The 230686-nt window shown below is 47.1% G+C and carries 228 protein-coding genes, 9 tRNA genes and 3 pseudogenes (1 of these 240 only partly in view); 28 read left to right on the top strand and 212 right to left on the bottom strand.

The window, feature by feature from the left end:
* The 50 genes from C805_RS11200 to C805_RS10965 form a co-directional block, all read right to left on the bottom strand.
* Positions 1 to 1238, bottom strand: the 5' portion of a protein-coding gene (locus C805_RS11200) for a phage tail tape measure protein (protein WP_016213949.1). The gene continues 1699 nt to the left of window position 1, outside the view; only the first 1238 of its 2937 coding nucleotides appear in the window; its start codon is at positions 1236 to 1238; its stop codon lies beyond the left edge, outside the window.
* A 71-nt stretch (positions 1239 to 1309) separates the two neighbouring features.
* Positions 1310 to 1474, bottom strand: coding sequence for a hypothetical protein (locus C805_RS26660; RefSeq protein WP_016213948.1), 165 nt, complete (start codon positions 1472 to 1474; stop codon positions 1310 to 1312).
* Positions 1471 to 1848, bottom strand: coding sequence for a hypothetical protein (locus C805_RS11195; protein ID WP_016213947.1), 378 nt, complete (start codon positions 1846 to 1848; stop codon positions 1471 to 1473). The genes C805_RS26660 and C805_RS11195 overlap by 4 nt, the downstream gene beginning before the upstream one ends.
* Positions 1845 to 2462: a major tail protein gene (locus C805_RS11190; RefSeq protein ID WP_016213946.1), complete on the bottom strand. Its 618-nt coding sequence runs from the start codon at positions 2460 to 2462 to the stop codon at positions 1845 to 1847. The genes C805_RS11195 and C805_RS11190 overlap by 4 nt, the downstream gene beginning before the upstream one ends.
* A gap of 3 nt (positions 2463 to 2465) precedes the next feature.
* The gene (locus tag C805_RS11185; protein ID WP_016213945.1) at positions 2466 to 2783 is read right to left on the bottom strand and encodes a hypothetical protein; all 318 of its coding nucleotides are present in this window, start codon (positions 2781 to 2783) and stop codon (positions 2466 to 2468) included.
* Positions 2784 to 2790: 7 nt separating this feature from the next.
* Positions 2791 to 3171: an HK97 gp10 family phage protein gene (locus tag C805_RS11180; protein ID WP_031200949.1), complete on the bottom strand. Its 381-nt coding sequence runs from the start codon at positions 3169 to 3171 to the stop codon at positions 2791 to 2793.
* Positions 3172 to 3173: 2 nt separating this feature from the next.
* Positions 3174 to 3515, bottom strand: coding sequence for a phage head closure protein (locus C805_RS11175; protein WP_016213943.1), 342 nt, complete (start codon positions 3513 to 3515; stop codon positions 3174 to 3176).
* Positions 3515 to 3790 (bottom strand): head-tail connector protein, encoded by a 276-nt coding sequence (locus tag C805_RS11170; protein WP_016213942.1) that lies wholly within the window; start codon positions 3788 to 3790, stop codon positions 3515 to 3517. The genes C805_RS11175 and C805_RS11170 overlap by 1 nt, the downstream gene beginning before the upstream one ends.
* A 34-nt stretch (positions 3791 to 3824) precedes the next feature.
* Entirely contained in the window at positions 3825 to 5048 is a 1224-nt protein-coding gene (locus tag C805_RS11165) for a phage major capsid protein (protein WP_371197642.1), read from the bottom strand.
* A gap of 13 nt (positions 5049 to 5061) precedes the next feature.
* A complete protein-coding gene (locus tag C805_RS11160) occupies positions 5062 to 5895 on the bottom strand; it encodes a head maturation protease, ClpP-related (protein WP_034775501.1) in 834 nt (277 codons plus the stop codon).
* Positions 5801 to 7147 (bottom strand): phage portal protein, encoded by a 1347-nt coding sequence (locus C805_RS11155; RefSeq protein WP_016213939.1) that lies wholly within the window; start codon positions 7145 to 7147, stop codon positions 5801 to 5803. Before C805_RS11155 ends, C805_RS11160 begins: the two co-directional genes overlap by 95 nt.
* A gap of 74 nt (positions 7148 to 7221) precedes the next feature.
* Positions 7222 to 7407, bottom strand: coding sequence for a hypothetical protein (locus C805_RS11150; protein ID WP_016213938.1), 186 nt, complete (start codon positions 7405 to 7407; stop codon positions 7222 to 7224).
* 149 nt (positions 7408 to 7556) lie between these two features.
* Positions 7557 to 7721 carry a hypothetical protein gene (locus tag C805_RS26655; RefSeq protein ID WP_016213937.1) on the bottom strand — a complete coding sequence of 55 codons (165 nt, stop codon included), beginning with the start codon at positions 7719 to 7721 and terminating at the stop codon, positions 7557 to 7559.
* A 138-nt stretch (positions 7722 to 7859) separates the two neighbouring features.
* Entirely contained in the window at positions 7860 to 9461 is a 1602-nt protein-coding gene (locus C805_RS11140) for a terminase large subunit (protein ID WP_031200946.1), read from the bottom strand.
* 121 nt (positions 9462 to 9582) lie between these two features.
* Positions 9583 to 9858 carry an Nmad4 family putative nucleotide modification protein gene (locus C805_RS11135; RefSeq protein ID WP_016213935.1) on the bottom strand — a complete coding sequence of 92 codons (276 nt, stop codon included), beginning with the start codon at positions 9856 to 9858 and terminating at the stop codon, positions 9583 to 9585.
* 165 nt (positions 9859 to 10023) lie between these two features.
* Positions 10024 to 10461 (bottom strand): DUF7698 family protein, encoded by a 438-nt coding sequence (locus C805_RS11130; protein WP_016213934.1) that lies wholly within the window; start codon positions 10459 to 10461, stop codon positions 10024 to 10026.
* Between the two features lie 139 nt (positions 10462 to 10600).
* Positions 10601 to 10792, bottom strand: coding sequence for a hypothetical protein (locus tag C805_RS11125; RefSeq protein ID WP_016213933.1), 192 nt, complete (start codon positions 10790 to 10792; stop codon positions 10601 to 10603).
* Positions 10789 to 11001 carry a hypothetical protein gene (locus tag C805_RS11120; protein ID WP_016213932.1) on the bottom strand — a complete coding sequence of 71 codons (213 nt, stop codon included), beginning with the start codon at positions 10999 to 11001 and terminating at the stop codon, positions 10789 to 10791. The genes C805_RS11125 and C805_RS11120 overlap by 4 nt, the downstream gene beginning before the upstream one ends.
* 28 nt (positions 11002 to 11029) lie before the next feature.
* Positions 11030 to 11248, bottom strand: a complete 219-nt coding sequence (locus C805_RS11115; RefSeq protein ID WP_016213931.1) for a DUF4314 domain-containing protein — start codon at positions 11246 to 11248, stop codon at positions 11030 to 11032.
* Entirely contained in the window at positions 11232 to 11996 is a 765-nt protein-coding gene (locus C805_RS11110; RefSeq protein ID WP_016213930.1) for a hypothetical protein, read from the bottom strand. The genes C805_RS11115 and C805_RS11110 overlap by 17 nt, the downstream gene beginning before the upstream one ends.
* Before the next feature lie 81 nt (positions 11997 to 12077).
* Complete coding sequence (locus C805_RS11105) at positions 12078 to 14072, bottom strand: DNA cytosine methyltransferase (protein WP_016213929.1); 1995 nt, start codon at positions 14070 to 14072, stop codon at positions 12078 to 12080.
* A complete protein-coding gene (locus C805_RS11100) occupies positions 14065 to 14253 on the bottom strand; it encodes a hypothetical protein (protein WP_016213928.1) in 189 nt (62 codons plus the stop codon). Before C805_RS11100 ends, C805_RS11105 begins: the two co-directional genes overlap by 8 nt.
* The gene (locus C805_RS11095) at positions 14222 to 15505 is read right to left on the bottom strand and encodes a site-specific DNA-methyltransferase (RefSeq protein WP_016213927.1); all 1284 of its coding nucleotides are present in this window, start codon (positions 15503 to 15505) and stop codon (positions 14222 to 14224) included. Before C805_RS11095 ends, C805_RS11100 begins: the two co-directional genes overlap by 32 nt.
* A 6-nt stretch (positions 15506 to 15511) precedes the next feature.
* Positions 15512 to 16045, bottom strand: coding sequence for a P27 family phage terminase small subunit (locus C805_RS11090; protein WP_016213926.1), 534 nt, complete (start codon positions 16043 to 16045; stop codon positions 15512 to 15514).
* Between the two features lie 231 nt (positions 16046 to 16276).
* Positions 16277 to 16636, bottom strand: a complete 360-nt coding sequence (locus C805_RS11085) for an HNH endonuclease (protein WP_016213925.1) — start codon at positions 16634 to 16636, stop codon at positions 16277 to 16279.
* Between the two features lie 135 nt (positions 16637 to 16771).
* Positions 16772 to 17221: a hypothetical protein gene (locus C805_RS11080; RefSeq protein ID WP_016213924.1), complete on the bottom strand. Its 450-nt coding sequence runs from the start codon at positions 17219 to 17221 to the stop codon at positions 16772 to 16774.
* 51 nt (positions 17222 to 17272) lie between these two features.
* Positions 17273 to 18649, bottom strand: coding sequence for a DEAD/DEAH box helicase (locus C805_RS11075; protein ID WP_016213923.1), 1377 nt, complete (start codon positions 18647 to 18649; stop codon positions 17273 to 17275).
* A complete protein-coding gene (locus C805_RS11070) occupies positions 18630 to 18911 on the bottom strand; it encodes a VRR-NUC domain-containing protein (protein WP_016213922.1) in 282 nt (93 codons plus the stop codon). Before C805_RS11070 ends, C805_RS11075 begins: the two co-directional genes overlap by 20 nt.
* 162 nt (positions 18912 to 19073) lie before the next feature.
* Positions 19074 to 21314, bottom strand: coding sequence for a phage/plasmid primase, P4 family (locus C805_RS11065; protein ID WP_016213921.1), 2241 nt, complete (start codon positions 21312 to 21314; stop codon positions 19074 to 19076).
* Positions 21311 to 21742 (bottom strand): DUF7768 domain-containing protein, encoded by a 432-nt coding sequence (locus C805_RS11060; RefSeq protein WP_016213920.1) that lies wholly within the window; start codon positions 21740 to 21742, stop codon positions 21311 to 21313. Before C805_RS11060 ends, C805_RS11065 begins: the two co-directional genes overlap by 4 nt.
* Complete coding sequence (locus tag C805_RS11055) at positions 21729 to 21914, bottom strand: hypothetical protein (RefSeq protein WP_016213919.1); 186 nt, start codon at positions 21912 to 21914, stop codon at positions 21729 to 21731. The genes C805_RS11060 and C805_RS11055 overlap by 14 nt, the downstream gene beginning before the upstream one ends.
* Positions 21911 to 22243, bottom strand: coding sequence for a hypothetical protein (locus C805_RS11050; protein WP_242832659.1), 333 nt, complete (start codon positions 22241 to 22243; stop codon positions 21911 to 21913). The genes C805_RS11055 and C805_RS11050 overlap by 4 nt, the downstream gene beginning before the upstream one ends.
* Before the next feature lie 11 nt (positions 22244 to 22254).
* Positions 22255 to 24183 (bottom strand): DNA polymerase, encoded by a 1929-nt coding sequence (locus tag C805_RS11045; protein WP_016213917.1) that lies wholly within the window; start codon positions 24181 to 24183, stop codon positions 22255 to 22257.
* 89 nt (positions 24184 to 24272) lie between these two features.
* A complete protein-coding gene (locus tag C805_RS11040; RefSeq protein ID WP_016213916.1) occupies positions 24273 to 24845 on the bottom strand; it encodes a DUF2815 family protein in 573 nt (190 codons plus the stop codon).
* Between the two features lie 12 nt (positions 24846 to 24857).
* The gene (locus C805_RS11035) at positions 24858 to 25334 is read right to left on the bottom strand and encodes an HNH endonuclease (RefSeq protein ID WP_016213915.1); all 477 of its coding nucleotides are present in this window, start codon (positions 25332 to 25334) and stop codon (positions 24858 to 24860) included.
* Entirely contained in the window at positions 25331 to 26458 is a 1128-nt protein-coding gene (locus C805_RS11030; RefSeq protein ID WP_016213914.1) for a DUF2800 domain-containing protein, read from the bottom strand. The genes C805_RS11035 and C805_RS11030 overlap by 4 nt, the downstream gene beginning before the upstream one ends.
* A complete protein-coding gene (locus tag C805_RS11025) occupies positions 26458 to 26844 on the bottom strand; it encodes a hypothetical protein (protein ID WP_016213913.1) in 387 nt (128 codons plus the stop codon). Before C805_RS11025 ends, C805_RS11030 begins: the two co-directional genes overlap by 1 nt.
* Positions 26819 to 27037: a hypothetical protein gene (locus tag C805_RS11020; protein WP_016213912.1), complete on the bottom strand. Its 219-nt coding sequence runs from the start codon at positions 27035 to 27037 to the stop codon at positions 26819 to 26821. Before C805_RS11020 ends, C805_RS11025 begins: the two co-directional genes overlap by 26 nt.
* A 75-nt stretch (positions 27038 to 27112) precedes the next feature.
* Positions 27113 to 27505: a sigma factor-like helix-turn-helix DNA-binding protein gene (locus tag C805_RS25120; protein WP_016213911.1), complete on the bottom strand. Its 393-nt coding sequence runs from the start codon at positions 27503 to 27505 to the stop codon at positions 27113 to 27115.
* A gap of 38 nt (positions 27506 to 27543) precedes the next feature.
* On the bottom strand, positions 27544 to 27798 hold the full coding sequence (locus C805_RS11015; RefSeq protein ID WP_155957612.1) for a hypothetical protein: 255 nt from the start codon (positions 27796 to 27798) through the stop codon (positions 27544 to 27546).
* 478 nt (positions 27799 to 28276) lie between these two features.
* Positions 28277 to 28483: a hypothetical protein gene (locus C805_RS11010; protein WP_016213909.1), complete on the bottom strand. Its 207-nt coding sequence runs from the start codon at positions 28481 to 28483 to the stop codon at positions 28277 to 28279.
* 293 nt (positions 28484 to 28776) lie between these two features.
* Complete coding sequence (locus C805_RS11005) at positions 28777 to 29427, bottom strand: hypothetical protein (protein ID WP_016213908.1); 651 nt, start codon at positions 29425 to 29427, stop codon at positions 28777 to 28779.
* 134 nt (positions 29428 to 29561) lie between these two features.
* Positions 29562 to 30047, bottom strand: a complete 486-nt coding sequence (locus C805_RS11000) for a hypothetical protein (protein ID WP_016213907.1) — start codon at positions 30045 to 30047, stop codon at positions 29562 to 29564.
* Positions 30048 to 30170: 123 nt separating this feature from the next.
* Positions 30171 to 30953, bottom strand: a complete 783-nt coding sequence (locus tag C805_RS10995) for a hypothetical protein (RefSeq protein ID WP_016213906.1) — start codon at positions 30951 to 30953, stop codon at positions 30171 to 30173.
* 22 nt (positions 30954 to 30975) lie between these two features.
* Positions 30976 to 31521 carry a DUF3879 family protein gene (locus tag C805_RS10990; RefSeq protein ID WP_016213905.1) on the bottom strand — a complete coding sequence of 182 codons (546 nt, stop codon included), beginning with the start codon at positions 31519 to 31521 and terminating at the stop codon, positions 30976 to 30978.
* A gap of 14 nt (positions 31522 to 31535) precedes the next feature.
* The gene (locus C805_RS10985) at positions 31536 to 32291 is read right to left on the bottom strand and encodes a DUF6033 family protein (RefSeq protein WP_016213904.1); all 756 of its coding nucleotides are present in this window, start codon (positions 32289 to 32291) and stop codon (positions 31536 to 31538) included.
* Between the two features lie 57 nt (positions 32292 to 32348).
* Positions 32349 to 33593 carry a M56 family metallopeptidase gene (locus C805_RS10980; protein ID WP_016213903.1) on the bottom strand — a complete coding sequence of 415 codons (1245 nt, stop codon included), beginning with the start codon at positions 33591 to 33593 and terminating at the stop codon, positions 32349 to 32351.
* Entirely contained in the window at positions 33586 to 34008 is a 423-nt protein-coding gene (locus tag C805_RS10975; RefSeq protein WP_016213902.1) for a BlaI/MecI/CopY family transcriptional regulator, read from the bottom strand. The genes C805_RS10980 and C805_RS10975 overlap by 8 nt, the downstream gene beginning before the upstream one ends.
* A 324-nt stretch (positions 34009 to 34332) precedes the next feature.
* On the bottom strand, positions 34333 to 35217 hold the full coding sequence (locus C805_RS10970) for a B12-binding domain-containing radical SAM protein (RefSeq protein WP_016213901.1): 885 nt from the start codon (positions 35215 to 35217) through the stop codon (positions 34333 to 34335).
* Between the two features lie 31 nt (positions 35218 to 35248).
* Positions 35249 to 36151 (bottom strand): dihydroorotate dehydrogenase, encoded by a 903-nt coding sequence (locus tag C805_RS10965; protein ID WP_031200940.1) that lies wholly within the window; start codon positions 36149 to 36151, stop codon positions 35249 to 35251.
* 165 nt (positions 36152 to 36316) lie between these two features.
* On the opposite strand from C805_RS10965, the gene C805_RS10960 reads away from it, so the two are divergent.
* Positions 36317 to 36643 (top strand): winged helix-turn-helix transcriptional regulator, encoded by a 327-nt coding sequence (locus C805_RS10960; RefSeq protein ID WP_016213899.1) that lies wholly within the window; start codon positions 36317 to 36319, stop codon positions 36641 to 36643.
* 186 nt (positions 36644 to 36829) lie between these two features.
* Here C805_RS10960 and C805_RS10955 read toward each other — a convergent pair whose 3' ends face one another.
* Complete coding sequence (locus C805_RS10955; protein WP_016213898.1) at positions 36830 to 37348, bottom strand: nitroreductase family protein; 519 nt, start codon at positions 37346 to 37348, stop codon at positions 36830 to 36832.
* Between the two features lie 149 nt (positions 37349 to 37497).
* Here C805_RS10955 and C805_RS10950 point away from each other — a divergent pair, with 149 nt between their 5' ends.
* Positions 37498 to 37866 carry a winged helix-turn-helix transcriptional regulator gene (locus C805_RS10950; protein WP_016213897.1) on the top strand — a complete coding sequence of 123 codons (369 nt, stop codon included), beginning with the start codon at positions 37498 to 37500 and terminating at the stop codon, positions 37864 to 37866.
* A 285-nt stretch (positions 37867 to 38151) separates the two neighbouring features.
* On the opposite strand, the gene C805_RS25115 is transcribed toward C805_RS10950, so the two are convergent.
* From C805_RS25115 to C805_RS10925, 7 genes are all read right to left on the bottom strand, one after another.
* The gene (locus tag C805_RS25115) at positions 38152 to 39450 is read right to left on the bottom strand and encodes a M56 family metallopeptidase (protein ID WP_207637000.1); all 1299 of its coding nucleotides are present in this window, start codon (positions 39448 to 39450) and stop codon (positions 38152 to 38154) included.
* 25 nt (positions 39451 to 39475) lie between these two features.
* Positions 39476 to 39835 carry a BlaI/MecI/CopY family transcriptional regulator gene (locus C805_RS10940; RefSeq protein ID WP_016213895.1) on the bottom strand — a complete coding sequence of 120 codons (360 nt, stop codon included), beginning with the start codon at positions 39833 to 39835 and terminating at the stop codon, positions 39476 to 39478.
* A 1316-nt stretch (positions 39836 to 41151) separates the two neighbouring features.
* Positions 41152 to 41331, bottom strand: coding sequence for a hypothetical protein (locus C805_RS26290; RefSeq protein ID WP_016213894.1), 180 nt, complete (start codon positions 41329 to 41331; stop codon positions 41152 to 41154).
* Between the two features lie 91 nt (positions 41332 to 41422).
* On the bottom strand, positions 41423 to 41944 hold the full coding sequence (locus tag C805_RS10935; protein ID WP_016213893.1) for a DUF5720 family protein: 522 nt from the start codon (positions 41942 to 41944) through the stop codon (positions 41423 to 41425).
* Positions 41945 to 42138: 194 nt separating this feature from the next.
* Complete coding sequence (locus C805_RS0104655; RefSeq protein ID WP_022750969.1) at positions 42139 to 42414, bottom strand: hypothetical protein; 276 nt, start codon at positions 42412 to 42414, stop codon at positions 42139 to 42141.
* On the bottom strand, positions 42395 to 42799 hold the full coding sequence (locus tag C805_RS10930) for a hypothetical protein (RefSeq protein ID WP_016213892.1): 405 nt from the start codon (positions 42797 to 42799) through the stop codon (positions 42395 to 42397). The genes C805_RS0104655 and C805_RS10930 overlap by 20 nt, the downstream gene beginning before the upstream one ends.
* 17 nt (positions 42800 to 42816) lie before the next feature.
* Positions 42817 to 43644, bottom strand: coding sequence for a hypothetical protein (locus C805_RS10925; protein ID WP_016213891.1), 828 nt, complete (start codon positions 43642 to 43644; stop codon positions 42817 to 42819).
* A gap of 152 nt (positions 43645 to 43796) precedes the next feature.
* On the opposite strand from C805_RS10925, the gene C805_RS10920 reads away from it, so the two are divergent.
* Both C805_RS10920 and C805_RS26650 read left to right on the top strand, forming a co-directional pair.
* Positions 43797 to 43976, top strand: coding sequence for a hypothetical protein (locus tag C805_RS10920; protein WP_016213890.1), 180 nt, complete (start codon positions 43797 to 43799; stop codon positions 43974 to 43976).
* 127 nt (positions 43977 to 44103) lie between these two features.
* Complete coding sequence (locus C805_RS26650; RefSeq protein WP_016213889.1) at positions 44104 to 44280, top strand: hypothetical protein; 177 nt, start codon at positions 44104 to 44106, stop codon at positions 44278 to 44280.
* Between the two features lie 262 nt (positions 44281 to 44542).
* Here the strand turns inward: C805_RS26650 and C805_RS10915 are convergent, their stop codons facing one another.
* From C805_RS10915 to C805_RS10900, 4 genes are all read right to left on the bottom strand, one after another.
* Positions 44543 to 45340 (bottom strand): S1 family peptidase, encoded by a 798-nt coding sequence (locus tag C805_RS10915; RefSeq protein WP_016213888.1) that lies wholly within the window; start codon positions 45338 to 45340, stop codon positions 44543 to 44545.
* 138 nt (positions 45341 to 45478) lie between these two features.
* Positions 45479 to 45910: a hypothetical protein gene (locus tag C805_RS10910; protein WP_016213887.1), complete on the bottom strand. Its 432-nt coding sequence runs from the start codon at positions 45908 to 45910 to the stop codon at positions 45479 to 45481.
* Between the two features lie 64 nt (positions 45911 to 45974).
* Positions 45975 to 46658 carry an MAE_28990/MAE_18760 family HEPN-like nuclease gene (locus C805_RS10905; RefSeq protein WP_016213886.1) on the bottom strand — a complete coding sequence of 228 codons (684 nt, stop codon included), beginning with the start codon at positions 46656 to 46658 and terminating at the stop codon, positions 45975 to 45977.
* A complete protein-coding gene (locus C805_RS10900) occupies positions 46648 to 47736 on the bottom strand; it encodes a DUF262 domain-containing protein (protein WP_016213885.1) in 1089 nt (362 codons plus the stop codon). The genes C805_RS10905 and C805_RS10900 overlap by 11 nt, the downstream gene beginning before the upstream one ends.
* Positions 47737 to 47967: 231 nt before the next feature.
* Here C805_RS10900 and C805_RS10895 point away from each other — a divergent pair, with 231 nt between their 5' ends.
* Positions 47968 to 48591 carry a chemotaxis protein CheC gene (locus C805_RS10895; RefSeq protein ID WP_016213884.1) on the top strand — a complete coding sequence of 208 codons (624 nt, stop codon included), beginning with the start codon at positions 47968 to 47970 and terminating at the stop codon, positions 48589 to 48591.
* Between the two features lie 132 nt (positions 48592 to 48723).
* Here the strand turns inward: C805_RS10895 and C805_RS10890 are convergent, their stop codons facing one another.
* The 7 genes from C805_RS10890 to C805_RS10860 form a co-directional block, all read right to left on the bottom strand.
* Positions 48724 to 49518 carry an SDR family NAD(P)-dependent oxidoreductase gene (locus C805_RS10890; protein WP_016213883.1) on the bottom strand — a complete coding sequence of 265 codons (795 nt, stop codon included), beginning with the start codon at positions 49516 to 49518 and terminating at the stop codon, positions 48724 to 48726.
* Positions 49519 to 49597: 79 nt separating this feature from the next.
* Complete coding sequence (locus tag C805_RS10885; protein WP_016213882.1) at positions 49598 to 50851, bottom strand: hypothetical protein; 1254 nt, start codon at positions 50849 to 50851, stop codon at positions 49598 to 49600.
* Positions 50852 to 51013: 162 nt separating this feature from the next.
* The gene (coaBC, locus tag C805_RS10880; protein WP_016213881.1) at positions 51014 to 52219 is read right to left on the bottom strand and encodes a bifunctional phosphopantothenoylcysteine decarboxylase/phosphopantothenate--cysteine ligase CoaBC; all 1206 of its coding nucleotides are present in this window, start codon (positions 52217 to 52219) and stop codon (positions 51014 to 51016) included.
* A gap of 27 nt (positions 52220 to 52246) precedes the next feature.
* Complete coding sequence (gene panD, locus C805_RS10875; protein WP_016213880.1) at positions 52247 to 52630, bottom strand: aspartate 1-decarboxylase; 384 nt, start codon at positions 52628 to 52630, stop codon at positions 52247 to 52249.
* Positions 52631 to 52669: 39 nt separating this feature from the next.
* Complete coding sequence (panC, locus tag C805_RS10870; RefSeq protein WP_016213879.1) at positions 52670 to 53521, bottom strand: pantoate--beta-alanine ligase; 852 nt, start codon at positions 53519 to 53521, stop codon at positions 52670 to 52672.
* A gap of 12 nt (positions 53522 to 53533) precedes the next feature.
* Positions 53534 to 54361: a 3-methyl-2-oxobutanoate hydroxymethyltransferase gene (gene panB / locus C805_RS10865; protein WP_016213878.1), complete on the bottom strand. Its 828-nt coding sequence runs from the start codon at positions 54359 to 54361 to the stop codon at positions 53534 to 53536.
* Between the two features lie 10 nt (positions 54362 to 54371).
* Positions 54372 to 55412, bottom strand: coding sequence for a Rossmann-like and DUF2520 domain-containing protein (locus C805_RS10860; protein ID WP_022750968.1), 1041 nt, complete (start codon positions 55410 to 55412; stop codon positions 54372 to 54374).
* Positions 55413 to 55650: 238 nt separating this feature from the next.
* On the opposite strand from C805_RS10860, the gene C805_RS10855 reads away from it, so the two are divergent.
* Positions 55651 to 56139 carry a YfbM family protein gene (locus C805_RS10855; RefSeq protein WP_016213876.1) on the top strand — a complete coding sequence of 163 codons (489 nt, stop codon included), beginning with the start codon at positions 55651 to 55653 and terminating at the stop codon, positions 56137 to 56139.
* A gap of 251 nt (positions 56140 to 56390) precedes the next feature.
* Here C805_RS10855 and C805_RS10850 read toward each other — a convergent pair whose 3' ends face one another.
* Together C805_RS10850 and serS are read right to left on the bottom strand one after the other, a co-directional pair.
* Positions 56391 to 57233, bottom strand: coding sequence for a hypothetical protein (locus C805_RS10850; protein WP_016213875.1), 843 nt, complete (start codon positions 57231 to 57233; stop codon positions 56391 to 56393).
* Complete coding sequence (gene serS / locus C805_RS10845) at positions 57230 to 58522, bottom strand: serine--tRNA ligase (RefSeq protein ID WP_016213874.1); 1293 nt, start codon at positions 58520 to 58522, stop codon at positions 57230 to 57232. The genes C805_RS10850 and serS overlap by 4 nt, the downstream gene beginning before the upstream one ends.
* A gap of 199 nt (positions 58523 to 58721) precedes the next feature.
* Here serS and C805_RS10840 point away from each other — a divergent pair, with 199 nt between their 5' ends.
* Positions 58722 to 60110 (top strand): MATE family efflux transporter, encoded by a 1389-nt coding sequence (locus tag C805_RS10840; protein ID WP_016213873.1) that lies wholly within the window; start codon positions 58722 to 58724, stop codon positions 60108 to 60110.
* Between the two features lie 28 nt (positions 60111 to 60138).
* Here the strand turns inward: C805_RS10840 and C805_RS10835 are convergent, their stop codons facing one another.
* The 6 genes from C805_RS10835 to C805_RS10810 form a co-directional block, all read right to left on the bottom strand.
* Positions 60139 to 60939, bottom strand: a complete 801-nt coding sequence (locus C805_RS10835; RefSeq protein ID WP_016213872.1) for an ABC transporter permease subunit — start codon at positions 60937 to 60939, stop codon at positions 60139 to 60141.
* Positions 60936 to 61865 (bottom strand): ABC transporter ATP-binding protein, encoded by a 930-nt coding sequence (locus C805_RS10830; RefSeq protein WP_016213871.1) that lies wholly within the window; start codon positions 61863 to 61865, stop codon positions 60936 to 60938. The genes C805_RS10835 and C805_RS10830 overlap by 4 nt, the downstream gene beginning before the upstream one ends.
* 160 nt (positions 61866 to 62025) lie before the next feature.
* Positions 62026 to 63279, bottom strand: coding sequence for an ABC transporter permease (locus C805_RS10825; protein ID WP_016213870.1), 1254 nt, complete (start codon positions 63277 to 63279; stop codon positions 62026 to 62028).
* 33 nt (positions 63280 to 63312) lie between these two features.
* Positions 63313 to 64893 carry a hypothetical protein gene (locus C805_RS26645; RefSeq protein WP_016213869.1) on the bottom strand — a complete coding sequence of 527 codons (1581 nt, stop codon included), beginning with the start codon at positions 64891 to 64893 and terminating at the stop codon, positions 63313 to 63315.
* Entirely contained in the window at positions 64886 to 65578 is a 693-nt protein-coding gene (locus C805_RS10815; RefSeq protein WP_016213868.1) for an ABC transporter ATP-binding protein, read from the bottom strand. The genes C805_RS26645 and C805_RS10815 overlap by 8 nt, the downstream gene beginning before the upstream one ends.
* A gap of 24 nt (positions 65579 to 65602) precedes the next feature.
* Positions 65603 to 67075, bottom strand: a complete 1473-nt coding sequence (locus C805_RS10810) for an efflux RND transporter periplasmic adaptor subunit (RefSeq protein ID WP_016213867.1) — start codon at positions 67073 to 67075, stop codon at positions 65603 to 65605.
* A gap of 447 nt (positions 67076 to 67522) precedes the next feature.
* Between C805_RS10810 and C805_RS10805 the strand changes: the two genes are divergently transcribed.
* The gene (locus tag C805_RS10805) at positions 67523 to 69208 is read left to right on the top strand and encodes a methyl-accepting chemotaxis protein (RefSeq protein WP_016213866.1); all 1686 of its coding nucleotides are present in this window, start codon (positions 67523 to 67525) and stop codon (positions 69206 to 69208) included.
* Positions 69209 to 69478: 270 nt separating this feature from the next.
* On the opposite strand, the gene glyA is transcribed toward C805_RS10805, so the two are convergent.
* The 18 genes from glyA to C805_RS0104630 form a co-directional block, all read right to left on the bottom strand.
* Complete coding sequence (glyA, locus tag C805_RS10800) at positions 69479 to 70717, bottom strand: serine hydroxymethyltransferase (protein WP_016213865.1); 1239 nt, start codon at positions 70715 to 70717, stop codon at positions 69479 to 69481.
* A gap of 117 nt (positions 70718 to 70834) precedes the next feature.
* Positions 70835 to 71104 carry a DUF1294 domain-containing protein gene (locus C805_RS10795; RefSeq protein WP_022750965.1) on the bottom strand — a complete coding sequence of 90 codons (270 nt, stop codon included), beginning with the start codon at positions 71102 to 71104 and terminating at the stop codon, positions 70835 to 70837.
* A gap of 170 nt (positions 71105 to 71274) precedes the next feature.
* Positions 71275 to 72123 (bottom strand): DUF368 domain-containing protein, encoded by an 849-nt coding sequence (locus C805_RS10790; RefSeq protein WP_016213863.1) that lies wholly within the window; start codon positions 72121 to 72123, stop codon positions 71275 to 71277.
* Positions 72120 to 73184, bottom strand: a complete 1065-nt coding sequence (hisC, locus tag C805_RS10785; protein WP_016213862.1) for a histidinol-phosphate transaminase — start codon at positions 73182 to 73184, stop codon at positions 72120 to 72122. The genes C805_RS10790 and hisC overlap by 4 nt, the downstream gene beginning before the upstream one ends.
* The gene (locus tag C805_RS10780; protein ID WP_016213861.1) at positions 73181 to 74377 is read right to left on the bottom strand and encodes a pyridoxal phosphate-dependent aminotransferase; all 1197 of its coding nucleotides are present in this window, start codon (positions 74375 to 74377) and stop codon (positions 73181 to 73183) included. The genes hisC and C805_RS10780 overlap by 4 nt, the downstream gene beginning before the upstream one ends.
* A 25-nt stretch (positions 74378 to 74402) precedes the next feature.
* A complete protein-coding gene (locus C805_RS10775) occupies positions 74403 to 76091 on the bottom strand; it encodes a M3 family oligoendopeptidase (protein WP_016213860.1) in 1689 nt (562 codons plus the stop codon).
* Positions 76092 to 76187: 96 nt separating this feature from the next.
* On the bottom strand, positions 76188 to 76631 hold the full coding sequence (locus C805_RS10770) for a hypothetical protein (protein WP_016213859.1): 444 nt from the start codon (positions 76629 to 76631) through the stop codon (positions 76188 to 76190).
* Complete coding sequence (locus C805_RS10765; RefSeq protein ID WP_371197593.1) at positions 76609 to 76926, bottom strand: DUF3990 domain-containing protein; 318 nt, start codon at positions 76924 to 76926, stop codon at positions 76609 to 76611. The genes C805_RS10770 and C805_RS10765 overlap by 23 nt, the downstream gene beginning before the upstream one ends.
* The gene (locus C805_RS27495; RefSeq protein ID WP_371197592.1) at positions 76829 to 77077 is read right to left on the bottom strand and encodes a DUF3990 domain-containing protein; all 249 of its coding nucleotides are present in this window, start codon (positions 77075 to 77077) and stop codon (positions 76829 to 76831) included. Before C805_RS27495 ends, C805_RS10765 begins: the two co-directional genes overlap by 98 nt.
* A gap of 250 nt (positions 77078 to 77327) precedes the next feature.
* Positions 77328 to 78452 carry a glycoside hydrolase family 53 protein gene (locus tag C805_RS10760; RefSeq protein WP_016213858.1) on the bottom strand — a complete coding sequence of 375 codons (1125 nt, stop codon included), beginning with the start codon at positions 78450 to 78452 and terminating at the stop codon, positions 77328 to 77330.
* 12 nt (positions 78453 to 78464) lie between these two features.
* Positions 78465 to 78683, bottom strand: a complete 219-nt coding sequence (locus C805_RS10755; protein ID WP_016213857.1) for a hypothetical protein — start codon at positions 78681 to 78683, stop codon at positions 78465 to 78467.
* Positions 78656 to 80491, bottom strand: coding sequence for a hypothetical protein (locus C805_RS10750; RefSeq protein ID WP_016213856.1), 1836 nt, complete (start codon positions 80489 to 80491; stop codon positions 78656 to 78658). The genes C805_RS10755 and C805_RS10750 overlap by 28 nt, the downstream gene beginning before the upstream one ends.
* Before the next feature lie 69 nt (positions 80492 to 80560).
* Positions 80561 to 83617: a beta-galactosidase, LacZ type gene (locus C805_RS10745; RefSeq protein WP_016213855.1), complete on the bottom strand. Its 3057-nt coding sequence runs from the start codon at positions 83615 to 83617 to the stop codon at positions 80561 to 80563.
* A gap of 195 nt (positions 83618 to 83812) precedes the next feature.
* The gene (locus tag C805_RS10740; protein ID WP_016213854.1) at positions 83813 to 84625 is read right to left on the bottom strand and encodes a carbohydrate ABC transporter permease; all 813 of its coding nucleotides are present in this window, start codon (positions 84623 to 84625) and stop codon (positions 83813 to 83815) included.
* Complete coding sequence (locus C805_RS10735) at positions 84618 to 85490, bottom strand: carbohydrate ABC transporter permease (protein WP_031200930.1); 873 nt, start codon at positions 85488 to 85490, stop codon at positions 84618 to 84620. The genes C805_RS10740 and C805_RS10735 overlap by 8 nt, the downstream gene beginning before the upstream one ends.
* Before the next feature lie 190 nt (positions 85491 to 85680).
* Positions 85681 to 87075, bottom strand: coding sequence for an ABC transporter substrate-binding protein (locus C805_RS10730; RefSeq protein WP_016213852.1), 1395 nt, complete (start codon positions 87073 to 87075; stop codon positions 85681 to 85683).
* 456 nt (positions 87076 to 87531) lie between these two features.
* Positions 87532 to 88545: a LacI family DNA-binding transcriptional regulator gene (locus tag C805_RS10725; RefSeq protein ID WP_031200929.1), complete on the bottom strand. Its 1014-nt coding sequence runs from the start codon at positions 88543 to 88545 to the stop codon at positions 87532 to 87534.
* 24 nt (positions 88546 to 88569) lie between these two features.
* Complete coding sequence (locus C805_RS0104630) at positions 88570 to 90411, bottom strand: L,D-transpeptidase family protein (RefSeq protein ID WP_016213850.1); 1842 nt, start codon at positions 90409 to 90411, stop codon at positions 88570 to 88572.
* Positions 90412 to 90563: 152 nt separating this feature from the next.
* On the opposite strand from C805_RS0104630, the gene C805_RS10720 reads away from it, so the two are divergent.
* Positions 90564 to 90638: transfer RNA gene (locus C805_RS10720), tRNA-Pro, on the top strand.
* A gap of 160 nt (positions 90639 to 90798) precedes the next feature.
* On the opposite strand, the gene C805_RS10715 is transcribed toward C805_RS10720, so the two are convergent.
* The 9 genes from C805_RS10715 to C805_RS10675 form a co-directional block, all read right to left on the bottom strand.
* The gene (locus tag C805_RS10715; protein ID WP_016213849.1) at positions 90799 to 91473 is read right to left on the bottom strand and encodes a phosphatase PAP2 family protein; all 675 of its coding nucleotides are present in this window, start codon (positions 91471 to 91473) and stop codon (positions 90799 to 90801) included.
* Positions 91474 to 92010: 537 nt separating this feature from the next.
* Positions 92011 to 92709, bottom strand: coding sequence for a 5'-methylthioadenosine/adenosylhomocysteine nucleosidase (locus tag C805_RS10710; RefSeq protein WP_016213848.1), 699 nt, complete (start codon positions 92707 to 92709; stop codon positions 92011 to 92013).
* A gap of 55 nt (positions 92710 to 92764) precedes the next feature.
* On the bottom strand, positions 92765 to 93262 hold the full coding sequence (locus tag C805_RS10705; protein ID WP_016213847.1) for an S-ribosylhomocysteine lyase: 498 nt from the start codon (positions 93260 to 93262) through the stop codon (positions 92765 to 92767).
* Between the two features lie 31 nt (positions 93263 to 93293).
* A complete protein-coding gene (locus C805_RS10700) occupies positions 93294 to 93938 on the bottom strand; it encodes an HAD family hydrolase (RefSeq protein ID WP_016213846.1) in 645 nt (214 codons plus the stop codon).
* A 205-nt stretch (positions 93939 to 94143) separates the two neighbouring features.
* Positions 94144 to 95028 (bottom strand): helix-turn-helix domain-containing protein, encoded by an 885-nt coding sequence (locus C805_RS10695; RefSeq protein WP_016213845.1) that lies wholly within the window; start codon positions 95026 to 95028, stop codon positions 94144 to 94146.
* 103 nt (positions 95029 to 95131) lie between these two features.
* Positions 95132 to 96937, bottom strand: coding sequence for an aspartate--tRNA ligase (gene aspS, locus C805_RS10690; RefSeq protein WP_016213844.1), 1806 nt, complete (start codon positions 96935 to 96937; stop codon positions 95132 to 95134).
* Positions 96938 to 97016: 79 nt separating this feature from the next.
* Positions 97017 to 98276, bottom strand: a complete 1260-nt coding sequence (hisS, locus tag C805_RS10685; RefSeq protein WP_016213843.1) for a histidine--tRNA ligase — start codon at positions 98274 to 98276, stop codon at positions 97017 to 97019.
* Positions 98277 to 98370: 94 nt separating this feature from the next.
* Positions 98371 to 99918 (bottom strand): coproporphyrinogen dehydrogenase HemZ, encoded by a 1548-nt coding sequence (hemZ, locus tag C805_RS10680; RefSeq protein WP_016213841.1) that lies wholly within the window; start codon positions 99916 to 99918, stop codon positions 98371 to 98373.
* A 12-nt stretch (positions 99919 to 99930) separates the two neighbouring features.
* Positions 99931 to 100551: an MBL fold metallo-hydrolase gene (locus C805_RS10675; RefSeq protein WP_016213840.1), complete on the bottom strand. Its 621-nt coding sequence runs from the start codon at positions 100549 to 100551 to the stop codon at positions 99931 to 99933.
* A 216-nt stretch (positions 100552 to 100767) separates the two neighbouring features.
* Between C805_RS10675 and C805_RS10670 the strand changes: the two genes are divergently transcribed.
* A complete protein-coding gene (locus tag C805_RS10670) occupies positions 100768 to 102417 on the top strand; it encodes a methyl-accepting chemotaxis protein (protein ID WP_016213839.1) in 1650 nt (549 codons plus the stop codon).
* A gap of 181 nt (positions 102418 to 102598) precedes the next feature.
* Here C805_RS10670 and C805_RS10665 read toward each other — a convergent pair whose 3' ends face one another.
* Together C805_RS10665 and C805_RS25110 are read right to left on the bottom strand one after the other, a co-directional pair.
* Positions 102599 to 104887 carry a RelA/SpoT family protein gene (locus C805_RS10665; protein WP_371197641.1) on the bottom strand — a complete coding sequence of 763 codons (2289 nt, stop codon included), beginning with the start codon at positions 104885 to 104887 and terminating at the stop codon, positions 102599 to 102601.
* 157 nt (positions 104888 to 105044) lie between these two features.
* Positions 105045 to 105959, bottom strand: a complete 915-nt coding sequence (locus C805_RS25110; RefSeq protein WP_016213837.1) for a GNAT family N-acetyltransferase — start codon at positions 105957 to 105959, stop codon at positions 105045 to 105047.
* Between the two features lie 161 nt (positions 105960 to 106120).
* Between C805_RS25110 and C805_RS10655 the strand changes: the two genes are divergently transcribed.
* The 4 genes from C805_RS10655 (at position 106121) to C805_RS10645 (ending at position 110035) form a co-directional block, all read left to right on the top strand.
* Entirely contained in the window at positions 106121 to 107299 is a 1179-nt protein-coding gene (locus tag C805_RS10655; RefSeq protein ID WP_016213836.1) for a glycosyltransferase, read from the top strand.
* A gap of 285 nt (positions 107300 to 107584) precedes the next feature.
* Positions 107585 to 108094, top strand: a complete 510-nt coding sequence (locus tag C805_RS25105; protein WP_016213835.1) for a PX domain-containing protein — start codon at positions 107585 to 107587, stop codon at positions 108092 to 108094.
* A gap of 57 nt (positions 108095 to 108151) precedes the next feature.
* Positions 108152 to 108733: a hypothetical protein gene (locus C805_RS10650; RefSeq protein WP_016213834.1), complete on the top strand. Its 582-nt coding sequence runs from the start codon at positions 108152 to 108154 to the stop codon at positions 108731 to 108733.
* A 75-nt stretch (positions 108734 to 108808) separates the two neighbouring features.
* Positions 108809 to 110035 (top strand): EpsG family protein, encoded by a 1227-nt coding sequence (locus C805_RS10645; protein ID WP_022750956.1) that lies wholly within the window; start codon positions 108809 to 108811, stop codon positions 110033 to 110035.
* A gap of 273 nt (positions 110036 to 110308) precedes the next feature.
* Here C805_RS10645 and C805_RS10640 read toward each other — a convergent pair whose 3' ends face one another.
* From C805_RS10640 to C805_RS25095, 8 genes and pseudogenes are all read right to left on the bottom strand, one after another.
* On the bottom strand, positions 110309 to 111367 hold the full coding sequence (locus C805_RS10640; RefSeq protein WP_016213832.1) for a DUF5692 family protein: 1059 nt from the start codon (positions 111365 to 111367) through the stop codon (positions 110309 to 110311).
* Between the two features lie 346 nt (positions 111368 to 111713).
* On the bottom strand, positions 111714 to 112082 hold the full coding sequence (locus C805_RS10635) for a desulfoferrodoxin family protein (protein WP_016213831.1): 369 nt from the start codon (positions 112080 to 112082) through the stop codon (positions 111714 to 111716).
* Positions 112083 to 112197: 115 nt separating this feature from the next.
* The gene (locus C805_RS10630) at positions 112198 to 113082 is read right to left on the bottom strand and encodes an aldose 1-epimerase family protein (protein ID WP_016213830.1); all 885 of its coding nucleotides are present in this window, start codon (positions 113080 to 113082) and stop codon (positions 112198 to 112200) included.
* 76 nt (positions 113083 to 113158) lie between these two features.
* Entirely contained in the window at positions 113159 to 116047 is a 2889-nt protein-coding gene (locus C805_RS25100; RefSeq protein ID WP_022750954.1) for an EAL domain-containing protein, read from the bottom strand.
* 86 nt (positions 116048 to 116133) lie between these two features.
* Complete coding sequence (rbr, locus tag C805_RS10625; protein WP_016213828.1) at positions 116134 to 116673, bottom strand: rubrerythrin; 540 nt, start codon at positions 116671 to 116673, stop codon at positions 116134 to 116136.
* Positions 116674 to 116836: 163 nt separating this feature from the next.
* Positions 116837 to 117421 (bottom strand): annotated as a pseudogene (locus C805_RS10620) (peptidoglycan-binding protein); the annotation flags it as partial.
* Between the two features lie 25 nt (positions 117422 to 117446).
* The gene (locus tag C805_RS10615; RefSeq protein WP_016213826.1) at positions 117447 to 119093 is read right to left on the bottom strand and encodes a recombinase family protein; all 1647 of its coding nucleotides are present in this window, start codon (positions 119091 to 119093) and stop codon (positions 117447 to 117449) included.
* A 905-nt stretch (positions 119094 to 119998) separates the two neighbouring features.
* A complete protein-coding gene (locus C805_RS25095) occupies positions 119999 to 120553 on the bottom strand; it encodes an Ig-like domain-containing protein (RefSeq protein WP_016213825.1) in 555 nt (184 codons plus the stop codon).
* Positions 120554 to 121193: 640 nt separating this feature from the next.
* On the opposite strand from C805_RS25095, the gene C805_RS25730 reads away from it, so the two are divergent.
* Positions 121194 to 121412 carry a plasmid recombination protein gene (locus C805_RS25730; RefSeq protein WP_371197640.1) on the top strand — a complete coding sequence of 73 codons (219 nt, stop codon included), beginning with the start codon at positions 121194 to 121196 and terminating at the stop codon, positions 121410 to 121412.
* Positions 121413 to 121618: 206 nt separating this feature from the next.
* On the opposite strand, the pseudogene C805_RS10605 reads toward C805_RS25730, so the two are convergent.
* From C805_RS10605 to C805_RS10595, 3 genes and pseudogenes are all read right to left on the bottom strand, one after another.
* Positions 121619 to 122314, bottom strand: a pseudogene (locus tag C805_RS10605) (carboxypeptidase-like regulatory domain-containing protein); the annotation flags it as partial.
* A gap of 128 nt (positions 122315 to 122442) precedes the next feature.
* Positions 122443 to 122634 (bottom strand): hypothetical protein, encoded by a 192-nt coding sequence (locus C805_RS10600; RefSeq protein ID WP_016213823.1) that lies wholly within the window; start codon positions 122632 to 122634, stop codon positions 122443 to 122445.
* Positions 122635 to 122826: 192 nt separating this feature from the next.
* Positions 122827 to 123894, bottom strand: coding sequence for a branched-chain amino acid aminotransferase (locus C805_RS10595; RefSeq protein ID WP_016213822.1), 1068 nt, complete (start codon positions 123892 to 123894; stop codon positions 122827 to 122829).
* 264 nt (positions 123895 to 124158) lie between these two features.
* Between C805_RS10595 and C805_RS10590 the strand changes: the two genes are divergently transcribed.
* On the top strand, positions 124159 to 124674 hold the full coding sequence (locus C805_RS10590; protein WP_016213821.1) for a flavin reductase: 516 nt from the start codon (positions 124159 to 124161) through the stop codon (positions 124672 to 124674).
* Between the two features lie 185 nt (positions 124675 to 124859).
* Here the strand turns inward: C805_RS10590 and C805_RS10585 are convergent, their stop codons facing one another.
* From C805_RS10585 to thyA, 7 genes are all read right to left on the bottom strand, one after another.
* Complete coding sequence (locus tag C805_RS10585) at positions 124860 to 125447, bottom strand: HD domain-containing protein (protein WP_016213820.1); 588 nt, start codon at positions 125445 to 125447, stop codon at positions 124860 to 124862.
* A gap of 14 nt (positions 125448 to 125461) precedes the next feature.
* Positions 125462 to 125983, bottom strand: a complete 522-nt coding sequence (locus tag C805_RS10580; protein ID WP_016213819.1) for a cysteine hydrolase family protein — start codon at positions 125981 to 125983, stop codon at positions 125462 to 125464.
* Between the two features lie 50 nt (positions 125984 to 126033).
* Entirely contained in the window at positions 126034 to 126576 is a 543-nt protein-coding gene (gene ilvN / locus C805_RS10575; RefSeq protein WP_016213818.1) for an acetolactate synthase small subunit, read from the bottom strand.
* 15 nt (positions 126577 to 126591) lie between these two features.
* On the bottom strand, positions 126592 to 128310 hold the full coding sequence (gene ilvB / locus C805_RS10570) for a biosynthetic-type acetolactate synthase large subunit (RefSeq protein WP_031200914.1): 1719 nt from the start codon (positions 128308 to 128310) through the stop codon (positions 126592 to 126594).
* 99 nt (positions 128311 to 128409) lie between these two features.
* A complete protein-coding gene (locus tag C805_RS10565; RefSeq protein ID WP_016213816.1) occupies positions 128410 to 129360 on the bottom strand; it encodes an AEC family transporter in 951 nt (316 codons plus the stop codon).
* 1 nt (position 129361) lies between these two features.
* Entirely contained in the window at positions 129362 to 129865 is a 504-nt protein-coding gene (locus tag C805_RS10560) for a dihydrofolate reductase (RefSeq protein ID WP_016213815.1), read from the bottom strand.
* Between the two features lie 64 nt (positions 129866 to 129929).
* Complete coding sequence (gene thyA / locus C805_RS10555; protein WP_016213814.1) at positions 129930 to 130778, bottom strand: thymidylate synthase; 849 nt, start codon at positions 130776 to 130778, stop codon at positions 129930 to 129932.
* Between the two features lie 247 nt (positions 130779 to 131025).
* Here thyA and C805_RS10550 point away from each other — a divergent pair, with 247 nt between their 5' ends.
* Entirely contained in the window at positions 131026 to 131286 is a 261-nt protein-coding gene (locus C805_RS10550; RefSeq protein ID WP_016213813.1) for a hypothetical protein, read from the top strand.
* Between the two features lie 197 nt (positions 131287 to 131483).
* Here the strand turns inward: C805_RS10550 and C805_RS10545 are convergent, their stop codons facing one another.
* Positions 131484 to 132245, bottom strand: coding sequence for a class I SAM-dependent methyltransferase (locus tag C805_RS10545; protein ID WP_016213812.1), 762 nt, complete (start codon positions 132243 to 132245; stop codon positions 131484 to 131486).
* Between the two features lie 410 nt (positions 132246 to 132655).
* Here C805_RS10545 and C805_RS10540 point away from each other — a divergent pair, with 410 nt between their 5' ends.
* Positions 132656 to 132853, top strand: coding sequence for a helix-turn-helix domain-containing protein (locus tag C805_RS10540; RefSeq protein ID WP_016213811.1), 198 nt, complete (start codon positions 132656 to 132658; stop codon positions 132851 to 132853).
* A 312-nt stretch (positions 132854 to 133165) separates the two neighbouring features.
* Here C805_RS10540 and C805_RS26280 read toward each other — a convergent pair whose 3' ends face one another.
* The 3 genes from C805_RS26280 to C805_RS10525 form a co-directional block, all read right to left on the bottom strand.
* Entirely contained in the window at positions 133166 to 133330 is a 165-nt protein-coding gene (locus tag C805_RS26280; protein WP_016213809.1) for a hypothetical protein, read from the bottom strand.
* A gap of 93 nt (positions 133331 to 133423) precedes the next feature.
* A complete protein-coding gene (locus C805_RS10530) occupies positions 133424 to 133684 on the bottom strand; it encodes a helix-turn-helix domain-containing protein (RefSeq protein WP_016213808.1) in 261 nt (86 codons plus the stop codon).
* Positions 133685 to 134136: 452 nt separating this feature from the next.
* Positions 134137 to 134209 (bottom strand) — tRNA-Gly (locus C805_RS10525).
* Between the two features lie 101 nt (positions 134210 to 134310).
* On the opposite strand from C805_RS10525, the gene C805_RS10520 reads away from it, so the two are divergent.
* A complete protein-coding gene (locus C805_RS10520; RefSeq protein ID WP_016213806.1) occupies positions 134311 to 134751 on the top strand; it encodes an FMN-binding protein in 441 nt (146 codons plus the stop codon).
* Between the two features lie 125 nt (positions 134752 to 134876).
* Here C805_RS10520 and C805_RS10515 read toward each other — a convergent pair whose 3' ends face one another.
* The 3 genes from C805_RS10515 to C805_RS10505 form a co-directional block, all read right to left on the bottom strand.
* Positions 134877 to 135716 carry a DegV family protein gene (locus C805_RS10515; protein WP_016213805.1) on the bottom strand — a complete coding sequence of 280 codons (840 nt, stop codon included), beginning with the start codon at positions 135714 to 135716 and terminating at the stop codon, positions 134877 to 134879.
* A 296-nt stretch (positions 135717 to 136012) separates the two neighbouring features.
* Complete coding sequence (locus tag C805_RS10510; RefSeq protein ID WP_016213804.1) at positions 136013 to 137209, bottom strand: transglutaminase domain-containing protein; 1197 nt, start codon at positions 137207 to 137209, stop codon at positions 136013 to 136015.
* Positions 137210 to 137288: 79 nt separating this feature from the next.
* A complete protein-coding gene (locus tag C805_RS10505) occupies positions 137289 to 138575 on the bottom strand; it encodes a M18 family aminopeptidase (protein ID WP_016213803.1) in 1287 nt (428 codons plus the stop codon).
* Between the two features lie 183 nt (positions 138576 to 138758).
* On the opposite strand from C805_RS10505, the gene C805_RS10500 reads away from it, so the two are divergent.
* Both C805_RS10500 and C805_RS10495 read left to right on the top strand, forming a co-directional pair.
* The gene (locus tag C805_RS10500) at positions 138759 to 139274 is read left to right on the top strand and encodes a DUF5721 family protein (RefSeq protein WP_016213802.1); all 516 of its coding nucleotides are present in this window, start codon (positions 138759 to 138761) and stop codon (positions 139272 to 139274) included.
* Between the two features lie 235 nt (positions 139275 to 139509).
* On the top strand, positions 139510 to 139710 hold the full coding sequence (locus tag C805_RS10495; RefSeq protein WP_016213801.1) for a cold-shock protein: 201 nt from the start codon (positions 139510 to 139512) through the stop codon (positions 139708 to 139710).
* Between the two features lie 160 nt (positions 139711 to 139870).
* On the opposite strand, the gene C805_RS10490 is transcribed toward C805_RS10495, so the two are convergent.
* The 6 genes from C805_RS10490 to C805_RS10465 form a co-directional block, all read right to left on the bottom strand.
* Positions 139871 to 140341 (bottom strand): signal peptidase II, encoded by a 471-nt coding sequence (locus C805_RS10490; protein WP_016213800.1) that lies wholly within the window; start codon positions 140339 to 140341, stop codon positions 139871 to 139873.
* Positions 140342 to 140500: 159 nt separating this feature from the next.
* Entirely contained in the window at positions 140501 to 141382 is an 882-nt protein-coding gene (gene lsrF, locus C805_RS10485) for a 3-hydroxy-5-phosphonooxypentane-2,4-dione thiolase (RefSeq protein ID WP_016213799.1), read from the bottom strand.
* 123 nt (positions 141383 to 141505) lie between these two features.
* Entirely contained in the window at positions 141506 to 142717 is a 1212-nt protein-coding gene (locus C805_RS10480) for a substrate-binding domain-containing protein (protein WP_016213798.1), read from the bottom strand.
* A gap of 52 nt (positions 142718 to 142769) precedes the next feature.
* Positions 142770 to 143768: an ABC transporter permease gene (locus C805_RS10475; protein WP_016213797.1), complete on the bottom strand. Its 999-nt coding sequence runs from the start codon at positions 143766 to 143768 to the stop codon at positions 142770 to 142772.
* A complete protein-coding gene (locus C805_RS10470) occupies positions 143765 to 144784 on the bottom strand; it encodes an ABC transporter permease (RefSeq protein ID WP_016213796.1) in 1020 nt (339 codons plus the stop codon). Before C805_RS10470 ends, C805_RS10475 begins: the two co-directional genes overlap by 4 nt.
* Positions 144781 to 146316 carry a sugar ABC transporter ATP-binding protein gene (locus tag C805_RS10465; RefSeq protein ID WP_022750948.1) on the bottom strand — a complete coding sequence of 512 codons (1536 nt, stop codon included), beginning with the start codon at positions 146314 to 146316 and terminating at the stop codon, positions 144781 to 144783. The genes C805_RS10470 and C805_RS10465 overlap by 4 nt, the downstream gene beginning before the upstream one ends.
* A 358-nt stretch (positions 146317 to 146674) precedes the next feature.
* On the opposite strand from C805_RS10465, the gene C805_RS10460 reads away from it, so the two are divergent.
* From C805_RS10460 to C805_RS10450, 3 genes are all read left to right on the top strand, one after another.
* The gene (locus C805_RS10460; RefSeq protein WP_016213794.1) at positions 146675 to 147622 is read left to right on the top strand and encodes a sugar-binding transcriptional regulator; all 948 of its coding nucleotides are present in this window, start codon (positions 146675 to 146677) and stop codon (positions 147620 to 147622) included.
* 83 nt (positions 147623 to 147705) lie between these two features.
* Complete coding sequence (lsrK, locus tag C805_RS10455; RefSeq protein WP_016213793.1) at positions 147706 to 149268, top strand: autoinducer-2 kinase; 1563 nt, start codon at positions 147706 to 147708, stop codon at positions 149266 to 149268.
* Between the two features lie 44 nt (positions 149269 to 149312).
* Complete coding sequence (locus C805_RS10450) at positions 149313 to 149651, top strand: cupin domain-containing protein (protein WP_016213792.1); 339 nt, start codon at positions 149313 to 149315, stop codon at positions 149649 to 149651.
* 79 nt (positions 149652 to 149730) lie between these two features.
* Here the strand turns inward: C805_RS10450 and C805_RS10445 are convergent, their stop codons facing one another.
* The 7 genes from C805_RS10445 to C805_RS10415 all read right to left on the bottom strand — a co-directional run bounded on the left by C805_RS10445 (position 149731) and on the right by C805_RS10415 (position 158431).
* Positions 149731 to 151413: a S8 family peptidase gene (locus tag C805_RS10445; RefSeq protein ID WP_016213791.1), complete on the bottom strand. Its 1683-nt coding sequence runs from the start codon at positions 151411 to 151413 to the stop codon at positions 149731 to 149733.
* Between the two features lie 48 nt (positions 151414 to 151461).
* Positions 151462 to 152985, bottom strand: coding sequence for an ATP-dependent Clp protease ATP-binding subunit ClpX (gene clpX, locus C805_RS10440; protein ID WP_016213790.1), 1524 nt, complete (start codon positions 152983 to 152985; stop codon positions 151462 to 151464).
* Positions 152986 to 153090: 105 nt separating this feature from the next.
* Positions 153091 to 154128, bottom strand: coding sequence for a hypothetical protein (locus C805_RS10435; protein WP_016213789.1), 1038 nt, complete (start codon positions 154126 to 154128; stop codon positions 153091 to 153093).
* Positions 154121 to 155536, bottom strand: coding sequence for a sensor histidine kinase (locus C805_RS10430; RefSeq protein WP_016213788.1), 1416 nt, complete (start codon positions 155534 to 155536; stop codon positions 154121 to 154123). The genes C805_RS10435 and C805_RS10430 overlap by 8 nt, the downstream gene beginning before the upstream one ends.
* A gap of 4 nt (positions 155537 to 155540) precedes the next feature.
* Positions 155541 to 156203 carry a response regulator transcription factor gene (locus C805_RS10425; RefSeq protein WP_016213787.1) on the bottom strand — a complete coding sequence of 221 codons (663 nt, stop codon included), beginning with the start codon at positions 156201 to 156203 and terminating at the stop codon, positions 155541 to 155543.
* Between the two features lie 236 nt (positions 156204 to 156439).
* Complete coding sequence (locus tag C805_RS10420) at positions 156440 to 157945, bottom strand: methyl-accepting chemotaxis protein (protein WP_016213786.1); 1506 nt, start codon at positions 157943 to 157945, stop codon at positions 156440 to 156442.
* A 27-nt stretch (positions 157946 to 157972) separates the two neighbouring features.
* Complete coding sequence (locus C805_RS10415; protein WP_016213785.1) at positions 157973 to 158431, bottom strand: VanZ family protein; 459 nt, start codon at positions 158429 to 158431, stop codon at positions 157973 to 157975.
* 503 nt (positions 158432 to 158934) lie between these two features.
* Between C805_RS10415 and C805_RS10410 the strand changes: the two genes are divergently transcribed.
* A complete protein-coding gene (locus C805_RS10410; protein ID WP_016213784.1) occupies positions 158935 to 160263 on the top strand; it encodes an MATE family efflux transporter in 1329 nt (442 codons plus the stop codon).
* 254 nt (positions 160264 to 160517) lie between these two features.
* On the opposite strand, the gene gatB is transcribed toward C805_RS10410, so the two are convergent.
* The 31 genes and pseudogenes from gatB to C805_RS10255 all read right to left on the bottom strand — a co-directional run bounded on the left by gatB (position 160518) and on the right by C805_RS10255 (position 195452).
* On the bottom strand, positions 160518 to 161948 hold the full coding sequence (gene gatB, locus C805_RS10405; protein WP_016213783.1) for an Asp-tRNA(Asn)/Glu-tRNA(Gln) amidotransferase subunit GatB: 1431 nt from the start codon (positions 161946 to 161948) through the stop codon (positions 160518 to 160520).
* A 4-nt stretch (positions 161949 to 161952) separates the two neighbouring features.
* Positions 161953 to 163398, bottom strand: a complete 1446-nt coding sequence (gene gatA, locus C805_RS10400; RefSeq protein WP_016213782.1) for an Asp-tRNA(Asn)/Glu-tRNA(Gln) amidotransferase subunit GatA — start codon at positions 163396 to 163398, stop codon at positions 161953 to 161955.
* A 14-nt stretch (positions 163399 to 163412) separates the two neighbouring features.
* Complete coding sequence (gene gatC, locus C805_RS10395) at positions 163413 to 163730, bottom strand: Asp-tRNA(Asn)/Glu-tRNA(Gln) amidotransferase subunit GatC (RefSeq protein WP_016213781.1); 318 nt, start codon at positions 163728 to 163730, stop codon at positions 163413 to 163415.
* A 13-nt stretch (positions 163731 to 163743) separates the two neighbouring features.
* On the bottom strand, positions 163744 to 165489 hold the full coding sequence (aspS, locus tag C805_RS10390) for an aspartate--tRNA ligase (protein WP_016213780.1): 1746 nt from the start codon (positions 165487 to 165489) through the stop codon (positions 163744 to 163746).
* A 536-nt stretch (positions 165490 to 166025) separates the two neighbouring features.
* The gene (locus C805_RS10385; RefSeq protein ID WP_016213779.1) at positions 166026 to 167846 is read right to left on the bottom strand and encodes a methyl-accepting chemotaxis protein; all 1821 of its coding nucleotides are present in this window, start codon (positions 167844 to 167846) and stop codon (positions 166026 to 166028) included.
* Between the two features lie 219 nt (positions 167847 to 168065).
* Positions 168066 to 168920, bottom strand: a complete 855-nt coding sequence (locus C805_RS10380) for an SDR family oxidoreductase (RefSeq protein WP_016213778.1) — start codon at positions 168918 to 168920, stop codon at positions 168066 to 168068.
* A gap of 74 nt (positions 168921 to 168994) precedes the next feature.
* A complete protein-coding gene (locus tag C805_RS10375) occupies positions 168995 to 169333 on the bottom strand; it encodes a hypothetical protein (RefSeq protein ID WP_016213777.1) in 339 nt (112 codons plus the stop codon).
* A 101-nt stretch (positions 169334 to 169434) separates the two neighbouring features.
* A complete protein-coding gene (locus C805_RS10370) occupies positions 169435 to 169851 on the bottom strand; it encodes an alpha/beta hydrolase (protein WP_016213776.1) in 417 nt (138 codons plus the stop codon).
* Positions 169852 to 169965: 114 nt separating this feature from the next.
* Positions 169966 to 171057, bottom strand: a complete 1092-nt coding sequence (locus tag C805_RS10365) for a DUF4261 domain-containing protein (RefSeq protein ID WP_016213775.1) — start codon at positions 171055 to 171057, stop codon at positions 169966 to 169968.
* Positions 171054 to 171599 carry a P-loop NTPase family protein gene (locus tag C805_RS10360; RefSeq protein ID WP_016213774.1) on the bottom strand — a complete coding sequence of 182 codons (546 nt, stop codon included), beginning with the start codon at positions 171597 to 171599 and terminating at the stop codon, positions 171054 to 171056. Before C805_RS10360 ends, C805_RS10365 begins: the two co-directional genes overlap by 4 nt.
* A 25-nt stretch (positions 171600 to 171624) precedes the next feature.
* The gene (locus C805_RS10355; protein ID WP_016213773.1) at positions 171625 to 172155 is read right to left on the bottom strand and encodes a dihydrofolate reductase family protein; all 531 of its coding nucleotides are present in this window, start codon (positions 172153 to 172155) and stop codon (positions 171625 to 171627) included.
* Positions 172156 to 172431: 276 nt separating this feature from the next.
* Positions 172432 to 173001: an RNA polymerase sigma factor gene (locus C805_RS10350; protein ID WP_016213772.1), complete on the bottom strand. Its 570-nt coding sequence runs from the start codon at positions 172999 to 173001 to the stop codon at positions 172432 to 172434.
* A gap of 242 nt (positions 173002 to 173243) precedes the next feature.
* Complete coding sequence (gene cysK / locus C805_RS10345) at positions 173244 to 174176, bottom strand: cysteine synthase A (RefSeq protein WP_022750943.1); 933 nt, start codon at positions 174174 to 174176, stop codon at positions 173244 to 173246.
* On the bottom strand, positions 174112 to 175500 hold the full coding sequence (locus tag C805_RS10340; protein ID WP_016213770.1) for an O-acetylhomoserine aminocarboxypropyltransferase/cysteine synthase family protein: 1389 nt from the start codon (positions 175498 to 175500) through the stop codon (positions 174112 to 174114). Before C805_RS10340 ends, cysK begins: the two co-directional genes overlap by 65 nt.
* Positions 175501 to 175607: 107 nt before the next feature.
* Positions 175608 to 176432: pseudogene (locus C805_RS10335) on the bottom strand (tRNA 2-thiocytidine biosynthesis TtcA family protein); the annotation flags it as partial.
* 54 nt (positions 176433 to 176486) lie between these two features.
* A complete protein-coding gene (locus C805_RS10330) occupies positions 176487 to 177749 on the bottom strand; it encodes a DNA methyltransferase (protein WP_016213768.1) in 1263 nt (420 codons plus the stop codon).
* Complete coding sequence (locus tag C805_RS10325; RefSeq protein ID WP_371197589.1) at positions 177728 to 179140, bottom strand: DNA methyltransferase; 1413 nt, start codon at positions 179138 to 179140, stop codon at positions 177728 to 177730. Before C805_RS10325 ends, C805_RS10330 begins: the two co-directional genes overlap by 22 nt.
* A 48-nt stretch (positions 179141 to 179188) precedes the next feature.
* Complete coding sequence (locus C805_RS10320; protein ID WP_016213766.1) at positions 179189 to 181747, bottom strand: ATP-binding response regulator; 2559 nt, start codon at positions 181745 to 181747, stop codon at positions 179189 to 179191.
* A 23-nt stretch (positions 181748 to 181770) separates the two neighbouring features.
* Positions 181771 to 182796 carry a response regulator gene (locus tag C805_RS10315; RefSeq protein ID WP_016213765.1) on the bottom strand — a complete coding sequence of 342 codons (1026 nt, stop codon included), beginning with the start codon at positions 182794 to 182796 and terminating at the stop codon, positions 181771 to 181773.
* 15 nt (positions 182797 to 182811) lie between these two features.
* A complete protein-coding gene (locus C805_RS10310) occupies positions 182812 to 183171 on the bottom strand; it encodes an Hpt domain-containing protein (protein ID WP_016213764.1) in 360 nt (119 codons plus the stop codon).
* 243 nt (positions 183172 to 183414) lie between these two features.
* Complete coding sequence (locus C805_RS10305) at positions 183415 to 184161, bottom strand: FlxA-like family protein (RefSeq protein WP_016213763.1); 747 nt, start codon at positions 184159 to 184161, stop codon at positions 183415 to 183417.
* Between the two features lie 172 nt (positions 184162 to 184333).
* A complete protein-coding gene (locus C805_RS10300) occupies positions 184334 to 185098 on the bottom strand; it encodes a DUF4160 domain-containing protein (protein ID WP_155957610.1) in 765 nt (254 codons plus the stop codon).
* A 22-nt stretch (positions 185099 to 185120) separates the two neighbouring features.
* On the bottom strand, positions 185121 to 186251 hold the full coding sequence (locus C805_RS25090) for an AAA family ATPase (RefSeq protein ID WP_016213761.1): 1131 nt from the start codon (positions 186249 to 186251) through the stop codon (positions 185121 to 185123).
* Positions 186244 to 187392: a DUF262 domain-containing protein gene (locus tag C805_RS10290; protein ID WP_016213760.1), complete on the bottom strand. Its 1149-nt coding sequence runs from the start codon at positions 187390 to 187392 to the stop codon at positions 186244 to 186246. The genes C805_RS25090 and C805_RS10290 overlap by 8 nt, the downstream gene beginning before the upstream one ends.
* Before the next feature lie 355 nt (positions 187393 to 187747).
* A complete protein-coding gene (locus C805_RS10285) occupies positions 187748 to 189340 on the bottom strand; it encodes a M56 family metallopeptidase (protein WP_016213759.1) in 1593 nt (530 codons plus the stop codon).
* An 11-nt stretch (positions 189341 to 189351) separates the two neighbouring features.
* A complete protein-coding gene (locus tag C805_RS10280; RefSeq protein ID WP_016213758.1) occupies positions 189352 to 189711 on the bottom strand; it encodes a BlaI/MecI/CopY family transcriptional regulator in 360 nt (119 codons plus the stop codon).
* 77 nt (positions 189712 to 189788) lie between these two features.
* A complete protein-coding gene (locus C805_RS10275) occupies positions 189789 to 192812 on the bottom strand; it encodes a DEAD/DEAH box helicase (RefSeq protein ID WP_016213757.1) in 3024 nt (1007 codons plus the stop codon).
* Positions 192813 to 192841: 29 nt separating this feature from the next.
* Positions 192842 to 193522, bottom strand: a complete 681-nt coding sequence (locus C805_RS10270; protein ID WP_016213756.1) for a dihydrofolate reductase family protein — start codon at positions 193520 to 193522, stop codon at positions 192842 to 192844.
* Positions 193523 to 193668: 146 nt separating this feature from the next.
* The gene (locus C805_RS10265; protein WP_016213755.1) at positions 193669 to 194376 is read right to left on the bottom strand and encodes a class B sortase; all 708 of its coding nucleotides are present in this window, start codon (positions 194374 to 194376) and stop codon (positions 193669 to 193671) included.
* Entirely contained in the window at positions 194363 to 194590 is a 228-nt protein-coding gene (locus tag C805_RS10260) for a hypothetical protein (protein ID WP_016213754.1), read from the bottom strand. The genes C805_RS10265 and C805_RS10260 overlap by 14 nt, the downstream gene beginning before the upstream one ends.
* A 238-nt stretch (positions 194591 to 194828) precedes the next feature.
* Positions 194829 to 195452, bottom strand: a complete 624-nt coding sequence (locus C805_RS10255) for a TetR/AcrR family transcriptional regulator (RefSeq protein ID WP_016213753.1) — start codon at positions 195450 to 195452, stop codon at positions 194829 to 194831.
* Positions 195453 to 195605: 153 nt separating this feature from the next.
* On the opposite strand from C805_RS10255, the gene C805_RS0104545 reads away from it, so the two are divergent.
* A complete protein-coding gene (locus C805_RS0104545; RefSeq protein ID WP_022750937.1) occupies positions 195606 to 196907 on the top strand; it encodes a transposase in 1302 nt (433 codons plus the stop codon).
* Between the two features lie 201 nt (positions 196908 to 197108).
* Here C805_RS0104545 and C805_RS10250 read toward each other — a convergent pair whose 3' ends face one another.
* The 6 genes from C805_RS10250 to C805_RS10225 are packed head-to-tail and all read right to left on the bottom strand — an operon-like array spanning position 197109 to position 202898.
* Positions 197109 to 198329: an LL-diaminopimelate aminotransferase gene (locus tag C805_RS10250; protein ID WP_016213751.1), complete on the bottom strand. Its 1221-nt coding sequence runs from the start codon at positions 198327 to 198329 to the stop codon at positions 197109 to 197111.
* Between the two features lie 31 nt (positions 198330 to 198360).
* Entirely contained in the window at positions 198361 to 199206 is an 846-nt protein-coding gene (gene dapF / locus C805_RS10245) for a diaminopimelate epimerase (protein WP_016213750.1), read from the bottom strand.
* A 57-nt stretch (positions 199207 to 199263) separates the two neighbouring features.
* On the bottom strand, positions 199264 to 199806 hold the full coding sequence (locus tag C805_RS10240) for an ANTAR domain-containing response regulator (protein WP_016213749.1): 543 nt from the start codon (positions 199804 to 199806) through the stop codon (positions 199264 to 199266).
* An 18-nt stretch (positions 199807 to 199824) separates the two neighbouring features.
* Positions 199825 to 201156, bottom strand: coding sequence for a type I glutamate--ammonia ligase (gene glnA / locus C805_RS10235; protein ID WP_016213748.1), 1332 nt, complete (start codon positions 201154 to 201156; stop codon positions 199825 to 199827).
* A gap of 60 nt (positions 201157 to 201216) precedes the next feature.
* Complete coding sequence (gene hisA, locus C805_RS10230) at positions 201217 to 202011, bottom strand: phosphoribosylformimino-5-aminoimidazole carboxamide ribotide isomerase (protein WP_016213747.1); 795 nt, start codon at positions 202009 to 202011, stop codon at positions 201217 to 201219.
* Complete coding sequence (locus C805_RS10225; RefSeq protein WP_016213746.1) at positions 201969 to 202898, bottom strand: damage-control phosphatase ARMT1 family protein; 930 nt, start codon at positions 202896 to 202898, stop codon at positions 201969 to 201971. The genes hisA and C805_RS10225 overlap by 43 nt, the downstream gene beginning before the upstream one ends.
* Before the next feature lie 268 nt (positions 202899 to 203166).
* Between C805_RS10225 and guaB the strand changes: the two genes are divergently transcribed.
* Positions 203167 to 204621, top strand: a complete 1455-nt coding sequence (guaB, locus tag C805_RS10220) for an IMP dehydrogenase (RefSeq protein WP_016213745.1) — start codon at positions 203167 to 203169, stop codon at positions 204619 to 204621.
* 270 nt (positions 204622 to 204891) lie between these two features.
* On the opposite strand, the gene C805_RS10215 is transcribed toward guaB, so the two are convergent.
* The 23 genes from C805_RS10215 to C805_RS10105 all read right to left on the bottom strand — a co-directional run bounded on the left by C805_RS10215 (position 204892) and on the right by C805_RS10105 (position 227781).
* Positions 204892 to 205308 carry a hypothetical protein gene (locus tag C805_RS10215; protein ID WP_016213744.1) on the bottom strand — a complete coding sequence of 139 codons (417 nt, stop codon included), beginning with the start codon at positions 205306 to 205308 and terminating at the stop codon, positions 204892 to 204894.
* Between the two features lie 76 nt (positions 205309 to 205384).
* Positions 205385 to 205741 carry a stage V sporulation protein AE gene (gene spoVAE, locus C805_RS10210; protein ID WP_016213743.1) on the bottom strand — a complete coding sequence of 119 codons (357 nt, stop codon included), beginning with the start codon at positions 205739 to 205741 and terminating at the stop codon, positions 205385 to 205387.
* A 49-nt stretch (positions 205742 to 205790) separates the two neighbouring features.
* Complete coding sequence (spoVAD, locus tag C805_RS10205; RefSeq protein ID WP_016213742.1) at positions 205791 to 206804, bottom strand: stage V sporulation protein AD; 1014 nt, start codon at positions 206802 to 206804, stop codon at positions 205791 to 205793.
* A 121-nt stretch (positions 206805 to 206925) separates the two neighbouring features.
* Positions 206926 to 208416, bottom strand: a complete 1491-nt coding sequence (locus C805_RS10200) for a polysaccharide deacetylase family protein (protein ID WP_016213741.1) — start codon at positions 208414 to 208416, stop codon at positions 206926 to 206928.
* Between the two features lie 184 nt (positions 208417 to 208600).
* The gene (locus C805_RS10195) at positions 208601 to 209965 is read right to left on the bottom strand and encodes an MATE family efflux transporter (RefSeq protein WP_016213740.1); all 1365 of its coding nucleotides are present in this window, start codon (positions 209963 to 209965) and stop codon (positions 208601 to 208603) included.
* A 133-nt stretch (positions 209966 to 210098) separates the two neighbouring features.
* Positions 210099 to 211004: a dihydroorotate dehydrogenase gene (locus tag C805_RS10190; protein ID WP_016213739.1), complete on the bottom strand. Its 906-nt coding sequence runs from the start codon at positions 211002 to 211004 to the stop codon at positions 210099 to 210101.
* Positions 211004 to 211771, bottom strand: a complete 768-nt coding sequence (locus C805_RS10185; RefSeq protein WP_016213738.1) for a dihydroorotate dehydrogenase electron transfer subunit — start codon at positions 211769 to 211771, stop codon at positions 211004 to 211006. The genes C805_RS10190 and C805_RS10185 overlap by 1 nt, the downstream gene beginning before the upstream one ends.
* Positions 211772 to 211801: 30 nt before the next feature.
* On the bottom strand, positions 211802 to 212731 hold the full coding sequence (gene pyrF, locus C805_RS10180) for an orotidine-5'-phosphate decarboxylase (protein WP_016213737.1): 930 nt from the start codon (positions 212729 to 212731) through the stop codon (positions 211802 to 211804).
* Positions 212732 to 212744: 13 nt separating this feature from the next.
* Positions 212745 to 214019: a dihydroorotase gene (locus C805_RS10175; RefSeq protein WP_016213736.1), complete on the bottom strand. Its 1275-nt coding sequence runs from the start codon at positions 214017 to 214019 to the stop codon at positions 212745 to 212747.
* A gap of 179 nt (positions 214020 to 214198) precedes the next feature.
* Positions 214199 to 214765, bottom strand: coding sequence for a DUF1653 domain-containing protein (locus C805_RS10170; RefSeq protein ID WP_016213735.1), 567 nt, complete (start codon positions 214763 to 214765; stop codon positions 214199 to 214201).
* A gap of 106 nt (positions 214766 to 214871) precedes the next feature.
* Entirely contained in the window at positions 214872 to 215414 is a 543-nt protein-coding gene (locus C805_RS10165) for a phosphatase PAP2 family protein (protein ID WP_016213734.1), read from the bottom strand.
* Positions 215415 to 215463: 49 nt separating this feature from the next.
* Positions 215464 to 216111, bottom strand: a complete 648-nt coding sequence (locus C805_RS10160) for a potassium channel family protein (protein ID WP_016213733.1) — start codon at positions 216109 to 216111, stop codon at positions 215464 to 215466.
* Between the two features lie 13 nt (positions 216112 to 216124).
* The gene (locus tag C805_RS10155) at positions 216125 to 217459 is read right to left on the bottom strand and encodes a TrkH family potassium uptake protein (RefSeq protein ID WP_016213732.1); all 1335 of its coding nucleotides are present in this window, start codon (positions 217457 to 217459) and stop codon (positions 216125 to 216127) included.
* A 461-nt stretch (positions 217460 to 217920) separates the two neighbouring features.
* Positions 217921 to 219246: a methyl-accepting chemotaxis protein gene (locus C805_RS10150; protein WP_016213731.1), complete on the bottom strand. Its 1326-nt coding sequence runs from the start codon at positions 219244 to 219246 to the stop codon at positions 217921 to 217923.
* A 52-nt stretch (positions 219247 to 219298) separates the two neighbouring features.
* The gene (locus C805_RS10145) at positions 219299 to 219802 is read right to left on the bottom strand and encodes a chemotaxis protein CheW (RefSeq protein WP_016213730.1); all 504 of its coding nucleotides are present in this window, start codon (positions 219800 to 219802) and stop codon (positions 219299 to 219301) included.
* A 3-nt stretch (positions 219803 to 219805) separates the two neighbouring features.
* Positions 219806 to 221941, bottom strand: coding sequence for a chemotaxis protein CheA (locus C805_RS10140; RefSeq protein WP_016213729.1), 2136 nt, complete (start codon positions 221939 to 221941; stop codon positions 219806 to 219808).
* Positions 221942 to 221997: 56 nt separating this feature from the next.
* Positions 221998 to 222390 (bottom strand): response regulator, encoded by a 393-nt coding sequence (locus C805_RS10135; RefSeq protein ID WP_016213728.1) that lies wholly within the window; start codon positions 222388 to 222390, stop codon positions 221998 to 222000.
* 17 nt (positions 222391 to 222407) lie between these two features.
* On the bottom strand, positions 222408 to 223430 hold the full coding sequence (locus tag C805_RS10130) for a protein-glutamate methylesterase/protein-glutamine glutaminase (RefSeq protein ID WP_016213727.1): 1023 nt from the start codon (positions 223428 to 223430) through the stop codon (positions 222408 to 222410).
* A gap of 43 nt (positions 223431 to 223473) precedes the next feature.
* Positions 223474 to 224277, bottom strand: a complete 804-nt coding sequence (locus tag C805_RS10125; protein ID WP_016213726.1) for a CheR family methyltransferase — start codon at positions 224275 to 224277, stop codon at positions 223474 to 223476.
* 101 nt (positions 224278 to 224378) lie between these two features.
* Entirely contained in the window at positions 224379 to 225464 is a 1086-nt protein-coding gene (locus C805_RS10120; protein WP_016213725.1) for a response regulator, read from the bottom strand.
* Position 225465: 1 nt separating this feature from the next.
* A complete protein-coding gene (locus tag C805_RS10115) occupies positions 225466 to 226935 on the bottom strand; it encodes an ATP-binding protein (protein WP_016213724.1) in 1470 nt (489 codons plus the stop codon).
* A 296-nt stretch (positions 226936 to 227231) separates the two neighbouring features.
* On the bottom strand, positions 227232 to 227666 hold the full coding sequence (locus C805_RS10110) for a hypothetical protein (RefSeq protein ID WP_016213723.1): 435 nt from the start codon (positions 227664 to 227666) through the stop codon (positions 227232 to 227234).
* Between the two features lie 35 nt (positions 227667 to 227701).
* Positions 227702 to 227781: transfer RNA gene (locus C805_RS10105), tRNA-Leu, on the bottom strand.
* Positions 227782 to 227930: 149 nt separating this feature from the next.
* Here C805_RS10105 and C805_RS25085 point away from each other — a divergent pair.
* Positions 227931 to 228428, top strand: a complete 498-nt coding sequence (locus C805_RS25085) for a helix-turn-helix domain-containing protein (protein ID WP_016213722.1) — start codon at positions 227931 to 227933, stop codon at positions 228426 to 228428.
* A gap of 470 nt (positions 228429 to 228898) precedes the next feature.
* Here the strand turns inward: C805_RS25085 and C805_RS10100 are convergent.
* From C805_RS10100 to C805_RS10065, 8 genes are all read right to left on the bottom strand, one after another.
* Positions 228899 to 228971: transfer RNA gene (locus C805_RS10100), tRNA-Lys, on the bottom strand.
* A gap of 17 nt (positions 228972 to 228988) precedes the next feature.
* Positions 228989 to 229060 (bottom strand) — tRNA-Gln (locus tag C805_RS10095).
* Positions 229061 to 229105: 45 nt separating this feature from the next.
* Positions 229106 to 229179 (bottom strand) — tRNA-His (locus C805_RS10090).
* Between the two features lie 8 nt (positions 229180 to 229187).
* Positions 229188 to 229261 (bottom strand) — tRNA-Arg (locus C805_RS10085).
* 3 nt (positions 229262 to 229264) lie between these two features.
* A tRNA-Gly gene (locus C805_RS10080) sits at positions 229265 to 229335 on the bottom strand.
* A 7-nt stretch (positions 229336 to 229342) separates the two neighbouring features.
* Positions 229343 to 229417, bottom strand: a tRNA-Pro gene (locus tag C805_RS10075).
* Positions 229418 to 229558: 141 nt separating this feature from the next.
* Entirely contained in the window at positions 229559 to 230041 is a 483-nt protein-coding gene (locus C805_RS10070) for a metallophosphoesterase family protein (protein ID WP_016213721.1), read from the bottom strand.
* A gap of 4 nt (positions 230042 to 230045) precedes the next feature.
* On the bottom strand, positions 230046 to 230651 hold the full coding sequence (locus tag C805_RS10065) for an XTP/dITP diphosphatase (RefSeq protein WP_016213720.1): 606 nt from the start codon (positions 230649 to 230651) through the stop codon (positions 230046 to 230048).
* Between the last annotated feature and the right edge of the window lie 35 nt (positions 230652 to 230686).

Here is a 230686-nt window from a genome sequence, read left to right as displayed (position 1 = left end):
TTTAATTTCTCAATGTCCCCTGGAGCAGCGTTCATCACCGCAAGGAAGCCGGACATGGCGTTCTTCCCGACCAGAGCTTCCGCATTGGCGGCCTTCTCCGACTCGGACATCTGTGCGAATGCTGCACGGCAGTCTGCCAGGATGTCCCCAAGGCTCCTCATGCTGCCGTCCGTGTTCGTGGTCTGGATGGTCAGCTCGCCGAAAGCGTCCCCGACAAACTTCACTTCCCCGGTGAGGTTCGTCATCATGGAGCGCATGGCTGTGCCTGCCTGGGAGGACTTGATGCCCGCGTTCGCCATCAGGCCGATGGCTTCCGCTGTATCCTCTGCGGAAAAGCCGAGCGCGCCAGCCACGGGCGCACAGTATTTGAACGTCTCGCCCATCATGGATACGTTCGTGTTGGCGTTCGAGCTTGCCGCCGCAAGGATATCCGCGAAATGCCCGGAATCCTCCGCCGACAGCCCCAGGGCGGTCAGCGCGTCCGTCACGATGTCCGAGGTGGTCGCCAGATCCTCCCCGGAGGCTGCGGCAAGGTTCATGATGCCCTCGATGCCGGAGAGCATATCGTTCGTCTTCCAGCCGGCCATGGCCATGTAGTTCATCGCCTCCGCCGCCTCGGATGCGGAGAACTTGGTCTTGCTGCCCATCTCACGGGCCTTATCCCGCAGGGCTTCCAGGTCCTTCCCGGTCGCCCCGGACACAGCCGCCACCTGGCTCATGGCGGAGTCGAAGTCGGAAGCCACCTTCACGGCAGCCGCGCCAAGCCCGCCCACCGCCGCAGTGACGGGCATCAGCTTCTGCCCCACGCCCTCAATGGCGGAGCCGACCGTCTTTAACTTCTCCCCCGTGGCGGCAATCTTCTGCAAAGCCACGGCGGACTGCCCCGCCTGCCGCTCCAGGTCACGCAGGTTGTTTTCCGTCTCGATGATCTCCCGCTGGAGGGCATCGTACTGGCTCTGGGAAATCTCGCCCCTTGCCAGCGCGTCATTCGCCTGCTCCGCCGCCGTTTTCAGCGTCTCCAGCTTTTCCTTCGTTTCCGAAACCGCCTGGCCGAGCAGCCGGTGCTTCTGCGCCATCAGCTCCGTGTTGCCGGGGTCGAGCTTCAGCAGCTTCTCCACGTCCTTAAGCTGTGACTGCGTGTTCCGTATCTCCGTGTTCACGCCTTTTAGCGCCGTCTGGAGCTTCGTGGTGTCGCCGCCGATCTCTACCGTAATCCCTTTTATCCTGTTTGCCGCCACACCAACACCCCCTTAACGGCGCAAAAAAAGCCCGGCTGCCCAGGCGTTATCAAAAAAATCCAAATCTGCGGTTAAAATAAATCAAACTCGTCCTGCCCTGCGATAATGGAGTAGTCCGCGCTGTCATTGCTGCTCTCCGCGTACATATCGTTGACCATGCCGATGGTCAGCAAATCTAAATCCCGGATGGAGATGCCGAGCTGCACACACCGCAGCAGGAACAGCGGCGTGGTCATCGGGCGGTCAGTTGCGCGAAGTTTTTTTTAGCCTCCACATCGGTCTTCATGTTCAGCCCCCACAGTTCAATGAGTTGCGGCAGCACCTGGTAGATGGAGAACGTGCCGAAGCCGTCCAGCCATTCCTCCGGCGTGTCCGGGATGGAAGGGTCGGCGTGCTTCGCCATGATGAAGGCGATGTTCTCGAACAGCTCCAAAGAAAATAAATCCAGGTTGGAATTCTCCTCGTCACTCTTCCCGATGCTCTTCTCCAGCGCGCTTAGGTCCTTATAGATGTCCCGGTGGAACTTGATCCGGTAAATGCGCGGCACGGCCGCCGATGCCCGGAAAGGCACCTCTTTCCCGTCAATCTCAATCTTCCTTGTCATGCTCATACGCTTTCCTCCCCGTTATCCTGATCTTCCCCGCCGCCTGTCTCAGCCGCAGCCGTGGGCATATACACCGCCTTGTACCAGTCGTTATACACCGTCTCATCCGTGGAATCCCCGGTCTTCGCCTTCACCATGCCGTCCGCCAGGGGCGTTGCCTTGACGGTCAGCGTCTCCGTCTGCACCTCCCGGCTTTCCTCGTTGGTCTTGCCCTCGATGCCGGGGCGGGACGCGGAGCAGTTGTAGAGGACGTGGCGGATGTGCCGCTGGTCGCCGTCAAACTCAAAGAGCAGGGCAAACGCCGCAAGCTCCGCCGAGGCGTTCTCTATCAATACGCCCTTGGCATCCAGTTCCTCCCTTAAAGCGTCCCTGCGGAAGGACTCCGGGATCATGGCAAGCTCCAGGTCGCCGTCATAGCCCATGTTATTGTTGATGACATAGTACGCCGTCCCGTCCGCATAGAAATTTTCAGGCTCGCCGTTGGCGTCCAGCGAGATGGACACCGAGCCGGGCATCGGGACGGGCGTGCCATAGGACACCGCCCCGTCTTCCGAAACCGTGAGCATCGCATAGTGCGTGTTCTTAAGGTTGTATTTCACTTTGTTCTTTTTATTCTGCATCCGTCATGCCTCCCATCCAAAAATATACAGAACTTCATAAAGCCGCTCGCTGCTGATCCATGTTTCCGATTTGTTGTAGAAGACTTCGTGCGCATCCAGCACATCCTCCACTTTTTTCTCCACCGCCAGGTCTTTCTTATCGGTGTAGATTTCCACATGGACGTTTGCGCCCTTGTGGTACACCTTCCCGTCCGCCGCGAAGTTATCGCTCCCCGGAATGAGGTAACAGAGGAACGGCGGCTCCGGAGACTCCCCTTCCGCAAAATGGTCATAGGCGAAAGGCAGCCCCATCTCCGCGATCATGCTTACAAGTTTTTCCACAAATACATCACCCCCTTAAAGCCTTTTCAATCTCCTGCTCCAGCGTCCGTTCCGCCCTTTCCTCCGCAGGCGCGATATGCGCCCTTCCGGGGACGCGCCCGCCGCCGCGCTTGGCGTGGCCGAATTCCAGGAGGTGCGAGAGCTGGTAGCGGTTCCGGGAATGCACCACCAGCTCGATGGAGTTGGAAGTCTCTTTTACATTCTTCACTGACCAGCTCTTCGCATAGGCGCCCGTGTCCTTCGGCGCGCCCTCCTGGATATCCTTCTTCACGGAATTCCCCGCTTTTTTTACTGCCTTTTTCAGCTCATCCGCCGCAAGATCCGCATACTCCGTCAGCCCTTCCATCACTGCGGCCGCGAGCTGGTCAATCCTTACCCTGTCCGGCATCATCACCGCCCCGCTTTCTCACATTTGAATTTCAATGCCCGTTTCTTATTGTTCAGATGGTCTACCTTTAAAATGTCATAAATGCCGCCGTCCCACAGGATACGGAAGCCCGTGGTGTCCACAGCCTTTGCTTTCCTGCAGAAACGCACCGTGAAGCTGATGTCCGGGTGCGCCACGGTCTGTCCCGCCGCCCCGGTTTCCGCAGAGGACTTCCCCTGGGAATCGCTGATGGTGGCATGGCAGGAATAGTAGTCCGTCCACACATTTTCATGGTTCCCGATGGCATCGGACACCATTTCATTTTTCTGGAACATGATCCGCACGTTCATTGCCGCCACATCCATCAGAACGCCTCCTTCCTTGCCCCAAAGAGCAATGCCCGCAGGGTGAGCGTGAGGGCGCGGTGGTCGGCCTCCTCCCGGTGTTCGTAGAGGTAGGCCGCCGCATACAGCACGGAGATTTTTGCGTTCTCCACGGCAGAAAACTCTTCCAGTGAATCCATCCGCACCACGTCCATGCAGAGGCGTTCCGACGCCCCGATGATGCTTTCAATCAGGGCGTCATCCTCGTCATAGTCCACACGGAGGTAGTTCTTCATCTCGTTAAGCGTCACCACCATGCCGCCACCGCCTTCCATCAAAATCTGTATTTTTTTATGAGCCGGATGCCGCTTTCTGCGCCAGCACCTTCACCGCTTCCGCAAGGATCAGCTTGCCGTCCACACGCTGCGTGGCGAGGAAGCCCACCTGCCCGGTCGCCGCGAACAGCTCATTCAGGCGCTTGAAGGAACGTCCCTGCCTGTCAGCAATCCAATAATAGCTGAAATCACCGAAAGCGATGGTCTTTGCGCCCGCGGCCATGGCCGGCATGTACGCCGAGGTCTTGATGGGGCGGCCTAAGATCATGTCCGGCGTCCCGGCTGCCAGGGACGGCTGCCACAGGTACTGCCCGTTATTGTCCTTCAGCTTGCGGATGGCCTTGATGGTGGAATCATTTAACACCCACACGGACTTCCTGCGGTACGGGGCTTTCAGCGAATAGAATAAATCCATCAGCTCATCTGCCGTCACGGCCGTGGCGGATGCCGCGGTCGCGCCCGTTTCCGCGCCTCCTGCGGCCGCAAGCACCCCTAACGGCTTGCCCTTGCCGTCCCCATTGAAGAACGCCTCCTCTTCCCTCGCCCCGATCCTGCGGGCAAACTCGCGGGAGATATAGGACTGCAGGTCAAAAACGCTGTCGTTTAACAGCTCCTCGGAGACCTTGATCATCGTCCCCAGCTTATACGCCCCGATGGAGACCTGCCCAAAGGCGTCGTCGCTCTCCGGGATTGCGCCCTCCTCGTCAATCCAGGACGCCGTGCCTTTGCTTGCCACCACCGGGATCTTCCTGTCGCCGCTGGAGGTCCTGATGACCTTCGCCATCTGGCGGAAGATGTTCTCCTCCTCCAAAGCCTCCACCAGCGTCCTCTCATACTCATCCGGCACCAGGTAGCCGCCCTCGGAATCCGTGCCGACCTGCAGGGCGTTGGTGACTGCGGGCATCGGAACCTTGGAGCGCATCACATTCCAGAAGTTCTTCCGGTAGTCGTCTGAAGCCCGCCCGGTCTTATCCTCCCCGCCGTCCGCGTCCGCCTTTCCGCCCGGCTTCCCCGTGAGGGGCTTGTTGACCGGGCGGTCCAGTTCCGCATCCAATGCCTCCTGCCGCTCCAGGCGGGCAATCTCTTTCCCAAGGTCCGTGATCTCCTGCTCCATCCTCGTGTATGCGGCGTCGTCCTCTGCGGAAAGGACACCGTTCTCCTTCCTGTGGGAATCTAAAAACGCCTTTGCCGCCTCCCATGCCTTCGCGCGTTTCTCACGCAGTTCAAGAATCGTCATAATGGAATCCTCCTTCTCATCGCTTTAATAAATTAAGCCGCTCCATGAGTGCGTCCACGGAACGGCCGGTTTCTGTTTTTGGTGTGCCTTTTCCCACTGGGGCCGGGATCTTCGCCTGCTCCCCGATGCCCGCCTTGGGCTTTTTCTCCCCGTATCTGGCAATGACTTTATTCAGCAGGGCATTGTCCGCCGCCCTGCGGGAGAACAGCATGGAGCTGTGGACGGACGGCTTTTTCCCGTCCCCATTTTCCTCCCCGTTCGTATCCCCCTCGCCATTTTCCCCCGGTTCCGTTTTTGCCCGCGCCATGATGTCATCCGCAAAGCCAAGCTCCACCGCCTTGTTTGCGTCCATCCAGGTCTCCGCGTCCATCAGGTGCGACAGCTTCGGGCGGGAAAGCCCGGTCTTTAACACATAGGCGTTGATGATGGACTCCTTCACCTCGGAGAGCATATCCATCGCTTTCTGCATCTCGGCGTGGTCGCCCCATGCCATGGTGGCGGGGTTGTGGATCATCAGCATGGAAACCGGGGATACCAAAACTGTGTCGCCCGCCATGGCGATCACACTGGCGGCGCTTGCAGCGATGCCATCTATCTTCACGGTGACTTTCCCCTTGTAGTTGGAAAGCATATTATAAATCTGTGCCGCCGCCACGCAGTCGCCGCCCGGTGAGTTAATCCACACGGTAATGTCACCCGTGCCGCTGTTCAGCTCATCCTTGAAAAGCTGCGGCGTGACGTCATCGTCAAACCAGCTATCTTCCGCGATGGTGCCGCTCAGTTCCAGGATGCGCTCTTCCGCCCCCGTTTCCTGGTTTTTCGCCTTCTTCCAGTTCCAGAACTTCTTCATTTTCATTGGGTTCCTCCTTCCCTTTTTGATATGCCGCCCCGGACATGGAAAGCGGCATCATGTTCCCGTTGATGAGGTACAGGTCGCCGCCTGCTTCCTCCGGGATGCGGTCAAGGTTCTCAAGCTCCCGGATGTCGTTTGCGGACATCCACCCGTTCTGCCGCCCCACGGCATATCCGTTCATGCGGCTCTGGTAGTCGCCCCGGAGCAGGCCGTCCACGTTGAACTTCACAAAGTATTTCTTTTTCTCCTCCGCCGTCAGCAGCGAACGCGCCATGGACTGCTCCCACCTCGACACCCACGGGTCCAGGGTGTATTTCACGAACTCAAGGCTCTGCTGCTCGATGTTGGAGAAGCTGCTCTTTTCCAGGTCGCCCACCATGTGCGGAGGCACACGGAATATCCGCGCGATCTCATTGATCTGGAACTTCCGCGTTTCCAGAAACTGCGCCTGTTCCGGCGAGATGGAGATCGGAGTGTATTTCATCCCCTCCTCCAAAACGGCCACCTTGTTGGCGTTGTGGCTGCCGCCGAAGGTGGACTGCCAGCTTTCCCTTACCCTGGTCGGGTCCTTGATGGTCCCCGGATGCTCCAGCACACCGCTCGGCTGCGCTCCATTGGCGAAGAACTTCGCCCCGTACTCCTCACAGGCTATCGCCATGCCGATGGCGTTCTTTGCCATGGCAATAGGGGAATAGCCCACCAGCCCGTCAAAGCCAAGGCCGGGGATGTGCAGCACCTCTGTGGGCGGCAGGACGACCGTGCTGCCCTTTACCGTAGGCGCGTCTTCCATGCTGACCGTGTACTCGTAATAGAGCTGCCCTTTGGAGTCCCGCTCCACGCCCATCCGGTCCGGCATCAGCGGGTACAGCCCGATAACCTCGCCCTTGCCGTTTCGGATGATCTGCGCGTAGGCGTTCCCCCAAAGGAGCAGGTGCGTCATCAGCGTTTCACGGAAAACGAAGGAAGTCATCTCCGGGTTCGGCTCATCGTGCAGTAAAAAATACAGCGGATGTTCCGCTGCCTTTTCCTTCCCGCCGTCCTCCGTGTATTTATAAAAGTGCAGCGGCAGCCCCGCCACCGCCTCCGACAGAATCCGGACGCAGGAGTACACTGCCGTCATCTGCATGGAGGTGCGCTCGTTCACCCTTTTCCCAGATGTGCTGTTCCCAAGGAAAAAGCTGTAGGCGCTCCCCGACGTCCTGTTCTGGGGAGCATCCCTCGCCCGGAACAAGCCGCTGAATAATCCCATAAATACCACGCTCCTTTCCAAAAACGGACAGCAGGAAGGCGCCGCCGAAGCAGCGCCCCCTGTGCCGTCCCGTCTTAGCCGTTTACCGATGCAACCTCTAAAACCGTGTCTCCGTTGTGCGGGTATGCCCTGACCACCTCGCAGTCACGGTAGAGGCCCATCTCGTAGATCCCGTAGACCTCATCCCCAAGCTCCGCGTCGTAGATCCGCATCCTGGATTCCTTGATCTTGTGCTTTGCAATAAATTCGTGTACCTTCATGTGCGTTACCTCCGTTTTCTTTTTTGATTTCCCTTTTCGGTAGTACACATATTCGCTCTGAATGCCGGTAATAGCAAGTCAATTCCCGCCATAAAGTACACAAACATCCGGGGCAGTTTTTGTGTGGTTTATGCCCCGGAAAAGCCGTCTCAGACCAGCCGTCTCAGAGCGGTACGGCACACCTGCCTCGCCCTCTTTTTCAGCGGCCGCTTCCACCTGCGGATGGATACCGCTTTTGTGTGGTTCCTTGACCAGCCGCCGAAATCCTCCCACTCATATTTTCCAAACCTTTCTTCCGCTCCATATGGCTTCATCAGAAATCCCTCCATCCAGATAATTTCCGGGATATCCTCCCGGTAAGTGACATATTCGCTCTGAAGCCACAGGATAGCAAGCGGATTCCGGCAGTATCTTAGACAAACATTTTCAGCGGGGTTTGTGCATTTTTACGGTCAGAATACAATCAAACCGCGGGTATCGTAGACGCTCTCAGAGGAGATGTTCCCGCAGCGGATCGCCCGGTCAAGCCCCATAATCGCGGCCACCGCCCCGTCAATCTTCTCCGTAGATTTTTCCTTGTCCGCCTTGATATTGCCCGCCGGGTCGGTGCGGATGAAGATGTTGTCCATCATCCACCGCAGGACCGGATGCCCGCCATGGGCGACCATCTGTTCCAGCACCAGCTTCATCAGCTCCTTGGTGGGCGGGGACATATCCTTGAAACCCTGCCCGAACGGGACCACCGTGAAGCCCATGCCCTCCAGGTTCTGCACCATCTGCACAGCGCCCCAACGGTCGAAGGCGATCTCCCGGATGTTGAACCTCTCCCCAAGCCGCTCAATGTATTTCTCAATATAGCCGTAATGCACCACGTTCCCTTCCGTGGTCATCAGCTTCCCCTGCCGCTCCCACACATCGTAGGGGACATGGTCGCGCCTCACACGCAGCTCCAGCGTCTCCTCAGGCACCCAGAAGTACGGCAGGATACAGTATTTGTCCTCCTCATCCAGCGGCGGGAACACCAGCACGAACGCCGTGATGTCCGTGGTGGAGGACAAGTCCAGCCCGCCGTAGCAGACACGCCCTTCCAGGCCGTCCTCGGAAACGGGGAAGGCGCAGGCATCCCATCGATCCATGGGCATCCACCGCACCGCCTGTTTCACCCACTGGTTCAGGCGGAGCTGCCGGAAGCTGTTCTCCTCCCCCGGATTCTGCTTTGCCGACTCACAGGCTGCCTCCACCTTGTCAATCCCCACCGTGATGTTCAGCGAAGGATTGGCTTTCTTCCACACCTTCGGGTCCGTCCAGTCGTCCGCCTCATCCGCGCCGTAGATGACGGGATAGAAGGTCGGGTCGATCTTCCTGCCCTCCAGGATATCCTTCGCCTTCTGGTGCGTTTCGTAGCAGATGGAATGGGTGTCCGTCCCCGCCGTGGTGATGAGGAAATACAGCGGCTGCATCCGGGCGTCCCCGGAGCCCTTGGTCATGACGTCAAACAGCTTCCGGTTCGGCTGCGTGTGCAGCTCGTCGAATACCACGCCGTGGATGTTGAAGCCGTGCTTGGAATACGCCTCCGCCGAAAGCACCTGGTAGAAGGAATTGGTGGGCGTGTAGATGATCCGCTTCTGCGAGGCGAGTATCTTCACCCGCTTATTCAGCGCAGGGCACATCCGCACCATGTCCGCCGCCACGTCAAAGACGATGGTGGCCTGCTGCCGGTCGGCGGCGCACCCGTACACCTCCGCCCGCTCCTCCCCGTCCCCGCAGGTCAAAAGCAACGCCACGGCGGCGGCCAGCTCCGACTTGCCCTGTTTCTTCGGGATCTCCACGTAGGCCGTGTTGAACTGCCGGTAGCCGTTCGGTTTCAGAGTGCCAAAAATATCCCGGATGATCTGCTCCTGCCAGTCGATCAGCTCAAAAGGCTTCCCCGCCCATGTCCCCTTGGTGTGGCAGAGGCTCTCGATGAACATCACGGCAAAATCGGCGGCGGCCTTATCATAGCAGCTGTCCTTCGCCTTGAACTTTGTCGGCCTGTATTTTTTCAGCTTCCGCATAGCCATCGGCATCACCTCCAGAAGATGGCATAAAAATGGCCTGCCATCGGCAAGCCCCCAATCTATCAGTACAAGACACAGGGCCTTCCGGCCCCGCTCTTGAAATGTTCTTCATTGGTGTTTACTGCTGCATCGCCCAGGCGATTGCGTGGCCGTCATCCTCGAACTCGACTCCGCTTGCCGCCCGGAGACCGATGGTGCCTTCGCAGGTATGGTCATCACCCAGGAATTCGTAAACCGCCCCGAAATAGCAGGGTTTGTTTGGGCCGTTGAAAAAGTACCCGGCGATGACCACCCTGTCGCCAAAGGTCAGCAGCTTGCCCCATCTGCATTCCAGGTCTTCCGGCGTGGTGGAGTTCGGCAGTCTGTAGGTTTTCATTGCATCGTTAATCTTCATGGTCTGTGTCCTCCTTTTTGTTTTCCCTTTTCGGTAGTACACATATTCGCTCTTTCTGCCGGTAATAGCAAGCAGAACCGGAGCATAAAGTACACAAACATCTGCTGCGGGAATTGTGTATATCTGCGGCCAGCGGAGCCTTCCGGCTCCGCCGGTCCGGGATAGTTATTTTACCCTGAAAAGGTATCCGTGCTTTTTCTCACGTTCCCCCGCAAAATGGTTCATGCCCCCGTTCACCTCGGCCATCCCGGCCACTTCGCAGCCGTTCTGTGTGAAAAGCCATGCGGTCTCCACCGCGCTGCTCCAGCCGGAAGAAAAGGTGAACTCGCTGATCCCGTTCTCCCTCATGCAGGAGATGAGGCTTTCCACATCCTTCTCCCAGACCACTTCGCTGATGTCAAGGCGGGCGTTCCCGTTCTCCATGGCGGTCTCGTATTCCCTCCAGATGCGGCAGGCGGCAGCCCCAAGCCCCTCGATGCCTTCCATCAGGGCGTGGTATCCGGCCCTGGCCTTTTCCTTCCCCGCCTCGTCCGCTGCCGCGTCGTAGGCTTTCTTAAGCTCCTGCACCTGTGCGTAGGTTTCTGCAAAAATGTCCTTTTTCATGGTGTGTACCTCCGTTTTGTTTTTTTGTTTTCCCTTTCGGTAGTACACATATTCGCTCTAAAAGCACATATTATCAAGTCAATTTCGGGCATTAAACTGTACAAATATCCGCGCCGGGAATTGTGTAGTTTATGGCGGGCTAATCCCCGCCAAGCTCCCGGCGGATCATGTGTCTGGAGTGCTGCCGCTCCGACTTTTTGAACGGCCGCTTGTAGCGCCTCCGCCTCTGCCCGCGCCTTTTCCCGGACGCGGGCATGGCAATCCCGGTGTGCATCTCATCCCCGTACTGGTGGTCCTCGATCCACCGGAGGTTCCTGCCATATGCCTTCATCCTTCCTGCCCCCTTCCGTAACACCTGTGGATGGCTTCAAGGATCTGTTCCTGCTCCGCCGCGCCCACGCCGATGCCCTCCAGCGCCTCCCTGGTTCCGCAGTCCGGGCAGAGCTGCGTCTCATTGTCCTTCCGTGAGACTGCCGGCCTCCCGTAGTAAACCTGACCACACCTTGGGCATATCCTCTTTTTCCTGTCCGTGTGTTTCATTCCGCATCCGCCTCCCTTCCAAGCGCCGCTATATCCTGCGGACTTCGTCCTCGCCGTAGATTACATGGAGGTGGGAGCCGTTGCTCCAGCGGACCATCAAAGAAGCCGTGTCGTCCACACCTTCCACCACGCCCTCCGTCCCAATCGGAGGGGCCTGGCAGTCGTCCATTTTTTCGAGGCGGACACGCGTCCCCGCAGGGTACTCCCTGCGGACGCGCTCCACGATCTCCCTACTCGGAAATGTCATTGTCTGCCGCCCCCTTCCTCGCCCCGCTCTTGAAGCTGCCGTTGCCGGAAAGGTTCTTCAGCAGGACCTTCCGCTCGCCCTTGTACTCCTCCCCGATGAAGCCGAGCCGGAGCAGGAAGCACCGGAAGGCGTATTTCTCATTGTCCGCCGGCCGCTCCTTCGCCGTGACGCGCTTCTGCTTCCGCGCCATGTCGCAGAGGGCGGTGATGAAATGCGTGTATGCCTTCGCCGCATCGCCATCCTGCCCGTCCGCGAACCAGGGGAAGGAGACCTTCTCCTCATCCGCCTCAACCGGGAGGCTTTCAACCGCCAGCGCCTTTTTGATCAGGGCGGCCTTGGCGTCCACCAGCCTGTGCAGGTTCTCCAGGGCGGCGTCCGTGAAGGACTCCCTCGGCAGCGACACCGTAAGCCCGATGCCCTCCTGCGGTTCTTCCGTGGGAGCCTCTGGCTCCATCTGTGCCTCTGCCGTTTCTTCTGCGGAATCCTGCGGCTCTGCCTGTGCCTCTGCGGTTTCCTCCAGCTCTGCCGTGAATCCCGCCTGCGCCAGCCCTGCCAGAACCTTTTCCACCGTACCGCTGTCCGTGCGTTCATCCCAGACCAGGGTTCCTTCTTTGCTGACCGTAAAATTGCTGATGGCGTATGCGCAGGTCGGCATCTTCATGTAGACCGCCTTCATCCCGACGATCCCGGAAATGACCTTTACCATCTCTTTCCTGCGTTCCCCTGTCACGTTGAATCTTCTTTCCATACTGTTTGCCCTCCTTTTTTTGTGGTACTACATTAATCACTCAAAGTGGTAAAAATAGCAAGGGAAACCGCAGGAAAAATGTCACAATAAAAAGTCCGGGAACTGGGCGTAGTACACAATGCCCGCAAGCACGAAATAAGCGTTCGGCAACGCGATGCCATTCCCCCACATACGGTATTCCGCCGAATCGGAATGCGGGTCTTTCAGCCATTTCAGTATCTGCCTGTCGGTCTTCGGCTTTTTGGAAGTCCCCATGACTTTCCGGTGGGTCTCAAAGACCTCCCGCCAGAACGCAAGCTCATCCTCTGCGGGGTTCTCCGTGCCAAGGCCGTCACACCACCAGTCCGGGAAGCCCTGCAGCCTCGCGCATTCCGTGGGCGTCAGCCTCCTCACGATATAGTCTGGCTCCTCCTTCACATCGTTGATGACGGGCGGGTCCTTATAATCCGTAGCCACCAGCGTGTTCGCCAGTTCCTTCTCCGCCCGCGTGAAATGGGAATTCTTGCTGGTGCAGTAGGTCGGCTGCGCCACGGCGTGGCGGTCTGCGGCCGTGAGGGAAAAAGCCACATCCTCATTGATGCCGCTGCCCTGCGGCCCGTTTTTGTCGCCCCGCCCGATCATGGAGCCCTGGAGGACGAAAGTCTGCATCTGCATATTGCGGGTCGCCATCAATGCCCCGGATTTCCCATGCAGGTCGATGACCTCGTCCCTCTGGTTGATGTGGAACGCGGACATCCCCTCCGGCTCCACAACGGCAATCCCACCCTGGTTGCAGGATGGATTTCCTCCGTTCCCATCCAGCGTCCGGGCAGTTGCCGCCTCGTAAAATCCGCTGTGCGGGTTATCCGACTTCATGGCATTGCTGTCCTTGGAGCAGATGCCGTATGCCTGCACCGGCACGAACACCGTCTGGTCGTTATTGCAGGAGAGCGTCGCCGACCTGTCCTCCTGGACTAAAATGCCTTTGCCCCCGCCGGATTTTCCAGCCCTCACCTTCATGGTCTTGGGTGTTTCCGGCTCCACCACGAACGGCTGGTTGTTGCCGCCCATCCCATATGTGGCGCTGACTGTAGGCGCAGTTTCCAGCGGTCCCGTGTATCTGGTATCCTGGCTATGGTTTTCATAGCATATCGCAGCCGGAACCGTCCCGGCGCGGAGCGTAGGCGAAGTTTCCTCTTCATAGCCGATGCCCCGCGCCTGTGCGGAATGTTCCGTGCAGAACCCCGCCGCATCCAGGACACACGGCGGATGGTGCGCCTCCGCCCGCAGGGTGCAGGCCATGTCCTCCATCACATCCATCCTCTGCCCGCCCTGGTCGCAGAGGCAGGCCACTACTCCCCGGACGCCGCCTGCCGCTCCAGCGCCTTCCTCAGTATGGCGGGCAGCTCCTTGCCACGCGCGGAAGCCCTCCGCAGAATACCCAGACACGCCTTCGGACTCAAATAATATTTTTCCGGCACCCCACCCTGCAAAATCCCCGACAAGGTAGATGCGTTTCCTTCGCTGGGGAACTCCCCACAATTGCGCATCGATCTGCCTGAAGGCCACGGAGTATCCGTCACCCACGATCTCCCCTGCGTTTGGCCACTTCCCCTTCGGAGGTCCAGGAACAGAAACGCCCTCATCCCTGACAGAGCAGACTTCTTCGAGGACGCAGCGGAAGTCCTCCCCTTTGTTGGATGAGAAGGCACCGGGGACATTCTCCCACACGATGAACCTTGGATATTTTCCATCTGTCGCACACCTCATTTCCTTTATGATCCTGATTGCCTCGTAGAACAGGCTGGACTGCTTCCCGCCAAGCCCCGCCCGCTTTCCCGCCACCGACATGTCGGTGCAGGGCGAGCCGAAGGTGATGATGTCCACCGGCTCTATCTCATCCCCACATATGCCGTTGATGTCGCCCAGGTGTTTCACAAACGGCAGCCGCTTCGTGGTCACCCGGATGGGGAACGGCTCTATTTCTGAAGCCCAGACCGGGCGTATCCCCGCCAGCAGGCCGGCGAGCGGAAAACCCCCGGAGCCGTCAAACAGGCTTCCGAGGGTCAGCTTCTTTTCTGTATTCACATTATCCATCCGCACCGCCTCCATCTTCCAGATCATCATAGGAGATGCCAGTCAACTCCGTCAGCACATCCTCACAGGACGCCACCGCCGCGTCCCATCCCCGGTCAAACTGCTCCGAGGCGTCACAGCCGCCAAGGGCGTGTATCCTGCGGAATATCTCAGCCATCAGTTCCCTGTCCTGCATCTGCATCCGTCTCCACCTCCTTCACCAGTGCGGAATATGGGATCTTCTCCCCGCCCCGCTCCACATACACATTTTCCGAATCCCCGGTATCCTCCACATACCTCCGCAGAATCACAGACGCATATTTCTCATCCAGTTCCATCATGCAGCAGATGCGGTCCGTCTGCTCGCACGCCATCATCGTGGAGCCGCTGCCGCCGAAAGTGTCTATCACGATGGCGTTCTCCTGGGAGGAATTGCAGATCGGGTATCCGAGCAGGTCAAGCGGCTTGGAAGTCGGATGGTTCTTGTTCCGCTTCGGCTTGTCGTAGTTCCAGATGGTGGTCTGCTTCCGGTCGGAATACCACGGGTGCTTGCCGTTCTTCAGAAAGCCGTACAGCACAGGCTCATGTTGCCACTGGTAATCCGAGCGTCCAAGCACGAGGGAATTCTTCACCCATATGCACACCCCGGCAAGGTGGAACCCTGCGTCCACAAACGCTTTACGGAAATTCAAGCCCTCCGTATCCGCATGGAACACATATGCCGCGCCGCCGTTCTCCAGGTGCGCCGCCATCTGTGAAAATGAATTGTACAGAAATGTGTAGAATTCATCCCCTTTCATGCTGTCATTCTGGATGGAAAGCCCGCTGCCGCTTTTGAAGGATACGCCATACGGCGGGTCCGTCACGATGAGGTTTGCTTTCTTCCCGTCCATGAGCGCTGCCACATCTTCCACACTTGTGGCATCGCCGCACATCAGCCGGTGCCTGCCCACCGTCCAGATATCGCCCCGCTCCACGAACGCCGCTTTCTCCAGTGCAGCGGAAAGGTCAAAGTCATCATCTTTCACATCTTTTTCCCCATCTCCGGCAAAAAGGTCGGCAATCTCATCCTCGCCGAAGCCCGTCAGGGATACATCAAAATCCGCACCCTGCAGACTTTCAATCTCGATGCGGAGCAGCTCCTCATCCCATCCCGCGTCCAAAGCCATGCGGTTGTCCGCAAGGATGTAGGCTTTCTTCTGCGCCTCCGTCAGATAATCCACGAACACACACGGAACCTCTGCAATCCCTTCTTCCTTCGCCGCCATGATCCTGCCATGCCCCGCGATGACATTGAACTCCCGGTCGATGATGACCGGGTTGATGAAGCCGAACTCCCGCAGGGACGAGCGGAGCTTCGTGAGCTGCTCTGGCGAGTGTGTCCGCGCGTTATTCACATACGGCACTAATCTGGAGAGCGGCACAAGCTGCATCTCGGTTGTTGTCTTTCCCATTTTCCTCTACACTCCTTTCCTTGCGCAGAGCAGCCGCTCCATCACGTCATCCTGGGGCGTGTTCCCCTGGAACTCCACCGAGCAGTTCTCCTTCACAATCTGGTATATCTGCATCCAGCAGTAATTTGTCTGTTTCATATAGGACTGGCTCATGGAAACATAAGGGGAGGCGATGGCGGCACCCGTGGTCGGGTGCTTCGCAAGGAAGCCAGTGGATGACACGATCTCCTCACACTGAATCCACCGGGACACGCTCATGGCGTACTGCTCCACCATCTGCACGGTGACAAGCTTCTCACATCCCCTCGCCTTCAGCCATGCATACGTTTCGTTGAAAACCTCCTCCGCCACCAGCTCCCGCCCGCTCTTCTGCGGGGACTTGAGGAAGTCCTTCACGGGCGGCACATCCACGCCCTCCAGTTCGGCGGGCTCCATCAGCACTTCCGCTGTTTTCCCCTCGCTGATCTTCTCCGTGAGCGCCTTGGGCTTCCGCCCCGCCCCCGGTCTTGCGCCGCCGCGCCCGCTGCCGTCTTTTGCCACCGTTTCCACCCCGTTTCTTTGATTTTCTTTGAAAAAATGCTGCGGAAATCAAACGCCGCAGCACCTTAAAAGCCTTTATTTCAGGGAAATCTCCGGGCGGGCAATCCCCCGTTTGATTTCCGATTTTTATGCGTGTGGCCCCACGCCCGTTCCCCGGCGGATCCCTTGTGGAGATTTCGACCGCCCCTCCCGGCTGGCAGAAATCTTCACAAGGAACCTGCGCACAATGACCTAACGCTTATTCCAGCGGTCGCCGCGCTCCGCATGAATCCTCGCATGGCACGGCTGGCACAGCGACACAAGGTTTCCCTCGTCATGCGTCCCGCCCTCTGCCAATGGCAGCCTGTGGTGTACCTCCTCCACCGGCCGCAGCAGCCCCTTCTTCTGGCATTCCTCACAGAACGGGTGCTTGGCTGCGTAGCGGTCACGGATACGCTTCCACGCCCTCCCATACCTACGGCGTACAGCCGGGTCACGGTCGTACTTCTCGTAGCGGCGGTTCTCCTGCTTCCCATGCTCCTCACAGAACCGTCCCTCCGTCAGCCTGGGACAGCCGGGGAAGGAACACGGCCTCTTCGGTTTCCTTGGCATCTGCCTCACCTCCTCACGGCATAAAGAAAGCCCCCACAGGATTCTTTTGCTCCCGCGAAGGCCCTCTTGACATTTTTTCATGCTATCAGCATACCACGCCCAAAGCCAAATGTCATGCCCGCAAAGTGGACACTTTTATTTCCCGTACAGCATGACGGACAGTTTCGACAGCGCCCGGTTCTTCCTGCGGTATGCCGAATTCCTCTCAATCTGGAACCGTTCGCAGACGGCGCTGACTGCTGGCCCGTCCGCTCCCATGTAGAAACATTCCAGCACATACCGCTCATCCTCCGTCAGCTCTTCCCATGCGGGCTTGAACCACCCCATGAACTCCACGGCTTCCCGGTACCGCTCCCGCAGGACGCTGATCTCATCCATCCCTTCCGCCATCCTGTCCTCTGCCGCATGGGGGTTGTGCGTATGCGGCATCCCGTCAAACTGCGGGCTGCTGATGCCGCCCATTTTTTCATGCACCGCTTTTACCTCGTCATCCGTGTGGCTGATGATGAATTCCATCCTCCCGTAATCCCTCAGCGCGTTGGCGGTCGCACCCCTTTTGTCTAAATACTGCCATATGATTCCCATAGCTGATGCCTCCTTAAAATATTTTTGTTTCCCTCGGATTGGCTCAGATTGTCATTGATTGGCTTTTATTTTCAGGTCAGCTTTCACCGCATCGATCAGTGCGGCCTGCGTGGTGTCCTTCTCGGATAATGCCTTCATGATCCGCTCGTCTATGGTGCCTTTCGTGATGATGTGCTGCACCACCACGGTTTCCGATTCCTGCCCCTGCCGCCACAGCCTCGCCACCGTCTGCTGGTATAATTCCAGCGACCAGGTAAGGCCGAACCACACAAGGGTGTTCCCTCCGCCCTGGAGGTTCAGGCCGTGTCCTGCGGATGCCGGGTGGATCAATGCCACCGGGATTTCCCCGGCGTTCCATTTCCGGATGCTGCCGTCCGTGTCCAGCCTGGCATACGGGATTTTCAGTTTTTGGAGCCGCTCCGTGATCCGTTCCAAGTCATGCCGGAACCAGTAGGCCACAAGCACCGGCCTGCCGTATGCCGCCTCGATGATGTCCTCCAGTGCGTCCAGCTTCCTCTCATGGATAGCAATGATCCCGCCCGAATCGGTGTATATTGCCCCGTCCGCCATCTGCGACAGTTTCCCGGAAAGGGACGCGGCATTGGCGGCTGTGATTTCCCCATCCGGTAGCTGCAGGACGAGGTCTTTTTTCAGCTCCTCGTATTTCTCCCGCTCCATTTCGGAAAGGTACACCGTGTACCTGGAATCCACCAGCTCCGGCATCCGCAGGTGGTCGGTGGACTTCATGGAAATGGTGATGTCGGAGATTTTGCCATATATCTGTTTCTCCGCCCCCGGCAGCGGCTTGTAGGAAAATACCACCTGCCCGTTCTGCTTATCCGGCCGGAAATAGGAGGTGCGGTACTGCCCGATGAACCGGCCAAGCCGCTCCCCCATGTCCAGCAGCCGGAACTCCGCCCACAGATCCATGAGGCCGTTGCTGGAAGGCGTGCCGGTCAGCCCCACGATGCGTTTTACCTTCGGCCGGACTTTCATCAATGCCTTAAACCGCTTCGTCTGGTGGTTCTTGAAAGATGACAGCTCATCAATCACCACCATGTCAAAATCAAACGGGATGCCGCTCTCCGTGATCAGCCACTGCACGTTCTCACGGTTGATGAGGTAAATGTCCGCCTGTTTCTTTAACGCCGCCAGCCTCTCCGCCGCCGTGCCGACCGCCACGCTGTACTTAAGCCCCGCAAGGTGGTCCCACTTTTCAATCTCTGCCGGCCAACTGAAGGAGGCCACCCGGATTGGGGCCACAACAAGCACCCTGTGGATCTCAAAGCTGTCAAACATCAGGTCGTTGACCGCCGTCAGCGTGATGCTCGTCTTGCCAAGCCCGCAAGCGAGGAATACCGCCGCTGCCGGGTGCGCCTTGATATACTCCGCTGCGTATCTCTGGTATTCATGTGGACTGTATCTCATCAATGATCCCTCCAATCTGCGATTCGTCATCCAGCACATACACCTTAAACCCAAGCCGCCGCAGGAGCCTGTGGCGGGAAAGCTGCAGGGGGCGGGGCTTTTCCCCCGGAGCCTTGACCTCCACGAATGCCATTTTTCCATCCGGGAGAAGTGCCAGTCTGTCAGGCACCCCATCAAAACCGAGCGATGTGAACTTTACTGCCAAGCCCCCGGCGGCCTTGACTGCCGCCCTGAATTTCTGCTCTATGGTTTTCTCTCTCATGCAGATGCCTCCAATCCCTTTATTTTTCAAGCGTTCCAGACTTTCGGGTGACGGTCGTTGACAGTCGTACCATAAAGTCCTCTATAAGTGTTTTTTTACTGAAAAAACTGCCCTAAAGGGGGTTTATACTGCGACCGTCAACGACCGTCACCCTTTTTGCCCTCAGCCCACGAAATCAGCGGTTTTCAGCCGTATCCCGATAATATACGCACCATCCTTTTTCTTCTGCTTCTTGAAGCCCGCCGTTTCCAGCGCATTGTAAAAATCTGCCGTGCTTCTGGTGTACTCCCCCGTCTGCTGGCAGTAGGCGCGGTACTCCTTATACATCTCCCCGGACTTTGCCATGCTGCCCCTGTCAGCCTCGCAGCACTCATGCATGAAATGCCCAAGCCAGTCATTGTCCTCCCGGTACGATTTGATGGCTTCCTCCACGCAGGCAGGACAGGGGATATGGAAATTCCGGTCGATGGCTTTTTTTGCTCCCTCAATGATCCACGCCATGACAGCCGGGGCTGCCTCCGAAACGAGGAAATCGGCATAGTTCTTCACGTCCCCAGCGCCCTCTATCCTGGCATGGAAGGGGATCACGATCAAACGCCGCCACGTCCCAGGGTCATTCGCTCCCACCCTTGGCAGATGGTTGGTGTACAGCACGAGGGTATGGCTCGGCGTGAAGCTGAAAGGGTCTTTGTACTTTTTCTCCGCAAAAATCTCATCCGTGGAACACATCTGTTTCACCACGGAAGTGTTCAGGCGCATCCCCTCCTCCAGCTCGGCGGCTATGATGAGCCGTTTGCCCTTTGCCTCGGCAAGCTCCGGCTTCACGTTCCGCTTGCAGCCCACGGTCAGGGTGTCGGCGGACATATTCCCGCTGTAGGTGCCAAGCACACGGGCTATGGTATTCCAGAAGGTGGATTTGCCGTTCCTTCCCTCCCCGTAGGCAATGACCAGCGATTCCATGTAGACGCGCCCCACCGCAGCCATGCCCACAATCTGCTGTACATAGTCAATCAATTCCGCATCACCGCAGAAAATAGTATTCAGGGAATCCAGCCACAGCTTCTCCCCTTTATCGCCGGGAGCTGCCGCCGTTATTTTCGTGATATAGTCCTCCGGGCTGTGGTCGCGCTTCCCCGCCAGCCCGTCCGGGAGGTAATAGGTGCCGTCCGGCGTGTTCAGCAGGAAACCGTCTTTATCCAGGTCGGACACGCTGATCTCCAGCATCGGCTTCGCCGCCTGCAGGGCGGATACCACATACTTCATGTCACGCCGCTTCATCACGAACGCCTTATACGCCTGGGCGGACAGATACGCAAGGTAGGCGTCCATCTGCCCGCCGCTTATCTTCTTCTCCAGCGACTTTCCGCCGGAGGTGATGGCATCCTCCGAAATGCCCGTGTCCATGAGCGCCTGTTTCGCCCGTGTGATTTCATCCTTCGCATCCGCAAGCTGCAGGTCGAGGAATTCCTCCGCCGCGCCCACTGCCTGCTGCTTGGACTCCACCCAATACTGCCCGCAGAAACGAAGGTAGTCCGTGGCCGCCGTGTACCGAAGCTCCACGCCGTACTCCCTCGTCAGAACCTTCGCCTGCCCGATGTCGGAATAGTCCCCCGGCTTCAACGATTCCCGACCGAACTCGTCATTATAGGCATCCGGCGCCACATAGCCCTCCTGCCCCTGGATCTTTTCCGCAAAGCGGCAGGCGCTCTGCCAGATCATGGCAAGCTCCGCATCCTCAAGAGGCGGATTGCACTTCGCCGCCTCCTCCATGAAAATCTCATGCGCCCGTTCCGTCGCGCCGTACCTCTTCACCACGCGCCCCGCAAAATGAGACATGGTGGCATTCCTCTGCCCCTGCGGTATCTCCCTGCCGCCCTGGGGCTTCACGATGCAGTCAATGGTGATCTCGCCCTCGTGCCACAGGATGGAATCCGCCGGATGCCCGAAGATGAACCGTGCGGAATCCAGAGCCTTGGCATCGAAGAACGGGAACTTCTGCTGTATGGCTTTCTTCAGAGCGGCGCACGCCTCCCCGTCATGGATTGGATCATGCGGAAAGTATGCATGGAACCTCGGCCTTGCGGACTTCCCCTCCTTCGGCTTCATGTTATTCCGGCTCGGCACCACAGCAAACGCCACATCCTTCCCTATTTTTTCTTCCAAATCCCCCGGATGAATCCAGTCCGCCGGATTATCGGAATGGCTGTTGTCGCAGTCCATCACGTCGACATCGCAGGAGAGGAAGTTATCCCCACTCCTGCGGCAGTTTTTAAACTCTGCGCACACATGGTCGAACGCCACCACCTCCATGCAGTCATCCTCATTGTCAATGACGCGCCTGTTGGGATATAAGCTGTTCTTTGCGTTTCCCCTGCAGTTCGCCGTGTAAAATGTCATCCTCATAATTTGCAGACCTCCTCGCAGTTTTCTGTAAAGTAACGGATTACCATATCCCGCTTTTCCGCCTTCTCAATCTCCGCCGCCATCCCTGTGGATATGGTACTGCCGAACACCCACAACTGCTCACATTTGCCGAGCAACACCATCCCCATGAACATCCCAATTGCCCGCTCCGCAGGCTTCCCGTCATCCAGGAACTGCGGAAAGAGCAGGTGCGGGGCAAATGGGATCGCGCCGTTCTTCACCGCAAACCGGCTGTACCGCCTCGCCTTCTGCGTATTGCCTTCCGTGTCCCCGGCAAACGGGGAGCATATATAGACCAGCGGCCGGTATGCCCGCCTCGCCGCCCTTTCTTCCCTCCTGATCCCCGACAGCGCCGCATGGCTGGTCGGGTCGCTGTATCCCTCGCTGTTGAATTTACTGATTCCCATGAAACTTACCTCCATCCTGCCTGTGGTTTTCTTTCCGGACCGTGTCCGCAGGCTTATAAAACGGGCAGTCCCTCCCGCCAAAATCATTGTCCTTTAAGCAGGTGCAGACACCGCCCCTGTTTGCGAAACAGTCGCCGTGTGCCCTGCACCCCTGCATTGCCGCCCTGCTCATCCCTTCTTGCCTCCTGAAATTAATTTGATATTATTTTTCATCCGTCTGTGGAGGACTTCCGTTTTGTTGAACTGCGCCCTCCAGTGACGGTACGCAGCCGGCTCCTCCAAAAGTTCCTCCATCTTCTGCCTGTACATACCACATAAAGCCTTATAACCATCCGCCATCTCCCGCAGTTCCGAGAGCAGCCCCGCCCTCGCCTCGTCTGTGCAGTATGCATTGATGAGCCTTGCGGCTTTCCTCATCGCCGGCATCTTGCAGGGGAAAAACATCTCCACGTTCAGCTCCATGTATCCCGTCCCGTATTCAATCCGCAGCCGTTCCATCATGCACCCCCTGCCTAATCCTTCTGGTAAAACGAACATTCGTAACCATCCGCCCGGAGCAGCAGCCCTTTCGCCCAGAGCGGCGTCCTTCCCATCTGTTCACATACGGCAGGAAGGGACATCCTCCTGTCCGCCTCGATGATGACCTCATCATGTACATGAGCCACAATCGCACAGTTCTTAAGCGTCCGCATGGCATAGCAGAGGATATCCCGGCTGACCGCCTGCACAATGTTCTCCACGAACTTGGGACCATAGCTTTCCAGCCGCTCCCACTTCTTCGTGCCGCCCACGCCCATGTAAGTGACGGACTCCCCGCCAAACCGGTTCTCGCCAATTCTCGGCTTCACATAGGCAAGCCGCCGTCCGGAAAACAAAGTGATGAACAGCATCCCGCTCTGGTAATCAAAACGGATGCCGTGTGTTTCCGTTGAGACCCTCTTTTTGATGCATTCCTTTACAGCGCGGTCAACCGCCCACCAGAACTCCGTGATGCTTGGGTTGGAATCCCGCCATGCCGACACAAGCGGCTGCAGCTCTTCTTCCGCAAGTCCCATCTCCAGCGCGCCCATGGATTTCAATGCCCCGACTGATCCGCCATAGCCGAGGGCTAATTCGGCAATCTTCCCTTTCTGCCGCAGATGCCCGTTCACGCCGTGCTTTTCCACCGGGACATGGAACATCTGGCTTGCCGAGGCGCAGTAAATGTCACCGCCGCCCTCGAACACTTTCAGCCGCCACCGCTCCCCCGCTATCCAGGCGATCACCCTCGCCTCGATTGCGGAAAAGTCCGCCACGATGAACTTCCTCCCATCCTGCGGAACGAAAGCCGTGCGGATGAGCTGCGAGAGCGTATCCGGGATATCCTCATAGAGCATGGAGAGGGCATCAAAATCCCCGGCTTTCACCAGCTCCCGTGCCTGTGCCAAATCCGGGATATGGTTCTGCGGAAGGTTCTGCAACTGTATAATGCGCCCGCTGTACCGGCCGGTCCTGTTAGCACCGTAGAATTGAAACATTCCGTGCGCACGGCTGTCCGCACACACCGCATTCTCCATTGCCTGGTATTTCTTAACAGATGACCTGGCAAGCTGCTGCCGCAGGGCAAGCGCCTCCCCCAAAGGCTCCGGCGCAGTCTTTAACAGTTCCGCCACCGCCTTTTTATCCAGCGAATCCGTCTCCACCCCGTTCTCCGAAAGCCACTGCTTCATCTGCTGCACGGAGTTTGGGTTCTCCAGTTCCGTCAGTTCCTGCATGGCGCCTGACAGCTCTGCCTTGGAACGGCCGTCCATGGCGATTGCCTGTGTGACCATCCCCATGTCCACGCCGATACCCCGGTCGTTGATCTCCTGGTCCTGCCAGTATTCCTCCCACACAAAATCCGGCACGGGGAACTTGAAAAGCCTCTGCTGTATCTGCATCTCCGCCTCCACGTCACGGAGGTTGTATGCCTTGAACCGCTCCCATTTCTCCCTGTCATGCTCCGGCAGGTTCCGTATCCGGCCGCCGTTCGCCTTGGTCGGCTTGCAGGGGACACAGAAATACCGTATCAGGTCTTTTCCTTCTGACAATTTCTGCTTTTCCAGCCCAAGCACTGTGCCAACATTCTCCAAAGACAGCGGAAGGCCAAGGGTGGCAGACCAGACCATGGAGCATTTCCACGATTCCGGCTCCAGCCATTCCCCAAGATAATTTGATAAACACACCCTCTCGAACATGGCATTGAACGCCCATTTCGTGACGGACTCATCGGAAAGCGCCGCCAGTATTTCCGCAGGGATTTCCTCCCCGCAGGCAAGGTCAGCCACCTTCACATCCCCGCCATCCACGCTGTATCCGAATAATAAAATCTCAAAATTCGGCGAAGAGGAATATTTATAAACACCGCATTTGTACAAATCCACATCACTGTACGATTCAATATCAATTTCGATAGACTTCAATTCCACCAGCTCCTTTCACCGCCTTAAGGGCGGCAGGGAAAAGGCAGACGCCCCTCCCCGCCACCCGGCAGTATATCCCCGCTATGCCGTCAGGAGAGGAAATCCTCATCGTCCCCGGCTTCATCCGCAAAGTCATCCTCCGCACGGGAACGCCCGCCAAGCGGCTCCCCGTCACGGATTTTCTGTAAATTGTTCAGCCCGCAGGCGATACCCTTATTCCCGTTGGAATTGAAGGCATAGAAATTGATGCTCGCCCTGCCGTATACGCCGCTGTACACCTCGGAATGGTCCAGGATCGGCTGCCGGTCCGCGTCCACGATTCCCGGAGCCGTGGAGCTGTTGGCATTGACGAAATACGAATCCGCATAAGCTTCATCATCCGGGCGCTCCACGTCCCCGTCACGCAGCGGGGTCTTCAAAACGGAAAGGGCAGGGACGCTCCTGCCGTTTCCCTTCAGCTTCGCCTCGCCCTCGCGGTACGCCGCCTTGATTGCTTCCTCGATCCTGGCAATGGTCTTCTTATCCGACTTCGGGATGATGAGCGACACGGAGAACTTCGGCGTGCCGCCGTTGATTGCCTTCGCTTCCCATGCGTTGCAGTAGCTCCACCGGGTGTTCGGCCCGGTGATTACTTTTGTTGGATTGTTGGCTGTGTTTGACATATGATTTTCCTCCTAAATTTCATTCAGTTTTGCATATTCGCCAAAATAACTCTTTGCCGCCTCGTTATACGCGAGGGCGGCTTCCTCTTCTGTACCGTAAAGGCCGATGTGTTTCTCCCTGCCGCCTATCATGATCCTGCTGCGCCATTTATGCTTATCCCTCATATACGAAACGCCCTTGAACCGGGATGTGCCGTTTTCCACCCGGTGCTTGCGTGTATTGAACGCATTCTGCTGGTGCGTGACAAACCGGAGGTTGCCCCTCCTGTTATCCAGCCTGTTCCCGTTAATATGGTCAACGACAAACCCCCGCGGCGGCTTTCCAAGTATTGCGTGGTGCATTTTCAGATACACCATTTTCCCATTCTCCCGGAATCCCCGCATTGCATAGCCGGCTTTGCTGCAGCTCCAGTGGTGGATGCCCAGCCTTTCATAATCCGCATCATCCACAATTGCCGCCTTCCCCTTTGCCAGCGGTATCTCCCTCACTTCTCTTCCTCACGGAAATCCTGCTCTGCCGTGTTCATTTCCGGGCGCTTATCCGTCTCAAGCACAAGGACGGGCTTGCCCTGCGGTTTCTCCACAAGGCCCTTCAAAATCTCCGCAAACTTCTTCTTGCCCAGCAGCTTCTCCATGGCCGTGATGCCTAAGAGCTTCGGCTCATACGGGTCGAAGCCAGCCTTCTTCACGGTATCCGCAACGGCATCCTCGTCCGTGTACTTCCGGTTCGACCTCCCGGCTACCACCTTGAACCCGGCATACTTCACGCCAGAGAGCGCCTGCTGCAAAGCGAACTCCTTCACATCCGCCGCCCATGCCGCCAGCTCATCCGCTTTCACGAGGATTGCCGCAATCTCGTCATCCTCCAGCGTGGCGGGCATCTCGAAGTCATACTTCGCAAGCTGCAGGTTGTATTCCGCCCGTTTCCTGCAGACCGCCTTCGCCTTGCAGAATTTGCAGTGTTCCCCGGCGCAGAACTCGCCCTCCCCGGCATAGGCCAGCTTCGCCCTCTCGGTAAGCTCACCCTCCGCCCACTGGAGAAGGTCCTCTTTCGCCATCCCATACACGCTGACGTTCTCCCGGCGCGGCTGGTAGATCGCCATGCGGACAGCGTCAATGTCATAGATGCCGTCGAACAGCTCCAGCGCGCCCAGGGCATACAGCATCATCTGTGGGTTCCCCTCTGCGGAGACCTCCACACCCTTGCCATGCTTGTAGTCGATGATATACAGCGTCCCATCCGCAATGATCACACAGTCACCGGTGCCGAAGCCTTCCTCCACATACCGTGAGAAGTCCAGCCGCTGCTCAATCAGCACCACCGGGTCCTTGCAAGTTTTCTTTGCCTCTTCCACCAACGAGAGGACATACTCCGCATATCCGCAGGCGCACTCCTCCATCTCCTCATCGTAGAACTCAAGCCCCTCCGTAGGGTCTTTAGTTTCCATCCCAAGTGACAGCTTCAGCTTGTGTTCGCCCAGGCTGTGGGCGTCGGTGCCCTGCTGCGCGTATTCGCTGCCCGTGTCCTCGTAGTTCTCACAGAGCCTTGCGGACGGCGGGCAGGCAAGCCACCGGTGGCTGGAGGATGCCGACAGTAATGCGTGTTTTCCCATCACAGCACCTCCGTTTCCGCAAGCAGCGCCGCATATTCCGCCGGGTCGATCTCCGACAGCTTATCCGCGCCGTGCTTATTCAGCAGTGCCCTCACTTCCTCCGTGTGCCCGGAGCGGGACTTCTCCGCCAGCACCGCGCGTACTTCCTCCAGCGTCAGCGGCTTTTCCTCCGGCTCCTGCTTTGCCGCCTTTGCTTCCTTCTTCGCCGTGTTCTTTGCGGTCTTCCCGGCCCTGCCCGCTTTCCCGGTTTCCTCCGGCTCCTTCGTGGTCGTCATCTCCGCCTCTGCCGCCCCACTGTCTGCCACCGCATCCGCAACGGCCTGCAGGCTGTCCGCAAGGGAACGCAGGTCCCCGATGACATCAAGCAGTAACTTCACTTTTCCCATGTACGTTTCCTCCTTCCATGACTTCACTCACTGCCAGTTCCCGGACGGAACCGCCCGGCACGATAATGGTCAGGCTCCGCTTCTCCCCAAGGAGGAAGCGCACCAGGCGCTCCCTCACGGAGACGTTGCGGCAGCTCACGATCCCGCCGTCAGCCGGCTCTTTTGAAACACTGATCCTCAATGTGTGTTCCATGCCCATCTCCTCCATTTCCGAGGGTTCTTGCCGTACCCTCTGACATAAGCCATGGGAGGACGCACTTTCGGACGGTCAGAAAAAAGTTTTTTTCATTTTCTTCAGCGCCCTTTTTACCGCATGGCGCACCGCCGATTCGTCCTTGCCTTCCTGGGCGGCTATCTCCGTGTAGCTCCACCCTTCGATCACGCATCGGCGCACAAGCTCCCTCTGGCGGTCATTCAGGCAGGAAAGCAGCCGCTCAACCTCGCAGTCATCCACGACCTCCTTCATTGGATTTGAGGCGGATGCAAAAAACCTCTGGTCCTCATACACAAAGGTTTCCAGTGATGTGTGGCGGTCCGGCCTTGTGTTCCTCCTGTCGCTCTTTTCTGCCTCTTCCACGGAAGACAGGTAAAACTGCCCGATCTCATCCGAAACATCCAGTTCCATCACCCTGCCGTCCGCATCCTTGTATTCAATTTTCATTCAGATTCCCTCCAGTCTTGAAATTTGCTTAAACAGTTTCAAGACCAGAGCGGCGGCGCACGTGCCCTGTAAGGCGCATACACCAAAACGCAAAAAAAGCGCACCCGCACAATGGCAGGCACGCCCATAATGAAAACCATGTATTCCTTTGTAATATGTCCGGGGATAAAATAGAAATGTGTCGAATAAAAAAAGCCCGCAGCCCCCTTGGAAGGAACTGCGGTATGTACAGAAAAAATATGATGTTTGTCTACGGGTGTCGGGAATCCGTTCCCTGCCCGTGTAATGGCCATAGTGTCCCCTTTCATGGGGACAGCATTTTGTTCCGGCTTCCCCGGCAGCCTGCCGGTGCCATCCTGCGGGGCCGTTCCGCCTGATAGCCTGTCCTTTCTCTGAACAATAGAAAACACCCGACATATAAAGCAACGCTCAAGCTGCTTTTATCGGGTGTGTGTCGTAGTTTATCTTTTTACTGGCTGTAACTGGAAAAAGCGGGCGCACTGCAATCCACATTCATCGTGAAAAGCAGTACGCCCGCCAAAATGTATGTATCGCTTTTGTTTACCGTTTTTTAATGTATTGCGGGGAATCAAGCACCGTCCTGCCCGGCGGCATCTCCTCAATGTCAAGGATGTGCCGCCCGCACTTCGGGTTCGGGCATCTGATCCTTTCCACTGACAACCGCCTCCCCGCACTGATATGTAACAAGGGAACCAGGCAGGCAACAGTTACGCTCTGCTTGGTTCCCTTTTATCGTTTGTGTATTAAAAATCACTCATAATAATCTAACTGGTGGAAATTATTAGGGAATATGTAAAATTCCGTTCCTGTTTTCCCGTCTATCTGCTTCCAGACAATCACTTTATAAGTCAGGGATGTATAGGTCCGCGTCCCGCCATCCTCATAGACTTTTTTGACCGGAATCAGCAGCAGAATCACCGCTATTACTGCAAAAACAATAATGAGTTTCTTTTTCACACCATGCCTCCTGAAAAGTTAATTTGTGAAGCCCGTTGGACTTATGCCCTCGTGTCAAAGTCCAGCCCTGTCCGGGGCTACTTTGGCGACCTCGCTTTTCCGCAGGGTGAGGAACTTATTCCCCATATACACATTCTGCACCGCATCCTGTTATCTTCTCCCGGAGGGAATCAGACAGCTTCCATTCCTTCTTGGATGATACCTTTCCCTGCCGCAGTGCTATTCGCCTGATGGCTTTTTGTTATTTCTGTAATACCCACTGCAAACTCCTTCCCTGCCGGAACGTCTGGCATCTACGAACACAATGCCGCTAAAAGTGACTTATACCTTTCCGTCTCATTTTTTATATCTTCGGCAGTGACTCCGTAATACAGATATATTTCCCTGAACAGCTTCTTCATCTCCTTCATGGTTTTCTTTTCCCCGCTGAATGAGCCTTCTATCACCTGCCAGACAGTTTCCACCCCTATCTGCATTATGCAGTTCCCAGGACACTTAATTTCATATATGTGAAAATCTAATGGTAAGATGTCGTCTGCAATTTCCGCTGCTATTTTCTCCCGCTTCTGAATCTGTTCAAAGAATGTCTTTAGAGCCTCCACATCGTCCCTTTCGGGCGGCTCCAAATCCATCAATTCACCAAGTAAATCCGGGCGGTGACGCATTACAAGGGATGCCTTTAAGCACTTTCTCTGTTCCTGATAATTAAAAGAATGCTGCGAAACCTCCTCAGCGCCGTATTCCCTTTTCATCAGTTCCACGACTTCCTCCAGCGTATGGGGATTCGCGGTTATCCGCTTTTTTACTCTGTTGCTTTTTAATTTGCGGAAATAATTTTGTATGCGTGTTGTCAGCTTCACCTTATCGCTTTTTCCGGCGATAAAAATACTTGTAGGTCCATCTGCACCACCTATAATGGATATACTGCCTTCGCCCTTTCCCATATCTACATCTCCCATTCAAAAAATAAATCCTGCTCCCGATTCCCCAATCTGCCAGAACGCCAGGGATGCCTGCCTTTGCTCTTGCCAGTCTGTGGCTTATTGGGGATATGTTGCTGACGGAAATATATTCTCCTTCAATAATCATCTAATCTGAATGCTTCTTTTGGCATATACTTTATCAAATCGTGGATTTGATACCTTTCCTTTATCTCTTCTGAAGGATTTGGGTAAAATGTCCGGGAAGCATATTTAAAAACTTCATTCCCCCACAAATTTACTGTAGACAGCAGATAACCATAATAATCTTTATCATAATGGATATGCCATGATAGTTCCTTTATCAGCCGCAGGCTCATGGCTGTTTTTACGCTGACTGCAGATCCACTTAATATGGCATCATATTCCGCGTCCAAAATCAGGCTTGCTATTTCAGGAGGTTGGCCATCAATAATCAAGCCAACCGCAATGTCCATAAAAGATTTCAAAGGTTCTTCAAAATTATTTTCTAATGGCAGTTTCTCAATACCACTATTCTGCAAGTGTAAAACCATCCTCATAAAATAACTGAATATCCTGTCTAAAACCTCGTTGCTGTATCTGCTTTTGATACTTGCTTCCATAATCCCTCCCGTTATATAGCCCCTCTCCCGTTCAGAGCCTCCCCTGCACCCTCGCAGTCCGCAGAGGCAGAGTTTTATGCGCCTCTGCGGAATAGGGCGTAAAGGTTATATCTGTATATCCAATTATACCTTTTTACTAATGCCAAACATACTATTCAGCATGGATAGCACTTTCTCCATACCGCTTTCCTTAGAGCCAGAAGTCTTGTAAGCATCCCTCCATTCCTGCGCCAGCCTTTTCATTTTCTGCCCGGTTGTTTCCGGGACGTTTTCATCCGTCCCCTGCGGCTTTTTAGAGGCATTCGTGGAAAGCCCTTTCCCTCCTTCAGTTCTGAGCCGCTTAAACTCGCCCTCAATCATTTCCTTGGCATCCGCTCTGTCCGCCATCTTCTGGAATGCCCGGTCAAGCCTGCTTAATTCTTCCTCCATTGTCATTTTGCGGAAACCCGTCTCTGAATTTTCATCCTCCACATAACGCTCCCTTGTGCCGTCCTGATAGCCCTGCACAATCTCATCATAAAGGTTCGCATAAGCCCTGACGGAATCCTCCATCTCGTCTGCAATGCCGTATGCGCTTCCTGTCCTCTGCCCTTTCAGCTTTTTCAGCTCCCCTGCCAGTTCGCCGCCATAGGCGTTTGCAGACAGTGCGTTTGTGGCCTGTTTTGCCTGCCTTATAACACTCTCCTTGTTCCCTTTTGCAACAACCCTGCCCGATATCCCTTTTTCACGGATCTGTTTCCGATAGTTCTCAATTCCCTCCTGCGAAACGGAAACCTTCACCGCATTGTCCGCCTTCGGCTGCGGTGCATCTTTTTCCTTTTCCTGTGCGCTAACCACCCTGCCATTCTGATACCAGCCGCTTGCCGCACTGGTCTGCCCCACATTTCCTTCAATATTTACTGACATACCAAATCCTCCATTTCCAAATTTACGCCCTGAAATCCACTCCGCCGAGCGTTCCGTCAAGCTGGTTTAAAATGCTCGTGTCAAAAGCGTCCCCCGGCTTCCATCCCGGATTGTTTTCCCTTACTAATTTTTCCATTCTTGTAGCATAATCCCCTGCCATTTTAATCAATGTCCATGAAGCGGATGCGCACTCTTTGGCAGAAATTGTACTCAAATACTTATTAACTACATCATGCCTTTTGCTTCCCTCTGGTATTCCTTTTCCATTGGTGCTAATGAAATCCTGCTTCACTACTTCTGCCAAATCTGCTTTTACCTGTTCCGACACAGGCACGATTTTTTTGTAATCACTTCTTCCTTTAAGGCATCTTTCAGCGTGTTCTTTGGAAAAGCATGGAACACCATCCTCGTTATAATGCAAATAGCTGTGCTTATACTTCACCCCTCCACTGACATTCGCACCCGTCTGATTGGAAACGCCAGATTTATTTCCATTCTTCTGCGAAAACAGTTTATTCAAAAGGGAATACTGCGAAAACCCTCTCATATTGTTACTGCTGATATTCATATCCTCGCCTCCTCTTATATCTTCAAATCCAGATTTGCACCAACCTGCGGCTGATCTTTCACTACGGTTTTGCCCGCATCCTCTTCCTGGGCGGCTTCGATAATCGTCCGGATATCTGTGTCATTCAGATAAATTGTCCCGTCTTTGGAATCATCCATTTTTTCATGTAAAAGCTGCTCTGCTTTGTTCGGAGTTACCGTTCCATCCTCTGCATTCTCCGCTTTCTTTTCTTCTAATGTTTCCTCTAATTTTACTTTCTTTTCTGCTGCCTTTTCTTTCGTTTTTTCAATAAATTTTTCAGAATTTTTCCGTCTTTCTTCCCGGAGCTTGTCGCTCATATTCAGCATAAAGTCATTTCTGACAAGGGCAATCTGGCGGTATTTTCCGTTTTCATCTATATAATCATGCTTAAATACCACATTCCATCCACTGGCATTCATTACGCTGTCCAGCATATTCACCGCCGATTCAACACCTTTAATCAATTCTTTCATTTCTTTTTCCTTCTCCGGATCATTCTGCATCTTTTCCAAAAGCTGCGGATTGATCGTCAATGTTTTACCGCTTTTAGCTGTTGAAAAAGAATTCCCAACCTTAAGTTCCACACTTGGAACAAGTTTTGCCAGTTCATTCACATAATCCGATGTGCTTCTTGACTTGCTGCTCCCTGCTGTTTCTGATGTGCTTTCAGTTTCCTTCTTTTTCGTGCTGCCTGCCGCATTGCTCTGTGCCGCATAGCTGCTGTAATTGTTTGTAATCTCCATTGCCATAATTTTTCCTCCTTGATAATAAATTTAGTTGAAATCCATTTCTTTTACACGAAATGCTTATAACATTTTAAGTAACCAAAAATACCAGTCGTCCGTGATGCTTTCATAAGGAATCCGCACTACCTCATCCTCTGAATTGTTTTCGTAAATACAACTTTGTGCTATGCCAGTTAAACCTGGCAGCTTGTAAAACCCGCCGAAAACAATCCATATTTCCCCTTCTGCATTGTTTTCTTCTAAAAAATCCTCAAAGGCTTGCCTCTTAACATAAACGTATCTGTCATCATATGAAATCATCTGGCTTAATTCTTCGGTATCGTAGGAAATAATTGGGGATTTCCCGTCATAATTTCCAACCATAATTTCTCTGCTTTCATTGCATCGTGCATAGGAATGTGTATGTACCGCCAGTAAAATGGCCGCAATCATCAGAAAAGCTACGGCTGCCATGCCCACACACATCCTTTTTTTGTATGGGCGGAAACTGGCAATTTCACCCATCCGCCTTTTCATGTCTGTAAATTCCCTTTCCCCAGCATAGGTAACGGCGGAAGGCGTATCATCTGAGCCAGAGCGCAGCAGTTTCAGGGTTTTCAGCAATGCCAGACCATATTCGTGCGCCGTTCTCCCGCTGCTTTGTATGCACACCCTGTCGCAGACATCCTCCATATCCGCACGGAACTGTTTCTGGAAGATCGTCAGGAATGGGTTCACCCACAAAAGGCAGCGCAGGATATCCCATGCAAGACCGAACCATAAATGCCCTAACCGAATATGCGTCTGTTCATGCTGTACAACAGTCCTTAATTCATCCCTGCCGTGGCTCCCCAGCATTACTTTAGGAATGACAATCTTTGGTTTCAGCAGCCCGACCGTGAACGGCGTGACATTCATGTCTGTAACTCTGATCTGGATATTATCCAGGGAAGACTTTTCCATCCCTGCTACAGATTTCCGAAGGCGAAGCCGTTTTCCGAATATGAAGATGGCAGCTATAAAAATGCCTGCCATATAAATACGGTCAGCCCAAATCCATGACATGGTTGCTGTTGTCAGCCGCCACGTTATGTTCAACACAGCCTTATTTTCATAATACAGCTTCAGCTTTCCAAGGAACGGGATGAGCAGGAATGATGACCATAACAGTCCCCTTAAGAAAGTCCATCCTGAAAAAAACATCTTCCGAAGCAGCATCACAAGCCCGGCAAATATAAAGGAAAAAGCTACGCATCGCACAAGCTGAGTGGTGAAATACACTGTGCAAAAATCCATAAGACTGCCGATCTGTGACCAGTCAGGCATGGGATCCACCCTCGTCCGGGGACTTTGTACCACGGTCTTTGCTTTTCTCCAGAATCTCTTCCAGTTCCTTTATCTGTTCATCCGTCAGAGCGAAACTCTGCAACAATGCCGCCATCGCATTTGTCCCACTGCCGGAAAAATAGCTGTCCACAAACTTCCTGCTTTTCTCCTTCACGCATTCCTCCCTTGACCTCTGCACATAATAGTGGTAAACCCTTGAATCACGCTCATCTACCGTGTAGGCGAGGACATCCTTCTGGTTCAGGCGATTCATCAGCACCCGCACCATCCTCATCGACATATCCACATTCCCCTGCATCCTCTTGTAAACCTCAGAGGATGTCAAAGGTTCCCCGCACGTCCACAGGACTTCCATGATCTGCCATTCACTCGGTGTAATCTCTTCCTTTGCCATACCGCTTCCTTCCTTTCGTTTTATTTCGTCACTTTATATATCGGTCAATTACTGTTAATTATTAAGAGCTGTTGACGTTTTTACAAAGAAGGCGCCACCACCCGAATATGGCATATCGCCATCCGTCCGATATAGTGGCGGATGCCCCACAAGGCGTCACAAACGCAAACCGCGGTGTAAGCATATTACCTCTGACTTCCCCACTATCCAAGCAATTCCCCTTATCAGGCCGCCCGGCCGGCCAGCGGAAACGGCAGACCGCCGCATACGGAAAAAGGGCCTGTGAGCCCTTTTCCTCTTTGTCTTTCGTATGCCCTGCTATTTTTATAGATGCCGCAGGTTCTCACGGTATCTGCGCAGCTCCTTCTCATCCACGGAGCCAATGACCTCATCCAGCCACTTTATCATTTTTTTCCTGTCCTTCGGCAGGCGGCCTTCCACATTGACGCAGTTCGATGCGCCCATCGTGGCAAAATAGGTGTCAATGCTCAGTTTTTCAATCAGCATCCTCAGTTCATACAGCTTTTCTATCTCCGTTTCCTCCGTCCAGTTCCCATCCTGAATCTCTTGGTACAGCTCCGAGGATGGGTAGACCGTCAGCATGGATGAAACGATGATCTTCGGATGGAGCTGGTTGAACACCTCCGCCGTATTCCTCACCCCTTCCTCCATATGCCCGGAGCCGTATATCCCGGCAAGGTAGAAGAAGTTATAATCCATCCCAGCTTCATCCAGCCTTCTGCATTCTTCTATGATTTCCTTCGTGCCGAACCCTTTATGCATGAAGGACAGGGATTCCTCGTCACCAGCCTCCACGCCTATGGTAAGGCTGTTGTACCCCATCTCCCGGAGTTCTCTCAACTGCTCCGCGGTCTTCGGTGTGATATCTGTGATGCGGGCAAAACAGCCGATAGACTGCACTTTCGGGTAATATTTCCTTACCAGTCCTGCCAGCGTTTTCAGCTTGTCAAAACTTAAGACGAAGGGGTTTGCCCCGGTAAAGAATACCCTCTTTGCGTTCCTGTAATAACGGCTCATTTCCTTCAGGTCCGCTTCCACCTCTGATAAAGGCGACATACGGAATTTAAACGGCACGTCCTCATAAAGCGTGCAGAATTTACATTTGTGGTGTGTGCAGCCTGCCGTTACCTGAATCAGCGCGCTGCATGCCTCATAGGGCGGCCTCCATATCGTTCCTGTGTAATGCATAAGTCATTTCTCCTTCCTGTCCGTAAAATCTCTAACTGACGATACCCCTGATCTCCTGCAGATCCTTGATACCGTTTTCATCCATATACTTTTCCAGCCCCTCGATAATCTCCGGCATGGCATAAGGGTTCCTGAAATTTGCCGTCCCGACTGCCACCGCCGTAGCTCCGGCCATGATGAATTCCAGGGCATCCTCCGCCGACTGAATCCCTCCCATCCCTATAACCGGGATGCTCACTGCCCTGCAGGTCTGCCATACCATCCGCAGCGCAATCGGTTTTATTGCGGGTCCGGACAGCCCGCCCGTCTTATTCGCCACGCTGAATGCCCTTTTCTTTATGTCAATCCTCATGCCCGTGATGGTATTGATCAGCGAGAGCGCATCCGCTCCCCCTGCCTCTGCCGCTTTTGCAATCTCCGTTATGTCTGTGACATTCGGTGTCAGCTTCATGGAAACGGGCTGCGCCGCTTTCTTTTTTATCTCCTTCGTGATGTACTCTACCATGCCCGGCTCCTGCCCGAAGGCTATCCCGCCATGCTCCACGTTCGGGCAGGAAATGTTGATCTCCAGCATATCTATTTCCTGCCCGGCCAGCCGTTCCACAACTTCCAGATAATCCGCTACGGTACTGCCGCAGACATTGACAATGACTTTCGTGTCAAACTTTCTGAGGAAAGGAAGGTCCCTCTCGATAAGGACGTCAATCCCCGGATTCTGCAGCCCCACCGCATTTATCATGCCGCTGGCAGTTTCCATGATCCTTGGTGTGGAGTTCCCCTCCCACGGGACAAGGGACACGCCTTTTGTGACCACTGCGCCTAACCGGTTCAAGTCCACAAACCCGCTGTATTCCTGTCCGGAGCCGAATGTCCCGGACGCAGGCATCACCGGGTTCTTTAACGTGATGCCTGCTATATCCACTGATGTGCTTATCCCGTCCGCCTCCTTTCTTGAATCACATTATAGCAACTGGCAGAAAAAAGAAAAGTACTGTCTTTTTTCGTTTATAGTGCGAAAAATGATACCGGTATCAAAAATCATAGTACCTTGCACTTATAGATAAAATATCGTATAATGCTGCCAAAAGGAGGGAACCACATGAGCAACATGAAAGCGCCACTGCCCCAATGCGCGGCTATGGTCAGAGTACAGAACATCCTGAGCGGGAAATGGAAGATAACGATATTATGGTACATCGCGGAATATGAAGTGCAGAGGTTCGGGGAACTGAGGCGGAGGCTTGGGGACATCACGCAGTCCACCCTTACCAAGCAGCTCCGCGAACTGGAACAGGACGGCTTTATTTCCCGCTATATCTATCAGGAAGTGCCGCCAAAGGTGGAGTATTCCCTGACTGATCTTGGAAAAAGTTTCATCCCCATATTGAAGGATATGAAAAGCTGGAGTGATACACATCTGATGTAAACTGAACCGCAAAAAGAGCCTGCGCTGCAATGCCATGCCAACACAGGCTTTCATTCTGCCTTTAGATAATAGACAGGCGGCTTCCGGTTTAAGACCCGTTCTCATCTTCTTCTATCCAGACTATACTGTCGGTTTTGGAATCTCACCCTGCCCTGCAGATGCCAGTATTAAGTTGTAAAAAACTGTCTATACCGTTTCGTAAGAAACCAGTTCTTCCACCGGGATTCTGGTCTGTGAGTGGCGCTCCGGGTCTGCCGCTTCCTCGTCCGAATACCCGACTGCAAGGATATTGACCGGCTCCAGATTTTCAGGAAGTCCAAACTCCCTGCTGATAACATCCGGCTTGAAATAGCAAATCCACACGGAGCCGAGCCCTAATTCCGTTGCCTGCAGCATCATGTGGTCTGTCAGTATGGAGGCGTCTATATCGGCGGTCTGCTTCTTATCAAACGGGCGCACCCATGCCTTTCCGTGGTCGGCGCAGACGATGACCGCCAGCGGCGCTCCGTAAAGGTTCGCCCCTTTCCCGATCTTCGCAAGTCCCTCACTGCTCTGCACAACAATCAGCCGGACGGGCTGGAGGTTGGCCGCAGTCGGCGCAACGTGGGCGGCCTCCAGTATCTTTTTCAGCTTTTCCTCCTCCACCTTTCTGTCCTTATAGCCCCGGACGGAAGAACGCTTCTTTGCAATTTCGATAAAATCCATAGTGGCAAATCCTCTCTTTCTATTGTATACTGAACGTGTTGGTCAACCGTTGACCTAAATTTTAGCAGGATACAGAAATTCTGCAAGAATGCACTTTTTGGGTAGATACTTCCCAAAAGGGTAGCTATAAAAAGGAGAGGATACAGATAATGGAATATTCAAAAGACCAGTTTAACTGCCCGGTGGAGGCCACGCTGTTTTTGATCGGCGGGAAATACAAGCCCCTCATCCTCTGGTACCTGATAGAAAAACCGCTCCACTACATGGAGCTGCAGCGCATGATCCCGAAAGCGACACCCAAAATGCTGTCGCAGCAGTTACATGATTTGGAAGAATGCAGGATGCTACACCGGGAAGTCATCCCGGACAAGCCGCCTCGGACACTGTACTCCCTCACCCCATTTGGCAGGAGCATTATCCCGGTGCTGGATGCCATGTGCGATTGGGGCGCGGGCTTTTTGGACGGGCTGGACATCCAGCCGCCATGCTGCACAAAAAAATCAGCCGGAGAACCTTGACTGGCTTTCCTGCATCCCACTCTTTTAAACAGCGCCAACAAATATGTTATTTAGTAGCTTTCTATTGTACGGAACAGCTCAGTCATCCTATCTTGTCATGTTCATAAATGGCATCTGCCATATCAGGAAACTGAAAAAGAGACATCAACAGCCCTTTTGCAATACCCTGCAAGACAACACCTAAGCCGATGTGTTAAAACGGAAAACCGCCGCATATGGAGTGAACCATAGCGGCGGTTACTTTTACATGGTTGCTTCATTACAAGCTATCCCGTCCCGGCATTTTTACTTCACAATATACGTCACAGGCGCAGAGGTATCTATGCCTTTATACATTTCCTCAAATCCCGCATAGCGATCCAAGCCTTTCTCCACATTTGCCTCCAATGCCCGGAAGTGTTCATCACGCTCTTCTTCTGTGTTAAAGTAGATAATATTGTCTCCAGACAGGTCATCTGCCAAAGCACTGGTTTTTTCTACAGGTGCGCCATAAATATCATCTGACTGCACCGGGACAGCCGTTTTCATATCTTCTGTGTCAGCACCCGCAGTTCTTCCACCGTCCTTGAAAAAAATCCCAAAACTGTCGTCAACCTGCGGAATGGAATCCGGCTTGGTTACTATTTCTGTCCCACTGCCCTGCCCCACAGATTCGGCCTGCTGTGCATTTGCAGAAGTGGCAAACGCTGTTGCAGTTCCTACAACAATAAATCCTGCCAAAACAAGTGAAAAAACTGTAGTTTTCTTAATCTTCATAATCGCAGTTATCCTTTCTTCAATCGCATTTTTGCTAAAACTACTGCACAGAGGGGTCAACCCGCTCCGTGTCTCCTCCATACTGATCAATGCCCGTGCATAGGCCGCTTTTGTATTTTCGCCGAAAAAGCGGACAACCGCCTCATCACATGACAGTTCAATATCCCTGTTCGCAAGGATATACATAACCCATACCAGCGGGTTGAACCAATGCACGCACAGCACCACGATCAAGACCAATTTCCTGATGCTGTCAAAACGCCGGATATGCACATATTCGTGGGCCAGAACATATGCCAATGAATCTGTATTTTCCCACTTTGTAGACGTAGGCATCAAAATCACCGGGTGAAGTACGCCATATGTAAGCGGTGCAGAAAACCGGCCAGACTGCCGGATGGAAATCCTGCGCCCCTGCTGATGGACGCTTAACCAGTTTTCAGTGAAGTCATTCCCCACCGGAATGGATGTCTGGAACTCCTTCCGACATTTCCAATATGCCAGACTAAATAACACCGCACAGACCAACACGCCAGCAGCCCATACAACCGTCCATGTGGAAACCGCATTTGTGATGCTGTCCGGCATAGACGCTGCCTGCCCGGATGCCCCAATCGGCAGTACGCGAATGGCCTGTGAACCATTGCCAGGTGCATGACTACCCATCAGCGAATACACACTAAACGCAGACGGGATAGAAAAGGGAATCATCAGCCGCACAACTGATATCCACCAAAGTGCATTAAAAGCCTTTTTGGGTAACATATTGATTGCCAAAGCACGTATGACGATGACCGCTAAAATCAGTATGCCCCCGGTAAAACTCATCTGCAACAGACTCATTCACATCACCTCACTCCAGATCATTGACAATCTGTTTCAGCTTTTCAATTTGTGCGGCGCTCAACTTTTTCCTCCCCAGCAAAGCGGCAAACAGCTTATCAACGGAGCCGTCATACACTTTGTCAATCAGCTCATTTGTCTCTGCCTCCTGGACTTCCTCTTTCGGAACGAGCGCATGGCACATGAAACCGGGCTCAGAACGTTCAATCGCTCCTTTTTTAATACAACGCTTGATCAGGGTATAGGTTGTGTTTACATTCCATCCCAATTCCTCGGTAAGCAGCTTGGCGATATACTTAGCCGGAACATCGCCATCACGCCAAAGGACAGACATCACTTTCAGTTCAGAATCGAACAGCTTGACGTCCATTTAACAGCACCTCCTTTTTTAAGACTGTAGTAGTGGCCACGCATACATACTACCACAGTCTTAAACCTCCGTCAATACTACTGCGGTCTTAAAACTAAAAAATATTTCTTGAATATTTTGGAAAACGCAAAATGAAATAGATATGATTCAATAAGATATGCCTTATATTATCACGCAAAACTCCAAACTATCACGGAAACTCATATACAAACACGAAAACTCCGAGCAGTTTCCGTGTTTGTATCATATCCCCCGTTTTCCAACAGCATTTTCCGTCAAGCTAATACATCTTTCACCCAAAACCGCCAATATCCTACTCCTTTTTACCCTTCCGTTTCATACTATCACGGAAACCCCTGACTTTTGCGTGAAAGTATACTTTTGCCTGATAGTACGATTTTTGCCCCAATCGCCATCCTATCAGCGGCATCCAAAAACACGAAAAAGCGGGGCCCACCACCCACCGTGATGAACCCCACCAAACCTCAAAATCCCTTGATTTTAAGCCATTCTTCCATACTTTCGCCTGCGAGTACCCAAATTCCTATGGCATCAATTCAAGATAGCCGCCTGTGCCGCTGTTAAATATTTTTAGGGATATACATCTTATTAATATTCCTTTGTAATCTTATTTGCTTTCAACGGCATTCTCCGCTTTTTTACATAAATGTGTGACAGACTTTAATCTGATGAAACTCTTACCTCTGCCACGGTTCCATTATTCTAAAGGAACTGCTTTTTTCAAGCGTATCTGAACCACTTCGATAACGTTCAGAGGGGTCACATTGGACAAGGGGGAGGGGTCAAAATCGTGACCACAGGGGTCACATTCACAACCATAGGGGTCAGACCTTTAGCCGCAGGGGTCAAAACAGCCACAGAGGGGTCGGGCTTGCGACCACTGTGGCCGTCCATAACCGCCGCTCCCGCGCTGCCCTGGCACAGCCCCAAAAACAAACAAGGGATTCCGGCAACACCCAATGTGCCGGAACCCCTTGTTTTCAGCGATTTTCCCAATATTCTGTCCATGCCCTTTGTATCAAATAAGCGATTTACATTTCCACATAGAACTTGTAGCAATGGATACCTATTTCTTTTGCTTTCCGTTTAAGGATCGCTTTCTGACTCCCAATACTCATGCTCTCGCCAACATTTCCATCGTCCATTGACAATCTCGCATAAAGTGCTGTCCATATTTCTTTATTCTCTGTATTCTGGATATTGACCTCCTATATTCACTCAATATCCAGAGACAGAAATACGCTGACTTCATTATAGCCTTTTCCGCCTCTGGTATCAACCGTCAATTTATCTTCTCAGACAGCTTTCTTCTCCGTCCTCATATTGTCATTCTTTAATTTTTCCTCCACATTTTTACGGACATCTTCTTCGCTTACAACCGTTAATAATCCCTCCATACTCTCCGTGCAGGAATATACATGTTCTACCACATACCGGATTGGCCTTTCCTTTCTTACATTTTTCTTTCTCTGCATAGATTCCCTTCCTTCTTCAACATTTCTTTCGGGTTCTCCATTCCCCTGTTGTGTTTTCTTCCATATTTTTGCCTTTTTTATCATGGAAGTGTTATCTGTCATGTTCCGCTTTTTTGTCTGTATACAACTTTCCTGAAAGCACCGCCGCATGGCTACGGATTTTAATTTCCCCACGCTTTTCACTTTCTACAGCATTGCGGTATCTCTCGTCTGAAAGGAAGAAACGGTATCTTTCCCCTCTAAATCCTACAGGGCTGTCATTATTCAGCACATCAAAGATTACCATATGTTTCGTATCCTGCTGAAACCGTTCCCTTCCCAACATGTCATACCCCTGTAATACCGGTTGTTTTAACCATTCCTTTGCTTCATTCAGTCTCCACAAAACAGAACTCCTGCCATGTCCTATGAAATGCGCCTTATTCTCCGCTATGAATTGACTACATTCCGGTTCTGGAAACTTCTCCAATTTGTCGGCAGCATTCCTTATGATGATCCGTGTCAGATCATCTCTGGCTACTGACTGTCCGTTCCTTAAAGCCCTGACTGTTTCCTCTTTTGTTGTGGCTTCATATTTGTAAATCATCTCCAGTTCACTTTTTGTAAATCGCATGAATCCCTCCTTTTTCTGTCTGGCTTTTTTCTTGCCATTCTGTGATTCCTTTGTGAAAATGTATCCATAACATCATGCCTGATCAAGGGAAGCCTTTTTTTGCTTCCTACTATATAAGCCGATTGGGAATCGCTAGTGGGAAGGAAAATAGGATTATTTTTTGAAGTTTTTTGATTTTCCGTAATGTAAGACAATCACGCTGTGACTATTTTTAATAGGAACCAACTTGCATATTTGAAAAATATGTAGGGGCTGAGGGTATGGGGAGCAGAATCTCCATCAAGGTTGCCGGGCAAGAAAAAACTACAAAGTAGGTTTTGAGTTACTCTGGCGAAACTTGCTCTTATAAATTCCGTACCATTTCGTCTACCTGTTTTTACAGAAATGAAAAAAGCAGTAAATCCTGTTTCCATGGATTCACCACTTTTGTGGACTGCCGCTGATGCAGCGTTACTTCCTTTTTCTTTCATAATATCGTGCTATGAGACTGACAGAATCTTCTGGTACATGAAGTGCTTTGGAAATTTCTTTTACTGATTTCTTGTCAATGCAGTAATACCGGTAAACAATTGCCGCCAGCTCACATGCCTGTGCAATCAAAGTCCCTACCAGCTTTCCCATAAGGTCTGTATACTCCAAAAGATTCGTGCTTACCTCTGTACCGGAATTACGCAGAACCTGAGAAACTTCTGTTTCATCCGGATGCAGACCGTCCCTTTTAAGGCTTTCCTGGATAAACTCACGAAACATTCCCTGGTCCTTTTCCGACATCTGCGCATACAGCCAGATCAGTTCCAGGGATTCCAAGGGCATATCTGACGGCAGTGATGGTAATTGTATATTATTCGGTTTCATTTTTGTACCTCCTTTCTTCACTCCATCGTTCCTTCCGCTGCACTGGCAGCCCTAATTTTTATTTCACAAACACTGTCTTTCCATTCTGTTTTCAGGATATATTCTCCAATCTGTACCCTGCTTTTATCTTCCAACGGATAAAAAACATGCTTTTCCATATCAAGAAGCACAAGTTCTTCCAATTCCTGACCTTCCACTGCCTTCAGAATCTCTTTGACGCATTCATCACAAAACTGTTCTTTCATTTTATGGATGCTGATAATGCCTTTTCCTTGCTCTATTTTTGCAGAACCTTCTTTTCTTCCCGGACTTTTTAACATACGGATACGGGTCTGGCTGACCTCATCGTAACCGAATGCTACCTTTACGCTGCCCAGATTATCCCCCGGCCCTTCCCCCTGTTCAAACAGATCCAACACATACCATTCACCAGTATTTAAACTGACAAGAACTGCCTGTGCCGGACAGTTTCCCATACAGGCAGGACATTTTTCTGATGAATTTGGGATATACTGAATATATTGTTCCACATCCTCATTATAATCACTAAGAATAAAATCATTCCGTATTGTCCGAGCAATCCTGTCGTATTCATCCTCCGTGGCAGACCCCACATAGGATTTCATAGCATTCATAATTTTTTCCATATCTGCGGCATTCCGCCGGGCTGCCCACAGGTTACTGATTCCAAGAATCAATAACACCAATACAACTGTAAGAGTATTGACAACAAAATAGCCATACAGGAGAAAATGCTTATCCGTCTGGCTCAAATGTCCCTTCAAATCATCAGATTCCCTTCCTGTCCAAAACTTATCCCTCTTATCTTTTATTTTTTTTCGCATTTCTCTGTCTCCTACATCTTTCTTTTCACATATTCACCTGTTTTTTTCTACTCTTATACTATAAAGTGCTATCACTTAACTGTCAAGTGGCAGTATACTATTTTTAAAAAGTAGATTACCATTTATCTATACTAAAACTGGAGGACAGGAATATGGCAACCAATAAGAAAGTATTTACCTTACGTCTGTCAGATGAGGTATTTGATAAAATAGGTATTCTGGCTACAAAGGAGCGTCGTTCCATGACTAATTATATTGAATATGTATTAATCCAGCATTTGGAACAAATAGAAAAGGAGCAAGAACCAATCCAAACCATTACGATAGAATAAAAATTTCTTATTATACTGTCAGACTATATTCAGATAGAAAGTGCTATCACTTACCTGTCTAACGAATGTATATATTTTTTATATATTGGTTTATCATAAATTTATCCCCAGAATGGAGGGCAGAGATATGGCAACCAATAAGAGAGTATTTACCTTGCGCCTGTCAGATGAAATATTTGACAAGATAGGTGTCCTGGCAACGAACGAACATCGTTCTATGACCAACTATATTGAATATGTATTAATCCAGCATTTGGAACAAATAGAGAGAGAATATGGAAAAATAGAAACAGATGAAATATAATTTAGGGAGCGGCAACATTTTATGCTATCGCTCCTTGTCTGTAGATAAGCAAAAGAAAGCGAAACTGTCAACAGCGGGCATAGCCCGTTCATTCTGACTGTTGACAGTTTCGCTTTCTTTTGCTATTTACCCTCTATTGATAAATAAAATCTATTTTCTTCTAAAAATCATTTTCAAGATACGATCTCTATGATATCTTTGCGCAATAAATTAAACATTAGACTACTACTATATACTGGATTGAACTTTTACATCTTTAAAACTAATTATCAGTAGGCATACTATCAACTAATTCTTTGATGACCGTTGCTTTATAAACTATACCTAAGCCCAAAACTTCTTCTGTAAGTAATTGAGTTCCCGTTTGAATGGACTTTAATTGATTATTTCGTATCATAGTAGCTGATACAATACCTAATAATTTTATGTTTTTTCTTGTTAAATCTATTTGACCATTTTTAAAATTTTCGTATGACAAATCAATATAAACCGGACTTCCGCTTGATCCTGGAAACACTTGTGCATCAATAATAAAAACAGCATTTCCGTTATAATCATATTTTGGATGGCTGGCTATCAAGCCCATACGCACTAAAGGAAGATTATTTTTTTCATCATATCTATTATCTGGATACCCAATAAAATATACATTTTCTGCAACATTTAATTCAGGTTCATTAAATGTTGCTAACATATCATATGAAACATACTTAAAATATAACTGATTAGGTAGCATTATAAAAAGCCCTGTGCATTCTAAGATAGCTATATCTATATCAGGATCTGGATGAGATACAATGTTTTCTTTAATATTATTGATAGGAAAACGTATTATATTTCCTGTATCAGGATTATTATTTTTTAATTTTGTAAATGAAATAGCGATAGATTCTGCTTCACATAAAACATGCTTATTCGAAACCAGGTACATTTTATGTATATCATTTCCGACAGGTCTCTGTAATAAAAATCCTGTTCCTATCGAAAATAAACTATTGTTTTCATTGAAACATTCAATTCTCAATGTGGTATATAAAAGTTGCTCATAAATGTTACTCATTTTATATCCTCTATTTTCTTTATCATACTTCACATTATTCGACTCTGTTTTTTAATCTAATAAACAAGAATTATTCATTCATATTCTAATTGTAAATCGTCAGAAATGTCAAGGACGTTTATTTTTAAACTAAATATTTCACGCTTTTTTGTTAAATACGGAGAATTCTTCATAATCTGCCATATTGAAAAATTTCTCAATATCGTTATGGGGAAACAGCATCTCCATATAGAGGCTGCCCAGCAGTTCCTTCACCTGTTCCGAATCTACCTTTTCAATGGGAAGCTCTTTCAGCTCCATCTGGCGCAGATTAGCCAGAACTGCTTCTATCTGCTGTTTGTCCGGCGGCGCCTTTTCAAAGACAGGCACCGGTTCCGGAACCTGCTGCTGTTCTTCTTTCTCAGGCTGCAGAATTTCTCTGGTTTCCGGCAGCCGGTATACAAGATTCTTACATGTCTTCTCAAAACATTCCGGGTCGTATTTTGCAAGATATTTCAAATCTTCCACCGTCAGGGTATGTTTATTATGTATTTTAATATAAATATTCACAAGACGCGTATCTTTTTCCATGGCAGCCTCCCTTCTGTCCTTTGCTTATCTGACAATAAAGTACATATTATTTAAAACCAATATACTATTCTGCTTTTTTATACCTTTCATTGCAGGCATAATCATACAATAATCTTGTGACACCGGATAAAACACCCATTGTTCCGTTTTCCCATTTCTGAAACTCTTCTGCTGAAACACCGGAACGAAAATTCCCATGCGCAATAGAATTTCTACGATTTACAAGGGCGTCAATATCTGTCTCATACTCCTGAAACAAATCTACCGGGAGTCCCAGTTTATACAGATTTTTCTGTAATACAACATACCATAAATTTGACTCTGTGTTGATAATACTGTCATCTATCTCCAGATTTTCTCCCATGAATTCCTCGTATTGTGACATAAAATCCACACGTCTGAAAAACCTGTGCAAACCCGAATCATCCGGAAGTTCTCTTCTGAAAATTTCACATTTTCTGTCCAGATTATCATATGCATTAAATTCTTTATTCATGGAAGCAGCCTTTAAACCAACTTTTACCACTTCCCTGGTTAAGGATAAGGAATTGATATACTGCACATACATCTGTAAACTCAGCTTGATGTATCCTTCCAGATGAGAATACAAAATCAATACCAATGATTTGCGATATCTGCTCTTATCATTCTCTGAAATATAATTTAACTGATTTTTAAAAAAAGCAATTTCCTCCTGTCTCCAGGCAAGCTCGCTTTCTAAATTTGCTCTGAATTCATCAGCTGTCAAGTATCTCCTGCACTCCTTCCGTAAATATCCTTATCCTTGTTTTTACACCATTCACACTTCCTGTATTATAAAATTTCAGTTCCTCCCCGAATTTAATCTCATTCAGTTTATCAACTAATTTTGGTAAATTCCCGCATTCTATTAACGCATCAATCATTTTTGCAACTGAGACAAACATTCCGTCAAAATAATATAATACAAACTCTTTTTTGTATATTTCATTTTTCGTCTTTCCGGAAAAAGCATCTTCCCCAAATTTTTCAGCAAAAAATCTGGAAGTTTTACAGAAGATATCCCACTCCCTGTCACAGTTAAATTCCCGTTTACCGGTAGTAATGTCCTCCAGATAGTCTGTAAGATACTCTGTTACAGGATATTTATAACTCTCCAGGTCATTTTTCATGGCAAGATAGCGCAATACCAGTTCCTGCCTGTATTGCAGTCGTTCTCTTTCGCTTCCGATTCGAGATACGATTGTTCGAAAATCATTATTTTCACTGCACTTCTCCAGAAAATCTATTCCTTTAGAACCCAATATTCTCACAGTACAATTTCTGATTTCCTGTGCAGACAGCAATTCGCCTCCTGTATTTAACCGTTTAAACATATGATATTTAAGAGAAGGTTCGCTCTCCTTCCGGATTACTTCCATTCTTACAAAACTCCTCTTAATTTTTATCTGCAATGCTTTTGGTATAAGCTCAAATGTCAGACCATTCAGCTCAGGAACGATATCGCATCCACACAAAACCAGAGGCTTCTGGCTCTCATCTTCCAGCTTTTCTCCTCTGAAACGCAGATAACTGGATATCCTCTGCAAACCATCAATCAGCTCATACTCCCCATCTTTTATTTCGATTACAAATATAGGCGGAACCGGCATTTCCAGAATCAGCGATTCTATAAACCGGGATTGTTTTTCCGGTTCCCAGCGAAACATACGCTGATAATCCGGAGATATAATCAGTTCTTTATTCAGATACATATCATACAATTCATTAAAAGACACATCCAGGCTTCTGGTTCTGATATTTACTATCTGACTGTCAACATTTTCTATCAGGTTCTCGATTGCCATACCACTTATCCTTTCTTTCCTGTAACTGTTTCACAAATTTTTATTTATTTTGAAATATTCGTCCCCTTTTGTTTCCTCTTCTTTCTCTCATTATACACGAAAAACAACTGCAAAACAACGTTCCACAGCTGAATTTTCCGCCTGAAATCCCATACTATTTTTTCATATAAACTTTTCCTTTTTGCTCACTTTATGATATAATGGAAAAAAATTATTTAAGGAGAGATTCTTATGGGCGTAACAGACATTACCAAATTAGATGACATGCAGTTAAGTGTACTGACTGAAATTGGAAACATTGGTTCCGGCAATGCCGCAACGGCTCTGGCAACTTTACTGAATACCTTTGTAGATATAGAAATTCCCAACATCCATTTGCTTGATTTCGACGACGTTTCTCAGTATCTGGGCGGCCCGGATAATTACGCACTGGGACTGACCGTTATGTTAGAGGGGGATATCCAGGGAATGATGCTGCAAATCATACAGAAAGAATTTGCAGCAAAACTGATTAATACTTTTTATGAGAAAGAGATTGCCTCTCTGGATGATATCAGCGAAATGGATTTATCCGTAGTGCGGGAAATGGGCAATATCACCACTGCCGCTTATGTAAATTCCATTGCCAAAATGACAAATATTTTCATCAATATCACTCCGCCTCAGGATCACATTGATACCGTAGGCAATATTCTGTCCATCCCTTCCCACAATTTTAGCTCCCTTGGCAAAAAAGTGCTGTTTATTGACGAGAGTTTCTGTATCTCCGGCACACAGATTAAGGGCAGCATGATATTGATTCTGGAATATGCCTCCATGAATGTCCTGTTCCAGAAACTGGGACTTCCTGTTTAATATCCCTGATTCTTAAACAGTATTTACTGTTGTACAATGCAAAAGGCTGCCAGAACCGTTAAACATTCGCCGGTATGACAGCCTTTTTCTGACAGCCTCCGGCCTGGCAGATATTACATTCAGAAGTTCCTGTCAGGGCAGTTTACATCCTGCCTTTTTCCGGCTTCCGTATTTTTTCTTTTTCTGCTGACGGGCCGCTATCCGGATGTACAGCTCCTGGGGCAGAAATCGGCCCAGGGTCATTGCCAGCCGCACGGAACATTTGGGAACAATCACCGTTTTTCTCCGTTTCATCTGCTCATAGCCATAACGTGCACAGCTGGCAGCACTGATTCCAGGCAAAGCAAATTCCACATTTGCCACATCATTGAATTCCGTGTTGACAGGCCCCGGACAGAGGCAGCCTGCATAAACGGGGCTTTTCTCACTGCGCAGTTCCTCTGCAATCGCTCTTGTCAGACTTGTCACATAGGATTTAGAAGCATAGTAGGCAGCCATATAAGGTCCCGCAGGCATCAGTCCCGCACAGGAAGCCACGTTTAAAATATACCCGCTGTTCTGCTTCACCATTTTCCCCAGAGCCAGCTTTGTCAGAATATGAAGGGCCCTTACGTTTACATTCAGCATATCCAGTTCCTTCTGCAGGCTGCTGGTTTTAAAAGTGCCGAAATTTCCAAATCCCGCATTATTAATCCAGATTTCCACCGGTTTGTCTTTCACCGTCTGAAACAGCCGGTAACAGTCTTCTTTTTTTCCAAGGTCGGCTGTGACAATCTCACACTCTGTTTTTAAACGCTTTTTCAGACACTCCAGGCGTTCCTGTCTCCGGGCAGCCAGTATCAGGCTGTATCCCTCCTGTGCCAGTATTTTTGCAAATTCCGCTCCAATGCCGGAACTTGCTCCTGTAATTACCGCATATTTTTTCATTCACAGATTCCTTTCCTGTTGTTTCCAATAAACAGTACCGGCAGACTGCCACATTATCTATGGCTCCCGGTACAGATTTTCATGCTTCTGCCTGCCCCATATACTGCTGCCAGTATTTCCGCTCCTGATATGGCTGGTCTGAGGCAAGCCTGAGACAGATCTGCTCTGCTCTCCCATCTGCCCCTTTTAAAATTCCCCTCTGGTTCTGCCAGAACAGTCTGCTGCTGGAAAAGGCACAGATTCGGTCCACAGGGTACATGCATTTCAGATATTTCGGGGTGCTGTAACAGGTGGCGGAGGATTCAAACAGCAGATATGTGTTCTCTCCGTCACACACCAGCTCTTCTGCCATGGGAGGAAAATCGCAGGAATTATAACAATGATAAAGATTTCTCCCGGTGAAGGGGTCTTTCACTACCTGATAAAAATACATGTCAGAGTTAAAATACCTTCCTCTGGAGGTGGAAACTGCCATACAGGTTTCATTGCCCTGTTCCATAAAAGCAACTCCGTTGGCAAATCCCGGAATTATAATTTCTTCCTGCTTTTCCAGTGTGAACCGCTGTCCTTCTTCTGTAAGCTGCCTGTTCACTGTATAGCTTCTGAGCATTCCCATGCCACTGACACGGTTTGCATAAGTCCCCACCCACAGTCTGTTTTCATGCCAGGTCACAAAGGAGACCACTGCGCCGCAGGAGACATTCTGGTCGTATTCTGTAAGTTCGTAGCTGCTCTTTCCGGACTCTGCCGCCCGCCGGATGGTATCATAGGAAATTATACTGCACTGCCGGTCGGTACTTTTTGCAATCCAGATGTTTTCACCGTCAAAGGCCACGCCTCCCACATGGTTGATATCCGGAAGAACAATCGTGGTCAGAAGTTCCCTCTGCTGCGGATTCCGGTCAGACAGCACATACAATACGGAAGGGTTGACCTTGCGCCTGTTTTCTGATTTATTCCCCATAAAGGTTCCATTGTCATAGGCTGTCACCAGCATATAATCTCCGGCCACGCAGATTCCCTGGGGAACCATCTGATTACAGCTTTCTCCCAGAATATCCGTGGATTCCAGTCCCGGCACCGGAGTGGAATATTCTGCCTGGTACAGGGAGCAGAACATTCCGTAACGGTTCAGGGTATCCTGAAATTCTTTCTCATACCGAAACTGCATACCGGCAGGGAATTCTGAGGTCTGCACTGTTTCCAGATTTTTGAAAAAAGAAACGACCGCATGAAGTCCCTCTCCTGCTGTCAGGAGATACCATGCAGCCGCCGTCAGATATAATAATATACTGTATTTTAAAATGAAAGTTCTTTTTATCTGTTTACCCATACATTTTCCGCCTTTGTTGCTGTTTTACAACATTTCTGTCTTTTTTATAGTATAACCAACAAATCTATAGACAGCATTAACAAAAAATGTATATTTTGTAAACTTTTTTTGGCAAAATTCTCCAATATTCACAGGTTCTTCCGACATATAATCCGGAAAAATTTATTCAGGCAGCATATTCCGGATCAGGTTTAAAATCTCGCCGGATGCCTCCTCTTTGCTCATTCGCTCCAGCCGGATGGTATCTGTTCCGGTAATCAGGGTAAGGACATTGGTATCTGTTCCAAATCCTGCTCCCTCCACTTTCAGGTTATTGGCAGCAATCAGGTCAAGATGTTTCCGCTCCAGCTTTGCTCTGGAATTTTCCTCCAGATCTCTGGTTTCCATGGAAAATCCGCACAGTATGCCGCGGAAATCCCCTTCCTGTTTCATCCTTCCCAGCTCCGCCAGGATGTCTGCTGTCCGCTCCAGAATAATGGATGATGTGCCCTCTGATTTCTTAATCTTGTCTTCTGCCACCTCTGCGGGCCGGTAATCTGCCACTGCTGCAGCCTTGATAACCACATCCATCTGAGGCGCCCGGCTGATTACTTCCTGATACATTTCCTCTGCAGATACCACATGAACTGTCTCCACGAACATGGGGGGCTCCAGTCCCGCGACCCCGGTTACCAGCGTTACCCTGGCTCCTCTTAACATGGCTGTCCTGGCCAGAGCATATCCCATTTTTCCAGTGGAATGATTGGTGATATAACGCACCGGGTCAATGGCCTCCTGTGTGGCTCCGGCGGTGACCAGCACTTTCTGTCCGGCCAGGTCTTTTGGATAAGCCAGTTCTTTCAGAACATACCCCACCAGCACCTCCTCAGAAGGCAGTTTCCCCTCTCCGATATCGCCGTTTGCCAGCATACCTGTATCAGGAGGAATGATTTCGTAACCGAACCGTTCCAGTTTTGCCAGATTATCCTGAACAATGGGATTGCGGTACATGTTATGGTTCATGGCCGGAGCCACCAGAATTTTACAGGTGCAGGCCATTACCGTTGTGGTCAGCATGTCGTCTGCAATACCGTTTGCGACCTTTCCGATTACGTTTGCCGTGGCCGGAGCCACCAGAACCAGATCCGCCTGTTTGGCCAGCGCCACATGTTCCACGGAAAATTCAAAATTCCGGTCAAAGGTATCAGTCAGACATTTGTTACCGGTCAGAGTCTCAAATGTGGTGGCGGTGATAAAGTTGGCAGCATTCACTGTCATCAGTACATGGACATTGCAGTGGAGCTTTTTCAGCATTCTGGCCACGTTTGGCATTTTGTATGCCGCTATCCCCCCTGTCACCCCCAGCAATACGGTTTTTCCTTTTAACATATTGGATGTCCTTTCTCTTTTTTACTGTCAGGAAATCTGTCCGTGTTTTTCGTATGTGGTAATTCTGGAAATTTTATTCTCTTCATCCACAAACACCACCTGCGGCCGGAATTCCTTTGCTTCCTCCGGCGTCATCTGGGCATAGGCCATGATGATAATATGGTCCCCGGTCTGTACCTGTCTGGCTGCGGCCCCGTTCAGGCAGATCATACCGCTGCCCGGCTCTCCCATAATGGTATAGGTCTCAAAACGGTTTCCGTTCTCAATGTCCACAATCTGTACATTTTCATATTCCAGAATTCCGGCCGCCTTAAGAAGCTCAGGATCAACTGTGATACTTCCCACATAGTTCAGTTCCGCCTGTTTTACCACTGCCCGATGGATTTTTCCTTTTAACATTTTAAAATACATGGTTGCTCTCCTTTTTCAGCATACTGATTGCTGTGATATTCAGAAAACTGAATGATAACTGAAGTTGTCAATCAGCCTTGTTTTTCCAATATAGACTGCTGTAGCTGCCAGAATGGGGCCTTCAATGGTCTCCACCGGCTCCAGAGTTTCCCCGTCCACAAGTTCCACATAGTCAATTCGTGCAAGGGGCTCTGTTTTCATATTTTTCACAATGGCATTTTTTACTTTTACAGCATCTTTCTCTCCGGCCTGTATCATTTCCTCTCCAAGGCTCAGGGATTTGTGAAGGATCAGGGCCGCTTTCCGCTCTTTCGGATTCAGATAAGTATTGCGGGAGCTCATGGCAAGTCCGTCTTCTTCCCGGACAATGGGGCATCCCACAATGTCAATGCCAAAATTCATATCCCGTACCATCCGGCGGATCACCGCAAGCTGCTGGGCGTCTTTCTGGCCAAAATATGCCCTGTCCGGCGTTACAATATTGAAAAGTTTGGACACCACGGTGCACACCCCTCTGAAATGGGTGGGTCTTGTTTTCCCGCAGAGCCCTTTGGTCAGACGGTCCATATCCACAAACGTACAGTTATCGGAAAAATACATTTCTTCCGGTTCCGGATGGAAAATCACATCTGCCCCGGCTTCTTCACAGAGGGCCGCGTCACGATTAATATCTCTCGGATAGCTGGACAGGTCTTCATTTACGCCAAACTGAGTGGGATTTACAAAATCGCTGACCACCACTCTGTCGTTCTCGCTGACTGCTTTCACAATCAGACTTTTATGACCTTCATGGAGGTAGCCCATGGTGGGTACCAGTCCAACGGAATGGCCTTCTCCTCTCCACCATTTTACAATGGAGCGTAATTCTTCTATGGTTGTTACAATCTGCATGGTTTCCTCCCTCTAATACAGTTTTTCTATTACATCATCATCTATTTTAAAAGTATGTTCCGGTGCGGGGAAAGTCCCTGCTTTCACTTCTTCGCTGTATTTCCGGAAAGACTCTTTCATCAGAGTGCCCGCCTCTCCGAAACGTTTGACGAATTTCGGCCTGAAATCACCGAACATGGCAAGCATATCCTGATAAACCAGTACCTGTCCGTCGCAGTCCGGGCCTGCGCCGATTCCAATGGTGGGAACATGGAGTTTCTCTGTCACCAGTCCGGCCAGTTTTGCCGGTACGCATTCCAGTACCACAGCCACTGCCCCGGCTTCTTCCACAATCAGAGCATCTTCCAGAAGTTTTCTGGCTGCCGCTTCTGATTTGCCCTGTACCTTAAATCCGCCGAATGCATTTAAAGACTGAGGTGTCAGCCCCAGATGGGCAACTACCGGAATGGACGCGTTGGTAATGGCCCGGATATGATCTGCAAATTCCCGGCCTCCCTCCAGCTTAACCGCCTGTGCCCGGCCTTCTTTCATCAGTCTTCCCGCATTGCATACCGCATCATACACTGAGGTCTGGTAAGACATAAAAGGCATGTCTGCCACAACCAGTGCATTTTTTGCGCCCCGGGCCACTGCTCTGGTGTGATGTATCATATCTTCCATGGTCACAGACAGGGTATCTTCGTATCCCAGCATGACCATGCCCAGGGAATCTCCCACCAGAATCATATTGATGTCTGCTTCGTCAATTAATTTTGCCATGGAATAGTCGTAGGCAGTCAGCATGGTGACTTTTTCCCCGCGTTCTTTGGCTTCCCGTATGGTTACAACTGTGTTTTTCATGGTTCTTTCCTCACTTGCTTTCTAATATCTGTTTCATGGTTTCATAACTGCGCTCCGGATTCTTTTTCTCTGCAAGCTCCGTCACCACAGTCCCCACTGCCCGGTAAGCGGATTCCCACCGGGGCCTGTCCATGTGTTCCAGATGTTTTCGGACAGTTTCGGTATCATTGCGCTCAATGGGTCCGGTCAGTGCCTGTGCGCATCCGCGGTATCCTGCCTTCTGTCCGGTACAGCCTGTATCTTCTTCCTGCAATGCTTTTTCAAAAATGGATGTTACATTATTTTCCACCAGGGGCTTTAACAGCTCGTATGCGGATGTTTCCGAAATCCCGGCTTCCTTCATAAGCTCCACCGCCATGGAAATCAGCCCCACCACCTGATTGCTGGCAATACTGGCAGCGGCATGATATTTCACTTTTTCCGAAGTGGAAATTTCCACGATCCGGTTAGGCAGCAGTTGAAAAAGTTCCTGCATTCTGGTCAGTGCTGTCCGACAGCCCTCCACCGCAAAGGCTGCACCTGTTAAATTCTGATAAGCTGTGAATTTATTGCTGAACGCGTAAATCGGATGGACAGAACAGACATATGCGCCTGTCTCTTCCCAGTTTGAAAATATATCACTTGATAAAGAACCACTAAAGTGGCAGATGACTTTTCCTTTCACATTTTTTCCTGCAATGCAATCCCATACCTTTGAGATTTCTCCGTCTGTGGTGGTAATAAAAAGGGTATCGCTTACTTCCATCAGTGAATCCAGTGTTTTAAAATATTCTGTGCCTGTAAATTCCGCAGATTCCCGCCCGCTGGCTTCGGTTCTGCTGTAAAAGCCCGTGACACATGCACCGTGGTCTTTCACATATTTCCCCAGGGTGGTCCCTACTTTTCCGGCACCTGCAATTCCTATCTGCATATCCGCCTCCATTTCCCGCCTGCTAGCTTCCGTGTTCCCATACTGCCGGGCCCATGGAAGCAATTTCTGTTCTGCTTTGTCACGCTGCAAAAATGGAAAAGGCTTCTCATCAAAACGCCACAAAACCCTGCCGGTTGTCATGGCTGCTATCAAAGTGATACAGTTTCTTTTCGGAATACCGTTCGTCAATAAATTAACACAAACAGGGGATTTTTACAATAGGAAATGGAAGATTACATGTACAAAATCAAATACCTGTTGTTTTACAGATGCCTGTCCTGTATAATACATATAAAAGCAGGAACCGACAAAAATTTTGCAATGATTTGCCCTGCCGGATACGGAAACACGGCCGGGTACAGAGAAAGGACAGACCGCTATGGGAATGACTGGTTATTTTTTCAGAGCAGACGATGAAACTTTACGGAAAATTAAAAATGGCTCCACCGCAGATATTGTATTTCACAGTGATATGGAAGATTATCTTCTGGATATTGATAAAACCTGGCACGCCATTCATTTCACGATTACAGGATGTCCCTATGACGGAAATGAAAATGACGTTTTAACCTGCCTGATCTTTGGCCAGGATCCGGTCAATGACGATGACCTGGGTTATGGTCCTGCCACGACAGTTGAAAAAGAGACTGTGGTTCAGATATCCGCTGCTCTGAAAGAATGGGATAAAGAGAAATTCCATGAAAAATTCAACCTGCAGAGCATGATTGAACATAATATCTACCCTGTTATGGCAGAGGAAGACGAGGAAGAATTTTTCACTTATGTGTGGGAATATTTTGTGTTCCTGAAAGAATTCTACCAGAAGGCAGCCGATGAAGGCCAGTATGTTCTGACTTTCATCTGTTGATCCAAATAAAAAAGAATGCGCCATGCGCATTCTCCGCCTGCGGCGGGTCGCTTTAGCGACATATTTCTTTTCCGCCGCAGTGCGATAATTATTTTCTCTTATAGGAAATCCAACGGAATTTCCTATAAGAGAACAAAGCGGACAGGTCCGCTTCAACTCCCTGAATCCCTCACTCATGAGGGACCTGGGCACTTTGCTGCGCCATTTGCGGTGCGTCAGAGCATACGCAGTATGCTAAACGTAGCACTGGTTCACTGAAACAGTTCCTGTATGCTGCTGATTCCCTCCCACAGCCTTGCATACTGCTGAACATCCCGGTCAGTCATCCGGTCATCCGGCACCGTGACTTTCTCCGTATCTCCAAATACAAATTTACCGTTGTAAACTGCCGCTGCCTGTCCTTCTGACTGGTCAGAAGCCTTCACCCTGACAGCAGGCCGGTCTTTCTCTTTTCCGGGTTCCAGCAGAATCCGGTAATTTTCCAGCTCTATTTCAAACTGCCGCTGTCCGTCCGCCCCTCTTTTCCGTTTCATTCCCAGGAAGATACGAAACAGCTCCAGAGGGCTGTTTTTCTGATTTTCCGTCAGTTCTTCTGACTGAAACAGGTCTTTCAGATCCACATGGAACATTTCTTCCACCTGTGCGGTGGAAAGAAAGGCGCCATACCCCCATTCCGGCACTGCTCTGCCCAGCAGAGGATGCTGCTCAAGTACATTATCCCGGATTGTATTATACAGCATTTCCACATTGAGGTATCCTTCTTCCTGCTGAAAGTATACCTCTGTCACAGGCTCCTTCCTGCCCTTACAGTAAATCTGTCCAAATGCTGTTCCATCCGATACCCTTCCGTCTATCTCCCAGGACAGAGCGGAATTTTCTCCTCCGGTCAGAATCAGAGACAAGATATCCACAAGCTGCTTCTGCTGTTCTGTGAGATTTTTTTCCTCCAGATCCACCGACAGCTCATACTCAAATTCTGATACGTCACCCAGCAGAAAAGCTGTCTGAATCAGAGGCGCTGCCCAGATTGCAAGACACAATAACATCAGAAGAACCGAAGCTCCGATTCCGGCCCAAATATACTTTTTCTTCATGATTTTTCCGGCGGAACAATTTTATCCTGGCCGCCCATATAAGGACGCAGCGCTTCCGGTATCTTCACGCTTCCGTCCTCACATAAATTATTTTCCAGAAATGCAATCAGCATACGGGGAGGAGCCACCACCGTGTTGTTGAGAGTATGGGCAAAATACTTGCCTTCTTTGCCGTTCACGCGGATTTTCAGCCTCCGGGCCTGAGCGTCTCCAAGATTGGAACAGCTTCCCACCTCAAAATATTTCTGCTGTCGGGGAGACCAGGCTTCCACGTCAACAGATTTCACCTTCAGGTCTGCCAGGTCGCCGGAACAGCACTCCAGCGTACGCACCGGAATATCCAGAGACCGGAACAGATCCACGGTATTCTGCCACAGCCTGTCAAACCACATGGGGGATTCTTCCGGTTTGCAGACCACAATCATCTCCTGCTTTTCAAACTGATGAATACGGTATACCCCTCTCTCTTCAATGCCGTGCGCTCCCTTTTCCTTGCGGAAACAGGGGGAATAGCTGGTCAGAGTCTGGGGAAGCTGCTCCTCGTTTAAAATGGTGTCAATGAATTTTCCAATCATGGAATGCTCACTGGTTCCAATCAGATACAGGTCTTCTCCTTCAATCTTGTACATCATGGCGTCCATTTCCGCAAAACTCATAACGCCGGTTACCACATTGCTGCGAATCATAAAAGGCGGCACACAGTAGGTAAAGCCTCTGCTGATCATAAAGTCTCTTGCGTAGGAAATTACCGCGGAATGCAGTCTGGCAATATCTCCCATCAGATAGTAAAAACCGTTGCCGGCCACCTTTCTGGCGCTGTCAAGATCAAGGCCCTGAAATCTTTCCATAATTTCCCCATGATAGGGAATTTCAAAATCCGGTGTTACCGGCTCTCCGTATTTCTCCACTTCCACATTTTCGCTGTCGTCTCTGCCAATGGGTACGGAAGGATCTATGATATTCGGAATGGTCATCATAATTTTCGTTACTTTTTCCTGCAGTTCCCCTTCCATTTTTTCCAGTTCAGCAAGACGCTCTGCTCCTTTATTTACCTGAGCTTTCACTTCTTCCGCTTCTTCCTTCTTCCCCTGGCCCATCAGAGCCCCTATCTGTCTGGAGAGCTTTTTACGCTCTGCCCGGAGGGCATCTGCCTCCTGCTGGGTCTTTCTGGCCTGAACATCCAGCTCTATGACTTCATCCACCAACGGCAGTTTGCTGTCCTGAAATTTGTTCCGGATATTCTGTTTCACTGTTTCCGGATTTTCTCTTAAAAATTTTAAATCAATCATGATTTCCTCCTTCATCTACTGAGCTTTCCCATTAGTATAGCGGATTTCCCATAAAATTACAACTTTTACCCACATAATTGTAAACAATCAATTGACAAATACAGGAATATAGAACTAAAATTTACAGGTGAAACTATTTTAAAACACGATTCGGGTGCTTCTGCACCTGAGCCGCAAAAAGAAAGAAGGTCAGATACAAATGAAAGAAAATCCTCTTGGATACCAGAAAATACCTGTGCTGCTGAGGCAGTTTGCCATTCCCTCCATTATTGCCATGGTGGTCAGCTCTCTGTACAACATTGTAGACCAGATATTTATCGGACAGGGCGTGGGATATCTTGGAAATGCGGCCACCAACGTGGCCTTTCCGATTACCACCATCTGTCTGGCCGCTGCCCTTCTGGTGGGAGTGGGCGGCGCGGCAAAGTTTTCCCTGGAACTGGGCGCCGGCAATGTAAAAGAAGCCCGGCAATGTGTGGGAAACATGTTCTGGATGGCGGCCGCTTTCGGACTTGTCATCTGCCTGGCGACAGAAATTTTTACCACTCCGATGCTTTATGCCTTCGGCGCCACGGAAACGGTTATGCCTTACGCCTACAGCTATGTGAAAATCACCGGTATGGGGATTCCGTTTCTGCTGCTCACCAATGTGCTGAGCAATATTATCCGTGCTGACGGGAGCCCCGGATATTCCATGATCTGCATGGTAGTGGGCGCAGTGGTAAACACCATTCTGGACCCCGTTTTTATTTTCGGATTTCATATGGGCGTAGCAGGCGCAGCCTGGGCCACTGCAATCTCTCAGGTTATTTCCTTCCTGATTGCCCTCAGGTATTTATTTCACTTTCAGACCGTTACCCTGGGCATGGATTTTTTCAGCCTTTCTCCTCAGAACTGCGCGGCGATTGCCTCCCTTGGCATCAGCAACAGCCTGAACCAGCTGGCTATCACCCTGCTGCAGATTGTGCTGAATAATTCCCTGACTCATTATGGCACACAGTCTGTCTATGGCCCGGATATTCCCCTTTCCGGCGCAGGCATTGTCATGAAAGTCAATTCCATTGTCATCGGCGTACTGGTAGGCCTTGCCCAGGGTTCCCAGCCCATTCTGGGCTTCAACTACGGTGCGAAGCAGTACGACCGGGTAAAAGCCCTTTATAAACTGGAAATCAAATGCTCTTTTGTTATGTCGGTACTTTCTTTTATTGTTTTCCAGTTTTTTCCCCAGTACATCATTTCGCTGTTCGGCTCCGGCGAAAAGCTGTACATGGAATTTACGATACGTTTCATGCGGATCTTCCTGATGATGGTGATTATAAACAATGTGCAGATGTTGTCCGCCAGCTTCTTTTCCGCCATTGGAAAACCCATGAAAGGCATATTGCTGTCTCTGTCCAGACAGGTGCTTCTGCTGATTCCGCTGATTCTGATTTTCCCGCTGTTCTGGGGACTGGACGGCATTTTATTTTCCGCACCGGCAGCGGACACCGCCGCATTTTTTATCAGTATCTTTGTGGTGCGGAAAGAATTTTCTGACATGACCAGGCTGGAAAACTGCAAAACCGATTTAACGGAATGCCAGCAGTAACCAGCCGCAGATAACGGGCTGTTTTGCTTTACAGGGAGATATCCCGCCGACAGAACCTTATGGCTCCCACTGCAAACAACCCTGCGGCAATTCCCAGAAGAACCCCATTCTGAATGGGAAAAACCATATTTTCCTTCAGAATTTCTTCTGCAGGCAGCAGGGAATAAATGGTTGCGTACTTCAGCTTTTCCAGTTTTTCTCCCATATTGGAAATCATCCGGAACAGGAAAAACAGCACCGGTATCCCGGCCCCTGTCAGGTAGTAAGCCTTACTTTCACTGACGCAGCAGGCTGCAAAAAAGACAATTCCTGTCACTGCAGTCTGCAATAGCAGGGTGCTGAAATTCAGTGCCAGATATCTGCCCGTATCCAGTTCTCCCGGAAACATAATTTCACAGCCTGCCACCCCCACTGCTGTTATCAGAACGTGCAGCAATACCATCCACAATACCATGGAGCAAATCTGGGTAAGGATGATTTTTTTCCTGGAATTGGGAGTGGCCAGAAGATTTGCCAGGGTTTTGGATTCTATCTGACTCATCAGCAGTTTCTGTACCATAATCAGAATAAAAATCAGGGGAAACAGCAGCATGATAAATCCATACAGGTAAATCTGTATCCATTCCAGCAGGTCAGAGGCAATTCCCGTCATGCCCACAGCCGCCATCATCTCCGGCAGCGCCTGCTGATATCCGCTCAGCATTTCGGAAAGTTCCGGGTTATACATATAAACAATTACTGTGGTGTACAGACAGAGCACTGCAAAAATCACCAGAAAAGGCATAAGGCAGACTCTGATATTTCTTTTAAGCAAAGGCACTGATATCATTTTTCCCACCTTCCTTTCTTCTGTGAAACATCTTCTTCATAATACTGCAAAAACAGTTCTTCCAGGCTCTGGTTTCTGGCTTCCAGGTCTTTTACTCCATAAGAAGCAATGGTGATCAGCGCATCCGGCAGACTGCCGGATATGGTAAACTCCGCCTGATTCGGAAGAAGTGTTTCTCTGGTTCCCGGATGACTCCATTTCTGAATTCCCGGCTCCCTCAGGAACCTTTCTGCGTCCTCCTTCTGCTCCAGCGTCACCAGATATATTTTCTTTCGCTTTCCTGTCAGATCTTTCATATTTTCCACTGCGGCAATCCGGCCGGAACGGATAATGGCTGTCCGGTCGCAGGTTTTTTCGATTTCCTCAAAAATATGGGAGGACATCAGTATGGTAGTCCCTTTCTTCTTTTCCTCCAGAATCAGTTCCACAAACGTATTCTGCATCAGGGGATCCAGTCCGCTGGTAGGCTCATCCAGAATCACAATCTCCGGGCCATGCATAAACGCATTTATAATTCCCACTTTCTGCTTCATGCCTCTGGACATTTTCTTTATCTTCCCCTGGGGATTCAGCTCAAACCGTTCCATCAGATCTTTCATCACCTTCCGGTCTTTCATTCCTTTCAGATCCGCCATAAATTTCAGAAATCCCAGCCCGGTCATATCTTCCGGAAAAGCCAGTTCTCCCGCAAGATATCCGGTTCGCTGCTGAATTTCCCAGGCCTGTCTGAAACATTCCTTTCCCATCATCTGGCAGTTTCCCCCATCCGGCCGGATAAATCCCATAAGCTGGCGGATAGTAGTGGTTTTTCCCGCCCCGTTGGGCCCCAGGTACCCGAACACTTCTCCCTGCGGAACAGAAAAAGAAAGATCAAACACACCCTTTTTATTTCCATAATCTTTGGTAACATGCTCCAATTTAATCACTTTTTTCCCTCCAGATCTCTTTTTTCCTTCCGCTGTTTCAACAGCCGGTTCATCTCCTCTGTTTCCTCCCGGTACACTTTTTCCGGAAGAGCCTGACTTTTTCCGGAAAAAGATGTGCCACATCAATATGGCACACCTGAAATTTTAATAACTGTGAATTTTATTCATGACGAAGGGCGTCAATGGGATTCAGATTGGCTGCTTTGTATGATGGAAGCAGTCCGAAAATAATCCCGATGGCCATGGAAAATATAACTGCCAGAACTGACGCCGGAACACTGATAGCCACCAGCGTACTGGTTATTCTTGAAATAACCTCTGCCAGGATAATTCCCACAATGACCCCGATCAGGCCTCCCAGGCTGGTAAGCACTGCCGCTTCTGTCAGAAACTGCCCCAGAATCTTACCTTTTCTGGCCCCAATCGCTTTCTTCAGGCCAATTTCCTGTGTACGCTCCGTAACAGACACCAGCATGATATTCATAACGCCGATACCGCCTACCAGCAGAGAAATTCCTGCAATCCAGATTAACATGGTATTGGTGGACTGGCTGAGTTTCTGAATATCTTCCGCCTGTTTCAGCAAATCGTCAGCCTTGTATTTTAACGTTTCATCGGTTGCATTCAAACCGGTATTCAGAATATTGGAAGCATCTTTTCCCGCAACTGTCATATTGTCCACACTGTCCAGCTTCAGGATAACCGACTGAGGCTCGTCATACCCGTACAGTACAGGCCAGGCAGTATCCGGTACATACACTGCACCGCTGCTGGATTCCGCATAGGTATAATATTCCTCAATGCTGTTGATGACCGGCTCGAATCTGGTGGACTTCGCAATCACTCCGATTACTGTAAAAGGCTCTTTCTGAATTTCCACTGTTTTTCCCACAGGATCCGTGCCCTGAAACAGAGTTTCAGCAGAATTTTCATCCAGCAATACCACTTTGCGGAATTTACTATAATCAGACTCGCAGAATCCCCGGCCCTGTTTGATAATATAGTTGCAGGTATCCAGATAATGCCTGTCAATGCCACAGATTTTTCCTCCGGACATGGCGGTATTCTGATAATACACTGCCTGGTAAGTTTCCCTTGAAGTGTACAGGGCGACATCTTCCACATGGTCCAGTTCCAGCATTTTTTCCCGTGTTTCTTCTGAAATGACCGGCACACCGTCCGGTACGCCGTAATAATCTATTTCATAACTGTTATCACCCTGATAAAGCCTTACATTTACTGTATTATCCCCGGAACCGATTAAGTTCTCCTTAATCTGCTCATTGGTCCCCTTGATGGTGGACACAATGGCAATAATTGCCGCAATACCAATAATAATGCCCAGCATGGTAAGAAAGGAACGCATTTTATGCGACCACAGTCCCTGAAAGGACAGTCTGATATTTTCTAACATCTGTTTTTCTCCTTCATTCTATGTCCGCTCTGACTATTCACTGCCTTCAACTTTGATGCCTTCCTTTGCGGTTTTTCCATATGGAAATGCAATTCTGTCACTTTTTGACAATCCTGACAGAATCTCCACAGACTGGCCCCAGATAGTTTTTCCGGTTTTTACATACTGTTTCACCAGACGATTATTTTCATCCGCTTTCAGCACATACTTCTTACCATCTTCTTCCCGCACAAAAGCCTTATCCAGGTAAATACCGTCTGTTTCCTGCGTATTCGACATGGTCAGATCCACATACTCTCCGTTGCGCAGCCCTTCCGTGTCTTCAATATAAGCGGTGTAGGGATAATAGGACACATTTGGGTTCCCCTCCCCGTAGGCGTTGCTGTTCTCCTGGGGGTAACTGGAAATCTCCGTAATTCTGGCTTCAAAGCTCCTGCCGCTTTCCCAGGAACTGGCATAAATTACCTGCCCCACTTTTACCTCACCAAGCTGCAGTTCGCTGAGAGAACCGCTTACATACAGTCCCTCAGAACCTGCCACCGTAAGAAACGGTTCATCCTTAGGCGGGTCATCCTTATCCCCCAGGTCTTTGACAATGCCATTTACCGTGGCTTTTACCACACCGTCGCCGGAAACTTTTTTCATCTGTTCCAGCTCCAGTTCTTCTTTTCTTCTGCTCAGATCCAGGTCACGGATTTCCTCTTCCTTTTCCCGGATTCTTTCTGCCAGTTCTTCTGCTGTGTATCCTTCCGGAATTTCCGGTTCTTCCGGCTCCTCAGATTCTTCCGGAATTTCCGGTTCTTCCGGCTCTTCCGGCAATTCTGTATCTTCATCCGTAATCTGGGATTTTGTTTTTACCGACCATTTGGAATCATCCGCCATCTGAGGAAATCCGCTGTCACCGCTGATTTCCCAGGAACTGATCAGCTTTCCCGTCAATACATTTTTTTTATGTATTTCCAGGCTCACATAAACAGGTTCATCTTCATCTTCCGAAAGGCTGTTGATAAATTCTCCCAGCACATAACAGTCCGGCATACACAGATAAATATAAGGCTTTTCTTCTGTGCCTTTTCCTTTGGTTGGTTTGGATGCACTGGTAATATAATTATAGGCTTCCCCGGTTTTTTCCGGAGGCAGCGCCGGTTCCGGCTCAGGTTCCGGCTCCGGCTCAGGTTCCGGAATATCCGGCTCTTCCGGCCTCGGAGCAATGGGCGTGGTATTCTTCAGACGCTCCAGCTGCTTTTTTGCCCCCTCCAGCCTGCTGTTTATCGTAGAAACGTCCAGTTCTTTCATTTCCAGTTCCAGATTGGACATGGTCATGTCATAAGAAATCAGGGGATCTCCCACAGAAACGGTCTGTCCCTCTTCTACATGCACTTCTGAAATGGTTTTCTCATCCAGCGCATAGACATCCTGGGACTGGTCGTTGGTTACCATTCCGGAACTGCTGGTTTCCTCTCCGTAATAGTAGGAACTGAGGTCTGACACATACTGTACCTCTGCTGTAGTGTTGCCTCTCTGATAATTCTGATATACTTTTATTCCGGCAAAGACTCCAATTCCCACAACACCAAGAGATATCACAGTAATAATAATTCCTTTTTTATGCATTCTCTCCCTCCCTGCCGCTTTCTTCCGTAATCATTCCATCAATAATGTGTACAATTCGTTTCGCCCTGGAGGCAATATTTCTGTCATGGGTAATCATCACGATGGTCACCCCTTCCTCGTTCAGTTTCTGAAACAGCTCCATAATCTGTTCTCCTGATTTGGAGTCCAGCGCTCCTGTGGGCTCGTCTGCCAGAAGAATTTTGGGACTGTTTACCATGGCTCTGGCAATTGCCACACGCTGTTTCTGACCGCCGGACAACTGGGTGGACTTAAACGTCACACGATCTCCCAGTCCTACTCTCTCCAGCGCCCGGACTGCCCGCTCCTTCCGTTCTTTCTTCTTAATGCCCGCGTAGCTTAAGGGCAGCGCAACGTTGTCCAGAGCACTCTGTCTGGAAAGAAGGTGAAAACTCTGAAACACAAATCCAATGCTGCGCAGCCGCAGGTCTGACATTTCTCTGTCCTTACATTTCAGTACATCTTCTCCCGCAAGCTGATAGGCTCCTGAAGTAGGTCGGTCCAGGCAGCCGATAATATTCATCAACGTGGTTTTTCCGGAACCGGAAGGCCCCATAATGGCCACATATTCCCCTTCTTCCACCTGAAGGGATATGTCTTTCAGTACCGGAACCACCAGCTTATCCTGCTGATAATCTTTAAATATGTTCTGCAAATCCAATATCATTTCTGTTTTTCCCTCCGGTTTCTGTTATTCCTCCTGGTCCCCGTCTTCTGAGCCGCCGTCCGCATCTTCTCCGGAATCACTGCCGTCATCTTCTCCGGAATCTTCGTCCGAATCGCCTTCTCCTGTGTCCCCGGAACCTTCTTCTGATGAATCTTCCATTCCGTCTTCCGTCAGTTCCTCCGGAGCTGTTCCGTCTTCGGTCATGTTATCCATCAGGAATCCGTCATCCATCATTTTTCCATCTTCGGTCATTTCACCATCTTCGGTCATTTCTCCGTCTTCTCCTTCCGGATTGTACAGAGGAGAGGTATAATCCACTTCTGCGGGATCTGTAACAGTAGTTACCCCTTCATACAGTCCTTCCATGGGAAATGCAATGGCGTCTTCCTGGGTAAGTCCCGACACAATCTGATATTCTCCCAGATTTTCGTCGTATTCTCCCAGTTCCACATCACGTTTTTCCAGACGGTTTTTTCCATTGTCCGCCCACACCCAGGTCTTTCCTTCTTCCTGCACAATATAACCTTCAAACAGCCAGATACCCTCTTTCTGCTCTGACTGCCCTTCATCCAGTTCAATAAACAGGTGCTGCCCCATCATGAGTCCTTCTGTGGAATCCAGTGATACATAAAAAGGATATTTGGTGGCTTTTTCCACCCCGCTGTCGCTCCCCATCATATAATCCTGACTGTCATCCCCGTCTCCTGCTTCATTCTGAGTGTCAATTTTGGTAATTTTCCCTGACCAGGTCTGGTTTTCATCAATTCTGGAACGAAGAATTACTGACTGCTCCACGGAAAGGTTCTGTACATTGGTTTCACTGACTGTTCCTTTCACCCGGTAATCTCCTGATGCAAGCACCGTCATGTAGGCAGCGGATTCTCCCATGGCGTCTGTGCCTGATTCATTGATGGATTTTACCACTCCTGCAATCTTGCTGGTAATCACTGCTTTCTCTATGGATTCTTTTTTCTTTTCAATTTCTGCTTTTTTACTTTGAATGTTGTATTCTGTCTGCTTGATGCTGTTCTGTTTCTCCTGAATCTCCGCTGTATACTCAAATTTGTCTTCTTCCGGCGCTGCGTTTTTCTCACGGGACAGCTGATTAATCTGGCTCTGCAGGTTGGTAATGTCATTCTGCATTCCCTCCAGATCCAGCTCCGCCTGCTGAATTTCCCCCTCAGCTTCTTCCATATCATATTCAAACAGAGGGCTTCCTTCTTCCACCATGTCGCCTTCTTTTACAAAAACTTCTTTTATTTCTTTTTCCCCGTCTTTATTTACTTTCCAGGTCTCCTGTGCTTCCACTACGCCGGTATAGCGATTCTGGCTCCCGGCCCCCACAGACGTCAGGGATGCTACGGATTCCACATATACTTTATCCGCACTGTTTCCTGCACCGGTATTCCCTTTCAGAAAATACCAGGCTCCTCCCCCTGCGGCTGCCGTGATTGCCACAACTGCTGCAACAATAATACCCACTTTCTTTTTGTTCATGTTTTTCCTCCTATTACTTAACCGGTAATGTCTGCCGAACCACAGGAGGTCCGGTAAAATATGTATCATTCCGCCTGTTGTCCAGTAAACATCTTATCATAAAATGGTGATAAATCCTAATAAAATTTATTAATATTTTCTTAAATGAAGAAGAATTTTCCCTGCCGGCAGCTTTTGATACAGCAGTTCGCCGCATCCTGACAGCAACCAATATTTTCTTTTTAATTTCCGGCAATTTATGACTTGAAATTTGCCGCTGATTTCTGTAAACTTATAGTATATTTATTGAGCATCAGAAGTTCAATTAGGTATGGCTTTTCACTTTTGATAAATGAACCTTTGCGGCGGTTCCTCCGTACCCGGTACAGCCTTTGGACCGTTGTGAACTTTTAATCATTTTTCAGGTGAAGAAACAACCGATGTACAACCATCAGGAGGAATGATTAAATGAAAAAATCCATCAACCAATCCACATTATCATTTATTTTAAATGGTATTTCCATTCTGGCCCTTTTATTTCTGGTCTTTTCGCTGCTGTCTTACAGCCAGATCAGCGGAAAACTTGACCTGGCCAATGAAAATCGATTCGCACTGACTTCCAATGCCAACCGGTTCATGAATGGTTCCGCCTATCTGACCAATGAGGTGCGGGCTTTTGCCTCCACCGGCAAACAGGAACATTATGATAATTACTGGAATGAAGTAAATACTCTGAAAAACCGTGACAAAGGCGTTGCCGCCATGCAGGAAATCGGTATCACTTCTGAAGAACAGGATATGATTGACAACATGTCCGACCTGTCCAACAAACTGGTGCCTCTGGAAGATGAAGCCATGAAAAATGTGCAGGCAGGAAACATGCAGGCAGCATTGGATTATGTATACGGAGAAGAATACAATGCATCCATTACTCAGATCAACGCCCTGAAGGAACAGTTTCTGGCGGACCTGGACAGCAGAACAAAAGCAGAGGTGGAAACTCTGGGCCGGGAATCCCGGTTCATACGGACTACCATGATTACCGCTCTGATTGTGGTGGCATTTATCCAGCTTCTCATTATGATTATCACCAAAAGGCGGGTTCTGCGTCCTGTGATTGCAGTCCGGGATCAGATGAGCGAGATTTCTCAGGGAAATCTTTCTGCCGAATTTCTTCTGAAATCAAATACTTCGGAAATCGGCATGCTGGTGGAATCCATCCATGAGACAAAACGTGAACTGAAAAAGTACATACATGATATTGACTCCAAACTGTCTGAAATGGCAGAGGGAAATATGGATCTTGTAATCGGCGATGATTACCGGGGAGAGTTCCTGCCCATTCAGAACGCAATGCGGCAGATTCTGGATTCCCTGAACAGTGCCCTCTCCCGTATCAACATAACTGCGGAACAGGTACTGGAAGAATCCAGACGAATGGCTTCTGACGCAGAGATTCTTTCCAGCGGAGCTGTGGCTCAGGCTTCAGCAGTTCAGGAACTGGCTGCCAGTATCCATGAACTCTCCACTCAGGTGGACCACACTTCTTCCGATGCGGATACTGCTCAGAAATGCTCCACAGAAGCTGCTTCTCTTCTGATGGCCAGCAATGAAAAAATGGGAGATCTTACCGCAGCCATGGAAGACATCTCCAATGCCTCCCAGGAAATCGGCGGAATCATTAAAACTATTGAAGACATTTCTTTCCAGACCAATATCCTGGCTCTGAACGCTGCTGTGGAAGCTGCACGGGCCGGAGAAGCCGGGAAAGGATTTGCAGTTGTGGCAGAGGAAGTACAGAGTCTTGCAAATAAAAGCTCTGCCTCCGCAAAAGATATTACGGAGCTGATTGAAAACTCCATACGGATGATAAAACATGGAACTTCACTGACTGCTGAAACCACCAGCGCTCTGGGCGACGTGGTAATCGGAGCAAAACAGGCCACGGACCTGATTGAACAGATTGCAGATTCCGCCATGCAGCAGTCTCAGTCACTGCATCAGTTAAAGGCAGGTATGGAACAGATTGCCGGCGTGGTTCAGACCAATGCGAGCACAGCAGAAAAGTCTGCCGCTTCCGCAAAAGAGCTTCAGAACCAGTCAGAAGAACTGAAAGTTTCCGTACACAGATTCCGTCTGCGCAGACACAGATAAATCGGAAAAACCTGTGATAGTAAAGGGACATAATACGAGAACAAAGCGGACAGGTCCGCAGGGGCTCCCTGAATCCCTCACTCATGAGGGACCTGGACGGTTTGCTGCGCCGAGTACGGTCGCTTTAGCGACATAATACAATTTGCACGAGTGCGCATAATTATTTTTATCTTAACAGGAAAATACTTTCACGCTTTAGCGTGACAAGGTCTTTCCTATAAGATAAAAAAGAATCCGGCTTTGCCGGATTCTTTTTTATCGGTAATTCTTTTATTCCAGGGGATATTTCTCTGTCAGTTCTCTGACCATTCCGCGTACTTCTTCCGAAGCAGCTTCTCCCTCTTTTATCATCTTAGCAATACACTCCGCCACTTTATCCATATCGGCCTCTGTAAACCCTCTGGATGTAACAGCCGGCGTCCCCAGACGGATACCGCTTGTCACGAAGGGGGATTTTGGATCATTTGGGATGGTATTCTTGTTGCTGGTGATATGAACGGAATCCAACAGTTTCTCCACTGCTTTTCCTGTCAGGTCATATGGGGTTAAGTCTACCAGCATCAGATGGTTATCCGTTCCGTCGGAAACCAGTTTAATTCCTCTGTCTTTCAGGCCTTTTGCCAGAGCCTGGGCATTTTTCACAATATTCTGCTGATACTCTTTAAAGCTGTCCTCCAGCGCCTCTTTAAAACATACTGCTTTTGCAGCGATAACATGCATCAGAGGGCCTCCCTGGGTTCCTGGGAAAATAGCCTTGTTGAAATTAAACTTTTCCGCCATTTCCTGGCTGGCCAGAATCATGCCTCCGCGGGGCCCCCGCAGCGTTTTGTGGGTAGTGGTGGTTACCACATGGGCATGGGGGATGGGGCTTGGATGAAGTCCTGCCGCCACAAGTCCTGCAATATGAGCCATATCCACCATCAGGTATGCGCCTGCCTCGTCGGCAATTTCACGGAACCGCTTAAAATCAATGGTTCTTGCATAGGCGCTGGCTCCTGCTATGATCAGTTTCGGTCTGCACTCCAGTGCCGTTTCTCTTACTTTATCATAATCAATAAACCCTTCGTCATTGACGCCGTAAGGCACAATATGGAAATATGTGCCGGAAAAATTCACAGGGCTGCCATGGGTCAGATGTCCGCCATGATCCAGATTCATTCCCATTACCGTATCTCCCGGTTCTAACATGGCAAACTGCACTGCCATATTGGCCTGTGCGCCGGAATGGGGCTGTACGTTGGCATATTCACAGCCAAACAGTTCTCTGGCACGCTCAATGGCAAGATTTTCCACCACATCCACACATTCACAGCCGCCATAATAACGTTTGCCCGGATATCCTTCCGCATATTTATTGGTCATGGGGCTTCCCATGGCTGCCATCACAGCTTTGCTGACCCAGTTTTCAGAGGCAATCAGCTCGATGTGGCTGTTCTGCCGCTCCATTTCTTCTGTAATGGCCTGAGCCACCTGAGGATCTGCTTTCTTCACTTCATCAAATGAGTACATAGGTTCATTTCCTTTCTCTTTTTATGTAACAGATAATTGCAAAAGCATGAAATTATCCGATTTGTACGCCTGTGGAACCGGTAACTTTCCATCCATACGCCTGTTTATGATATTACTTTATCTTCCAAAAGTCAACAGCCAGACCGCACCGGCCTGCAGAACCAGGATAAGAGGCATTCCCACCGTAAAATACCAGTGCCTGGTTTTATGGCGGAAAACATACATGCCCGCCCAGGTTCCGATACTGCCTCCGACAATGGCGGCTAAGAACAGAGTTTTCTCGGAAATCCGCCATTTCTTATGTTTTGCTTTCCATTTATCCAGCCCCATCAGGAAAAATCCCGCCAGATTCACAAAGGCCAGATATATCACTGGTATGTATTCCATTCCGGGTATCTGCACCCCGCTTTCCCTCTGTATATGTTTTGTATTTTCCTGTAATCTGATACTGAAATTTTCCCTGAGAATGCCGCAAAATGAAGTTTATATACCATACAGACGGCCTCCTGCGGCCTGAATTCCATATTCCGTATACAACAGCTTTTACGGCCTTCCCTTTATTCCTCTCCCAGTTTCAGGGCAATGACAATGCCTGCAGCCAGAGCCGCAATTCCTGTTAAAACTGTCACAGGACTTATGGTTCCGAAACTGTTCATCAGTAAAATTGCAATGGGAGAAGCCACAATCAGGCCGATAATCGCCCAGTATGCGTGTTCCGGAAATTTTTCAAATATAATTTCTATGACTTTGGCAATGGCAAAAATGCCGATAACAACGCCGATTCCAAAAGGCACCAGCACCAGACAGCCATCCAGAATCCCCGGTACGTTAAAATCCAGCAGGTTGTCGATAAAACGGTTTACCTCGCTTAATACCGGATTGTAATATCCAATCAGCATCAGCATCATGGAGCCGCTGACGCCGGGAATTACCATGGTAGCCGAAGCCAGCACCCCCACAAAAAACAGTTTTATCACATTCAGCAGGCTGAAACTCAGATCTGCCGCCGCCCCTTCCTGTTCGCCCAGAACTGCCATTCCTGCCACAACAGCAAAAAATGCCAGAAAGGACAGTATATGGCCCAGCCGGATACTTTTGCCTTTTACTTTCCTGGTTATGGCCGGAAGACCGCCCACAATCAGGCCGATAAACAAAAGATTGGTCTGCAGGGGAATTTTTTCAAACATGATTTCAATAATCCGTGCCAGTGCCACCACGCCGATGACTGCTCCGATAATAATGGGAATCAGCACTTCCATGCTTTTCTTAAATTCCGAAAAAAGATGGGTGGCCGCATGAATCATCTTGTCGTAAATACCCATGGAAACTGCCATGGTGCCGCCGCTGACACCGGGAATAATATTGGCAATCCCGATGACAATGCCTTTCAAAATCATTCGAATCATAAACGCTCTCCTAAATAGTGTTCCATAAAACGTATCAGTTCATCCATCTGTTCCTCTGTTCCGATGGAAATGCGCAGATAATTGTCGATTCCCGGTTTTCGGAAATAGCGCACATATATATCCGCCTGTTTCAGGGCTTCATACAATTCTTCTGCCGGACAGTCACGATGGGTGGCAAAAATAAAATTACTCCGGGAATCGGGAAAAGAAAATCCCAGCCTGTGCAATTCTTTTTTGGTCCGTTCTCTGGTATTGATTATTTTCTGCAGGGTTTCTCTGAAATATGTATCATCTCTGACGGCTTCCACGCCTGCTGCCAGAGCCGCGGCGCTCATGGTATAAGAATTGAAGGAATATTTCACATCATTCAGGTATTGTATCAGCTTCTCATTTCCAATGGCATAACCGATTCTCATGCCTGCAAGGCTTCTGGACTTGGAAAAAGTCTGAACCACCAGCAGATTTTCATACTTCGGGAGTAATGATAACGCAGAAGTCCCTCCAAAGTCAATATATGCTTCATCAATTATCACAATTACTTCCGAATTTTTCCTGATGATTTCCTCCAGCTCCTCCAGGCTCTTTTCCAGTCCGGTAGGGGCATTGGGGTTAGGTATCACAATACCGCCGCAGTCTCTGAAATAATCTTCGGTGCAGATCCGAAATTCCTTATCCAGCGCCGGACATTCAAAGGGAATCTGAAACAGTCCCGCCCACACATCATAAAAAGAATAAGTAATATTCGGGAATAAAATGGGTTTTTCGCTGTTAAAAAAAGTCAGAAAACTCATGGCCAGCACATCATCGGAGCCCACACCCACAAACACCTGCTGTTTTGATACCCCAAGGTATTCTGCCAGTGCATGAACCAGAACCTCCGCCCCGGGATCCGGATATCTCCGCAGGCTGTCCGGGTCCAGTTCTTTTAATACCCTGGCCACTCCAGGAGAAGGCGGGTACGGGTTTTCATTGGTATTCAGTTTTATCATATTGGGGCGGTCAGGCTGTTCTCCCGGTGTATAAGGAACCACCTTACGCACATTTTTTTCCCATGGCTTCATTTTAACTCCCTCCCGTATTCTTCCGCCAGCTTTTCAAACGCAGGCAGGGAACGTTCCAGCATTTCATAAGAAACACAGTAGGCAAGACGCACATAACCGGGACAGGAAAAAGCCTTTCCTCCCACCAGCAGAATGTGATGCTTTTTGGCCGCCTCCACAAATTTCTGTTCCTCCGGCTCCGGAGATTTTATAAACAGGTAAAAGGCCCCCTGAGGTTTCACACAGGTAAAGCCCAGTTCGGTGAGTTTTCCGTATATCAGCTTTCGGTTCCTGTCATAATAATCCACGTCTGTCCTGGCGTCCAGGGAAGAAATCAGGGCTTTCTGCATCAGCGACGGTGCATTTACAAAGCCCAGAATCCGATTTGCCACCGACAGTCCCTGAACCGCCTGCTCCCGGTCAGCCATCCGGGGGCAGACTGCAATATAGCCAATCCGCTCTCCCGGAATGGAAAGGGATTTGCTGAAAGAATAAGTCACAAAGGTATTGTCATAGTATTTTGTCAGAAAAGGAACCTCTGTTCCATCATAAACCAGTTCCCGGTAAGGCTCATCTGATACCAGGTAAATCTCATGACCATATTCTCCCTGCTTTTCATTCAGAAGAGCGGCAATATGCCGGATGGTTTCTTCAGAATATACCACCCCGGTGGGATTTACCGGATTGTTGATAATCAGAGCTTTTGTTTTCTCCGTGATTTTGGCTTCCAGATCTGCAAAATCCGGCTGAAAGGTTGGAATATCCGGTTTTACTTCCCGCAAAATCCCCTGATGATTGGCTGCATACCCCCGGTACTCTCCAAAATAAGGAGCCAGCGCCAGCACCTCGTCACCTGCATCCAGAATCGTTTTCAGCACCACATTCAAGGCGCCTGCGGCGCCGACCGTCATCACAATATGTTCTTTTTCAAATTCTGTTCCAAACCTTCTGTTCAGGCTGTGGGCAACTGCCTGTCTGGTCTCCGGATAACCTGCATTATCCATATATCCGTGAAGCTCCAGGGAACTTTCTGTCTGCACTGCTCTGACAATGGCCTGGTTATAACAGTCCGGTACAGGCGTCATGGGATTTCCAAGGCTGAAGTCGTAGACATTTTCCGCGCCCACCTGCCGGGCCAGCTCTTTTCCTTCCAGAAACATGGCACGGATGGCAGAACTGCCTGCTATTTCCCGCTGCATCTGCTTTGAAATCATAACGTCACCTCCTTTGCTTCCTGACTCAGATTCCGAGACGCTGCTTCAGTCCTGTCAGAACACGGGCCACCGTGCCATCCACATAAGCCGGTGACAGACCGGACTGCTTCAGAATGGAAACATACTCCATGGAGCCTCCCGTTTCGCAAAACAGCTTATAATCTTTCCATGCCTGTCCGGGATTTTCATCCATCCGTTCCTTAAACTCCAGTGCGCACATTTCTGACAGCACATAACTGATCAGATATTTCGGGTACATGTAAACGCCCATATTTCCAAACAACGTGGCGCCTGCCAGGATTTCTTCCAAAAATTCACTGTTATCCACACCTGGATTATATTCCCGGAACAGCTGTTCTAATTTCTCACACCGCTCTTTCATGGCCGCCTGCGGGTTCGTATACAGCCAGCCCTCGTACTCGTCTACCATGGTATAAAATGTCAGTTCACTGATAATTCCGTACTGATGCATATACAGGAATTTCTCTGCGTCTTTTCCGAAAAATGCTTCTGCATATGGATAAGCAAACAGCTCCATGGTTTTGGAGGGAATCTCCACAAGATCATTGGCCATCCAGTAGTATTCCTCCAGAGGCTGCTTTCTCATGCTGCAATATGCCTGCCAGGCATGGCCCATCTCATGGGTCAGCACCGACACATCCGTCATGGTACCATCGGAATTGGCAAACACAAAGGGCATCCCCGTTTTATCCAGAGTGGTACAGAATCCGATTCCGGTAATTTTGTTGGGAGACTGTACAGCGTCAATCAGTTCATGCGCCAGCATTTCATCATAAAATGCTCCGATTTCCGAAGACAGCTTATGGTACATCTCTCCGGCTGCCCGGCAGAGGTTCTCAATTTTCCCGGCAGGCTTCGGATTTCCATCCGGGAAAATCAGATTGTAATCGCAAACCGTCAGCTTGTCCAGCCCCAGGCGCTCTTTCTGCTGCTCATACAATACTTTCATCAGCGGAATTACTTCTTCTTTTATCTGTTTCCGGAAAGCGGCCAGCTCAGGTTCCCCATACTCCCGCCTTCCCTTTTCCAGGTTTTTGTAATCCAGATAGCTGTCAAATCCGTTTGCCTTTGCAATCCCGATGCGGGTGTTCACCAGCTCATCCAGAATTTCTTCAAATTCCTCTTTTTTATCCAGATAACCCTGATACATCACCTTAAGGCATTTCCTGCGCACCTCCCTGTCAGGGTCTTCCCGGAAGGGCCGGAGTTCCCCTTCGCTCAGTACCTTTCCCTGAAATTCAAACTTCATCGTTGCTTTCAGCTTTTGGTAACGGTTCATCAGATCCTGTTCTTTTACCTGCAGTTCTTTGCCCTCTGAGAGCAGCCGGTTGTCCTTATCCAGTATCAGAAGAAATTCTTCTCCAAATTCCCGATTGATATCTTCCACAAAAGGAGAAGAAATTAATGCCTGATTTAATTTACTGCTGTCTCGCAGCGCCAGTTCCCGATCCTGTTCCATGGCCTCTTTTGCATAGTATTCGTCTGTCGAATCCTGATACATTCGGATCATGGCCAGAGTATGATTCTCGTTTACTTCCCGCTGCAGTTCCTGGCTCTCCAGCAGTATCTTTTTTACGGTCTCATAATTTTCTGCCTGGGTAATCCGCTCTGCAAATTCATCCAGTTTCCTCTGGATTTCCTGAAAATCCATCTTTACATAAGGGATATCCTTCAATTTATAATTTTTCTCCATGGTTTTCCTCCTGTCTTTGTGCTGCAAAGGATCTCTTTGCATATGAAAGCTATTTTTTTGCAATATTACCCCATGTCAGCGGCAAAAATTTCAACTTTAATCCAGCAGATATCCGGCCCGGTACGAGCATTCCAGATAATCGGGATTCTGATAATAAACATCGGTATTAAAATCAGATATTTCCTCACTGATAAAAGAAGAAAAAATTTTCATCAGTTCATCCACTTCTTTTCCTGGTTCCGCACAGTCTTCTATCATAATGCTGTACAGCTTTCCAATGTCCGTAAATTCCGGAACCGTATATCTGCAGCCTGTAATGGTGTCAAAATCCCCTTCCGGAATTTTATACTGTTCAATCACCTCATCACTCACCTGTTCAAAAGAAAGACAATGATTTACCTGGGCATCATACAGCTGTTTCTCAATGCCTTCTCTGCCCAGCGCTTCTGTAATTGTTCCGCGCTTATTCCTGCTCTGACGGGCCGTATATTCAATGAGCGAACAAACATAGAAAAAATCATTTCTTTCCTTTTCTGTCATATACAGATTCACTCCTTTCAAATATCAGACAATCCAATGCCGATAAGGTGTGAAAACTAATCTGATGGGTGGGATACCTGAATTCAGCCAGAACCCAAAACTGTTTCCGGCTTATCCTCCCTGTCAGATAGTCATTTACATAGTTCCATATTGTGTCATCCGCCATAGGGCCTTCCACAATATCATAGGGATGTGTTTCACCTTTTCTGCATTTTGCAATAAAATCCCCACGAAAAATCTTTTGTATATCTTGTTTTCCGAATTTCCGGAAATTCCACCGTTTCTTTACCTGCATGATAGAGTATCATATGTGTTTCACCCTGTCTTTCTGAATCATCTGATAAAAATATATCATACACGATACCATATGGCAAGATTCGCCGCAGTGCGATTATAGAAAAACAAAGCGGACTGGCCCGCTTCAGCTCCCTGAATCCCTCACTCATGAGGGACCTGGACGGTTTGCTGCGCCGAGTGCGGTCGCTTTAGCGACATCTTCTATTCGCACGAGCGAGCGGATTGCGCAGCAATAAACATCAACTCCGCGAGCTGCGCATCATTATTTTTTATTCTACAGGAAATCCAAAGGAATTTCCTGTAGAATAAAAAAGATTCTGCAATATATGGATGTACCATCCGTGATACCTGTGCCATATATTGCAGAACTCTTCCTTTTTCCCTGTCCGTTTCGGACAGTTATCGTTTTCTTATCACATCCAGCGCCGGCAGAGGCCTGCCTTCATAGTCAAACAACGCCTGATTGGCCCATTCATTGCCGCAGGGCCCAGGATCTTTCATGTAGCTCAGAGAGGCCTCTGTGGCCCAACCGCTTCCCGGCACCGGAATCCAGGCCGGCTCCCAGTAGAAAAATCCTCTTCCCAGCCCTTTTGGAACATTGACAACCCGGTTCATGAAATCTTCCATAAAATCCGCCTGCCCCTGTTTTGTCATGGGGTAATCAATCTTTTCCACCAGTTCCGGTTTTGTGGCCATTCCTTTCCGTTCCGAGGGTTTCAGCTTCTCAAAGGCAGCATAATCTTCCATGGTATGGCCCATGGATACCTCTGCCACCACCAGTTCTTTGTTGTAGCGTAATGCAATGTCATGCATATTATGTTCCAGATCTGCCAGGGAGCCATGCCAGAAGGGATAATAGGACAGACCGATAATGTCAAAATCCTCTCCGTCACTGGCAAAATAACTGTCAAACCATTCCCGGTACAGGGCATTGTTCCCTCCGTTGTCCAGATGAAGCATAATGGGAATATCCGGGTCAATATCACGCACCCCATGAATTCCCGCATTCACCAGCATGGCAATACTCTCATAATCCGGCCGCTTTCCGTCCGGCCACAGCAGACCGTTGGACAGTTCATTTCCCACCTGTATCATATCAGGCAGGATGCCCTCCCGCTGAAATTCACGCAGTACCGCCACCGTATAGTCGTACACAGCAGACTCCAGACGTTTTCCCGTATAGTCATACCAGGCCTTGGGCTTTATCTGCTTGCCGGGATCTGCCCAGAAATCGCTGTAATGGAGATTCAGCAGTACGTCCATGCCCCGCTCTTTCACCCGCTTTGCCATCTCCATGGCAGTTTCCATGTCATTGGTGCCCGCCCCATAAGGCTCTCCCTCTCTGGAATAAGGATTGTTCCAGAGGCGGAGACGTATTGCATTGGTACCGTATTCCTGCAGAATTGCCAGCAGATTTCTCTCGTCTCCGTCTTTATCATAAAATTTTGCTCCAAGCTGTTCCAGCTCCGGCAGAGAAGATACATCCATTCCCTTTATAAATTTCTTATCTGAAATTACTCCCATAAAATTTTCCTCTTAATCAAAGTCAAACTTTGTGATACGCTCTGCCATGGCCCGGTAACGGAACCGCACCATTTCATTTTTTTCCAGCACGTCTTTTTCATTTCCGGTATACTGGCAGCGGATACAGTAATACTCTTCCTTCTCCTTATCATAAAACATATCAATATCCAGATCCCGCATAAAGCAGGAAGGACATCTGTAATTTAATTTGCCTTTTCCAGATTGAGCCATGTTGCAAATACCTCCTTGTCCGATACTGTTTTGGTGTATCCTAATGTAAACATGGGAGAAAAGGCATAGCCCTCCTTCACGTATCCCACTGCTTCTTTATCAGACGGCGTCATGGAAACCTTCGTCTCAATGGCCGGAATCACTGCACTCACCGCCTTAGCTCCCTCAAGCTGCGCTTCTCTGCATTTATACTCATAGGAAATGGATTTGTCCTGGCTGCCCTCGCATTTCAGGGTGATGCCAGTCATATCCTCCGGATATTCTGTGGTTCCGTAACATGCCACCATATATTCATTTAATTCCACCTTTGCATCCGGATTACTCATTTCCAGAATGGTACGCTCCATTTTGATACCGGAACTTCCTTCTTCAAAATAAATCTTCGTCTGCAGCTTCACGGTCAGATCATAAAATTCAATTTCCACCGGATCCAGCGTGAGGATTCTGGTATTTCCCTCCTGGGAAAAATGGGCTTTTGTGCGGCACAGGCACAGATCCACTTCTTCTCCGTTGTAGGAAAGTTTTGCACTTCTGACAGTCCCTTCTCCGGCATAATGGGTGAAATAACCTGCCCTGTATTTTTCCTGAATCAGGAACGGATAAGATGCATCCTGCACATGTTTCGTTCCGATTCCCACGGGCCATTCCAGTTTGGCTGCATAGGGGCGTAAATCCACAATGGCTCCGCCCTGGTCCATATTGACGCAGACTCTCATGTAAGGATCACAGTACCAGAACAGCTGCTTGTCCGAACCGTAAAGGATATCACGCCACAGAGCGCATTCCGGCTCTGTATAACTCTTTTTCTCCCGGTAGTAATCTGCAAATTCCGCCATGGTCATGTCAGTCAGTTTACCTTCTTTTTTCAGTTTTCCATAATACGCACAGCCATCGGAATAAGATTTTTCCAGCAGTTCATAAGGCGCTTCCCAGCGTCCCATTTTGTTCATCCAGCCCGGTCCCACAAACATCATGTTATAGGCATAACCGTTATTGTATTTTTCCAGAGAACGGTACTGGTCAATCAGGTTGTACATATAAGGATACTCCCAGGTCTGGCTGTCATAAATCATCCCCCGGAGCACATTCTGAGGATGGGTGCCGAAATTGGAGCCGTTTCCGTCATAACATGCCAGCAAATCTCTGGAAAGATGGGGAATTGCCACAATTCCGCTGTCCTCCTCCTGATTTGCCGCCGGCGCATGGGTATTCTGCCTGGAAGGAATCCAGGGAGCCCAGGGGCCCCCGTCAAACAGAGTATACCAGGAATTATTGCAGGTATGGTATGCCTTGGGGCCCTCCTCCCAGCAGGTTGCCACCGCACATTTTACGGAAGGATATTTTTCTTTGATATAGTTGGTCAAATCTGCATCCAGATAATAGGAACCGGTGGATTCCGGATAAAATCCAAAACTCTGATAAAATTTTTCAAAAACATCATCTACAATGGATTTCTTGTCTTCCATGGAAAACATCCAGATACAGAAATCTTTGGTATCATATTTCTCACGGAACTCTTTGCAGGGCAGCCCCAGCAGAGAAAGGGCGATTTCATCCCCGTATTTCTCATGGTCTGCTTTTGCAAGAGCTACTGCTTCTTCATTAAATAAACTTGCATAGGTCATCTGAATTGTGGTTTTCAGGCCATTTTCATGGGCCAGCCTCTGCTGTGTCTTAAAAATATCCAGAGATTCTGTCAAAAGCGCTTTTCTTCCAATATCCTCCGTTTTTCCATGTCCGGTAACTTTTTCTGCATATTCCGGTACCATTTCCGGACGGTGGATAATATTTACCACAAATTTGTCCATTTTTTCCTCCTTAAATCATCAGGTTACTATAAACCATCAGGGCTCCTCCCATCTTCGATGGATCCCTCCTCATGGTAAACCTCTGAAACTGAATGTAAATTTCATGGGCCCGCTTACATCTGTCAGATATTCCGAATGCACTCTGGCTCCCCAGCTGTCATCTCCGCCAATACCCATCTGCTGTGAGGAAACCCGGACTACCGTGTAGTGGATTTCCGGCAGCTCATAGGGATGCTGCGCGGATTCCATCTCATGAGGCGTGTAGGGCAGAGCGGAAAAATTCATGTGATTTCCCGTAAACAGCATTCCTTTTCCGCGATTATCCGTAATTTTCGCCCAGCGTACCTCTGTTTTATTGCCGCATTCCTGAGGCACCAGATATTTTGCCAGGTTATCCGTTACTTTGTTGGCATAAACGCCCAGCTTTGCTCCGTGTTTCCGGTCCGCATAAGTTTCCGCAGGTCCGTTGCCATACCATTCCACATTCTCATAATCTGCATTAAACTTAAACATCACGCCGAATTCCGGCATATCTCCCAGTTCTTTTACCGGGTCATAAGACAGAGTGGCAGTAATAGTTCCATCCCCGAACACTTCATAGGAAAGGCTGCATTTACTTACTGGTGCGGTAGCCATGATATAATGATATGTAATCACCGCACTGTGTTCCTTTTCTTCCAGAGCAGGATTGGGATACTCTTCATCCGGCTGCAGATACAGACTGGCAAGTTTCCACTGAGCATAGCGCCCCGGCATATTGCTGCCATAGTCATTATCTATGGGCGCCCGCCAGAAATTGGGCATGGGAATCTGTTCTGTCATTTCCCTGCCGCCATAGCGGTAAGATACCAGTCCGCTTTTTAAAGTGCTGAACATGCATTCAAAATCACGTCCATGGACACCGATATTTAATCTTCCTTTAATAACTGTAATTTTCTCTGTTGTTTCAGCCGGAAGAACAACCCGTCCGGAATGTGCAGAGTTGGATTCTCCTGTCTCTTCTACCTGGAATACGCCCTGCCCGAAAGCTGTCTCATAACCTGCAGGCGCCCAGTCTTCTGCCTGTTTCAGCCGGAAAGATACGGTTACAGCATATTCTCCTGCTTTTTCCGGCACAGCCAGGGGCAGATCATAGGTTTCCTCACCAAGAGGTGGCACCTTAGTCTCAAGTGCGGCCTGCTTTATGAGTTTTCCTTCTTTTTCCAACAGAACCACACAGTCAAAACTGTCCGTATTCAGGAACAGATTTTTATTCTTTATCCGGACTTTGTCTCTGGAAACCTCTGCAGTAATATTCTGATAATTGAATTTTACTTCCTGCATTTTGGGAGATTCATCTCTCTCTCCGCCATAAACGATGCCGTTTCCGCTGAAATTATAGTCACAGGGACGCTCCCCGAAATCTCCGCCATACGCCTGGAAGCTCTTTCCGTAACGGTCTTTTTTCTCAATGGACTGGTCAATATAATCCCAGATAAATCCTCCCTGATACAGAGGTTCCGTATCCGTTAAATCTGTGTATTTGTGCATTGCACCGCAGGAATTACCCATGGCGTGGGTATATTCACAGCAGATAAATGGTTTGCTTCTGTCCTTTGCCAGAAAGTTTTTAATATCCTCCACGGAAGGATACATCTGGCTTTCCATATCACTGGTGTCGTTAAACCGACGGTCATGGAACAGGCCTTCGTAATGTACCAGTCTGGTGTCATCCAGTTTTCGGAACAGCCGGGACATTTCGTAAATAACCGGCCCGCCGAAGGATTCATTTCCGCAGGACCAGATAACAATCGCCGGATGATTTTTATCCCGCTGATAGCAGGAATTCACACGATCCAGCATCATGGGCTCCCATTCTCTGCGGTCTCCGGGAACAGCCGCTTCCATGCCCGCCTCTCCCCTGATGATGGGATCCCAGGAGCCATGGCTTTCCAGATTATTTTCAGCAATCATGTACAGGCCGTATTTATCACAGAGGGCATAAATTCTGGAATCATCGGGATAATGGCAGGTCCGGACTGCATTGATATTATTCCGTTTCATGGTCATAATATCCAGAAGAATTTCATCATCTGACACGGCACGTCCCGTTTTCGAACTGAATTCATGGCGGTTCACGCCCTTAAATACAATCCGTTTTCCATTGATGTGCATCATATGGTCAATCATCTCAAAACGGCGGAATCCCACCATCTGGGAAATCACTTCTGCTGTCTCTTCCTGAGGGTTTCGTACTTCCAGCACCAGTTCATAAAGGTTTGGTTCCTCGGCGCTCCAGAGAGCCGGATGTTTCACCGGAATTTTTATTTCAGCTTCATGGGCCATGTTCACTAAAGCCTGTGCCACTGTATCCTGTCCGTCCTTCAGGGTCAGTAAAACCTGTCCTGAACCGGAGCCTTTCAGGGTAACTTCCAGTTCCGCATCTGTGTATGTATCATCCAGCAGCGTTTTCACCCGGATATCCTGTATATGGGTTTCCGGCACAGTATACAGATATACGCTTCGATAAATACCGGAAAACCGGAAGAAATCCTGGTCTTCGCACCAGCTTCCCGCTGTCCATTTAAAGACCTGAACTGCCAGTTTGTTCTCTCCTTCCGTCAGATACGGGGTCAGTTCAAATTCTGAAGGAGTAAAGCTGTCTTCACTGTAGCCCACATAAGCTCCGTTCAGCCACAATGCCATACCGCTCTCCACACCCTGAAAAGAAATGTATACCGGCTTTCCTTTCATAACTTCCGGGACTGTGAAATATTTCACATAGCTTGCAACGGGATTGAAAAAGGAAGGAATCTCTCCCGGTTCAATCTGTTCCCGGCCATCCCAGGGATACTGTACATTGGCATACTGAGGGCTGTCATATCCTTCCATCTGGATATGAGCCGGAACCCTGATGTCTTTCCAGGAATTACAGTCATATTCTGCCGACTCAAAATTTTGAATGGCAGAATTATAATTTACGGCATACGCAAATTTCCAGAGTCCGTCCAGTGAATAGCGAAAACTGCTGTTTTTTTCTTCCAGCTCCTCCAGAGATCTGTAACAGATATGGTCTGAATGGGCTTCCAGCGTATTCTCTTTAAAAAACATGGGATCTTTCACTTTTTCATAATCAAACTGCGGCATATATTACCTCCAACATAATTTTATAATTTAAGGCTGCAGCAAAAGAAACGTCTGCAGGATATTGTCCGTAAACCTTTCTGTAAAACCATATCCTGTTTGTCTGACCTCTAATGCGGCAGCCTCCGTCCGGCAGGTGTGAGATTCTTTCTCCTCTCTTTCCTTACCGGCATAGTATAAACTGTATTTTAAATTTCATTACTTCACTGCACCTGTAATACCTTCTGCAAAGCTCTTCTGTAATAAGAAGAATATAATAATCGTCGGCATACTGCACAGCAGAACAGCTAACATCAGTACACCATAATCCGTTACATAACCTTCCGTCAGGTTCGCAACCAGCATGGGCATGGTGATGCTGGCGTCATCCAGCATAATTACCTTTGGCCACAGATAATTGTTCCAGGCATTCATAAAGGTAATCGTCATGGCTGCCGCATAGGTGGAACGCATGGTAGGAATAAACATCTTAAAAAAGATCTGCAGTTCATTCAATCCGTCAATTCTCGCCGCTTCAATAATATCATGAGGAAAACTTCTGGCACTCTGCCGGAACATCATAATCAGGAACGGCGTGGAAATGGTAGGCATAATAAACGCTGTTGTGGTATTCAGAAGCCCTGCTGAAGAAAACATCCGGAACAGCGGAATCATCGTTGCCACAAAGGGTACCATCATTCCCAGAAGCAGGATTGACATTACCGTGTCTTTTCCTTTGTCATGATAAATTTCAAATCCATAACCTGCCAGAGAGCAGATGACCAGGGCGCAAATGGTAAGCACAATGGCATATTTAAAGGAGTTCAGCATGGCCTCCTGCACCGGCGACTGGGCAAACAGAGCCTTCCAGTTATCCAGAAAAGCAGTTCCCGGAAGCATTCTTCCTCTGGTTACATCCACACTCTTATTTGTAGCTGCCATCAGCATCCAGTAAAGAGGAAATACTGATATCAGTGATACAATGATCAAAACAACATACATTAACGCATTGGCTCTTTTTGTTTTAGTCACGCTTATCACCTACTTTCATCTGAATAAATGCCAGAATTGCCACCAGGATAAAGATCAGGAAGGACATGGCTGCTGCGTAGCCGAAGTTCGGCACATATTTAAAGGATACATTATATATGTAGTGGGACATGGTAATCGTAGCGTTGGAAGGTCCTCCCTTTGTCAGGTTAAAGGACTCGTCAAACAGCTGCAATGTTCCGTTTGTCGACATGATTGCTGTCAGAAGAATCGTAGGTTTCAACAGCGGAACCGTAATCTTAAAAAATGTCTGCAGGGGATTTGCCCCGTCAATTTTTGCTGCTTCATATACAGAATATTCTATATTTTGTAATCCGGAAAGATAAAATACCATATTATATCCGGTCCATCTCCATATCAATGCTATAATAATTACAGCTTTTGCACTCCCGGCATTTCCCAGGAAATTATATCCCGTATTCAGGATTCCCAGTTTAATCAGAATTGAGTTGATAAATCCGTCTACACCAAACAGGGAACGGAAGATAATCGCGTATGAAACCAGTGACGTTGCACATGGCAGAAAAATCGCGGTACGGAACAGTCCTTTACACCGAAGATTTTTGTTGTTCAGCATCTGCGCCAGCATCAATGCCAGAATCAGCATGATGGGCACCTGAATAAGCAGATAAAAAAATGTATTTCCAAGAGATGTCATAAAGACTTTATCTTTAAACATCCTGACATAATTGTCAAGTCCGCCAAACCTTAAGTCGTTTCCTTTTCCTTTCTGCATGGACAGGATAAAGGCCTGAATCATGGGCCAGAAACTCATAACTGCAATCATGAGCGTCGCCGGCGTCAGGAAAGCCCAGCCGGTAAGGTTATGTCTTTTACTCAAAGACATTTTTTTCTTTTTGGGTTCACTTGTCTGACTCACATATTTACCCCCTTTAGTCTCAGTCGGGGGCAGCAACTGCTGACCCCCTGACTGCTTTTTATATGGCCCGTTTTATAAAGATAAAAAGGGCGTTTGTAGTATTTGCAGCACTGCAAACACTGGAATTTTACCACTTATGTAACAAGTGTTCTGACTTTTACTGCTCCATAAGTCCTTCTACGGTACCCTGTGCAATTTCAAGTTCAGAATCAATATCAGATCCGCCTACCACATTCTGGATGGCTGTTGCGATAGCGTCACGTGCTTCATAGTAATATACACCTGTATTGTTGCTTGGGCATTTGCTTGCATACTCAGTAATTTTCTTAAATACAGCATCTCCGCCGTAGAATTCAGAAGGCTCTGCGTATACATCGGAATCACCTGCCGGCAGATAAGTAGCTAAAGCACCGGAACTCGGAAGAATGTTTTCATACAGTTCAACACTTCCTGCAAAGGTAGATTTCAGGAAATCTTTTGCCAGTTCCATATTCTTGCAGTTGCTTGTGATAGCCCAGGAAGATCCACCGTTGTTGGAATAATTGGTTGCTCCTTCAACGCCAACCAGACTCGGCATATTGGTGAGCGCCCATTTTCCGCTCTGGTCTTCTGCAGACTGAATGGAAGCCATAATCCAGCATCCGTTGATGGTACCTGCTACTGTACCTGTTGTAAGAGTCTGAACATATTCATCCCAGCTGTTTACCAGCTTGCAGACACCGGTTTCCACCAGCTGCTGGTAAGTTTCCATAACTTTTTTCAGAGAATCATTGCCAACCATGTTGGGATTTCCTTCGTCGTCAAAGAGAGAAGCGCCGCAGGACTGCAGCATCATCATGATAACGTCAGATTCTGTGGACTGGCAGGAAAGCAGCGGCTGTCCGGTCTTTTCCAGAACAACTTTACCTTTTTCCAGATATTCATCCCATGTGATATCTGTGAAATCATCTACGGTAAATCCTGCTTCTTCCAGAACATCTGTACGATAACATGCCACAACGGTACCATTGTCAAAAGGAACACCATAGTTCTTGCCTTCTACTACGGAATAAGCAGTTTTTGCTTCACCAAACTGGCTGAAATCAACACCGCTGTCTGTTAAATCTGTGAATGCTTCCGGGAATGAAATTACATTCTTCTGGAATGCATTATCCTGTACCAGCATGATATCCGGCAGAGTGTCAAGAGCGCCGCCTGTTGCTGCTGTGGTCAGCTTCTTCTGAATATCATCCCAGGGAGTCTCAACTACGTTAATGTTGAATTCCGGATGATCCGCCTGATATAACTTGCCTGCTTCTTCCATTGCATAGATGTTGAATTTCGGGTCCCAGCACCATACGGTCAGTGTGTTCTCATCGCCGGCTGCCGCATCATCACCTGCTTCTGCGTCGTCGCCTGCTTCCGCGTCATCCCCTGCTGCATCGTCGCCTGTCTCCTGCTTGTCATCACCTGCATTTGCAGAGTTATTGCCGCCGGAATTGTTGCCGCAGCCGGCCAGCATGCTTGCGGACATTGCCACACAAAGTAATGCTGCTAAAAGTTTTTTCTTCATATTTGTTTCCTCCCATATTTTGTTTAGAACAACAAAATGCTTTTGTTGCGCAAGCGGTTGTTCTATGTTTTATAGTTTAACAGAGTAACAGATTGTTGTCAATGTCAACACTTTCTATATTTCCATTGTAGTTTTTGTATATTTTGTCTAACGGTTTTTCGTCAGTTTTACTACATTTTTCCATTGCGCAACCGTTTGCGCGCCTGAGATTACCTGTATTCTGTACAGTTCTACTGTGCAACTTTTTATCCGGTAACGTTACCATGCCTGTAAAACCGGCTTTTTTCCTTTCTTTTCCATTTTTACTAAAAAGCATTGGTAAATTTACCAATGCTTTTTAGTCTTATTTTACTTTATTTTTACCTGTATTTTTACTAAATCCACAAAGAATGAATGTGTGCATTTTCCGCACACCAGCGGATTATACAGCAATACGGGGCTGAAACATGTTGTGTTTTATTTTGTGGATTCTTTCAAAACCACCTCATAACCAAGTAAGGTCCGAAAATCTGTCTGTTTTCCTTCTACAGCTTCCAGTAATATTTTACATGCCACATTTCCAAGCTCCCGTGCGTCAAAGGACAGGGAAGTCACAGAAGGCAGATTATTTTCCAGAATCGTGCTGTCATAAAAGGAAGCCACCCGCATCTGATCCGGCACCTGAATGTTTTCCCGGCGCAGCTTGTTCAGCACATGAATGCACACTGCATCATCCAGACAGACAATACAGTCGGCCCCATGGGCCAGAAGACGTTCCACTCCCTGTTCAATCAGTATGTCCTTTTCCACATTGACACATATGATGTCTTTATCCAGGGCCATACCTGCTGCTTTGTGAGCCTCAATATAGCCCTGCAGGCGGTTCTGAGTCACCACATGGGATTCGATTCCTCCTATCAGCCCTATTTTTTTCATGCCTTTTAACAGCAGAATGGAAATCAGCTCCCGACAGGCGCTTTTATGGTCGTTATCTACCTGAATGACTCCCTGATAATTGGTGCTTCCCACTGTCACAAAGGGAATTTCCTGGGATTTCAGATATTCAATGTGGACGTCTTTGGTAAAGGTGCGCATAAGGATTACTCCATCCACTTTATGGTTCTCTATCATCCGTTCCAGCTGGGTGCAGTCATTTTCTTTTCCCAGGGTGAGCAGCACGTCGTAATCCATGCTCACAGCTGTCTCCTGTACCCCTGTCAGGCAGGTCTGAAAAAAAGGCAGGTCCACCACCGTGTAATCCTCCGGCAGCATAACGCCGATATTATAGGTCTTAAGCTGGGCCAGTCCCTTTGCCAGTACATTCGGTTTGTAATTATGTTCCTGAATGTATTCCAGCACCCGTTCTTTTGTCTCTTTCCCTATCCTTCCTTTTCCGGAAATTGCTCTGGAAACTGTGGTTTTCGACACCCCCAATGCCTCTGCCACGTCTGAAATGGTTAATTTTTTCTCGTACTCTTTCGTATGTTCCATAACCTCACCCCGCAAAATTTTCCACTATTCTTTTTCTTTCTCCTTCTCCAGTTTTTCTATTTTCACCTCGGCCTCTGTCAGAATATTGTAGTTGGTTACTTTACTGCGGGCAGCCTCTGACAGTTTGTTGTACTGTTTGCGAATATTTTTAATGGTATCTTTCATATCCAGTGTGATTTTCTGTCCCGCAAGCTGGTTAATGGCATCAATCACCGGCTGGGCTTCTGCCTGCGCCTGCTGATCGGCAGCCGCTTCCGCTTCCAGCTGCCCGATTCTCGCCTCTGCTTCTTCCAGCACATTATAATTGCTCACATAGCCTCTGGCTCCGCCATCCAGCCCATTGTACTGATTTCTGGCATTTGTAACAGCTTCCCTGCTGTCCAGGGTAATTTCTCCCAGGGAGGCAATCAGCTCTGTCACCACTGCCGCAGCGTCCTGCTGTTTCGCCTTGGCACTTTCCGAACCCGGAAGCTGGTACACAAGCACCGGGCATCCGGCTTCTATATTATCATACAGTGTCTTTGCCGCATTGTAGGGCATATTGATACAGCCGTGGGAACCTCCTCTTTTATAGTAGTTTCCCCCGAAATCCCTGCGCCAGTTGGCGTCATGAAATCCAACTCCGCCGTTAAAGGGCATCCAGAAATCCACCGGTGTGGCATACCCTTCTCCCCGCAGTGTTTTATCCAGCTGTTTGTAATACAGGCCGAAAGCTCCCGGAGGGGTACTCCAGCCTTTGGCGTCATTTCCCGATACAAAATCTGTCTCTAACACCAGAGAACCGTCTTTGTAATAATGCAGATGCTGGGCGGTCAGGTTTACTTCCACATATGTACTGCCGTAATCATTTCCTCCCCGGCTGTTGGCGCGCTGAGCATATTCCGGCTCTCTGGAAAGGGTTTCTCCTTTTTTGATATTTCCTCTCAGTGCTTCTGCTTCTTTTTCCTGGTCTATCTTCCAGCCGTAATCGCCGCCGCTTACCGTAACACTGGCGCCGTAGGAAGATGCCAGTGATTTGGATTTTCCGGCAGTGTTGTAAGTATCCGCCAGGCCTGCCACATATTCTTCTATTTTTTTCCTGGAAAGTTTTGCTTTATATTCGTCATTTACTGAAATCCACTGGCTGATGGTTTTTCCGTCCAGAACCTCCTGACTGTCTCCAAAATCGTAGGTGATCACAGCCCCTGCGTACCGGTTCATGGTTTCCGCCAGTTTTATAACTTCTTCTGACTCCTGTGTATATTCCGGCTTCACATAACAGTCTTTTTCTGCCAGAACCATATGTTCCTGCAGGTTCAGAATGGCCTCTTCCAGCGCCTGAAGAAACTGCTTTTCTTCTATTACAGTACCTTCTTCCTCCGGAATGATATGGTATCCGTCTTTTTCAGAATATTCAGAAATAATGGCGTTTTCTGCCTTAATCATCTGATCTTCATCCATCAGTTCCAGCTCTTTTATAACCTTCTGCAATGCTTCCTCGTTGTAATCCACCATGGTTTCCAGCTCTACCCTGGATTCCCGGAACAGGGACATGGGCCAGGCAAATCCATTCTGGCTGAGTAATACACCCTGCAAACTTCCGTCAAATACAGGCTTCAGGTTAATGTCGCAGCCTTCAATTATTTCTTCTTTTCCTTCTGCCGGTTCCAGCCGAATCGTATATCCGTCGATTTCATTTTCAATAAGCTGTTCCATTGCCCTGGGAGTTTTTCCGGAAGCCTTTACACCGTTTATAGTGGTTCCGAACAGGTAATGACTGGTGAAAAATGCTGCAAATCCCAGATATATTGCCAGAAGCACCAGAAAAATGCTTCCTGTAACCACAAGTGCCATCTGCTTCATTGATAATTTCTTTAATGTTTTCATATGTTCTGCCTCTCTTTAATCTGTCGTATCATGAAAAGATTCATTATACTAATGTCTATTATAATTCTATTTCTGTTAAAGTCAAATAATTTCAATTTTCAATATTTAACAGTTGATTTTTTATTTTTTCCATGTTATAATAGGAGAGCATTCGGGGTATGGCTCAGCTTGGCTAGAGCGCACGGCTGGGGGCCGTGAGGTCGCAGGTTCGAATCCTGTTACCCCGATTCTTTTTATGTCACAGGAAATTATAATCACAAAGTCATGGTGCGTTACAGTGCCATGGCTTTTTTGTATTCTGAAAATGGCCGACTCTCATGGATACAGATAAAACAGCCGCCTGGGGATTTCCCTCAGGCGGTCTGCATTATGGGAGTTTTCTCTCTTTTATATTTCTCTGTACTGTCTCTTGTATACACGTCTCCTGCCGGCGAGCAGTTCGCCACCATATACCAGCGTGTACATCACAAGGGCCGTAATACATGCGGTAATCACATCAAACACGGAATGCTGTTTTAAAAACATGGTGGAGGCAACGATAGATACCATCAGTACAAAAGAAATCCTCCGAACCCATTTTTTCTCTTTCAGCTGTTCACTGTGCATAAGGGAAAGATGCACACCGATGGAATTATACACATGAATGCTGGGAAACAGATTGGTAGGGGTATCTACCATATACAGCCCTTTCACCATCGTTACAAATATATTGTCCCGTTCAAATACCCTTGGGCGCAGGTAATGGCCATTGGGATACACCGTGGACACCACCAGAAAAACCGTCATTCCCACAAACAGAAAAATGCATAGTTTGTAATAATCCTGTACATTCCGGAAAAAGAAAAATGTAATTGCAAGGGCCACATACCCAAACCACAGCAGATACGGAACGATAAATACCTCCATAAAAGGTATGTAGTCATCTATCGGCATATGAATTACATGGAAACGCCTGGTCACCGTTTGTTCCAGGTAAGCAAACCATGCCAGATAAATCAGCAGATAAGATAAAATCCACCCATGCCGATAACGATAAAAAAAGTCTTTTACTGTCTCTTTCATTCAATCATCACCCTGAACCTTTTCATTTCCCTTCCTGTTTTGCGGTCAGACGAAAAACTTCTGCCGCTTTGGGTTATCTCACTGGATTATAGCACAGGAAATCCGGAGAAACAACGGATTTTTTCCGAATTAAGAATTTCTTTATAACTTTCATTCCCCGCCGGTATGGAGTGCACGCTTTAGTGTGACAGGGTATTTCCTGTAAGAGAACAAAGCGGACAGGTCCGCAGGGGCTCCCTGAATCCCTCACTCATAAGGGACCTGGACACTTTGCTGCGCCATTTGCGGTGCGTCAGAGCATACGCAGTATGCTGAACGTATCGCGTTTTAGCACAATTGCGAAGCAATATTTTACCTCTTGTGCGAGTACCCTCGCTTCGCTGGGGCAGACCCTGCGCATATTATTTTTTATCTTATGGGAAATTCTTTCACACGTTAGTGCGACAGGGTATTTCCCATAAGATAAAAAAATCAGAAGTCCGGCAGTTCCTTTCTCTGCTGAACTTCTGTTATATATGATCTCCTGTTTTAAATCTTCTATATTACAGGGAGCATATGCTCCACAAGAGCTGCTGAATGAACTGCCGCCGCTTTTTCAAATGAAGGATAGTCCATCTCTGCACTGTCATCGGCTTTATCTGAGATTGCCCGGATGATAACAAAGGGCACATGATTCAGATATGCGGTATGGGCAATAGACGCTCCCTCCATTTCCACACAAAATCCCTGGAAATTCTCTATAATCCTGTTCTTTACCCCTTTGTCACTGATAAACTGATCTCCGCTTACCACTCTTCCCTGATAAACTTCAATATCCGGGTTCACTTCTTTACAGCAGTTCACTGCAAGCTGCACCAGCCTGTCGTCTGCCGGAAATGCCAGACAGCCCAGCTGGGGAACCTCTCCCAGAGGATACCCAAATACCCGCACGTCCACGTCATGGTGGAGTGCATCTGTGGATACCACAATATCTCCGATATTGATCTCATTTTTCAGAGAACCGGCAACTCCCGTATTGATAATATGAGTTACTTCAAAGCAGTCGCATAAAATCTGTGTACAGAGTGCCGCATTTACCTTGCCGATTCCACTCCGGACAACCACTGTCTCTGTTCCGTTCAATGTTCCTTCCAAAAACTCCATAGAGGCTTTCTCCACCCTGCGGCGAATCTGCATGGCCCATTTCAGCGCTTCCACTTCCAGCTCCATGGCGCCGATAATTCCAACTTTTTTCATTCTGTTCTCCTGTTGCCGGATAATACCGGCCTCTTTGCCCGATTCCGGTCCGTTTCTATTCCATATCCTCTGTTTTTTCCGGATAAATCAGATGCTCTTCATCTATTTTATACAGTGTGTTTTCCAGATAACGGTTTGCCACATAATTGGTCATGGCAAGGTTGTGATCCAGATAATTGCCGCAGTCTAACGCACGGGCTCCTGGTATCTCTCCACGGAAATCCCGGATAAATTCATACATTCCTGTGATTAATTTCACAATATCCCTGGATTCATAATCTCCTGCCATCAGCAGATAGCAGCCGGTACGGCAGCCCATGGGCCCAAAATAAACGATTTTATCTTTATATTCCGGATCATTGCGCAGATATGTGGCTCCCAGATGTTCCAGGGTATGCATTTCCGCTGTGTTCATTACAGGTTCATCATTGGGGGATGTCATACGCAAATCAAAGGTAGTCACCACTTCTTTTCCGATATGATCTTTCCGGGAAACATAAATTCCCGGCTCCAGCTTCACATGGTCTATGGTAAAGCTCGCAATTTTTTCCATTGTCAGTTCTCCCTTCTCTGTGTGTTTTCTTCTATTGTTCATTAAAAATTTCTTCTACCACCTGAGGAAGCCGGGCCAGATCTGTAATAGCCGGTACTTCCGCCTGAATGGTTCCATATCCGTTTTCTGCATGAATAAAAGGAATTCCTGCTTCTTCTGCAGCATAGTAGTCTCCCTGAACATCTCCCACATAAACGGCCCTGTCCAGACTGTTCCGCTCTACCACCATACGAATATTGCGGCCTTTCTCTCTTCCGGTTCTTCCAAAACATTCAAAATCATCAAAATATTTTTCCAGTTTGTGATATTCCAGGAATGCTTCAATATAACCTGCCTGACAGTTGCTTACAATACTCAAATGGTAACCGCAGTCCCGCAGCTGCTGCAGCGTTTCTTCCAGCCCTTCCACCAGAATACCCCCATGGCTTCTGATATGTTCATTTTCCTTCTTACAGCAGTATGCCAGCATTTCCCTCCGGTCTTTCATCGCAAATTCAGAAAAAAGAATATCTGAAATCTCATACATGCTCTTTCCCATGACGCCCTGAATCATTTCGGCTGTAATGGGTTTTTCGATATCGAAATGTTCATCCAGCGCCGCCTGCCAGGATATTGCCACTTCTTCCGATGAATCCCACAGGGTTCCATCCAGATCAAATATAATCCCTCTTTTCATAATTCATGATTCCTCCTTCTGCACCGGCTGTATGCCAATACATTTTTCCATGCAGAGACCCGAAAATCCTGCAATTGCCGCCTGCTGACAATAACAAATGGTTTTCGGGTTCTTTATCATCTTCGACTATTTAGCCTATATTCTATCATGTTTTTTCTGCAAAGTCTATATGGCATTTTAAAGGAAATCAAAAAATTATCCGCCTTCATTTCCGGCCGCTTAAAATAAGCGCCGCGATTCCGCAGAGCAGCCCGCCCACAGGCCAGACAACCCAGCAAATCTTCCAGAGGTCAAACACAAATCCCAGCACCAGAAAGATGCCGGCGGCAGTCATCATAATGCAGCCGCACCAGACGCCCACGCGCGTATTTTTCCCTTTCTGTTCCGGACTGTTTTCCTTATTATATATGTCCACCTGGTATTTTTCTTTTCCCATCCCGGCATAGACAAGCACGCCGATTCCCAGAGCCACCAGCAGAAGAAAGATTCCCTGGTAAAATTCATCTCTCATTCCTGCCCTCAGAGGAAATTCATCTCCGTTCATACCGATCAGCGCTCCAATCAGTATGATACCGATTCCTGTGGCAATCCATCTGGGAAACTGCTGTTCAAATGTTTCCTTTTCCGCCGAAGTATAAAAATCCGGAATTACCGGATGGTTTTTCCGGTAGATATCATGCTCCATCCCGGCCACCACCAATACCAGAACCGCCACCACTGCCATGGCCATAAAAATCAGATTGGATAATACTTCCGGCCTCTGAAACCCCTCCAGTATTTCATACACTGCTGTTCCAAGAATCAGGAATGTTACCCCAAAGGTAATTTTCCTTCTTCTCTTTTCCATATGATTCTCGTAGCCCTGACTGTCAGATGTCTCCAGAACTGCCGCGTCCTTTCGCAGCAGTGTGTCCATGTCACAGGAAAACAGATCACACATCTGGAGAATTTTCTCCATCTCCGGAAAAGAAGCTCCTGCCTCCCATTTGGACACGGTCTGTCTGGAAACTTCAAACTGCTCCGCCAGCTGCTCCTGTGTCAGATTCTTCTGCTTTCTGTAAAACTGCAAATTTTCTCCGAATACGTTCATATCATTTCACCTTTCTGTTTTTGTTCCTTCTGCGCTTCCGGTGAATTTATCTTACTGTATTCTGCATGTAAAGTCTGCCGATTTCCTGTTGCATTTAAAAATTTTAATGTAAAGTTGCGGTTGCATCAGGGCTTTTAACTGACAATGACAGTTCTTCTAACTGCTTTTCCTCCACGGTACCCGGCGCCTCGGTCATCAGACAGGAAGCGTCTTTTACTTTGGGGAAGGCAATCACATCACGGAGAGAATCGCAGTGTACCATCAGCATAATCATACGGTCCAGTCCGTAAGCCAGGCCTGCATGAGGCGGAACTCCATATTTAAAAGCGTTTAAGAGAAATCCAAACTGCTCATAAGCCCGTTCTCTGGTAAAGCCCAGCACTTCCAGCATTTTCTCCTGAATATCATCCTGATGGATACGGACAGATCCGCCGCCCAGCTCTGTGCCGTTCAGCACAATATCGTATGCTTTGGCGCGCACTGCCCCCGGATCGGAGTCAATCAGGTGCCAGTCTTCTTCCATGGGCATGGTAAAGGGATGATGGGCCGCCATATACCTGTTTTCCTCCTCCGACCACTCCAGTAAGGGGAATTCTGTCACCCACAGGAAATGATACTTGTTTTTGTCGATCAGTCCCAGTTCCTTTCCCATTTCCAGCCGGATGGCTCCCAGCACATTCCAGACAATTTTATTCTTATCTGCCGCAAACAAAAGCAGGTCTCCCGGTTCCCCTTCCATTTTCTCCACCAGGGCTTTCAACGTATGCTCCTCCATAAATTTTGCAAAGGAAGACTTATACGTTCCGTCTTCATTCACTGCAAGATATGCCAGCCCTTTTGCACCGCAGCCTTTTGCAAATTCCACCAGCTTATCTATTTTTTTCCGGGGCATGGCTCCCTGGCCTTTTACATTCAGTCCCCGGACAGAACCGCCGTTTTCCAGCGCCCCGGTAAACACGCCGAATCCGCAGCCTTCCACCACGTCTGAAACATTCACCAGTTCCATGCCGAACCTGGTATCCGGCTTGTCGCTTCCATACCGGTCCATGGCTTCCTGCCAGGTCATTCTGGGAAGAGGCAGGGATACGTCCACGCCCATGGCTTCTTTAAAGACATACTGCAGAAGCCGCTCGTTTATCTCCAGTACATCATCCACATCCACAAAAGACATTTCCATATCCACCTGGGTGAATTCCGGCTGACGGTCCGCACGCAAATCCTCATCCCGGAAACATCTTGCAATCTGGAAATACCGGTCATATCCGGAACACATCAGAAGCTGCTTAAACAGCTGAGGGGACTGGGGCAGTGCGTAAAATGCTCCCGGATGCACCCGGCTGGGCACCAGATAATCTCTGGCTCCTTCCGGTGTGGATTTTGTCAGTATGGGAGTTTCTATTTCCAGAAATCCTTCCTGCTCCATAAAGTTGTGCAGCAGCATGGATACTTTGCTTTTCATCATCATATTACGCTGAATATCCGGTCTGCGCAAATCCAGATAGCGGTAACGCAGCCGGAGATCTTCCTTTGTCTGGGAATCTTCCTCAATGGGGAAAGGGGGCGTCTCAGACTCTGAAAGGATACGGATATCTTCGGCAATCACCTCAATATCTCCGGTCTTCAGATTTTCATTCACTGCCGCAGTCCTCTTAGCCACAGTTCCTGTCACCGCCACCACATACTCGCTCCGCAGAGACTCCGCTTTTGCAAATCCTTCGCTGCCCACTTTGGGTTCGTCGAATACAATCTGAAGCAGCCCGGAACGGTCCCGCAAATCTGCAAAAATCAGGCTTCCCAGGTTTCTTCGTTTCTGTATCCAGCCCATCACGGTTACCTGCTGGCCGATATTGCTGCCGGAAACCTCTGTACATCTGTGGCTTCTGTGTAATCCTTTCATTGATTCTGCCATAATTCTTCCTCCTGAAATTAATTCTGCTTTTACTATTAACTTATCTGTAAGATATTAACGGTAATTCTTATCTTCATCCTTAACGGTTAAAAAATTCCTTTATCTCCGTATAGCCCTCCGCTGTCAGTTTTTCCTTCTGGAATTTTTTGTTTTTGTTCATACGGGCCACCAGAACCTGCTTTCCTGCTTTCCGCTCCTTCTGAGCCTGAGCTGTCACCTGGGCCAGTTTCTCCCCCGGATAGTTCTTTTCAATCAGGTATGCAATTTTTTCTGACCGTCCCGGAACCTGAAAACCACTTTCCAGCAGCAGCAGAATAATCCGTTCAAACCCGATGGAAAATCCGCAGGCAGGCACGTCGTTTCCGGTAAACTTCCCAATCATCTTATCATAGCGTCCGCCTCCGCCGCAGCTTCCGCCAAATTCCGGCATGGCGATTTCAAAAATAGTTCCTGTGTAATAAGACATGCCCCGCACCAGTGTGGGATCGAAAACCAGTTTAAAATCGGCCTCTCTGGTTTCGTTTACACATGCCGCAATTTCTTTCAGGCTGTCTGCCACTTCCTGTTCCAGGAAATCTCCCAGCTGTTCTGCCAGGTAAGAGACCCCTTCCGCCACATCTTCTTTGCCCTGGATATGCGCAAACAGCTCCAGGTATTTTTCTGTGGCTGCCTTCTCAAATCCGCTTTTTTCCAGTTCCTGTGCCACGCCCTCCGGACCAATCTTGTCCATTTTGTCCAGAATAATAAACACCGTGTCATAAGAATCTTCGGGAAATCCGCTGTAAGCTGCCATAGCTTTCAAAATTCGCCTTTCATTGATACGAATCTGGAAATTTTTGAAGCCTAACCTGCCAAGTGTGGTTGTGGTTGCAAGAATCAGTTCAATTTCTGCAAGATTTCCTGCCTCTCCCAGGATATCAATGTCACACTGCATGAACTGGCGGTATCTGCCCCGCTGGGGGCGGTCTGCCCGCCACACATTTCCTATCTGCAGCGCTTTGAAAGGCGCCGGCAGATTGTTGACATTATTGGAATAAAATCTTGCCAGCGGCACCGTCAGATCGTAACGCATTCCGAAATCCACCACATCATTTTCTGTCCGGGCATTTTCCAGGTTCAGTTTTTCTCCCCGTTTCAGTACCTTAAATATCAGCTTTTCGTTCTCGCCTCCCTGTTTGCTGCTGAGATTCCCTATATTCTCCATACAGGGAGTCTCGATGGGCGTAAAACCAAAACTCCGGTAGGTATCTTTGATTACATTTATCACATAATCCCGAATTTCCATTTCTTCCGGTAAAATATCTTTCATGCCGTTTACAGGCTTTTTCGCCAGTGCCATTTCTTTTCCTCCTTCAGATTCTCTTCCGCTGTCTTTTTTCCTTCTGCAGGACCCGTAACCTTTCCTGCATTCCCGTGTTCCATATCAATTCCTGTCATCCCTCTAACAGCTTACGTTTCCGTTCTGTCATTTCGCCGATTCTTTCCATATACTGGCTCACATCTTTCACATTCTCACACCGCTCAATCCGTCCGTCTTCATAAAGGCGTTTTGAAATACTGCCGGCGCCCAGGGCCAGAATATCCTGTTTTTCCTCCATCATCAGAATATTATAAAGTCCTGCTTTTCCTTCCCTGGCATATCCCACGTTTTCAAAATTCCCGGCCATGTTTTTCTGCCGGTACAGGTAATAGGGAAACAGCCCCATGTTTCCTGCATAAGATGACGTCATCTCAATGATTTCCCAGCTGTTGTTCATCCCCATGTCTCTGTAATCTTCTGCAAACATGTTCATCCGCGCCGCCCGTTTGATGGCAAGGGAATGAACCGTCAGATTGTCCGGAGCCAGCTCCTGAATCTGCTCAAGAGTATTTCTCACATCTTCCATGGTTTCCCCGGGCAGTCCCAGAATCAAATCCATATTGATGTTGTCAAATCCCATTTTCCTGGCCAGCCGGAAACTCTCTGTGGTCTGCTCTGTGGTATGGCGGCGCCCGATGAGATCCAGAGTTTCCTGCTTCATGGTCTGAGGATTGATGGAAATTCTGGAAATTCCATGTTCCCGCAGCACTTCTAACTTTTCCTGCGTAACACTGTCCGGCCTTCCCGCCTCCACCGTGTACTCCAGCAAATCCGAAAAATTAAAACATATTTTTATTTTTGTCAGAAGCCTGTCCAGCTGCCGGGGAGACAGGGTGGTGGGTGTTCCCCCTCCTATATAAATGGTATTTAATTTCCTGCGGCTTAAGACAGAAGCCGTAAATTCCATTTCTGTCTCCAGTGCGCTCAGATACTCGTCCACCCGTTCCTGCCACCTGCCAATGGGCGATGAGGAAAAGGAACAGTAAGAACAGATGCTGGGACAGAAGGGAATGCCCACATAAAGGCTGTAGCCATCCCTGTAATCAATCTGTTTCAAAAGCTCCAGCTCCCGTTTTGCAATCTCAATACTCAGGCTTATTTTCTGCTCTGACGCAAAATAAGTGTCTGCCATATAAGTCCTGATTTCCTCTTCCTCTTTTCCCTGTTCCAGCATGGACATGGAAATTTTCACCGGCCGGATACCGGTAAGGCTGCCCCAGGGCAGTGTTCGTCCGGTATATTCTGACAGCATTTTATACAGCGTCTGTTTTAACCGGTCCTTTGTCATTTTCCGGTCTGAAAAATCTGTTTCCACCTGTTTTGCAGCCCCAGGGCGGTAACCTCCCGCCTCATAAGCCAGTCCTGGCTTTTCACCGGAAGGGATTTCTGTCTCTGCCGGAGGAAGATACAGGGATATTTTCACCATTCCCCCAGAAGAACCTGGCTCTGTTCCCTCTTCATACACAATCTCCATATGAAACAGAGGGGTCTGTTCCTGCTCCAGCCTGCTGATTTTCTCCGAGTCTGCAAATACCTTTACCTCTTCTCCTGCAAAAAATGCTTTGACCAGAGAATGAATATCGTATTCAAACTCTGCTTTATTTAAACATACGGTTATCATATAATGCTCTTTCTATAAATAAGGGTTATGGGCCCGCTCTGCTCCAATGGAGGTCCTGTCCATATGCCCCGGATAAACTTTTACTTCATCGGGAAGAACCATAAGTTTATCTTTGATGGAGCGCACAATCCCTGACATGCTTCCGCCCGGAAAATCTGTTCTTCCCACAGACTGGCAGAACAGAGTATCTCCGCTGAACAGCACTTTTTCCTTTTCCAGATAATAGCAGCAGCCTCCCGCAGTATGGCCCGGCGTATGCAGGACTTTCAGCTCCATTCCTGCCAGCTCCAGTATCTCTTCATCCTTTACAAACACATCGGCATGATACACATCTCTTAAGCCAATCATCAGAGAAACATTTTTTCCGGGATCCTTAAGCGTGTCTTTTTCCGCCTCATGGGCATATATTTTAATCCCGAACATTTCTGCCAGTTCCTCTGCCGCCATGGCATGGTCAAAATGGCCATGGGTAAGCAGCACCGCTTTCGGCTCCAGATTTTCCCGCCGGATACGGTCCGCCAGCATCTGAGCAGAATCTCCGGGATCCACAATCAGCATTTCTTTCGTTTCATTATTAATAATGAAATAACAGTTGGTTGCCACCTGTCCTACACAATACTGTTCAATTTTCATAATTTCCTCCATTCTGTGCGTTTTCAGCACAAACTAACAGCTATTTTATTATAACTCTTACTGTAAAAATTGACCAGATATTTTTTTATTTTCTCCTGAGATTCCAGGCAAAAAGTCACATTGCATTTTGCCTAAAAAACCGATAATATATAAACAGGCATGGAAAATAAGTACCATATTGCCTGAATACATCATAAAATTACAGGAGTGAGCAAAATGAACCGAACAGGTAAAAAAATGCGTCATCTCGGACGCAAAGTAGGCAGCTTAACGTTACTTCTGCTGGTTGTCAGCATCGCCATAACTGTCCGCCTGTGTCTTTACATGTCCTACGAACAGACTATGGAAATGCTGGAAAACCGCTGTGTCAATGGTACAAATATGCTGGCCTATCAGATGGAACACTATGAAATCGAAGACATGAACCAGCTGCTGGATGATCTGAAAAAGCAAATGGGCTGCGAATTTACAGTTTTCAAAGGTGATGAACGTGCCTATACCACCATTCAGCAAAACGGAACCCGCGCAACCGGAACAAAACTGTCGGCGGAACTTTCAGATATTGTGCTGAAGCAGGGCAAATCTTATGTAGGGCAGGCAAAAATCCTGGAAACGGATCATCTCTGTTCTTACGTCCCCGTCAAAAATACCGCCGGTGAAATCACCGGCCTGATTTTCGCAGGAATTTCCATGGAAATACTGTTTAAACAGATTAATCAGACCATACTGCTTACCTGTGTAGTGGGCGTGATTCTTGTAGCTGTGTGCAGTATTATTATGGCTGCTTTTATCCATCGTTCCGTTTCCCGGCCTCTTTCCAGCCTTACCCGGCTGGCAGTCACCATGGAGGAAGGAAACCTGGGTCTTGAAACAGGGGAAAAACTGACGGTCAATATTCGCTCCAATGATGAAATCGGCCTTCTGGCAGAAATTTTTGAAAATACCATTCTCCGGCTGCGGAGATATATCGGTGAAATCTCTTCTGTTCTGGAAGCTGTTTCCAATGGAAATCTGGCGGCGGAAACCACACAGGATTATGTGGGAGACTTCACATCCATAAAGACCTCTCTGGATACCATTCTGGAAAAACTGAATCACACCATGAGTCAGATTATGCAAAGTTCCTCTCAGGTTTCCAGCGGTTCCAGGCAGATGTCCATTGGTTCTCAGGCTCTGAGCCAGGGCGCTGTGGAACAGTCCGGCGCTGTGGAAGAACTGGAAGGAACCATAAAAACCATAGCATATCAGGTACAGCAGACAGCCGAACGGGCAGAACAGGCCAGTCAGAAAGTGGAAGAAGTCAGCGAACATCTCTCGGAAAGCAATCAGAAAATGCATGAAATGATAGAAGCCATGGAGGAAATCAGTGAAAGCTCCAGCGAAATAGGAAAAATCATCAAAACCATTGAAGCAATTGCCCAGCAGACCAACATCCTTGCCCTGAATTCCTCTGTGGAAGCGGCCCGTGCCGGGGAAGCCGGAAAAGGCTTTGCTGTGGTTGCCAGAGAAGTACAGGAGCTGGCCGGAAAGAGCGCCGAAGCCTCAAAATCCACCAGTAATCTGGTGGAACATTCCATAACAGCTGTGGGATATGGTACCAGAATTGCAAATGAAACTGCAGACCGTCTGGCCTCTGTGGTATCGGGAACCAGTGAAGTGGTGGAAACCACCAACTGGATTGCCAGTGCAGCCCGTACCCAGGCTGAATCTGTGGCTCAGATTCAGGATCGTATTATCCAGATTTCCAACGTGGTGCAGACCAATTCCGCCACCGCTCAGGAAAGCGCTGCCACCAGCCAGGAACTCAGTTCTCAGGCCGGACTTTTAAAAAACCTTATGGAAAAATTCCATCTCAGACAATCCTGACCGGGCCATGTTGCCTGCGGATATACATAATATTCTGTCTTACCGGAAATACCGTCACCCATTGGTGTGACAGGATATTTCCGATAAGATAACAGAGAATCCTTCTTTGCAGGATTCTCTGTTTATGCGGAGAGATTACGAAGCAGTCTGCTTCATCTCCATGACTTCATATCTTCCTTTTTCAGCCTCTGGTCCGCTCAATATCTATTACACTTTCCACCTGACGGATTTTATCAATCATACTGCTCAGTTCTTCCTTTCCTTTCGTTTCAAAGGCAAGGGTGATGGTTGCAACCCCCTGTTTGCTGGTGTTGGAATGAATGGCATTGATGTCAATCTGGCGTTCTGTCAGAATTTTCGTAATATCTACCAGCAGTCCGGTGCGGTTGTTGCCGTATATTTTGATTTCCGCCATATACCTGCCGCTTTCCCCTTCTTCTGCCTGCCATTCCGCATCCAGAAGGCGTACCCGCTCTATCTCGGAAAGGTTGATCACATTGATACAGTCTGTACGGTGAATGGAGATGCCCCTTCCTCTGGTGACAAATCCCACAATTTCATCCCCTGGCACCGGCGCACAGCACCGGGAAAATCGTACTGCCACATCATCAATGCCTCTTACCACAATTCCGCTTCCGGAACGGCTGCGGCCGTTTTTCTCCCTGCTGTTTCCATTGGAGGCTGCTGCTCCCAGTCCGTCATTTGCCCCATTGCGCAGGATATCTTCGTCGGTAAGGGCTTTTTTGTGGTCCTTTTTGTAATACTCCTGCATTTTATTGATAATCTGGCCTTCTTTCAGACCGCCGTGTCCCACTGCCGCCAGCACGGATTCCCAGTCACGGAATCCGTATTTCCGCATAATACGGGCCTGATAGGAAGTCTGATTCAGCTCCGGCCAGTTAATACTCTTTGTCTTACAATACTGAGCCAGAAGTTCTTTTCCTCTGGAAATGTTTTCTTCTTTAAATTCACTGCGGAACCACTGATTGATTTTATTTTTCGCCTGGGTACTTTTGACCACGTTGAGCCAGTCCCGGCTTGGCCCCCTGGAGTTCTGGGAGGTAAGCACCTCAATTCTGTCTCCGTTCTGAATCACATAATCAATATTCACCAGTTTTCCGTTTACTTTTGCTCCAATCATCTTATTTCCCACAGCAGAATGAATGCTGTAGGCAAAATCTATGGGGGTGGAACCGTTGGGCAGATTTTTCACATCCCCGGAAGGGGTAAAACAGAATACCGTATCGGAAAACAAATCCAGATCGCTTTTCAGCAGGCTCATAAATTCCCGGTTGTCTGACATGTCTTTCTGCCATTCCAGGATTTGCCTGAGCCAGCTTAATTTCGCCTCTTCCTGATTTTTTTCCGTCACCTTATTGCCATTGGAAACTTCCTTGTATTTCCAGTGGGCCGCAATTCCGAACTCCGCAGTCCGATGCATTTCAAGGGTACGGATCTGTATTTCAAAGGGCTGGCCCGTAGGGCCGATTAACGTGGTATGCAGAGACTGGTACATATTGGGCTTTGGCATGGCAATGTAATCTTTGAACCGTCCCGGAATGGGCTTATACATCTCGTGAATCACACCCAGAGCCGCATAACAGTCTTTCACGGAATTTACGATAATACGGATGGCAAACAGGTCATAAATCTGATCCAGCGTTTTATCCTGATTCACCATTTTTTTATAGATACTGAAAAAATGTTTGGCGCGTCCGTCAATGGAAGCCTCAATTCCGGCTCCTTTTATATGGCTTTTTACTTCTTCCACCAGCTGAGAAACATATTCTTCCCGCACGCTTTTGCGGACCGCCACCTTTTCCACCAGATCATAATAGGCCTCCGGCTCCAGATATTTCAGCGACAAATCATCCAGTTCAATTTTTATTTTGGAAATTCCAAGACGCTGGGCAATGGGAGCATAAATATCCATGGTTTCCCGCGCCTTCTCTTTCTGTTTCTCCGGTTTCATATATTTTAAGGTGCGCATATTGTGCAGCCGGTCAGCCAGCTTAATCAGAATCACCCGGATATCCTTTGCCATGGCCAGAAACATTTTGCGCAGATTTTCTGCCTGAACCTCCACCTTGTCAGCATCATAGGACAGCTGGCCCAGTTTGGTGACGCCGTCTACCAGCAGAGCCACTTCCTCGCTGAATTCCTGAGAAATTTCTTCTTCAGTCATTACCGTATCTTCTACTACATCATGGAGAATTCCTGCAACAATGGTTTCTTTATCCAGTTCCAGCTCTGCAAGAATAATGGCTACGCACAGAGGATGGATAATATAGGCTTCTCCTGATTTGCGCACCTGTCCCGTGTGGGCCTCGTCTGCAATCTTATATGCTTTTTCAATTAACGAAATATCTGTGGAGGGATGATACCGCCTCACACTGGCAATCAGTTCTTCATACAGACTTTCCGGACTTACAAATTCCTTTGTAGGTCTGATATGATCATCCGTATGCATGGCCAGTTCTTCCTGTTCGTTCAGTTGAATCATTTTCATATCTTCCATATGCACTACTCCATCCCGCAGGTTCTCTCATCTTCCATAAATTTATCTGAGTCAGATTATCTGTATCTGTTCCTCATATACAGATAATCTACATTATAAATAATTTTGTCTAAAAATGCAACGTTTTCGTGTACCTTTGCATGTTCTTTCCCTGAATTTTGACTTCTTCCTTCCAGGAAAAACCGAGTTTTTCCGCCAGATGAATGGAAATCTTATTTTCTTTTTCAATCAGGCAGTGAATTTCCTCAAATTCTGTCCCTTCCTGCGCAAACTGCAGAATCCCCTCGCACAGTTCTGTGGCATATCCCCGGTTCTGAAAATCTTTCCCTATGACGTACCCCAGCTCCAGGGCCGGTTTTCCGTGAATCTCCCGGTTATTCAGCCCGGCTCTGCCGATAATGGTTCCGGTGGATTTTTCCACTGCTGTCCAGATACCGTACCCATAGAACAGATACATGTTCTGAATATACGCTCTGGTATATTCTTCCTCCTTTTCCCTGTCTTCATACAATCTGTCGATATAATCTGTAATTCCGGCGCCCTGATACAGCTCGTAGAGTGTGTCCAGGTCCTCCAGCATGATTTCCCGCAAAAAGCATCGCTCTGTTTCAATCACCGTCCAGGGAAGCCCATATTTTCTCTGATACATCCGTTCCAGAAAATAAAAATCCACTTCTTCAAATCCTTCTATCTGTATCAGCGGACCGGAAAGGCTCTGCCCCGGCAGAAGGGGATTTCGGTATCCCACTGCGGCAATATCCAGTTCTTCTGCCAGGGCAAGGGTTCTGTCCGCGGCCCCCAGCAGCAGGCAGTCCTCAGGCTCCAGCCGGTGCAGTTCCAGTACCACCTTAAGTTTTTCTCCGGTATCCGCCTGAAACATATCGAGATTGACAATCTGCACTCCGTAACGGTAAATTCCGTCCAGAAGTTCCGTCAGCCCATCCTCCATCACAAACCGTTCCAAATCCTCCGGCCCGGCCGTATTCATTTCTCCCAAAGACAGAATCAGTCCCCGTAACGCCATAAGTTCCTCCCATCCGATATACCCTGTTATATGTTTTCTTTCCTCATTATGACACTGAATACAGAAAAAAACAAGAAAGAATCCTCGCTGGCAAATACAGATGCCAGGTGCTATAATCGTAATAAAAGAGACAGATACCATCTGGAAAGGAGCTTTTTCAAATGAACCCATCCCGTATTATTTTTATCAGAGGCCCCATAGAAACTCTGACCTTTTTCTCTCAGCAGCTGGCAGAAGCCCTGGAGGAACAGGGACTGGAAACCTGGTTCTGGGATATGAAATCTCCTCTTGACAGCCGGGAAACATTCCTTTCCTTCCGGGATTTGGAACACACGGTACTTCTTACTTTTAATTTTATCGGCCTGAACGGAGAATCCCAGTTCCTGTGCGGAACACACACTTCTCTCTGGGAGCAGTACCGAATCAGAACCTGCTGCATTCTGGTGGATCATCCAATGTATTATTTCCGCCAGCTTTCCCTGCGCCGCAGCTTTCTCACCCTGTTTTGCATCGACCGGGACCATCAGGCCTTTGTGGAACAATTTTATCCGGAATACGGCAAAGTACATTTTCTGCCTCTGGCCGGCACCATACTCCCGGAACAGAGGATTCCATACGGGGAACGTGAGACAGACGTAATATTTGCCGGAAACTATGCCGCTCCGGAAAATCTGATCCGCCATATCCGGAATATGGACCAGGAAAGCAGAGAATTTTATTTCGATATCATACAGGAATTTCTCAACCGTCCTGACCAGCCCATGGAGCAGGTTCTGATCTCCAGACTGAAAAAGGAATTTCCTCAGATTAACGGACAGGAGCTTCTTTCCTGTCTCCACAGCATGACATTTATTGATTTATATGTACGTTCCTGGTTTCGCCGGAACATCATTTTATCTCTGGCAGAGCAGGGCATTCCTGTTCTGGTCCTGGGAAAAGACTGGGAGCTGTCCGGCTGCAGCTGCCCGCAAAACCTGATTCTGGCAGGACAGCAGGATTCCCGTACCTGCCTTGTGCGGATGAGACATGCAAAAATTTCCGTCAACATAATGCCCTGGTTTAAAAAAGGCGCTCACGACAGAATTTTCAACAGTATGCTCCAGGGCTGTGCTGTGGTAACCGATTACTCAGATTATCTGGAAGAAATCCTTCAAAAAGGACAGGACTCCATGGCTTTCACACTGGAACATTCCGAATCCGTCAGCCAAAACGTCTGCTGGCTTCTGGAGCACCCCAGGGAGGCTGAAGCCATGGCCGAAAAAGGATACCAGAATGCTTCCCTTCATCATACCTGGAAAAACCGTGCCTGCACGCTTCTGGAAATTATTTCCGGTCTCTGATGCAGACACGGGCGTCTGCAATCTGATCACACCATCTGTTCTCTGAAAAATTCCGTTATTTTCATATTGATTCCATTTCAAAATTTCTTTTATTCTAAAAATTCTATCATTCTAAAAATTTCTTTCATCCAAAAAAATCCCTCCTATAATTGTCGAATAATTTCATAAATTGTCGAATTATAAGGCATTTTGTCGACTAATTTTCCTTGAATTTAATCAATTTTCGATATATACTGATAAAAACAAACAATTTACACCAACAAAAGAACAGGAGGAAACAAACTTATGAGTAAAGGTAAAAAACGAGCCCTGATTATTGCGGGAATACTTCTGCTCCTTATCCTGACCATTGCTGTCTGCTATTTTCTGTTTACCGGAAAAGATGATGAGGATCTTTTATACGATGACAATGCCACCGCCGGCATTATGCCGGGTGTAGACGTAGATGAACGCAGAAAAGAGCTGCAGAATCTTCTGGACCGCAGCATGATTGCATTTTCCATCAACACCTCCCCGGTTTTTCTGAACGGGACTTCAGAAGGCAATCTTCTGATTGAAAACCCTGGAAACAATGCAAAACTCCTGCGGGTCAGCATTCTGATTAATGAAACAGACGAAGAAATTTATGCTTCCCGATATTTAAAACCGGGAACTTATATTGAAAATGTCAAACTTGACAAGGTTCTGGAAAAGGGAACCTACGACGCCACCGCTTACTTCCTGGCTTATGAGGAGGACAGCGGGGAATATATCGGACAGACGGGAGCCCAGATTACCATTACGGTACAGAACTGACACCGCCCGATTAACTACGCTATCATACTGCGGCAGATGGGGACAGGAGGTATACATATGAAGAAAAAAACCATGTTTTTACAGCTTGTACTGGCAGCATGCCTGCTCTTTTCCTCAACTGCGTTTGCCGCTGAGCCAGCTTCCACCAGGGATATTCCTGTTGGAGGTTCCGGACAGGTGGAAATGGTAGGAACCGTGGAACCAACCATTCTCACAGTTACCATGCCTACCTTTGTTCCTTTTAACATCAGCAACAGCCTTTCCACCCAGAACAAAGTTATTTCTCCCAGAATCAATGTGAAAAATAACTCCAATGTACCGGTTCAGGTAGACGTGGCTTCCACCAGAATCGACATCAGCAAGCTGAAAAATACAACCTGGAGCAACACCGGCGCAGTCAATGCCCACCAGATTGCCATCGGTCTGAAACAGGAAGAAGTTGCAAACGAAATGCCAAAGGATCTGGCTAATACCAGATGGCTGCAGCAGAATCAGACAGACGAAATGAATGTGCTGATTCTGGACGCAAATCAGGACGGAGCCCTCTATGTAGTGGGTACTCTGGGCCAGGACGTATCCGAAAGCGCCACATTTAACGTAACGCCTACCTTTGTGGTAAGAAAAACATCCATTCAGTAAAATCAGGATTCTGACATAGCAGACTGATTAAATAATTTGCCCATCTGCTGCAGTATATAGATAAAAGAATGCGCCATGAAGTTCTTTGTGTCGGCGCACTGCGGGGCAGTGAACTTCAAATCCGCGCAGATACAGGAAAAGAAAGGAATTATCATGGCTGTTTATTATTTTACCATCTCCATCCTTACCGGACTGGGATATATTTTGTCAGAAAAAAATATACTCTTCCGTAATAATACAAATTACGATGTACCAAACGAAAAGAAAGCAGCTGCCTTATGTCTGGCTGCTGCTTTTCTGATATTTACCTTTCTGGCGTCCTTCCGCTATGCCATCGGATTTGATTATTTTTCCTACCGGGACATTTATACCTTTGTATCCGGCTGGTCCTTTGATGATATTTTCCTCATTTACCCGGAAGAACCCCTCTATTATGTGATATGCAGGCTCTTTTCCCTGGCCGGCTGTCCCTTTCCCCTCTTTCTGCTTATCATAAATATTTTTCTGATGGCTGTATCCATGCAGTTTATTTACCGCTTTTCCAGACTTCCATGGCTGAGTGCGTACCTCTACATTACCCTGCAGTTTCTGGCATACAACATGAATCTGATCCGCCAGTCCATTGCCACCGCCTTTTTCATGCTGGCTTATCCTTACCTGAAAAACAGGAAGCTGCTGCCCTTTACCCTTTTTATGGCAGCAGGCGGCCTCTTCCACAACTCACTGCTGTTCCTGTATCCTCTGTACTTCCTGCTTCCCCTGAAATTCAGCCGGAAATCCATGGGCCTGTTGACGGGTGCTGTCTTACTGGTATATCTTTTCTTTGATCCTCTGTTTCAGCTCCTTGTCCCCTTCCTTCCCGTAAAATATGCCGCTTATCAGGGTGGTTACTTCTGGAATTCCAACGGATTTGACTATGTGATTCCCTCCGGCGTTTACTGTCTGCTTATTTATCTGTTCCGAAACCGGCTGGGTGATTCCCCTCAGGGCAGAATTTTTCAGAACAGCGCCCTGTATCAGTTTCTGATTACATTATTTATCACAAAACACTTTATCCTGGAGCGGTTTGCCATCTATCCCTTTGTGTTCTCCCTGACTGCCATTCCGGAACTGATTCACTCTTTCCGTGAAAAACCGGGAACTGTGGGAAAATTTTCCCTGACGTACCGCCGTGTTCTGATGCTGTTTCTGCTGTTTGGCCTGGGGTATTTCCTCTTCGCCTCAAACCGGGGCTTTCATCGCGTCTACCCCTATGTGAGCCTGATAGACAAAAGCTGTTCTGCCCCGGCGGCCCCACCGTAAAAGATTTCACACATTACATTCAAACCGTCCAGGTCCCTCATTCATAAGGGACCTGGACGGTTTGCTGCGCCATTTGCGGTGCGTCAGAGCATACGCAGTATGCTGAACGTATCGCGTTTTAGCACAATTGCGAAGCAATATTTTACCTCTTGTGCGAGTACCCTCGCTTCGCTGGGGCAGACCCTGCGCATAATTATTTTTTATTCTACAGGAAGACCCTGTCACGCTTTAGCGCGACAGGGTCTTCCCTATTAGAATGAAAAACAGTAATTCCTACTGCTCTTCCGCCCTTGCCATTGCAATCTGAAAATCCTCCTGATCGGTAAAGATTTCCTCTTTGTACGGATTCTTTTTCTGCTCCACCGCACGTTTGATAATGGCAGTAAGGCAGATTACATTGGCACCCAGTGCAATCAGAGCCACAATTCCCTGTGCCCTTGGATCTGCAAAAGCGGGCTGGGTGGAATTGGTCAGTGCCATACCGTCTGCATATCCCGGTCCGTACAGCGTCGGAAGTACGGAAAATCTGCCGCTGACCTGAAACAGCGGGAATACCTGAGCAAACATACACCAGGTAGCCAGCGTATTGGCACGGTTCTGAATCCATCCGCCCTTGTTCCAGAATTTGTTTGCAAAAGTGGGAGCCAGCAGCAATGCAAAACCGCAGTACCAGGAATGGGTAGGAAGATTCAGGTATGTATATTCAAAATTCCAGAGATCATACGCAATAATGAAACACCAGGTCATATCCGGCCACAGCATATCATGTTTCTTTTTGGAGGTGTAAATTCCCCACCAGCCTGTCATACAGAAAATGTTGATGATTCCTGCAATACCATTTACCCAGTTCCACCATCCACCGTAGCGCCATACGCCTTCGTTGGAAAACCAGTATCTGGATCCTGTCTCTGCCAGAGCCTGCGCACCTTTGATGGCAGATTCAAAATCGGAACCCACCGCAATCAGAATATTAATTGCCACAATCACAAAAGGAAACGCTTTAAACCACTCTGTTTTACCGATACTCCATTTGTATTTGAGCATCATAAAGCCCACACAACCGGCTGCTGCTGCATACAGCTTCGCATAATGGAACCATCCGCCCATGTAGAGATGAGTCTGATTATTAACGGCCCATTCTGCTCCGGAAGAAGCTCCCACTGCAATGGCAATGAAATATACCGTCAAAACTGCAGGCAGTACAAGGAAAAAGAAAATTCCTCCTGCTTTCGAGCGGCGGGCAATTTCATTACAGATGACCAGCCCGGCAAATACCATCACCCAGCCAAGCAACTGATACATGGCGTTTTCACCATAGATTTGAAATAACATAGCACATATCCTCCTTCATTCTTTCACTGTGCTGTTGAACTGCTACCCTTTAATAAGGTATAAATTTCAACTGGTCTGACCAGTTATTTGATAAAATTTTAACACTTTCTTTATAATTTTTCAAGTTTTTTAATAATTTCCCTTGCATTCTCAGCACTTCTACTGAATTTTCCCCCGGAAATTTGTTATTAATTTATCATGTTTTCTGGTCTAACCAGTACCAGGCGGCAGTTTGCACAAAAGAACACCTGGTGCGTCTCTTCCGTATCCCCAGAGTATCCGTCACCGCCATACATAAATACGGCCGCACCGGATAAAATTCCAATGCGGCCGCATCATCAATATCTTATTTAATTTCCGCCACCCACAGGCCATGAAGATTGCAGTATTCATAGGCAGCTACCGGTTTCTCTCCGGCAGGCAGAACAAACTCTGCTTCCGGCTTCTCTCCGGGCATAAGTTTCCGCAGCATTCCGCCCCGGTCTGTCTCCAGATAAATCCACATGATATAATGGGCTTCCAGCATGGGATGTTCCAGTTCTCCTACCTTCACCACAACCGTATCGCCCTTTTTCTCCACAACCGGAACATGTTTTTCACCGGCAGCGTCTGTGGAATTGGCCTTCAGCTCCTGAAAAACCTTCGCCTCATCATGTTCTCCTGCCACAAGTTCCATTGCTGTTGTACAGCATTCCTTACACTTGAAAAATTTCATATCAGCTTCTCCTTTACTTCTGAACATTATTTGATTTCCTAATTGGCTGTATTAAACAGTATGCCCATATTTCATCTTCTTTTATTCTGCCGGACTGCAACTTTCATACGGCCTGTTACTGTTCTACACGAATCTGCCAGGACCGCTCAAACACTTCTCCCGGACCCAGTCTGTTGCTCCATTCACGGTTTTTAAGGGTTCCCTCAAAGGTCTCCCGGTCACATCTTCCATACCAGGGTTCTATGCACACAAAGGGCGCGTTCTTTTTCTCCGGAGACCAGATTCCCACCAGGGGCGCCTGAAAAGATACGGTCAGATACCGACGGTTTTCCGGGTCTGCCAGTCCAACCCTGCTCACCTGATAGTCTTCAATAATATAGGCCCCTTCATCAAAAAATCCTTCCTGCAGAAGACGCCTGCCTCCGGACAGTTTCATCATGTTTTTGCCATTGTACATAAGCCCTGTCTCCAGACTGGCTCTGGAAAATATCACCTCGTCTTTTCCATCCAGCCAGATACTGTAATCTTCCTGCTGTTCTCCTTCCCTCAGAGGACAGTAAAATCCCGGATGACCTCCGATGGAAAAATACATCTCCTTCTTTTTTTCCTGACTGATCACTTTCCACTTCACCGTCACTTCTGTCCCCTGAAGGACATAGCCGATTTCCAGCCTGAAATCAAAAGGATAACTCTCTCTGGTCATGGGTGTGGCGTCCAGAGAAAACCAGATTTCCTCCTGGTTTTCCTCCGTACAGCTGAATTCCATATCTCTGGCAAATCCATGCTGAGACATCCGGTATTCCCGGTTTTCATATCTGTACTTATTTTCTTTCAGCCTTCCCACAATGGGAAAAAGCACCGGGGAACGCCGGCCCCAGTACCGCTCATCTCCCTGCCAGAGATATTCCTGTCCTGTTTTATTACTTTTCAGAGAAACCATCTCTGCCCCCAGTGTGGAAAACCGTACCGTCAGTTCTTCGTTATTTAATTCATATATCATAGCCTTTCCTCCTCCTGGTACAGAATTATTCCGTACCGCTGTGTATTAATTTAACTCACAGTACCCCCGTATTTTATTATATCATCTGCTCAAATTCGGTTACGGGAACAGGCCGGGAAAACAGATATCCCTGGGCCATATCACAGCCGATTTTTTTCAGGAAGGATAACTGGCGTTCCGTCTCCACTCCTTCGCACAATGTCCCGATTTCCATCCGTTTGGCCATTTCCACCACCTGTTCCACAATGATGTTGCTGCGCATGGATTCTTCCGCCTCGTCCAGAAATCCTTTGTCTATTTTCAGAACGTCTACCGGAAGCTCTTTTAACAGGTTCAGGGAAGAATATCCGCTTCCAAAATCATCAATAGACACCTTAAATCCTTCTTTTTTGCACTCCTGGATAAAGGATTTTACCAGATTCAGTTCCCCGCCGATAATGGTTTCTGTCAGCTCCAGTTCAAAATCCCGTCTGGAAACCTGATATTTTTCCACCAGCCGGTTCAGATTGCTGAAAAAATCCATTGTACTGATATGTACTCTTGACACGTTGACAGAAACGCAGATGGACGGTTTGCCTTCCTGTTTCCACTGTGCCATTCGTTTCAGCACTTCCTCATATACAAAAAAATCCAGTTTCAGAATAAACCCGTTTTTCTCAAACAGGGGAATAAATTCATCCGGCGGAATCATCCCTTTCTCCGGGTCTGCCCAGCGGATCAGAGCTTCCGCTCCCATAATTCTTTCGGAGCGAAGATCATATTTTGGCTGAAGATATACCTGAAATTCCCGGTTTTCCAGCGCCTCCTCCATACGCTTTTCAATGGCGCTTTCCTTCTCCAGAATATTTTTCATATTTTCGTCATAATAAGCCTGACTGCAGCCCGCCACATCTTTGATGGTTTTGCGTGCAATGGAGGCCTGGTCCACATAGGGTATCAGGTCTGAGGCGGACTCTCCCGGCATAATCCTGCGGATTCCGGCTTTTATTACTACTTTATAATACTGGCGTTTGCCATTGTTGTTAAAATAAATGGGTTTGCTCAGGGGTTCTAACATTTCCGGCCTGTAATCCTTTTCTTCTGTCAGAATCAGAAAAATATCTGCTGTATTCCGGGCGGTATAGCCCCGCTCTTTGAATATTTCCTGAATCCGTTCCCCCATCACGCACAGAATGCAGTCTCCGGCTTTGGAACCGAAATCGTTATTGATAAACTTAAATTTATTGATATCCAATGTTATCATCAGATATGTCCTGTCTTTGTTTTTTTCCAGAATTTCCTGCGCCTCTTTATAAAATTTCACACGGTTCCACATTCCGGTAATGGAATCTGTCATTGCCAGATGGCGGAAATGTTTTTCTCTTTTTCGGATAATAACAAACACAGCCAGTATGATCAGCAGCACCGCCCCGCAGATATGAGGGAAAAATTTGCCTGCCGTCTCCATCAGAGAAGGCTCATATACCACATTGATGGCATGTTCCGTAATACATTTTTCAAATTCACTTTCCGGAATCTGATAGATGGCTTTGTCTATAATACTTTTCAGCTCTTCCGTATGGTTATTCCCGATTCCTACGCTGATTGGAAAAGTTTTCGTCATATTGGGAACGATTTTCAGGTTGTCATACTGGTTCAGATTATAGACTGTCTGCAGAAAAATGGCATTTACAGCTGTAACGTCCGCTTCCTCCCGGTTCACTGCTTTCAGGCAGTCCCTGACACTGTCATACAGGGCAATTTTCCACCCCGGCTCCTCCATCTGGAAAAAATACCGCAGTCCCACATAATTTTTAGGAAGGGCAATGGACATACCATCCCTGATTTCCAGTCCTTTTCTGCCAATCAGGGTATATTCCGCCGACAGATAACTCTGGGAATAAGTCATATGGTAATATTCTGCGCTTCTTTCATTTCCATAATTCCCGGCAATCAGATCCACCTCGCCGCTGGCAACCAGATCCCAGGCTTCGGAAAAATTCGTCAGAGGAATAAATTCAAAATTCAGGCCGCTTTCCTCGGAAATCAGGCGCATGGCTGCGGCATATACACCGGTATACTCCCCTGTTTCCTCATCCACATATTCCAGCGGGTAACTGTCGGCGTCACAGGCCACTCTTATCGCCTCATTCTGATTAATAAATTCATATTCCTCTCTTGTAATCCCCGTCAGTTTTTCTTCCGGATTTCCATAAAAGTTCTTATATATGGAAGAAATATAAAAAGGCTTTTCCTGCCTTAAAGCAGCACCTGCCTGATTCAGTTCTTCCATTAATGATTCTTTTCCTTTACGGACTGCAAAATATTCTTTTTCCAGTCCGGCTTTCCCCACATATTTGCACCGGTATGTTTCCTGAAGGCTGGACAGAAGCACCATATCCACCGTTTCGTTTTTTAATGCCGCCATCTGTTCCGTAAGCCCGTCCAGATATACCGGCTCATATGTTATCCCATTGGTTTCCCCATAGGTTCTAAGGCTCTGTTCCAAATCTGAATTTCTGTCAATTCCAATTTTTTTCCCATCAATTGCTTCATAATCATTATAAAAAATCTCGTTATTATCTTTCCAGGTACACAGCATACCGTATTCCGGCCCGGAACTTTCCTCACTGAACAGCAGTTCTTCCTGTTCTGCACAGTCCCGGTGCACATTGCACAATAAATCCACCCGGCCGTCCAGGAGTCCTTCCAACCGTTCCTCCGGTGGAAGTTCCACATACACACACTCCCATCCGGTATATCTGCAAAGCTCATTCAGGTAAGTGATGCCATAACCGTACAGGTTACCGTTACTGTCTGTCTGAATCATTTCATCATTATCACTGTAGCCTACAATAACTTCTTTACTTTCCTCCGTGCCTTTTGAAGAAGCGTATCCTGGCTTTGAAAATATCAGCATGGCAGTCATCAGGACACATACTGGCAACATACAAAAAAATCCGATTTCTCTCCTGAATTTTCTCATAATCCTTCCACTTTTCCTTCCGCCCAGTACGATGGTATTTACAAAGCCGCCCCCGGTCTTTACAGACAGTGAGGGCGGCTTCTTTTTTAATAATTTTCTGCTTTTACCTGGAAATAAGCCTGGGGATGCGCACATACCGGGCATTCCTCCGGTGCTTCTTTTCCAATACAGATATGTCCGCAGTTGCTGCACTGCCAGATAACGTCTCCATCTTTGGAAAATACTTTCTTACCGGTCACATTATCAAGAAGTTTACGATATCTTTCTTCATGCTCTTTCTCTATCTTTGCAACGCCTTCAAACAGGTCCGCAATATCGTTAAAACCTTCTTCTCTTGCCTCTTTTGCAAACTGAGCATACATGTCGGTCCACTCATAGTTCTCGCCTTTTGCAGCAGCTTTCAGATTTTCTTCTGTGGTTCCCACACCGTCGTTCAGAAGTTTATACCACATTTTTGCATGTTCTTTTTCATTTGCGGCTGTCTCTTCAAAAATAGCGGCAATCTGTACATATCCGTCTTTTTTTGCTTTGCTGGCAAAATAAGAGTATTTATTTCTTGCCATAGATTCCCCTGCAAATGCTGTCTCCAGGTTCTTCTGGGTCTTTGTTCCTTTCAAATCTGCCATGTATATTTCCTCCCTGTATATTCCTGTTTATATTCTCCTGCTACGTTTCTACTTTACCTTTTTTTCCCACTTCTGTCAATAAACGATAAGAGCTTTTTTATTCTACAGGATAATATTTTCATACTTTAAAGTGACAGGGCCTTCCCTGTAGAATAAAAAAGAACTAAGTAAGTTCCGCGATTCTGGTAACTCCCACATAAATCTCGGAAATTTTATACCAGGTGGCATAATCCACCACTCCGGTCTGGGGCAGCCCGAAAACCGACTGGAACCTGCGGACAGCTCTTTCCGTGGCCGGACCGAAAGCTCCGTCTGCCGCCACTCTGGGAATGGAGGTATAGACCTGAGCAATCCGGTTTAACTGTTCCTGCATCTGGCGCACTTTATCGCCTCTGGAGCCCACCTGCAGATTTTCACGTGGCCAGGAAGCCGGGATACCGGAAATTTCTTCTGCCTCATTGATGTACATGTTATTTCCATAATAATAACGAAGGATTTCTATGGCGCTGTAATTCTGATCTCCCAGATATTTGGACCCCCACTGGCTCAGCCAGTTGGGACAGGTCACCCGCTGCCCGTCGCAATACTGGGTCAGGATTGGCTGTTTCACATTGGGTCTGGACAGGAAATTGGTAAACATCTCGTCTACTACACGGGAAATACTGGAAAAATAATTCCTCCCGTACACCCATTTGTGGTCATAGGCCGTGGAAGATGTAATGGTAAAGTCATAGCCTTTGTTCCGGTACAAGGGAATCACCATAAATTCGGGATTATGAAATGAAGTCATTCAGGTTGATTTTAAAGCGAATAACGACTTCTGTTTTCTTTACATCAATACGTTCTACCAGCTTATTTACCAATACTCGCTTGGTTGCCACATCTGCATTTAAAAATACATCCTGCCATGTTGGAATCTTATTTTTTATATCTTCCCATTCGTCGATTGTTACAGAAGTGTTCTTTAATTCCATTTCCTTTAATGTAACGACCTCTTGTTGCTGTTGCGCCTGTTCTTTGTGCTTTTTGATAATTGTTACCAGTTCTTCCAATGACAAAGGATAATCGCCGGTCATGGCGTTTGGAATATTTTCTTCCATAATATGAATCTTGTCCTGAATGCTTAAAAGATTCTGTTTTTCCTTTTTTAAGTCCGCTTGCTTACGTTTCTTCTCCTGATTCTGATTGTTTTCAATCTCGTGAAAGATACTTTCATTTTCCTGTAATTTCCCAATGTATTTTGCAATGGATTCAAATACAATCGGTTCAATCGTATCGGCTCGGATTTGTCTGGTCTTATCATGCGGTACTCCCTGCCATGCTTTTTGGCATTTGTAAACTGCAATTTTACTCGCTCTTTTTTCCCCGGTATCTTTTATCGTCCAATAGTTATATTTACTTCCATTTGTCATTTTACTTCCACAATAGCCGCAGTATAAAACATCTATTAAGGCTAACATACCGTCATTCTTTCTAATCACATTCACCTCCTTATGTTCTAACGCTTTTATGTATTTATCACCCCGGCGTTTACGTCTTTCCTGCGTTTTGTTCCATGTATCTTCGTCAATAATTGCAATATTTTCATTTGCGTCAAAAGAAGTAATCCAGTCCTTGCTGTCAAGCCTGTGATATTGTCCGTTGATTCGTTCTCTGCGTTTATAAGCTGTATGTCCGGTATAGATGGGATTCGTCAAAATACTTGTGATTGTTCCGCTTTTCCATGTGTCATTGGGGGCAAGGTCTTTATAAGTTTCATGCCCGTTCAAAACTTTAGCGATTTTGGCAGAGCCATATTCCTTATTGAGAGACAGGTCATAGATATAACTGACAACCTCTGCTTTTTCCGGGACAATGACAAGATGGTGTAACGCACGTCCATGCTTGCTGATTTCTCCTGATAGCTCTAATTTGTAACCATAAGGAGCTTTTCCGCCCATAAATTTTCCTTTCTGCACCAGCTTCTGGGCGGTATCCTTTACACGCATACCCGTATCAGCGCTTTGTTTCTGTGCATTTCCATATCTCAAGGCTAACATCATCTGTCCCATTGTATCATCTGTTTCAGGCGAAATGCAGCCGTCTTTCACGGTATAAATATCCACGCCAAATTTCTTCAGAGCCATTACATAGGAGCCGATTTCCCACATACGTCTGCCAATCCTGTCGTCTTTATATGCTACCAAAATATCATATTCTTTTGCCTGTGCGTCCTGTAAGGCTTCTTGAAGTACATTTCTGTCTGCAACTGAATTTTTATATCCACTGTTGCTTCCCTCAAAATATTCTTTTGTGTCAAGCTGCCATTCCTCATATTTTTTTACATAATCTTTTACAAGCTCTCTTTGTACGCTCAAATCACCGTCTGGCTCTAACTGCTGATTTGAACTGACACGCAATAACATTCTTACTTTTTTCATAAGTCAATGGTCCTTTCTAATCAGCAGAGGGATATAACCCTCTGCCTGCGTTATGAATTTTTTTGTAATTGTTCCCGTAATACACAGGAAAGAACAGACTTTATTTCCTGACGTAAAATGTCTGTCTGTTCCGAATGTGTGGGGAACTCAACCACAATCTTTATGCCATTCTTTTCTTCTGTAATTTGTTGATAAGCAATGCCAGACATGAGATTCTCCGGGCAAATAAGTCTTATCCTATTACTATTCCGAAAAATTTTGTCCCATGCGACAGCAGGATTCTTTTTATGAAGATATGTACTTTCCTGATACATCTTTAAGTGGGGTATTTTGATTGTGTCTTTCCAATTGCACTCGCAAGTATTTTCTTTGACAACTATATCCTCGTATTCTGAACCATTCTTTTTCAAATTGCTTTCTGTATTGAATTTGAAAAAATCAAACAAAAAAGACAGTACGACAAATACAAAGCCTAAATACTGATAATCCAGGTCTTATATCTGTCACACTGTCCGCTTAATCTTTTTATACAGAAAGTTGCTTAGAATCATCCTCTATATGGATTTCCCCATAACTGGTATCAGAATGGATACCCCATGTGAAATCATTATAATTTCATTATTCCCCCCAGACTTATATAAGCACCTAATATCTGGATGATAGATATGTTGGTTACGCTTACATACAATCCTGTGGAATCACAGTTGTAACTGTATTTCTATTCAATTTTTATCATCACATCGAATGTCGGATGTTCCGGGGAAATTTTAACCCGAAAAATCGCATAAAATAATTAGATGAATTTGTGCGTATTTACCAAAGCAGAAAGTGTGTCCATAACAGAATTTAGGGGGCATTATCCCGGTCAAAAAAAACCTCCCACTTCTCAGCAGGAGGTTTTTTCATTATTTTGTCTTATGACATTTCGAGCATTCGTAGTAAGTGTGTTCGTTTGTACTGAATGAATGTCCATTCAAACCTTGTAGTACGAATTGACGGTTGTGTGAGATTCGTGCATTGTCGTCATAGAAAACTTCTCCACATTCGCACACGATTTCTACAATAGTCTTCTCAACCCACACATGCTGGCACTCTTTCGGGGGTTCTGGCTTATTTACAGGTTTCCGGCTATCTTTTACAGTCACCCTGCACTGCAAAGTTTTCCCATTTACTTTCGCTTTTACAACAGCAGTACCCTTTTTCTTAGCGGTCACCTTGCCCTTTTCAGACACTGAAACATTTTTATTAGAGGCCGTCCACTTCACTTTACCGGATGTTCCCTTTACCTTCAACTGAACAGTCGGCTTTGTCTTTTTCTTTGTGATTGTCAAAGTGACTTTTGTTTTGTTGATTTTTATTTTTGTCTTACCTTTCGCCTGTGCGGTAACAGGCATAGCAAGTGTCAAAGCTAAAGCCATGATGATAACAGTTGTGATTGATTTTCTGATGATGTTTTTCATAATCATTCCCCTTTCATAAATATATACAAACATTTCATCTTTGTGAAATATCGGTCATTTTTGGAAAATTTCTTCTTATCCAGAATTATACTCCCTGTTATCCGTTTTGTCCATTTTAAATCAGTTCCTTTCCGCTATTATTCCTGCACCCGATTTTTTAAAATGATATCTTAGAGTATCAGACACCGAACAGGAAAAACAGATACAGAATCGGGGAACAATCCTTCTCGGATGTAAAATTAGATATTGACTAAGAAAATTGCCAGGGGGTCAGTGTCCACAGGAATAACGAGCATCGGATTGCTATAGCCAAAATCCTAAGAACAAATTCCTGAGATAAAAGTACAAAAATATCGAATAGTATGTTATAATTTTCGTGTTGCTCACCGACACCCGCAACAGGGAGGAGGTGTTTGCATGGAAGTTGTGATTTCTTTTTTAGTTGCTGTTTTGGCTGGTGTAGTTTGCCACTACATCATCAAATGGTTAGACAGTGACGATAAGAGCAACAACTAACCTGGTGGATACTTTGCCACTATAAAAAAAAGAAGAATCCCCAAACTGTGCTGCAACACGGTTTGGGGATTCGCTTCTTGTCCGCATGGACTTGTGATTTCTTTTTGCCTGTTGGCATTATAGCATATGCAAAAACTTTTTTCAATATGCTTTTTATATTGTTTTTCTCCTTATCTGGTATCAATCAAGAATTATAAATGACTGGAAAAAAGATATGGTAGAAATAACCGAAAAGTTGTCTGGCAGTGAGAATATTGTTTCCTGGAGTTGCCACATGGACGAGGAAAATCCACATTTACACGTTTTATTCGTGCCTTGCCATGAAACTGAAATTTCGAGATAAATACTTTGACGAAAATTCACGAGAGGGATTGCAGATTAGACGTGAGCGTTTAAAAGACAGAGATTCAAGAATTACATACAATAATTCAGATATTCCAAAAACAGATTACAGCATTCCTTTTTAAACTAATTCGTACCCTTTTTTACCGTGTAATTTAATGATTAACTCGTTAAAAATCAGTGAACGAAAGACCTGAATATATGGTGATTTCGGTACCATTCCGTATATACACGGTTCATGGTAAAAGACATAATCGCCAGAATATTGGCCCGTATGGTGCTGTCCGGCCAGGTGGCATAAATTTCACTGGAAGCCACATTTTTGATGTAATCCTTGTATTTCACATAGTAATCACTGGCAGTAGAGTCACCCGGAGCTCCGTCATGTACCACCACATACTCCGGAACCACCACTCTGCTCAGTACAATTTCCCCGCTCTCATCCACCGGCTTAATCTCTGCCTCTGCAATTTTGGGCGGAAAATTTCCGAACAGTGTGTTGGCGGGAATCACAATATTTTTCGTATCCTGCTCCGATACCTCCAGAGGCTCCATCCGCACATTCTGCAGCGAAAGCTCTCCGGAAAACACATCCACTCCTTCAATACTGACGGGCCGATACCCCTCCGCCTCCACCTGCACGGTATATTCCGCATAAGGCTGAACAGGCTGCTCCGGCTCCATACTGTATTCCAGCGGCGGCGCTGCCAGAGTAAGTACCTCTGACTGGCCTTCCCCGTCAGTGGAAATCTGTTCCAGGGTACTCTCCGGATCTCCGGTATAGGAAATGGTAATGGTGGCGCCTTCCACCGGAATCAGCCCCAGAGTGGAAGTTACCTGAACTTTCATGGTTCCGTTGTCCACCTGGTCTGTCTGGACTGCACGCAATTGATGATTTTGCATAAATACCTCGAAATCTCTGCTCTTATTTACAGTTTATGTAAAACAGGAAAAAATGTTCCCCTGTTTTTCCTTTCATGTAATACGCACCTGACACGTTCCGGAATTTTTCCTTCCCGCGCAGGTGCGTATTATATTTCCTGTTCCATATGAATTTCTTCCAGGTTCATACTGATATACCTGGCGTCCATCTGCAGCTTTCTTGCATACAGGACACCGCTGATACAGACTGCCAGAATTGCTGCCATCAGCACAAACATATTTCCCCGTTTTTTCTTTCCATTAAAATTAATATCTGCAAATTCATCCTGCTTTTTCCGCATTTTTTCTCCTCTTTTCACCAGACGTCAGTATATCAGATAAGGTAAAACTATGATTTCTTCTGATATACTAACATCAGTCTGTGAAAAAATCTTTAAATTCATCCTGTTTTTTTCTTAAATAATTATAAAAACAGCAGAAAAATTCCTGTATAAAAAGTCAGCCGGACTGTACCGTAATTCTGCGGCGGGGTTTTATGACTTTACTTCCCGCGTCCAGCCGTATTTATCTTCTTCATTGCCCCACTGGATACCCGTCAGATAATCATAAAGCCGTTGGGTCAGTTCTCCGATTTTAAAATCATTTACAGTAACCACATCGTCTTTGTAGACAAATTCACCCACCGGAGAGATTACCGCCGCAGTTCCGGTTCCAAAGGATTCTTCCAGGGTACCGTCATGCCCCGCTTTCATCAGGTCGTCCACCGACAGATGGGTTTCATTCACTTTATAGCCCCAGTCCTTTAAAATATGGATAATGGAATCTCTCGTTACCCCGGGAAGTACCGTTCCTTCAATGGGAGCCGTATAAATTTCTCCATTGATTTTGAACATAATATTCATGGTTCCGACTTCTTCCACATACTTCCGGTTGACACCGTCCAGCCAGAGTACCTGCGTACAGCCTTTTTCTTCTGCCCTGACCTGTCCCAGAATAGAAGATGCATAATTGCCGCCGCATTTGGTAAATCCCGTTCCGCCTTTCACAGCACGTACCAGTTCATCTTCCACCAGTATTTTCACCGGATTAATTCCTTCCGGATAATAAGCGCCCACCGGACAGCAGATAACCATAAATTTATAGGATATGGCCATATGAACTCCCAGAGCAGACTCCGTGGCAAATACAAAAGGACGGATATACAGGGAAGTCTCCGGTTCTGAAGGAATCCAGTCTTTCTCCACCTTCACCAGTTCTTCTATGGCTTCCACAAACATGTCCTCCGGAACACCCGGCATACACAGACGCTCGTTGGAAGTAATCATTCTTCTGGCATTCATTTCCGGACGGAATAAAAGGATTCTGTCATCTTTGGTACGGTATGCCTTCAATCCCTCAAACGTCTCCTGCGCATAATGCAGAGTCACACAGGAAGGACTGATTGAAATAGGCCCATAAGGCTCAATTCTGGCGTCATGCCAGCCCGTTCCCTGATCCCAGTCCATCACAAACATATAATCTGTCATATATTTGCCGAATCCAAGATTTTTCTGGTCCGGTTTTTCTTTCAAAACATCTCTTTTTACAAACTTAATATCCATAACGTCTCCTCCATCCTGTAATTTTTATCATGCGGGATTCTTCTGATTTCCGGTATGATAAAAAACTCATTATATATCGTTTTATCAATTATTATACTTTTTTCTGGGACTGTCAAGATTATTCTCCGGGCTTATATTTACCATAACTGTATATTATATAATTGGCAGTTTTAATAACTTTTCTGCATATCTTAAATACAGTAAAATGATGTATACTCAAAGTGTCTCAACAAACAGCAAAGTAAACAGCAAAGGAGTTTTATTATGCATCAATTTCAATCTTATCCCATTGATTTGTTAGAATTAAATCCCTTTACAAAACTGTCAGACGAGTGGATGATCATCACTTCCGGTAACCAGGACAAAGTCAACGGTATGACAGCAAGCTGGGGAGGACTTGGAGTTCTCTGGGGGCAGAACACTGCTTTCATCTTTGTGCGTGAAAACAGATATACCAGGGAATTTATTGACAATGGAGACAGCTTTTCCTGTACGTTTTTTGACAAAAAATATAAAAATGATCTGAAATATTTCGGCGTCGTATCCGGCAGACAGGAAGACAAATTCAAAACTTCCGGCCTGAATGTAAATTACAGCAACGATGTTCCTTTTGTGGATGAAGGAAATTTTGTTCTGATCTGCAGAAAAATGGCCGCTGTACCCATTACGGAAGCTCATTTTCTGAATCCGGAAATAAAAGAAAAATGGTACTCCGGCAAAGAAGAAAATAATTTTCACACCATGTATGTGGGCGAAATCACAGAAATACTGGCAAGATAAAAACTGGCTGTACACAGCTCTGGGTGAGGGCGGGATTTTTCCCCTGGGTCAGGCTCTTCGGCAGCACATTCTCTGTCAGGCGCAGCGCAGGTCTGCCCGGCTGCCTGGCTGCACCGGATGTGACAGGTTCTTTCCTAATAGAAGAAAAGAGCAGAACACAGTCAAAAGGCCGCGTTCTGCTTTTTTTACGGCTGGAACGTATCTTTTTCCACCACAGAATAAATATCTCTTCCCATCCGGGTCTCAAAATATTTCTTCAGTTCCAGATTGCTGTCCCATTTTTCCTGAGGATAGGCGCCGTACCTGCGTTTTACATCTCCCATCCGCTCTTCAATATCCAGCACGCCTTCTGCTCCTGCCAGTGAATCGCACAGCTGGATCAGCCTGTCATATTCATCCATTACCACAGTTTTTAAGGTATCCTGAATCAGCTTCGTTTCTTCTTCCGTGGTATCAAACTGTCCGATATATCCGTCAGTGGTCTGATTATGGAAAGAATGGGTAAGGCAGATTTTCGCTGCCTCATCATATCCCAGAGACATCATATAGGAATATCCGTCCGATACATGTCCAAGATGCCTGACGCCAAATTTCCTTCCGATATCATGCAGCAACCCCAGGATATACGCTTTCTCAGAATCCATTCCCCCACATGCCTGTGCGATTTTTTCCGCACAGTGGGCGGCCACCCGGCTGTGGTTTCCCCAGGGCCCCGGATTGCAGGTTTCTCCTTCTCTCAAAATTTCTTCTGCTTCTTCTCTTGTGGGCAGCATAACCTTTCCTCCTGTCATTCTGTCTCTATCTGACACATGCCCATGGTAAGCAGCGCTGCCTCATGAGACCGGGGTGTTACCCCTGCACAGCAGGAACCATCCACCCGGATGGTGATTTCCGGCATGGCTGCTTTCAGCAGAAGGGCATTGCTCACCACACAGATATCGGTGCACAGCCCCACAAGTTCCAGTTCCAGGGGTTCTTTTTCATTTTCCTGTTTCAGCAGTTCCATCAGTTCCAGGGAGCCGAATGAAGGTTTGTCAATGATATGGGAAGGCTCCGCCAATGCTTCAATCTGAGGATGAAGCTGCCAGCCTTCTGTCCCTTTCACGCAATGGACAACCGGCAGTTTCTTTCCCTCGGCTGTTTCCAGATAATCCTCCCCATGGGTATCCCTGGTCACATAAATATCTGATTTTTCCCAGGATTTCATTTTCTCAGTCACAGGATCTACAATGGCCTGGGCTTCCGTTGTGCCGAGAGAACCATCAATAAAGTCATTCTGCATATCCACAACCACTAAAATTTTACGCATGTTTCACGCTCCCTTCTTCCGCTGGCGCACCAGCCGGAAATGTCCTGCTTCTATATGGTTTTCGGCTGACGGGCCAGACGGAAATATTCCGACCTTCCGGCACAGGAGGTACTGATGGACTCGATAGCCACCGCTCCGCCCCGTACAATTTCTATATGTTTATACTTGCTCCGCAGCAAATCAATCAGTTCGTTGTTGCGCCGCTCTGTCATTTTACATTCCAGCAGTACGCTGTCGGTACCGATGTCAGACACCTCTACCTGAAATACCTGGGCAATCTGAAACAGCTCTGCCTTTTCCGCCACAGAGCATTCCTTTACTTTTGCAAACAGGAGCTCTTTCATATGAATGGGCATATCGGTCAGATCAATGACTTTTATCACTTCCACCATCCGGTTTAACTGCTTCTTAATCTGCTCAAAGGTAATATCGTCGCTGGTAACGCAGATTGTCATGCGGGACACGGTTTCATCCTCTGTGGTTCCCACGGTCAGACTCTGCAGGTTATAGGATTTTCCGGAAAAAAGACCGGAGACTTTTGCCAGCACTCCCACCTGATTTTCCACATACAATGCAATCCATCTGTTTTTCATTCCAGTTTTCCCTCCCTACTTCAAAATCATTTCCGTCATGGGATTGCCGCCCTTTACCATGGGCAGTACAATTTCTTCCGCTGCAATCATAAATTCTATTAAGACCGGAACCTTCTGTTCTTTCGCTTTCTCAAATGCAGGGGCAATCTCTTCTTCTTTTGTGACACGAATCCCGCAGGCTCCGTAGCTTTCCGCCAGTTTCACAAAATCCGGCTCATAGGGAGGACAGGCCGGATTGGGGCCTTTACAGTCATTGGGACAGTTTTTCCTCCGCCGCAGGCAGGTGGCTTTATATCGCTTTCCATAGAAAAGCTGCTGCATCTGCCGCACCATCCCCAGATAATAATTGTTCAGAATACACACAATCACATTGGCTTCCTGGGTCATGGCTGTGGCCAGTTCCTGCAGATTCATCTGCATTCCCCCGTCTCCGGTGATACACACCACCGGCTTCCCAGGACAGCCGATTTTTGCACCGATGGCCGCCGGAAATCCAAATCCCATGGTGCCAAGGCCTCCGGAAGTAATATACTGCTTTTTCTCATTCAGCTCTATGTACTGGGCGGCCCACATCTGATGCTGGCCCACATCGGTCACAACAATCCCTTCCGGGAACTGTTCATTAATCTGCTCCATCACCATCTGAGGGGTCATACCTTTGTCTCTGCGCATTTCCAGAGGATTTTCCCTGTCCCATTCCCGTATCTGATTCAGCCACTCCTCCGTATCCTGGGGTTCCGCCCATTCCAACAGTTTTTCCAGAGCCAGATTTGCGTCCGCAACAATAGGCACATCCACCACCACATTTCTGGAAATGGCCGCTGTATCAATGTCCACATGGACAATCTGGGCATTGGGGGCAAATTCATTCAGATCGCCGGTAATCCGGTCGTTGAACCTGGTGCCGATGGAAAACAGAACGTCACACTGGCCCACCGCAATATTGGCCGCATATTTTCCATGCATACCGCTGTTTCCGATATAATAAGGATGGCTGGTGGGAATGGCGCCTTTTCCCATAATGGTCGTTACCACAGGTATCCTGGTCTGTTCTGCAAGCTGCAGCATTTTGTCATTTGCCCTGGCAATATTGACGCCTCCGCCCACCAGAAACAGAGGTTTTCTGGCTGCTTTCAGCAGCTTGTAACCTTTTTTCAGCTGTCCGATATGAACGCTTTCATTTGGTTTGTATCCACGGATAGATACGGATTTCGGATATTCTCCCGGACCTGGAGCTGTCTGAATATCTTTGGGCAGATCAATCAGCACCGGACCTGGTTTACCGGTTCTGGCAATATGAAAGGCCATTTTCAGAATTTTCCCCAGGTCTTTCCGGTCACGGACTGTCACACCGTACTTGGTAATGCTGCGGGTCATGCCCACAATATCCACTTCCTGAAAGGCGTCATTTCCAATGAGGCTTAAGGGCACCTGCCCGGTAATACATACCAATGGTATGTTGTCGTAATGGGCGTCTGCCAGACCTGTAATCACATTGGTGGCTCCCGGACCGCTGGTTACCACGCAGACTCCCACCGTCCCTGTTGCTTTCGCATAGCCTTCCGCCTCGTGTATCAGCCCCTGCTCATGTCTGGGCAGTACCAGTTCAATTTCCTCATGTTTATATAATTCATCCAGAATATCTGTTACCATGCCGCCGGGATAACCGAATACGGTGTCAATCCCTTCTTCCAGCAATGCTTTTACAAATAATTTTCTTCCTGTTATATCCATCGCCATAAGATTCACCTCTGTCCTCGTATATAGTATCTGCTCTATTGTAGCAGAAATCTTTCATTTGGGAAAGTGCCATTCTTCACCAAATGCAATCTCTCAGATATATCCCGAAATTTTCAGCAGAAAAATCCATCCTGTCAGGGTAAAAGACGCAAGCAGTGTGGTGGCTACTACAATACTGGCTGTCAGCGTCCCGTCGTTTTCCATATTTTTCGCCATAATATAACAGCTTGGCGTAGTGGGTGAGGCCAGCATAATCAGAATCCCTGTGAGCTTTTCTCCCCGAAATCCCAGGGCCAGAGCCACTGGTACAAAGATCAGCGGCTGTGCCGCCAGTTTCACAAAAGAAGCTGCCAGTGTGGGTTTCAGTTTTGTCAGGGCTTTTTTCCCCTCAAACCCTGCGCCCAGCGTAACCAGCGCCAGCGGCGTGGCCATCTGAGCCACACTGTTTATGGTTTTATCCACCATCACCGGAAACCGGATATTTCCCAGAGAAAGCAGAAGGCCCAGGAAAATACTGATAATAATTGGATTTTTCAGAATATTTGTACAGGCTTCCCTGATTTTTCCTTTTTTGTCCGCGTTCTGACTCTGCTGCCCCTCAAAGGTCAGCACAATCACAGAATATATATTGTAGAGGGGCACTGCACCCAAAATCATCAGAGGCCCCATGGCGGACGTCCCATAGATATTCTGAATAAAGGCAAGTCCCATCACCGCCGCGCTGCTGCGGAAGGAGGCCTGTACAAAAGCTCCCGTCATGTACCGGTCTTTCAGAAACAGTTTTGTTCCGGCCCAGATTAACCAGAAACAGGCAGAGCTTGCAGCAGCGCAGAACAGCACATAATTCAGATCAAATACCGCCCGAATATCCACAGAAGAAATATCCCGCAGCAGCAATACCGGCAGAGTCACCTGAAAATTAAATTTATTTGCCACTGTCACAAAATTATCATTCAGCATTCCGGTCTGCTTCAGCCCCCAGCCCAGTACCATCACCAGAAAAATGGGAATGGTCACATTGAGACTGAACATAAAATTTTCCATATTATTCTGCCTCTTTTACCTTTTTCTCATATTTCAGAAAATAGTATTCCAGATCAAAATATGTCTGCTCCTCACTGTCTGCCGTCAGCTCCCACTCCTCTCTCTCATCCAGATTGGGAAACCAGGCGTCTGCCGCATATTCGTAATCAATTTTCGTTATATGGGCCACATCGCACAAATCTACCATCTGCCGGTAAACACTTTCCCCGCCCACAATATAGATATCCTGACTGTCATACTGTTTCAGTTCTTCCAGAAGTTCCTCCATACTGTGCACCACCTGGGCGCCTTTTACCTGAAACTCCCGGTTTTGGGTCAGCACAATATTCGTTCTGTTTTTCAACGGCTGGCCCCCTGGAAAGGTTTCCAGTGTTTTCCTTCCCACTACCACCACTTTTCCCGTGGTCATTTTCTGAAAAGACTTCATATCTTCGGGAATCCGCACCAGCAGCCTGTTGTCCATGCCGATGCCCCAGTTTTTGTCTACTGCCGCAATCAGGTTCATTGTCTGTCCTCCTGTCCAAATCAAAAACTTCGTCTGTTTCCTGCCAGAACTCATGCAGGATTTTCTAAACCGCTACGGGAATATCCGTAATCTGCGGCCCTGTTTCATAATTTATCAGCTTTACGTCCTCTCTGGTAAACTGATAGAAATCCTTAATTTCCGGATTCAGCCAGAATTCCGGCGCCGGATGGGTTTCCCGGCCAATCAGTTCCCGAACCAGCGGAATATGCCGGTCATAAATATGGGCGTCTGCAATCACATGCAACAGTTCTCCTGCTTCCATACCGCAGACCTGCGCCAGCATATGCATCAGCACCGCATACTGGCACACGTTCCAGTTATTGGCTGTCAGTATATCCTGAGAACGCTGGTTTAACACTGCATTCAGTGTCAGTTTTTCCTGTCCCGGCTTCCGGGTCACATTAAAGGTCATACTGTAGGCGCAGGGATAGAGATTCATCTCGCTCAGATCCTGATGGACATAGAGATTGGTCATAATTCTCCGGCTGTAGGGATTGTGCTTCAAATCGTAAATCACCCGGTCTACCTGGTCCATCATCCCTTCGCTGTACCGATGTTTTACTCCCATCTGATAACCGTACGCTTTTCCGATGGAGCCTGTCTCATCTGCCCATTCATCCCAGATATGGCTGTTCAGCTCCTTAATATTATTGGATTTTTTCTGCCAGATCCAGAGCATTTCGTCGGTACAGCTCTTAATGGCTGTTTTGCGCAGGGTAATTGCCGGAAATTCCTGAGACAGGTCATAGCGGCTGACCACACCAAATTTCTTAATCGTATAGGCGCTGGCTCCGTCCTCCCAGTGGGGACGCACTTTTTCTCCCTCTGTGCTGACACCGTTGTCCAGAATATCCTGGCACATTTCTATAAAAATATGATCTGCCAAACTCATTGCTTTCTCCTTATTCTGCATGTTTTCTGTTTTTGTGTTCTTTCTCTTTGTTCGAATCATCATAACATACTTTTACCGTTGTATCAATGCAATAAATCCCCCGTCTGCCCTGATAAAAAATAAGGGGAACATTCTGATTTTTGTTTTTTTTGTATTTTTTAAAGATTTTTTCACAGAAATGGTGTATACTGTAGAAGATTGAAAGCTGACGGACAGCTCATTTAAGAAAATTGCAAGGAGAATGATTATGAGTCAGAAAAAAGTAGACCGATATAAGGAAGAAAAAGCCAATCGGAAAAAAATCATGAAACGTGAGAAAATGAAGCGCACGGCCCTTACCATAAGTAGTACCGTAGTTGGTGTTGCCATTGTGGGATGGCTGGGATATTCCGCTTTCGGGTATTTCCATAAAGAAGATGAAAAAACTCCCACCCAGACAGAAGTTGATTTAAGCGCATTAAACGATTATATCAGCGGCCTGTATGCAGAAGAGGAAGCCGCTGAATAAAATTCTGTTTACCTTTCCTGTAAACCTCTCCATTCTGAGAGAATCGGCTGCCTTACAGGGCGCGGACAGCAATAAACATAATCTGCCCGCGCTGCCTGTTTTAATTATTATTCTGAAGAAAAGTGCTTTCACGCCTCAGCGCGGCAGTGCCCTGTCTGCAGAATACATAAGGCAGCTCTGCCACCTGTCCTTTTACATCATTTCTGAACAACCAGAAGAAATCTGTGAATTTTTCCTTCTATTACACCTTCCCGTTCCAGCAGTTCCTGTGCACGATACAGATTTTCCTGACAGTCCTTCACGCAAAATCCCGGAAATTCCCAGGGAATGACACGGGCAAACCAGACAAGGGCTCCCACATCCCAAAATTTTATGGGACGAAAGGCTTCCTCTGCTTTTATAATGGAAAGCCCCTCTGCCCGGAAATTCTGTTCCGCTATGTTCAGATACTGATCCGGAAACGGAAGGTCCGGCACATCACTGAGCAGTAATTCCACCAGTTCCCGGTCATTTTCCGCTCCCACCTGTTCCGTGATAAATATACCGCCCTTTTTTAACAGCCGCGCTGTTTCAGCGGGATTAAAATTCCCATGGCGGTTGATAATCAAATCAAAACTTTCGTCAGGAAAGGGCAGTCTGCCGCCTCCGTCTGCTTCCTGAAAATCAATTCCCAGGGGCAGTAATTTTTTCCTGCATAATTCCACATTCGGCGGATAATTTTCCGTAGCCGCCAGATTACAGCAGGGGTGATTGAGAGATAACAGAAATTCCCCTCCTCCGGTTTCCACATCAAGGAGTTTCTGCTCCGGTTTCAGATAATATCTGACTGTTTCCCTGTAATTCCAGGGCAGATCCTGTTCTTCTTCATATTTCCCATTAATATGGGAAAAGTCCCAGCCATGGATATGGGCCTGTTCTTCTTCCTGAAGCCATAATTTTAAATATGTTTCTTTTTCCATCTTTTTTGCTCCTTTTTGCCTGCTGTACTGTCTGAATCCGGTGCAGTTTCCCCATATTCCCAACCATTAATCTGTTTTTCAGAAACTGCCCGTGCATATTCCTGTCCATTCTGGAAAAACTGTATAAAAAAGGATGCGCTATGCGCATTCTCTGCGCGCGAGCGAATTGCGCAGCAATAAACATCACCCCCGCGAGCTGCGCCATTTGCGGTGCGTCAGAGCATACGCAGTATGCTGAACGTATCGCGTTTTAGCACAATTGCGAAGCAATATTTTACCTCTTGTGCGAGCGCGCATCATTATTTTTTATCTTACAGGAAATACTTTCACACGTTAGCGTAACAAGGTGTTTTCTACTAAGAAGATAAAACCTGCCATTCCCGGCAGCTCCACAGAAACGAGGTGTTTTTATGAAAATTATGTTGAGCGAAATTTTGGATCGCAAGGGAATCTCACAGAATAAAATGGCCAAAGATACCGGCATTTCCATTACCACCCTCAGAAACCTGAATCATAACAGAACCACCAGAATCAGTTTTGACATACTGGAAAAAATCTGCATTTATCTGGACTGCGGCGTGGAGGATATTCTCGGTGTGGAAAAGTAAAGGGTATTTCGGAAATACAAAAATAAAGTTCCTGAAATCCGCAAACTTTTTTCTGTATTTCCCATACTATTAAAAAAACCGTCTGCTCTCCAGTCTTCTGGTTCTCCGTCCCCGTCATATGAAACTGGTTCAGCAACGCTCCTGACTGCCATACTCTTTTCGTCCGGGTTCAGAGCGTAACCAGATTCGTCATAGCTCCAGGTCTCCATATTTGTTCTGTCTCCTGGATTTTGACTTATAGGCTAAAATCTGTTATAATTTCTGTGAATCGGGCGGCCTGTGTGATGCCGCCCTTTTCAGTTTTCCCTTGACTTAATCCTCTAAGCCTTTGCTGATTCTGTCCTTAACCCTCTTAATTTTCTTTAAGGCTTCCTCAACCTTTCCGGACTGCAAGAGTTCTTCTACATCTTCCCAATTTTCAAGCTGTCCTCTTAAATTGTCCTTCCACTGATTGTCTGTCATTCCCATAACTTCCATCTGCTCTCCTTTCTCCCTTTCGGGTTATTAGTCCTGTATCTCTGGACTAATCATAGTATAGTCTATTATTGTGTATTTGTCAATAGTCTATTATCATGTATTATTATTTTCTTTGGTTTTCTTTTTATATTCCATGATTTCCCACGTCTGGCAGTTTAATAGATTACATAAATTAGCGATAACCTCACAAGTCACATTTTCATTTTTTGTCAACTTTGCTACTGTATTGGAATGGATACCGTTATTTTTAAGCCACTGCTTATTATATCCTTTTCGCTCCAGCAATTCCCACAATCGGGAAAAGTCTATAATTCCGTTCATTCCATATGGAATTTTATTTATAGTTCCGCTCATGATTTCACCGCCTTTCTGATACAGTATATGATAATAGATTTTTATTTGTTTGTCAACGTCTATTCCTGTGTAGCAAATGGTACCGCAAAGCCCTTGTTCTTATCATCTATTTTTGTGTATTATTATACATTGCATTTTCGTCTATTATCATATATTACATAGCCATAGCAGGGAAAAACAAGCCAAACAGGAGGGAACGGAAATGAAAAAATACCATCTCAGTGATATCCCCTCCGATAAGGATATCAGAAGGATACCTGAGTTTTCAGCAGTCACACAGTACGAGATTCCGATTATCTTTACTTCTTACGAATCATGACAAATTCCATGACAAAAAAATTATTATTATTGCTAATATGGTATGATTAAAACTCATAAAACACCATACAAAAACAGCCGCAAACCTTTGATTCTACTGGAAAATCCTTAAGTCTGCGGCTGCTATCCATAAAAGCGATAGACGGGGCTCGAACCCGCGGTCTCGACCTTGGCAAGGTCGCGCGTTACCAACTACGCCACTATCGCATGTCTGAAAACATGATACTATAAATTTCCTTTTTTGTCAATAGCATATTTTCCTTTTTTCTTTCATATAGTAATTCAAAGAGAGATTAAGGAGGAATCCTGTGAGTTCAAAAACCAAAATTGTTGTTCTGCATCTAAAAGAAGTGGTCTATACAGCTATTTTTGCCGTGCTTGGAATTCTGCTGATTTTACTGCTGATTTTTATGTTCCTGCCGGATAACAAAGACAAAGATACGGAAGAAACCATGAAATATACGGCGGGGGTCTATACTTCCTCCATACAATTAAATGACAACGCCATAGATGTAGAGGTTGTGGTAGATGACAACCACATCAATTCCGTCACACTGGTAAATCTGGATGAAGCCACTGCCGCCATGTATCCTCTGATGCAGCCTGCACTGGATAACCTTACCAGACAGATTTACGAAAAGCAGTCCCTGGAAAATATTTCCTATGGAGATGACAACCAATATACTTCCATGGTACTGCTGAACGCTATCCAGTCAGCTCTGGATAAAGCGGCCTACATAGAAGAATAATTTTCACCATGTCTGCTCTGCCTCCCGGCAGGCCCCATAGTCCGAAAAAAGGAACAGTTGCCATATTTTAAATATGATTACTGTTCCTTTTAATATTGCATTTTACATCTCATGTGTCCGCTTCGTTACACTGCCATAATAATGCCGCCGTCATTGGCATACATACTGCTGATTCCGGCAGTATCTATCACAAATATTTCTTTAAATTCTGCCAGTTTTCTCACTTTCTCTGCTGCCTCTTTTGCTCTTTTCGGGCAGTTGCAGTGAGAAATTGCAAATATTTTTTCCTGAGGATTCACTGTTTTGGCAATCAGGTCGTGAATCATTTTGTCCACTGCTTTTCCAATGCCCCTGGCCTGGCCAATCTGGCTGATGGTTCCCTCGGCGGTTCCGGCCATTACCGGCTTGATGTTCAGTGCTCCCGCCACAAATGCCTTGATATTACTGAGCCTCCCATTCTTCCTGAGCGTCTCCAGGTTCTCCAGCACAAAAGAAGTGTTCATTCCTGTAATAAATGCTTCCACCTTCTCCACCACTTCTTCAAAGGCCAGTCCCGCCTCTTCACATTCCTGAATCTTCATGGCAATCAGCGTTTCACCCACAGAAGCAGATCTGGAGTCAAACACATGAATCTGTTTCTGCCCCTTTTCTTCCAGATACAGTTTCCGGCCAATTTCAGCGCTGTTGTACGAGCCGCTGAGCTGAGAAGAAAGGGTAACTGCATAAACATGCCCGGCTTCACAGTCAAAAGCTGACATATATTGTTCCGGCGAAGGACAGGTTGATTTTGGGCTGTTGGGGCTTGCCGCCACCCGTCTTAAAAAATCAGCCTGATCAAAGGTTTCATCATCCACAATCCTGTAATCATCCACAGACATTTCCAGAGGTACGTTTTCAAAACGCCCGTCCTCTTTTAACTTCCCCGGCAGCTCCCCGCAACTGTCCACTACAATTTTATAGTTCATGTCTTTCCTCCTGATATAGTATTATTCCACATGATATTCGATATTTAATACAGTTTTCTTATATTCCAGTCATTATTTTATGTGGTTTTTAATACTACTTTATAGTAGCATAAATATCAGGTTTTGAAAAGCCCTATTTTTCATAACAAAGCAGGCAGGCCCACTTCATTTTCCCTGCCTCTCAGTCCTGAGGGGAATTGCTCACTGCGGACATTTCCCGTAAGATAAAAGGAGCGCCGGAAAGAAATTTCAAAATTTCCCTCTGACACTCCATCTGAAATACAGATTTTCTGAAATCAGTTAAAGCAGAAACTGATTTCCTTCCACATATCGTCTTCGATATAATTTACTTCCGTAATTCCATTGCAGTAATCTGCAATAAACCCTTCTTCAATAAAATACCGGAATGCCTGCTTTTTCAGAAAATCATCTGCAAACCGCAGGGTTACCACCCGGCCCTGCATCCAGGCATCTGACAGAATGGCTCCCATGGCCTCCGGTTCCCATGTTTCAATCCAGGTTCCCTCTTTCCGGTAATAATTATTTGTCACAGCGGTACATGATGGCAGTTCCAGCCCTTCATCCGGCACATGGCCCATCAGCATTTCTCCGGTAGTCATGGCCATATAATTATAGTCAATAAAAGAGGTTTCCAGTCCTTCCCTGTTCCGATAACCGTTATTTCCCCAGGTGGCATCCATATAGTAATATTCTCCGTCCAGCCGGATCAGGTTCCAGGCATGGGCCTCTCCCAGAGCCACGCCGGATACAATCACACTCTGTACGCCCAGCTGGTTCAGCAGATACTGAACAGCACAGGCATATCCCTGGCATACTGTCTGCTGCCTGAGGAATACGCTGATAATATTCTGGCTGTCTTCCACATCCTGTACATATTCCGTATTGAGGGCCAGCAGCTCATAAACGTATTTTGCTTTCTCATAATCCGTATGATTTATTGTAATTCCGGCAAGCCAGGCTCCTACAATCTCGTCAATCTGAATCTGGGTATTCTGCCGCTCTTCCACTGTCATGGTGTATTTCGGGGCAAATTCCAGACTCACCAGTTCTTCCCCTTTGGTATATCTGGTAAAAACATATCCCTCCACCCAGAACAGGCCGCCATAATCTCCGCACACTGCTGTGTAGGCCCTGCGCATCAAATCCAGGTCTGTGGTTGAGAGTTTTATTTTTTCATCATGGTTCAGAATTGCCGTCAGCATTTCGTCATAGACCACCCGTTCCTCCTCCGTCAGGTGATCGTAAGCATATTTTCCTGTGGAAATCTCCTGCGGCTCCGGAGGCGGAGCAATCTGCTTTGTGTCTGCCCTGGGCGTTTCCGCTTTCTGTTTGTTTTCGTCTATGGGAACGCTTTCTGACTCCCTGCCTTCCGGCAGAATGTTCTGTATCACATCAGCAGAACAGGCGTTCATCACACTGCCGGATAAGATTATGAGAAGCAGCAGGAGCACCCTGCCTCTTATCAGTTTCATTTCCAACTACCTTCCTTACATTATATTATGCGTCCAAAATTACGGACCTGTTGAAGGGAATCTGCTCCCTTTGTTCCGGTTACGCCTGAAAAAATGCGGTGACCAGACTGGTCAGAGATTTCATATCGGCAGCGCCCATGGTTTCCACTGCGGAATGCATGGCCAGCAGAGGCACTCCCACATCCACCGTCCGCACCGGAAGAATGGCCGAAGCAATAGAGCCAAGGGTCCCTCCGCCCGGCATATCGGAACGATTCACAAATTTCTGATAAGGAATTTTATTTCTCCTGCAAATCTGTTCCACAACTGCCACCGCCTCACAGTCTGTGGCATAGGACTGGGAGGAAGCCTCTTTGATACACAGCCCTTTTCCCAGCACCGGTTTATTTGTAATATCCATTTTTCCCATCTGGTTGGGATGAAGGCCATGAGCCACATCCAGTGACAGTAAAAAGGCGTCATACAGGCTTTCCCTGGTCTGGGCTGCAGATTTTCCCTGACTGTCATGGATTTTTTCCAGAAGATTCAGCAGCATCATGGAGCCTGCCCCCTGCTTTGTATAACAGCCCACCTCTTCATGGTCAAATAAAGCCACAACATTCAGCCCGCGGGCCGGCCGGCTTTCTGTAAGGCCTGTGAGAAGGGCCTGCACCGAGGTCAGATTATCCAGTCTGGGGGAAAGGATAAATTCCTGCTGTCGCCCCAGATACCGGGGCTCTTCCATACAGTATACCCACAGTTCATAGTCCAGTATCTTTTCTTCTTCCACCTTAAGTTCCTCTGCCAGGAATTTCATCAGCATATGTTCTTCTTTTTCTTCTCCCAGCAGGCCAAGAATGGGGAGCATATCTGTCTGTTTATTCAGTTCCACCCCTTTATTTACATCACGGTTCATATGAATGGCCAGATTGGGAATCACGAACAAAGGCCTTTCCACAGAAAGATAACGCATGTCCGGATGCATCACATCTTTGCTTTCCACCGCCACTCGTCCGGAAATGCTCAGAGGTCTGTCCAGCCAGGTGTTTAAAATGGCTCCTCCATACACTTCTGTATTGACCTGCCCGTATCCGCCGGCAGATACATCGGGACTGGGTTTTATTCTCAAACATGGAAAATCCGTATGGGCCGCGCCGATACGAATTTTATTCCGGGGTTCAGCCTGTTCTCCTGTGGTAAAGGCAAACAGGGTGGTATCGTGATGCTTCACATAATATTTTCCATTTTCCGACAGCCCCCAGGTCTGGTTGAATTGCAGTTCTTCAAATCCTGCCTCCTTAAGCTGTCTCTCCGCTTCCCGTACCACCAGAACCGCACTGGTTCCCTTTTCCAGCAATCTGAATAATTTCTGTTCTGTCTGTTCCATGCTCTGCCTCCTGAAATCTATTCTGTTATAATTATTTCGTATTGTTTTGCACTCAGATCTGTCCAGTGCATATTATATCACATTTGTCTTTTCATTTCTACCATATCATCCTTGTGTTTTTAGCGATTCTGTAATATAATGTTCCATGTTTCACACAACTGTTTTATATCCCGGAGGTATCATATGACTGCACTTTCCATTCTGGATGTAAAAGAATTTATGAATATACTGTTACGCACAGATACCTTTGACAGTTTTCTGCTGTCCGAAGGTTCCATTACCACCTGCATGACATATCTGTTAGACGGACATGCCAGAGCTGACTTTTTCAGCCCGGAAGACGAACATTACGAACTGGTGGCTCAGGAATCATATATTCCCTTCTCTCTGGTACGTCCGGTATGTTTCCAGATAATCAGGGGAAAGCGTCCGCCCTCCTCTTTCAAATTCGTATTCCTGCTTTCTGCCGAAAATCTGAAACGGACTGTTTCATCCATAAACAGCGGATTTTCTGCTGAAGATGTTTCCGGCATGTACCTGAATCTGAAATATCAGAATCAGCAGCTTATCTGTACCACAGGAATTTCCTGCCGCATTTTTTCCATGGACAAATCTCTGGAGCACGGATGGGACGACATGGTAAAACTGTTTTTCCGGAAACACGGGATTGCCGTAGAACCGCTGGCTTCCCATGTGTAACGTCCGATTTTACTCTGGAGGAACCATTTCACGGACATTGCAAAACGTATGTTCTTTTTTCTGTGCCAAAATCCGTCTGTCAAGGGTTGAATTTCGTATTAACAACCATTTTTTACAATTTTTTTAAAATTTACTGGAATATTCCTTTACTTTTTTCACTTTATATGTTACCATTGTCCCATGCTATAAATAACTATAGCATATGATGATTTTATTATTTATTGGAGGTAGTGACATGCAGGGTACAGTAAAATGGTTTAATAACCAAAAAGGATACGGCTTCATTTCCGATGAATCCGGAAATGACGTATTTGTTCATTATTCCGGACTGAATATGGAAGGCTTCAAATCCTTGGAAGAAGGTGCTGCAGTAGAGTTTGATGTTACAGAAGGTTCCAAAGGACCCCAGGCTGTAAACGTAACTGTAGTTCATTAATTTAATCAGTTTTTTCACAATGTGCCTTTGTCAATAATATAGAATTTTTTGTTTTTATTATGATATTAGAATATTGATGATTATAATTGATTAAAAAAAACTGTTGTAAGCACTGAATACAGTGTTTACAGCAGTTTTTTCTTTTCCGGGAAGATCTTTTTCATTCCGGCTGATACGCGAAAAGGTCTCTTCCGGAGAAAATAATCAGAAAGCATCCCAGGAAAATACACATATCCGAAAGATTGAACACGATCTGATTCAGTTTTTTCCAGGGCGTACGGAAACTGAAATAATCCACCACGTATCCTCTCATAATACGGTCATGAAGATTACTGGCTCCGCCTCCTAAAGCAAGGCTCAGCCCCGCCAGTACACCGGGATTTTTCTCTTTTCGTAACATACCAGACCACAGAAGGCTCAAAGCCAGAAGAATTCCTCCGCTGACTCCTTTCACCAGTTTCGGCCGTTTTTCCATAAAATTCAGCGCCGCCCCTCTGTTATGATATTTTTTCAGCACCAGTTTCCCTCCCAGGATTTCTGTTCTTTCCTGCATATCCCGCTGTTCTTCCATATGCTTTTTCAGAAAAAAATCTCCGGCAAACACAGATGCCGCAACAACTGCATATTTCATCCTGCGCCACCTTCCTTTCTGCTGCTTCGCAAACTCCCGTAAAACTTTAAAACCCCGGTTCCACATCTGTATGAAACCGGGGAATCATGTCTTTTATCACACAGGAAATCCAACCGTTTTTCCTGTGATACATATAGTTGCCAGAACTTTATTTTATATTCAGTCCTTTTTGGTGTCAAGGAAGAATTCATAGGCTTCTTTATCGGTAGCGCCTTTATGTACCACCATATTTACCGCCTGTGCCATTGCCACCGGATCCTGACTCTGGAAAATATTACGTCCCATGTCAACACCTCTTGCGCCCTTGCTGATTACTTCGTAAGCCAGGGTCAGGGCCTCCTTCTCCGGAAGTTTTTTGCCTCCTGCCACTACGATAGGTACCGGGCAGGCTGCCACTACTTCTTCAAAGTTTTCACAGTTATAGGTTTTAATGATGTTCGCGCCCAGCTCCGCCAGAATTCTGGTTGCCAGCTTAAAGAACCGGTCTGTCCGCTCCATCTGCTTTCCTACTGCCACCACGCCCATGGTAGGAATGCTGTAGCGAAGTCCTGCATTGACGGTCTTTGAGAGATTGTCCAGGCTGGAAAGCTGTCCGTCTGCACCGATAAAGGTCTGGATTGCCATACAGTCTGCATTCATACGAATTGCATCTTCAATATCCACTGCAACTACTTCATGGGAAAGATCATCTTCCAGCATGGAAGAACCGGAAGTGGTACGAAGGGCGATTCCTTTGCGGCATTCCGGCGGAACACAGGTACGAAGAGCTCCTCTGGTTCCCATCAGTACATCCACGTATGGAATTAACTGAGGAATCAGAATATCCAGTCTTTCCAGTCCTGCGGTAGAGCCCATGAAATATCCGTGGTCAAAGGCAAACATCACTGTATTGCCGCTTGCCGGGTCAAAAATATTGGAAAGGTGCTTTTTCATACCCCAGTCCAGGTTGTTGGCACCCTTTACATGGAAATTTCCCTGATTTGCAAAAGGTACGGAAACTTTATAATCTTTCGCCACTTTTAAGCCATCTACATCTGCCATTTTTATTCAGCCTCCTGTCTTTTTACAGAAAGCAACCACTGTTTACATATGAAACGGTGGCTGCTCTCCAAATCACCTGCAGCAGTTCTGATACCTTCCCTGCTGCAACTACTTCACTTTGTTTTAGAAGTTATAGTCATTTACATTTGTTTCATCAAAGATTACACGTTCCGGAAGGAGAACAACACCGTTGTTCTTGTCGGCTGTTGTGTCGCCTTCGTTCAGGCAGTCATTTGCCATAACTTCAACTTCGCCGATTCCAGGTACATTAATCTTGTCGCCAACTGCCACATCATTGCCTGCTGCTATGTAAGCTGCAAGATAACATCCAAGAGCACCCTGGATTCCGCAGTCCCACAGACCCCATTCATACAGAACGCCTGCTTCGCAGTATTCTTTGATAGCCTGAGGAGTTGCAAAACCGGTAATGGTCATATCGTCTTTTGTAATACCTTTGTTCTGAGCTGCTTTTAACTGGCCCGGAAGCGCTGTGGAGTCGTTACAGATAATCAGGTCAATGTCCGGATAAGCGTCCAGAATTGCCGCACCTGTGGTAACTGCCTGTTCCGCATCCTGGTTGGAGTAATAGTTGTCAGCAACCTTTTTCCAGTTCGGATATTTCTCTGCGATAATAGCTTCGCCTGCCACCTGCCAGGAGTTCTGGTCTGTAACAGTTGCCTGTGAATAATGCCATACATAGTTTACTTCATCTTTTTCCGGATCCACGCCGCGTTTCTTCAGAGCGTCTACGGACATGTCTACCAGCATCTGGCCAAGGATTTCAGGAGTACCCTGAGATACCATCAGCGCACGTGCGTCTGCTTCTGCGTCAGAGTCCCAGGTACATACAGCAACGCCTGCGTCTTTTGCTTCCATTAATGCATCTCTTACGCCTGCTGCGTCTACGGTGGAAATGCAGATTGCGTCTGCGCCGCTTGCTACTGCCTTGTTAATTACTTCTACCTGCTCTGCTGTACCTGCTGTTGCGCTTCCTTCGTATTCAACCGTGAAGCCCCAGTCTTTCGCATATTTCTGAGCACCGTCGTTTGCTGCTTCAAAGAATGCATTACCGGTTACCTTCGGGATAAATACAACCGTCTTACCGGAAACATCTGCGCCGCCTTCAGAAGATGTGTCATCTGCTGTTTCGCCGTCGTCAGCGTTTTCTTCCGGAGTTTCTTTTTCTTCCACATCGTCTTTTGCCGAATCATCCGCTTCTGTGTTGGAATCCTCTTTTGCGGGAGTGGAAGTGTCTGCATTATTTCCGCCGCAGGCTGTCAGTGAAAGAGCCAGGGATAATGCAAGTGCGAGTGACAAAACTTTTTTCATTTTCATTGCTTTTTCCTCCTTTTTATACTATATCCAATGGCTTATGCCATGAATAAACTTATGATTCCTTCTTCAGCTTTTTGAAAAATGCTGCTGTCTCCGGTCTGGATACAATAGCCCGGCCGATAACTACCACAAGAAGCAGAACTCCCACCGGAATATCCAGGTACTGGGTATTCACCCGGAAACAAAGGGAAAGACCAAATCTTAAAATACCGATAACCAGAGCGGCCAGGGCAGTTCCGATTACACTTCCCTTTCCTCCTGTACTGAGGGTACCGCCCAGCACCACCGCTGTAATAATATTCAGCGTCAGGTTCGCACCCAGATCACTTTTGGCGGTTCCCAGATAGGAAGTAAGCATAATTCCCGCAAAGGCTGCGCTGACTGCCGACAATACATAGGTACTTAAAATTACAAGCCTGGTATTGATGCCGGAATATTCTGCCGCCTCCTGATTGATACCCACCAGGAAAATACTTCTTCCGTATTTTGTCCTGTGAAGCAGAATATAGGCAATGATAATCAGTACGATAAACACCAGGAGCTGACTCGGTATTACGCCAAACAGCTTGAACTTGGAAATAATCTTAAAACTGTCGGGAAATCCGCTGATTCCCTGGTAAGCCTCCGAAGCGGAAAAGTTAGACACCAGCAATGCAAATCCTGCATACAGGAAACTTCCGCCCAGCGTGACCACCATGGCCTGCACGCCGCAGTAGGCGATAAAGAATCCGGAAAGGGCTCCGCAAACTGCCGCTGCCACAATGGCAAGAATGGACGCCACCCAGATATTCATGCCTCCGTCCTGCCAGCCCACACCAATAATAATAGAAGTAAGGCCTACAATGGAAGCTGCCTGAATATCAATTCCTCCGGTAATCATAACAAAGGTTACGAACAGTGCAATAAAACATATGGCAATAAAGTCATTTACACTGGCAAACAACACTCTCGGCATCAAAAACTTGGGATTCTTTGCTCCAAATATGACAAATTCCAGAATCAGAATAATCAGAAGAAACATTTCCCAGCTTAAAAATTTCTTCGCCTTCATGCCTGTTCACCTCCTTTATTTCCCGACACATTTGCCGCTCTGGCTTTCAGACGCTCCCGTCGGATCCGCTCCGCCGCATTTCTCTGCATAAGGGCATCCAGAACCACAATTGTAATCAGCATAACGCCGGTAATCGTATTATCGTAATCAGAAGAAAATCCCATAAATACCAGAATACGGCTGACACTTGACATAATAACCGCGCCGATGGAAGCTCCAATTACGCTTCCCAGTCCTCCCGAAAGGCTGATGCCTCCGATTACACAGGCTGCGATAGCTTTCATCTCATAACCGTTTCCTGCTATGGCTGTGATAAATCCAATTCGTGAAGCATATAAAATACTTGCTATGGCTGCAAAAACACCGCAGAGCACATAAGCTGTGATTTTAGTACGGGTCGTGGGAATTCCAACCAGAAGGGCACCGCCCTCATTGTCACCCACTGCAATAAAATATTTTCCCTTTTTCGTCCTGGTCAGCATAATATGTATTACAATCACCGCCAGAATCGTTACCGTATAAAATACTGTCAGATTTGCCACCAGCGGTTTTGCCGCAAATGCGGTAAAGGGAGCCGGCAGGTTTTCCACCCATGCACCGTTGGTATACACATAAATCAGACCGCGTAAAATTCCGTTGGTACCAAGGGTAAAAATCAGGGATGGGATTTTCAGCACTGCCACTCCAAATCCATTGATCAGGCCGATGGCTGCGCCGATTAAAATTCCCACTGCAAAGCAGAAGATCCAGTTGTGTCCGTCCCGCAGCAGAGAACCTACCACAGACGCGGTAAATCCCAGATTGGCTCCTACGGAAACGTCAATCTCTCCTATAAAAATGGCAAATGCCATACCCACTGCCAGCAGAGTAAATACCACGCTGTCATTAAAACATGCTGCGATACTGGAAGGCGCCAGAAAGTTTATGTTGATGCAGCCCACAATGGCAAACAGTACGATTAAAAACAGCAGGCTGCTGAATTCCCTCGCCTTTGTGAGTTTTTTAATGTACTTCATGCTCCCACTCCTTTCTCCGTCTTAACGTCAAAAGCTGCCGCCATCAGATTATCCTGATTGATATCCGCTTTTTGAAACTCCGCGTTGATGCGGCCCTGGAATACAGACACCACCCGGTCTGAAAGTTCCACAAGTTCTTCCATATCGGAAGAAATCAGAAGAACCGATACTCCCTGTTTCCGAAGATGATGGATAATGGAATACACATCTCCTCTGGCCCCGGCGTCAATTCCGCGGGTGGGTTCATCCAGAATTACTACTTTGGGCGCAGTGGAAAGGCTCCGTCCAATTACAATTTTCTGCTGATTTCCGCCGGAAAGACTTCCGGTAAGCTGTGCCTGCCCCGTTACCTTAATGCGGAAATCATCTATGTATTTCTGTGTCACTTCTTTTTCTTTTTTCCGATTCAGCAAAAACCTGCCCATGGACTTTTGCGACAGCAGTGCGGAAGTGGTGTTCTGTGCAACATCCGCAATCTTGAACAGCCCGTGGAGATGTCTGTCCTCCGGCACATAGTTCAGTCCGGCCTCCAGCACTTTCCGGGTGGAAAGGCCGGTAATGTCCTTTCCGTCCAGAATAACTTTTCCTCCCAGTACCTGGTCCATGCCGAATATGGTTGTGGCAAGCTCGGTACGTCCCGCTCCCACCACACCTGCCACACCCAGGATCTCACCGGGATACAGCTTCAGGGAAATATTGTTGAATCCGTAACCGCTGAAATTCTTCAGTTCCAGAATCGGGTTCTGATTCTTATAATCAATCTCATGGCTGGTTTCTTCCGCTTCCTCTTTCTCCTTCTCACTGTCAGCGGGAAGCAGGCCCTTCACCAGGGCTTCTTTTGTAAATTCACTTACCTGGCCGCTGAGGGTAATCACGCCATCCCGCATAATTGCAACACTGGTGGAAATCTCAAATACCTCTGCAAGCCTGTGGGTAATATAGATAATTCCGATTCCTTTAGAACGCAGGTCATTCACGCATTTAAACAGGCTCTCCGCCTCATCGAAGGTAAGGGCGCTGGTAGGCTCATCCAGAATCAGTATCCGGGCCTGCCTGAGCAGTCCTCTTAAAATTTCCACGAGCTGCTGTTCCGCAATGGACAGGCTGCTGGCCTTACGGTTCAGATCCATCTTCCAGCCCACTTCTTCCATCTGGGCAATCAGTCTTCTGCGGAGTTCCGCAGGCTTTTCCTCAAATCCGATTATGATATTCTGCTCCACCGTCATATTCGGAAACAGCATGGGTTCCTGAGGCACCATGTAAATTCCGTTGGCCAGGGCAACGGAAGGTTTCGTAAGGTGTACCTGGCTGCCTTTCATATAAATACAGCCCTCATCAGGCTGATAAATACCCATAATAATCTTCATCAGGGTACTCTTGCCTGCACCGTTTCCTCCTATTAAAGAGAGGACTTCCCCTTCCTGCAGCTTCATATTGATACCTTTCAGCACCTGATTCAGGCCAAAAGATTTATGTATATTCTGGATGGACAGCAGTACGTTCTTTTCTCTTGATGTTTCAGCGGTTTGCATTTCCTTTCCCCCATTCCAAATCAACATATGTTTGCTCGATAATATTTTGTTTTATAGAATAATCATAAATGCAATTTCATTATTTGTCAATACCCAAAACACTTTTTCCCCAATTTTCTTCCTTTTATTCAGAAATTATTGTGTATTTTTTCCAATATACCTTCCCGGTTTTTTCTTTTCTTCTATCACAAATCCTATAATCTTCAAATTACAGGCTATTATTTTTGATATACACGTTGACTTTTCGCCTTCCGGTTGTTATACTGTTTTTAAGATACATATGATTTATCTTTAAACATTTGTTACATTTGGTACTTTCCAGTTTCATATATTATTTTAATAAAGGAAACCGACGATTATGTACGATGCTATCACAGATTTTGAAGAAAATTTAATGATGAAGACAGCCTGGTACTATTATATGGAAAATATGACCCAGCAGGCCATTGCCGACCAGATGGGAATTTCCCGGATGCGGGTTATCCGGCTGCTGGAAAAAGCACGCCAGACCGGAATCGTCCAGTTCCGTATTTCCTCCGCCCTTGACCGGCGCCATGAACTGGAAACCAGGCTGATGGAAACATATCATCTGAAGGACTGCTACATTGTGCCCACCAACCCGGATACCTCTGCAGTCAACGACACCATTGCCAAAGCAGCTTCTATTTATATTGCCAATCATGTGTCCGACAACTGCTACATCAATTTCGGGTATGGAGACACTTCCTCCAGAACCATTGAGTATCTGGCGCGGAATCTGGAAATATCTGCTTCCTTTGTTTCCCTTACCGGAGGGGTGGGGTATTATCTGCCCAATTCCGAGACCAATATTTTCAATGCGAAGCTGTACCTGATTCCCGCTCCCCTGATTATGTCTTCCAGGGAAATGGCCCAGGCCATGCGGGAAGAAAGCTCTGTTAAGGAAATTACCAATATGATAAATCTGGCCAGCATGACCGTAGTGGGCATCGGAGCCATGGACCAGAGGGCAACCATATTAAAATCTTCCATGTTAAGCCACAATGATTTTCTGCTTCTGGACATGAAAGGAGCCGTGGGAGATCTCATCTGCCATTTCATCGACAAAGAAGGCAGACTGGTGGATACTGACATTGACTCCCGGCTGGTAAGCGTGCCTTTGAGCACCCTGCATCAGCTGGAAAATGTGATCGGCGTATCTGCCGGAAAGCATAAAGTGGCGGCTATCACCGCAGCATTAAAAGGAGGCTATCTGGATATTCTCATTACAGATGAAAGCACTGCGGCGCTGCTGTGCCAGGGCCAGATACCCCCGCGGCAGAATTAGCGCAGCACAAAACAGCAAACCGCCAGGCAAAGCCATGGCATTATGCACTGTCTGGGGGAATTAAATTTACAGGAGGTAATACGATGGGAAAATATTTAATGGCATTAGATGCCGGAACCGGAAGTGTCCGCGCCGTACTTTTTGATCTGGACGGAAACCAGCTGGGTGTTTCCCAGCAGGAATGGGAACACAGGGAAGACCCCCGTTTTCCGGGTTCCATGGATTTTGACTGGGTACAGAACTGGGAACTGGCAAGAGGCTGTATTCAGGATGTTCTGGCCGAAACCGGAACGGATCCCGGAGAAATTGCAGCAATTTCCACCACCTGCATGCGGGAGGGTATCCTGCTCTACGACAAAGACTGCAACGAACTCTGGGCCTGCGCCAATGTGGACGCCCGTTCTGACGATGAAGTGGTGGAACTGATTCAGAAATCACCGGAACTGGAAAAGGAAATCTACCGGGTATCCGGCCAGACCTATGCCCTGGGCGCTCTGCCCCGTATTCTCTGGGTAAAAAACAAAATGCCTGAAATTTATGATAAAACAGCTTACGTCGGAATGTTCAATGACTGGCTGATTCTGAAACTCACAGGTATTATGTCCATCGAGCCCAGCAACGGCTCCACCACAGGTATCTTTGATCTGGCAACCAGAGACTGGGATACATCCATCATGGAAAAATGCGGCCTGAAAACAGACATATTCCCGCAGGTATATGAGAGCGGTACCGTGGTGGGATCTGTCAGCGAAGAAGCGGCAGCGGCAACAGGACTTGCCTCTGGCACTCCCGTGGTGGCAGGGGGCGGCGACGCACAGCTGGGCTGTATCGGCGTGGGACTGGTATCCCAGGGCCAGGGCGCTGTGTTCGGCGGAAGTTTCTGGCAGTTTGAATATAATACATCCGTAGTAAAAACAGATGACGAATGCCGGGTACGGGTCAACTGCCATGCCCTTCCCAATCTCTGGCAGTATGAAGCGCTGGCCTTCTATCCCGGCCTGATTATGCGCTGGTACCGGGACTCCTTCTGTCAGATGGAAAAACAGCTTGCAGAAGAAACCGGCAGAGATCCCTACGACCTGATGAACCAGGAAGCTGAAAAAATTCCTGCCGGCTGTTACGGCATGTTCTGCACCTTCTCAGACGTTATGAACTATATTTCCTGGAAACATGCGGCTCCCACTTTCACCAACTTTGCGCTGGATCCGGAAAAATTCAACCGCTATACCTTCTACCGGGCAATTATGGAGAACTCAGCGCTGGTTACCAGAGGGAACGTAGAACTGGTGGCTTCTGTGACAGGAGAATATCCCAGGGAAATTATCTTTGCTTCCGGCGCTTCCAAAAGCCCGCTCTGGTGTCAGATTGTCTCTGATGTACTGAATATTCCGGTGCATGTGCCCAAAGTGAAAGAGGCCACTGCTCTGGGAGCTGCCATTCTTGCAGGCAAGGGCGTGGGCATTTACACGGATATTGAAGAAACGGTACGCAAAGTGGTTAAAATTGAGAAGACTTATCAGCCCAATCCTGAAAATGCCAGGGTATATGCAGAACTCTACGAAAACTGGCGTCAGGTATACCAGAAACAGCTTGACCTTGCAAATCAGAAACTTACCAGACATATGTGGTCTGCACCCGGCGTCTGAAACCGGAGAATCACCGCAGCATTATATTATAAGGAGGAGAAATTATGTTTATTATTGATGAAAAAGACAGAGAGTATCGTTTCGGAGACAGCGGCCCGAAATATCTGATGAAAGGCCCCCGTTCCAATTTTGCAGTGGTACAGTTCCAGGCCGGACAGGACTTTAAGGCCCATTACCACAATATTATGGAAGAAAACTTCTATATTCTGGAAGGAAAAATCGACATTGAAGTAGACGGTACCACTCACACCCTGACCCAGGGCCAGATGATACATATTGAACCCAAAGAAGTACATTATGTCATCAACCGCTATGACAAAACCGTAAAAATGATTTCCACCCTGGCACCTTTCCAGGAATCTGACAAGATTGAAGTGGACTGATGTTTTTCGGTAATCCGGCAAAATAAAGCAAACAGCACAGGGCGCTGCGAACCAGGAATGATCGCAACGCCCTGTTTTTCTAACGAATACGGAAATCTTCAAATGCCTGATAGAGATTTAACAATCCCCAGCCAAATGCCTGGTCCGGATAGATCCGTTTGCTGTCTCTGGTGGCTCCTCGAATCAGCACATTTTTCACCTCCAGACTGGTGATTGTGGTGTAGTTTCCACGCACAATCCCCCATTCCAGCAGCAAAGCCACAGCTCCCGACGTAATTGCGGCCGCCACACTGGTTCCATCCTTTGCCACAAACTGGTTGCGCGGACCTGCTCCAAGGACTCCCACACCCGGCGCCACAAAATCCGGCTTCACCCATCCATTTGAGGTAAATCCCCGGCCGGATTTGAGATAGATACTGTTATCTCTGGAATCATAGGCTCCAACGCTGATGGGCACAATGGTAGTTGCCGGTACCGTCAGGGTCGTGTCCGGATTGGAACGTACAAAAAACACATCTCCCGACAGAAGTTCCCGCATGGGAAGCCACATATGAAATACACTGGCCATCTCCACTTCCGGAAACACACGGATATTCCACAGGCCCTGGGAGGGATTCACAAATCGTATGTAAATAATCTGGGCTCCATCCAAAATCCCGGTAATCCTGTAATCCACCGTCACTGTAGTATTTTCAAACAGAAAATCATACTCTCTGCCGCCGGAAAGAATATATTCACTGGGCATCCGCTCTCCCGTGGGAGAAATAATTTCCACAATAAACCGCTGGGGAGCCCGTGCCCACAGTTCCGTCACAAACCCTTTCACCCCTTCTCCCACATTGATTTCCACGTTCTGATACTCCTGACCGTTTTCCATCTCTCCCAGATAGTGATGGCGCTCATTTCCTTCATTTCCTGTGGCTGTTACCGCTACCCGCCCGTTGCGCAGGGTGATATGATTCAGCACAGATGACAGAAGGCTCACCCCTGTGTGGCTTCCCATATTAGTCCCCAGCCCAAAGCAGATAACCAGAGGCATATGGCGCTTTGCCGCAAACTGATCCAGATAGGCAATTCCCGCCATAATATCATTTTCCTGAAAGGCCTGTGCATCTTCCGGAATAAAAAAGAATTCCCGCAGGTAATCTTTTGCGGGCTTTAATTTCACCATCACAATTCTGGCATAGGGAGCCGCACCGGTAAATTCTTCCTCCGGTACGGGACTGCCCGCCGCAATACTGGCCAGAAAGGTTCCATGACCCACCGGGTCTGTCATGGGCACCACCTCTCTGGGATTTACTGCCTGCAGCGCTTCATTGATCCTGGTATCATCATATTCACTGCCATAGAGAAATCCTTCCGGCCTGGTTCCGCTGCGGTCTGTCTGATCCCAGACCGCAGCAATTCTGGTACTCCCGTCACTGTTTCGGAACACAGGGTTCTCATAGTCAATTCCCGTATCCAGAAATCCAATTAAAACACCCTGTCCCTTTAAGGACAGGGTCGGCTGATTCTGAATTCTCAAAATTCCGCTGGCCTCCAGAGCGTTCTCATCCATAAGGGTATAACACTTTGGAACGGAAGTGTAATCATAATTCTGAATATTCAGCGGTGGATTCATGTTTCTGGGAATATAGGCCACATCATACGCCTCGCTGATTCTCTGTATGCATTCTGCCACAGGAGTCCCTCTCATCTGCAGCTCATATTCCATTATAAAATCATAATAATCATTTGAGTATACAGCTTCTTCACAGTCCATATGCAGCTCTTTTCTTTTTTCTACATATGTATGTAATATTTCCCCACATTATGCCAGCGCTGTCTTATCCTCCAGATTCAGACAGCCCCGCATACTGATGACCGGGCCTCCTGTATTTTCAATATAATCTCTGGTAATGGTTACCACTCCAATGTTGTCGTCTTTTGGAATCTCATACATAATGTCCAGCATGAATTCTTCAATAATGGCCCGGAGCGCCCGTGCGCCCACATCCTTCTGTCTGGCCTTCTCAGCAATGGAGCGCAGCGCCCCTTCTTCAAATTCCAGTTTCACCTCATCCATGGCCAGCAGCTTCTGATACTGTTTGACAATGGCGTTTTTCGGCTCCGTCAGAATCCGTACCAACATATCTTCTGTCAGGGCATCCAGTGCAAATATAATGGGAAGACGTCCCAGAAATTCCGGTATCATCCCGTATTTGCGGATATCCTCCACTTCAACCCGGTGCAGAATATTCTCTTCCTTATCGTATTTATCTTTCAGATCCGCATGGAATCCCATGGAAGACTTTTTATTCAGACGCTCTTTAATGACGTCTTCCAGATCAGGAAATGCACCGCCGCAGATAAACAGGATATTTCTGGTATTCACTGTGGCCAGCGGCACCATTGCATTCTTGCTGTTGGCTCCTACCGGCACTTCTATTTCAGCTCCCTCCAGCAGTTTGAGCATTCCCTGCTGTACGCTCTCTCCGCTCACATCCCGCTGATGGGTATTCTTTTTCTTGGCAATCTTGTCTATTTCGTCAATAAAAATAATTCCATGCTCTGCTTTCTCCACATCATTATCGGCAGCAGCCAGCAGTTTGGAAACAACGCTTTCAATGTCATCTCCGATATATCCGGCTTCTGTGAGGGAGGTGGCGTCTGCAATGGCAAGAGGCACATCCAGAAGTTTTGCCAGAGTCCTCACCATATAGGTCTTTCCGCTTCCCGTGGGCCCCACCATCAGCATATTGGACTTCTCAATCTCAACTCCGTCCAGGTTATCGCAGGCCACCCGTTTGTAATGGTTGTAAACTGCCACGGACATGACTTTCTTGGCATGTTCCTGTCCCACCACATATTCGTCAAGGCTGGCCTTAATCCGGTGGGGAGCCGGAATGGATTTGATATCCAGCACGGGCTTTTCCTTCTTTTCTTCTTTTGATTTCTTCTTTTTCAGTTTCTGGCTTCTGGGCACCATATTCATGCCCATATTCTGTAAATCTGACAGATTTATCATACTGATATTTGGCATGTTCCCGAAACTGCTCATATCTCCCAGAGGAAATCCTCCATGATTCATGCTGTCAAAGGTTTTCTGCATACAGTCCGCACAGATACAGATTTCATTTGGTATCTTAATCATCTTTCCGGCCTTGCTCTCCGGCCGGTGGCAGATATAGCAGATATCTTCGTATTCACTTTCTGCACTGTCCTGGCTGTCCACTGCGGAATTCCCTTCCTTTCCGTCACTGCTGTCTCCAGCTTCTGACTCCGTATGTTCCTCTGTCTCTCCGGAATCTGAAACCACCTCCCGGAAATCTGTATCGTCAAAATTATCTTTCATCCTGAAATCTCCTTTTTCTTTTCGAACTTCATATCCGAAACATGACTTTATTATAAGCCAGGGAGTTCAATAGCACAACTGCTTTTTCAAAGGCTTTCGAAAAATTTAATATTCATTAAAATAATTGTAACCGCAAAAACGCTGCCTCACCGGGTCATAATAAATACCGATGGTATGTTCTCCCTGCATCAGCAGCAGTATCATGTCTTTTAATTCCACAATCTGGTAAGAATAACCTTCTGTTTCTTCCAATACCTCTCCTGACGGCTGCACAGCAGTAACCTCCTTATCGTATTCCATTCCCTTTGAGCTGGCAGCACTGTCTTTCTCCTCACTGTAGGAAACTCCCCGGTTTTTCATCAGGTCGCTAAGCTCCTGGGGCATATCTTCCTCATCCACGTTCCCTTCCAGAATATTGTCCAGCCATCGTAGTCCCGCCAAATGGCCGTGGATGTAATGCCCGTCTTCATCATACATGGTAAAAAGATCCTGACTGCTCATCAGCACCATATAGTCGAAACAGGCGGCCAGCTCCAGTTCTGATTCCTCCAGCGTTTTTGCCAGTCTGTCCTTCCCCTCCTCCCAGCGGGCCCTGTCCCATTCTTCTGCACTGATTTCCTGACAGATAAAACTTACAATATGCCATTCACTGCAGGCAATCCGTACCTGATACTGGCTTTGATTCACTTCCAGCATATCCTGATAAAAATAAACAGGGCCTATGGGAGAATTTTCTGTCATAACCAGGCTGTCCACAATTTTTTTCTGTTTTTTCTGATAAACCTTCCAGATATCTTCCACCCGCTCATGGCTTTCACAGGCAATCATCTGATACAGATACCAGTCCGTTTTTTCCTTTGCTTCTTCCATACTGTCCCCGTAATCCAGAAGCATCTGGTAAAATTGCGGATAAACCTCCGACACGGTCTCATTGTCCGGGTAGTAATTCCAGGGAAACAGCTCGATATCTTCTTCGATTTTCCCATAAAAAATATTGGAACTGGTGCTCTCATACCGGGTTTCTTCCAGGATTCTCTCTTTTTCCAGTACTTTTTTCCCGCTTTCCACAATCACAAGGTAACCGGCTCCCAGAATAATAGCCGCACACAGAAAAGTCAGAGCCATGGACTTTATTTTAATCACATTCCCGGCCTCCTTTCATGGAAATCAGCACCTGAGTCCCTTCTCCTGAACGACTTTCAAATTTCATGGTTCCCTGGTGAAGAGAAACAATTTCCTGACAGAGGGCCAGCCCCAGGCCTGCGCCGCCATTGGCCCGTCCCCTCACTTTATCCACCATATAAAAAGCCTGGGTAATTTTTTCAATTTCTTCCTGCGGAATTCCCACTCCCTGGTCTGATACACGGATCTGAAACTGTTCTCCCACAAAGCGGCCCGTTACCTGAATGCAGCCTCCTTCTACGGAAGCCTTCACCGCATTGTCTACCAGATTATACAGGAGAGATTTCATCAGTTCCCGGTCTGCCCGCAGAGTACCCGGCTCTGATTCGCACACCAGTTCCATTTTCCGTTTTTCCGTAATGACCTTCAGGGAGGTTCCGATTTCCAGAAACAGTTTCTGCATATCTTCCTGCTGCCAGTCCAGATTGGTCTCCCCTACGGTAATCAGTTCCATGAGTTTTCCGGAGAGGGTGCGCATACGGGTGGCCTCCGCTTTGATAATTCCGGCATACTCAATCCGCCGTTCTTCCGTAATATCTTTTTTTATCTGCAGCAAATCGGAAAATCCCAGTATGGAGGTAAGGGGTGTTTTCATTTCATGGGAAAGGTTGTCAATGAAATGTTTTCTGTCCTCCGCCACATGTTCCAGAGCGCGCACATTGGTTTCCACGGCTTCCGCCATACAGTTCATGTTACAGGCCAGTTCAGACAGTTCATCCTTTCCCCGTTCCGGAATCCGTTTCTGATAACTGCCCTGGGCAATGGCTCTGGTTCCCTCATTTATTTTTTTCAGGGGATGCAGCAGCATTTTTACCACCACCAGCAGAATCAGTGCAATTACCATGGCGCACACCATACTGATGACCTGGATCTGCCACAGCATATTCTCATGAATTTCCATCACATCAGAAATATCGTTTTCTGTCACCACATAATAAGTTCTGCCTTCCATGCTCTCTGAAGAAGCTGTGTAGAGGCGGTTTCCCTCCACCTGCATATAACTCTTTCCCGTACTGCGGACTGCTTCCGTCAGTTCTTCCGGCGGATCCATGTCACGATTGGCATACACCTGTTCATTCTGTGCATTTTTGAACAGAATTCCGCTGCCTTCGGTGTTTTTGCCAAAGGTATTCTCCATAAATTTTTTCATTTTCTTTTCTTCCAGCACAATGGCATTTTCTTTCAGACGTTCCGTAATCATCATACTTTTAAAACTGGTCACCAGAAATTCATGCTCACTGTACACGCTTTGTTTTTTCTGATTTAATGCAAAAGAAAAACTGTTTTTCAACAGCAAAATACTGGTCATGCTTACCGCCAGCATCACCAGTATCAGAGTATACAGAAAAACTTTCTGCCACAGTTTCATCCCGTCACTCCTTTGCGCTTTCCAGCCGATATCCCAGCTTGGGAATTGTTACCAGCTTCTCTTTCAGATTCAGTTTCTTGCGAAGCTGCTGAATATGGATGTCGATGGTCCGCGTCTCTCCCTCATATTCAAAGCCCCAGACTGCCGCCAGCAGACGGTCCCGGGAAATGGCCACATCTTTGTGCTGAATGAAAAATACAAGAACCTCAAATTCCTTGGGCGTCAGATAGACTTCCTCTCCGTCGTATTTACAGGTGTGTTCCTCCACATTTACGGAAATGTCTCCATAAGAATATGTAGTCTCTGTCCGTTTTACCCTGCGCAGAATCACTTCAATCCTGGCCAGCAGTTCCATGGCTTCAAAGGGTTTTACAATGTAATCTTCTGCTCCCAGCCGCAGTCCTTTCACCTTATCTGTCAGTTCCTGCCTGGCGGTAATGAAAATCACCGGGGTATCTGTACTGGTGCGCTTCTGTATGATTTCAAACCCGCTCATGTCCGGCAGCATCACATCCAGCAGTATCAGGTCATATCCGCCCCGTTCAATTTTTTCAAAGGCCTCTGCACCATTGCTGCATACAATCCCCTCATATCCGCCGATTGCCACAGTTGCTTCCATCAGTTTCGCTATATTTGCGTCATCTTCCACAATGAGTATTTTTATCATCCTTCATCCGGTCCTTCCCTGGTCTGTGACCTGTATCAATATTTATGCCGGAGTCATGATTATCTGCGCTCACTTCGGCTTATATCATATCTGCTGTTATTATAATCGGATATTCCGAAAAAAGTATGCAGGAAAATGTAAGAAAAATGTAAAGTTCTTCCCTTCTGTCCCCACCACCCTTATCGTTTTGGCCCGTGCCATTCCGCAAAAGTCCGGGGTTATGCCCAGTGCCATTGTTATCCTTCTGCCCTGTACTGCTCCACAGAAGCCACCGTCCTTTTCAGCTCCTTCATACAATCCCTCACCTGCTCTGCCTGACGGCTGGCATCTTCTCCCAGTTCCACCGCCTGCTGAGTGCTGGCAAATACTTCCTGGCTGACTGCAGATATCTGATTAATACTGTCTACAATAACCTGATTTGACGTGAAAATTTCATCAATTTTATGATATATCTCCTGCACGTTCTGATCCAGCCCATCCATTTTTTCTCCGATACTGGAAAACTGCTGTTCCGTACTGCGAATCAGTCTGCGTTCCTCATGGGTCACTTCCATTACATGATCCACCGTATATCTGGCCGCATCCGCATTCTGCTTTATTTCTGACACAATTTTCTGAATCATTTCCGTCAGCTTCCGGCTCTCATCTGCAAGCATCCGGATTTCTTCTGCCACAACCGCAAAGCCCCGGCCTGCTTCCCCCGCCCGCGCGCTCTCAATAGAAGCATTCAGCGCCAGCAGATTTGTCTGACTTGAAATGTTAAAAATCTGCTCAGTAATTTCTTCCACAGCCCCGGCGTTTTCAATCAGTCCATTCACAGAAACCACCACCTGTTCATTGGCTTCTCTGGTCTTTTCCGACTGTCTGTGCAGGTCATCAGCAGAATTCTGCCCGTTTTTTACCGCCTCTGCAGACTGCCTGGATAATTCCAGCATTTCATCAGACATTTCCCTGGTTTTCAGAATCATGTTCTGTATATTTTCCGTCATAACCGTCTGTTTGCCAATATTTTCCGTATTGCTGCTGTTTCCTGCTGAAATATCTCCCAGCGCAGACGCAGCGGATGCAATATTCTGGCTCAGAATCTGAATAAAGTCCTCTGCATCTTCAGAATTCTGGCGGACCACAGAAACCACCTCCAGCACATCCTGAAGAAGTCTTGCGCTTTTTTCTTTTTCTTCACTCACATTTGCAATCCGCATGTCATTATTTTGGTTGGACAGTTTTGTGGTTCCGCAGAGTACCACCAGATATACAATCACTGACGCGCCCTGCAGCAAAACAGAGGCACTGTTCCATTCACTTCCGGAATGCATATGTTTCAGTACTGCCACCGCATAAATCAGATCAGCCACATTGATGGCGCCAAACCCGGCTGCAATTCGTAAAATCATTTTATAATCGTAGTAGAGAATGTAAATCAGGGTCAGGGGAAATACCATAACGAACACCAGGTCATTTCGGGCCCCGAACAGGGCCAGCGCATATACCACCATATATCCCACCATGGACACATGTTTAAACGCACCGGTATCCCGTTTTTTCAGAAATACTCCATAAGAGACCGCAAGGGAACTCAAAACCGCGAGAACCACAGAAATCATAAAGCCGAATTCGATATGTCCCTGCCGATAATCATTGATATAACCAAAAAATAAAAATGAATCAATCACTGTCATAATCATAAGAACAAACTGATTGACAGATTTTTCCCGGTTGTATTCTTTCTTCTTTACATCCATTTCACAACTTCCTCCCACATGTAACTGTTATTTTTTTCTGAACAAAACAATTCCTTCATACAAAAGCAGGCCTGCCAGACTGCCGGAACTGTCGATGCACACATCCACAAACCTGCCGGCCCTCCCTGGCACAAACAGCTGATGAAACTCATCGGAGGCTGCATAGCATACCGCCAGCCCCAGCGCCAGCAGAAATTTTTTCCTGCCGTTGAAATCATAACATTCCAGATGAAAAATCAGCAGAACGGCCAGCAGTCCATACTCGCTCATATGAGCTCCCTTGCGGATAACAAGCTGCATCCTTTCCGCCTGCTTCAACAGTTGGTCCTCTGTTTTTTCCTGTCCCATCAGACGATTCTTAAGTTCTGCAATCCGGTAGGACACAGACTGGCTGGTCTGAGATGATTCCACCGCATCCTGAGCGGAAAAAGCAAAAATAACCGCCATCCAACCAAGAACCAGGGCTCCTGTTAAAAATTTTTTCATGAGGTGATTCTCCTTTCAATTGCCGATTCCAGAGCTTTCTGTCGGCGTCCGGACACCCGGCACCTCCTGATAAAACAGCGTATTTCCGGTCTGTTTCCATCATACCATATCTTTCCCGGAGAAAAAAGCCTGTTTCATTTACCGGATATATATTATATCACACAATCCCTGGCGATTTAACAAAAACTATGTTAAAATCTAAAAAGCAGCCATGAAATCAGTCATACCGGGAGAACATAAAATATGTAAAAACCCATTTTCACTTCATTCCTCTGTGAATCAGCGCCCAGCCCGCTTGACAATGGTTCCGAAGTATGGCATACTGACACCATAAAACTTCTGCAGTCCCCAGGGGAAGTTCAGAAGCGTGGATTTTTAAGGAACAGCCTTTTTCGCCACACAATTACTTTTGTAATTGTGTGGCTTTTTTTATGCACAGCGTGCATGGAAGAAACCACGAAATTCAAGGAAGACAGCAGAATTTTTCTGAAAGGAGTATATTTATGGATCAGACATTTATGAAAGAAAAAAAGATACTGCCGCTGGTACTGTCCATGTCCCTGCCCATGGTAATTTCCATGGCTGTCAATTCACTGTATAATATTGTGGACAGTTATTTTGTGGCAAAACTGAGTGAAGACGCCATGACGGCGCTGGCACTGGTTTACCCCGTACAGAATTTAATCAACGCCATTGCCATTGGTTTTGCCATCGGCATCAATGCCTGCGCCGCTTTTTATCTGGGCGCCGGAAAACAGAAACAGGCCACTCAGGCTGCCACTCAGGGCATGTTTCTCAATTTCCTCCACGGAGTAATTCTCACCCTTTTAAGCCTTGCGGGAATGCCTGCATTTCTGAGAATGTTTTCTTCCGATGAAACGGTAATCCGGCTGGCACTGGCTTATGCTAACAGAGCCTTCCTGTTTGCTGTATTTATTACGTTGGGGCTGTCTTTTGAAAAAATTTTCCAGTCCGTGGGGCGTATGCAGGTGTCCATGTTCTGTATGATGTGCGGATTTATCGCAAATATCATTCTGGATCCCCTGATGATTTTCGGCATTGGGCCATTTCCTGCCATGGGAATTGCAGGCGCTGCCTATGCCACAGGAATCGGACAGTGTTTTTCTCTGCTGGTATATCTCCTGTTTTATTTTTTCCGGCCGATTCCGTTAAAAATAAGCCGGAGCGCCCTTAAGCCTGAGAAAGAAGTTATCGCTAAAATGTATTCCATCGGCGTTTCCGCCACACTGACCATGGCGCTGCCTTCTCTGCTGATTTCCGTATTAAACGGAATCCTCTCCGGTTTTTCAGGAGCTTATGTGCTGGTGCTGGGGGCCTATTACAAATTGCAGACCTTTATTTACCTGACTGCCAACGGAATTATTCAGGGCATCCGTCCTCTGATGGGCTACAATTACGGAGCCGGAGAATCAGAACGTGTACGGGAAATCTACCGCACTTCCCTGAAACTGATCATGGGGGTCATGCTGGTGGGAACACTGCTTTCCTGGATCATTCCCGGACAGTTAATCGGACTGTTTACCACCAGCCCCCAGACCATCAAAATCGGCATAACTGCTTTGCATATCATCAGTCTGGGCTTTGTTGTATCTGCTGTTTCCGTTACCAGCTCCGGGGCCCTGGAAGGCCTTGGAAAAGCAAAGCCCGCATTGTACATCTCGCTGCTGCGCTATGTGGTCATTATCATACCGGCAGCCTTTCTGTTCAGCCGGTTTGCAGGAGCTGCAGGAGTATGGTCTGCCTTCTGCTTTTCTGAATTTGTCACAGCAGGCTGTTCCCTGCTGATTTACCGAAAGGCTGTCAGAACGTAACTGTGATTCCCGTTCCTTTTTGGAACAAAGTGTCCAGGCCCCTCATGAATGAGGGGCCTGGACACTTTGCTGCGCCATTTGCGGTGCGTCAGAGCATACGCAGTATGCTGAACGTATCGCGTTTTAGCACAATTACGAAGCAATATTTTACCTCTTGTGCGAGTACCCTCGCTTCGCTGGGGCAGACCCTGCGCATCCATATTTTTATCTTCTCTTCTGTTACGTTTTTCTTTCCTGTTACAGGACTCAGGCGGTTACAGCAGTTCCTTCAATATCTGGTTTACCATTCCGGGATCTGCCTTCCCCCGCATGGCCTTCATGGTCTGTCCCACCAGAAATCCAATGGCTTTTTCCTTTCCATTCCGGTAATCCTCCACGGATTTGGGATTATCTGTGACAACCTGTTCAATGACGTCCCGCAGTTCCCCTTTATCACTGACAGTTTTCAGACCGTGTTCTCTGACATAATCATCCGGGTCAATGTCCTCATCAAATATTTTTTCAAATACTTCTTTTGCCACGGTGCCGTTAATGCTGCCTTCCTCCGTCAGAGCAATCAGCTTCGCCAGATTTTCCGGTGAAAAGCGGATTTCCTCCGGCTCCATTTCCTGTTCCTTTAACAGGCGCATGGTCTCACCCATCAGCCAGTTGCTCACTTTTTTCGGCTTCTGACACAGTTCCGTGGTGGCTTCAAACAAATCTGCCAGATGTTTGGAAGAGGTAATAATCTGTGTATCGTAATCCGGCAGCCCATACTCCTGCTGGTATCTTGCCATTTTCTCCGGGCGTAGCTGGGGCTGTCTTTTCCTGATTTCAGCAATCCATTCTTCGCTGATGGAAAGGGGAACCAGATCCGGCTCCGGGAAATACCGGTAATCCTGGGCGTCCTCCTTACTGCGCATGGCATAGGAATACTCTCTGGCGTCATCCCATCTTCTGGTTTCCTGAACCACCTGTTTTCCGGCCTCCAGCAAATCAATCTGCCTGTTTTTCTCGTGTTCTATGGCTCTGGCAATGGCTTTGAAGGAGTTCAGATTCTTCATTTCCGTTCGGGTGCCCAACTCCTCCGTCCCCGCTTCCCGCACAGACAGATTCACGTCTGCCCGCATGGAGCCCTCGTTCAGTTTGCAGTCAGAAGCCCCCAGATACTGAATCATCATCCGCAGCTTTTCCAGATAAGCAATCACTTCCTCCGGGGAACGCATATCGGGCTCAGAAACAATCTCGATTAAAGGCACACCGGAACGGTTGTAGTCCACCAGGGAAGCGTCTCCCCATTCCTCATGGATTAATTTCCCCGCATCCTCTTCCATATGAATTTCATGGATTCCTATGGTTTTCGTTCCGGCAGAAGTTTCAATTTCAATTCCTCCATCTCTGCAAATGGGCAGATATAACTGGGAAATCTGATAATTCTGGGGATTGTCGGGATAAAAATAATTTTTCCGGTCAAATTTACAGTTTCGGGTAATGGTACAGCCGGCTGCAAGACCCACTGCCATGGCATATTCCACCACCTGCTTATTTAAGACCGGAAGTGAACCCGGCATTCCGGTACATACCGGGCAGGTGTGGGTATTTGGCGCTCCCCCAAAGGCGGTGGAACACCCGCAGAAAATCTTTGTTTTCGTGGAAAGCTCCACATGAACCTCCAGCCCGATTACTGTTTCATATTCTTTGCTCATGTTCTCACCTCCTGTTCTGCTCAAATGCATAAGCGGCCTGCAATATCTTTTTTTCCTGAAAACAGCCGCCCATGAACTGCAGGCCCATGGGCAGTCCCTTTTTGTCCAGCCCGCAGGGCACTGTCATGGCAGGCAGTCCGGCCAGATTTGCAGAAACGGTATAAATATCTCCCAGATACATTTTTAACGGGTCGCACAGGCTCTTTCCGATTTCCGGTGCGGTGGAAGGAGTTGTTGGCCCAAGAATAACATCATATTTTTCAAAGGCCTGGTCAAAAGCCTGTTTTATCAATGCTTTGGTGCGCAGCGCTTTCAGATAATAAGCGTCATAATAACCGGAACTCAGTACAAAGGAGCCCAGCATAATCCTCCGTTTCACTTCCGCCCCAAAGCCTTCGGAGCGGGATTTTCTGTACATCTGATGAAGCCCTTCGTATTCTCTGCTGCGGTATCCGTATTTCACTCCGTCAAACCGGGCCAGATTGGAGCTGGCCTCGGCACAGGCAATGACATAGTAGGCCGGGATAGCATATTCCACAAGGCTTAAATCAAATTCTTCCACAAGAGCCCCCTGTTTTTCCAGTTCTTTTGCCGCTGCAAGTACAGCTTCCCGGATTTCCCCGTTCAGCCCCTCCCCCAGATAATCTCCCGGAATTCCGATTTTCATTCCTTTGACGCCATTTTTCAGGCCGGAAGTAAAATCGGTATCCTTCCGATTCAGGGAGGTAGAATCTTTTTTATCCCAGGAAGCAGCCATTTCCAGAATAGCCGCACAGTCCGTCACATCTTTTGCTATGGGCCCGATCTGATCCAGGGAGGAACCATAAGCAATCAGCCCGTACCGGGAAACCGTTCCATACGTGGGTTTTATCCCTGTCACACCGCAGAACGCACCGGGCTGGCGGATGGATCCGCCCGTATCAGAGCCCAGCGCATAAAAGCATTCCTGAGCTGCCACTGCCGCACAGCTGCCGCCGGAAGACCCCCCTGGCACATGGTCCCGGTTCCAGGGATTACGGGTAATCCCAAAGGCTGAGGTTTCCGTGGTGCTTCCCATGGCAAATTCATCCATATTTGTTTTTCCGAGAATCACCGCTCCTGCTTTCTGCAGGTTCAGCACTGCTTCTGCTGTGTAAGTCGGCACAAAATTTTCAAGGATTCGGGAGCTGCATGTGGTCCGCAGCCCTTCGGTGCAGAGATTGTCTTTGACTGCCATGGGAACTCCGGCCAGAATGCTGTCCAGTTCTCCCCTGTCCAGTTTTTTCTGAATCTCTGCCGCCTGCTGCAGGGCTCCCTCTTCCTCTACTGTCACATAACTGTGTATCTCCGGCTCTGCGTCACGGATTTGCTCCAGTGACGCCTGAACCCCTTCTGTTACACTGATTTCCCTGTGTTTTATTTTTTCCGCAAGCTGTACTGCGGTAAATTGTCTGATTTCTTTCAATGACATGGGCTTTCCCTCTCTCATTCCACTGTTTTCGGCACCTGATAACTTCCATCCCGGACTTCCGGAGCATTTTTCAGCATGTTTTCACGGTCGTCCCCGTTTGTCACCACATCTTCCCGGAACACATTGTTCACAGGAAATATATGGGCCATGGGCTCCACGCCGGAAGTATCCAGTTCGTTGAGTTTATCAATATAATCCAGCATTTCCTCCATATCCTTTCCGGCTCTTTCTTTTTCCTCTGAAGTCAGTTCCAGCTTTGCCAGAATTCCCAGATATTCTATGGTTTCCTCTGAAATCACATTCCTGCCCTGTGTCTTTTCTGTCTTTTCCACTCCTGTTTCCCTCCTAATCTCTGACTCTGATATGCACTTCCCGAAGCTGCTGCTCTGTTACCTGACCAGGGGCGCCGCACATGAAATCCTGGGCGTTTGCGCTCATGGGATAAGCAATTACTTCACGGATGTTTTCTTCTCCCCGCAGCAGCATCAGCATACGGTCAATTCCCGGCGCCATGCCTGCGTGGGGCGGCGCCCCGAACTGAAATGCATGATAAAGAGCTCCAAATCTGTTTTTCAGCGTTTCCTCATCATATCCTGCAATTTCAAAGACTTTCACCATAACCTGCAAATCATGGTTGCGGACTGCGCCGGAGGAAAGCTCTACCCCGTTGCATACGATATCGTACTGATATGCCAGAATATCCAGAGGATCCATGGTTTTAAGCGCTTCCAGCCCGCCCTGAGGCATGGAAAAAGGGTTGTGGGTAAAGGTCAGTCCCTTTGTCCTGGGATCCCGCTCAAACATGGGAAAATCGTTAATGTAACAGAAGCGAAATGCATCTTTTTCCAATAAATCCAGCTTTTCTCCCAGTTCTGTGCGTATCATCCCTGCAAAATAAGCTGCCCGTTCTTCCCGGTCGGCCATAAAAAATATGGTATCTCCTGTTTCCAGTTTTCCAAGGCTGCGGAATTCCTCTTTCCGTTCATCCGGTATAAATTTGTCGATTGGCCCCTTAAAGCTTCCGTCTTCTTCCACTTCCAGATAACCCAGTCCTCCCATGCCGATTCCGGTAGCAAATTTCAGTAATTTTGCATGAAAACTTCTGGACATTTTCCCGTGAACCCGGATGGCCCGCACGGTTTTTCCAAGAAATGGCTGAAACGTACATTTCTGAAAAAATTCTGTCAGATCTGTGATACGCAAAGGGTTCCGTAAATCAGGCTTGTCTGTTCCAAATTCCAGCATTGCCTGTTTATAACTGTACACGGGATAGGGCGCCTTTGTGACCACGCTTCCTTCCGGTGCAAATTTCTCAAAAACTGCAGACAATACTTCTTCCCCCACCCGAAAGACGTCCTCCTGGTCGGCAAAACTCATTTCAAAATCAAGCTGGTAAAATTCTCCCGGCGAACGGTCTGCCCTGGCGTCCTCATCCCGAAAACACGGAGCTATCTGAAAATATCTGTCAAAACCGGATACCATCAGAAGCTGTTTGTACTGCTGGGGCGCCTGAGGCAGCGCATAAAATTTCCCTTTGTATTTTCTGGAGGGAACAATATAATCTCTGGCTCCTTCCGGGGAAGATGCACAGAGAATCGGGGTCTGAATTTCCAGAAATCCCATCTCTGTCATTTTCTCCCGCAGATAAGCAATGACACTGGAGCGGAACATAATGTTCTCCTTTACTTTCTGGTTCCTCAAATCCAGGTAGCGGTATTTTAACCGCACATCTTCCCGAACCTCTCTGCTGGTCATCACCTCAAAAGGCAGGGGTGCGTATACATCTCCCAGAATCTGAATTTCTTTTGCCTCCAGCTCTATGGTCCCTGTGGGAATCTTCGGGTTGTAAGTGTCTTCATCCCGCTGTTCTATCACACCCTGAATGGATACCGCCTGTTCTCTGCGGATTCCCTCTAACAGCTTCCCATCCCGGATTACCACCTGCATCACAGCATACATATCTCTCAGATCTATAAAAGAAACGCCGCCATGGTCCCGGATGTTTTCCACCCACCCGGCTGCCCGGATGGTCTTTCCAATCTCTGCTTCACTTACCCTGTTTAATGTTATGTCTCTGTAAATCCTGCTCATAATTCCCTCCATTCCTGGCGTCTTTGGCACAAAGAAAGTCATATTGTGCGAGCGTGCATAATTGTTTTTTCTTATAGAAAAATACTTTCACGCGTTAGCTTGACAATGTATTTCCTATAACAAAAAATCCCCGGAATACTTCCGTATTCCGGGGCGAATCTTTTGAAAGAAATCCGCGGTACCACCCGCATTGAAAGACCGCATCCTGCTGTATAAATCAGGGATATCGTCTCTCCGCTCTTATGCTTAACGCGCACAACGTACTGGCCTGCCCGCCATGGATACTCCTCCCACAGCTGCTTAACCAGTCTGCTCCGGAGTGTTCCCTTTGTCTTCTCTTCCAAACAGCGCTCTCAGTCGGTGACGCCATATTCCTGTCGGCCTCTGAAAACAAGAGTCTCCTTCAACGCTTTCCGTTATCAGTGTTTTTCAGTTATCGGTTATATTAGCACAGATTATTCTGTTTTGCAAGAGAAATTTTAATAGAAATTTAAAACCGGCTTAGCAGTTCAGACAATACCATGCAGGCAAACCCGTTACAGTTTAAATTTATTTGCCTGGTCATTCTGCCTGCGGCTCAGCTCTACCAGCCCTCTGGTATCTTCCGTACACTCATCAATGGTCTGGGACAGAAGGGTCATGCTGGCGCTGGTCTGCTGGGTGGAGGCTGCGCTTTCCTCTACCACACTTGCCAGACTGTTGGCAGAATCCGTAACAATCTGTTTCAGGGAATTCAGAATCTCTGTCTGTCCGCCGATTTCTCCTGTAACTTCCTCTACCATGGCAACTTCTTCTTTCAAATGCTGAAATGCTGCTCTGGTCTTCTGCAAACACTTCTGCTGTTTCTGTACGTTGTCCGTAACTTCCTGCATCTTATTTACGGAAATCTCCACATTATGTACCAGTTCTTTTACAATTTCTTCAATTTCCTGCGCATTTCCGGAGGACTCTTCAGAAAGATTCCTGATTTCTTCTGCCACAACAGCAAATCCTCTTCCGGCTTCTCCGGCTCTGGCTGCCTCTATGCTGGCATTCAGGGAAAGCAGGTTGGTCTGGGCTGCCAGCCCTTTAATGATCTCGATGGTTTTATTGATATTGGCGGCGGAATCATTATTCTTATTGGTCTGTTCTGATACCACATCAATGGTTTCTATGGTCAGCCTGGTAATCTGATCCAGTTCCTGAATACTCTCGGAAGCCCCCGCAGAATAGGTTGCCATGGCTGAAACTGCTTCTTCCAGCTTATGCACACCGCTCTTTTCCACTTCAATGACATCTCCCAGTTCTCCGATTTTTTCATTTACCGTCTCTGTCTCGTTGGCCTGGCTGGTGGCTCCCTGCGCCAGATCTTCAATAGCCTGATTGGTATCCCGGATACTTGCCAGAATATAGCCGAACTTCTCACTGAACTTCTCACTGCTCTGGTTCAGGGATTCTCCTGTGTGAAGAACACTGCCGATCATGCTGGCCAGTGACTCCCTCACATTATCCAGCGAACGTGCCATTTCTCCAATCTCATCGCTTCGTTCCAGCAATGCAGGACTGACGGTAAAACTCAGATCTCCTACTGCTGCCTGGCGAAGATGGGCTTCCATCAGCTTGATACCTTTGGTAATCCGCAGACCTCCCACTGTGGAAATTACCACCGCTATAATCAGCATAATGACAGCGGCCACTCCATAAATCATAAGCATCTCAGAGAATTCCTTATGAATATTGTTTTTCTGGCTGTCAATCTTTTCATTCATCTCATCCACATAATTTCCGGTTGCCACAGCCCAGCCCCAGGGTTCAAACATTTCGGAATAGGCAATCTTGGGCGCAACGGTAACCCCGTCCGCCTTGGTAAAATAAAATTCATTGTAACCGCCTCCGGCCTGTGCCGCAGCTACCACATTCTGGGTTACTTTCACACCGTTCTGATCTGTTAAATCTTTTCTGTTGGTGCCTTCCTGGTCTGTCAGAATCGGATGCTCAACCAGCACATAATCCTCTCCGTCAATCCAGATATAACCGGATCCGTCATCCCGGTAACGCATGGAACGCACTGCGTCCTTCGCTCTCTGCTGCGCCTCTTCCTCCGGCATCTCACCACTTTTAAACCTGTCATAGTAGCGCTGAATCAGAGCCAGCGCTCCCTGTACCTGAGATTTGATTTCCATTGAATAACCGTCTGTCATAGATTCTTCATACAACTCCACAGATTCTTCCATGGACTGCCTCAGATAATAAACGCCCAGACAGGCCAGCCCGATTGTCGGAACAGACACCATAATACAGATAATGGAAACCAGCATAACTGTCAGGCTCTTGAATCCTTTTGTCTTCTGTTTCTTTACTTCCATATTTTCTTTCATATAATTCCACCTTCCACATTCACTTCCTGTTGATACCTCTATTATACAGATTTCCCAATATAAGTCAATGAATTTAGCTATTATTTGTATATTTTTCCTGTTTATTTCCTCTGTCATTATGGAAATATAGTGCTATTCCACCATTATTCACTGCCTTTTCAGGAAAATTTTCTATTTTATCATCAAAGGAAGAAAATATCAGAATATTTCCGGACAATATCAGATCTTATCCATACTGCCGAAACATCTGACCAGACCATCCACTGTGGAAGAAAAAAATATGCCGAAATCATTTAATTTTTCCTGACACATGGTAAGATTTCTGGGATTTTCGCCAAAGGCTTCTCTATTTTTCTGTAAGGTGGATATTTCCAGCCCTGCCTGCGTAAAAACTTCCCGTACAGTTGTATAAGTATCTTCTCTGTTTGGCGAACCGAAATTATAAACTCCTCCCGGAATAGAAAAAGTCTTTTCCAGATTCTGCAGTACCTCTCCAACGTCTGTAATACCTCTTCTGTCAAACACAGGTAATTTTATGTCCGTCCCATTTTTCAGCTGAGACATCAGCGTCCTGAAAAAATCACTGTGTTCCCCTTCTCTTTTTGTTTTTACATCATACATCCAGGATAACCGCAGCAGCACACAGTCCGGATTGGCTGAGAGACATTCCTGTTCTGCCTTTAATTTCTCCTGTCCGTATAAATTGCCGGGCGAAAGTTCTTCTTCCTCCCGATGGGGCCCGGACAGGCTGCTGCCGAAATACACCTGATCCGAGCTGCAGAAAATACATTTTGCCTGTATTTCCCCGGCTGCCTTTGCCAGGCTGACGCTTCCGCCCACATTTATTTTCCAGGAACGTTCCGGTTCTTTTTCACACCGGCCCACATCTGAAACAGCCGCACAGTGAATCACAATATCCGGCTTTTGTGCTTCAAACATGCGCCTGACCCTTATTCCATCCGTAATATCCAGTTCCCCATGGGCCGGCGCATATATTTCATATTCCGGTGCGTAAAATTCCGCGATTCTGCTTCCCAGAAAACCGGAAGCTCCGGTTATTAACATTCTTTTCATTTCTTTCTCCTTTATGGCCCTTCTACAGACCGCTGCAATTCATTTTCTCATGGTCTGTCTGATTTTATTTCCTGTCATCTGTATAATTTTCCATGAAAAAACTGCTCCTGAAACCGGATTCCCTCCATGATTTTTTCATCCTCAATCTCTGCTCCGTCCAGGGACACAATCCATTTGTCTTCCACATCATCCAGACGATGCCATACTGCTGTCACTTTACCTTCAAAATACGCCAGAGGTTCCTCTGTTCCAAACACATACACGTCCTGCTCTGCTCCGTCAGGGGCGAATATGCCATCCACATATCCATAATTGACAGGATAAATCATCTCCGGATACCTGGGATGCGATGACCCCAGAGGCCTGTCAATGGTTCCTTTTACTGTTTTTCCAATGATATGGCTGTAATCCATGTCTTTTTCCCTCAGATGTTTTCATTGCTGTACGGTAAAACAGGTGAAAATTTCTCAGTCACCTTTACAGTACCTGTCATAAAAATCCAAAATCTGCTGCATTAACTCAAAATCAAACTCATAGCATTTGCTTTTATCGAGATATTTTTCCATAAATTCCGCCTTACGTTCCGCATTGTATTCACCGCCGCATTCTTCCACATAAGCCCTGTAATCCCGGTCTGACTGTTCCTTATAACGACGCGCCCGTCGGAATAATATACGCTGTCGTGCCCTCTGTCCTCATATTCGATAAAACAAAACCGGGAGTCATCCCCATAGGTATCATAAAATTTTTCATACCCGTTCTCCGGAAGAACCATTGTATCATCTTTGCTGTGAATCACCATAATACCTGCATCCGACTCCGCAAATCCATCCAGTGCACTGTAAGCGGCATACTTTCCGAATTTCAGCCGCTCGTATAAAACAACATAAGGTATAAACAGTCTGATGACCGGGCCCCCATGGTTTCGCACTGCTGCTCAAATAAATCGGCAGAACAGTCAAATCCTGCCACAAGCACTGCTGCTTTCACATCCCTGTGACAATTCAGTACGCAAACTTATATTTTCTATCTGGTTTCCCTGATATCAAAATCTGATTTTTATGGTCTGTCCCTCCCCGTAAACCCCTTCTGAGCGTGTCAGAAACAGCTTCTGCTCCGGAGAAAATCCAATGGTCTCCCCGTCCCGCAGAACGGCCCCTTCCTCCAGAACATAGGCGGAGATGCCCAGCATTAAGTCGTAAACTTCAGACGCCGGCTGGCTGCTTTCAATCACTTCCAGCTCGTCTTTGCCAAAGGAGTTCAGCCCATTGGTCCAGCTGCTGACGCCCTTTTCATCCTGATACAGTCCCACAAACACCAGATTCCCCAGAGGCAGCGCCCCTTCTTTCATCACCATGGCCATCTGAATAAAATGCTCCGGCAGCCACACGGTTCCGCAGTCATAAATTCCAAGGGCGCCGGGTCCTTTCAGACAGGCGCATACAATTTTAACAAAGAGCTTTCCTGCCTCCAGCGGCGCCGAATCTCCACCCAGTACAGCCACCAGTAAATGGGCTTTGTGATTTTTGGCTGCAGCAACAGACTTTTCTCTGGTCATAAAATTACTGTTGGCCCAATACTCTGCCTCACCATCGGGAACTGGCATATCCATCAGTCCCACTGTGACCGTCATGTTATTCACTTCAAAAACAATGGCATCCTGTTTGTTTTCCGGATGCTCCGGCTCTTTTGGGCATTCAATTTCCCAGTCCTCTTTTAAAACTGCACGGAAATTTTCCACATCAAATTCCGGCGCAGACAGCAGGACAAATCCCACAAATGATCCGCTCATGTGCTCTGTGCCCTGATTTTCTTCCTCTTTCGCCCGCTCCATCCAGTACAGACGGATTGCTTCTACCATGGCTACGCATTTTTCCTCTGCAGTGGCAGGGTCATAATTCTCCATTTCACTGTAAATGTGGCCGCAGTGGCCCAGCCCTTCTCCGTCATACCCTCCGCAGACTGCCACTTTCCAGGAACCCATCTTTGATTTTTTAAATTTGAAAATATAGTAGTGCAGATCATGCAGGTCAAATTCTCCTGCAATCTCCAGTTTCGCAGGCTTTTTCCCAAGTTCATCGGGATGGGAAAGCCATTCTTCCATTACTTCTGTTGCTGCTTTTTGCTGTTCGTTCATATCTGTTTCCTCCAATATCCATTTCCCTTTTCCAAATCAATATCTGTCCGGTAGCATTCATCAATCAATATATAATTACAGCCATATTTTTTACACATTTCAAGACAGCGGGCATTATCCTCAAGAACTGATGTCATAGTACACCAGGAATCATCCATGCGTTGTTCGATTTCACTGGCATATTGTTTTATATCTGAAAAATGTTTCTCTATATATTCTCTGCTCATTACAAGACAATAATATTGGATATCTTTCAGATATTCTTCTGAAAAATCTTTGTTCCAGTCAGGCGGAATATAACAGCCCTCAACCACAAGATTTTGCCTGTTTTCAATGGTCGTCTTTATAATTTCACGAATAATGGGCCACAAATAGTCTGTAAGCTCATCATCTTCTTCAGGTGTTAAATCCGTATTTTTACTTCGTATTAATCCCATTTTCAGCAGGTCAATGGACAGATACGGATATTTATACTTTTCAAGAAGTTTTTGTGCCAGTAATGTTTTACCTGTATGGGAAGCTCCTGTAATCAAAACAATCATTTTATTGCCTCCTGACAATTCCCGTTTATCTTCGTGTATAAATTAACTCTGTCATACCATTATAAGACTGTGTATGAAGCAATTTTAATTTAATCTCATACCTTCCATTTTCAAAAAGCCGTATGCCAGAACCTAAAAGTGTCGGAATTACAGTGATATGATAATAATCAATCAAATCTTCACTTACTAACTGCCCGACAAGATTAGCTCCGCCACATATCCATATATCTTTTCCATTTTCCTCTTTTAATCTTTTCACCAAATCAGCAGGATCTACGTTTACAAATCGAATTTTTTCAGAGGAAGTATGTTCGTTATGCGTGATGACATAAGTTGTAAATTCGTTATATACCCACTCTTTTGGGGAAAGTTCAGTAACGATTTGATGATAAGTATTCCACCCCATTAAGACCGTGTCAATGGTTTTGGAAAATTCAGAAAAGGTATCAATATTCTTATCATCATTGCCCTGCCCGTTCAGCCAGTCAACACTGCCCATATTATCTGCAATATATCCATCAAGGCTCATTGCAATAAATAAACTTATCTTCCTCATGTTTTTTTATCTCCTTTACTTCCGATTTGCTATTGTAATTATTATAGTCAGTTTTATCAGGAACGTCAATTTATATCATTCTGTCTTTCCTGTAAGAAAAAAAGAATGCGCCATGCGCATTCTCCGCCTGCGGCGGGTCGCTTTAGCGACATATTTCTTTTCCGCCGCAGAGCGATAATTATTTTCTCTTACAGGAAATCCAACGGAATTTCCTGTAAGAGAAAAAACAGAAAGCATGCTGCCGCAGTTCGGCACACATGCTTTCTGTTCCTTCTTTCAGGGGCAAAAACCCTCTTTTTCATTCCAGAGGCCCCGTTCTTCCAGGATACTCTGCAGCTTTTTCCTGGCCCGCATGGAAATATGCCGGACATTATCCGGCGTGGTATCCATTTCTTCTGCAATTTCCTGAAAGCTCATCTCATGGTAATACTGCAGAGTCAGCACTTCTCCATAAGGAGATTTCAGCTCTTTCAGCAGACCGGTCACTGCTTCCTTCAATTCGGTCTCTTCCAGAATCGTATCCGGCCCTTTTTCCAGAATTTCTCCCGGCTCCCATTCTTCCAGTCCGCTGCATTCCTGTATCTTTCTCTTTCGGTACAGATTAAAGCACCGATGTCTGACCGTAGTTATAATGTAATCCCGAACCTTATAGGATTCACTGTTTATAATCTTATTCAGATGGTCAGTCAGAATCAGGAAGGTTTCATGAACCATGTCTTCCGCATCTGCCTCATTTTTCAGGATTGCGCGGGCAACACAGAACATTTCCTGCCGGTACTCCTGATAAATAAATTTAAAAAATTCCCGTTCCTCGTCTGTCTCCAGCAGCAGTAAATACCGGAACATATCACCCCTCCATTGCTCTTCCGGGACGATTCCGGGCTGTACCGAACCGCCCCTTTTTTCTTTTGTAAAACTGTAAATTATAAATCACACGGGCCCTGCTGAAACAGGCCCGCAGATTTATGACTTATTATACTGCAAAAAAAGAAGGGTATGGCAAACATTTGAGAAACGCGAATTGGGATTTTACCAAAATCATTGTAAAGGCAGCATTCCGTCTTTGCAGAAAGCCGGAATGCTGCCTTTTATTCTGTAAACAGGGGGGTAGAATAATACCGGTCTCCGCTGTCCGGCAGCAGAGCCACAATGGTCTTTCCTTCCTGCTCCGGACGATTTGCCAGTTCCAGAGCCACGTGTAAAGCGGCGCCGGAAGAAATTCCCGCCAGGACTCCTTCTGTTCTGGCAAGCTCTCTGGCCGCTGCAAAGGCATCCTCACTGTCTGCCTGAATAATTTCGTCATATATCTCAGTATTCAGTGCGGCCGGCACAAACCCTGCGCCAATTCCCTGAATTTTATGGGGGCCGCTCCTTCCCTCTGACAGCACCGGAGAATCGGAAGGTTCCACCGCCACTACCTTTATCCGGGGATTCTGAGCCTTCAGGTATTCTCCCACACCGGTAATGGTACCGCCAGTTCCAACCCCTGCCACAAAAATGTCCACCGTTCCGTCGGTATCCCTCCAGATTTCCGGTCCTGTGGTCTTCCTGTGGACTTCCGGATTTGCAGGATTTTCAAACTGTCCAGGCAGAAAGCTGTTGGGAATTTCCTTCACAAGCGCTTCTGCTCTGTCAATGGCACCCTTCATCCCTTTTGCTCCCTCTGTCAGCACCAGTTCTGCTCCGTATGCTTTTAATATATTCCTGCGCTCCTGGCTCATGGTTTCCGGCATGGTAAGGATCACCTGGTAACCTTTGGCAGCTGCAATGGCCGCAAGGCCGATTCCTGTATTTCCGGAAGTGGGCTCAATAATCACAGACCCTTTTTTCAGTTTTCCTTTTGCTTCCGCATCCTCAATCATGGCTCTGGCAACACGGTCTTTTACACTTCCCGCAGGATTAAAATACTCTAATTTCACCAGGACTTTTGCTTTCAGCCCATAATTTCTTTCTATGTTAGTTACTTCCACAAGGGGAGTGTTTCCTGTCAGATTCAGGACTCCCTGATAAATATTCGACATGTTTCTGCCTCCTTTCAGAGCTCACTGCCTGAAACGCCTGTTCCAGGTCCTCAATAATATCGTCAATATGTTCGGTGCCGATGGACAGACGGATGGTATTCCTGCAAATCCCCTGCTCCTTTAACTCCGCATCATTCAGCTGGGAATGGGTGGTGGAAGCGGGATGGATGGCAAGAGATTTCACATCCGCCACATTTGCCAGCAGAGAAAACAGTTCCAGACTGTCAATAAAATCTTTGGCTGTCCGGTCATCTCCTTTGATTTCAAAGGTGAAAATGGAGCCGCCGCCATGGGGGAAATATTTCCGGTACAGCGCCTGCTGTCTGCCATCTTCTGAAAGGGACGGATGATGTACCTGTTCCACCTGAGGATGGCTGCTCAGGTATTCCACCACCTTCAATGCATTTTCCACATGGCGCTCCACCCGCAGAGACAGTGTTTCCAGTCCCTGCAAAAACAGAAAGGCATGGAAAGGAGAAAGGGTTGCCCCGGTATCCCGCAGAAAAACAGCCCGGACTTTTGCAATGAAGGCTGCAGATCCTGCCATTTCAGTGAATACTGCGCCGTGATAACTTTCATTAGGCTTTGCCAGCCCTGGGAATTTCCCGGAATCTTTCCAGTCAAATTTTCCACTGTCTATAATGACGCCGCCAATGACAGTTCCATGGCCTCCGATAAACTTTGTGGCGGAATGTACCACAATATCCGCGCCATATTCCATGGGCTTTACCAGATAAGGCGTTGCAAAGGTATTATCCACCACCAGCGGAATTTTATGTGCATGGGCAATCTCTGCAATGGCCTGAATATCCGCCACTTCCGAAAGGGGGTTGCCCAGGGTTTCAATAAAAACAGCTCTGGTATTTTCCTGAATGGCCTGAGCAAAATGCTCCACGCGGGAAGGCTCCACAAAAGTTGCGGTGATTCCATATTCCGGCAGAGTATGCTTCAAAAGATTATAACTTCCTCCGTAAATATTACCGGCCGCTACAATGTGCTCCCCGGCTCTGGCCAGATTCTGAATGGTACAGGTAACTGCCGCAGCACCGGAAGCCACAGCCAAAGCTCCAACGCCTCCCTCCAGAGCTGCCATCCGCTGTTCAAAAATATCCTGTGTGGGATTGGTAAGCCTTCCGTAAATATTTCCCCCTTCTTCCAGAGAAAACCGCGCCGCTGCATGGTCGGAATCCTGAAATACATAGGAAGACGTGGCATAAATGGGCACTGCTCTTGCGTCAGTAGCCGGATCCGGCTGCTCCTGCCCTGCATGAAGCTGCAGGGTTTCAAATTTTAAATTTCTGTCTCGGTATGATGTTATGCTCATGACATTCTCCTTTTCCTCTTTTTCCTATGTGATTAGTAGGTTATTGCTTTACGGATACTATACACTCTTTTTTCCGGTAAGTCAACGTAATTTTTCCAGATCCGCTCTCATCTGTCATAAGTTTCCAGAAAATGATGTTTTACTCCCTGTTCTTTGTAGGCAATAACCGTACTCAGATTCACATTTTCCACGCTCCGGAAAATATTTGCTTCCACAAAAGGATTTGTTTTCTTTAACTCCTCAATCAGTTTTTTAACCTCTTTCCGTTTGGAAGCCGATTCCTTATCCGGCCCTTCAGAAGCGCAGCTTTCTGTGAACCGGCAGGCACACTGCAGAAATTTCAGCCCGTTATAATCCCGCCAGCGCCGGACAGCGTCTTCTCGAATATAATACATGGGACGAATCAATTCCATTCCCGGAAAATTCGTACTGTGCAGTTTGGGCATCATGGTCTGTATCTGTCCGCCATAGAGCATCCCCATCAGAATTGTCTCGATTACGTCATCGTAATGATGGCCCAGCGCAATTTTATTGCAGCCCAGCTCTCTGGCCTGATGATAGAGATGTCCTCTGCGCATCCGGGCACAGAGATAACAGGGAGATTTCTCAATTTCATACACTGACTCAAAAATATCTGATTCAAACAGAGTAAGGGGAAGGTCCATCCGGGCCCCATTCTCCTCAATCATTTTCCGGTTAGCCTCCAGGTATCCTGGATCCATCACGAGAAACTTAAGCTCAAACGCCACTTTCCGGTGTTTCTGTAATTCCTGAAACAGTTTTGCCATCAGCATGGAATCCTTTCCGCCGGAAATACAGACTGCGATTTTATCTCCTTCCTGTATCAGCTGATAGTCCCTGACTGCCCTGGCAAAAGGCGAAAACAGTTCTTTGTGAAACTTCTTCCGAATGCTTTTTTCAATATTTTCTGCTTCCATATTCCGCTCTGTCATAACACACGCTCCATCATAAGACACACTTCCTCTTTACACACATTCCAGTACCAGCACATAATCCCTGCTGATTTTTCCGCCCATCCCTTTTCTGGGGATTCTGATATAGGGATTCTGGATGACATAGCCAAACTGCCGCCAGGTGCAAAACCCCAGCGTGCAGGCAATTTCTTCCAGAACCCGCCAGCTTTCCACCGTTACTTTCCGAATGACGCTGTTGCCGATAACAATCATATAACGTCCGCCTGGCTCCATCTGGCCGCGGACTGTTTTCAGGTTCGTCTCCATATCCTCAAAAAACTTTTTTACGATTAAAGCGCGTTTCCGGTCCTGCACAGCGATTTTTTCGTAGTATTCTTTTAACAGACTGCTTTTTTCCAGAATATCCAGTCTCCGGTCTTCTTCCCTGGCATCAATTTTTTCAGTTCCCACATACTGCTTTTTCTTTTCCCGCAGAGATGTTTCTGTCAGCGTGCCCAGCCACAGATTTTCCAGACGCATGGTTCTGCCATAGTCAAAAGCATTGATATAAGGCGGTGAAGTGACTGCCAGGCTGATTCTTCCCGGAGCGGAAAAATTCAGTGCGTCCCCCGCAAGAATTTCCGTGCTTCCCAGATGTTCCACCAACGAAAGCTCCCGGACCATCTGCTGATATCTGTGAAATACGGAAACGAACTCCCGTTCCACTGGCGGCGGCACTTTTTTTATTTTACCGGAAACATAGGGCTTGGGAGATGTATCGTCTGCATTGGAAACTCTTTTTATGATGGAGGCCATACAGAGGCGGAAAAAATCTCTCACTTCCTGGTCCCGGATTTCCTCCACACAGACCCGTATCCGTCCAAGGTCCCCGATAGCTTCCGGAGAAAACCAGTGTTCCAGATTGTCAATTTCAGGCCGGTAACACTGGCCTTTTCCTCTGAAAGACAATTCCAGAATCCGCTGAAATTCTTCATCCAGCAGTTTCATCTGTTCTTCTTTCAGCCGGGTGGTCTTAACTCTGATAATCAGTTTCGCAATGTCGTCTATCTCTGTCCCGCAGGCGTGAAATCCCTGCAGGTTTGCTTCCAGCAACGTTGTCCCGCTCCCGGAAAAAGGGTCGAACACAAGTTCTTCTCTGCTCCGGGTGCAGGTACGGATTCCCCATCCGGGAATTTCCGGTATAAATTTACAGGGATATTTAAACATGCCATGGGTGTAGGAATTGGGACTGGACTGCCGGATAAAATATGTGGCTCCCTGTATGATTTCATCGGGCAGAGTTTCTACCTCCACTATTTGTTCTTTCTCAGACATACCACACTCTCCCTTAAATATTTTCCCGTTTCTTTCGTCTTTTCATACTGCTGGGAACTGGTGATAATATATCGGTCCACCTCTATTTTGTCCACAGCAAACCCGGTTCGCTCACCATATTCGGCCAGTATCAGGTCTGCCGGAAATACCACGCCGCCATAGGCGGAATTTCCCACCACAATGCAGCAGAAACCATCCTTATCCAGCACCCGGCAGCTTTCCCGCAGAACCTGAAACATATCCCGGTAGTAAAGGCGCAGCATTCTGGGGATTTTTTTGTCCCACAGCTTTCTGTCTTTCAGTTCTTCCAGCAGTTCTTCCAGAATCTCGCTTTCCGGCTCCGGTTCCGGACTCAGATCTCCATTAAGGTGTGAATGCAGGGACTGGTTTCTCAGTCTCTTTAAATCTCCGTAATCCGACACAAACTTTCCGAACCACAGCTCCAGCTTATAAATTTCCGTGTAGTCAAAACAATTGGCATAGGGAGGCGAAAATATAATGCCCTCCACACTCTTTTCTTCCAGATACCGGTTCATATTCAGGCAGGAATCCTGATACAGTTTTGTCTTTCCCTGCTGGCTGTGCTCCTGCAGATCCGCATATATGTTCCGATATTCCTCCAGCAGCATGTTACGGGCATCCTCCGGAGTCACCACCCTGGGCTTTACATATTTTTTTATTTTCAGTCCGTTCCCGGCCTTTCTGTAATGGGACAGAGGCTCCAGACAGGACAGCCAGCCCAGCTTCAGCAGATTCCGCACTTTTTCTGTCAGATTCAGATCCGTTTCCATCAGCTGCCCTGCCCTCATGAAATATGCTTCCACCTGTTTTTCAAACACTTTATGGCTGATAGAAAGTCCCGGCAGCACATATTCCTGTTCTGTCTCTGACGCCTGTTCCAGAATCCGCTCATACGCTTCCCGAAACTGCTCCCGTTCTTCCCCTGAGCAGGATTCCAGCTTACAGCGGGACAGAAAGCAGGAAAAAGGATTTACCTCAAATCCAACCCCCTGATATCCCATATGGGCTGCAGCCAGCAGCGTACTTCCGCTTCCGGAAAAGGGGTCCAGAATCACACCTTTTTTATGTATGGAATATTCTCGTATCAGCTGCTCCACCATTTCTGTGGAAAATCCTTCTTTATAGCGGTACCACCGCTGAAAAGGCTTATTAAGGTCATCGGAATAATTCAGAAGACTCGTATAGGTGGCATTGGAGCTTTCCGGATAAATCATATGATAACGTTTTTCCAAATCCATATATTTATAATGTTTTGTGGTCAGACATTCCATCGGTTTCCTCCCATCTGTACTGTTCTGAATATTTCTGCCCTGCCGGAAATGATAGATTTTCCGGTCTTTTGTCTGGCGGAAGTTCCTGACGCCATGCACCCGGACTTTAAAACAGGGCTGCCCGATGCGGCAGCCCCGTCTTTCTTTTTATTCTGATTCACCCTGTCCCAGGTATTTCTGTAAGGTACGCATACATTCTTTCAAATCAATGGGTTTTGCAATATGGGCATCCATACCAACCTCAAGACAGTGCTGAGCGTCATCGGAAAACGCATCTGCTGTCATGGCGATAATGGGCAGTCCGTTGTCGGAACGCTCCAGCTTACGGATTGCCACAGTGGCATCGTAGCCATTCATTACCGGCATACGAATATCCATCAGAATTGCATCGTAAAAACCGATTTCCGACGCGTCAAATTTCTCAAGACACTCCTTACCGTTGATTGCCCGCTCCAGAACCAGTCCCACTGAGCCCAGAATCTCACTGATGAATTCCCAGTTTACATCAATATCTTCCGCCAGAAGAATGTGCTTTCCTTCGAAGTCAATTTCTTCTTCCTCATCTTCTTCGTAGGTGATACCTTCCATGTATTTCCGCAGATACAGATACAGGGTGGATTTAAACAGAGGCTTGGAAATAAATCCTTCGATTTCGGATTCTTCCACATCTTCCTCCAGCTCGCTCCAGTCATAGGCGGAAATCAGGAACGCAGGCACTTTCTTGCCCTGGGTAACATTACGCATTTCCCGGATTACCTCAATTCCGTTCATATGAGGCATCTTCCAGTCTACCAGAACAAAATCGTAATCATTGTTCTGAAGATGGCGGTCTTCAATCATGCGGATTGCCTGCCGCCCGTCCAGAGACCACTCCGTATGAACCCCCAGCTCCTGCAAATTGGCAACTGCACTGGTACACAGCTGCTCATTGTCATCCACCACCAGCACATCCCAGTGGGGAAGTACCATGTCTTTTTCATCAATTTCTGACTTCTTTAAATCAAGTACAATATGGAATCTGCTTCCTTTGTTCTGTTCGCTCTTCAGCTCAATGGTACCTTTCATAAGATCCACAATGGCTTTCGTAATGGACATTCCCAGACCGGTTCCCATTATCTTTGCCACCTGGTCGGAATTTTCCCGCTCAAAACTGTCAAAAATTTTCCGCTGGAATTCTTCTGACATTCCAATTCCCGTATCCTCTACAATAAAATGCGTACGCACATATTCCTCTCCCTGAGGAGATTCTTCCTGATAAAGGTGTACGTCAATCCGCCCTTCTTCCGGTGTGAATTTTGTGGCATTGGACAAAAGATTCAAAAGTACCTGGTTCAGACGCACGGAATCGCAGAGCACATTCTCTGTCTGTATGGACTGTATGAAAATATCAAAATACTGATTTTTGGATTTCACCTGAGGCTGCATAATATTTACAATATCATCCATTGCCTCCCGCAGAGACATCTGGTTCATATTCAGCGTCATCTTTCCGCTTTCAATCTTCGACATATCCAGAACATCATTGATCAGCCCCAGCAAATGCTTGCTTGACAGCTTCACTTTGTTCAGGCAGTCCACCACACGTTCGGGGTCTCTGATATTTTTCAGCGCTATCTCCGTCATACCGATAATAGCATTCATGGGCGTGCGGATATCATGGCTCATACTGGAAAGGAATTCACTCTTGGCTTTATCGGACTGAATCGCCTTATTTCTGGCCCTGTTCAGTTCTTCCATCTGTTTGATGGAAAATTTAAAGTATTTGATAAACATCACTGACATTGCAACCAGAATCATAATAGAAGAAGCAATCATAATAATTATCCGCTGTACGTCCAGGCTGCTGATGGGCGTATCCATGGCTTCGCTGTTCATAACAGTAACCAGATACCAGTCCACATTTTCCGCGATTGGCGTGCAGTATGTATATCTCTTTTCCCCATTAATGGAAACCAGCTTGGAATAGGCCTCTCCCTTTTCAATGGCAGACTGAAGCTCCTGCACATACGTCTCCGCCCCGCCTCTCCGGTTATCCTGCACTTCCGAGATAATACGGTCAAAGTAACTTTCCCGGTATGCATTTCCGCTTCGAATTACAAAATTCCCTTCTGCATCAATGATATGGGAATAAATAAGAGTCTCACCTGAATCCAGGAACAACGCTTCCTTCAGATAGTCCATGGGAACCCCTGCCAGCAAGGCAGCGCTTTCTTCACCATTTTCCATGGGATATGCCGCTTCTTTCCCCAGAATAAGCATCCTCTCTCCTGCCCCGTTGATTCCCATTGCCACAATATTTCCATCACTGTCCAGAGAACTCAGAATGCTTTCCGGGTCATAAACATCCATTTCATGACCGTAAATGTTTTCCATTTTACCATCCTCTGAACACAGAGCAAGAAAATCAAACTCTCTCACTTCCCCGCTAAAAGCAATGTCTTGCAGCATTTCCTCGCCGTACACCGCAGATTCCGGCGGGGTACGTCTGACAATTCCTTCTATCTGGTCCAGGCGCAGCTCAATCACCGTACTGAATTTCTGCTGGAGCTGAATATTCATCTCTGAAAGATAAATCTCGCTGATCTCGTCAATAGTGTCTGAGGTTCTTTTCCCCATAATCAGAACCAGCCCGATGAATACTATGACGCATATACTGATTACGCTGATAAAGCTGTTTCTCAAAAATTTCTTAATGTTCGTTTCCATATATTCCTCCACACCGCACACATTTAATTCACTGCGTTATAGTACCTGTCAATCTCCCTTTTACACTTTACCAGCAAACCCGGAAGTTCCGGTCTGATTGCACCCACATCGCGCATCAGAGCCCCTCTTACAAATTCAAACTGCATATTATTATGCTCGCGGTAACGGTAAAACATATTATCAAACTCGTCCACCAGCCTGCACATCTGTGTAAAAACCGTATTATGATTTCCCATAACCTTATGGGGAAATCCGTTTCCATCATACCTCTCATGGTGATGGGCGCACATATCCCCGCATATATGTACAAAATACTCACAATGTCTGGAATAATTCAGATGAATAATGCTGGAACCGGCTCCTGTATGGCCGTATATATCATTACTCATTTCATCCTGTTTTGAAGATTTGAATTTAAAATTATTAGGGAGCAGCATATTGCCGATATCGCAGAAAAATGCTGCTCTGCTTACCAGTTTTACATAAATCTGATCTGTTTCGTCCAGATCGTTAAAATACCCATACAGCAGAATTTCCATCAAATCTGCCATGCGTTCATAATGCCCGCAGTCCAGCCCAAAATTTTTCAAAAACCGCCGGTAAATCCCCTCCAGATCTGCAATATATTTCATCGTCTCCTGAATATCCTCTTCCGTAAGACTGTTTCTGCCCAGCATTCCCAGTTTGGTTTCCAGACGCCACAGCACTTCTGCCCGGTCATAAGGTTTACGGATAAACCCGGAAATATGATACTGAGCAGCATTGGCCACGTTTTCTCTGGTGGCTTCCGCCGTAATCAGAAAAACCGGAATATTATTAAGCCTGTTCTCCTCCATGCGTTTCAGTACCCCAAATCCATCCATTACCGGCATAGATACATCCAAAAGAATCGCGTCCAGGCTGTTTCCTTCTTTCAGAATTTTCTCTACACCTGCAGAACCATTCTCTGCTTCCGTGGTGGAAAATTCCTCACTCAGAATATTCTTCAGCACTTCGCGATCCACTTCAGAATCATCAATGATCAATATTTTTTTATAATCCTTCGTCATCTTACCAGCCCAATACTACTTCTTTTCCACAGAACTTTCTATAGCATTTAAAATCTTTTCCTGAACAGGCAGAATTTTTACAAGGATATCTCTCGCTTCTTCCGGCTGGCCGCCCCGCAGCAGATTTACAATCTCTGTATAGGCATCATAAAGAGGAGTAACGGAAAGATTTCCGGCTGCTCCTTTAATGGCATGGGCTTTCTCTGTAATATCGTCATAAGCAGCATTATCATAATCAGGTTCAAAAGAATATGTCTTCATCATTTTTAAAAATGTGCCCAGCATTTTCTTATATATAGCGGCGTTTCCTCCCAGACGTTTCACGCCCTCATCCACACTTACTCCCAATTCTCTTAACTCATCCAGTAAATTCATAAGAACAACTCCTTCTTCCTAATGCTTCGCGTAATTATCTTCCTTATATTATGTATTCAGTCTCTGTGACAGCGTTCTGTGTCCTCTCCGGCCGCACACTATCTGCCCACATTATAACACAGTTCTTTTTTTCCCGCAACTGATTTCCGCGCCTTTAAAAGGCATTCGGATATTTCCGAATGCCTTCCGACATGAATCTGCATATTCTTCATCTGTAAAATCTTCTTTTTACTGCTCTGTGTTTTACAGCCGGATATCAATGGAAGCCCTTTTCTGTTCTTCCTCTTTTTTCTGTGAGCCGGCTGCTTTGTTATCCTCTTTTTCTGTCTTTTTATCGTCAGCTTTTTCTGTCTTTTTATCGTCAGCTTTTTCTGCTGCCTCATGGGAAACCTGTGCATTCCGTATTTCACTGTCCGCCTCTCCCAGTGTATCCAGCTGAACTGAGGATGCATGTTCCGCCCGCTGCTCCAGCTCTGCAAGTTCTTCCTGTTTGGCTGTTACATCACCGCGGCCTGCATCCTGCCTGATCTCTGTTTTCAGAATACTGGTTCTGTTCTCCATCTCTTTCGCCACACCGCCCTGTAACTGTGCCTGGTCCAGAGCAGCCTCTGCAGAAATCATGGCTTTCATTCCGGTCCGGGACAAACCGGAATTTCCCTCTTTTCCTTTGGATACCGATCTGTTTTTGCCCAACATATCATCCATGGACGTCCCTTTCTCCTGATTTCCCGCCCTGCTGGCAGCTTCTCTGCGCAGTTCCACCTGATGCTGTTTCAACTGGTTCTGCAAATCATGAATTTCCTGCATGATTTCCTGACGTTTCTTCCGTTTTGTTTCCATATCCAGTTCCTGTCTGGAAGAAAGGTTCTGAAGTTCTTTCTGCTTATCGGCAATCTGTTTCTGAATATTTTTACTTACGGAATCTGTCTGCTGCAGTCCCGCCTGTCCCGGCCGGGACATTACTCCGTTGTTCATCCCACCGATTCTCATGGTTCGACCTCCTGTCTGCTCATCTGAAATCCCCTTCGGGTACATTTTTGTTTCCATACAAATCACAGGTGCTCTGCCGGTACCATATGATTTGTATCACATTTCGGAAGGAGGCCGGCGCCTGGTGAGTGAAATGTTTTTAATCGTCTGATTTCTGTTGTGAACAGGAAAATTACAGATTCCCGTGAAGATTATCCCAGGCTTCTTTTAATTCTTCTTTATGTACTCGATACCACTCCTCTATTTCTGAAATCATTTGGGGGTGCCATCTTTTCTTTCCACCTGCATACAGCTTTCCGTCACTCAACTTAAACACCGCTGAAAATTCATTACTGGAAACATGAAAATGAGGTGGATGAAAATCGAACTCATTGGCCCGTATCTCTATCATGTATTTCTGTCCAATTCTCCAGGTTCTTATTTCCGCCTCTTTATCCCACCAGTGAGGTGTAAAAATATTATCTATTTTATATTCTTCCTCTCTGTTTAAATATTGAACCCGAACAGAAAGTTTTTCCTCTCCGTACGCCTGATGAAGAAAAGATATAATTTTGCCTTCTGTTTCAACTGCTTTTGAAAAACAGTTGACTGTATCAAATTTTTCACAATACTCCAGGTCAAAATAATATTCTTTCACCCGAATCTTTTCATCTTCGGTATTTTCCCAGAAAGGCCCTTCGCGCGCAAGTTTTGTCAGCTGTATTTTAAATGCTGCATACTCGCCTGACCGTTCATTTTTCTTTTGTGGAATATTTCCCAGAGATACTCCATTACAGATTTCAGACTGCCAGAATGTATCTCTTTTCCAGATAATATTTCCGTTTCCTTCACGCACCTTTTTCAAAACCGGCAAAGTATACTCACGTAAAGAAGTATAAAATTCATCCAAATCATTAAACTGTCCTCTTAATGAATATTCGTTCAGGTAATAATCCATCTTCTTTCGTACCCCTTTTAACTCAGATTCCCAGCATTCTGTCCAGATCAATCTCAAACTGGTCAAATAAATCCTTTATATCCATCTCCTCGTTTAATCCCACTATTTTTCCAAACTTTTCAAATATAATGGGATTGCACTGAGTCTCATATTGCTCGTTTACAGCAAAAAAATGAACCTTTATATGTTCCTGCTCCATCTCCCCTGTGGCGACTCCTGCACGTATCCCATTAAAAATATGATCACTATGGGTTTCCAAAAACAGCTGACGTCCTGACCGGCTGACAAAATACAAAAATTCGCATAATCTGGACTGTGCCCTGGGATGAAGATGTATTTCAGGATTTTCAATAATAATTACTGCACCTTTTTCAGCACCAAGACATGTGATGATAATGCTGATTAAATAACTGATACCGGAACCTACATTCACCGGCCTGCAATACAATGCCTCAGAACTGATATTTGCGGGATTATTGTTATATTTTACCTGTAAATAATTTGTTTTTTTTAAATCATTAACATATAAGGTTGTACCCACGATATAGTTCAGCCAGTAATTTACCTGTTCCAGCAGGCTATTCGTAATACTGTCATCTTTTACCGCTGTATCAACTGGCTGCAACTGATTTTTAAGCAGATATGCCATTGCATATTCTCCATCTACGCCAAAATCCCTTTCTTCCATCATATTTTTTGTATAAATATCACTGGCTCCTGTCCTGTGACAGGATAAGTAATGAAACTGACTGTTCTCAGAAAGAAATACGGACTGCTCTTTTACATAATCCTCTGTATTTGCATAATTCAGAATATCTTTCTCCGGTTCAGATGCATATACTTTATAAGTATCTCTTTTCTTATCTTCCGCAAATTCAATCCATGCCGCCTTTTCTTTTCCTTTTTCCCATACCTCTATTTTTATGGTCTCACTCGACATATAATGGTTCCTCACTTCGCGAAATTCTCCCAGAGAAACCAGCTTTCCATTTAGCCCGACGGTACTTTTCCCATTCTGCGCCATCAGCAGCAATGCCTGCAGAAATGTTGACTTTCCCGATGAATTTGTACCAACCAGTAAATTAATATCTGAACATTTTACCGTTAATTCCCGAATTGATTTTAAGGCTTTAATATGAATTTTTTCAATCATTACAAATCACCTCAGCTAAATTTTCCATTAACATGAATCTTCTGTATACCTTTGCCGGATAATCTCTGCTGTTTCCAATCAGATCCAGAAATTCCGCACTGGTTATCACCTGATACAGTCCTTCCTTTATTTTCTCCTCATCTGTGTCCTGGTCTTTTTCTATTAACAACGCCATAAAATACAACGTTGTCTCAAAAATATTCATGTTAATAGGTTTTGAACCATTCAGTTCTTTACGAAACGCTCCCCTGCCTAAAATGTCCCCTGCCATAGCCAGACTTTTTAACGTCAGTTCCTTTATCTTAGCCAATGCTTCCTCTTCCTCGTTGTTTAACTGCTGCAACATTACTTCAATCAGCTCATCCACATCTCCGTTATACTCATATTCTGCCCCATCTTTCATTAAACATTTCTGAAACAGCAAATAAAAAGACAAAAATCTTGTCACCAGATAAGAACCTTTCATTCTGCTGTCCTTTTCATGTTTTTTACGTGTAACATTGACAAATTCCTCTGTCTTTGTAATATCCGTTATCATATCCAGGCCTCTGCCATGATACAGTGCATTTCTGATTTCCTGCTTATTTAACAAAGTTCCTCCCCGATTCACCCGGTCAAAAATATCAAATAATATTTTATCCGGCGTTGGAGGGAGGATTACATGAGAGTATACCTGATAATCTTCCAGTTGCGACTGATAAATCCCCAGTTTTCCCGTCAGATCTCCAAACTTTTTTTCATTCAGAAATGACAGAATTTTAAGGGATTTCAGAGCAAATTTATTATTCAGAAAATCAAACAGTGTTGACAGCCTCTGTTTCCCGTCTACCACCACATATGTAGCATTATCCTGCTGTTTAAAATAAAAGATGGGCAGCGGAAGCCCCATTAAAATACTTTCGATCAATTCATACTTCTGCTTTTTTTCCCATACTTCATTTCTTTGAAATTCCACCTCTAATACCAGTTGTTTCTTTCTGTATTTCCTGTAAAGTTCATAAATTGAAAAATCCTTTTTTGTTACCCGCACCAGCTCAAAGACAGGCCTTTCCTCTTCCCCTGAATACTTCAGTTCTTCCAGTTCTTCTGTATTTTCCACAGAAACTTCGTCTTCCTCGTAACTTTCCATATAATCAGCCATTGGCAGCCTCCATATCTGTTATATTACTTTTCAGGATCAGGGTGTCAAAAAGGTGCTTTTGACACCCTGATCTTTTCAGTAAATTACACATATCATATTTCCTGTTTTTTACAGTCTAACACAAAACTCATATTCTTGCTACCAAAAGTATCATAAGAGGGCTTCTGCCTGTCGAAAAGATACTTTCACGCCTTAACATGACAAAGCATTTCCCGCAAAGAGAAAAGAGAACTGCCTGAAAAGACAGCTCTCAATAATGATTTATCGTATATGATTTTTCCGATGGCATAAACTAAAAGATAATAACAGTCAATAATTCTCTCTGTAGAAGCGCTCTGCCCGTAAGTAATATGTCTCACAGCTCAAGCCCCGTATCTTCCACGGACTTTTGCATTTCTTCTCTGGTCACTTCCGCAAAAGAAATTATCTTATCCTTTGCATCACGTTTGATCAGCAGATATGTTGTCTCCGATTCCGGAATATCCTGGCAGCCGTCACAATAGATAAAATGTCCGGCATCGTACAGGACCGCAATCTGTTTTTCCTTATATTTTCCCTCTTCTGTCACACCGTACTTTCTGTATTCCTCCGGAAAATCAATTTGAGTGATTCCGTCTGTTTCAAGAGCGCCTTCGGAAGCGTCATAATCCCCCTCTGCCTGCGGCTCTTCCAGATTAATGAATCCGCTTTCCTCCGCTGAAGCCTCTCCATAGATCTGCTCGGAATCAATACGTTCCTCCGCACCCAGACTGCCATCCACGTAAGGCACATGGGGCGCCGGAATCCGGACAGTCAGCCTGTCATCTTCTTCCTGATATCCCGCTTCATGCTCCGCTGCCTCCTGTTTCGCCGCCTTTGTTTCCTCCGCACTTTTCTGAGCTGCGGAAGTGGCGAATAAGACAGCAACAAAAACCACCAGCACTGCCCCGCCTGCTGTTTCTGCCAGCCCGAATCTCTTCTTTTTCATAATCGCAACAATCCTTTCTTCCATGGCATTTCTGCCAAAAGGCAGTTTCCTGTGAGATGAAAATCTGCCAAATCCATTTCCCCAGGACATAACATGATTTCTGCGTTCTGCCAGACTGATTAAAGAAAGCGCATACATTTTTCCGGATTCCTGTCCAAAATGCCGAATTACCCGTTCATCACAGGCCAGTTCCATATCCCGGCCGGCCAGAACATACATTACCCACACCAGAGGATTCCACCAGTGTACGCATATTCCGGTTACCAGCAGCAGCTTCCGGAGCACATCAAATCTGCAGATATGCACCAGCTCATGGGTAAGTACCAGCTCCATCTGTCTGGAATTCTCCCATTCCATTCCTCCGGGAAGTAAAATCACAGGGCGCAGCACCCCGTAAGTCATGGGCGTTGCAAGAAGATCGGTCTGACGCACCTGCACCCGGCGTTTCACAGGAAAAGAACTCACAAACTTCTGGACAGCCTCATCTTCCACCGGCAGCGCCATGCAAAATTCCCGCCGGCATTTCAGATAAGTAAACCCGTAAAACACAGCGGTCCCCAATACCCCGGCCAGATAGAGCAGGCGCCATGGGAAAAGGTTCCTCCAGTCCCTGACCTGTTTTCCGGAATCCGGAATCGCATTTCCATCCCCTCTGCCGCTTCCCGCTGAATCCTGTTCTTTGGATCCTGCTTTTTTCACAACAGAGTTCTGTTCCAAAGTCTCACTGCTGTTCCAGTCTGTGTCTGACATCCGGAAAATTTCCGGCAGCCCGGCCGGATTTAATTCCACGCCGCAGATTTCCAGCAATGTATATACATTGCAGGGCGCTGGTACGGAAACGGGAACCAGCAGGCGCAGAAAGGCTATAGTCCACAAAACCAGAAACGTCCCTGCCGGCAGCCTGTTCCGAAACAGCCTGCGCACCGGAAGAATCGCCAGAATCAATATTCCTCCTGCAACACTCATTTCCCACAAACTCATCTGCTGTCACCTCATTCCAGTTCTTCCACCATCTGTTTCAGTCTGCAAATCTGTCCCGGGGACAGCTGCTTCCTGCTGAGCAATGCCGCAAACAGCTTGTCGGCAGAACCATCGTAAACTCTGTTAATGAGTTCCTGCGTTTCCGCTTCCTGGACTTCCTCTTTGGGAATCAGTGCCCGGCACATGAAATTCGGCTCAGAACGCTCAATGGCTCCCTTTTTTATACATCGTTTGATTAAGGTGTAGGTGGTATTTTTATTCCAGCCCACCTCTTCCTTCAATACGCCGGCAATGTATCTGGCCGTGGTATCGCCTTCCCGCCACAACACGTCCATCACCTTCAGTTCAGAATCAAATAATTTTACATCCATTGTCAGTCCTCCAAAAAACTACTGCAGTAGTCTATATATTTATACTACTACAGTAGTTTCATTTTGTCAACTATGTCTTAACTGCTGCGGAAGAAATTCATAAGAATTTCCTTGATATGATTGTACCTTCTGGCATAGGAATTCTCCACCTGGATCACCTGCAGATCAAATTTCCGGCAAAGTTCCTGTTTCTGTTCTTCCCGCCGTTTCCGCACTTCCTCTTCCAGATGTTCTCTGCCTTCCAGTTCAATGGCCAGTACCGGTATTTCCTTTTCTTTCTGCTGCTCATACACCACGAAATCAAACCTGTCAGCATAAAACAGTTCCGGCCCCTGTCCGGGCAGAATATCTGAAACAGCCACCTCCCGCTGTATCTGGAAACGGTTCTGGGTCAGCCAGATATTTTCCAGGGCATGATTCAGATTTTTCAGAAATGCTTCCTCTGTGGCAGAGCTGAAGGGCTTAACCCCAAGGGCTCTGGAATTTGCCTGTTTTCCGGTGACCTGGGATTTCCCGTTCCTCCTGGTATACTGTATCAGCTCATACAGATCGTCCTCTCCGTCCTGCTGGTGCAGCCGCTCCAGATTTTTCAGGTCCGACAGTATAATCAGCCTGTCTTTTGCTCTGGAAGTAGCCACATTAATCAGCTCTTTGTTGTTTTTCAGCCATTCATAGGTGCCTGCCTGAGTCTGGGATGTAATGGCTGTGGAAAACAGTACAATGTCTTTTTCATCTCCCTGAAAAGCATGAACGGTACCGCAGTCCACATTGGACAGACGCGCCTGCTTAAGCCCCTCCTCCAACAGCTTTTTCTGGTTTACAAAAGGAGTAATCACCCCAATGGTTTTATCTCTGTTTTTTCCGGCGTATTTTATGATTTCTTCCACTTCCCCAGGCGCGGTATTTTTTCCGCTGCTCTGACTGTCTCTCACATCCAGATACAGAAGAGGTTCCGGTTCCCGGCTTTCGGTTTTGATACAGAGCTTTTCATTATAGTATTTTTTATTGTTAAATCCGATGATTTTCTCATGACAGCGGTAATGATAGTGAAGGAGAATTTCATCATTTACCGCATCACAGGCCAGAAAGGTTTTGTAAATGGAATTTTTCCGGTAATCGTATTCTTCCGGAACGTTGTATTTTTTCCTGAGTTTCTGATTGACCATTTCCTCCAGCTGAATCACCGGGTTAAGCTGCTGGGGGTCTCCCACCATCATCAGGCTGCTGCCCCGGATCACGGGCACCAGAGAAACGGCTGTGTTACACTGGCTGGCTTCATCCATAATCACCATGTCAAACATGGGCGCAGGCTCTCCCAGCTTATGGGCGGAAATGCAGGTGGTAGCCACTATGGGAAAAATTTCCTGAAGTTTTTTTATATTTTCCTTCCTGCTCAGATATCTGGAAAAATCCTCCAGACGTGTCTTCTTATTTTCATTGAAAACAATTTCTTTCAAATCCTTATGTCTGGGCAGATCCAGTTTCCGGATATATCTGGCGGAAGTGTAATACAGATATTTTTTCAGGTCTTCCACCTTGTCATCCAGCAGGGAAAATGCTTCTTCCTCGGTAATACTCCCTGTCTTTTCCATTCTGCGTTTTACCTGCTCCATCTGCCTGCCCTGCAAATCTGCCTGGAAGGGCAGCATCTGAACGGACAGGCTGCCGCCTTCATATTCCAGCATCCGGCTGATGGTTTCTCTGCGTTCTTCCAGATCCAGCAGTTCCTCATATCTGCGCAGCAAATCAGAAAGTTTCCTGGCCCGTTCAATTCTGTCATCCCGGTTCCTGTCCAGGGTGGACGTGAAAATTTTAACGGATATGGTCTGTTCATATACTGCCTGGATATGTTCCAGCGCTTCCTGCATTTTCTCACTGTTTCCAAGACGCAGCACCGGAAAGGGAATGGTTTTGTCCTGGTATTTCATGGACAGCAGTTTTTCCACCACTCCGTTGATGGGGTGATTGTTATACGACACAAACAGCACGGTCTTTTCATTGAAAAAGGCCGTGACAATGGTGTTGATTATGGTGCTGGTTTTTCCGGTTCCCGGCGGCCCCTGGATATAGGCAACGGGATATTTCATGGCGTTATTGATGGCCAGAAGCTGGTCCAGATTCACCTTCTGTTCTGCAAGTACCACCGGATACGCCTTTCTCCGGCGGGGTCTGCGCACCATTTCACCAAAAAATGCCTGAATGGGGGCTGTCACTTCCTCTTTCTGATACATGTCTGTGACAGCCTCATATTCTTTGTGCAAATCCAGTATAATATCCATGCCCAGACCAATCAGGTAAGGCATGTCATCTACGCCCACAGCCTGTCTGCTGTGGTTTGTAATACATTCCTTAATCTGTTCCTGATTCTGCTCAAACTCCTTCAGCAGTTCATATTCCTCCCCGTCCAGAAATTTCCGCACATTTTCTTTTACTCCGTCCAGGGTGTATTCGGTGCAGATAACAATCTCATCGTCAGGCCGCAGAACCCGCTGCTTTACATCAAGCTGCAGCTTCCGGTAAGCCAGCACATACAGTCCCCGGGGCGTGGGAATGCTGAGTACGTTTATGGCAAGCTGCTGTATTTTCAGCTTTCCTTCCCTGTTTCGCTTTTCCGTGGTTTTGTACTGGAACTGTTTCACAATCATACGGAACTGGTCTTCATTCAGCAGATACTCTTCTCCCCGGAAGCTCTCCCGGTCCAGATACCGTATCAGTTCAAAATCGGAATAATAAGGAACCGTATCCATGCGGTTGCACAGCTCCAGATAATTCAGTATTTTCAGATTTGCCGAATGTTCAAACAAATCCTTGTATTTACGGGGATTTTCTTCCATATCCCGTACCAGCTTCTCATTTACGGGACAATAAGAACCTTCCACAACGGAGGAAGAAAGAATGGAGTCAATATAAATCGCTTCAAAGGTTTCGGTGGTGTACCTGCCCAGATGCAGACCTTCCACTTTCATGGTGCGCTTTGCCGGATTCAGGTCATATATCCCAATCCAGTATCTTGAAATCTGCTCTTCTCTGTTACGATATTCAATGCTCATCCATCTGCCCTCATGGATGGCTCTGAAAATATCACGGCAAATGCTGTTCATCCTGTGTGCTCCCTGTTCTTCCGCTGCATTCAGCTGATTACTTTATATTGTAACCGCAGATAAGAGTCCTTCAGTGTCTCGCATCCGGTCAGCTTCAGAACGCCCAGCTGTTTCAGTTCCTCCTGCCTGGTCAGGGATTTTCCATCAATCAGCCCGGATGTATCCTTTCCGCCCACAAGAACAGGCGCCACCACAATATCCACATAATCCAGCAGCTTTTCCCGCAAAAACATTCCGTTCAGCGTTCCCCCTGTCTGCAGGGTAATTCTCTCACAGCCAAAGTCTCTCCCAAGCTGTTCCAGCACCCCTTTCAAATCCAGTTTTTCCTGAAATATTATGCTGAGGTTTTCCTCTCTGCATGCAAAAGCCGGATGACAGGAATTGGTTGTAACCAGCACAAATTTCTGAGACCGCCCGCAAAAGTAACGAACGCCCTGTTCATTCAGATGATGATTGTCAATTATCACAAAAGAAACCGGCGTCTTTGGAGGAACCGGTTTCTCATTGACTCCCATTTTTGCCTGTACCCGCCCGGAATTCAGCGCCCACAGATCCGTGGTCTGCTCAATCTCATAATACTGTTCCAGCCCTTCCCGGACTCCGTCTATTTTCGGTAAATCCTGGTCAAAATCAAGGGCGTCATCCGCACCTGTGCTTATTCTGCCGTCTACAGACATCAGCATAAATAAAGTAGTTATCGGTCTGTCCATTTTGAAACCTCTCTTTCTGAACTTTCTTTAACTACTATTATACGTTCCCATGCAGTGCCGGTCAATGAGCAGAAACATATCCTCAAATATTTCTGCCATCTCGCCCCTGTCTGATGCACCATTGGAACAGCGTCTCTCATCCGGCGTCATTCCAATGGCAATACTGCCTGCACAATAAGTCTCTGATTCCGCCATCCGGTACAGGTGGATAATGTCACGATTCCTGCCATATTGCTGAAATCGGCGTCAATGGCATACATGGATTCTGCCGCTGCCTGCCTGGCATACTCCTCCAGCTCCTCTTTATCCCTGAACTTAAGCCTGTAGGCCTCTCCGTCCGCTTTCACACGCCGGACGGAAAAAACAGGGCAGACATAGAAAGAATCCGATGTAATAATGTGAAAAGTGCTGTGTTCCTTAAAATAATTTTCTGATTCATATTGTTTCAGCAGGCCAAACATCTTTCCGTCCGCACCGTTATGTCCGTAAATAATAAAATGAAAACTCTCTTTATCTGAACGGCAGTCCAGAAACAGACTGCCGCATACATTTTCCCTTCCATCCGGCAGATGATTCAGGTAATACTGGTTATCCATACCGGACATAACAGGATAATTGACCGACGTGCCCGGAATCTGAAGCCAGGCCGCCAGACCGGGATATTCTCCGGCCAACTCAGATACATACCGGGGAAACCGGGATACTTCCTCTGCCGCCGCAGCTTTTGCTGTCTGCCGGTAAAATCTGTCTCCCTGGCGCAGTTCCCCAAACTGAACTGCCAGCGCCCCAAGAGCTCCTGCAAAAACCAGCAGAATGACAAGATAAAAAAATCGAAACCATTTATTTCCTTTCATTTCTTTTCTCCGATAAAAAACCGTACAGTGTCATGATTACCAGAAAAATCCCTGATAAAACTGCAATTACAGCCAGCAGCCAGGTATGATTTCCCGTCCGGTGAATACCGGCGCCATCAGAGGAATCTCTGGCGTCCCGGCTTTCCATATCTTCCACCGCCTCTGTCAGCAGCACGGTCTGACATTTCCTTTTCACCGGAAATAACTGCAGCATCAGAATCTCCTGAGCTATCAGAAGCGTCCTGTAAGAAAGATCCTTCCGAAGTATCTGAACCGGCAGAAAATTCTTTTATCCGAATTGCCCCGGCCCCCTGTCATCTGCGATATACTTACAGCAGCATCTCATACAACTCCGATCATCACACGGACATGGCTGTTTTTCTCTTTACCGGAGAGAATAAATATTTACTTACTTCCGGCGATAAACAAACCGCTCTGCAGCGGTATGTTTGTTAGATTCCTTTTTCTTCCACAGATGATTTCGGCTGCAGATAACTGCTCAGCCCTGTGGCCAGCAGACGGAAAACGGTATCCTGCGTTTCCTGATTGTCAGGAACCACCCCTTCCACCACATATTTGGCATACATCACAGTGGAACTGAGCACATGAAGCCACAGCAAATCCTGATTCATCTGTTTCAAACCGGGAAACATTTCCCGAAAGGCACGGACCATTCCATTAAAGGAATCAAAATAATCTACTTCCCGGACTTTGTCATATCTGGGAAAGAATGCACTGTCCCGAAACCGATGATAGAAAATCGTCTCATCCGGGTGGGCCACCCAAAAACGAAAATATGGCAGCCACAGGTCTTTCACTGCTCTCATGGGATCTGTCAGCATGGTTCGGGGATCGAATTTCAAATGATCAAAAATCGCCGCAGCCTGTCTGTCCACATAGGTAAAGCACTCTACCAGCAGCTGATCCTTACTTTCAAAATAGCGGTACAGTGCTCCGGGAGAAATCCCGGCCAGCTCACTGACATTCTGGATACGCGCCCCTTCCAGACCATACTGCCGCACAGCCTTCATTGCCGCAAAAATAATCCGTGTTTTCGTATCATCCGGAGTGATCACGCTCCCTCCCTTCTGTACTTATTTAGCCATGAGCAAAACTCCACACATTCAGTATTTATGCGGATTTGCGAGGCATGGCAACCTCTTTTATCACTCCCAGAACCTTTGGTTCTGTATTTATAGTAACAACCAGCTCCAGATGGTATAATTAAGTTGCCAAAACAAATTCACCGAAAGGAGCTGATTGCTATCTACCGTCAACAAATCATTCAAGACATCCGTCTTTTTACCTCTCAACCTGTTGCTAAATTTTATGATTCCCTTTTCCTGAATCTTGATCTGTCTTTCGTTCAGGAATACCCAAAAACGGGACGTAAAGGTTTTTCCAACCACGCCATGATTTGTGCCTTCATTGTCATGAAATGTGAAGGCTTCCCCATGATTACTGACCTTGTCGATTATCTCAACAACAATCTTCTCATTGCCCATTACTGCGGCTTTGATATTTCCCTGCCGCTTCCTTCATACTGGACTTTTGACCGCTTCCTGAAAGATTTTGACCATTCCATTCTTTCCTACATTATGCAGTCACAGGTTCTTTCCCTTGCTGCAGATGGCATCATAGATACCTCCTTCATAGGACTGGATTCCACCCCTGTTTCTGCCAATACATCACAGAACAATCCCAAGTCTTTCCTCTCTAACAAATTCCAGCCTGACAACCAGCCAAAAGCAGATAAGCACTGTAAACTCGGTGTACACACAGCTTCCAACCAGACTAACGAAAAGAAATATGAATTCTACTGGGGTTACAAAAACCATGTCCTCGTAGACTGCATCTCCGGTCTCCCTATTTATGAAATGACCACAACTGCTGAAGTGGCAGATTCCACAGTCGCTCTTGATATCCTTGCTGGCACTCATGCTTTCCTTCCTGTTACAGAGTGTACCTTTCTTGCTGACAAAGGCTATGATGTAAAAAAGATTTACAACCAGGTCAAAGAGCTCTATGACGGGGAATGCATCATACCATTAAACAAACGTAATACGAAAAATCCCAAACTTCTTCCTCAGGGAAATCCCATCTGTGAAGCAGGACTTGCCATGTGGAAGGATGGTAAATTTTCTGATAGAAATCGCACCCGCCAAAAGTTCTGCTGTCCATTAAAGTCATCCAAAGATGCTGACTGCCCATGCCATCACAAAAACTTTTATAATGGCAAAAAGCATCGTGGCTGTACCAGATACATTACAATTGCGGACGACCTGCGGCTTTCCATCGACAGGAACAGCAGGTATTTTAAAAGCAGCTATTTTCTCCGCACGGAATGTGAACGTTACAATTCCCGCTTCAAAAACACGGGGCAGGAACGGATGTGGGTAAGAAACAAATCCTCCGTTGCAAACCTAAACACACTTGCCCATATCAGTCTTTTGGCTGTTGCCATTGCTGCAGTTACTGGCAATTCCGGTCAATCCTACCGCAAGCTAAAATCTTTAAAACGGACTGCCTGACTTTTGTAACTGAATACTCCCTGATTTTCGTAGGTTTTGGACTTACGTTAGCTTTGTTATGCCTAAAAAGCGTCTTCCCTCAACATTAAAAGTCTAACAGTCAAATCTCATCTTAAAATCAATGCGTTTTGCTCTTCTCTATACTTATTTATCTTTTGTCTGAAATTATACACTGTTCCGCCGAAACTGACAACACTTTTTTCAAAATGCCTGTCTGCGAATCCGCTCCAGGGCTGCCAGAGTATTCTCATGGCTTCCAAATGCAGTCAGACGGAAATATCCTTCCCCGCTGGGCCCGAATCCGGAACCGGGCGTTCCCACCACACCGGCCTGCTCTAACAGAACATCAAAAAATTCCCAGGACGTCATGTTTCCAGGTGTTTTCATCCAGATATAAGGGGCGTTGACACCGCCGAATACGGTATAACCGGCATCCTGCAGACCATTTTTGATGGCCGCGGCATTTTTCATATAATAAGCCACCTGTTCCTTTAACTGAGCCTTTCCCTGCGGGCTGTAAACTGCCTCTCCTGCCCGCTGGACAATGTAGGGCGCCCCGTTGAATTTGGTTCCATGACGTCTTGCCCACATCTGATTCAGAGAAACCTCTCCGCATTTTAACGCTTTCGGCACCACCGTATAGCCCAGGCGCACTCCGGTAAATCCTGCATTTTTGGAAAAACTCTTTAACTCTATGGCACACTTTTCGGCGCCCTCACATTCATAAATGGAATGAGCCACATTTTCCTCAGAAATATATGCTTCATAGGCTGCGTCATAAATAATGACTGCCCCCACCTTTGCGGCATAATCCACCCATTCCTGAAGCTGTGCTCTGGTAATGGTGGTTCCGGTGGGATTGTTGGGCAGGCACAGATAAATCATATCCGGCCTTTCCTTCGGGAACTCCGGCACAAATCCATTTTCCATGGTACAGGGCATATAAATCACATTGCTCCAGGTCTCTTTTTCTCTGTCGTATATTCCGGTTCTGCCTGCCATTACATTGGAATCCACATATACCGGGTACACCGGGTCACAGACTGCAATTCTGTTTTCCCCGCCGAAAATTTCCTGAATATTGGCTGAATCACTCTTAGCCCCGTCAGAAACAAAAATTTCATCGGCGGAAATACTGCATCCTCTGGATCTGTAATCATGCTCTGCAATGGCATTTCTCAGGAAATCATAGCCTGCATCCGGCGCATAGCCCCGGAAAGCAGCCGCATCTCCCATTTCGTCTACTGCCTTATGCATGGCCTGAATAATTGCAGGGGCCAGAGGCTGGGTGACATCTCCGATTCCAAGACGGATAATCTCTTTGTCCGGACTGGCCTCTGTAAATGCCGCTACTTTTCTGGCAATGGTGCTGAACAGGTAACTGCCCGGCAGTTTCTGGTAATTTTCGTTGATTTTATACATAGGATGCGCCTCTTTTCATAATTGTTATGTATTATTCCGTGGGAAGCTGAATCTCTCCGTCAAATACCACAGTGGCCGGCCCTGTCATATACACCGGCGCTTCATCTCCTGCCCATTCAATCTGCAGGTCTCCCCCCAGAAGCTGTACGGTTACTTTTTCTTCTGCTTTCCCGTTCAATATTGCCGCCACTGCTGTGGCACAGGCACCGGTACCGCAGGCCAGGGTTTCCCCGCTGCCTCGCTCCCAGACCCGCATACGCAGTGTATGTTTATCTATAATATTGACAAATTCCGTATTAATCCTTTTTGGAAATCTGGGGTGGTGTTCAAAAAAAGGACCGATTTTTTCCAGATCCAGGTTCCGGACATCTTCTTCCATAAAAATCACACAATGGGGATTTCCCATGGAAATACATGTCATCTGATATGTGGTTCCATCTGCCTCCAGCGGAACATTTACAGCCTGTGCTCCGTCCGTCAGCACCGGGATTTTCTCTGCAGTAAATTCCGGAGCGCCCATATTGACCCTTACCTGAAAAACTTTGCCCTGTTCCACCGTCAGATCCAGATATTTGATTCCCCCCAGCGTCTCCACGCTGATACTGGTTTTTTCCGTCAGACCGTAATCATACACATATTTGGCCACACAGCGGATACCGTTTCCGCACATCTCTCCACGGGAACCGTCCCCATTGTACATGGCCATCTCAAAGTCCGCCTTCTGAGAGGGTCTGATCAGAATCAGACCATCGCTTCCAATTCCAAAATGTCTGTCGCTGACAAATCGGGCTGCCTCTTCCGGATGTTCCACCTGTTCTTCCAGACAGTTTACATAAACATAGTCATTTCCAATTCCATGCATTTTCGTAAATTTCATTCCCTTTACATTCCTTTCCTTTTGCCGGTACAAACAGGCGCCTGTCAGGCTGTTTTGTCACCGGAACATGCTCAGAATCATCTGCGCCGTTTCCCCCAGCCCTGTGCCGCTGTCCATACTGCTTTTCTGAATGTAACGGTGGGCCTCGCCCTCCGTCATCTGCTTTTGTGCCATCAGAAGTTCCTTTGCCTGCCGAATGGCCTGGTTCTCTTCCTGGCTCCGCTGCCCTGGCCGGGATTTCCTCCTCTGCCTGGTAACTGCCATGGACTGAACTGTCATTTCCAGGGTGTTTACCAGTTCATATACTTTTAAAGGCATAGGCAGATACACCGTATGCTCCATGGGTTCTTCCCAGGAGCCGGGGCCTGCCAGCACCAGCATTTCAAAACAGGCGGGCAGATATTCCCGAAGCTGGCTGCACATCATATCCTGCAGGCGGGCGGCACACACCACAACTCCTCTGTCTGACCTGTCCGCATGCTGCAGTACCTGAGCCCCCGCTGTACATACAGCATTTATGTGAAACCCGTGCTGCACCAGAATATTCTTAATACGTTTTCCATTTTCCAATGCCGGAAATGCTACGATTACAGAAACCATGACGCTCGCTCCAGGTCTCTATATTCTGTACAGATAACTGCTGATTTCCCAGTCTGTGACCTGCTCCCGGTAGGCCTCCCACTCCGCCTCTTTTGCCTCCGCATATTTTTCCGAAATATGAGGGCCCAGCACGCTGCAGATAAAAGCATCCTGTTTCATGGCTTTTACGGCGTCATGAAGGTTTACGGGAAGGGATTCTATCCGGAGTTTTTCTTTCTCCGCCTCCTGCATATGAAATATATTGGTCTTTACCGGAGCAGGCGGCTGCAGTCTGTTTTTTATTCCGTCCAGTCCCGCCGCCAGGCAGACTGCCAGAGCAAGATAGGGATTTGCCGCCGGATCCGGACACCGCAGTTCGATTCTGGTAGCCTCGCCTCTGGCCGCCGGAATCCGAATCAGGGGACTTCTGTTGGTGGCGGACCAGGCAATATGGACGGGGGCCTCGTAACCTTTCACCAGACGTTTGTAAGAGTTTACCAGTGGATTGGTGATGGCCGTCATCCCCTGCATATGCTTCATAAGACCACCGATAAAATAGTACGCTTCCCTGCTCAGTCCCAGTTCATCGGAAGGATCCTGAAAAATATTTTTCCCGTTTTCAGACACAGACATATTGATATGCATACCGGAACCGTTGATTCCGTATCTGGGCTTGGGCATAAAACTGGCAAACAGCCCGAACCGTTTTGCAATGGTTTTTACCGCCAGCTTAAAGGTCATAATATTATCTGCTGTCTTCAGCCCTTCATCGTAGCGGAAATCAATCTCATGCTGGGCAGGAGCCACCTCATGGTGAGAAGCCTCAATTTCAAACCCGATTTCCTCCAGTGCCAGTACCATGTCCCTTCTTGCATTTTCTCCCAGATCCACAGGCCCCAGATCAAAATAGCCTGCCCGCTCATGGGTCAGGGTTGTGGGACAGCCGTTTTCATCCGTATGGAACAGGAAAAATTCACATTCCGGCCCCACATTAAACTGATAACCCATTGTCTCAGCTTCCGCCAGAGTTTTCTTTAAAATATATCTGGGGTCTCCCTCAAAAGGCCTTCCGTCCGGACGGTAAATATCACAGATAATCCTTGCCACTCTTCCCTGCCGGGGCCTCCAGGGGAAAATCGCAAAGGTATCCAGATCCGGATACAGGTACATATCAGATTCCTCAATGCGCACAAATCCCTCAATGGAAGAACCGTCAAACATACATTGATGATCCAGCGCCTTTTCCAGCTGGCTCCTGGTAATTGCCACATTCTTCAGTGTGCCAAACATATCCGTAAACTGCAGACGGATAAATTCCACATCCTCCTCTTCCACCATCCGGATAATATCCTGCCTTGTGTATCTGCCCATGACGTCACCACTCCTTTTCATCCATCTTCCGTTCCCGGAAAAAGAACTGTTTTCCTGTTGTTACGCCATATTATACGCAGTCTTTTCACAGAAAGTCAACACCTGATTCAGCGGCATATTTCCGCCAAACAGTTCCAGCGCACTTCCGATGGTCACATGCAGACGGTTATTTCCCAGAAGTTTTAACTGCTCCAGATCTGAAAAACCTGCCACGCCTCCGGCATAGGTGATGGGAATTTTTCCCCAGCTTCCCAGAAGTTTTACCAGCTCTGTCTCAATTCCTCCGGCTTTTCCTTCCACATCCACTCCATGAACCAGAAATTCATCCGCATACCCGGACAGCTTTTCCAACAGAGCTTCTGTCAGCTTCTCCTCTGTGAATTTCTGCCATCGGTCTGTTACAATATAATAATCCGCTCCCCGCCTCCGGCAGCTCAAATCCAGCACCAGATGTTCCCTGCCGGTGACTTTCCGCAGTTTTTCCAGATTTCCGTAATGAATAATTCCTCCCTGAAATACATGGGATGTGACAATCACATGGCTGGCCCCGGCCCGCAGAAATTCCAGCGCATTGTCCGCACAGATTCCCCCTCCCACCTGCATACCGCCGGGCCAGGCGGCCAGGGCTTTCATTGCCTGCTCCTTTGTCTCTTTATAATAATGACTGTCCGCACCGTTCAAAAGGATGATATGTCCCCCTCTGATGCCATAACTCTGGTACAGCTTCGCAAAAAAAGTGCTGTCCTGTTCCGCTACAAAATTTTCTTTTGCCTGATTTCCTTCATCTCTCAGGCTTCCTCCTACGATCTGCTTTACTTTTCCATTGTGGATGTCGATGCATGGCCGAAATTCCATTCTGTCCGCCTTTCCTGAATCTGTACTCTTTTTTCATTGACCAGCATCCCCTGAAACTGTTCCACCTGAAACCGCTGGGAAAACAGTTCGCATTTACATAAAAACAGATAGTAAATGTTTTTCCCGCACCCATGCAGGGATTCAAAATTCCCCTGTCCCTTGGCCAGAATCAGATCCGCTTTGTCAAGAACCTCCCTGGTTTCCCCCGGAAGTTCTGAGAGCACCACTCCCGTTATGGAACTGTTATTTGTGATCACCGGAACTTCCTTTGTGATTCCCGCCATCTGCGCATCTTCCACAGTAGCGTCATTCACCGCCTCCCGGCCCCGTACCATGGCGGTGATATGTAAGGACGGATATAATTTTTTCAGTTCCCGGATCACCAGCTTGTCCAGTACAATCTCTCCGCAGTTATCCATAATATAGACCAGCCGGGATGCGTGCTGAAGATCCTGACACAGATATCCGTATTCCGCTTCATCTATCCGGTCTTTTTCATTGCCAAACAGTTTCAGAAACTCTTCTTCTGAGACACATTCCAACGCTGAAAAATCAATATAATTTCCAATTCTTGCAAACCGCATGGCTTCTTTCAGGGGATCTTCATTTTTCTGTATCATCTTATCCAGTTCTTCCTCCAAATCCAGAAGAAACTGGTTAAAATCTCTTTTTTTCTGAGACATTTCCTCATCTTTTCCGAAATATCTTTCCCGGATTTCCGTCATCAGCGCCAGAACCCAGGGCGCGCTGTACTCTGGCCCGCAGTTTCCTGTCAGCGTCATAATTTCTTTTATGAAAGCAGCCTTCTTTTCCTCATCGTCATATTTACGAATCTGGCGTTCCTGCTGGTTAATCATACAGCACATACATCTGGCATATAATTGCATGGCAGTCCCTCCTTTTGTTTGCAGGTTTATCCTATCATACTATCCGGTATTTGTCCATGACCGCCAAAAATCCCGCTGCCTCTGACTCCCGGTTGCAGGGGTGGGATTTCCTCTGTAAAACCAGAAAAAAATGTACCGGAAAACGGAAAAAAACATGCTGCTGCAAACAGCCGGAAAAAACAGAATTCAGGCGTTGACAGTTTCACGCTTTTTTGTTAAAATCGTGGGAATAACAAAGAATTGAATTTCACAGAAAGCGAGGAAAACAATGGGTACAATTATCGGCGAAGGAATCACATTTGATGACGTATTATTAGTTCCTGCATATTCAGAAGTTACACCGAATATGGTGGATCTTTCTACCAGTTTAACCAAAACAATCAAGCTGAACATCCCCATGATGAGCGCAAGCATGGACACAGTTACAGAACACAGAATGGCAATTGCCATGGCCCGTCAGGGCGGCATCGGCATCATTCATAAAAATATGTCTGTGGCTGCCCAGGCAGAAGAAGTCGACAAAGTAAAACGTTCTGAAAACGGGGTTATCACCGATCCCTTTTCCCTTTCTCCCGAACATACTCTGCAGGATGCGGACAACCTGATGGCAAAGTTCCGTATTTCCGGCGTCCCGGTCACTGAAAATGGAAAATTAGTGGGCATTATCACCAACCGCGATTTGAAATTTGAAGAGGATTTTTCCAAAAAAATCAAAGAATCCATGACCGCAGAAGGACTGGTAACTGCCAGGGAAGGTATTACCCTGGAAGAAGCCAAAACCATTCTGGCGAAAGCAAGAAAGGAAAAACTTCCCATTGTAGATGAAAATTTCAACCTCAAAGGTCTGATTACCATTAAGGATATTGAAAAACAGATTAAATACCCCCTGTCTGCCAAAGACCGGCAGGGCAGACTTCTCTGCGGCGCCGGCGTGGGTATCACTTCCAATATGATGGAACGTGTGGAGGCCCTTGTCAATGCCAAAGTGGACGTTATCGTGGTGGACTCTGCCCACGGACATTCCAAAAATATTCTGGATGCAATAAAACAGATTAAATCTTCCTGGCCAGAGCTTCAGGTGGTGGCTGGAAACGTTGCAACCGGCGCAGCCACAAAAGCCCTGATTGAAGCCGGTGCAGACGCCGTAAAGGTAGGAATCGGACCTGGTTCTATCTGTACTACCCGCGTGGTGGCCGGTATCGGTGTTCCTCAGATTTCCGCCATCATGAACTGCTACAACGTGGCAAAAGAATATGGCATCCCCATTATCGCAGACGGCGGTATCAAATATTCCGGCGATATGACAAAGGCCATTGCCGCCGGCGCCAACGTATGTATGATGGGAAGTATTTTTGCCGGCTGTGATGAGAGCCCCGGAACTTTTGAACTGTATCAGGGCCGAAAATACAAGGTATACCGAGGCATGGGTTCCCTGGCTGCCATGGAAAACGGTTCCAAAGACCGCTACTTCCAGCAGGACGCCAAGAAACTGGTACCGGAAGGAGTGGAAGGACGTGTTGCCTACAAGGGAACCGTAGAGGATACCGTATTCCAGTTAATCGGAGGACTTCGCTCCGGTATGGGCTACTGCGGCGCTCCCACCATTGAAACTCTGAAGGAAACAGGACAGTTTGTGAAAATTTCCGCTGCTTCCTTAAAGGAAAGCCATCCCCACGATATTCATATCACCAAGGAAGCGCCTAACTACAGTATTGATGAATAACAGATCCTTTTACCGGGCACCGGCTTTTTTGCGCCGAGTGCCCTCCCTTCGCCGGGGCAGACCCTGCGCATTCTCCGCGCGCGAGCGGATTGCGCAGCAATAAACATCAACCCCGCGAGCTGCGCATCATTGTTTTTTTCTTCTATAGGAAATCCAGAGGAATTTCCTATAGAAGAAAAAAGTGTCCAGGCCCCTCACTCATGAGGGGCCTGGACACTTTGCTGCGATTGGGATCACCCAGTGACATGTTCCATTCACCCCGCCCATCAGCTACGGATTTTTCTTATCTTTGCTGTCTGTTTTGTTGGTGTTTTTATCTGTTCCATTATTGTTGTTGGTATTATTGTTATCATCGGTTCCGTTGGTTAAATCTTCCACACCGTTCTCCACATCATCTCCAAGGTCTTCCACACCGTCTACGATATCGTCCACAACACCGTCGGCATCGTCTGTCACCTTATCATTGCCGGTGGTTCCGTTGTTGTTGGTAGTCCCGTTGGTTCCGTTGTTATTGTTGGTTGTTCCGTTGGTTCCGTTGTTATTGTCGGTGGTTCCGTTGGTTCCATTGTCATTTACTCCGTCTTCCGTGGTATTATCCTTTCTGTTATCGTTGTTGCCACAGGCGGTTACACTGCTCAAAACCAGAATCAGCAGGCAGCCCAGTAAAATTTTCTTAAACTGCTTCATAATAAATTCTCCTTTTCCATAAAATTTTCTTCGCTGTATTAATGTGGGCAGATTTCCGGAAATTATACCTGTTTGCTTATTTTTTCATTTTCGGCTGGAAAATCAGGCTGGCCAGATAGCCAAACACAAGGGCGGCTGAAATTCCCACTGCGCTGGCAGTAAAGCCTCCCATGAAAATCCCGATAAATCCGTCCGTCTGTACCGATTCCTGAATACCTTTCCAGAGGGTATTGCCAAATCCCAGAAGAGGAACACTGGCTCCGGCCCCGGCAAATTCCCGAAAAGGTTCATAAATCTGCAAAGCTCCCAGCACTGCACCGCTGCACACCAGCAGCACCATAATCCGTCCAGGCAGCATTTTTGTTTTTTCCATTAAAATCTGGGTCAGGGCACAAATCAGGCCTCCCACCCAAAAAGCATTTAGATAATCCATCTGATTTCCTCCGTTTCCTCCTTGTCCGTTGCCTGTCTGTCAGGCTTTTCTATCCTGCATATTCAATTACCACTCCATGGGCAATTCCCGGCACACTCTGGCCCTCATTAAAGCTGACGGTGGACAGCAGCGCTCCGGTGGGAACAAACAGCACCCGCCTGTATGTGCCTTTTTCCAGTTTCGGCAGAATATAAGCGCTGAGGGTCACTGCTGAACAGCCGCACCCGCTGCCTCCCGCATTGGTATTCTGGGTTTCACTGTCAAAAATTTCGATGCCGCAGTCCATGTGTACGGTGGAAATGTCATAGCCTTTCTTTTTCAGCAGGTCGATAAGAATTTCCTGTCCCACCGTTCCCAGATCTCCGGTTATGATTTTGTCATAATCCTCCGGCTGCCGCTTAAAATCCACCAGATTCTGATAAATGGTATCGCAGGCGGCAGGAGCCATGGCAGCTCCCATATTCATGGAATCTTTTACGCCGTAGTCCACCACCTTTCCTGTGGTAATTCCGGTAATTCTGAGATGGCTTCGTTTTGTGCCAAGTACAAAGGCTCCGCTGCCTGTAACCGTCCAGGTAGCTGATAGGGGCCTTTGACTGGCATACTCCAGGGGAAAGCGAAACTGCTTCTCCGCACTGGCAAAGTGGCTGGAAGTAACTGCCAGCACGTTGTCTCCATAGCCTGCCGCCACTGCCATGGCTGCCAGAGACAGGGATTCTCCTGCAGTAGAACAGGCGCCGTACAGGCCGAACAGGGGAATGTTCAGTTCCATCAGGCCAAAGGTGGTGGCAATATTCTGGCCCAGTAAATCTCCTCCGAAAATATAACGGATATTCTCTTTTTTCAAATCGGCTTTTCCAAGAGCAAGGGTAGCCGCTTCTTTCTGAAGGGTGCTTTCCGCTTCCTCCCAGGTTTCTTCTCCGAATTTGTCATCGGCTCCCACCACGTCAAATAATTTTCCCAGGGGACCTTCTCCTTCTTTTGTACCCACAATGCTGGCGCTGCTCTGAATATAGGGCGCCTGTTCGAACCGGATACTCTGTGCCCCGACTGTCTGTGACATAATATTTCCTCCTGCTTGTTCTTTTATTGTCTATTATGTCCTTTTCTTTTTATTTTTACTCAAAAATAACCATTCAGAACTTTTCATCATTCTGAATGGTTATTGGAAATCTGTTTTCAGTTTATTTGTTCAGCGGAGGCACCGGCGGTCTTTTGGGGTCGATAATTTCAGCGGCGTTGAACAGATCCGACAGTGTATTTTCCTGACCTACGCTGTTATAGTAAATACGGAATCCATCCAGATTTCTCCTGCTCTGGCGTACATAATTATCACGAATCTGCACACCATACTGCATGGAGTCCACGTTGCAGAAATAATTGAATCCCTGTTCCTTCAGGTATTCAAATTTTTCATTTCCCGGCTGATAGCCCTCCGGCCAGCCCGCCAGGTCCTGTCCATGGGCAAAAATAATCGTATCGGTGGCTCCCACAATGGGTTCCACATTTTCTTTCCATTTGGTGGTATCGGCCTGAATCCGTTCCATGGAAGCCTCTCCCACTTTCAGATGGCCCCAGGTATGGCTTGCAAATCTCCAGCCTTCTGCCATCATGGCTTCCGCCACTGTTTTTGCCTGGGCGCGCTCTGTTTCCAGATTAAAGTCCGGATGCTCCTCCAGCCATTTTTTCTTGTCCGCGTTGATATCGTCGGGTACGGTCTGGTAGCTGATATCGGTGCGATATCCCAAAATTCCGTTGTACCCGGTCAGAGCAATAGTTCCCCTTGCCCCCTTATAAGCCGCATCGGGATGTTCCTCAATGAACTTATCCAACAGGGGCACCGCATCAAAATCTCCTACTACCGTGGTTCCGTCATCCTGGACGTACTCACATTTTGGCCTGCCATTTTCATCCAGCACCATTTTGGATGCATAGCCGTATCCGTCATAGCTGTGATAGTATGAAAGATCATCCAAAGACAGCACAAAGGCCTTTTTCCCCGGCGGCAGCATAATGGTTCCCTCTTTGAAATGGGACACACCGTTCTCGTCCACAGTCTCTTCTGCAATATCATGCAAATCCACCAGTACATAACCTTCGTCATACATGGTCTGTGTAATTTTGTTAAATTCGTCTATGGTAGTCATCCACTGATTATTTCCCACTGCCTGGGGATCATTCTCCTGATTTGCAAAGGCTTTTTCCGGATCCACCACCAGGGTATGATAAAACACATGGGTAATTTCACTTACATTTACCGGAACACATTCCCCTTTGCGGGTCTCATAATCCTCAATGGCCGCTGTCATCTCACTTACAGATTCATAGCCTTCGTAACTCTTTATTTTCTCTATGGCTCCATCGTAATCATATCCCATAGCCAGAAGATCCGCTTCTTTAAGAATCAGGGCACTGTCATCCTGTGGTTCCGGTTCCGGTTCCCCGGTCTCCTCAGGCTGTTCCGGTTTATTTTTCACCTCATCTGCTGCCGGATCCGCAATGGTCTCCACCGTACCTTTATCCTTCTTACTGTTGGCTGCCATCACTGCTGCTGCCACTCCTACTCCGGTAATCACCAGCAAAAGGGCCAGCGTCATTCCCATGCGCTTCTGCAGATAGCGTTGCTGCTTTCTTCTGTTCTCTCTTTTCTTCATCTCATTCTGTTGCTTTTCCATACATTTCTCCCTGTCCAGACTCTCTTTTGTCTATCATATATTTTTCTCTTCTATCATATGACAGATTTCCGGAAAAAATCAACCTGTCTTCTGTGAAAACTTTATTAATATTTTTTAAGAATTTAAGATTAGGGTGTCAAAAGGGTGCATAGCACCAAAGGTGCTTTTGACACTCTGATCGAATTTAAGTAACAGGCTCATGCCCCATCATACGATACAGCTTTTTCATTACATACAGATAAGCCGGTATCAGAAACAAATCTGCGCAAATCCATGCCACCGGACTGGCAAAACAGGCGGCAATATAACCAAATACCGGTACAAATCCCATTCCCACCAGACTCCGGGCCGCCATTTCACATACCCCCGCCAGAATTGCAAACCGGCTGAATCCCAGCCCCTGAATGGTAAACCGCACAATATTCACCAGCGCCAGCGGAAAGAAAAATGCTGCTGATATCACCAGGTATCTGTTCACATCCTGCAGGATTGCATGTTCGGAAGGACTGACAAACAGCAGGGCTATGGTTTTTCCGGATAATGCCAGCACCACAAAGGCAAGGACAGAATACACCAGTCCCAGCATGCAGGTGGATTTCATTCCTGCCGACACACGCTCCAGCTTCCCTGCTCCCACATTCTGTCCTGCATAAGTAGCCATGGTAGAGCCCATGGCATCAAAGGGACAGCAGAAAAACATGCCGATTTTTGCGGCAGCTGCAATGGCCGCCACCGCCATGGAGCCCAGCGTATTCACCGCTGTCTGGAGTATTACGCTTCCGATGGCGGTAATAGAATACTGCAGGCCCATGGGAATTCCCATATTGCAGAGATTCTTCATGTAAATCCCGTCTGCCTGCCATTCCTCTCCGCTCATTTTCAGAATATCAAATCTTTTTATCATATAGATAAGACAGGCAGCTCCGGAAATGGCCTGAGAAATTACTGTTGCCCAGGCAGCTCCGGATACTCCCATATGAAACACCAGGATCAGTACCATATCAAGGACGATATTCAGCACCGATGAAAAAATCAGAAAAATCAGGGGACTTTTACTGTCTCCCAGGGAACGGATGATTCCCGACAGCAGATTATACAGATAAACCACCGGAATACCCAGAAATATCACAAAAATGTAACGAAAGGCACCGTCCATAATATCTGCAGGAGTGTTCATCAGCAGCAGAATCCGGCGGCAGAACACGCAGACTGCCACAGTCATCACTCCGGAAAAAGCTATGGAAAGCCACACACTGTTGGCCACATACTTTCGCAGTGCATGGTAATCTCCCGCTCCAAACTGCTGGGCCACGGGAATGGCAAATCCATTGCACACGCCCATACAGAACCCGATAATCATAAAATTTATAGAACCCGTAGCGCCCACCGCCGCCAGAGCTCCCACTCCCAGAAATTTTCCTACAATTATCGTATCCATCATACTGTAAAACTGCTGAAACAGCATTCCGAAAAACAGTGGAATGCAAAACTGGAGAATCAGTTTCATGGGAGAACCGCTTGTCATATCTTTTGTTACGCTTTTTGCCATAATAGTTCAGAATCCTCTCTGTCATTCCGATTTTGTTTTTTGCATATCCACGCTATTGTATCACTTTCCCCCATACTATGCAACACTCAAAAAAAGAATCCTGCAAAGCAGAATTCTTTTTCTGTTGTCAGACTTATCCCCTCACTGCGCCTGTCAGTTCCTGAATGTCTTTCACTCCGTACTGCTCCATGTAATCCTGAATGCCTTCCACAATTTCCATGGTCACTGTGGGATTATGGAAACTCGCGGTTCCCACCGACACCGCGGTGGCTCCTGCCAGAATCAGCTCCAGTGCATCCTCAGAAGAAGCAATTCCGCCCATTCCGATAATGGGAATCTGCACCGCCTTTGCTGTCTCATATACCATCCGCACTGCTACGGGATGGATAGCCGGCCCGGAAAGCCCTCCGGTTTTATTGGCCAGTGCAAAGGTCCTGCGGTGTACATCTATTTTCATCCCTGTAATGGTATTAATCAGAGAAATCACATCTGCGCCTCCTGCTTCTGCGGCTCTGGCCATCTCCGTAATATCTGTCACATTGGGACTCAGTTTCATAATCACCGGCTGTTTTGCATATTTTTTCACTTCTTTTGTAATTTCTTCCACAGCCTTCGGGTCCTGCCCGAAAGCAATGCCCCCTTCTTTTACATTGGGGCAGGAAATATTGATTTCCAGCATGTCCACCGGCTGGCTGGCAAGACGCTTTACCACCTCACAGTAATCTTCCGTAGTTCTGCCGCATACATTTACAATAATCTTTGTGTCATATTTGGTCAGAAAAGGAATATCCCGCTCCACAAACAGGTCTATGCCAGGATTCTGGAGCCCCACCGCATTGAGCATTCCTCCATAAGTCTCAGCCACCCTCGGAGTCGGATTTCCTTCCCAGGGTACGCTGGCCACGCCTTTGGTCACCACTGCTCCCAGTTTATTCAAATCCACAAATTCCGCATACTCCGCCCCGGAACCGAAAGTGCCCGATGCAGTCATTACGGGATTTTTCAATGTCACACCAGCCAGTTTTACTTTCGTGTTCATCAAAATTCCACCTCCTCTGCACGAAATACCGGGCCTTCTTTACATACCCGTTTATTATTTACATTGGTGTGGCTGTCACGTTCTTTTGATTTGCACACACAGGCAAGACATGCCCCGATTCCACATGCCATCCGTTCCTCCAGGGATACCCAGCACTCTGTCTTTCTTTCTCTGGCAAATGCCTTTACAGCCCGAAGCATGGGTGTGGGCCCGCAGGCGTAAATAATTTCTCCGTCCAGCCCGTTTTCCCGTATAGCGTCCAGTACGTTTCCTTCCGTGCCGTAGCTTCCGTCTTCTGTGGCAATATAAACGTTCCCCTGACGCTTAAATTCCTTCTGCAGGAACAGGGAATCCCGATATCCCAGCACCATCTGCTTTTCACATTTCAGTTCTCCGGCAAGCTGCAGAAGAGGTGGAATGCCTATTCCGCCGCCAATTAATAATGCCTTTTTTTCTTTTAACGGAAATCCGTTGCCCAGAGGGCCTACGATTTCCAGGCTGCCTCCGGTTCTCATTCCGGACAGCTCTTCTGTCCCTTTCCCGGCCACCCGGTATACAATCCGGACCGCCCGGTCTTCTCTGTCCACCTCACAGATACTGATGGGCCGGGGAAGCAGCCTGCTTCCTTCATGACAGTAAATGGATAAAAACTGTCCCGGTCCCGCCTGTCCTGCAATTTTATCTGTTTTCAGCCACATGCTGAAAATCCCATAGGAAATTTCTTCCTGTCGGATAATTACCGCCTGTTCTTTATATCGTTCTGTCATACCTTTCTCCTGTATCCCATATTTACTTTCTCAGGAACGATTCTGCAATGCGCTGCTGATATCCTGAATCATATCTTCCACTGCCGCTCTGGAGGCTTCCCCGAAATGCTCCGCCCCAAATTTCTTATAGGATTCCTGCTTCCAGGCTGCAATAATACCTCTGGATGAGTTTACAATTGCTCCCAGCCCGTCTTCATCAAAGAAATGAACCAGATCCGCTCCTTTGCCTCCCTGTGCTCCGTATCCTGGTACAAGAATATACGTTTTGGGCATGATTTTCCGCAACGCTTTCCCCATTTCCGGATAAGTGGCTCCCACCACTGCTCCAATATAGCTGTAGGAATCGCCCATACAGTCAGCCCCCCAACGGGCTACCTGTTCACCTACATGCTCATACAGAGGCTTTCCATCAATAAGCCTGTCCTGAAATTCCCCGCTGGAAGGATTGGAGGTTTTCACCAGAATAAACAGCCCTTTTTTCTCCTGACGGCACACATCCGCAAAGGGTTTCACCCCGTCTGTTCCCAGATAGGGATTTACGGTAATAAAATCTTCATCAAAGGGACGGTATGTTTTGCTTCCCACGGTAACCGTCCCAATATGCCCTGCTGCATAAGCCGCAGAAGTGGAACCGATATCCCCACGTTTTACATCGCCGATTACCACCAGGTCCTTTTCATGGCAGTAATTCAGGGTTTTCCAAAAAGCCTGAAGTCCCGGTATTCCAAACTGCTCATACATGGCAATCTGAGGCTTTACCGCCGGAATCAGATCCCAGGTATGATCCACAATTTCTCTGTTAAACTGCCAGATGGCCTCCGCTGCGCCTTCCAGTGTTTCCCCGTATTCCTGAAATGCTTTCTGTATGATGTGTTCCGGAATATAATCCAGCATGGGGTCAAGGCCCACCACCACGGGAGCATGGGTTTTCTGAATCTTTGCTATTAACTTATTGATCATAACAGTCCTCTCTTTACTTTTCGTATACAACTCTGCCGCCTACTATCGTTGCCATTACCATTCCTTTTACCTTTTTTCCGGCAAAAGGCGTATTTTTTCCTCTGGAATAAAAATCATCGGGATTGATGGTGTATTCTCTGCCGGGATGGAATACCACAAGATCCGCTTCCTTCCCTTCTTCCACCACGCCCTTCTCCAGACCCAGAATCTTTGCCGGGTTATAACTCATTTTTTCCGCCATCTGCATAACCGTGAGATACCCTTTATCCACCAGTTCTGTCATGGTCAGCGCTGCGGCTGTTTCCAGTCCCACAATTCCAAAGGGAGCCCTGCGGATACCCATGCCCTTTTCAATGGCTGTATGGGGGGCATGGTCTGTGGCAATAACATCCATAATATCCTTCTTCAGCCCTTCCCGCAAAGCCTCCACATCTTCTTTCGTGCGCAGGGGCGGATTCATCTTGTAATTGGCGTCATTTTCTCTGATATCACTGCTGGTCAGAATAAAGTGATGGGGACAGACTTCCGCTGTCACACGGATTCCTTCCTTTCTGGCCATCTCTACCATTTTTACGCTGTCTTTTGTGGAACAGTGGCACAGATGAAGGGCCGCGCCGGTTTCCCTGGCCAGCATAATATCTCTTGCTGCAATCACGTCTTCCACTGAGTTGCTGATGCCTTTTAATCTCATTTTTTCCGTGGTTTCATCTGCATTTACCACTCCGCCGTTTACCAGGTTGATATCTTCGCAGTGAGCCAGCACCGGAATATCATATTTCATGGCAAGTGTCATGGCTTCCCGGTAAAGCTGGGCATTCATAACAGATTTTCCATCTTCGCTGATGGCGGGAATTCCCGCTTCCACCATTCCTTCTATATCTGACAGGGCCTCTCCCCGCTGTCCCTTTGTGACAGCTCCGGCCTGCAGCACATGGGCAAGTCCCATGTTTTTTCCTTTGTTATGGACATAATTTACCACATCCGCATTATCTACCACAGGCTTGGTATTAGGCATTGCCACTACCGTGGTGAATCCTCCGTGTACCGCTGCCTTTAATCCTGTTTCCACAGTTTCTTTCTCTTCCATTCCAGGATCTCGCAGGTGTACATGCATGTCAATAAATCCCGGCATAACGTAACAGTCTGACGCATCCACCACCCGGTCCGCCTTCACGGACTGTCCGGAGACAATCTTCTTAATAATCCCATCCTCTACAAGTACGTCTGCTTTCTGTTCTGTTTTGTCTCCTGGATTGATTACGGTTCCATTTTTAATTAAAAGCAACATATCTGCATCGAATCCTTTCTGAAAATAATAATCTCTCTGTTTATTTTAGCACAGAAAAAAAGGAGGGGCAACCTCCTTTTCTGCTGAAATACCACGGAGTATTACACTGCTGCAATTTACACCCACAGGTTTTCCATTTACCCGCAGGAAACTGCTGCTGCCGGATATTGTGCAGGTTCTCACGAATGTCCGTTTCGTCCCACCTCATATTTCTGAAAGGTGCGCACACAGGTTTTCAGTTCTTCATAACGCCGGTCCAGAGGTCCTTCCTCAATCACCACGTCCAGCACCACCGCCATGTTATTAATCATCCGGTCTGTAATATCCTCCCGCATATCCAGCAAAATCTCATATTTTTCTTCCATGGTCCTGGCGTCAAAAAAAGCCATCAGTTTTTCTTCCGCAGTGTTTCCGTATCCGGTTTTTTTCGACGTCTTTACGGTCTTTACGGTATTCCCGTATCCGGTTTTTTCCGGCGTCCCGGCCATGTCGCCGGAAAGATTCAAAGGAGTCTCCTCCATCAGCTGAAACCGGTATTTCTGGCATATCTCTGGATATTTTTTTGTGTCCACAGGACTGACAAACTGTTCCAGAGGTCTGGCGAACACCTGAAAATCTTCGTACAGAGCCTGATAAATTACCAATGGCTCACCTGTTTCCGAGTGTCTGGCAATTGTGATAATCTGGTAGAGTTTCTGCTTAAAATGCAGATAACGTTCTCCGGGTTTTGGATTTCCCTGGGGCATAATATCTCCTCTTTTCTGTAAATGAAAGACTCCGCTTAAAGCAGCGCGGTTTCCGGCCTTAAACATCGCAGCGCCGCGGATATAAATTCAGGTAACTGTAACATATTCATTTTGTTCTGGCTGCTTCCCGGTGTTTCGTAAAATACATGACACAGACTGCTGACAGCAGACCCACTGCTGCCCCGCAGAGTACATCCGAGGGATAGTGGACTCCCACATACAGCCTGGACAGGCAGATCACCACTGCCAGGATCAGCGCCGGCAGTCCCATGCTCCGGGGCAGCTCCCGGTACATGACAAATGATGCCGCTATGGAACTGGTGGAATGCCCGGACGGAAAAGACCAGTCACTGGCCGTTACCAGTGCATGCAGCTCTGGTATCATGGTATAAGGCCTTGGACGCATAACCAGATTTTTCAGCAGCACATTGGTTATCAGGGCCCCAAAAAGCAGGGCAAACGCCATATACATGCCGGTCCGCTGATACTTTTTCCATATCAGGAAACAGGCGGTCAGCACAATCCAGACAGCCCCTCCGTTTCCCAGAGAGGTAAGAAACAATACCACGGGATCCAGCCATTCAAACCGCAGAAATTCCTGAATCAGCAGCAGAATGTTACCATCCAGTTCTGTAATATATTGTACCATTCCCATACTCCTTTTATCCTTTGTATGTTTTATGACGGCTGATTCCGTATTATAACCGTTTCAGTATCCTGTCAATGTCTTCTTTTTTCCCTATAACCATCAGATGTTCTTCTTTGACGAACCTGTGATCCGCATCCGGCAGAAGGCTGGTACGTCCGTCCTGTTTGATTCCCAGAATGCTGGCATTGTACGCCACCCGGAAATTCACTTCTTTTATGGATTTTCCAATCCATTCTTCCAGAGGCTGAATCTCGTAAATGGAATATTCTCCCATTTCCAGATAATCATACACATGGTTGGCACTGACCTTCACCGCAATCCGTTTTGCAATGTCCCGGTCAGGATAAACTACCTCATCCGCTCCGTTCCGCAAAAGAAACTTGGCCTGGATATCTCTGGTGGCCTTGCTGATTACATAGGGCGCCCCCAGGTCTTTCAGAAGGCTGGTGATTTCCAGACTGCTCTGAAAATTGGTTCCGATACATACGAAACAGATGTCAAAATTGCGGACGCCAAAACTTTTCAGCACTTCTTCTTTGGTACAGTCCCCGATTTTTGCACTGGTAACAAGAGACAGAATATCCTCCAGATTTTCTTCGTTTTCATCTACTGCCATCACGTCGTTTCCGTTTTTTACCAGACTCTGGCATAAATGCCTGCCGAATCTTCCCATTCCAATTACAAGGATTGATTTCATTTCTCACTTCCTCCTATCCGATTGTGATACGCTCTATGGGCAATTTTACCAGAGACCCCTGCTTTTTCTCCGTAAAAGACAATGCAAAGGACATACTTCCGATTCTTCCGCTGTACATCAGAAAGATCAGAAGATACTTTGACGCTGTGGTAATTTCCCTTGTAATTCCCGTTGAAATTCCTACTGTTCCGATTGCTGAAAATATTTCCATAAATATATCCGACAGCGGAAGCGCTGTTTCCAGACCACACATAAGCAGAGCCGATACGGAAGCCAGCAGCATGTTAATAAAAAACACGGTACTTGCTTTTCTGACAGAATCTTCATCCAGCCTTCTGCCAAAGATATTCAGTCCCTTTTTATTCCGCAGGCTGGACCAGATATATAAAAGGATCACCATCATGGTGGTTGTCTTTACACCGCCTGCTGTGGAACCGGGGCTTCCCCCGATAAACATCAGAAGTACCGTAAGCAGTCTGGAAGCCTCTGTGTACGCCCCGGTATCCGTAGTATTAAATCCTGCGGTCCTGGGAGTCACTGCCCCGAATATGGAGGACAGAATCTGCCCTTTTGCATCCATGCCTGCCAGCAGATTGTCCCGCTCAAACAGATAAAAGCAGATACTTCCCGCCGCAATCAGCACCACGGTCATGGTAAGGACAATCTTCGTATGCAGCATATATTTTTTCACATTCCATTTATGGACAGAGATATCGTCCCATACGATGAATCCGATACCGCCCAGAATAATCAACGCCATAATCACCAGATTGACCAGTATATCGTCGTAATACGTGGTCAGAGAGCCATAGGGCTCGAACTGGCCCATCAAATCAAACCCTGCGTTGCAGAAGGCAGAAATGGAATGAAAAATGCCATACCAGATTCCTTTTAACCAGCCGAACTGGGGAATAAACCTTATCATCAGAAGCAGCGCTCCGCCTCCTTCGATTATAGCCGTATAAAACACTATCTTCCTCACCAGACGTACCACCCCGCCAATCTGCAGGGTGTTGACACTCTCCTGAATCAGATTCCGTTCTTTCAGGCCGATTTTCCGTTTCAGAAAAATGGAGAAGAAGACTCCTATGGTAATAAACCCCAGTCCTCCTGCCTGAATCAGAACCAAAATTACAATCTGACCGAACAGCGTCCAGCTGCTGTATGTGTCCACTACTACCAGTCCTGTCACGCAGGTACTGCTTGTTGACGTAAACAGGGCATTCAGAAAACCTGCGCTTTCCCCGTTTCTGGATGCTGCCGGCAGCATTAAAAGTACAGTTCCCGCCGCGATAATCAGTAAAAATCCGAGTGCAATGGTCTGCACCCTGCTTAATCTCCGAGTCATAATATTTCCTCCTACCCGCCAATTATACAAAACTATACCGGAACTGTAAAGAACAAAAAAGCGGACAGGTCCGCATCATCTCCCTGAATCCCTCATTCATGAGGGACCTGGACGGTTTGCTGCGCCGAGTGCGGTCGCTTTAGCGACATCTTCTATTCGCACGAGTGCGCATATTATTTTTATCTTATAGGAAAGATACTTTCATGCTTTAGCGTGACAAGGTCTTTCCTATAAGATAAAAAAGAATCCTGCTTTGCAGGATTCTCCGCCTGCGGCGGGTCGCTTTAGCGACATATTTCTTTTCCGCCGCAGTGTGATAATTGTCTTTTATTCTATAGGAAATCCAGAGGAATTTCCTATAGAATAAAAAAGAATCCTGCTTTGCAGGATTCTCCGCCCGGCTCTGGCTGCTATAGCAGCCCATCCATACAGACTGCTATAGAGTTTCACCTTCATACCTGTTAATATTTCCCGAAATCGCCTTCCAGAGAAATAATCTTTTCATTGTCATCCGACTTGCTGTAAATATCCGAATCTGTGGAGGCACTGAATCTGCTTCCATTGTCTTTCAGCTTGTAATTTCCTACCAGACTGCGCAATGTTGCCGCCTGATTTGACAGCTCTTCGCTGGCTGCCGCACATTCCTCGCTGGTTGCGGAATTTGTCTGAGTTACCTGCGATACCTGATTGATTGCCTGATCAATCTGTGTAACTGCCGTTGCCTGGTCATTGGATGCCACTGCAATACTGTGGGTCAGCTCTACCACATGTTCAATCTTGCTCATAATCTCTGACAGAGAACCGCTGGTTTCTTTGGCTATCTTGGAACCAAGGCCTACCTTGTGGATAGAATCCTCAATCATTTCCGCTGTTTCACTGGCTGCAGATGCACTCTTGCCTGCAAGGCTTCTTACTTCCTCCGCCACAACTGCAAATCCTTTTCCATGAACGCCTGCCCTTGCCGCTTCAACTGCTGCATTCAACGCAAGGATATTGGTCTGGAAAGCAATGTCATCAATCACTTTGATAATTTTGGAGATATTCTCAGAAGCCTCGTTGATATCTGTCATGGCACTCATCATCTCTGTCATGCTGTCATTTATATTGATGGCTTCTTTGCCCATATTTTCCACCAGATCATTTGCTTCGTTGATCTGTTCCACATTTACCTTGGTTCTCTCTGCAATTTCATTCATGGAAGCTGTAATTTCTTCCGTAGCGCTTGCCTGCTGTGTAGCTCCCTGTGCAAGCGCCTGGCTTGCATCTGATACCTGCTCCGCCCCTACCGTTACCTGCATGGTAGATTCTCTGATATCAGAAAGCATTCTGTTGTTTTCCCGGATAATGCCTTCCAGTGCATTTCCCAGCACGTCCTTGGCGCCTTTTGGTTTTACATCAGCAGTCAGATCTCCCACTGCGATCATTTCGGAAATCTCACCCTGGTATTTAATATTATCAATGATTTTCTGGAATTCATCTACTACTTCTCCGAATTCGTCATTTTTCAGCTTTGTCAGTGTAATGTCTGCATTACCTACTGCAATTTCCCTTGCAGCATTGGCCAGAATATCCAGTGAAAGACGGATATCTCTCAGAATACTTACAGACAAACCAACTGAAAAACTTAAGGTTATTACCAGCAGAACTGCAAGAATAATCCGTTCCCGCAGAGTTTCCGCATCTGAGGACGCCAGAACATTATAGCTGATTACTCCCATTGCAAGAATCAACAACCCGATGATTGCAAAACCAGCAATCAACCGTGTCCGCATTTTCATATCTTTCATTACTCTTATCCTCCTTGTCATCTTCCCGTTACATAAATTTGATATTTGCCGACTATTCCGGTAATGTCGGGTCTTCGTCTCTGATAAGTTTTTCCGGATCCAACAATAACTTTACCTCATCTGCCACCCTTACCAGGCCGAACACATACTTATCTCTTCCATAACTGTTCTGATTCAACGAGGGAGGCGGGATGATGCTCTTCTCATCAATGGTAATTACGTCTGCAATCTGTTCCACAATCAGACCCACCATTGTATCTTTTACATCAATCACAATAATGCAGGTACGGTCCATATACTCAAAGGGTTCCTGCTTAAAACGTATCTTCACATCAATAACCGGTATGATTTTTCCCCGGATATTGATCAGACCCTTTATATAATCCTCTACTTCCGGAACCGGAGTGATTGCCTGTGTGCCGATAATTTCATTTACATAATTAATTGCAATTCCATAATATTCGTCACCTATGCGGAATGTCATGAACATCCCTTTCTGGGAATCTTCTTCCAGTTCTTCCAGTTCATCCAATTCATCCATTAATTCTTCTGCCATGGCTTAACTCCTTTCCTGTCCGGCAATTAACCCTGCAATATCCAGAATCAGCGCAATGCTTCCATCCCCAAGCTGGGTACATCCGGAAAGACCCTGCACTTTTTTAATATAGGAAGGAATTGGCTTTACTACAATCTCCTGTTCTGCAATCAGCTGGTCAATGAATACGCAGACATACTTATTCTCATGTTCCAGTACCACTACGATGCCTTCTTCAATATCTGTGTTTGATCCCGGCAGATGATACATTTCATTCAGTCTGATAAAGGGGTAACACTCGCCCCGGAGCATTACATATTCTTCTCCGTCAGGTTCTTTTACGATCATATCTCTGCTGATTCTGACAAATTCTTTTACAGCATTTGTCTCAATCACAAAAGTAGAATTACCCACCTGCATTACAATTCCGTTGATAATAGCCAGCGTCAGCGGAATTTTCATCGTCATTTCAGACCCGGCGCCTTCCATGCTGTCTATCTCCAGCTTTCCGCCAATGGCCTGAATATTCTTCACTACCACGTCCATTCCAACGCCCCGGCCCGAATACTCGGTTACCTGCTCTTTTGTGGAAAATCCTGCGTAGGTAATGAACTGGTAAATCTCCTTGTCTGTAAAATCAGACATGGGCCGGTTGCCGATCAGGCCATTATTTCTGGCCTTATTATACAGCACTTCTCTGTTCAGCCCCTTACCGTCATCTCTTACAATGATATATACCTTACCGCCTTCGTTCTTGGCTTCCAGTGTAATCTTTCCTCTGGCGCTCTTTCCTGCGGCAATACGTGTTTCCTTATCCTCAATTCCATGGTCTACGGAATTCCGGATTAAATGCATCAGCGGGTCGGAAATATGTTCAATAATGTTCTTGTCAACTTCCGTATTCTCACCGATGACCTCCAGTTCAATGTCTTTTCCCAGTTTTCTGGACACATCAAACACAATACGGTTCATTTTCTGGAATGTATTGGTCAGCGGCATCATACGCATGGACATAATAACATCCTGCAGCTCGGTGGTGATTTTGGAAAGCTGCCCTGCTGCTTTCTGGAAATTGGTCAGATCCAGTCCGGCTACTTTCAAATCCGGATTCTGCAGTACAACTGCTTCTGAAATAACAAGTTCCCCGATCATATCCATCAGGGCATCCATCTTCTCCACGTTTACGCTGATATAAGACTGCTTGGGAGAGGGCTTGGGATGGTTTTTGGCCAGTTTCTTTCCCTTGCCGGTTTCCTTATTCTTAATGACATAATCCCCTGGTGCAGGTTCTTTCTTCTCTTCCTTTTTGGTCTCGGCTGTTTTCTCCTTATCATCCATTTCAATGATAATCTGATCCGGTCCATGGTCATGGAAGCCCATTTCAAATTCCTGCTGGGTGCAGTCGTTGATTTCCACCCGTTCCATACCGGAGGTATCTCCGATAGCGCTCAGTATTTCATCGCTGGAGCACTGGCATTTAATCAGCATATGAAAACCGTCTTCCAGAATGACAGCCCCGCTGTCCTCATTGGAAATAATATCATCCGGCATATATTCCATATCATCTGTAATTTCTTTCAGGGAATATACGGCAGTATAGGCCCGGATGTTACACATCTGTGTATCACTTCGGTAATAGATGGACGCTTTATAATACTTATAACTCTCGCTTCCGGTAGGCGCAATATAAAACTGGCTGGGCTCCACATAAGTGTTCTCCGGCGGCAGTTCCTCGCCTTTTTCCTCAATGCCGGATTTAATCTTTTTCAGGAATTTATCAATATCATCTACAATTTTGGTTTCATCACCGTCAGGCGTCTCTCCATCCTTAATTTTATCCAGCTCTCCTGAAATGAAGTCTGCCACATCCAGAACATGGTCCACCAGCTCCAGGTGGGGAACATTCTCCGGACTGGATTCTCTTAAATAATAAAATACATCTTCCAGTTTATGGGATACCTTCGTGATATTTTCATACATCATAATACCCGAAGATCCTTTTATTGTATGCATGACACGGAAAATTTCATTGATGGAGGTTTCATCAAAACAATCTTCATCCTTTTTTTCCAGAACAGTATTCTGCAGAGTTTCCAGCAACTGCTCACTCTCGTATAAAAACATATCCAGCATACTGTCCGTGTTAAAATCTTCTGCCATTTTTTAGCCCCCTTTCTTCCCATTGTACTTTTTTGAACTGTATTTTTCTGATGTCATCATATCAGCTCCAGCTTCTTCAGAATCATTTCAAATTTATTCAGGTCTATGGGTTTGCCGGAATACACGGTACATCCCATTTCAAAGGCCTTCTTTACGTTCCTTTCCTCATTCAGCGCGGTGGTCATAATGATTTTCACACCGTCATTTCCCTGAATTCCCCGTTCCTTTTCAATGTCACGGATTGCCTTCAGGGCCTGATAACCATCCAGTACAGGCATCATAACATCCAGACAGATCAGATCATAAGGTTCTCCATCTTCCAGCGCCATCAAAAATGCATCGACAGCTTCTTCGCCGTCTACAGTAATATCACACTCTCCATACTTTTCGAGATAATTTGTCATAAATTTGCGGCTTGCGAAGTCGTCTTCCGCCAGTAAAATTTTCATATCCTCTACTCTCCTTTCTAAGTCGCTTTTAAAACACTGTATACTTTATTTGCTATATTCGAAAGTTCCGTCTGATACTGAACAGCCCCAATATCATAAGCAACTTTTGGCATACCGTAAACCACGCAGCTGGCTTCGTCCTGACCGATGGTGACAGCCCCTGCTTTTCTCATTTCCAGCAGTCCTTTGGCGCCGTCTCCTCCCATACCTGTGAGAATTACCCCCACCGCATCTTTTTTCGCGGTTTTGGCCACGGACTGAAACAGCACATCCACAGAAGGACAGTGTCCGCTGACCTTCTCTCCGGCCTTACATTCTACCTGATACATGCCGTTTACTTTCACCAGACGCATCTGTTTGTCTCCAGGAGCAATGAGCACCTGTCCGGGCAATACCCTGTCGCCGGTAACCGCCTCTTTTACCGCCACCTGGCACTGGTTATTCAGCCTGTTGGCATACATCTGGGTAAATCCGGGAGGCATATGCTGTACAATCACCACTCCCGGAATATCCTTCCGGAACTGACGCACCACGTCAAAAATAGCTTCTGTTCCTCCGGTGGAGGCTCCGATGGCTATCAGCATATTGCTTTTCAGGTTCGCCCTGTTATTCACCGGAAATGATTCCGGACGTTTCATTTTTCCAACTTTGACTGTGGACGCAATCTTTATCTTGGTTCCCAGCTCTTTTCTCAGAAAAGAGCTGACTTTATTACGGTCTATGGTATTGGGCTTACAGACAAAATCCACCGCTCCTGCTTCCATGGCGTCAAATACCTTCTCATCCATGGCACTGATAACCACTACGGGTAATGGATACTGAGGCAGCAGCTTTCTCAGAAATTCAATTCCGCCCATCCGCGGCATTTCCACATCCAGTGTCATAACATCCGGACGATACTTAAGGATTGCATCTCGCGCCGCATAAGCGTCTCCGGCCTGAGCCACCACTTCTATGGACGGATCCTCGCTCAGACTCTGTACCAACAGATTACGAAACAGCATAGAATCATCTACTACTAATACTTTAATCTTACGCATCCCGTTTCCCTGCTTTCTTTTAACTTAAATTCTCCTGTTTCATCTATTTTCGATATATGGATGGCTCTACATACTGAAAATTTGTTCCCTTTCTGTCAATAGATTCCGTAGTGCCCACAAACAGGTAACCTCCCGGCTCCAGATAATCGTAAACTTTGCGAAGAAGCTGCAGCTTGGTATTGTCATCAAAGTAAATCATCACATTGCGCATAAACACCACATGAAATTTTTTACGAAAGGGAAACGGGTTCATCAGATTGAACTGCCGGAAAATTAATTCCTGTTTTAACTCCGGCGTCACCTGATACTCCAGCTCATTTACTCTTTTAAAAAAGCGCCTTTTCCAGCCTTCCGGAAGAGGATCTATCTGCTCTTTCAGATATTTCCCCCTCTGGGCCTGCTCTAATACTTTCGTGGAAAGGTCTGTGGCAAGCACCCTGGTATCCCACATCTTATGATCCAGTCCGAAGAAATCTTTCAATACCATGGCAATGGTATAAGGCTCTTCTCCCGTAGAAGATGCGGCAGACCAGATCCGAACATCTCTTTTGCCTGCTTCCTTTGCCTTAATCTGAGGAAGCACCACCTTCCTCATAAAATCCATATGCTCAAATTCTCTCATAAAATATGTATGATTGGTAGTCAATACGTTAATCAGATTTCGCGCTTCTTCTCCTTTGGGATTCTTTTCAACCTTTGTCATGTACTCATCATATCCACTGTAGCCATTCCGCAGAAGATAATTTTCCATTCTCCCATTTACCAGTATCTGTTTTCCATTGAGATCTATGCCATACTTCTGCTTCACGTACACTACAATCCGATGAAATTCCTGTTCCGTAATCATAACTCCTAACTCCTGTCACATAAACTTCTATCAGATTTCACACTACTGTACCATATCTTCTATGGTACTATATTCATCTTTATTTGTCAATTCCGTTGCTGTTATCCTTCTTCATGATGAAGCTGTTTCTGCACCTTCAGAAATACATCTACGATCTCCGGGTCAAAAAACGTGCCGCTTCCTTCTTCAATGATTTTCAGGCTTTCTTCCTTACTGTAAGCCTTTTTGTAACACCGCTCTCCCAGCAGCGTATCAAAAATATCCACAACAATGGTAATTCTTGCCGACAATGGGATATCTTTCCTGCAAAGCCGCTCCGGATACCCGGTTCCATCCCATCTGGCATGGTGGTAACGGGCAATTTCAATGGCCATGGGCAGAAAACTGTTTTCCGGTGTGCTGTCATAGATCCGTTCCAGAATTGCCGCTCCCTGTTCCACATGGCGCTTTACAATTTCCATTTCCTTCTGCTCCAGAGGACCTGGTTTTGCCAGAATGTTACAGGGCGTCTGAATTTTTCCAATATCATGAAGTCTGGAGGCCACTCCTATGGTATCAATAAAACTTTCCGACACTTCTTCAGAAAATTCCGGACTGAACTGAAGGCTCTGAGCCAGCAGCCGACAGTTATAAGCCACATTGTCCAGATGGAATCTGGTATCCGTATCTTTCCCTTCTGTCAGAGTGGCCAGCGCATACAGAATATTCTTCTGTTCTTCCTCAATCCGTCTGGCCTGACTGCTGATTACGCTGTGCAGGCGGCGGTTGCTCAGTTCAAGTTCCTGCTGCATCTCGTAAATCTTCAGGTGATTTTTTACACGCATGGTAACTTCCGTCACCTCAAAAGGTTTTCCGATATAGTCCACAGCGCCCAGTTTAAATCCCCTGACTTTATCTTCGCTGGAATCTGCCGCCGAAATAAAAATAATGGGAATATCTCTGGTAATAGGATTTTCTTTCAGTCTTTCACAGAATTCATATCCATCCATTTCCGGCATAAACACATCCAGAAGAATTAACTGAGGCAGACTTTCTGCAATCAGCTTCGTGGCCTCGCCGGCACTGGCAGCACATCTGGGCGTATAACCCATTTCCAGAATAATATTTTCCAAAATCATCAGGTTGGCGTCCACATCATCCACAATCAGAATCTGAGGTACACTGCCGGGCCTTTCCATATTTTCCATATTATATTCCTCCGATGTTTTCTTCCAGTAATTCTTTTAAACTGTTATATTGTTCCAGGGCTTTTTCATATTTCTCTTTGCGCACATTCATTTCCAGACGAAACGCAGTTTTTTTCAGATCCTGAGGTCCTTCTTCCACCAGTTCCTTGATATTATGTGAAAATGTTTCCGCCTTATCCCAGGCTCCCACCTCCATACAGATAATCAGTTTCTCCATTTTGTTTCGGATTTCCTGATGGTTTTCTTCAGTGCCGAAATGAAAGATTTCCCCTATATTGTCGAATTTTGACATATCCTGATTCTGATTGATAAATTCAAACTGCTCCCGGACACTGTTTTCTTCTTTTTTGTTCTGTGCCACATGAAGCCTTACAGAGTAGGAAAAGCTGCTTCCCTTTCCCTTTTCACTTTCCAGATGGATACTGCCGTGCATAAGTTCCACCAGCTGCCTTGTAATGGCAAGCCCCAGTCCGGTTCCTCCGTATTTCCTGGTGATGGAAGCGTCCACCTGAGAAAAACTTTTGAATAATTTATCTTTTTCTTCCTGTGAAACTCCGATTCCTGTGTCAGATACCACAAAAAACAGTTCAATCTCATCATCAAACTGCACCGTTTTGGTTACTTCTATATTAATGTATCCCACACTGGTAAATTTTACCGCATTGGACAGCAGATTATTCAGAATCTGCGTCAGACGCAGCTCATCACCGATCAGATATGAGGGAATGGTCTTATCAATATTTACCATAATATGCAGCCCTTTGGAATTTATGGCTGTAATGTTTGTCTCCACTGCATGGTTTACCATCTGGTAGAAATCAAATTCTTTCTGTTCCAGCGTAAATTTCCCTGCTTCCAGCTTTGAAAAGTCCAGAATATTGTTGATAATTGCAGACATATTCTCGCAGCACCGGGTAATAATATCCAGTGTACGTTTCTGCTCCGGAGTCACCCCCGCCTCCAGCATATTGGTTACATGGCCTTTCACACCATTTACCGGAGTACGCAGCTCATGGGTCACATTTGCCACAAACTCATTTCTCACCTTAATGGTTTCTTCCATTTCTTCCTTCATGCGGACCAGCTTTCGTTCCGTCTCAATCCGCTTGGCCACGTTAATGGCAAAAATCAGATTCTGTCCTCCCTCTGCCATTACAGTCATGCGAACCGGAAAACAGGTTCCGTTTTTCCGGTACATCATTCCTTCTTTCATGGCTGCCATCACTTCCAGAAGATTTTTGTCCCTCATTTTCTCCTGCTGCAGATCTGCCTGAAACAAGGTAAAAAGATTGATATCAGTCAGTTCCTCTCCGTAACCAAGATCCTCTTTGGCCTGACTGTTGCCATACTGTATCCTCCCCAGCCTGTCAAATCTTATGATAATCTCCAGCGCCGCATCTGCAAACCGGTAAAAATCCTCCCCCTGAAATATTTCCTGTTCCTGCTCCATAATTTCCGCCCCTTCCTGCATGGTATTTTCCGCCTGTATTCCTTTGCTGTCATATCATTACATCCATTATTTTTAGTATACTTTTTTCGAAATTTTGTGTCAAGATAAAAGTAAAAAAGCGTACTTCCTGCCTAATTCTAACGTTATGTGCAAAGTGGGCATCCCGCCCGGAAATCTTTATTTTCATAAATAAATCCATGTATTTTAATATTTCACAGCGACAAAGTATTTCCTGTAAGAAGAAAAAATGGAATCCGCAGTCAGATACATCTGTACACATTCCTGCGGATTCCATTTTTTCTCTTTTTCAGCCTCTTTCAATTCCATCGTTTCAATACTACGATTTCAGCGTCGGCACCGTACGCTCCGTATTCCGATACCATAAGATATCTGTCATCAGCAGCAATTCCATAACACCTGTCGCCGCCTTTTTTATGTAACTGGTTTCCCAGATAAATTTTGTTGTCATTCCAGAACTTTACATTCTTTCCTCCTGGCAGGCTGTATTCCAGATTGATAAAGGAACCTTTCAGCGGATGTAAGTCTGTCACTTTCTCCATGTCCTGAATATCGATCCCGTTAAATGCTTCTATCAGTTTTGCTTTTAATTCACAAAAGGCCGTATTACCTTTCCGGCAGTATTCTGCAACCATACATTTTTCTCCAAAAGGCTGACCGTCTGTTTCCGAACATCCATTACAGGTTCCGTACAGTTCACATTCCGTACAGTCGACACCACAAAACGTCTTCATCCCTTTTCCTCCATATCTGCCTTACCATATACCAATGCGGATGACAGGAATCGAACCTGCACGGTCTCCCACCAGATCCTAAGTCTGGCGCGTCTGCCAGTTCCGCCACATCCGCCTGTAATTTCACTGGGAACATTTCCAGAACATTTTTGATTATAATATTGCAGATTCGGAATGTCAATATCTTATGGCAATTCTTTTGGCACGAAGCGGTTTTCTTTTATATACCATTTTTATATGTTATGTTCTTAATTGAGGTAAAAAATGACAACAGGAGAACGAATAAAAAAAATCAGACAGGAAAAAGGTCTGTTACAAAGAGAACTCGGAGAAAAGATAGGTGTTTCTCAACAGATGATAGGACAATGGGAAAATGGAAAATCAAACCCCAAGATAGAAACCATACGAAAAATAGCAGATGCTCTAAATGTACCTCATTATGAATTACTGGGATTTGATGGCAGTATCCGGGTTAATCAAACCTCCCAAAGAAAAAAGGCGAATGAAGAAACAGAAAAACTATTCATAAAGCAGGCAACCGGTGAAAAAATTACAAAAGAAGAATCTCAAAAAGTTTTTGATTACATTGAACAAATAAGAGAATCTTACGATAATCTTAGCAAGAGCATAAAAATTCTCACAAAAACAGTTGACGGGTACTTAAATGAAAATCCTCAAATGACCAGGGAAAGCATTCAGGAAATCCGAGAAAATCTTCAGACACTTACAGATATGGCACATGCCATGCCTGGCTTTTTTTGAAATCTCAGGCAATATTGACCAATAAAAACTGCGAAAATCATACATCTGACTTATCCAATATGTCTGAATACCGGAAGAACTGCTGCACTATGACAATGTAATATGCTTACCCAGGCAGCCGAAGGACGGTTCCCCATCTGCTCCGAGTCTTGCGGAAAGGAATGGGATATATGATGGTTACATACAGTGATTTATTTACTTTCGTAATTATGTTATGCGCTGTTGCTACCTTCGTTGGTAATTTCAAGCGAAAAAAAATAACCGCCCTGGCTCTGGCAAAAGTTAGGCGGTTATCTTTGTAATTTATTAACTTTAATTCGCCGGGGCAGATAGGTGCTGGCTATCTGTCGGCTGTCTTGCTAAGCATATTATATCTCAGATACAGGGATTTATCAACCCTGAAAATAAAAAAACACCCCGGCATGGAGTGCTTTCTTTTCCGAAACGCCCGCTTTGCGGGCTTCCAAAAATGAGACATCGGGGATTCGAACCCCGGACAACTTGATTAAAAGTCAAGTGCTCTACCAACTGAGCTAATATCCCATACATATATGACAAAACTGGGCTAGCTGGATTTGAACCAGCGAATGCAGGAGTCAAAGTCCTGTGCCTTACCGCTTGGCGATAGCCCATCAATTCTACCTGTACTCTGCAAACAGCCCATTAATTTCATAAAAGGTGGATACAGGGATTCGAACCCTGGGCCTCCAGAGCCACAATCTGGCGCGCTAACCAACTGCGCTATACCCACCATATAAATGTGCTCGAAGGGATTCGAACCCCCGACCCACGGCTTAGAAGGCCGTTGCTCTATCCAGCTGAGCTACGAACACATAAGCGGGTGATGGGAATCGAACCCACGTATCCAGCTTGGAAGGCTGGTGTTCTACCATTGAACTACACCCGCGTATAAATCGGGGTGACAGGATTCGAACCTGCGGCCTCCTGGTCCCAAACCAGGCGCTCTAGCCAAGCTGAGCCACACCCCGACGACAACCTCTCTGTGTCGTCATAACGCAAGATATATTATATGCGAGATGGAATGAAATGTCAATAACTTTTTTCTTTTTTTTACATTTTTCCTGTAACAGTCCGAAACCATGGTACTGCATTCTTCCAAAACAGGTCTGTCAGGTCAGATATTCGATACGAAAATGAGCCTCACCCGCCTCATCAAGTTCCATTACAGCATAAGAAGGCTTCCGCCCCTCCTGTCTGGGATATGAAATACTGCCGGGATTCAGCGTGACAATCCCTCTGCTGTAATCCAGCACAGGCCGATGGATATGGCCGAACATCACAACGTCCATGCCTCTTCCCACAGCCTCTTTTTTCAGATCCTCAATTCCCATGGCAACATAGTAGTAATGTCCGTGGGTAATCAGCACTTTATATTTTCCAATCTGCAGTTCTTTTTCCCTCTCCAGGTCAGAAAAAAAATCATTGTTGCCGGAAACGATTTCCAGAGGGCATCCGGCCAGTTCTGCTATGTAATCCTCATATCCCTCCGCATCTCCCAGATGTATCATCATATCAATGGGTTTCAGCTTCCTCAGAACTTGCACCAGATTCTCATGCTTTTTATGTGTATCACTGACAATCAAAATTTTCATAAACTCATCCCTGTCTGTCCAATAACTTTTCCTTCATGGCACGAAGCGCCTTTCCCCTGTGGCTCAGCTTATTTTTTGCTTCCATGGAAAGCTGAGCAGTAGAACACTGAAATTCATCCACATAAAAAATCGGATCGTAGCCGAATCCGTTCTCTCCTGCCGGCTCCCATCCAATATAGCCTTCAATGGTCCCTCTGGTAACACAGGTGGAGCCATCGGGGAAAACTGCCGCTATCGTGCATACAAACCGGGCAGTCCGCTGCTCTTTCGGTACCCCCTCCAGACGGTCTATGATATTCTGATTCTTAATCTCGTAGGAAGTATCTTCTCCCAGATACCTTGCGGAATAAATTCCCGGCTCTTTATTCAGATAATCCACTTCCAGCCCGGAATCATCTGCCAGTACCACCGTGTCCTCCTCCTGAACCTCCGCCGCTGCTGCAGCGGCTTTAATCAGGGCATTTTCCTCGAATGTTTTTCCGTCCTCCACAATATCAGCCTGGATTCCCGCCTCTTTCATGGACAGAATTTCCACGCCCAAATCTGACAAAATCTCACGGATTTCTTTTATTTTCCCCTGATTTCCCGTTGCAAATATAATTTTTTTCATACTGAATCCTGTCCTCCTGTGCTGTATCAGCAAAT

Origin of the sequence: Eubacterium sp. 14-2 (genome assembly GCF_000403845.2) — a bacterium.
Lineage (GTDB): Bacteria > Bacillota > Clostridia > Lachnospirales > Lachnospiraceae > Petralouisia.
Note: the sequence above shows the minus strand (reverse complement) of the source record. Positions and strands in the feature narration are given on the sequence as shown.

Bases quoted from the DNA above. Each gene is read 5' to 3' on its own strand.
- C805_RS26660 (WP_016213948.1), bottom strand. From the start codon at position 1,474: ATGACCACGCCGCTGTTCCTGCTGCGGTGTGTGCAGCTCGGCATCTCC.
- C805_RS11195 (WP_016213947.1), bottom strand. From the start codon at position 1,848: ATGAGCATGACAAGGAAGATTGAGATTGACGGGAAAGAGGTGCCTTTC.
- C805_RS11190 (WP_016213946.1), bottom strand. From the start codon at position 2,462: ATGCAGAATAAAAAGAACAAAGTGAAATACAACCTTAAGAACACGCAC.
- C805_RS11180 (WP_031200949.1), bottom strand. From the start codon at position 3,171: ATGCCGGACAGGGTAAGGATTGACCAGCTCGCGGCCGCAGTGATGGAA.
- C805_RS11175 (WP_016213943.1), bottom strand. From the start codon at position 3,515: ATGGATGTGGCGGCAATGAACGTGCGGATCATGTTCCAGAAAAATGAA.
- C805_RS11170 (WP_016213942.1), bottom strand. From the start codon at position 3,790: ATGGTGGTGACGCTTAACGAGATGAAGAACTACCTCCGTGTGGACTAT.
- C805_RS11160 (WP_034775501.1), bottom strand. From the start codon at position 5,895: ATGAAGAAGTTCTGGAACTGGAAGAAGGCGAAAAACCAGGAAACGGGG.
- C805_RS11155 (WP_016213939.1), bottom strand. From the start codon at position 7,147: ATGGGATTATTCAGCGGCTTGTTCCGGGCGAGGGATGCTCCCCAGAAC.
- C805_RS11150 (WP_016213938.1), bottom strand. From the start codon at position 7,407: ATGAAGGTACACGAATTTATTGCAAAGCACAAGATCAAGGAATCCAGG.
- C805_RS26655 (WP_016213937.1), bottom strand. From the start codon at position 7,721: ATGAAGCCATATGGAGCGGAAGAAAGGTTTGGAAAATATGAGTGGGAG.
- C805_RS11140 (WP_031200946.1), bottom strand. From the start codon at position 9,461: ATGCGGAAGCTGAAAAAATACAGGCCGACAAAGTTCAAGGCGAAGGAC.
- C805_RS11135 (WP_016213935.1), bottom strand. From the start codon at position 9,858: ATGAAGATTAACGATGCAATGAAAACCTACAGACTGCCGAACTCCACC.
- C805_RS11130 (WP_016213934.1), bottom strand. From the start codon at position 10,461: ATGAAAAAGGACATTTTTGCAGAAACCTACGCACAGGTGCAGGAGCTT.
- C805_RS11125 (WP_016213933.1), bottom strand. From the start codon at position 10,792: ATGAAGGCATATGGCAGGAACCTCCGGTGGATCGAGGACCACCAGTAC.
- C805_RS11120 (WP_016213932.1), bottom strand. From the start codon at position 11,001: ATGAAACACACGGACAGGAAAAAGAGGATATGCCCAAGGTGTGGTCAG.
- C805_RS11115 (WP_016213931.1), bottom strand. From the start codon at position 11,248: ATGACATTTCCGAGTAGGGAGATCGTGGAGCGCGTCCGCAGGGAGTAC.
- C805_RS11110 (WP_016213930.1), bottom strand. From the start codon at position 11,996: ATGGAAAGAAGATTCAACGTGACAGGGGAACGCAGGAAAGAGATGGTA.
- C805_RS11105 (WP_016213929.1), bottom strand. From the start codon at position 14,072: ATGGATAATGTGAATACAGAAAAGAAGCTGACCCTCGGAAGCCTGTTT.
- C805_RS11100 (WP_016213928.1), bottom strand. From the start codon at position 14,253: ATGCAGATGCAGGACAGGGAACTGATGGCTGAGATATTCCGCAGGATA.
- C805_RS11095 (WP_016213927.1), bottom strand. From the start codon at position 15,505: ATGGGAAAGACAACAACCGAGATGCAGCTTGTGCCGCTCTCCAGATTA.
- C805_RS11085 (WP_016213925.1), bottom strand. From the start codon at position 16,636: ATGCCAAGGAAACCGAAGAGGCCGTGTTCCTTCCCCGGCTGTCCCAGG.
- C805_RS11080 (WP_016213924.1), bottom strand. From the start codon at position 17,221: ATGGGAATCATATGGCAGTATTTAGACAAAAGGGGTGCGACCGCCAAC.
- C805_RS11075 (WP_016213923.1), bottom strand. From the start codon at position 18,649: ATGAGATACAGTCCACATGAATACCAGAGATACGCAGCGGAGTATATC.
- C805_RS11070 (WP_016213922.1), bottom strand. From the start codon at position 18,911: ATGAGAGAGAAAACCATAGAGCAGAAATTCAGGGCGGCAGTCAAGGCC.
- C805_RS11065 (WP_016213921.1), bottom strand. From the start codon at position 21,314: ATGAGGATGACATTTTACACGGCGAACTGCAGGGGAAACGCAAAGAAC.
- C805_RS11060 (WP_016213920.1), bottom strand. From the start codon at position 21,742: ATGGGAATCAGTAAATTCAACAGCGAGGGATACAGCGACCCGACCAGC.
- C805_RS11055 (WP_016213919.1), bottom strand. From the start codon at position 21,914: ATGAGCAGGGCGGCAATGCAGGGGTGCAGGGCACACGGCGACTGTTTC.
- C805_RS11050 (WP_242832659.1), bottom strand. From the start codon at position 22,243: ATGATGGAACGGCTGCGGATTGAATACGGGACGGGATACATGGAGCTG.
- C805_RS11040 (WP_016213916.1), bottom strand. From the start codon at position 24,845: ATGTCAAACACAGCCAACAATCCAACAAAAGTAATCACCGGGCCGAAC.
- C805_RS11030 (WP_016213914.1), bottom strand. From the start codon at position 26,458: ATGGGAAAACACGCATTACTGTCGGCATCCTCCAGCCACCGGTGGCTT.
- C805_RS11025 (WP_016213913.1), bottom strand. From the start codon at position 26,844: ATGGGAAAAGTGAAGTTACTGCTTGATGTCATCGGGGACCTGCGTTCC.
- C805_RS11020 (WP_016213912.1), bottom strand. From the start codon at position 27,037: ATGGAACACACATTGAGGATCAGTGTTTCAAAAGAGCCGGCTGACGGC.
- C805_RS25120 (WP_016213911.1), bottom strand. From the start codon at position 27,505: ATGAAAATTGAATACAAGGATGCGGACGGCAGGGTGATGGAACTGGAT.
- C805_RS11015 (WP_155957612.1), bottom strand. From the start codon at position 27,798: ATGGCCATTACACGGGCAGGGAACGGATTCCCGACACCCGTAGACAAA.
- C805_RS11005 (WP_016213908.1), bottom strand. From the start codon at position 29,427: ATGGGAAAGGGCGAAGGCAGTATATCCATTATAGGTGGTGCAGATGGA.
- C805_RS11000 (WP_016213907.1), bottom strand. From the start codon at position 30,047: ATGGAAGCAAGTATCAAAAGCAGATACAGCAACGAGGTTTTAGACAGG.
- C805_RS10995 (WP_016213906.1), bottom strand. From the start codon at position 30,953: ATGTCAGTAAATATTGAAGGAAATGTGGGGCAGACCAGTGCGGCAAGC.
- C805_RS10990 (WP_016213905.1), bottom strand. From the start codon at position 31,521: ATGAATATCAGCAGTAACAATATGAGAGGGTTTTCGCAGTATTCCCTT.
- C805_RS10985 (WP_016213904.1), bottom strand. From the start codon at position 32,291: ATGGCAATGGAGATTACAAACAATTACAGCAGCTATGCGGCACAGAGC.
- C805_RS10980 (WP_016213903.1), bottom strand. From the start codon at position 33,593: ATGCCTGACTGGTCACAGATCGGCAGTCTTATGGATTTTTGCACAGTG.
- C805_RS10975 (WP_016213902.1), bottom strand. From the start codon at position 34,008: ATGGCAAAGGAAGAGATTACACCGAGTGAATGGCAGATCATGGAAGTC.
- C805_RS10970 (WP_016213901.1), bottom strand. From the start codon at position 35,217: ATGCATTACACAGGAACGATATGGAGGCCGCCCTATGAGGCATGCAGC.
- C805_RS10960 (WP_016213899.1), top strand. From the start codon at position 36,317: ATGAGCAACATGAAAGCGCCACTGCCCCAATGCGCGGCTATGGTCAGA.
- C805_RS10955 (WP_016213898.1), bottom strand. From the start codon at position 37,348: ATGGATTTTATCGAAATTGCAAAGAAGCGTTCTTCCGTCCGGGGCTAT.
- C805_RS10950 (WP_016213897.1), top strand. From the start codon at position 37,498: ATGGAATATTCAAAAGACCAGTTTAACTGCCCGGTGGAGGCCACGCTG.
- C805_RS25115 (WP_207637000.1), bottom strand. From the start codon at position 39,450: ATGAGTTTTACCGGGGGCATACTGATTTTAGCGGTCATCGTCATACGT.
- C805_RS10940 (WP_016213895.1), bottom strand. From the start codon at position 39,835: ATGGACGTCAAGCTGTTCGATTCTGAACTGAAAGTGATGTCTGTCCTT.
- C805_RS26290 (WP_016213894.1), bottom strand. From the start codon at position 41,331: ATGCAGAGAAAGAAAAATGTAAGAAAGGAAAGGCCAATCCGGTATGTG.
- C805_RS10935 (WP_016213893.1), bottom strand. From the start codon at position 41,944: ATGCGATTTACAAAAAGTGAACTGGAGATGATTTACAAATATGAAGCC.
- C805_RS0104655 (WP_022750969.1), bottom strand. From the start codon at position 42,414: ATGAAAGAAAAAGGAAGTAACGCTGCATCAGCGGCAGTCCACAAAAGT.
- C805_RS10930 (WP_016213892.1), bottom strand. From the start codon at position 42,799: ATGAAACCGAATAATATACAATTACCATCACTGCCGTCAGATATGCCC.
- C805_RS10925 (WP_016213891.1), bottom strand. From the start codon at position 43,644: ATGCGAAAAAAAATAAAAGATAAGAGGGATAAGTTTTGGACAGGAAGG.
- C805_RS10920 (WP_016213890.1), top strand. From the start codon at position 43,797: ATGGCAACCAATAAGAAAGTATTTACCTTACGTCTGTCAGATGAGGTA.
- C805_RS26650 (WP_016213889.1), top strand. From the start codon at position 44,104: ATGGCAACCAATAAGAGAGTATTTACCTTGCGCCTGTCAGATGAAATA.
- C805_RS10915 (WP_016213888.1), bottom strand. From the start codon at position 45,340: ATGAGTAACATTTATGAGCAACTTTTATATACCACATTGAGAATTGAA.
- C805_RS10910 (WP_016213887.1), bottom strand. From the start codon at position 45,910: ATGGAAAAAGATACGCGTCTTGTGAATATTTATATTAAAATACATAAT.
- C805_RS10900 (WP_016213885.1), bottom strand. From the start codon at position 47,736: ATGGCAATCGAGAACCTGATAGAAAATGTTGACAGTCAGATAGTAAAT.
- C805_RS10895 (WP_016213884.1), top strand. From the start codon at position 47,968: ATGGGCGTAACAGACATTACCAAATTAGATGACATGCAGTTAAGTGTA.
- C805_RS10890 (WP_016213883.1), bottom strand. From the start codon at position 49,518: ATGAAAAAATATGCGGTAATTACAGGAGCAAGTTCCGGCATTGGAGCG.
- C805_RS10885 (WP_016213882.1), bottom strand. From the start codon at position 50,851: ATGGGTAAACAGATAAAAAGAACTTTCATTTTAAAATACAGTATATTA.
- coaBC (WP_016213881.1), bottom strand. From the start codon at position 52,219: ATGTTAAAAGGAAAAACCGTATTGCTGGGGGTGACAGGGGGGATAGCG.
- panD (WP_016213880.1), bottom strand. From the start codon at position 52,630: ATGTATTTTAAAATGTTAAAAGGAAAAATCCATCGGGCAGTGGTAAAA.
- panC (WP_016213879.1), bottom strand. From the start codon at position 53,521: ATGCAGATTGTAACAACCATAGAAGAATTACGCTCCATTGTAAAATGG.
- panB (WP_016213878.1), bottom strand. From the start codon at position 54,361: ATGAAAAACACAGTTGTAACCATACGGGAAGCCAAAGAACGCGGGGAA.
- C805_RS10860 (WP_022750968.1), bottom strand. From the start codon at position 55,412: ATGACAACCGGCAGGGTTTTGTGGCGTTTTGATGAGAAGCCTTTTCCA.
- C805_RS10855 (WP_016213876.1), top strand. From the start codon at position 55,651: ATGGGAATGACTGGTTATTTTTTCAGAGCAGACGATGAAACTTTACGG.
- C805_RS10850 (WP_016213875.1), bottom strand. From the start codon at position 57,233: ATGAAGAAAAAGTATATTTGGGCCGGAATCGGAGCTTCGGTTCTTCTG.
- serS (WP_016213874.1), bottom strand. From the start codon at position 58,522: ATGATTGATTTAAAATTTTTAAGAGAAAATCCGGAAACAGTGAAACAG.
- C805_RS10840 (WP_016213873.1), top strand. From the start codon at position 58,722: ATGAAAGAAAATCCTCTTGGATACCAGAAAATACCTGTGCTGCTGAGG.
- C805_RS10835 (WP_016213872.1), bottom strand. From the start codon at position 60,939: ATGATATCAGTGCCTTTGCTTAAAAGAAATATCAGAGTCTGCCTTATG.
- C805_RS10825 (WP_016213870.1), bottom strand. From the start codon at position 63,279: ATGTTAGAAAATATCAGACTGTCCTTTCAGGGACTGTGGTCGCATAAA.
- C805_RS26645 (WP_016213869.1), bottom strand. From the start codon at position 64,893: ATGCATAAAAAAGGAATTATTATTACTGTGATATCTCTTGGTGTTGTG.
- C805_RS10815 (WP_016213868.1), bottom strand. From the start codon at position 65,578: ATGATATTGGATTTGCAGAACATATTTAAAGATTATCAGCAGGATAAG.
- C805_RS10810 (WP_016213867.1), bottom strand. From the start codon at position 67,075: ATGAACAAAAAGAAAGTGGGTATTATTGTTGCAGCAGTTGTGGCAATC.
- C805_RS10805 (WP_016213866.1), top strand. From the start codon at position 67,523: ATGAAAAAATCCATCAACCAATCCACATTATCATTTATTTTAAATGGT.
- glyA (WP_016213865.1), bottom strand. From the start codon at position 70,717: ATGTACTCATTTGATGAAGTGAAGAAAGCAGATCCTCAGGTGGCTCAG.
- C805_RS10795 (WP_022750965.1), bottom strand. From the start codon at position 71,104: ATGGAATACATACCAGTGATATATCTGGCCTTTGTGAATCTGGCGGGA.
- C805_RS10790 (WP_016213863.1), bottom strand. From the start codon at position 72,123: ATGATTCGAATGATTTTGAAAGGCATTGTCATCGGGATTGCCAATATT.
- hisC (WP_016213862.1), bottom strand. From the start codon at position 73,184: ATGAAGCCATGGGAAAAAAATGTGCGTAAGGTGGTTCCTTATACACCG.
- C805_RS10780 (WP_016213861.1), bottom strand. From the start codon at position 74,377: ATGATTTCAAAGCAGATGCAGCGGGAAATAGCAGGCAGTTCTGCCATC.
- C805_RS10775 (WP_016213860.1), bottom strand. From the start codon at position 76,091: ATGGAGAAAAATTATAAATTGAAGGATATCCCTTATGTAAAGATGGAT.
- C805_RS10770 (WP_016213859.1), bottom strand. From the start codon at position 76,631: ATGACAGAAAAGGAAAGAAATGATTTTTTCTATGTTTGTTCGCTCATT.
- C805_RS10765 (WP_371197593.1), bottom strand. From the start codon at position 76,926: ATGCAGGTAAAGAAACGGTGGAATTTCCGGAAATTCGGAAAACAAGAT.
- C805_RS27495 (WP_371197592.1), bottom strand. From the start codon at position 77,077: ATGAGTGAGGGATTCAGGGAGCTGAAGCGGGCCAGTCCGCTTTGTTTT.
- C805_RS10760 (WP_016213858.1), bottom strand. From the start codon at position 78,452: ATGGGAGTAATTTCAGATAAGAAATTTATAAAGGGAATGGATGTATCT.
- C805_RS10755 (WP_016213857.1), bottom strand. From the start codon at position 78,683: ATGGCTCAATCTGGAAAAGGCAAATTAAATTACAGATGTCCTTCCTGC.
- C805_RS10750 (WP_016213856.1), bottom strand. From the start codon at position 80,491: ATGGACAAATTTGTGGTAAATATTATCCACCGTCCGGAAATGGTACCG.
- C805_RS10745 (WP_016213855.1), bottom strand. From the start codon at position 83,617: ATGCCGCAGTTTGATTATGAAAAAGTGAAAGATCCCATGTTTTTTAAA.
- C805_RS10735 (WP_031200930.1), bottom strand. From the start codon at position 85,490: ATGTCTTTGAGTAAAAGACATAACCTTACCGGCTGGGCTTTCCTGACG.
- C805_RS10730 (WP_016213852.1), bottom strand. From the start codon at position 87,075: ATGAAGAAAAAACTTTTAGCAGCATTACTTTGTGTGGCAATGTCCGCA.
- C805_RS10725 (WP_031200929.1), bottom strand. From the start codon at position 88,545: ATGGAACATACGAAAGAGTACGAGAAAAAATTAACCATTTCAGACGTG.
- C805_RS0104630 (WP_016213850.1), bottom strand. From the start codon at position 90,411: ATGAAAACATTAAAGAAATTATCAATGAAGCAGATGGCACTTGTGGTT.
- C805_RS10715 (WP_016213849.1), bottom strand. From the start codon at position 91,473: ATGAAAGAGACAGTAAAAGACTTTTTTTATCGTTATCGGCATGGGTGG.
- C805_RS10710 (WP_016213848.1), bottom strand. From the start codon at position 92,709: ATGAAAAAAGTTGGAATTATCGGCGCCATGGAGCTGGAAGTGGAAGCG.
- C805_RS10705 (WP_016213847.1), bottom strand. From the start codon at position 93,262: ATGGAAAAAATTGCGAGCTTTACCATAGACCATGTGAAGCTGGAGCCG.
- C805_RS10700 (WP_016213846.1), bottom strand. From the start codon at position 93,938: ATGAAAAGAGGGATTATATTTGATCTGGATGGAACCCTGTGGGATTCA.
- C805_RS10695 (WP_016213845.1), bottom strand. From the start codon at position 95,028: ATGAACGTATTCGGAGAAAATTTGCAGTTTTACAGAAAGCAGAAGAAT.
- aspS (WP_016213844.1), bottom strand. From the start codon at position 96,937: ATGGCAGAATCAATGAAAGGATTACACAGAAGCCACAGATGTACAGAG.
- hisS (WP_016213843.1), bottom strand. From the start codon at position 98,276: ATGGCACTGGCGAAAAAGCCTGTAAACGGCATGAAAGATATTTTACCG.
- hemZ (WP_016213841.1), bottom strand. From the start codon at position 99,918: ATGATAACCGTATGTTTAAATAAAGCAGAGTTTGAATACGATATTCAT.
- C805_RS10675 (WP_016213840.1), bottom strand. From the start codon at position 100,551: ATGAAAATTGAACAGTATTGTGTAGGACAGGTGGCAACCAACTGTTAT.
- C805_RS10670 (WP_016213839.1), top strand. From the start codon at position 100,768: ATGAACCGAACAGGTAAAAAAATGCGTCATCTCGGACGCAAAGTAGGC.
- C805_RS10665 (WP_371197641.1), bottom strand. From the start codon at position 104,887: ATGCATACGGATGATCATATCAGACCTACAAAGGAATTTGTAAGTCCG.
- C805_RS25110 (WP_016213837.1), bottom strand. From the start codon at position 105,959: ATGGCGTTACGGGGACTGATTCTGTCTTTGGGAGAAATGAATACGGCC.
- C805_RS10655 (WP_016213836.1), top strand. From the start codon at position 106,121: ATGAACCCATCCCGTATTATTTTTATCAGAGGCCCCATAGAAACTCTG.
- C805_RS25105 (WP_016213835.1), top strand. From the start codon at position 107,585: ATGAGTAAAGGTAAAAAACGAGCCCTGATTATTGCGGGAATACTTCTG.
- C805_RS10650 (WP_016213834.1), top strand. From the start codon at position 108,152: ATGAAGAAAAAAACCATGTTTTTACAGCTTGTACTGGCAGCATGCCTG.
- C805_RS10645 (WP_022750956.1), top strand. From the start codon at position 108,809: ATGAAGTTCTTTGTGTCGGCGCACTGCGGGGCAGTGAACTTCAAATCC.
- C805_RS10640 (WP_016213832.1), bottom strand. From the start codon at position 111,367: ATGTTATTTCAAATCTATGGTGAAAACGCCATGTATCAGTTGCTTGGC.
- C805_RS10635 (WP_016213831.1), bottom strand. From the start codon at position 112,082: ATGAAATTTTTCAAGTGTAAGGAATGCTGTACAACAGCAATGGAACTT.
- C805_RS10630 (WP_016213830.1), bottom strand. From the start codon at position 113,082: ATGATATATGAATTAAATAACGAAGAACTGACGGTACGGTTTTCCACA.
- C805_RS25100 (WP_022750954.1), bottom strand. From the start codon at position 116,047: ATGAGAAAATTCAGGAGAGAAATCGGATTTTTTTGTATGTTGCCAGTA.
- rbr (WP_016213828.1), bottom strand. From the start codon at position 116,673: ATGGCAGATTTGAAAGGAACAAAGACCCAGAAGAACCTGGAGACAGCA.
- C805_RS10615 (WP_016213826.1), bottom strand. From the start codon at position 119,093: ATGAAAAAAGTAAGAATGTTATTGCGTGTCAGTTCAAATCAGCAGTTA.
- C805_RS25095 (WP_016213825.1), bottom strand. From the start codon at position 120,553: ATGAAAAACATCATCAGAAAATCAATCACAACTGTTATCATCATGGCT.
- C805_RS10600 (WP_016213823.1), bottom strand. From the start codon at position 122,634: ATGCGGAAAAAGCAGGATGAATTTGCAGATATTAATTTTAATGGAAAG.
- C805_RS10595 (WP_016213822.1), bottom strand. From the start codon at position 123,894: ATGGATATTAAGTTTGTAAAAAGAGATGTTTTGAAAGAAAAACCGGAC.
- C805_RS10590 (WP_016213821.1), top strand. From the start codon at position 124,159: ATGCATCAATTTCAATCTTATCCCATTGATTTGTTAGAATTAAATCCC.
- C805_RS10585 (WP_016213820.1), bottom strand. From the start codon at position 125,447: ATGCTGCCCACAAGAGAAGAAGCAGAAGAAATTTTGAGAGAAGGAGAA.
- C805_RS10580 (WP_016213819.1), bottom strand. From the start codon at position 125,983: ATGCGTAAAATTTTAGTGGTTGTGGATATGCAGAATGACTTTATTGAT.
- ilvN (WP_016213818.1), bottom strand. From the start codon at position 126,576: ATGAAAAACAGATGGATTGCATTGTATGTGGAAAATCAGGTGGGAGTG.
- ilvB (WP_031200914.1), bottom strand. From the start codon at position 128,310: ATGGATATAACAGGAAGAAAATTATTTGTAAAAGCATTGCTGGAAGAA.
- C805_RS10565 (WP_016213816.1), bottom strand. From the start codon at position 129,360: ATGGAAAATTTTATGTTCAGTCTCAATGTGACCATTCCCATTTTTCTG.
- C805_RS10560 (WP_016213815.1), bottom strand. From the start codon at position 129,865: ATGAACCTGATTGCGGCAGTAGACAAAAACTGGGGCATCGGCATGGAC.
- thyA (WP_016213814.1), bottom strand. From the start codon at position 130,778: ATGAGTTTGGCAGATCATATTTTTATAGAAATGTGCCAGGATATTCTG.
- C805_RS10550 (WP_016213813.1), top strand. From the start codon at position 131,026: ATGAGTCAGAAAAAAGTAGACCGATATAAGGAAGAAAAAGCCAATCGG.
- C805_RS10545 (WP_016213812.1), bottom strand. From the start codon at position 132,245: ATGGAAAAAGAAACATATTTAAAATTATGGCTTCAGGAAGAAGAACAG.
- C805_RS10540 (WP_016213811.1), top strand. From the start codon at position 132,656: ATGAAAATTATGTTGAGCGAAATTTTGGATCGCAAGGGAATCTCACAG.
- C805_RS26280 (WP_016213809.1), bottom strand. From the start codon at position 133,330: ATGGAAGTTATGGGAATGACAGACAATCAGTGGAAGGACAATTTAAGA.
- C805_RS10530 (WP_016213808.1), bottom strand. From the start codon at position 133,684: ATGAGCGGAACTATAAATAAAATTCCATATGGAATGAACGGAATTATA.
- C805_RS10515 (WP_016213805.1), bottom strand. From the start codon at position 135,716: ATGAACTATAAAATTGTAGTGGACAGTTGCGGGGAGCTGCCGGGGAAG.
- C805_RS10510 (WP_016213804.1), bottom strand. From the start codon at position 137,209: ATGAAACTGATAAGAGGCAGGGTGCTCCTGCTGCTTCTCATAATCTTA.
- C805_RS10505 (WP_016213803.1), bottom strand. From the start codon at position 138,575: ATGGAACAGACAGAACAGAAATTATTCAGATTGCTGGAAAAGGGAACC.
- C805_RS10500 (WP_016213802.1), top strand. From the start codon at position 138,759: ATGACTGCACTTTCCATTCTGGATGTAAAAGAATTTATGAATATACTG.
- C805_RS10495 (WP_016213801.1), top strand. From the start codon at position 139,510: ATGCAGGGTACAGTAAAATGGTTTAATAACCAAAAAGGATACGGCTTC.
- C805_RS10490 (WP_016213800.1), bottom strand. From the start codon at position 140,341: ATGAAATATGCAGTTGTTGCGGCATCTGTGTTTGCCGGAGATTTTTTT.
- lsrF (WP_016213799.1), bottom strand. From the start codon at position 141,382: ATGGCAGATGTAGATGGCTTAAAAGTGGCGAAAGATTATAAAGTTTCC.
- C805_RS10480 (WP_016213798.1), bottom strand. From the start codon at position 142,717: ATGAAAATGAAAAAAGTTTTGTCACTCGCACTTGCATTATCCCTGGCT.
- C805_RS10475 (WP_016213797.1), bottom strand. From the start codon at position 143,768: ATGAAGGCGAAGAAATTTTTAAGCTGGGAAATGTTTCTTCTGATTATT.
- C805_RS10470 (WP_016213796.1), bottom strand. From the start codon at position 144,784: ATGAAGTACATTAAAAAACTCACAAAGGCGAGGGAATTCAGCAGCCTG.
- C805_RS10465 (WP_022750948.1), bottom strand. From the start codon at position 146,316: ATGCAAACCGCTGAAACATCAAGAGAAAAGAACGTACTGCTGTCCATC.
- C805_RS10460 (WP_016213794.1), top strand. From the start codon at position 146,675: ATGTACGATGCTATCACAGATTTTGAAGAAAATTTAATGATGAAGACA.
- lsrK (WP_016213793.1), top strand. From the start codon at position 147,706: ATGGGAAAATATTTAATGGCATTAGATGCCGGAACCGGAAGTGTCCGC.
- C805_RS10450 (WP_016213792.1), top strand. From the start codon at position 149,313: ATGTTTATTATTGATGAAAAAGACAGAGAGTATCGTTTCGGAGACAGC.
- C805_RS10445 (WP_016213791.1), bottom strand. From the start codon at position 151,413: ATGGACTGTGAAGAAGCTGTATACTCAAATGATTATTATGATTTTATA.
- clpX (WP_016213790.1), bottom strand. From the start codon at position 152,985: ATGAAAGATAATTTTGACGATACAGATTTCCGGGAGGTGGTTTCAGAT.
- C805_RS10430 (WP_016213788.1), bottom strand. From the start codon at position 155,536: ATGAAACTGTGGCAGAAAGTTTTTCTGTATACTCTGATACTGGTGATG.
- C805_RS10425 (WP_016213787.1), bottom strand. From the start codon at position 156,203: ATGATAAAAATACTCATTGTGGAAGATGACGCAAATATAGCGAAACTG.
- C805_RS10420 (WP_016213786.1), bottom strand. From the start codon at position 157,945: ATGGATGTAAAGAAGAAAGAATACAACCGGGAAAAATCTGTCAATCAG.
- C805_RS10415 (WP_016213785.1), bottom strand. From the start codon at position 158,431: ATGAAAAAATTTTTAACAGGAGCCCTGGTTCTTGGTTGGATGGCGGTT.
- C805_RS10410 (WP_016213784.1), top strand. From the start codon at position 158,935: ATGGATCAGACATTTATGAAAGAAAAAAAGATACTGCCGCTGGTACTG.
- gatB (WP_016213783.1), bottom strand. From the start codon at position 161,948: ATGAGCAAAGAATATGAAACAGTAATCGGGCTGGAGGTTCATGTGGAG.
- gatA (WP_016213782.1), bottom strand. From the start codon at position 163,398: ATGTCATTGAAAGAAATCAGACAATTTACCGCAGTACAGCTTGCGGAA.
- aspS (WP_016213780.1), bottom strand. From the start codon at position 165,489: ATGAGCAGGATTTACAGAGACATAACATTAAACAGGGTAAGTGAAGCA.
- C805_RS10385 (WP_016213779.1), bottom strand. From the start codon at position 167,846: ATGAAAGAAAATATGGAAGTAAAGAAACAGAAGACAAAAGGATTCAAG.
- C805_RS10380 (WP_016213778.1), bottom strand. From the start codon at position 168,920: ATGAAAAGAATGTTAATAACCGGAGCTTCCGGTTTTCTGGGAAGCAGA.
- C805_RS10375 (WP_016213777.1), bottom strand. From the start codon at position 169,333: ATGGATTACAGCCATATCATTGGAAAAACAGTAAAAGGAACCATTGAC.
- C805_RS10365 (WP_016213775.1), bottom strand. From the start codon at position 171,057: ATGAACGAACAGCAAAAAGCAGCAACAGAAGTAATGGAAGAATGGCTT.
- C805_RS10360 (WP_016213774.1), bottom strand. From the start codon at position 171,599: ATGATTGTTTTGATTACAGGAGCTTCCCATACAGGTAAAACATTACTG.
- C805_RS10355 (WP_016213773.1), bottom strand. From the start codon at position 172,155: ATGAGGAAGATAAGTTTATTTATTGCAATGAGCCTTGATGGATATATT.
- C805_RS10350 (WP_016213772.1), bottom strand. From the start codon at position 173,001: ATGTTCCGGTATTTACTGCTGCTGGAGACAGACGAGGAACGGGAATTT.
- cysK (WP_022750943.1), bottom strand. From the start codon at position 174,176: ATGTCGAATATTTATCAGGGAGTCCTGAATCTGACAGGAAACACTCCC.
- C805_RS10340 (WP_016213770.1), bottom strand. From the start codon at position 175,500: ATGAGCATAACATCATACCGAGACAGAAATTTAAAATTTGAAACCCTG.
- C805_RS10330 (WP_016213768.1), bottom strand. From the start codon at position 177,749: ATGTCTGAGAAAGAACAAATAGTGGAGGTAGAAACTCTGCCCGATGAA.
- C805_RS10320 (WP_016213766.1), bottom strand. From the start codon at position 181,747: ATGGAAACGAACATTAAGAAATTTTTGAGAAACAGCTTTATCAGCGTA.
- C805_RS10315 (WP_016213765.1), bottom strand. From the start codon at position 182,796: ATGACGAAGGATTATAAAAAAATATTGATCATTGATGATTCTGAAGTG.
- C805_RS10310 (WP_016213764.1), bottom strand. From the start codon at position 183,171: ATGAATTTACTGGATGAGTTAAGAGAATTGGGAGTAAGTGTGGATGAG.
- C805_RS10305 (WP_016213763.1), bottom strand. From the start codon at position 184,161: ATGAGAATCGGTGGGATGAACAACGGAGTAATGTCCCGGCCGGGACAG.
- C805_RS10300 (WP_155957610.1), bottom strand. From the start codon at position 185,098: ATGGATTATTACCTGAACGAATATTCATTAAGAGGACAGTTTAATGAT.
- C805_RS25090 (WP_016213761.1), bottom strand. From the start codon at position 186,251: ATGATTGAAAAAATTCATATTAAAGCCTTAAAATCAATTCGGGAATTA.
- C805_RS10290 (WP_016213760.1), bottom strand. From the start codon at position 187,392: ATGGCTGATTATATGGAAAGTTACGAGGAAGACGAAGTTTCTGTGGAA.
- C805_RS10285 (WP_016213759.1), bottom strand. From the start codon at position 189,340: ATGAGTTTGTGGGAAATGAGTGTTGCAGGAGGAATATTGATTCTGGCG.
- C805_RS10280 (WP_016213758.1), bottom strand. From the start codon at position 189,711: ATGGATGTAAAATTATTTGATTCTGAACTGAAGGTGATGGACGTGTTG.
- C805_RS10275 (WP_016213757.1), bottom strand. From the start codon at position 192,812: ATGAACAGCATTTGCCGTGATATTTTCAGAGCCATCCATGAGGGCAGA.
- C805_RS10270 (WP_016213756.1), bottom strand. From the start codon at position 193,522: ATGGACAGACCGATAACTACTTTATTTATGCTGATGTCTGTAGACGGC.
- C805_RS10265 (WP_016213755.1), bottom strand. From the start codon at position 194,376: ATGAAAGGAAATAAATGGTTTCGATTTTTTTATCTTGTCATTCTGCTG.
- C805_RS10260 (WP_016213754.1), bottom strand. From the start codon at position 194,590: ATGCTGCAGTTATTTCCGGTGAAAAGGAAATGTCAGACCGTGCTGCTG.
- C805_RS10250 (WP_016213751.1), bottom strand. From the start codon at position 198,329: ATGTATAAAATCAACGAAAATTACCAGAAACTGCCGGGCAGTTACCTG.
- dapF (WP_016213750.1), bottom strand. From the start codon at position 199,206: ATGAAATTTACGAAAATGCATGGAATTGGAAATGACTATGTTTATGTA.
- C805_RS10240 (WP_016213749.1), bottom strand. From the start codon at position 199,806: ATGGTTTCTGTAATCGTAGCATTTCCGGCATTGGAAAATGGAAAACGT.
- glnA (WP_016213748.1), bottom strand. From the start codon at position 201,156: ATGGGCAGATACACAAGGCAGGATATTATCCGGATGGTGGAAGAGGAG.
- hisA (WP_016213747.1), bottom strand. From the start codon at position 202,011: ATGGAATTTCGGCCATGCATCGACATCCACAATGGAAAAGTAAAGCAG.
- C805_RS10225 (WP_016213746.1), bottom strand. From the start codon at position 202,898: ATGCAATTATATGCCAGATGTATGTGCTGTATGATTAACCAGCAGGAA.
- guaB (WP_016213745.1), top strand. From the start codon at position 203,167: ATGGGTACAATTATCGGCGAAGGAATCACATTTGATGACGTATTATTA.
- C805_RS10215 (WP_016213744.1), bottom strand. From the start codon at position 205,308: ATGAAGCAGTTTAAGAAAATTTTACTGGGCTGCCTGCTGATTCTGGTT.
- spoVAE (WP_016213743.1), bottom strand. From the start codon at position 205,741: ATGGATTATCTAAATGCTTTTTGGGTGGGAGGCCTGATTTGTGCCCTG.
- spoVAD (WP_016213742.1), bottom strand. From the start codon at position 206,804: ATGTCACAGACAGTCGGGGCACAGAGTATCCGGTTCGAACAGGCGCCC.
- C805_RS10200 (WP_016213741.1), bottom strand. From the start codon at position 208,416: ATGGAAAAGCAACAGAATGAGATGAAGAAAAGAGAGAACAGAAGAAAG.
- C805_RS10195 (WP_016213740.1), bottom strand. From the start codon at position 209,965: ATGGCAAAAAGCGTAACAAAAGATATGACAAGCGGTTCTCCCATGAAA.
- C805_RS10190 (WP_016213739.1), bottom strand. From the start codon at position 211,004: ATGAACACGAAAGTAAAACTGGCTGGTGTGACATTGAAAAATCCCGTA.
- C805_RS10185 (WP_016213738.1), bottom strand. From the start codon at position 211,771: ATGACAGAACGATATAAAGAACAGGCGGTAATTATCCGACAGGAAGAA.
- pyrF (WP_016213737.1), bottom strand. From the start codon at position 212,731: ATGATCAATAAGTTAATAGCAAAGATTCAGAAAACCCATGCTCCCGTG.
- C805_RS10175 (WP_016213736.1), bottom strand. From the start codon at position 214,019: ATGTTGCTTTTAATTAAAAATGGAACCGTAATCAATCCAGGAGACAAA.
- C805_RS10170 (WP_016213735.1), bottom strand. From the start codon at position 214,765: ATGCCCCAGGGAAATCCAAAACCCGGAGAACGTTATCTGCATTTTAAG.
- C805_RS10165 (WP_016213734.1), bottom strand. From the start codon at position 215,414: ATGGTACAATATATTACAGAACTGGATGGTAACATTCTGCTGCTGATT.
- C805_RS10160 (WP_016213733.1), bottom strand. From the start codon at position 216,111: ATGAAATCAATCCTTGTAATTGGAATGGGAAGATTCGGCAGGCATTTA.
- C805_RS10155 (WP_016213732.1), bottom strand. From the start codon at position 217,459: ATGACTCGGAGATTAAGCAGGGTGCAGACCATTGCACTCGGATTTTTA.
- C805_RS10150 (WP_016213731.1), bottom strand. From the start codon at position 219,246: ATGAAAGATATGAAAATGCGGACACGGTTGATTGCTGGTTTTGCAATC.
- C805_RS10145 (WP_016213730.1), bottom strand. From the start codon at position 219,802: ATGGCAGAAGAATTAATGGATGAATTGGATGAACTGGAAGAACTGGAA.
- C805_RS10140 (WP_016213729.1), bottom strand. From the start codon at position 221,941: ATGGCAGAAGATTTTAACACGGACAGTATGCTGGATATGTTTTTATAC.
- C805_RS10135 (WP_016213728.1), bottom strand. From the start codon at position 222,390: ATGAAAATTTTACTGGCGGAAGACGACTTCGCAAGCCGCAAATTTATG.
- C805_RS10130 (WP_016213727.1), bottom strand. From the start codon at position 223,430: ATGCGTAAGATTAAAGTATTAGTAGTAGATGATTCTATGCTGTTTCGT.
- C805_RS10125 (WP_016213726.1), bottom strand. From the start codon at position 224,277: ATGATTACGGAACAGGAATTTCATCGGATTGTAGTGTACGTGAAGCAG.
- C805_RS10120 (WP_016213725.1), bottom strand. From the start codon at position 225,464: ATGGAAAATATGGAAAGGCCCGGCAGTGTACCTCAGATTCTGATTGTG.
- C805_RS10115 (WP_016213724.1), bottom strand. From the start codon at position 226,935: ATGCAGGAAGGGGCGGAAATTATGGAGCAGGAACAGGAAATATTTCAG.
- C805_RS10110 (WP_016213723.1), bottom strand. From the start codon at position 227,666: ATGAAGACGTTTTGTGGTGTCGACTGTACGGAATGTGAACTGTACGGA.
- C805_RS25085 (WP_016213722.1), top strand. From the start codon at position 227,931: ATGACAACAGGAGAACGAATAAAAAAAATCAGACAGGAAAAAGGTCTG.
- C805_RS10070 (WP_016213721.1), bottom strand. From the start codon at position 230,041: ATGAAAATTTTGATTGTCAGTGATACACATAAAAAGCATGAGAATCTG.
- C805_RS10065 (WP_016213720.1), bottom strand. From the start codon at position 230,651: ATGAAAAAAATTATATTTGCAACGGGAAATCAGGGGAAAATAAAAGAA.